Origin of the sequence: Streptomyces sp. DSM 41931 (genome assembly GCF_050271085.1) — a bacterium.
GTDB classification, from domain to species: Bacteria; Actinomycetota; Actinomycetes; order Streptomycetales; family Streptomycetaceae; genus Streptomyces; species Streptomyces albogriseolus.
Map to the genome: position 1 here is coordinate 717908 of NZ_CP189902.1, position 218609 is coordinate 936516.

Consider the following 218609-nt stretch of genomic DNA (forward strand, 5'->3'; position numbering starts at 1 on the left):
GCGGCGTTGCCGGCGGTCGGCTTCGTCGCGCCGGCGGCGCTGATGAGGACGTACCGGCCGCGGTCGCTGCGCTGGAGCGCCTCGTGGAAGGCGAGCGTGGTGTGCTGCACGGTGCGCACCAGCAGCAGCTCCAGGAAGTCCCAGTCGTCCAGGCTGGTCTTGGTGAACGTCTCGCTGCCGCGCCAGCCGCCGACGAGGTGGACCAGGCCGTCGACGCGGCCGAACTCCTTCTCGGTGCGGGCGGCCCAGTCGCGGGTCGACTCCAGGTCGAGCAGGTCGACCGTCTCACCGGTGACGGTGGCGCCTCCGTGCGCGTACCGCGCCGCGTCCACGGCCGCCGCCAGCCGCTCCGGATCGTTGTCCGAGCCGACGACGACGGCCCCCGCCTCGGCGAGCCTGAGCAGAGCCGCGCGTCCCGCGGGCCCGCCCGCGCCGGCCACCGCGATCACCGCGCCTTCGAGCGCCCCGTTCCCCATGGTTCTCGCCTCCTGAGCAGTGTTGTGGACGAGATCGCTCACGCGGCGACCCGCTCGGCGCCGTCCGCCGTGATGCCCTTGGTCGAGGCGATCACGTTCTTCAGCTTCTTGGACAGGGCCTCATAGAACATGCTCAGCGGAAACTCGTCCGGAAGCACGTCATCGACGAGTTTCCGCGGCGGCAGCGACAGGTCGAGGGCCTCGGGGCCCTTGGCCCACTTGGAGCCGGGGTGCGGGGAGAGGTACCGGGAGACCAGCTCGTAGCCGGCGAACCAGTGGACGAGCTTGGGGCGGTCGATGCCGTCGCGGTAGAGGGTCTCGATCTCCGCGCACAGCTCGTTGGTGACCTGCGGGGCGCGCTCCCAGTCGATGGAGAGCTTGTTGTCGGTCCAGCGGACGACATCGTGCTTGTGCAGGTAGGCGAAGAGCAGCTGGCCGCCGAGGCCGTCGTAGTTGCGCACCCGCTCGCCGGTGACCGGGAAGCGGAACATGCGGTCGAAGATGACCGCGATCTGCACGTCACGGGCCTGCGGCACGCCCTCGCCCGCGAGCTTCACGGCCTCCTTGAAGGCGGTGAGGTCGCAGCGCAGTTCCTCCAGGCCGTACATCCAGAACGGCTGGCGCTGCTTGATCATGAACGGGTCGAACGGCAGGTCGCCGTGGCTGTGCGTGCGGTCGTGGATCATGTCCCACAGGACGAACGCCTCTTCGCAGCGCTTCTGGTCGTGGACCATGGCGGCGACGTCCTCGGGCAGTTCGAGGCCCAGGATGTCGACGGCGGCCTCGGTGACCCGACGGAAGCGGGCGGCCTCGCGGTCGCAGAAGATGGCGCCCCAGGTGAAGCGCTCGGGGGCCTCGCGCACGGCGATGGTCTCGGGGAAGAGGACCGCGGAGTTGGTGTCGTAGCCCGCGGTGAAGTCCTCGAAGGTGATGCCGCAGAACAGCGGGTTGTCGTAGCGGGTGCGCTCCAGCTCGGCGAGCCAGCCGGGCCAGACCATGCGGAACACGACCGCCTCGAGGTTGCGGTCCGGGTTGCCGTTCTGCGTGTACATCGGGAAGACGACCAGGTGCTGGAGGCCGTCCTCGCGGTGCGCGGCGGGCTGGAAGGCCAGCAGCGAGTCGAGGAAGTCGGGCACCTCGAAGCCGCCCTCGGCCCAGCGGGCCAGGTCCTTGCCCAGGGCCTCGTGGTACGCACGGTCGTGCGGGAGCAGCGGGGACAGTTCGCCGACCGCGCCGATCACGGTGTGCACGGCGTGCTCCGCGTCGGCGCGCGACGGAGCGCCCTCGGCCTCGAAGTCGATCGAGCCGTCCTTGGACTGCCAGGGCCGGATCCGCTCCACGGCATCCTTGAGCACGGGCCATGCCGGGTGCTCCACCACCCTGGTCGTCGAAGGAACCCGCTCCCCCGAAGCCTGCTGCACAAGAATTTCCGTCATGTCCCATCCTCCACAGGAGAACCTTGCGTACGCCTGACCGTATACACAGGGCGTTTCTCCCAGCAAGGGGCACCTCAGGAAATTATCCTGCCCTACCCGGGTCGTCGCCGCATTTTTTCCTGTCCGTTACCCCGTCCGACGGCGCTCCATGCGTTCCGGGTTCAGCCTCTGGACGCGGGGGGCAGAGGCGATACGGTCCCAGAGGGCCGTAGGGACGCGGCCCCCCGCCGCCGTCGACGGAAGCGAGTCGGATCTTGAACTTCCTCACCATCGGTCACCGCGGAGTCATGGGCGTCGAGCCCGAGAACACCCTTCGGTCCTTCGTCGCCGCCCAGGAGGCCGGGCTCGACGTCATCGAACTGGATCTGCATCTGAGCAAGGACGGCGCGCTCGTGGTGATGCACGACGCGCGCGTGGACCGCACCACGGACGGCACGGGCGCCATCGCCGACAAGACCCTCGACGAACTGCGCGCCCTGGACGCCGGGCGCGGCGAGCGCGTCCCCCTGTTCGTGGAGGTGCTGGACGCGGTCCGGACACCGCTGCAGGCGGAGATCAAGGACGTCCGGGCGGCCCGGGCGCTGGCCGAGGTGATGAACGACCGGGGGCTGGCGGACCGCGTGGAGGTCGCGTCGTTCCACGACGAGGCGATCGCCGAGATCGCCCGGCTGGTGCCCGGGGTGCGCACGGCGCTCGTGGCGGGACGCTACGGCACGGACGTGGTGGACCGGGCGGTGGCCGTCGGCGCCTCGCGGCTGTGCCTCAACATCCGCCGGATCACCCTGGAGGTCGTGGAGCACGCCCGCAAGGCGGACCTGTCGGTGTTCGGCTGGGTGGTCAACACCCAGGACCACCTGCGGCTGGTGCGGGCGCTGGAGCTGGACGGGGCGACCACCGACTACCCGGAGATCAAACGCACCGGCCGCTTCACGGCGTGAGCGGCCGGACGCCGTACGACGGTCAGACCAGCTCCTTGACCAGCAGCTCGAACGCCAGGTCGTCGCGCTGCGGGATGCCGAAGCGCTCGTCGCCGTACGGGAACGGAGTGGTCCGTCCCGTACGGCGGTAGCCGCGCCGCTCGTACCAGGCGATCAGGTCCTCGCGCACGGTGATCACCGTCATGTGCATCTCGGTCACGCCCCAGCTCTCGCGGGCCTGCCGCTCCGCCTCCGCGATGACCGCCCGGCCGAGCCCCGCGCCCTGGAGGGCGGGGCTGACCGCGAACATCCCGAAGTAGGCGTGGTCACCGCGGTGCTCGAGCTGGCAGCAGGCCACGATCCGGCCCTCGCGCTCCACGGTGAGCAGCCGGCTGTCCGGCGCCTCGACGACCTCCAGCACGCCCTCGGGGTCGGTCCGCTGCCCCTGCAGGATGTCCGCCTCGGTGGTCCACCCCGCGCGGCTGGACTCCCCCCGGTAGGCCGACTCGATCAGCTCGACGAGGGCGTCCACGTCGGCGTCGGTGGCATCACGGAAGGTCAGTGCGGCGTCGGCGGCGGTTCCCATGGAGCGGTTCCTCGATTCGTGCGTGTGTCGTACGACGTGGCCGGGACGGGCCGAGGTTAACGCGCCGCTCCCGGCCCCCGAAGGGGCGGTCCACCCTCCGGACGGCGGGTCGGCGGCGGCGTCCGGCCACTCCCCCTAGGCTCGGCCGCATGGTGCATGTACTCAGCAGCCGTGTCCTGCTCCGCCCCTCCGACCCCGAGCGCTCCCGCGACTTCTACGGCCGCCGCCTCGGCCTCGCCGTCCACCGGGAGTTCGGCACCGGCCCGGAGCGCGGCACCGTGTACTTCCTCGGCGGCGGCTTCCTGGAGCTCTCGGGCCGCGCGGACGCGGCGCCGGCGGGCTCGCCCGACGTGCGGCTGTGGCTCCAGGTGGAGGACGCGGAGGCGGCGCGGGAGGAACTGACCGCACGGGGCGTGGAGATCGTCCGCCCTCCGGTGAAGGAGCCGTGGGGTCTGATCGAGATGTGGATCGAGGACCCGGACGGGACACCGATCGTCCTGGTCGAGATCCCGGCGGAGCACCCCCTGCGGTACCGGCCGGGGATCTGAATCCCCCTCCCCCACCCCGGAACGGTCACCGGCTACACCCGCACCGCGCTCAGCCGTCCCTCCAACTGCGCGAGCAGCCCACCGAGCAGACCGGCCAGGTCACCGAGTTCGGCCGGGCCGAGCCCGGACAGCACCGCGTTCTCGTAGGCGAGCTGCGACGGCAGGATGCCGTCCACCGCCTCACGCCCCGCGTCGGTGAGACGCACGTGCGCCACCCTCCGGTCCCGGGTGTCGCCCCGGCGCTCGACCAGCCCCCGCTCCGTGAGCTGCTTCAGCCGTTTGGTGACGGCGGCGCCCGAGGAGAACGTCTCGCGGGCCAGCTCGCTGGGCGTCAGCTCGTGCCCCGTGCGGCGCAGCGCGCCGAGCAGGTCGAACTCCGGGCGGGTGAGCCCGGCCCGCCGCAGCGGGGCGTCCTCGGCCTGCTGGAAGAGCGCCGCGCAGCGGTTGATGCGGCCGATGATCTCCATGGGGCCGGTGTCGAGGTCGGGGTGGACCGCCCGCCACTGCCGGACGACCTCGGCGACGGTGTCGCGCCCAGGGGCGGACGTGTCCGCGGTGCTCGAGGTGTCCGGCGTGCCGGTGACACCGTCGCCGGCCGATGGCCCTTGGGTCGCCGTCATGGCGATGTGTCCTCCGTGTGCGTCTGCGTGCTGGTGGTGCCGGGGTCCGGGAGGAGACCCTGGCGTCGTACCGTCGCCGCGAGCGTACGGTGTGCCGCCTGCTCGGCGAGCACCACCCGTTCCTGGGGCAGCGCGCGCTGCCACCATTCTCCGGCCGCGGCGTCGGCCGTCGCGCGCAGGTCGACGACGGCGGCGGCGAGTCCGCGGCGGGCGGCCTCCAGGGCGGCGGGCGTGGCCGCGGGGCCGGCCGCCAGGCGGGCGGCGCGCTCGCGGGCGCGGTCGACGGCGGTGAGCGCCCGCTCGAGGCGCCGCCCGGCCCGCCGGTCGGTGACGGCGAGGGCGGCGGCGAAGCCGACCAGGGCGCCGACCAGTGTGTCCACGACCCGGTCGGTGACCAGCTCGCCGGTGGGCTGGTAGCCGGGCAGCTCGGTGACGAGCAGCGCCAGCGGGGTCACGCAGACGCTGCCGAGCCAGTAGTTGCGGCCGATGAGCGCCTCGGCGCCGAAGTTGCAGGCGAGGATGCACAGCACGAGGGCGAGTGGGCCGAGCCGGGCGACCGGGGTGACGGCCGCGAAGAGCAGCACGCCGACGAGGTTGCCGACGACCCGCTGCACGGCCCTGCTCCAGGTGAGCGTGAGGTTGGCCTGGTAGAGGGAGGCGGCGGTGACCAGCGCCCAGTAGGGACGGTCGGCGCCCAGGGCGAGGGAGACGTATCCGGCGAGGGCGCAGCCGAGAGCGGTGCGAACGGCGAGGGGGGCGAGCGGCCCGAGCCGGCTCCACAACGGACGCGGCGCGACCGCCCGCTCGGCAGCCACCCCGACGAGCTCGTCCCGCTCACCGAGCGAACCCTCGTCCCGCCGCGGATCCCCCGTACGCGGTACGCGCCCCGAGCCGCGTACCGCGTCGGCCCAGGCGCGGAGGCGGGCGGGGTCGGTGTCGGCGGGTGTGGCGAGGGCGACCTCGGCGCGGACGACGAGGCGTTCGAGGGCGCGGCGGGTCGTGGAGGGGCGGTTCCGGGCCGCGAGGAGGGTCTGCCAGGCCGCGTGCACGGCGGCGTAGGCGGCGGACCGGGCGCCGGCGCTCTCCTCGCCGCCGCGCGCGGTCTCGGCGTACGCGGCGGCCGTGTGCAGAGCCTGGGCGGTGGCCCGCCGCTCCGGGCCGTGCGGGCGGAGTGGCGCGGGGGCCATGCCCACCAGCCACGCCCACGCCCCGGCCGCCGCGGCGAGCGCGAGGTGGCCGGGGACCTGGCCGAGGGTCTGGGGGACGAACAGCGTGGCGGAGCTGACGAAGGTGAGGATCACATGCGCGGGCGGCCCGACGCGGGTGGCGTCGCACACCGCCTTCTGCACGGCGGCGAGCAGAGCGCCGACGGTGACCAGGACCACGGCGTTCCGGGTGAGGGAGGCGGTGACCAGGGCCACGGCGAGGCCGCCGAGCATGCCGAGGACCACCCACGCGAGCACCTTGGCGCGGGCGGCGTACGGGCGGTGGTGCGCGTACAGGGCGCACAGCGAGCCCGCCATCGTGTACGCGGCGAGGTCGAGCCGGCCGAGCGCCACCAGGAGCAGGCTGGGCGGGGCGACGGCGGCGACCACGCTGAGGGCGGGCTTGAACCAGACGTCGGAGGGTCGCCCGAGGCGCAGCGCGCCGACGACGGGAAGGCGCCGGACGCGCGTGGGGGTGGGGGTGGCACTGCTCATGAAGAGCAAGGTTAACAGGTGTTTTACTTGTAAAAAACAGGGCCGGAGGCCGCCCGCGCCCCCGGGAGCCCCCCGCGTACCCCCTCGCGCTCGCGTACACGCCGTCGGGCACGGGCATCCCCTGATCGTCCGGTGGAGCGGTTCGAGGGGGGTTCGCGTGCACGGACCGGGATCGTCCGGCTGGCTGCTGGTGGCGCTCTGCGCGGCGACCGGCGCCTATTGCCTGCTGCGGATGCGCAGCAGCGTGGAGGAGCAGCGCCGGGCGGCGGGCGGCGAGGCGCTGATGGGGTTCGGGATGGCGGCGATGGCGGTGCCCGCGGCGGTGTTCACGCCGCCGGCGTGGGCCTGGCCGCTGTGGGCGGCGGTGTTCGGGGCGGCGGGGCTGCACGCGCTGTGGGCGGCCCGCGTCTCCGCGGGGCATCTGCACCATGTGGTGGGCGCGGGCGCGATGGTCTACATGGCGGTGGTCATGGCGGCCGCCCCGCGGGGAGCGCACCACGGCGGTGCGGGCATACCCGCGCTGACCGCGGCCCTGCTGCTGTACTTCACGGCGTACGTGCTGGTGACGGGCGCACGGCTGGTGCCGGTACCCGCCCTGGCGGGCGGGCCGGGCGTCGGGCCGCGTACCGGGTCAGGCACCGGGTGGGGCGACCGGCCGGAGCTGGCGCGGGCCTGCCGCCTGTCGATGGGGATCGCGATGGTGGCGATGCTGCTGACGATGTGAGGCCGCGCACGGGACGATCCGAGGGCACGCAAGGGACCGTCCGGCCGCCGGCGCGGGACCGTTGTCTGCGTCACTTCGGACCGCGGGCCCGTATCCAGGGGGCGTCCGCGCTTCTAGGCTGCTGCCATGATCCTCCCCGCGGTCCTGCTGCTGCTCGGCGTGCTGACCGCCGTCGTGGGTCCCCGGCTGCTCGCGCGGGCGGACTGGCCGGACCGTGAACCGGTGGTGGCCCTGTGGGCCTGGCAGTGCGTGATCGCCGCGGTGCTGCTGTGCTGTGCCCTGTCGATGACGTTCAGCGCGGCGGCGGCCTGGCGGGCGGTCGGCGGGCATGTGTTCACCGGCGCGCCGGTCGCGGTCGTGGAGGCGTACACGCTCGGCACGGCGGGCCTCTGGGCGCATGTCACCGCCGTGGTGCTGGCGTGCGGCGGGCTGTGGAGCGGGGCGATGCTGGTCCGGGAGATCGCGCGGGCCCGCGCCCGGCGCCGGGCGCGCCGCGCCGAACTGCGGCGCCGGGCTCCGCTGCTGCCCGGCGAGGAGCCGGGCTCCGACCGGCTCGTGGTGCTGGAGGGCGACCGCCCGGACGCCTGGTGCCTGCCCGGCACCCCGCCCCAACTGGTGGTCACGACAGCCGCGTTACAGCGTCTGAAGGGACGGCAGCTGGACGCCGTGCTGGCGCACGAGCGCGGTCACGCACGCGCCCGGCACGACTGGCTGCTGCACTGCTCGTCCGCGCTGGCGGACGGCTTCCCGCAGGTTCCGGTGTTCTCCGCGTTCCGGGACGAGATGCACCGGCTGGTCGAACTCGCCGCGGACGACACGGCGTCCCGCCGGTTCGGCCGGCTCACCACCGCCCTGGCCCTGGTCGAACTGAACGAGGACCGCGGGGTGTTCGGCCCCTGCCCGACCACGCAGGCGCACGTCCCGGCACGGGTGGACCGTCTGCTGGGCTCCGGCGACCGGCTTCCCCCGAGCCGCCGGCTGCGACTGACCGCCGTCGCCTCGCTGGTACCCGCGCTCCCCGTCCTCGTGGCGTTCCTGCCCGGACTGCGGGCACTGGGGTAAGCCTCCCCCACCACACGGACGCACCGTCTGCCGAGCCCCGGGCCACGGCCGACCGCGGGACGCCGGCTGCCACTGACCGCCGTCGCCTCGCCGATGATGCCCGCGCTCCCCGTCCTCGTGGCTTCCCCGCCCGGACTGCGGGCCCTGAGGGAAGCCTCCCCCACCACACAGACGCGCCGTCTGCTGAGCCCCGGGCCACGGCCGACCGCGGGACGCCGGCTGCCACTGACCGCCTTCGCCTCGCCGATGATGCCGGTGCTCCCCGATCTCCTGGCGTCCCCGCCCGGATTGCGGGCAGTGGGGTAGCGACGGCCCCGACGCGGCCGGACCGTCCCGGGACCGGGCCGGTCCGCGCCCCCTGAGGACCGGGCGGGCCGGGTTCTGGCCCGGACGCCCCCGGTCGGCGAGGATCACCCCATGCGAACCTCCCACGCCCCCGCACCGCCCGCGCCCCCCACACCCCGCGCGCCGGCCCGGTCGGCGGTGGCGGCGGCCGCCCTGCTCGGCGCCGCCTCCGCGCTGCTGCTGGCGCTGGTCGCCGCCGAGTGGCGGCCCCTGCTCGACCTGGACGGCGGCATCTCCCGCACCACGCACCGCTGGGCGGTCGCGGAGGACGGGCTGACGCAGGCGGCCCGCATCCTGACGGACTGGGTGTGGGACCCCTGGACGATGCGTCTGCTGTGCGCGGTGACCGTGGTCCTGCTGCTCCGGCGTCCGGCCGCCCGGTGGACCGCCGGGTGGCTGGTCGTGGCGGTGGCCCTGGCCACGGCCGTGCAGCAGGGGCTGAAGGCGGCGCTCGGCCGGGAGCGCCCGGAGTATCCCGACCCGGTGGACACGGCGCACTACGCCGCCTTCCCGTCGGGGCACGCCATGACCGCGACGGTCGTGCTGGGGCTGCTGCTGTGGCTGCTGCACCGTCACGGCGTGGGACGCGTGCTGTGGCGTACGGCGCTGGTGGTGGCGGTGATCTCGGTGGCCGGCGTCGGTCTCACCCGGGTCTGGCTCGGCGTGCACTGGCCGACGGACGTCCTCGGCGGCTGGCTGTTCGGCGCGCTGACGGTGGTCGCGGCGGTCGCGGTGCACCGGCGGCTGCGTCCCGCGGACGCGGGCACGGCACCGGGCCGGTCCGGCGGTACGCGCCCGCCGTCGTCCTCCCCCGCACCGTCCACCTCGGACGATCCCCCGCGTCGCCCGAGGTGAACGGCAGCCCGAAGAGGGCCCGCGAGGGCCCTTCCAGGTGCGCTGAGTATAGTTGGCTGGCAGCCAGTCAACGCAGGAGTCCAGCATGTCCCCGCGCAGCGCCCTGGTCAATGAAGAGTTGCGTCGGCGTTCCAAGGAGCGGCTGCTGCACGCGGCCGTCGAACTGGTCGACGAGCGCGGGTACGAGGCGACCACGCTGGGCGACATCGCCGACCGGGCGGGCTCCGCGCGAGGGCTCGTGTCGTACTACTTCCCGGGGAAGCGCCAGCTCGTGCAGTCCGCCGTGCACCGGCTGATGCACCGCACCCTGGAGGAGGCGCTGGAGCGGGAGCCGCGCACCGACGACGGCGGGGAGCGGATGGCGCGGGCCATCGACGCGATCCTGGGCCTGGCGCGGGACCGGCCGGTGCTGATGCGCCAGCACATGGCGGGGCTGCTGCAGGCCGAGGGGTTCCTGCCGTGTCCCGAGCAGCGGCGGCTGGCCGAGCTGCTGAGCGACACCGTCGCCCGGCACGGCTCGCGGGACGTCGAGTCCGACTACCCGATGCTGCGGGCGCTGCTGATGGGCGCCGTGTACGCGGCGGTGATGCCGGGCGCGCCCATGTCCGTGCCGATGCTGCGCGCCGAGCTGTTCAAGCGCTACCGGCTGGACTGGGAGATGGGTGTCCCGCCGGACCCCGGGGGGACCGGCGGGACGAAGGAGAAGGACCGGACGGACATGGCCCGGTTCTTCGCGACGGACCCGGAGACTCAGTCGAAGTAGTCCGGCTGCGTCTGCACGTTGAGCTCCTGCATACGGACCCAGCGGGCCGCGTCCGTGCGCTTGTCGTCGATCTTCAGGACGTCGAAGCCCTTGGCGATGTCGTTGGAGTAGATGTAGCCGTTGTAGTAGTACGCCGACCACGAACCGCCGGTGACGATCCGGTCCGTGGAGAGCGGACCGCGCTCGAAGTAGGCGATCTCCTTCGGCTTGGACGAGTTGGTGAAGTCCCACACCGAGATGCCGCCCTGGTACCAGGCCTGGACCATCAGGTCACGGCCGCGGACCGGGATCAGCGAGCCGTTGTGGGCCACGCAGTTCTCGGTGTCCGCCTGGTGGCGGGGGATCTTGTAGTAGCTGCGGAACACCAGCTTGCTGCGGTCGCCCTTGCCGACGATGTCGTAGATGCCGTCCGCGCCGCGGTTCGGACCGATCTCCGCGTTGCAGGTGGCCGCGCCGCCACCGCCCAGCTCGTCGGTGAAGACGACCTTGTCGGCCCTCTGGTTGAAGGTCGCCGAGTGCCAGAACGCGAAGTTCACATTGTCCTGGACGCGGTCGATCACGCGCGGACGCTCGGGGTTCTTGATGGAGAACAGGATGCCGTCGCCCATGCACGCACCGGCGGCCAGGTCCTTCGAGGGCAGCACGGTGATGTCGTGGCAGCCGGTGGTCTTGGAGACGCCCGGGTTGGTGGGCGCGCCCGGGTTGCCGCCGCCGTCCGGGCCCTCACCCGGGAACAGCACGGGGAACCCGACCACGGCGGCCTTGTGCGGGGCCTTGCGCGGCACCTTGATCACGGAGATGCCGTCGTGCGGCGGCTGGCAGTCCGGGTAGGCCGCGTTGGGCGAGTAGGAGGAGACGTAGACGTAGACGTTCTTGCGGTCGGGCACCAGCGTGTGCGTGTGCGAGCCGCAGGCGGTCTCGACGGCGGCGACGTAACGCGGGTTGCGCTTGTCGCTGATGTCGAAGACCTTCATGCCCTCCCAGGAGGACTTCTCGGTGGCGGGCTGCGTGGTGCTGTTGCAGCTGCTGTCGCTGCGCGAGGAGTCCGTGGACAGGAACAGCAGGTTGCCCGAGACGGAGATGTCGTTCTGCGATCCGGGACACAGCACCTGGGCCACCGTCTCGGGCTTCTCCGGGTTGCTGATGTCGAAGACGCGGAAGCCGTCGTAGTTGCCGGCGAAGGCGTACTTCCCCTGGAAGGCGAGGTCCGAGTTGGTGCCGGACAGCACGTCCTTGGGGATGTTGGCCACGTGCTCGATGTTGGCGGAGTGGACGATCTCGTCCTGGCCGGGTATCTCGCCGCTCTCGATGGCGGCGCGGGCCTCGGCCTGGTCGCTGCGGGACACTTCCTTCGCGGCGGCGGGCGAGTCCCCCGGGTCGGGAATCGCCGCGGCGGGCGCGGCGGTGAGCAGCGCGGCCAGCAGGCCGCCCGCGGCCGCGGCAACTCCCAGCCGTCTCCGCCGGGTTCGGGAAACGCTCAACAGGATCACTGTTTTCCTCCCTGGTTCCGTTCACCTCGGAACGGTGTGGCACCGGCAGTATCGTCTTCGGCATGCACATACCAACAGGGGCTCCACGTCATCGCAACAAAGTTTTTTGATCGAAGTTGCGCGGAAGCGTGCTAGGACGGTCATCGACACTCACGAGGTGTTCCGCACCACTGCCGAGCGGGAATACCGCCAGTCACAGGAGGTCCATGTGCACAACCGCCGCGTGCCACGCCTGTCCGCCGTCGCCGCCGGGCTGACCGCGCTGGCCGTCCTCGGGCTCGTGGGCTGCGACTCCGGCGAGGACGACCCCAAGTCGGCCCCCGCGAGCGGCCCTTCGGTGATCGCGCCCGGCGCTCCCGGGGAGGAGAACCGCACCCTGTCGGCCGAGGAGGCCGAGCAGGAGCGCAAGGAGGACGACTCCCCCAACGCCGCGGACGTGTCGTACGCGCGGATGATGATCCAGCACCACGCGCAGGCGCTGGAGATGACTGAACTGGTGCCGGGACGCGCCGAGTCGCCGAAGGTGGTCAAGCTGGCCGAGCGCATCGCCGCCGCGCAGAAGCCCGAGATAGGCGCGATGAAGGGCTGGCTGCGCACCCACGGCAAGACGGAGGCGGACGCGGGCCACGGGCACGACCACGCGACGATGCCCGGCATGGCGACCGAGGCCCAGCTGAGGCAGTTGCGGGCGGCCGAGGGCAAGGCCTTCGACCAGCTGTTCCTCACGCTGATGATCACGCACCACCAGGGCGCGATCACCATGGCCACCGAGGTGAAGGGCCAGGGGAACAACATCCTGGTCGAGGAAATGGCGGACGACGTGGTCGCGCAGCAGACCAGTGAGATCAACCGGATGCGCGACCTGCTGTGACGTTCCGCCGGGACGGCGGTCCGCTCAGCGGCGGGCGTGGCGCGGGGACAGCAGCCCCGCGTCGCGCGTCCGCCCGATGAGGCGGAGCGCCCCGCGCCGGCTGTAGCCGGTCTGGTCCATCACGGCGAGCACCGGGTCGGCGCCCCGCTCCTGCGCGGCCCGGTACGCCCGGGCCACGACCGGCCACCCGGCCCGCCCGCCCGGGGGCTCCTCCCGGTGCGTGCCGCCGGTGCCCTCCCCCGGCTCCGGCTCGGGCTCGGCGCCGCAGGCCCGCGCCAGCGGGCCCTCGATCCAGTCGGCGAACACGGCCAGGTCCTCCAGTGCGAGCGCGGGGCGGGCCTGGACGTCCTCCACACAGACCCAGCCCTCGCCCACGGACGCCAGCGCCTCGATCGTGGCCCCGTCACGGAAGGCCAGCCGCACATGGAGCCACCGGGTGGAGCGCTCGCCCTCCCGCACCTCCCACGCGGGCCACACGGACACCGCACCCTCCGCCGGAGAGCGATCGGAAAGTTGAAGAAAAGATGCCTCGAGCACACAGGCAACGTAACGGGGCGATCAGTTTCCCTCCGTAGGAACACGCACCCCGGACGGCGGACGGCACCCTGTCAGCGGAGCGCGGGCGGTGCCATGCTGGGAGGCGCCGGCGGTCTCCCGCCGGTCCCCCTCGGGGTGAGGAGTTCCCCGTGCTGCGTGTCGCCGTCGTCGGAAGCGGGCCCAGCGGGTGCTACACGGCCCAGCATCTCGTCCAGCTCGATCCGGGGGTCCGGGTCGACGTCCTCGACCGCCTGCCCTGCCCCTACGGCCTGGTCCGCTACGGCGTGGCCCCGGACCACGAGAAGATCAAGTCCCTGCAGGGCAGCCTGCGCGCGGTGCTGGAACACGAGCGGGTGCGGTTCCTCGGCGCGGTGCCGGTCGGGCCGGACGGGGTGCCGGCGGCCCGGCTGCGGGAGCTGTACCACGCGGTGGTCTACTGCGTGGGCGCCGCCGCGGACCGGCATCTGGGCGTCCCGGGCGAGGGCCTTCCGGGGAGCTGGTCGGCGACCGAGTTCGTGTCCTGGTACAGCGCGCACCCGGACGCCGCCGACGCCGGGTTCCTGCACGGGGCGCGGTCGGCCGTGGTGGTCGGCGTGGGGAACGTGGCCGTGGACGTCACGCGCATGCTGGCGCGCGGGGCGGGCGAACTGCGCCCGACCGACATGCCGCACGCGGCGCTGACCGCCCTCGCGGCGAGCGAGGTCGAGGAGATCCACATGGTCGGCCGGCGCGGCCCCTCGCAGGCCCGCTTCACCACCAGGGAGCTGCGCGAACTGGGCACCCTGCCGGACACCGCCGTCCAGGTCGACGCGGCCGAGGCGGCGCTCGACCCGTCGTTCGCCGACCCGTCCGGCCTGCCTCCGCCCCGGCGCCGCAACGTCGAGGTGCTGCGCGGCTGGACGGCGCCGCCGCAACCGGACGCCCGGCGTCTGATCCGTCTGCGGTTCTTCCTCCGCCCGGTCGAACTGCTCGCCCGCGAGGGCCGGGTGGGCGCCGTGCGCTTCGAGCGGACGGCGCCGGACGGTCGGGGCGGGGTCACCGGGACGGGCCGCTTCGAGGAGGTCGAGGGGCAGCTGGTGCTCCGCTCGGTCGGGTACCGGGGGGTGCCGCTGGAGGGGCTGCCGTTCGACGCGGCGACGGGCACGGTGCCGCATCTCGGCGGGCGGGTGCTGCGCGGGGGCGCCGTCGCGCCGGGCGAGTACGTCGCGGGCTGGATCAAGCGGGGCCCGACCGGCGTCATCGGCACCAACCGCTCGTGCGCGAAGGACACGGTGACGTCCCTGCTCCAGGACGCCCCGTCCCTCACCGCCCGCGCCCTCCCCGACGACCCGCTGCCGGCCCTGCGCGCCGAGGGCGTGGACCCGGTCCCCTGGCAGGGCTGGCAGGCCATCGAACGCGCCGAGTCCCGCCTGGGCGCCTCCCTCGGCCGGGGCGTCGTCAAGCTCCCCGACTGGGAGTCGCTGCTGACGGCGGCCCGGGGCGGGGACGCGTCTGTCCCCCGGTCGTAGCCCTGCCTAGCGCGTGACGGCCGCGGCCGCCGGCCGGGGGTCGACCGGTGTCAGCACGCCCAGGCGGTCCTCGATCTCCTGGGCGGCGGCCAGACACAGGTCCTCCCGGAACGCACGGCCCACCACCTGCACGCCGCACGGCAGCCCGTCGCGGATCCCGGTCGGCACGGCCACCGCGGGCACCCCGACGAAACTGGTCACCGTGCAGAGGCGCATGCCGACGGCGACCCGCTCGCGTCCCGCCGCGTCCCGCGACTCGAGTCCCGGCTCGACGGGCGGCTCGGTGAAGACCGGCCCGAGCAGCAGCGGGAAGGCGTCGAGGAACTCCGCCCAGGAGCGGCGGATACCGAGCCAGGAGCCCATCAGCCGCATGAGTTCCGCGGCGTCGGCGCGCGGCGTCCTCTCCAGGGCGAGCTGGATGTAGCGGTCCCCGCCGTCGCCGAGCAGCTGCCGCACGGCCGGCCAGGTCGGCGCGAACTCGGTCAGCGTGATCCTGCCGTACGCCTCGAGCGCCTCGTCGTGCCGGGGGACGTCGGCCGTCTCCCGCACGTCGTAGCCCGCGTCGCTCAGCGCGTCCGCCGCCGCGGTGAGCGCCGCACGGACGACAGGGTGCACGCCCCGGCCGCCGGGGTCGGCGACGAGCGCGACCCTGACCGGTCCCGGCAGCGGTGCGCCGTCGAGCGGCACCGGCACGGCCCGGGGGTCCCGCGGATCGGTCCCCGCCAGCGCCTCGTACGCCAGCCGCAGGTCGGCGACCGTGCGGGCCAGCGGCCCGTCGGTCACCAACGCCTGCGAGGCCGGTCCGGGGTCGTCAGGACCGAGGACACGGTGGTCGGCGGGGAACCGCCCGGGAGTCGGCTTCAGCCCCGCGACACCGCAGAAGGAAGCCGGGATCCGCACCGATCCGCCGGAGTCGTTGCCAAGACCGAGGGCCGCCATGCCCGTGGCGACGGCCACCCCGTCACCGCCGCTGGAACCGCCCGGGGTCCGGCTCGGGTCCCACGGATTGACGGTGTCGCCGAACAGCTCGCTGCGGGTGTGCATCCCGGCCAGAACCAGCGTGGGCATGTTGCTGTGGCCGATCGGCACGGCCCCCGCCGCGCGGAGCCGGGCCACCGGGGGCGCGTCGGCCGCCGCCACGAGGTCACGGAAGCGCGGCAGCCCGAAGGTGGTCGGCACGCCTTCGACCGGCGTGGTCTCCTTCACCGTGAACGGCACGCCGGCCAGCGGCCCGAGCTCCTCGCCCGCCGCCCGCCGCCGGTCCGTGCGCGCCGCGTCCTCACGGGCCCGGTCGGCCATCAGCTGCGTCACCGCGTTGACCCGTGGGTTGACCTCGGCGATGCGTTCCAGATGGCTGTCGACCAGGTCGGCCGCCGAGATCTCCCCGCTGCGGACCGCCGCCGCCTGGTCGGCCGCCGTCATGGCCCACATGGTGTTCTGCCCGCTCATCGCGTTCTGCTCCTCTGCCGCATGCTCCGTGCCCGACCCTACCCCGTAATCGATACACTCGTATCGGAAAAAGGAGGTCGCCGGACCATGCCCAAGCAGGTGGACTACGCGAGCAGACGCCGCCGGATCGCCGAGGCCGTCTGCCTCTTGGCGGACGAGCGGGGACCGGAGGGGGTGAGCATGCGAGACGTGGCCGCACGGGCGCAGGTCTCCCTGGGCGCCGTGCAGCGCTGCTTCCGCACGAAGGAGGAGATGCTCCTCTTCGCCGTCGGACACGTCGGCGAGCGCGTCACGGAACGGGTGCGGGCGCGCCTGGCCGCGAGCCCGGCACAGTCGGCCGCCACCACGCTGGGGCACGCGGCCGACGAGGTGGCGCTGGTGCGGGAGGAGCACCGCGCCGAGGCGCGGATCTGGCTCGCGTTCGTCGCCCGGGCCTCCGTCAGCGCGCCACTCGCCGCCTCGCTGAGGAGCAGCTACGCGCCCCTCCAGGAGCTGTTCGTCCGACTCGTCACCGAAGCGGCGGAGAGCAGGCCGGATGCCGGGGACACGGCCCCGCCCGACGCGGTGCGGGAGGCCCGCACGCTGCTCGCCCTCACCGACGGCCTCACCAGCCATGTCCTCATCGGCCATCTGACGCCGAAGGAGGCCGAGGACGTGCTGCACGCCCACCTGTCCGGACTGTGGGAGCGCCTCGGCGTCACCGCTCCGGGGCAGAGGGGCTGATCGCGCGCCCCAGGCACGATCACCTGCCGATGATGCCGCCATCGGCCGAATAAATCCCCAGGCCTGTACAGGTCCCGCTTTGCGATGCTTGTCGCCGGTCCGGAGGTTGGCCGCCGAATGATGTTCACGAAGACATCGATGAGGGAGAACGGTATGGAGCCGGCAGAACTCCACCGCGCGGTTGAGGCAGGACGGGCGACTGCTTCGGAGCTGGGCCTTCAGGTCGACGACGCGATCGTCGTCCACAACTCGGACCGCGTCGCGCTGCGCCTGGTCCCTTGCGATGTCCTGGCCCGGGTCGCACCGTTGGGGCATCTGGCCGATTCCGAGTTCGAGGTAGAGGTTGCCCGCCGTCTCGCCGACGTCGACGCGCCGGTGGCCGAGCTCGATCCTCGGGTCGAGCCCCGGGTCCATGTGCGTGACGCCTTCGCCGTCTCGCTATGGACCTACTACGAACCGGTGGGATCAGAGATCGCGCCGGCCGACTACGCAGACGTGTTCGTGCGGCACCACGCCGCCCTCCGGCAGATCGATCTGGACGCACCGCATTTCACCGCCCGAGTCGCCGTGGCACTGAGGGAGGTGAACGACCGGGAGCAGTCTCCCGAGCTGCCCAAGGGTGACCGGGCACTCCTCAGCGACACGCTCAGTGGACTGAGCGCCGCGATCGGCAGCGACAAAGCCGGCGACCAGCTGCTGCACGGGGAGCCTCACCCGGGCAACCTCCTGAACACGAGGAGAGGGCCGCTTTTCGTAGACCTCGGCACCTGCTGCCGCGGGCCGGTCGAGTTCGACCTCGCCCATGCGCCCGAGGACGTGGGGAAACACTATGCGGGGGCTGACCCCGACCTGATCCACCGGTGCCGCGCCCTGAACTGGGCGATGTTCTCCGCCTGGCGCTGGCGCCGGGACGACCAGATGCCCGACCGGGGTCACTGGCGAGTGGAGGGCCTCAACCAGGTGCGCGCCGCACTCGATCGCTGCGGACCGGCCTGAACGTGAGACAGAGGGGCCGCCGTCCCGGCCGGACACGTCCCAGGTGTCAGGCCCGCGCGCCCCGTGCCGTCTGGCGGCGTGCCGCGGTGAGGAGGGCGTCGAGGAGGCCCGGGAACAGGGCGTCCAGGTCCTCGCGGCGCAGGCCGTTCATCTTGGCGGTGCCCTCGTAGACCTGCTGGATCACGCCGCTCTCGCGCAGCACGCGGAAGTGGTGCGTGGTGGTGGACTTGGTGACCGGGAGGTCGAAGCGGGAGCAGGACAACGCGGCCTCGGCGTCGGCGAGTTCACTGACGATGCGCATCCGGACGGGGTCGGACAGCGCGTGCAGCACTGACTCCAGCCGGATCTCGTCCCGCGCGGGATGCGGCAGGACGCGGGGGCTGGGAGGGGCGGTCGTCACGGCGTCTCCATGGTGCTCCGGGAGCCTACATTGTACGAGAACCCTCGTAGTTTGACATCTTCCGTACTACGATGGCTATCGTACGAGTCGCCCACCCGTCGTCCCCTTCCCCACGGAGCCCCTCGTGAGCACGCTCTTCGAGCCGTACACCCTGCGCGCCCTGACGATCCCCAACCGCGTGTGGATGGCGCCGATGTGCCAGTACTCGGCCGCGCCGGACGGCCCGGAGGCCGGCGTGCCGCACGACTGGCACTTCGCGCACTACGCCGCCCGCGCCACCGGCGGCACGGGACTGATCGTCGTCGAGGCCACGGCGGTGTCACCGGAGGGCCGCATCTCGCCGTACGACCTCGGGATCTGGAACGACACCCAGGCCGAGGCGTTCCGCCGGATCACCCGCTTCCTCGCCGCGCAGGGCACCGTGCCGGCCATTCAGCTGGCGCACGCCGGGCGCAAGGCGGCGACCGACCGGCCCTGGAAGGGCGGGGCGCCGCTCGGGCCGCACGACCGCGCCTGGCAGCCGGTCGCGCCCAGCGCGGTCCCCTTCAGTGAGCGCCACCAGGTGCCGGACGAGCTGAGCACGGAGCAGATCCGGGAGATCGTCGGCGACTTCCGGGCGGCCGCCCGCCGTGCCCTCGCCGCCGGTTTCGAGGTCGCCGAGATCCACGGCGCCCACGGCTACCTGATCAACGAGTTTCTCTCGCCGCACTCCAACCACCGCACCGACGCCTACGGCGGCTCGTACGAGAACCGCACGCGGTTCGCGTTCGAGGTGGTGGACGCCGTACGTGAGGAGTGGCCGGACGACAAGCCGCTGTTCTTCCGCGTCTCCGCCACGGACTGGCTGGACGCGGACGGCTGGACCCCGGACGACACCGTGCGTCTCGCCGCCGGTCTGCACGCCCGGGGCATCGACCTGCTCGACGTCTCCACCGGCGGCAACTCCCCCGGCGTCCGCATCCCGACCGGCCCCGGCTACCAGGTGCCGTTCGCCGCGCGGGTGCGCCAGGAGACGCCGATGCCGGTCGCCGCCGTGGGTCTGATCACGGACGCCGGGCAGGCGGAGAAGATTCTCGCCAACGGCGAGGCGGACGCCGTGCTGCTGGGCCGTGAGCTGCTGCGCAACCCCTCCTGGGCCCGGCAGGCCGCCCGCGAGCTGGACGCGCGGGTCCGTGTGCCGGACCAGTACCACCTCTCCGTCTGACCTGCTCACCGCTTCCGTCTCACGCCGGCGGCCCGGAAACCCGCTCAGGGTTTCCGGGCCGCCGGCGTCGGTCGTTCCTGGCCGAATACGGACCACGCGAGGCGTTGACCAGAAAGCGCTTTCCCTCTACGTTCCGTTCATCGACGTGACCGGGACGTGACCGTTGAACGGATTCGGCCCGCACGTCGTACAGAGTGATGAACATTGTTCATCCACATGGCTCGACACCCCCACACCTCGACAGAAGGAACGACATGACATCCGCGACACGACCGCGCACCCCACGGCGCGCACTGACGGGCGCGCTCGCCACCCTCGGCCTCTCGGTTGGCATGGTCCTGACGACCGCGGCCCCGTCCGCGCAGGCTGCCACCTGGCCGTCCCCGAACGGCAGCCAGGGCGTCTCCTCCACCATCTCGGTGTCCGGCACCAAGGACTACGGGATGAAGCGCCTCTACGGCACCGGTGACCTGGGCTCCGGCGGCCAGGACGAGGACCAGGGCCCGCTCCTTAAGCTGGCCGACGGCGCGGTGCTCAAGAACGTGATCCTCGGCGCCCCCGCCGCCGACGGCGTCCACTGCGAGGGCTCCTGCACGCTGCAGAACGTCTGGTGGGAGGACGTCGGCGAGGACGCCGCCACCTTCAAGGGCAAGTCGTCCGGGGCGGTCTACACCGTGAGCGGCGGCGGCGCGAAGGAGGCCAGCGACAAGGTCTTCCAGTTCAACGGCGCGGGCACGCTGAACGTGTCCAACTTCGCCGTCCAGAACTTCGGCACCTTCGTCCGCTCCTGCGGCAACTGCTCCACGCAGTACAAGCGGACGATCAACCTCAACTCCATCGAGGTGACCTGGAAGGGCGGCCGCATCGCCGGCATCAACACCAACTACGGCGACAGCGCAACCCTGCGGAACATCACGATCGTCGGCGACAGCAGCAAGAAGATCGTGCCGTGCCAGAAGTACATCGGCAACAACACCGGCAAGGAGCCCAGCAGCAACGGCTCCGGCCCCGACGGCACGTACTGCAAGTACAGCTCGTCCGACATCACCTACCGGTAGTCCCCCCCCACGGGCAGCGGCCGTACGGGCGTCCCGCGCGGCGCCCGTACGGCCGCGGGCCTTCTCCCCGTCCGCACGCGTGCGGTCAGGTCCCGCCCACCAGCGAGCGCACCTCGCCCTCCAGCCCCCGCCGGTAGTCCGCGTACGCGGCCCGCAGCGCGTCGCCCGGCCAGCCGGCGGGGAGCAGGCAGGGCGGCAGCACGGGGTCGGCGAGCAGCTGGCGCACCACGGCCGCGAACAGGGTCAGCCGCTCGGCCGGACGCCCGGTGCGCCCCACGTGCCCGAGCAGCTCGCGGGCCTCGTCCGACCAGGCGTCCAGCGGCCAGAGCCGTGCGGCGAGTTGGGCGGCGGGCCGCGCGGGGCGGGCCGTACCGCGTTCGGCCACCTCGTCGAGAGCGGCGGGCAGCGGGCGTTCCAGATTGGCCGGGCGCAGCCACACCCCCTCGCGCAGCTCGGCGAGGCGCAGTCCGGCCAGCCGGGTGCGCAGCTCCGCCCGTTCGGCGGGGCCGCGCCCGGTCGCGGTGACGACCACCAGCTCCCAGTCCCCGTCCCACGCGCGGGTGCGCGGCCGTACGGACTCGTCCTGGCGGCGCTGGCGTTCCAGGAGCCGGTCGCTGAGGCGGTAGCCGGTGTCCGTGCGGCGCAGGTCCCCGGCGGCGACCATCCGGCTCAGCGCCGCCCGCAGCGTCGACCCGCCGAGGCCGAAGCCCTCCATCAGCCGTCCGAGCTCCCGCGCCGGAAGCTCTGGCGGATGGGCGCCCAGCAGCAGGCTGAGGACGACCGACCGCGCGGAGAGCGGGCGCAGCCGCGGCCCGTCCGGTGCCGGCTCCGCCGGGTCGTCGCTCCGCATGAGCCGTACTTTAGGCCCCCGTTCGGGCCCGGTTTCCTTCAGGTGTTCTCGCTCCGCCCCCGTACAGGGGGCTGACCGACCGGCACGGCTGAGGGGACGCGCGCCAATGTGTTGCACTATTGCTGCACCCGCAGGGATAGTGCAACACTCAGTCATGACCCTCACGCGTGCCGACGAATCGCAGCGGACCCCCCACGGACTCGGCGCCCTCGGCGGCGCCACCCACGACGTCACCAACCAGCCCCCTCACCCGGCGCCGTACGACGCCTCGGACGACGTCGCCCTGCTCGAAGGGGTGCGGCGGGAAGGCGCGGGCTGGGCGGAGGAGGACCTGCGGCGGCTGGGACGGCTGGCGGGGAGCGAAGAGGCGCAGGAGTGGGCCGAGCAGGCCAACCGTCACGAGCCCGAGCTGCGCACCCACGACCGGTACGGGCACCGCGTCGACGAGGTCGACTTCCACCCGAGCTGGCACCACCTGATGCGCACCGCCGTCGCGGAGGGGCTGGCCGGCGCGCCCTGGGCGGACGACCGTCCCGGCGCGCACGTGGCCCGGACCGCCGGCGGACTCGTCTGGGGCCACACCGACGCGGGACACGGCTGCCCCACGTCGATGACGTACGCGGCGATCCCGGCCCTGCGCAAGCAGCCCGAGCTGGCGAAGGTCTACGAGCCGCTGCTGACCAGCCGTGAATACGACCCCGGGCTGCGCGTGCCGGCCGAGAAGCGCGGGCTGCTGGCCGGCATGGGGATGACCGAGAAGCAGGGCGGTTCCGACGTCCGCACCAACACCACCGCCGCGACGCCGACCGCCGAGCCCGGCGTGTACACCCTGCGCGGCCACAAGTGGTTCACCTCGGCACCGATGTGCGACGTGTTCCTGGTGCTGGCCCAGGCGCCGGGCGGGCTGTCCTGCTTCCTCGTGCCGCGGGTGCTGCCCGACGGCACCCGCAACACCTTCCGCATCCAGCGCCTCAAGGAGAAGCTGGGCAACCGCTCCAACGCCTCCTCCGAGCCGGAGTTCGACGGGACGGTGGCCTGGCTGGTGGGGCCCGAGGGCCAGGGCGTGAAGACCATCATCGAGATGGTCAACTGCACGCGCCTCGACTGCGTCATGATGTCGGCGGCCCTGATGCGCAAGACGCTCGTCGAGGCGGGCCATCACGCGCGGCACCGCAGCGCCTTCGGGGCGCGCCTGGCCGACCAGCCGCTGATGCGCAACGTGCTGGCCGACCTCGCGCTGGAGTCCGAGGCCGCCACGACGCTCACCCTGCGGCTGGCGGGCGCGGCGGACCGCGCGGTGCGCGGGGACTCCGGCGAGGCCGCGTTCCGGCGGATCGCGACGGCGGTCGGCAAGTACTGGGTCACCAAGCGCGGCCCGGCCTTCACCGCCGAGGCGCTGGAGTGCCTGGGCGGCAACGGTTACGTCGAGGACTCGGGGATGCCCCGCCACTACCGGGAGGCCCCTCTGCTGTCGATCTGGGAGGGCTCGGGCAACGTCAACGCCCTCGACGTGCTGCGGGCGCTCGGCCGCGACCCGGCGACGGCACAGGCGCTGTTCGACGAACTGTCGCTGACGCGCGGCGCGGACGCCCGGCTGGACGCGGCCGTGGCCGGGCTCGAGGACCAGCTGGCCGAGGGGTCGCAGGTGACGGCCCGGCGGCTGGTGGAGCGGATGGCGCTGACGCTGCAGGCGTCCCTGCTGGTGCGGCACGCGCCGGCCGCGGTCGCCGACGCGTTCTGCGCGACGCGGCTCGGCGGCGACTGGGGGCACGCCTTCGGCACGCTGCCGGCGGGGGCCGGGCTGGACGCGATTCTGGAGCGGTCGCTGCCGGGGCGGGAGTGAGGCGGGGGTCCGGGCCCGGGTGAGGCGAGGCCCGGACCCGGGTGAGGCGGGCGGGGCCTTGCCGCGTGGGAGGGCGGTCGATCAGGCCGTCCGCCGCGGGGCCCGCCGCACCGCTCTGACCTGCGGTCATGCCGTGTCCGACGGTGACTGTCAGTGGCGGGGTGCACACTGGCCGGTGTCCTGATCGAGGACGTCGAAGGCGATGTCACGGAGGTGATCGGCATGACCGAGGTACTGCTCGCCGTGGGCACCCGCAAGGGCCTGTTCATCGGACGCCGGCGAGGCGGCTCCTGGGAGTTCGACGAGTCCCCCTACTTCAAGGCGCAGGCCGTGTACTCGGTCGCGCTCGACACCCGGGGGAAGAGCCCTCGGCTGCTGGCCGGCGGGGACAGCGCGCACTGGGGGCCGTCGGTGTTCCACTCCGACGACCTGGGCCGCACCTGGACCGAACCGGCCCAGCCGGCCGTCAAGTTCCCGCCCGACACCGGCGCTTCGCTGGAGCGGGTCTGGCAGCTGCACCCGGCGGCGGCCGAACCGGACGTGGTGTACGCCGGTACGGAACCGGCCGCGCTGTACCGCTCGGAGGACCGCGGGGAGTCCTTCGAGCTGGTCAGACCGCTGTGGGAGCATCCCACCCGCTCCAAGTGGGTGCCGGGCGGCGGCGGTGAGGGGCTGCACACCGTGCTGACCGACGCGCGCGACCCGCGGGCGGTCACGGTGGCCGTCTCCACCGCGGGCGTGTTCCGCACCCTGGACGGCGGCGCGAGCTGGGAGCCGTCCAACCGCGGGGTGTCCGCGGTCTTCCTGCCCGACCCCGACCCGGAGTTCGGGCAGTGCGTGCACAAGGTCGCCCGGGACGCGGCCGACCCGGACCGGCTGTACCTGCAGAACCACTGGGGGGTCTACCGCAGTGACGACGCGGGCGCGCACTGGACGGACATCGGCGAAGGGCTGCCCTCGACGTTCGGGTTCGCGATGGTGACGCACCCCCACCGCGGCGACACGGCGTACGTGTTCCCGATCAACGCCGACTCCGACCGGGTCCCGGCCGGCCGGCGATGTCGCGTCTACCGGACCGGGGACGCGGGACGCAGCTGGGAGCCGCTGTCGGCGGGACTGCCGCAGGAGGACCACTACGGCACGGTGCTGCGCGACGCGATGTGCAGCGACGACGCCGACCCCGCGGGCGTCTACTTCGGCAACCGCAACGGCGAGGTGTACGCGTCCGCGAACGACGGTGACACCTGGGAGCAGTTGGCCGCCCATCTGCCGGACGTGCTGTGCGTGCGCGCAGCGGTCGTCGGATGAGGTCCGTGCGGATCCCGCCGGGTTCGGGCCACGGGTTGATGGCCGCTGCCGGCACGGCAGTAGGGTGACGCCCGTGGCACCACGACCCTTGAACGAGATCGTCGAAGCGGGCTGGGCGCAGGCCCTCGAACCGGTGGCGGGGAGAATCGCCGCGATGGGGGACTTCCTCCGCGCGGAGATCGCCGCGGGACGCACCTACCTCCCGGCGGGGGCGAACGTCCTGCGGGCCTTCCAGCAGCCCTTCGACGAGGTACGCGTCCTGATCGTCGGGCAGGACCCGTACCCCACGCCGGGGCACGCGGTGGGCCTGAGCTTCTCCGTCGCGCCCGATGTGCGCCCCCTGCCCGGCAGCCTGATCAACATCTTCCGCGAGCTGAACAGCGACCTTGGCCTGCCTCAGCCGTCGAACGGCGACCTGACCCCGTGGACCGAGCAGGGCGTGCTGCTGCTCAACAGGGCGCTGACGACGGCCCCGCGCAAGCCGGGCGCCCACCGCGGCAAGGGCTGGGAGGAGGTCACCGAGCAGGCGATACGCGCACTGGCCGCACGGGGGAAGCCGCTGGTCTCCGTCCTGTGGGGGCGGGACGCCCGCAACTGCCGTCCGATGCTCGGTGATCTGCCCGCCGTGGAGTCGGCGCACCCGTCGCCGATGTCCGCGGACCGCGGGTTCTTCGGCTCGCGCCCGTTCAGCCGGGCCAACGACCTGCTGATCCGTCAGGGCGGGCAGCCGGTGGACTGGCGCCTGCCGTGACCGGAGCCGGCTACCTCGCCGTGGACTCCGGCGGCTCCGGACTGCGGGCCGTCGTCGGGGCGCCCGGGCGCGGTCCGCTGGCCCGGGCCGCCTCGGACGTGCCGGTGCGCACGGGCGGGCGAGGGCTCGACCCGGTGCACTTCATGGAGCAACTGGTGCCGATGACGCGGGCGTTGTGTGCCGAGGCGGGTCTGGAGCAGGTGGACACGGCCGCGATCGGCGCGGCGGGGATGGCCAGCCTGGGCGACGCCCTGCGCGCGGAGCTGCCGGACGGGTTGGCCCGGGAACTGGGCGTCACACGGGCGGCGTTGGCGGCCGACGCGGTCACGGCCTACGTGGGCGCCCTCGGGCCGCGCCCCGGCGCGGTGATCGCGGCGGGCACGGGCCTCATCGCGCTTGGCACCGATCTGTCCTGCTGGCGGCGGGCGGACGGCTGGGGTCATCTGCTCGGCGACTGCGGCGGCGGCGCGTGGATCGGGCGGGCCGGACTGGAGGCCGCGCTGCGCGCGCACGACGGGCGGGACGGCGGTTCCGTGCGGCTGCTGGCGGACGCGGAGGAGATGTTCGGTCCGGTGACCGGGCTGCCGGGGCAGGTGTACCCGCGCGCCGACCGGGCGGCGGTGCTCGCCTCGTTCGCCCCGCGCGTGGGCGCGTGCGCGGAGGACGGAGACCCCGTGGCGCTGGACATCGTGCGGACGGCGGCCCGGCACATGGCCGGCTCGGCCGCCGCGGTGTGCCCGGCGGAGGGCGCGCCGGCGGTCGGCTGCACCGGCGGGCTGTTCGGGCTCGGGGAGGTGCTGCTGGCGCCGCTGGACGAGCGGCTGGCGGAGTTGCTGCCGGGCGCGCGGCGGGTGCCCGCCGAGGGCGGTCCGCTGGACGGGGCGGTGCGGCTCGCCGAGGACCTTTCCGCTGGTCCGCTCGCTCTTCCGGGTGACGAGAGGATGCTGTGCGTGACGAGCACGGGGGGAACGGACATCACCCTCACGGCCGACACCCGTACGTAACTCATCCGACAAAACCGGACGGATACCGCTCACCTGCACCCTCCCCGAACAGGAGGCCCCCGGAAGCCACTAACATGCGGCAACATGAGCACCCCCACTGGGCCCGCGTCCGGCCTGCCCGTACGAATGCCGCGCCCCCGCCAGCCCGGACGGCACCGCCGTCCCGAACCCCTGGTGGCTCCCGAGGACGCGCCCGCGCTCGTCCTCGCCGTGCCGGGTAAGCCCAGTAGTGCCACCCGCTCGCTCGCCGACGAGGTCGTGAGCATCGCACGGTCCGAGCTGCCCGGTCTCGACGCCCGGATCGGCTACCTCGACGGGGGTGACGAGGAGTTCCCCTCGCTGACCTCCGTCCTCGCGCACGCGGCCGAGGAGCGCACCGCCCGCTACGAGCAGGCGCGTGCCGCCGGTTCCGACGTCAAGGAGCCCGACGGCCCCGTCGCCGTCGTCGTGCCGCTGCTCGCCGGCCCGGACAGCGCGCTGCTGCGCCAGGTCCGCCAGGCCGTCATGGACAGCCGCGTCGCCGCCGAGCTGACCGACGCCCTCGGCCCGCACCCGCTGCTCGCCGAGGCGCTGCACGTGCGGCTCTCCGAGGCCGGTCTGGCCCGCGCCGACCGCGCCCGTCTGTTCACCGTGGCGACCGCCGCGGACGGCATCATCCTGGCCTCCGTGGGCGGCGACGAGGCGGTGCAGGCGGCCGGCATCACCGGCATGCTGCTCGCCGCGCGCCTCGCCGTGCCGGTGATGGCGGCGGCCCTCGACCAGGAGGGCTCCATCGCCTCCGTGGCCGAGCAGCTGCGCAACGCCGGTTCGCAGCAGCTGGCGCTGGCGCCGTACCTGATCGGCCCGGAGATCGACGCCTCGCTCGTCGAGGAGGCCGCGAAGGAGGCGGACTGCCCGGCGTCCGAGCCGCTCGGTCCCTACCCGGCGATCGGCAAGCTGGCCCTGGCCAAGTACACGACCGCCCTGGGGATCGCGCCCCAGCAGCCCCAGAGCACCCCGGCCCGCTGACGCGGGCGACTCATCCGCAGGACGCCTGAAGGGCCCGCTCCGGTGACCGGAGCGGGCCCTTTGGCGTGGGGTGCGGATGTCCCGGCCGGTCAGCGGGCGGCCGCGCCGGCCCCCACGCGCCTGCCAGCGGAGCCCGACGGTGTCCGCAGCGGGGCCGACAGCTCCGCGAGGGTGCGTTCCAGGCTGTGGAGGTGGGCCAGGGCCGGTTCCGTCGTGGAGGGCGCCGTGCGCGGTTCGACGTCGCGGCCCGTCGTGAGGGCCTCGACCGCCGCCTCGACGCGCCAGCAGGCCGCGGCCAGGCGGGCGTCGTGCGAGGCCTCCGGGTCGGCGGCGACGGCGACCAGGCCGCGGATCTCGCGGGCGCAGTCGTCGAGCAGGGCGAGCACCTGGCGGGCCCGCCGCTTGCGGCCGAGCATCGGGTTCAGCGGGTGGACGAGGGGCGCCACGGACTGGCGTACCCGGGCGAGGAGCTGTTCCAGTTCCGCGGCCTTGGGCGCCGGGTCCGCGTCCGGGTCGCCGGCCAGCCGTGCGGCCGTCCGCGCCGTGCAGGCGTGCACGCAGCGCAGCGCCCGCTGGATCCAGGCGTCGGTGACGCTGTGCGTGGACACGGGCAGCACGAGGACCACCGCCAGCGCCGCGCCGAGCGCGCCGACGCCGGTCTCCGCCATGCGCAGGGCGAGCAGGGACGGGGTGAGCACGCCCAGCAGGCCGTACAGCATGGCGGCGAGGACCGTCACCCAGAGCATCATCCAGGTGTACGAGAGGGCCGCCGTGTAGAAGATGCCGAAGACGGAGACGGCGACGACCAGCACGGTGAGCGCCGCGTCGCCGTGTGCGGGGACGGCGACGAGCAGGGCGAGGCCGGCGCCGATGACCGTGCCCAGCACGCGGCGGAAGCCGCGCACCAGGGTCTCGCCGCGCGAGGTGGTGTTGACGAACGCCCACCATGTCGCGCCGACGGCCCAGTACCAGCGCTCCCCTGACACCAGCTGGCCCACGAGCAGGGCGAACCCGGCGCCGGCCGTCGCCTGGACGGCCTGCCGGGTGGTGATGCGGGCGAGCCCCGTGCCTCCGGGCGGCGCCGGCACGGCCACCGGGGGCAGCCGCCGCTCGTAGCACCACAGGCCGAAGCGCACCGCGCCCGCGGTCGCCACGGACAGCAGCACGGAGGCGGACAGCTCGGCGAGCTGGCCGGTCCGGGCGTGCAGGAACTGCGCCGCGAAGAAGGTCATGAAGGCGAAGATGCCGAGGGCGTGTCCGCGCGGCCCCCAGCGCCTGGCGTACACGCCGGTCCCGACCACGGCGAGGAAGGCCGCGTCCCGGGCCACCGGGTGGTCCTGGAGGACCGCGGCGGCGGCCAGTACGGGCAGGCCGGCGGCGGGCAGGAGGGCCGTGGTGACGGCCTGCCCGCGGACGGTGGCGTCGGTGACGGTGAACAGGGCGAGGAGCGCGGCGAGCCCGCCGGTGATCGCGCCGGTGAGGGAGTGCCCGGCGAGCCCGCAGGCGACGACGGCCAGCCCGATGCCGAGCACGGCCCGCGTCGCGAACCGCAGCCGGATCCGTCCCGGATCCGGAGCCATGAACACCTTCTTCAGCACCTACCGCCCCCTGGCATCTCGTACGACATGTGTCGTGGCATGAAAAAGGCGCCACGGTTTCGCAGCGCCATCGACACACCTATATCAGCATCTCTGCCGCCAGTGGCTCAACCGAGCGCTGCCGGAGTGGGCCGTTGGTACAGTCGTCACGGCATCCTCTGGGCCATCGCCGTGCCAATGGCCGACTTCGGAGCGACGACCTCGTGGCCGTGGACGAACTCGACACCCGCATCCTGCGGCTGCTGCTGGAGCAGCCGCGCACCAGCGTGCGTGAGTACGCGCGGATCCTCGGCGTGGCGCGCGGCACGCTCCAGGCGCGGCTCGACCGCATGGAGCGCGAGGGTGTGATCACCGGCACCGGCCCGGCCCTCTCCCCCGCCGCGCTGGGCCACCCGGTGCTGGCGTTCGTGCACATCGAGGTCACCCAGGGGCATCTCGACGAGGTGGGGGACGCGCTGGCCGCGGTGCCGGAGATCGTGGAGGCGTTCTCCATCACGGGCGGCGGCGATCTGCTGACCCGGGTGGTGGCCCGGGACAACGCCCATCTGGAGGATGTGATCCAGAAGCTGATCGGGATGCCGGGCGTGGTCCGCACCCGTACCGAGGTGGCACTGCGGGAGCGGGTGCCGCACCGGCTGCTGCCGCTGGTGGAGTCGATCGGCCGGTCGGCACGGAGCTAGCCCCTGCCATGCTGGACGCATGAACGCACTCGGCACCCTCTCGGTCGTCTTCGATCTCGACGGAACACTCGTGGACAGCGAGCCGAACTACTACGAGGCCGGGCGCCGCACGCTCGCCGAGTACGGCGTCCCGGACTTCACCTGGGCGGAGCACGAGCGGTACGTCGGGATCAGTACCCGCGAGACCATCGCCGACTGGCGCCTCCGGCACGGCCTGTCCGCGTCGGTGGACGAGCTGGTGGCGGTCAAGAACCGCCACTACCTGGAGCTGGCCCGGACGAAGACGACGGTGTTCCCCGAGATGCGCGCGTTCGTGGAACGGCTGGCGGACGAGGGCGTCCGGATGGCCGTGGCGTCGGGATCCTCGGCCGAGGCGATCGACGTGATCCTGTCCGGCACCGGCCTGGACACGTGTCTGCGCACCGTGGTGTCGGCCGACGAGGTCGCCCACGGCAAGCCGGCCCCCGACGTGTTCCTGGAGGCGGCGCGGCGGCTCGCCGCGGAACCGGCGGACTGCGTGGTGGTCGAGGACGCCGCGCCGGGCGCGGCCGCCGCGCACGCGGCCGGAATGCGCTGCATCGCCGTGCCCTACGTCGCCGCGCAGGCGGACGCGCCGGAGTTCGCCACGGCGGGTCTGCTGCTGCGCGGCGGCCAGACGGAGTTCACGGCGCGGGCGGCCTGGGACTGGCTGACCGGGACCGCCCGACGGAGCTGACCGGCTCGGGCTCGGGAGCCGCCGGACGCCGTGCACGAGGCCCGCTTCCCCGAGCGGCCGAAAATTCTTTCCTGAACAGTGATTGTTACGCGCTCCGCGTCCGTACTTCCTGGTGTTGGGCCGTTCATCATCCAGGAGGCACGATGCGCATCTCGCGCGGCACGGCAGGAACCGCGTTCGTGGGCGGAGCCATGATTCTGACCCTCACCGCGCTCGCCTATCCCACCATGCTGGGCGTACAGACCTCATCCACCTCGCAGGACCGGGTGGTGGCCAACACGAACTACGGCCCCCTGACCGAGCAGGACCGTGACTTCGTGGTGAAGGTGCGCGCGGCCGGACTGTGGGAGCACCCGCTGGGGCTGCTCGCGATGGAGCGCGGTACGACGCCGGAGATGAAGGAGGCGGGCGAGCATCTGGTGGTCGGGCACGGCCGGCTGGACGCCAGCTGCCGCAGGATCTCCCTGGAGCTCGGCATCACGCTGCCGAACCAGGCGTCGCCGCAGCAGCAGGGGTTCGTGGAGACGGTGAAGGCCACGAGCGGCAAGGAGTTCGACTCCACGGCGGTGAACATCATGCGCGTGACGCACGGGCAGATCTTCCCCGCGATCGCCAAGGTCCGCGCGAACACCCGCAACACGCTGATCCGGCAGCTGGCGGACCAGGCCAACGACACCGTGCTCGACCACATCACGGTCCTGGAGAAGACCGGTCTGGTCAATCACGAGCAGGTGAACTTCCAGCAGACCAGCCCGCCTAAGCTGCCGAACGAGCAGGTGACGCCGCCGGCGCCGCAGGCGGGCGCGCCGGTGCTGGCCCTGCCGATCCCGAAGGAGCTGGAGGACCTCAACACGGCCTCCCCGGCGCCGTCGCCCTCCGGCACGGTGCGCTGACGCGTCCGCGGTCCGCGGTCAGGACCTGCGGCGGGGCTTGCCCCGTCGCGGGTCCTTCGCCGTTCCGCCGCCGGTGCCCCGCCGGGCACGGCCCGCGGCCCCGGCGGACGGCTGCCGACGGCGTCCGCCGTCGCTCCGGTCCGACCGGTCCTTCTTCTGCTTCGCCTGCTTCTCCTGCGCGGGCTGCGGCCGGCGGCCGCGGGTGCTGTTGACGGTCCGGCCGCGCACGATGCCGATGAAGTCCTCGACCAGGTCCGTGGTCGCCGCCTCCGGCCAGGCCAGACCCACGCTCGAGGCGGGCGCGTCCTCCAGGGGGCGGTGGGTGAGGTCCTTGCGGTGGTGCAGCCGGGCCAGCGACAGGGGCGCCACGAGCACGCCGATCCCGGCGGCGACCAGCTCGATCGCGTCGGCGGTGGTGGCCGGGCGTTCCAGGGCGGGGCGGCCGGGCAGGGTCTCCCAGGCGAGCACGTCGTCGAGGGGGTGCAGCACGATGTCGTCCGCGAGGTCCTCGACGGTGACCGAGTCGGCGGCGGTGACCAGATGGTCCTTGGGGACCACGACGACGGTCTGCTCGGTGTAGAGGGGGATGGCGCTGAGCACCGTCCGGTCGACGGGGAGCCGGACGAGACCGGCGTCGGCCTCGCCGTCCAGCAGCATCCCGTGCGCCGGCGCCGGGGGCGCCTGGGTGAGGGTCAGCGGGACGTCGGGCTGCCGCTCGTTCCAGACGCGCACCCACTTGTCGGGCATCACGCCGGGGACGTACACGAGGCGGAGCGAGGGGGACACTTCCGGGCCGGTCACCTGGCCAGGTTACCGGCCGTGGTCGGCGGCCGTGCACACGCTCGATACCCTGGACGCCATGACGCAGCACCAGAGCACCCAGACGATGAAGCCCGCGACCGCGGCGAAGAAACTGGGTGTGTACCTCGATGCCACCCCCGCCGAGTTCCGGGAGGGCGTGGTCTCGCGTGCGGAACTGAACGCGCTCCAGACCGATCCTCCGCAGTGGCTGCGGGACCTGCGGCGCGACGGCCCGCACCCCCGCCCGGTGGTCGCGGCCAAGCTGGGCGTCTCGATCTCCGGTCTGGCCCGTGGCGGGGTGACCGAGCCGCTCACCACCGAGCAGATCGAGGCGCTGAAGGAGGAGCGCCCCGAGTGGCTGGAGCGGGAGCGCGCCACCCAGGCCGAGGTCCGCAAGGAGGCGGCCCGGCTGAAGAAGCGCGGGAGCGAGGGCACCGAGGGCGGCGCCTGAGGTCCGCCTCCGACGGCACAGACACCCCCGGCCGGGTCCCCGGTCCGGGGGTGTTCCGCTTCCGTTCCCCCCCCCCGCATGACGGGACATGACGGGAAGCGGACACCGTCCCACCCCTTCCGGAGAACAGATATATGCACCACCATGTGGCGCTATCGCACGCGCCCGTGGCGGCGCGGCCGACCGTGCCCGGGGTGGGACATGCACGACACCAGGTGGAAGCAGGCCGTCGAATGGCTGGCCGCGGCGGCCACGGACCCGCAGGAGTGCAAACGCCAGTGGGACCGCGGTCAGGGCACGGCCCTGCTCGCGGCCGGGCGGTACTGGGACGTGCTGAGCGTGCCCGACCGCCTCGGGCTGCTGGCCCTGGATCTGCTGTGGAGCGATCCGCTGGAGATGCCCGGGCCCACGCTGGTGGACGTCACGGCACGCCGTGTGGGCTTCTTCCTGCCGCCCGACCCGGGCAGCGAGTGGGTGGGCTTCGGGGTACGGCACGTGGGACGCGGGTCCTGGGTGGCCGTGCCGCCGCCGTACCGGCCCTCCGGACGGCTGGAGTGGCTGGTCCCGCCGGACGGCACCGGCACGCTGCACGCGGCGGAGCCGCTGGAACGGGCGCTGCGGCGGGCGACCGGGACGCTCGCGGTGCTCGCCCCGGTCAGCGCGGAGCCGGCCGGTCCGGACTGCTGGTGAGCTCCGGTTCCGGCGCCTCCTCGGCCGCGGCCGCCTCGGACGACTCACGGGAAGACATCCCCTCGGGCGTCTCGCCGGACGGCATGGCCCCGGACGTCTCCGTCTCCGGGGCCAGCAGGGGGACCGGGACGCGGAACGGCACGGTGGGCGCCGGGCCGTGGTCGTTCGCGGTCATGACGGCGAACGACGCCCACGGCCCGTCCCTGTGCCCCGGGACGGTGCATCCCTTCGCCCGCCACTCCGCGACGAGTTCCGCGTAGATCGGTGTGTTCGCCACATGGCCGCCGGTCAGTTGCGCGTACGGCCGGTTCACGGCGCCGTGCCCGAGAAGGCGCCGCGCCGTCTCAGTGCTGTCCATGCCGGAGCAACGCGCCGCCGTGCGCCGGTGGTACGCCGTGGGCTCCACCTCCGCCCCGCGGGGGTGACATCGTCACCCGGTCGGCCGTACGCGTCGGGGAGGCGGGGTTTGACCCTCGACCTGGTCGAGGCGTCAGGGTCCGAGGTGTGGAGAGCGAGATGCGCAGCATTGGTGAGATGGCCCGCGAGAGCGGGCTGGGCGTCAGCGCCCTGCGGTTCTACGACCGTGCCGGTGTCCTGGTCCCCGACCAGGTCGATCCGGTCACGGGCTACCGCTGGTACGCGCCGGAGCAGCTCGGCGAGGCCCGGGTGCTGGCCCGGCTGCGCCGTGCCGGTATGCCGCTGGCGGACGTCCGGCTGGTCCTGGCCGGCTGGACGGCCGCCGACACCGAACTCGTACGCCGGCTCCTCGAGGCGCATCTGCGCCGGCTGGAGAAGGGGCTGTCGGCCGCCCGTGCCGAGTTCTCCGCGCTTCGTGACCTTCTCGACGACAGGGAGGACCCCCTCATGACCTCACCCCTTTCCGCCGCCCGGCTGTCCGTGTCCGGCCCCGGTCTGGCCGCCGCGCTGGACGCGGTCCGCTTCGCGGCCGGGACCGACCCGGAGCTGCCGGTGCTGGCCGGCGTCCATCTCGACGCCGAGGGCGACGCCCTGCACCTCGTGGCGACCGACCGCTATCGGATGGCGGTGGCCCGCACCGCGGCGAGCGGGCAGGGGGGCGGCCGCGTGCAGGCGACCGTGCCGCTGCCGCTCGCCGACGCGATGCGGTCGCTGCTGGACGGCGAGGACGAGGTGCGCCTCACCGTGGACGACGGGCGCGTGACCCTGGAGGCCGGTGACCGGCAGACGGGCGGGCGCTGTCTGGGGCAGGACTTCCCGGACTACCGGCGCCTGGTGCGGCTGCCCGCCGGACGTCGTGCGGAGGTGAAGGTGCCCGCGTTCACGGAGGCGGTGCGCACGGGTCCGGTGCGGCTGCACGAGGACGGCGGGGCGACGTGCGAGCTGACGGTGCTGGAGGTGTCGGAGGACGGCCGGGTCGCGCCGGTCCCGGAGGGCGCCGACGGCCCGGACCTCGTCGCGGTGAACCGGGCGTTCCTGCTGGACGCGCTGGCCGCGGCGGCCGACGACCGGCTCGTCCTGGAGTTCGGCGCCCCGACGGCCCCGCTCGTGATCCGCGGGGCCGGCGACGAGCACACGTTCTCGCTGCTGATGCCGGTGCGACTGTCCGACTGAGCCGGACGTCTTGTCCCCGGAGCGCACGACGGCCCGGGCGGCTCCCTCGCGGGGGCCGTCCGGGCCGTACGCACGGGCGGCGGGGGTCAGCGGTCGCGGCCGCTGTCCTCCATCGGCTCCAGCGTCTCCGCGGCGGGCGTGCCGCGCTGGGCCAGCAGGCCGTCGGGCGGGGGCGTGCCGCGTCCGGCCAGGCGCATCGCGATCGGCTCGGTGTAGCGGGCGGTGAGCGGTCCGAGCACCACCAGGACCAGGACGTACGCGGTGGCCAGCGGGCCGAGCTGGGGCTCGATGCCGGCGGTGACGGCGAGTCCGGCGATGACGATGGAGAACTCGCCGCGCGCCACCAGCGTGCCGCCCGCGCGCCAGCGGCCCTTGACGGAGATGCCGGCCCGGCGGGCCGCCCACCAGCCGGTGGCGATCTTCGTGAGGACGGTGACGACGGCCAGGCCCAGCGCCGGGAGGATGACCGGCGGGATGGACTGCGGGTCGGTGTGCAGGCCGAAGAAGACGAAGAACACCGCGGCGAACAGGTCGCGCAGCGGGGCGAGCAGGTTGTGCGCGCCCTCCGCGACCTCGCCGGACAGGGCGATGCCGACGAGGAACGCGCCGACGGCGGCCGACACCTGGAGCTGCTGGGCGATGCCGGCGACCAGCAGGGTCAGGCCGAGCACGACGAGCAGCAGCTTCTCCGGGTCGTCGCTGGAGACGAAGCGGGAGATCACGCGTCCGTAGCGGACGGCGACGAAGAGCACGAGACCGGCGACGCCCAGCGCGATGGCGAGGGTGACGCTGCCCGCGGCGAGGCTGACGCCGGCCAGCAGGGCGGTGATGATCGGGAGGTAGACGGCCATCGCCAGGTCCTCGAGCACGAGGATGCTGAGGATGACCGGGGTCTCTCGGTTGCCGAGCCGGCCCAGGTCGCCGAGGACCTTGGCGATGACGCCGGAGGAGGAGATCCAGGTGACGCCCGCGAGCACCACGGCGGCGACCGGGCCCCAGCCCATGAGCAGGGCGAGGGCGGCGCCGGGCAGGGCGTTGAGCGTCATGTCGACGAGACCGGCGGGGTACTGCGTCTTGAGGTTGGAGACGAGGTCGCTGGCCGTGTACTCGAGGCCGAGCATGAGGAGCAGCAGGATGACGCCGATCTCGGCGCCGATCGCGACGAACTCCTCGCTGGCGCCGAGCGGCAGCAGGCCGCCCTCGCCGAACGCGAGGCCGGCCAGCAGGTAGAGGGGGATGGGCGAGAACTGGAGGCGTCCGGCGAGGCGGCCGAGCAGGCCGAGACCGAGGATGATCGCGCCGAACTCGATGAGGAAGATCGCGGAAGAGTGCACGCGCTCACTCCCGCCCGAGGATCTCGGCGGCGGCGTCGATGCCTTCGCGGGTGCCGATCACGATCAGGGTGTCGCCGCCGGCGAGCCGGAAGTCCGGCGCGGGCGACGGGATCGCCTCCGCGCGACGCAGGACGGCCACGATCGACACTCCCGTGTCGGTGCGCATCCGCGTCTCGCCCAGCAGGCGTCCGTTCCAGTGGGAGACCGAGGACAGCTCGATGCGCTCGGCGACCAGGCCCAGGTCGGTGGTGTGCAGCAGGTTGGGGCTGTGGTGGGCCGGCATCAGCGCGTCGATGAGCGCGGCCGACTCGGCGACGCTGAGCCGCAGCGAGCGGGCGCAGGCGTCCGGGTCGTCGGAGCGGTAGACGTTGACCGTACGGGCGCCGTCGCGGTGCGCGATGACGGACAGGTGCTCGTGCTCACGCGTGGTGAGGTCGTATTTGACACCGATGCCCGGCAACGGTGTCGCGCTCATCCGTGGAGCAGGCACAGCCCGTCCCCTTCCCGTCTTCTTCTCAAGCCGTCCGATGTGCGGGGGCTGAACGGACCGGCGCACGGCACCAGGTGGCCACCCTCACTGCCGTAATGGTGCCATCCCGCCATTCGGCCGGAACATGGGTGTTGCCACGGATGGACAGCCCGCGGGACCACGGCGAGGATCTCCGAGGACGTCGTGTCCCCGCAGGTCAGCGGGGTGTACCGGACAAAGCGCAGGAATCGGATGCGTAGCGGACCGCCCGCGTGGGTACTCGGTGGCATCTTCCGGGGACGGGAGTGTGTGGTGGACGACACGGTGATCGTCGGAGTGGACGGCTCCTCCTCCAGCCTCGCCGCCGCCGACGTGGCGGCCGAGGAGGCTCGGCTGCGTGGGGCCCGGCTGCGCATCGTGCACGCGTTCACCCGGCCCGCGGACCTGGATCCGATGATCCACGGGGTGCTGGCCGAGACGGAGCAGCGGATCCACGAGCGCGTCCCCGGACTGGAGATCACCCGCACCGTGGTGTCCGGCGACGCCCTGACGGTGCTGGGGACCGAGTCGCGGCACGCGGTGCTGACCGTGCTGGGGCGGCGCGGCCGGAGCCTCTTCGGCGACCTGCTGCTGGGCTCGACGGCCATGCAGCTGGCGGCGCACGGGCACGGCCCTCTCATGGTGATGCGCGGGCGGCCCGACCCCCGGGGTCCCGTACTGCTGGCCGCGGACGGCTCGCCCGCCGGGAACGCCGCCGCGTCCTTCGCGTTCACGGAGGCAGAACTGCGCGGGGCGCCGCTGACGGCCATGCACGTCTGGAACACCTGGAGCGAGCCCACGCCGTACGAGGCCCCGGGCGATCCGCTGAGCGTGGTGGTGGACCTGGATCAGCTCGAACTGCGTCACCGGCGGCTGCTGGAGGACGCGATGCGGCCCTGGATGGCCGCGCACCCTGAGGTCGTCGTCCAGCCGCGCCTCGAGCGGGGCCGGGTCCGGCAGGCGCTGCTGGAGGCGACGCGCGAGGCGCAGCTGGTGGTGGCCGGAGCACGCGGCCACGGCGGGGTCGCCGGCATGTTGCTCGGCTCGGTCAGCCAGGCCCTGCTGCACCACGCGGACTGCCCGGTCACGGTGGTGCGGTCACTGTGAGCTGAGGGGGCGTCAACCCCCTCAGCTCCGTTCCGTCAGCCGACGCGCTTGATGGGCGGGCAATGCCATCGCGCGTCGATGACCTCAGGGCGCGGGAGGTACATGCGCAGCGCGGCGTACCAGATGCCCTGCTGCGGCGTGGGCAGCCAGTTGGACTCCCGCTCGGGCCCCGGCGAGTCCGGCTGCAGATAGAGGGTCAGACTCCCGTCCTCGTCTGTGACCAGCCCTCGGGTGCGGTCTCCGACGGAGTACCGGTTGATCGGGTTCGGGATCAGGTTCCGGTCCTCGTCGTAGGCGGTCAGCGACCAGAACGCGTCGACCGGGGGCATCGACCCCGCCTCGAAGCGCAGCTCGTAGCGGCCGGTGGTCAGCGTCTCGTCGGCGTCGTCGGTGAAGGCCGTCAGGTAGACCGCTTCCTCGGGATCGTTGACGGCGATGCCCACCAGGGACTACTCCGCGGCCCGCCTGAGAAAGTCGTCCCCGTAGTGCCCGACCTCCCCCTGCGGGTAGCGCCAGCCGTTGACCAGCTCGGCCCACTGGCCGCTGAGCAGCTGCTGTTCGAGCATGGGCACGGCGGTGGCGGCGGCCCGGATCAGGCCCTCCTTCACCGGCTCCGGCTGCGCCTCGACGTCCAGCCCCGGGCCGATGCCGATCTCCGCGAACTGCCGGAGCAGGACGTCGTGGTGCGTCGGCAGAGGGTTCTCGGCCAGCGCCGCGTTGAGCGTCTTCCACGGACCGAGCGGATCCTCGGCGGGGTCGACCGGTACCGGTACGTCGCGGCGTTCCGGGAGCGTGGCGCCTTCCTCGCCGAGCAGGTGGAGCGGTGTCAGCCGGTACTGCCGCTGCAGCGCGTGGACGGCTGGGAGGTCCTCCTCGCCCTCGACGAGGGTGCGCCCGACGATCAGGACCCACGGGGTGGGGGCGGTCGCCGTGCGGCGCACGCCCTCCGGGAGGTCCCCGCTCCAGCCCGGGCCGATGAGGGCGAAGTCACCGGCCTGCGATCCGGTCGCCCGCATGCCCACGTAGTCGTAGTTGTCGGAGGTGAAGGCGACCAGTTCGAAGGTGAAGTAGCGGGCGCCCATGTCCGGATGCGAGAGAATGAGGGGCTCCTCCCGCAGGTCCGCCCACGCCCAGGAATACAGCGTGTCGATGTTGGGTGACACGCCCGCCCTGTCCGAGACGTCCCAGAGACCGCGCGCATGCCAGAAGTGGTTGACGGCCATGTAGGGCGTCGTTTCCGTCTCGGGCTTCTGGGTCACCCAACGGTGGCGAAGCTCTGCGTTGTAGAGGTAGGGGAAGCCGTAGACGAAGGCCTGCTGCCCCAACGTGTACGCGTACTCGCGGCGCCAGTCGTCCACCCGGCCGGTCAGCGTCGGCTTCACCGAGTGCCATGCCACGGGCAGGGCCCGCGTCACCTTCCGGGCGCGATCGATGGTGTCCCCCGGGTGACGTACGGCCGCCGCGGTGGCCTTTCCGGTGGCGGCCGCCGCCTGGCCGATGCCGGCTGCCGCCGCGGCGAGACCGTGGCGCAGCCCTCGCCCGGGATGGTTGCTGTTGGTTGAGGCCATCACCGCGTTCCTCTCTCCTGAGGCTGGACGGCACAACGTGCGGCCACCTTCGCGGGGTTGCCGGGCCGGTGCTCGAACAAGCACCTTCTCTTCGAGTAGATCACCACGTCCATACCCCGGCAAATGGGGCTCGTGAGCCGGTCCGCACCCTCGTCACGCGAGGAACGACAGCCGCACCCGACGCTCGGCGTTGTCCTTGTTGGTGTCGACCAGGCAGACCGACTGCCAGGTGCCCAGCTCCAGGCGGCCGTTGATCACCGGGAGGGTCGCGTGCGGCGGGACGAGAGCCGGGAGGACGTGGTCGCGGCCGTGGCCGGGGCTGCCGTGACGGTGCTGCCAGCGGTCGTCGGCGGGCAGCAGGGTGTGCAGCGCGGAGAGCAGGTCCTCGTCGCTGCCGGCGCCGGTCTCGATGACGGCGATGCCGGCCGTGGCGTGCGGCACGAACACGTTGAGCAGGCCGTCCCGGCCGGCCGCGGTGTCCCGCAGGAAGGTCTCGCAGTCGCCGGTGATGTCGACGACCCGCTCGGCGGAGCCGGTGGTGAGGGTCAGGACTCGGGTGGTGAAGGCGTCGGACATGCGCCCATCCTGACGCACGCGGCGCGCGTCCCGCGCCTCGGCGGAGCGCGTCCGGGAAGATCCACCGCACCTCGGGTGTTGGTGGAAGCGTGAACCATGTGCGCGAGGTCGAGGTGGTCGTCGTCGGCGCCGGGCAGGCCGGACTGTCGAGCGCCTATCACCTGCGGCGCACCGGCTTCGAGCCGGACCGCGACTTCGTGGTGCTGGACCACTCCCCCCGGCCCGGCGGCGCCTGGCAGTTCCGCTGGCCCTCGCTGACGTACGGCAAGGTGCACGGGATGCACGCGCTGCCCGGGATGGAGCTGACGGACGCCGATCCGCTGCGGCCCTCCGCCGAGGTGATCGGCGCGTACTTCGACCGCTACGAGCGGATGTTCGACCTGCGGGTGCGCCGCCCGGTGGACGTGCGCGCGGTGCGGGAGGGGTCCGGCGGGCGGCTGCTGGTGGAGACCTCGCACGGCACCTGGGCGACCCGCGCGCTGATCAACGCGACCGGCACCTGGGACCGGCCCTTCCGGCCCCGCTACCCGGGCCAGGAGACCTTCCTCGGACGGCAGTTGCACACCGCGCAGTACCCAGGTCCGCAGGCGTTCGCCGGGCTGCGGGTGGTCGTGGTGGGCGGCGGCGCGTCCGGCACCCAGCATCTGCTGGAGATCGCTCCGTACGCGGCGGCCACCACCTGGGTGACGCGGCGGCCGCCCGTCTGGCGGGAGGAGCCCTTCGACGAGAACGCGGGCCGTGAGGCCGTGGCCCTCGTAGAGGAACGCGTCCGGCAGGGGCTGCCCCCGCGCAGCGTGGTCTCCGTGACGGGGCTGCCGCTGAACGACGCGATCCGGCGGGGACTTTCGGACGGGGTGCTCGACCGCCTGCCGATGTTCGACCGGATCGAGCCCGAGGGTGTGGTGTGGGACGACGGGCGCCGGGTCGCGGCGGACGTGATCCTGTGGGCGACCGGGTTCCGGCCCGTGATCGGCCATCTCGCGCCGCTGCGGCTGCGGGAGCCCGGCGGCGGGATCCGCGTGGAGGGCACCCGGGTGGTCGGCGACCCGCGGATCCACCTGGTCGGCTACGGTCCCTCGGCCAGCACGATCGGCGCCAACCGGGCCGGACGGGCGGCCGTGCGGGACATCCGGCGGCTGCTGGCCGAGGAGCCCGCCGCGGCCTGAACGGCGGTCACGGCGAGGACGGCCGCGCGGACTTCTCCGCGGTCTTCTTCCGTTCGGCCTCCGCCTCCGCCACATTGCGCTGGTGCTCCGCGAGGTCCGCGGTGAAGCGGGTCTCCCCCGGCCGGACCGTGACGAAGTACAGCCAGTCGCCCGGGGTGGGGTTGATCGCGGCGCGCACGGCGTCCTCGCCGGGGTTGTCGATGGGGGTCGGCGGCAGCCCCATGCGCCGGTAGGAGTTGTACGGGCTGTCGACCTCGGTGTCGGCGGGGGTGGTGCGCGCCGTGGTGCGGCTGAGGGCGTAGTCGACGGTGGAGTCCATCTGCAGCGGCATGCCGCGCTCCAGCCGGTTGAAGATCACCCGGGCCACCTTGCCCATGTCCGCCCGGGTGGCGGCCTCGGCCTGGACGATGCTGGCGACGGTGACCGCCTGGTAGACGTTCATCGCGTTGCGCTGCGCTCCGGCGGCGACGGGGGCGCCGTTGAACTTCTTGTTGGCCGTGTCGACCATGCGGGCCAGCAGCTTCTGCGGAGTGGCGTTCTCCGGGAGCGGATACGTGTCCGGGAAGAGATAGCCCTCGGGGTTGCCCTCCGCCTCGTTCGGCAGTCTCAGATGCAGCTTGGCGAGGGACTTCTTCGTGGTGCCCGCGGGCAGGTCGAGGGTCTTGTCGATGGTGGCGTAGACCTGGCTCGCCCGCCATCCCGCGGGGACGACCAGGGTCTCGGGGCGGGGCTCCTCCTCGTCGGCCATGATCAGCAGCGGCACCGCCACGGCGGTGCCGGCCACGACGGCCCCGAGCGTCGCCAGGGCGAGACGGCCGCGGCGCGTCAGTCGGATCGAGTTCCGTGACGGAGTGTTCGTCTGCATGCGGGCACGGTAACCCGCATATGGTCATAAACCCGGCATATTTTCAGCTTGTCGGCTCCAGTCGAGCGTCCCGTCGCACGAGGGCCGCGTAGCGCCCTTCGCGCTCCAGCAGCTCCTCGTGGGTGCCGCGTTCCGCCACGCGGCCGGAATCCAGGACGACGATCTGATCGGCGCCTCGGACGGTGGACAGCCGGTGGGCGATGGTGAGGGTGGTGCGGTCGGCCGACAGCGCGTCGATGGCGGCCTGCACCGCCGCCTCGGTACGGGTGTCCAGCGCGCTGGTGGCCTCGTCGAGGACGAGCACCGGAGGGTCGCGCAGGATGGTCCGCGCGATCGCCAGGCGCTGCTTCTCGCCGCCGGAGAAGCGGTGGCCCCGTTCGCCGACGACGGTGTCGTACCCGTCCGGCAGGGCCGCGATGTGGTCGTGGATCTGGGCGGCCTTCGCCGCCGCGTGCAGCTCCTCGTCGGTGGCGTCGGGCTTGGCGAAGCGCAGGTTGTCCGCGACCGACGCGTGGAAGAGGTACGTCTCCTGGGAGACGACGCCCACCGCGCGGGCCAGGGTGTCGAAGTCGAGGTCGCGCACGTCCACCCCGTCGAGGGTGACCCGCCCGCCCGTGACGTCGTACAGCCGCGGCACCAGGTGGCCGAGCGTGGACTTGCCGGCGCCGGTCGGGCCGACCACGGCGAGGCTCCCGCCCGGCAGGACGGTGATGTCGATGCCGTCGAGAACCGGGCCGCCCTTGCCGTCGTAGCCGAACGAGACGTTCTCGAAGCGGACCTCGCCCTTGACCCGATCCAGCCGCACCGGGTCCTCGCGCTCGGTGATGTCGACCGGCAGGTCGAGGTACTCGAAGATGCGCTGGAAGAGGGCGAGCGAGGTCTGGATCTGCACGCCGGTGGACAGCAGGCTCACCGCCGGGCGGAACAGGCCCTGCTGGAGCGAGACGAACGCGACGATGGTGCCGATCGACACCCCCGGGCCGCCCGAGTGCAGGGCGAGGCCGGCCGTCCAGTAGATGACCGCCGGCATGGCGGCCATGACGATCGTGATGACCGCCATCCGCCAGCGGCCGGCCATGTTCGACCGCACCTCCAGATCGACGAGGCGCTCGGACTCGTCGGCGAAGCCGGCGGTCAGCGAGTCGGAGCGGCCCATCGTGCGGCCGAGCAGGATGCCGCTGACCGACAGCGACTCGGTGACCGTGGCCGCCATCGCGGCCATCTGCTTCTGACGCCGGGTGGTGATCTTCTTGCGTTCGTTGCCGACGCGGCGGCTGATCCAGACGAAGACCGGCAGCAGCGCCAGCGACACGACCGTCAGACGCCAGTCCAGCGCGAGCATCGCCACGATCGTCGCGACCACGCTCGTGAGGTTGGAGACCAGCGAGGTCGCCGTGGAGGTCACGGTGGCCTGCATGCCGCCGATGTCGTTGGCGATGCGGGACTGCACCTCGCCGGTGCGGGTGCGGGTGAAGAAGGCGAGCGACATGCGCTGCAGACGCCCGTAGACGGCGGTGCGCAGGTCGTGCATGACCCGCTGGCCCACGGTCGTGGAGATCAGGGTCTGCAGCACGCCGAAGACGCTGGTGAGCACGGCGCTGAGGATCATGCCCAGCGCCAGCAGGCTGAGCAGGCCGGTGCGGCCCTCGGGCAGCGCGACGTCGAGGATCGCCTTCAGCAGGAACGGCGAGGCGACCGACACGAGCGACGACGCCCCGACGAGCAGTCCGACGATCGCGAGGCGGCCCCGGTAGGGACGGAAGAGACGCAGGATGCGCCGCACCTGCCGGGGTTCCTGCTCGGCTCCGGCGGGCGGCGTCCATGCGGGTGCGTGGTCGGGGTGCATGGTCTCCTTCGGGGTGCGGCTCTCGGTGAACGGTATTCATTGTTACCCATACTCACAATGAGCGACATCCTGATAATGTTCCCGCATGACCGCCCCCGACCCCGACGGCCTGCTGGCCGAGCAACTGCTCCGGCTCACCCGCCGGGTGCATCGCATCCAGAAGCGCCATCTGGAGCGGCGCGAGCTCGGCATCACTCCTGCCCAGTCCCGGCTGCTGCGCACCCTCGCGCACTACAGCTCACCGCCCCGCATGGCCGACCTCGCGGAGCGGCTGGAGGTGGTGCCCCGCGCGGTGACCACGCTGGTCGACGGGCTGGAGGCGCACGGCACGGTACGCAGGGTCCCGGATCCGGCCAACCGGCGCGTGATCCGCATCGAGCTGACCGACGCGGGCCGCGAGACGCTCCGGGAACTGCGCGCGGCACGGCGGGCGGCCGCGTCGGAGATCCTCGCCCCGCTGGGGGAACGGGAGCGGGAGCAGCTCGGTGAGCTGCTGAACACGCTGGTCGACGGTCCCACGGGCCCGCCCTGCGAGGAGGGGCCTGCCGGGCGGCCGGATCCGGTGGAGGGCTGACGTCCCGGAGGGCGTGGCCGAGGCCCCGCTCGTGGCCGGTAAAAACCGGTTGCCCGTGGATGCGTGACGGAGTCAACCTGTCACGGTTTGCTGCCGCCGTCCGAGGACGGCCGCGGCCCCTGCTCCGAGCCACTGGGACGCCATGCAGATTCACGACCTTCCGTATCCCGATCCGGGTGTGCCCGACGCCCGTTCGGGTCCTCGATTCCTGTGGTGGCTCTTCCGCAACCAGCTGGGCGGACAGCTGAAGTCGCTGGCCTGGGGCCTGCTGCACTTCGCGTCCGTGGCCTCGCTGCCGTTCTGCGTCGGCGTCGCCGTCCAGGCCGCGGTCGACCGTTCCGGCGGCCGGCTCGCACTGGCGGGCGGTCTGATGGCGCTGGCCTGCGTGGGCAACGCCGTCGGCGACACCTTCCTGCACCGCTCCGCCGTCACCAACTGGATCACCGCCGCCGCACGCGTGCAGCAACTGCTGGGCCGCAAGGCCGCCGTGCTGGGCTCGGTGCTGACCCGGCGCGTGGCGGCGGGCGAGGTCGTCGCCGTCTCCACCGGTGACGTGGAGAAGATCGGCTGGTTCGTGGAGGCCCTGTCGCGGTTCACCGCCGCCGCGGTCACCGTCGTCGCGGTCACCGTCGGGCTCCTCGTCCACCAGCCCGCCCTCGGCGTCGTCGTCGCCGCCGGGCTGCCCGTGCTGGCGCTCGCGGTGCTGCCGCTGCTGCCCAAGGCCACCCGGCGGGCCGACGTCCAGCGCGAGAAGGCGGGACGGGCCACCGAGCTGGCCTCCGACACCGTCGCCGGACTGCGGGTGCTGCGCGGCATCGGCGGCGAGGACCTGTTCCTCGACCGCTACCGGCGCGCCTCGCAGGAGGTCCGCCACGCGGCCGTGCGCAGCGCGCGGATGTGGTCGCTGATCGCCGCCGTCCAGGTGCTGCTGCCGGGCCTGCTGCTGATCACGGTGGTCTGGTACGGCGTCCAGCTGGCCCGCGACGGCCGGATCGCCGTCGGTGAACTGGTCACCGTCTACAGCTCGGTGATGCTCCTCACCTACCCTTTGCGGCATTTCGAGGAGATCGCGATGGCGTACTCCTTCTCGCGCCCCTCGGCCCGGCGGGCCGCGCGGGTGCTGTCGCTGGAGCGGGCCACGGACACCGCCGGCACACGCGCCGCCGAGACGCCGGCGGGCGACCTGTACGACCCGGAGACGGGACTGTGCGCCCCGTCCGGCCTGCTCACCGCCGTGGTGTGCGGCGACCCGGACGCGGCGGGACGGCTGTCCGAACGGCTCGGCGGGCACGCCGCGCAGGAGGGCACCTCGGTGCTGCTCGGCGGGGTGCCCCTCGACGAACTGCCGCTCGACAGCGCCCGTACGGCCGTGCTGGTGCAGGACAAGGACCCGGTGCTGCTCTCCGGCACGCTGGGGCAGCTGCTCGACGTGCCCGCGTCCGGCGCGGTGGACCCGCGGGCGGCGCTGGAGGCCGCGCAGTGCCAGGACGTGCTGGCCGCGCTGGTGCAGGGGTCGCTGGGCGCGGAGGACCCGATGGACGCCCGCATCACCGAGCGCGGCCGGTCGCTGTCCGGTGGGCAGCGCCAGCGGCTCGCGCTCGCCCGGTCGCTGGTCACGGACCCGGAGGTGCTGGTCCTCGACGAACCCACCTCGGCCGTCGACTCGCACACCGAGGCGCGCATCGCCCAGGGCCTGCGCGGCCTGCGGTCCGGGCGCACCACCGTGGTGTTCACCTCGTCCCCGCTGCTGCTGGACCGCGCCGACCGGGTGGTGTTCCTGCACGAGGGGACCGTCGTCGCGGTCGGCGGCCACCGGGAGCTGGTGCGTGCCGAGCCCCGGTACCGGGCCGTGGTGACCCGCGAGACGGAGGAGGAGACGGCGTCGGCCGCCGGGCTCCGCGCCGACGGGCCGGGCGCGGACATGGTCCCGCACGGCCTCGAGGAACTGGAAGAGCTCGAAGAGATCGAGGAGACGGCATGATCGGCGTCGCGCCCCCGCCGTACGACCCGGCGGCCCCGACGGCGGCCAGCACGCTGCCGGTGGGCGCGCCCGCGACCGTACGCGCGTACGTGGCCGAGCTGCTGCGCCGGCACCGGCGGGCCTTCCTGCTGCTGGTCGCCGTCAACACGGTGGCGGTGATCGCCTCGATGGTGGGCCCGTACCTGCTGGGCGGGCTCGTGGAACGGGTGTCGTCCGGGGAACGGGAGCTCCACCTCGGGCTCACGGCGACGCTGTTCGTGGCCGCCCTGGTGGTCCACGCGGGGTTCGTCCGGCAGGTGCGGCTGCGCGGGGCGATGCTCGGCGAACGGATGCTCGCCGACCTGCGCGAGGACTTCCTGGTGCGGTCCGTCGGACTGCCGCCGGGCGTGCTGGAACGGGCCGGCACCGGCGACCTGCTCTCGCGGATCACGACCGACATCGACCGGCTCGGCAACGCCATGCGCGAGGCCGTGCCCCAGCTGGCGATCGGCGTGGTGTGGGCGGCCCTGCTGCTCGGCGGCCTGGTCGTCACCGCGCCGGAACTGGCGCCGGCGGTGCTGGTCGCCGTGCCGCTGCTGGTGGCCGGATGCCGCTGGTACTTCCGCCGGGCGCCGGGCGCGTACCGCTCGGAGGCGGCCGGGTACGCGGCGGTGGCCGCCGCGCTCGCCGAGACCGTGGACGCCGGGCGGACGGTGGAGGCGCACCGCCTCGGCCCGCGCCGCGTGGCCCTGACGGACCGGCGGGTGCGGGAGTGGACGGCCTGGGAGCGCTACACGCTGTGGCTGCGCTCGGTCCTGTTCCCCGTCGTCAACATCACCCATGTCACGGTCCTCGGATCGGTCCTGATGATCGGCGGGGTGTTCGTGCTGCGGGGGTGGATCGGCGTCGGCCAGCTCACGACGGCCGCGCTGATCGCGCAGATGCTGGTGGACCCGGTCGGGCTGATCCTGCGCTGGTACGACGAGCTGCAGGTCGCGCAGGTGTCGCTGGCCCGGCTGGTCGGCGTGCGGGACATCGAGCCCGGCGCCGGGGACCCGGCCGTGACGCCCGAGGGGCGGCGGATGCGGGCGGACACCGTGCACTTCGGCTACGTGGAGGGCGTGGACGTCCTGCGGAAGGTGTCCCTCGAGGTGCCGCCGGGGACCCGGATGGCCCTGGTGGGTCCCTCGGGCGCGGGCAAGTCCACACTGGGCCGGCTGCTCGCGGGGATCTACGCGCCCCGGGAGGGACACGTCACCCTCGGCGACGCGGAACTGTCCCGCATGACCGCGGAACGGGTCCGCTCCCACGTCGCCCTGGTCAACCAGGAGCACCACGTCTTCGTCGGCTCCCTCCGCGACAACCTGCGCCTCGCCCGCACCGACGCGGAGGACGCCGAGCTGTGGGCGGCGCTCGGCGCGGTCGACGCGGACGGATGGGCGCGGGCGCTGGAGGACGGCCTGGACACGGAGGTCGGCTCGGGCGGGTTCGCGCTCACCCCGGCTCAGGCGCAGCAGATCGCGCTGGCCCGGCTGGTGCTGACCGACCCGCACACGCTGGTCCTCGACGAGGCGACCTCGCTGCTCGACCCGCGTGCGGCCCGTCATCTGGAACGCTCCCTGGCCCGCGTCCTCGACGGCCGCACCGTCGTCGCCATCGCCCACCGCCTGCACACGGCCCACGACGCGGACGTCATCGCCGTCGTCGAGAACGGCCGCATCAGCGAACTGGGCAGCCACGAGGAACTGGTCGCGGCGGACGGGGCGTACGCCGCCCTGTGGCGCAGCTGGCACGGCTGAGCCGGCGCTCGGCGCGGGGCTGTGCGGGGCAGGGCGAGGGTGCGGCACGCGTCCCGCACAGGACGGCCGCCCCCGCCGCCCCGGCGACTCCGCGCCTGGGAGGCGCCGCGCACCGCGCGGGACTGCGTGCCTGGCGCGTCCCGCCTCGCAGGCGCCGCCTCCCGGCCGGGGGCAGCGGGCCGGCGTCCGCCGGTCACCGCCTGTGGCGTTGCGGGGTCGGGAGATCCGGTGGAAGGCTGGAAGAAGGCATCGGCTACGGGAGCGTCCGGGGCCCGGTCGATCGGGGCCTGGCGGGTCCGGTGCCCGTGGAGCCGGCCCGGTGCGGGCCACGGCGGGCGACGCGGCCCGCCCCACCCCCTGGAGGTGTCCGTGAACAGCGGTGACGGTTGGGGAGACGACGTCTACCAGCCCGACGCGTCCGAGATCCAGGACGACGCCGGACTCCTGGACGCCGAGGACACGCTGGAGACCGACGGTGTCGCCGACCCTCTCGACCGGGGCTGGTCGCCTCCCGAGCGGCCCTGGGCCGTGGAGCACCACGGTGTGACCGCCGCCGAGCAGCACAGGGGCGAGACCCTGGACCAGCGGCTGGCCGAGGAGCTGCCGGACCTGCCCGTGCCGGACGGCGACGACCTCGGTGATTCCACCGGCACCGACGGGGAACTCCTGGACAACGAGGTCGGTGCGGCACGCTCCGGCCGGCTCGTCGCCCCCGACGAAGGGGCGCACGAGGACGAGGAGGAGGCGCTGGTCGCCAGCGACATCGGCATCGACGGCGCCGCCGCCTCCGCCGAGGAGGCCGCCGTGCACATCGTCGACGAGGACAGCCTGCCCGGCTGACCCCGCCGTGCCCGGCCGCGGACGCGGAACCCAGCCGCCCGAGGAGCTACCCATGCAGAAGGACAAGCACCCCGAGTACCGTCCGGTCGTCTTCCGCGACCGGGCCGCCGGATACGCCTTCCTCACCCGGTCCACCGCGTCCAGCGAGCAGACCATCGAGTGGGACGACGGCGAGACCTACCCGGTGGTGGACGTGGAGATCTCCTCGGAGAGCCACCCGTTCTACACGGGCAAGGCCAGGACCGTGGACACCGAGGGCCGCATCGCCCGCTTCGAGCGCCGCTACGGCGGCGAAGGCGGCGGCTGACCGACGCCCTCCCGTCCGCCGTACCTCGCCTATATGACGTTCAGCGCCGCCGCGCAGCCCACCCCGCCCAGCAGCATGAACGCCGGCATCAGCACCCTCAGCTCCACCCAGCTGCCGGCGCGGAACCGCAGCGCCTTCGGCGGGCCGACCGGGTACCAGCGCTTACGGCCCACGGGTATGGGCCACAGGACCGGGCAGCCGGAGACGGTCAGCGCGTCCCCGATGTCGTGCACCAGGGCGCCGAGGACGATCGGCAGGCCGAGCCACAGGTACTCCTGGCCCGGCTCGGTGAACAGCCAGCTCGCGCCGTTGCCGGGCTCGTCGAGGATGCCCGCGATGATCCAGGCGCTGGCCGCCGCCAGGAGCCACACCAGCACGTCGCTGCTGGAGCCGCGCGTCGCCCGCCACAGCAGGCCCTCGATGGCCAGCACCATGTGCACGAAGAGGATGAACAGGACCGCCCAGCGGCCGCCGGTGATCGCCAGGGCCGAGGCGCCGCCGCCGATGAGGACCGCCCACAGCCAGGTGTGGGTCAGGGTGCGGTGACCGCCGGAGCGACGGGGGTCGGCCGGCTTCTTCGTCGCTTTGTAGATCGCGTAGGACAGCTTGTCGACGATCTCGCACAGCCAGCGGGAGACGGGACCGAACGACCGCGAGATGGTGGCGGCCTTGTGGTCCAGGTCGGGGGCGAGCGCGGCCCCGGCGCAGATCAGCGCACCGGCCAGCAGCACGGGCCAGGGCATCGGACGTCCGGCCGCGGCCGTCGCCGCCCCGACCCCGAGCCAGGCCGCCGCGCCCGACAGTGAGTGTGCTGGTCCCATCATGGCCTGTGCCCGCCCATTCCTCTTTCGCCGCCGCCCTGTTGACGGGGACGTTGACGCCGCGCCGGCGACACAGCGTAGCGGTAGTGATCTTCGAGCCGACAGCCGATTCCCGCATCAGGTGGGCGGGCAGGCAAGATGGGGTGGTGACCCTCATCGATCAGCTGCCGCCGACCGCCGACCCCGACGCCCTGTACGAAGCCTTCGAGTCGTGGGCGCGGGAGCGCGGTCTCACTCTCTATCCCCACCAGGAGGAGGCGCTGATCGAGGTGGTGTCGGGGGCGAACGTGATCGTCTCGACGCCCACCGGCTCCGGCAAGAGCATGATCGCCGCGGGCGCCCACTTCGCGGCGCTGGCGCGGGACGAGGTCACCTTCTACACGGCTCCCATCAAGGCGCTGGTCTCGGAGAAGTTCTTCGAGCTGTGCAAGATCTTCGGTACCGAGAACGTCGGCATGCTCACCGGCGACGCGTCCGTGAACGCCGACGCCCCGGTGATCTGCTGCACCGCCGAGGTGCTCGCCTCGATCGCGTTGCGCGACGGCAAGGACGCCGACGTCGGCCAGGTCGTGATGGACGAGTTCCACTTCTACGCGGAGCCGGACCGCGGCTGGGCCTGGCAGATTCCGCTGCTGGAGCTGCCTCAGGCGCAGTTCGTGCTGATGTCGGCGACGCTCGGCGACGTCTCCTTCTTCGAGAAGGACCTCACCCGGCGCACCGACCGGCCCACCGCCGTGGTCCGCTCGGCCACCCGGCCCGTGCCGCTGTCGTACGAGTACCGGTACACGCCGCTCACCGAGACGCTGACGGATCTGCTCGAGGCCCGGCAGGCGCCGGTGTACATCGTGCACTTCACGCAGGCGCAGGCGGTGGAGCGGGCGCAGGCGCTGATGAGCATCAACATGTGCACGCGGGAGGAGAAGGACAAGATCGCCGACCTGATCGGCAACTTCCGCTTCACCACCAAGTTCGGCCGCAACCTGTCCCGTTACGTGCGGCACGGCATCGGGGTGCACCACGCCGGCATGCTGCCCAAGTACCGGCGGCTGGTGGAGAAGCTGGCGCAGGCGGGTCTGCTGAAGGTCATCTGCGGCACCGACACCCTCGGTGTGGGGGTCAACGTGCCCATCCGCACGGTGCTGTTCACGGCGCTCACCAAGTACGACGGCAGCCGGGTGCGCACGCTGAGGGCGCGGGAGTTCCACCAGATCGCGGGGCGCGCCGGGCGGGCCGGCTTCGACACCGAGGGCTTCGTGGTGGCCCAGGCGCCGGAGCACGTCATCGAGAACGAGAAGGCGCTGGCGAAGGCGGGCGACGATCCGAAGAAGCGCCGCAAGGTGATGCGCAAGAAGGCTCCCGAGGGGTTTGTCGCATGGAGCGAGCAGACCTTCGAGAAGCTCATCGGGTCCGAGCCGGAGCCGCTGACCTCCCGCTTCCGCGTCACCCACACCATGCTGCTGTCGGTCATCGCCCGGCCGGGCAACGCCTTCGAGGCGATGCGCCGTCTGCTGGAGGACAACCACGAGCCGCGCAAGCAGCAGCTCCGCCACATCCGGCGGGCGATCGCCATCTACCGGTCGCTGCTGGACGGCGGCATCGTCGAGAAGCTGGACGAGCCGGACGCGGAGGGGCGCATCGTGCGTCTCACCGTCGATCTGCAGCAGGACTTCGCGCTCAACCAGCCGCTGTCCACGTTCGCGCTGGCCGCTTTCGAGCTGCTGGACCCCGAGTCGCCGTCGTACGCGCTGGACATGGTGTCCGTGGTGGAGTCCACGCTGGACGACCCGCGGCAGATCCTCGCCGCCCAGCAGAACAAGGCGCGTGGCGAGGCGGTCGCCGCGATGAAGGCCGACGGGGTGGAGTACGAGGAGCGCATGGAACGCCTCCAGGACATCACCTACCCGAAGCCGCTGGAGGAGCTGCTCTTCCACGCGTACAACACGTACCGCACGTCCCACCCCTGGGTCGGCGACCATCCGCTGTCGCCGAAGTCCGTGGTCCGGGACATGTACGAGCGGGCGCTGTCCTTCACGGAGCTGGTGTCCCACTACGAGCTGGCCCGCACCGAGGGCATCGTGCTGCGCTACCTCGCGAGCGCCTACAAGGCGCTGGAGCACACCATCCCCGACGACCTGAAGTCGGAGGACCTGGAGGACCTGATCGCCTGGCTGGGCGAGACGGTGCGCCAGGTCGACTCCAGCCTGCTGGACGAGTGGGAGCAGCTGGCGAACCCGGAGGAGATGACCGCCGAGGAGGCCCAGGAGAAGGCCGATCAGGTCAAGCCGGTCACGGCCAACGCCCGCGCCTTCCGGGTGCTCGTCCGCAACGCCATGTTCCGGCGGGTGGAACTCGCCGCCCTCGACCGGGTGGACGAGCTGGGCGAGATGGACGGCGAGTACGGCTGGGACGCCGACGCGTGGGGCGAGGCGATGGACACGTACTGGGACGAGTACGAGGAACTCGGCACCGGTCCCGACGCCCGCGGCCCGAAGCTGCTCATCATCGACGAGCAGCCCGAGAACGGGCTGTGGCGGGTCCGCCAGATCTTCGACGACCCGAACGACGACCACGACTGGGGCATCAGCGCCGAGGTCGATCTGACCGCCTCCGACGCGGAGGGCCGTGCGGTCGTGCGGGTCACCGCTGTCGGCCAGCTGTGAGCACAGGAGACACCCACCCATGACGAACCCGGCCGAGAGCCTTGTCGATCTGCTCGACCTGGAGCAGATCGAGGTCGACATCTTCCGCGGCCGCAGCCCGCAGGAGTCCCTGCAGCGGGTCTTCGGCGGGCAGGTCGCGGGCCAGGCGCTGGTCGCCGCGGGCCGCACCACGGAGGGCGACCGCCCGGTCCACTCGCTGCACGCGTACTTCCTGCGCCCGGGCCGGCCCGGGGTGCCGATCGTGTACCAGGTGGAACGGGTGCGGGACGGCAGGTCGTTCACGACCCGCCGGGTCACCGCCGTGCAGCAGGGCCGCACGATCTTCAATCTGACCGCCTCCTTCCACAAGCCTGAACAGGGGAGTTTCGAGCACCAGTTGCCGCCGGCCCGCAAGGTGCCGGACCCCGAGTCGCTGCCGACGGTCGCGGACGAGATCCGGGAGCATCTGGGCGCGCTGCCGGAGCAGTTGGAGCGGATGGCGCGCCGCCAGCCCTTCGACATCCGCTACGTCGACCGGCTGCGCTGGAAGCCGGACGAGATCGAGGGCGCGGAGCCGCGCAGCGCGGTGTGGATGCGCGCGGTCGGGCCGCTCGGGGACGACCCGCTGGTGCACACCTGCGCGCTGACCTACGCCAGCGACATGACACTGCTGGACGCGGTGCGGATCCCGGTGGAGCCGCTGTGGGGTCCGCGCGGGTTCGACATGGCGTCGCTGGACCACGCCATGTGGTTCCACCGGCCGTTCCGTGCGGACGAGTGGTTCCTGTACGACCAGGAGTCGCCCATCGCCACGGGCGGCCGCGGACTCGCGCGCGGCCGGATCTACGACCGGGAGGGGCGCATGCTGGTCTCGGTCGTGCAGGAAGGGCTCTTCCGGGCGCTCTAGGTCCGCGGACGCACAGGGGCCTCCCGCTTCACCGGGCGCCGCCGGCTGAGGGGCGCGGCGCGGCCCGGCGGGTTCTGTGGCGCAATCGTGCGAGCAGGCCTCGGCGTCCGGCGCGGTCGGTGGCGGTCGGGGTGTCCGGACGGGCCGGCGCGGCAGGCCGGGCCGGCGGGGGTGAGAGCACCGGCCTGCGGGACGCGGGCGGCCGGGGCGCCGGGCGGTGGGCCCGGGCCTCGTCCACCAGGCGGGTCAGGTCGGCCCGCAGCCAGGCGATCTCGTCCGGGTCGCGGGCCGTCATGAGGTCCGCCGCGATCTGCGCCCCCGGCGAGTCAGGGTGTGCGCCGCCGGGCGGACGGCGGCGGAACCCGTCGAGGTGGGACCGGTCGTAGGGGTCCCGTACCACCTGCGTCACGTGCGGCGGGTCGAGGAACGACGCGACCGCGCCCGCGCGGGCCCAGGGGTCCTCGGCCTCCCGGAGCAGGAAACCCAGGTGTCTGCTGCGCCAGTTGCGGGGCCGCAGGTCGATCCCGGAGTCCAGCAGACCGCGCAGCCCTTCAGGCATGCGTCCGGTCAGCAGCGGAGCGTTCTTCCCGTCGTCGTCGAACAGCCGCAGCTCGTCGGCGAGATAGAGCCAGACCACGGCACGGTAGCGGTTCAGGTGGAACGCCACCGGGACCAGCAGGCCGAGCCTCGCCAGCCGGGCGAACCGTGACTTCGCCACCCCCAGCAGCGCGGCGCCCTCCGCGGTCCCTACGGCGTGCACGCTGCGGCGCAACGTCTCGGGGAACCCCGGTCCTGCGCGCAGCCGTTCGATCTCCGCCCGCGCGACCCGCCGCTCCCCCGCCATCCCGCCGGGCTCCGTGCGGATGCGGCCGAGGCGCACGGCCAGGTCGAACTCGGCGCGCCGCAGGCCCAGTTCCCGGGCCGCCCGACCGGTCGTGACCCAGGAGTCGTCCTTCGCCACGACCGGTCCGGCCTCCAGGTCGAAAGCCGTGACCGTCCGCTGTGTGGTGGTCGTCCGCTGTCGGGACATGCTCGTCTCCCCCGTGCGTCTGGCGGGCCGGCGCCGGTTGCGCCCGCTCCGGGAAAGACGGTAGCCGTTCCGTCACGCTACGTGGCGGCCCTGTGGACAACCTTCGGCGGGACGGTGAATCCGCAGGTCAGTCCCCCGCACCCGGCTCCGGTCGACGGGTGTCGACGTCCAGATGCTCGCCGACCCGGTTGACGAGCAGCGTCATCTCGTAGGCGATGTGCCCGATGTCGGCCTCGGCGCCGCTGAGGACGCACAGGCAGCTTCCCGAACCGGCGGCGGTGACGAAGAGCACCGCTTCGTCGAACTCGATCATCGTCTGGCGCACCCCGCCCGCGCCGAAGTGCCGCCCCGAGCCCTTGGCGAGGCTGTGCAGCCCGGACGAGACGGCGGCCAGATGCTCGGCGTCCTCGCGGCGCAGGCCCGTGCTGGCCCCCGTCACCAGGCCGTCGTTCGAGAGGATTAGCGCGTGCCGTACGTGTTCGACGCGCTGGGTCAGGTCGTCCAGCAGCCAGTCGAGTCCCTGGTTCTGCCCCATGTCGTGTGTCTCCCCCTGTGTCCCCGTGTGCCCCGTGTGTCGTCCCCTCCGGTCGGGAGGGTCCCTGCGCCAGCCTTCCCCACGACCGGGCGGCGGGCAAGGAAGATGAGAGCCATGGGACAGAAGATGACCGAGGAAGAGTGGCGGGCGTTCGTCTCGCACGGCACCCGCACCGGGAAGCTGGCCACCGTCCGGGCCGACGGGCGTCCGCATCTGGCGCCGGTCTGGTTCGTGCTCGACGGGGACGAGGTGGTGTTCAACACCGGCGCGGCGACCGTGAAGGGACGCAACCTGGCCCGTGACGGGCGGATCGCCCTCTGCGTGGACGACGAGCGGCCGCCCTTCGCGTACGTGATCCTGGAGGGCCGGGCGCGTCTCTCGGAGGACCCCGGGGAGCTGCGGCACTGGGCTGCCCGGATCGGCGCGCGGTACATGGGCGAGGACCGCGCGGAGGAGTTCGGCGCCCGCAACGGCGTGCCGGGCGAGCTGCTGGTCCGGGTGCGGATCGACAAGGTGCTGGCCGAAAAGGGCGTGGCGGACTGACACCGGGCGGGGGCGCCGGCCGGGCACGCCGTGCGGGCCGGCCCCCGTCGCGGTCATCCCACCGAGTCGAGCAGCCGGGCGGTGTGCATGCGTCCGGCGTACTCGACGAGCTGGATGAGCACCTCCTTGCCCGAGTCGCGCTCGCGGGCGTCGCACAGCGCCACGGGCGTCCCCGGGTCGAGGTCGAGGGCCCGGCAGACGTCGCGCGCGTCGTGCCGCCGGGCGCCTGCGAAGCAGTTGACGGCGACGACGAAGGGAATCTTCCGGTGCTCGAAGTAGTCGACCGCCGGGAAGCGGTCCTCCAGCCGCCGGGTGTCCGCCAGGACGACCGCGCCGAGCGCGCCCTGCGCGAGTTCGTCCCACAGGAACCAGAAGCGGTCCGGGCGCAGGCGCATGAAGGGGGCGCGTTTCGGAAGCGGCGCGAAGTTGACGCACCGGTGGCGTGGTGCGACCGCATTGCGCTCGAACGTGCGCGGTGTCGCCGGTTCCGGTGAGGGATCATGCGGTGCATGAGCGACGACCACACACATGTGCAGGAGTTCTTCAGCGCCCGCGCCGCCGACTGGGACCGCCGGTTCCCCGACGACGGCCCGGCTTACGCCGCCGCGGTCGCCGAGCTGGGGCTGCGCGAGGGCGGCCGGGTGCTGGACGCCGGCTGCGGCACCGGGCGGGCGCTGCCCGCGCTGCGCGCGGCGGTGGGCCCGTCCGGTGTGGTGCTGGGCGCGGATCTGACGCCGGCGATGCTGCGGGAGGCCGCGCGGGCCGGCCGTGACCGGGACGGGACGCTGCTGCTGACGGACGTGGCGGCGTTGCCGTTGCGCTCGTCCTCGCTGGACGCCGTGTTCGCGGCCGGGCTGATCGCGCATCTGCCGCAGCCGGGCGGGAACCTGCGGGAGATCCGGCGCGTGGTCCGGCGGGGCGGGGTGCTCGCCCTGTTCCACCCGATCGGACGGGCCGCCCTCGCCGCACGCCAGGGGCGCGTACTCACCCCCGACGACCTGCGCGCCGAGCCGAACCTGCGGGCGCTGCTCACGGGCGCGGGCTGGCGCATGACGTCGTACGCCGACGAGGACACGCGGTTCCTGGCGCTGGCGGTACGGGACGCCTGAGGCGTCTTCCGCGTCCGCGGGGCCGTCGTGCAGGGCGGCGAACAGGCCCGCGCACCGGGTCGATTCGCCCCGTCCGGCCGGAAACCTGCAGCTCCGGGCGCGGGTGAGGGGTCGTGACAACGGGCGCGGGGTCGGCATATGGTGCGCGCCGACGGACGAACCGATGGGGAGGCTGGGATGGCCGGGACGGACCAGGAAGCCGTCGCCGCCGACGACGACGCGCTCTATGTGCTGACGGCGGCGCTGCTGACGCCCGCGAAGTTCCCCAGCGTGCTGGGCGACGACTACCCCGAGGCCTGCGCGGCGCTCGGCCTTCCGCCCGTGGCCGACGGCTATGGGCTGGTGCTCGGCCAGGACGGGGAAGGCGCCCGGTGGACCGTGGTCGTCGACGACGTCTCGCTGGTCGCGGTCGCGATCGCGTCCTGGGACTGCGGCATGGAGCACGATCTGTCGCCGGAGGAGCGCACGGTCGTCGCCGCGCTGCCCGGCTGGCCCCTCGCGGTGGCCGTGGCGGCGCCGCATGTGCCCGCGCCGCACGATCCCTCCCCCGACGTGGCGGACATGCCGCCGCTGTCACCGCCGGACGCGGAGGTGTGGGGGCCGGCCCAGCGGCGTCTGGGGGCCGACGAGATCGCGCTGCAGTGGGCGACGTGGCGGGAGCAGGTGGACGACTCGGCGTTCCCGACGCCGGACTCGGCGCCGTCGGGCGCCGACGGGACAACGGAGAGCGGCGACGGCGGGGCTGCCTCTGCGGGCGGGCACGGCGGGATCCGCCGGGTGCTGGCCGAGGCGCGCGCCTACATCGACTCGCCGCCGCCGCTGGGGCGGGTGCGGTCGTCCTTCGCACCGGGCGGTGCGCGGACGCTGCGCGCGGACGGACCCGGGTGGTCGCTGGTCGCGCGGACGGACGACATCGCCTTCGTCCTGCTCGACGACGAACCCGGCGAGGTGCTTCCCGTGGGCCGGGGGCCGGAACTGCCGGGGCTGCTCAAGGCGCTGGACGAGATGGCCGTACGGCCGTTGTGAGCCGAGGGGGCGGGGCAGGACTCCCGGAGCCGGAGCCTGGGCGTGCGGCAAGGGCCGGGGTTCCGTCCGGCGCCGGCCGGCCCTACCACCGCCCTGGGCCGACACGCGCGGCGCCGAGCCGGGGACGCGCACGCGCTGCGGCCCGCCGGGCAGGCGTGCCCGCAGCGCGCGGCGGGACGCGCATCCCGGCCCGCGCCTCGGGCACCTGCCCCTTCCCCGACGCGTCAGTACGTACCCCGTCTCAGCGGCCCAGCTCCTTGCGGGTGGCCCGCCGCAGGCGTTGCCGCTGGGACGGGTCCAGGGTCAGGTAGGCGGCTGCCGGGACTCCCAGGATGATCAGGAGCGCCGCCCACCAGGGCAGCCAGATGAGCAGGATGAGCCCGACCGCCACACCCCCCGCGGCGATCTTCGCGTTCTTCGACATGTGCGTCGCCTCCTTCGCGGCCACTGCCGCTCTCTGTCGTGAAAACGGGTCCGCGTCGGCGGCGGTTCCTGGCCGCCACCCTGAGACGTCCCTGAGATGCGCCCCCTAAGGTCTCGGGCGGCCCACGGTCTCCTTCCTCACCATGGTGACCCACCTCACAGCACAGGGGTACCCGCGGGACGCGCCGGACGTCAGGGAGCCTCCACGCCGTCCAGCCCCGGCAGCAGCGACTCCAGTCCGCTGGGCAGGGCGGTGGGCAGGCCGCTCGGCCAGTCGCTGGGCAGCGCGGTCGGGAAGCCGGAGGGCAGTTCCGTGGGGAAGTCCGAGGGCAGCAGCCCGGTCGGGAACTCCGACGGCAGGTCCAGCGACGGGCCTCCGGTGGCGGTCTCGGCGGGCTCCGTGTCCGGGCCGTCCTCGTCCGACGTGACGAGCACGGCGAGGGAGACGACCAGGGCCGCCACGATCACGGCGAGCATCAGGATCAGCAGGCGGCGCCGTCGGGGGCCGCGTCCTGGTCCGCCTCCGTCTCCGCCGTCGTCGGGCGGACCGGAGGAGGACCCGTCCTCGTAGGGAGGCGGGCCGAAGCTTCCGCCGTGCGGCGGGGGCGCGTCGTCCGGCGGGCCGGGCGGCTGCTGGGGCGGTACGGGTGGCGTGGCCATGGACACATCGTCGCCGCGGGTCCCCGCCCGCGCGAGAAGACGGCGGTGAAACCGCCCGCCAGTCGTGGCACCCGCACCCGGAACACCCCGCTCCCCGCGCAGAGCGCACACCCGGCGCGCGGGTGCTCATGGCACCCCGGACCCGCCCAGGCCGGGTGCGGGTCGTCGTGGGTTGCTCGCGCAGTTCCCCGCGCCCCTGAGGGTGCTGCGTGGACGCGCCCCGAAGGGGCGCGGGGAACTGCGCGCCAAGCCCCCACCGCGCCGCGGCCGGTACGGTCACCGGACGCGAACGCCCCGCCGGGGCCCGCCCTCAAGAGCGGGCCCCGCCCAGGGGGCCTCAACCCCGCGCGCCCAGCAGGTGGTCCATCGCCAGCTGGTCGAGCCGCTCGAAGGCCATGCCCCGCGCCGCGGCCGCGTCCGGGTCGAAGTCCTCGAACGCCGAGCGGTCGGCGAGCAGGGCCTGGAGGCCGTCACCCGCCGTCGGCTGGGCGAGCTCGTCCAGCCGGGCCGCGCGCAGCGCCTCCTGCACCTCCGGGTCCGCGCGGAAGGCGGCCGCGCGCTCCTTGAGGATCAGGTAGTTGCGCATGCAGCCGGCCGCGGAGGCCCACACGCCGTCGAAGTCCTCGGTCCGCGGCGGCTTGAAGTCGAAGTGGCGCGGGCCCTCGTAGCCGGCCGACTCCAGCAGGTCCACCAGCCAGAACGCGGCGCGCAGGTCGCCCGCGCCGAAGCGCAGGTCCTGGTCGTACTTGATGCCGGACTGGCCGTTGAGGTCGATGTGGAACAGCTTGCCCGCCCACAGGGCCTGGGCGATGCCGTGCGGGAAGTTGAGCCCGGCCATCTGCTCGTGGCCGACCTCCGGGTTGACGCCGTACAGCTCCGGGCGCTCGAGGCGCTCGATGAAGGCGAGGGCGTGGCCGATGGTCGGAAGGAGGATGTCGCCGCGGGGCTCGTTCGGCTTGGGCTCGATGGCGAAGCGGATGTCGTAGCCCTGGGAGGTGACGTACTCGCCGAGCAGGTCGAAGGCCTCCTTCATCCGGTCCAGCGCGACCCGGACGTCCTTGGCGGCGCCGGACTCGGCGCCCTCGCGGCCGCCCCAGGCGACGTAGGTCTGCGCGCCGAGCTCGACCGCGAGGTCGATGTTGCGGATGGTCTTGCGCAGCGCGTAACGGCGCACGTCACGGTCGTTGGCGGTGAAGCCGCCGTCCTTGAACACCGGGTGGGTGAACAGGTTGGTGGTCGCCATCGGGACCTTCATGCCGGTCTCGTCCAGCGCCTGGCGGAACCGCTTGATGTGCTCGGCGCGCTCGCTGTCGCTCGCGCCGAAGGGGATGAGGTCGTCGTCGTGGAAGGTCACGCCGTGCGCGCCGAGCTCGGCGAGGCGGCGGACGGACTCGGCCGGGTCGAGGGCGCCGCGGGTGGCGTCGCCGAAGGGGTCCCGTCCCTGCCAGCCGACGGTCCACAGGCCGAACGTGAACTTGTCCTCGGGGGTGGGCTGGTAGCTCATGCCGCGGCTCCTTGCTCGCTGAGACTATTTCGTCATGGCGGTTTACAAATTAGTATGCAGGAACATTTCTGGGAAGAGACACACCCCGCCGGGGCGCGGAAGAGGGAGAGACCGATGTCAGCAGCCGAGGGTCCGCTCGTCGTCGGCGTGGACACATCCACCCAGTCCACCAAGGCCCTGGTCGTCGACGTGGCGACCGGCAGGGTCGTCGCGAGCGGCCAGGCGCCGCACACGGTGACCTCGGGCGCAGGACGGGAGAACGACCCGCGACAGTGGTGGGACGCCCTGACCGAAGCGCTGCGGCAGTGCGGCGTGGCCGCGCACGAGGCCGCGGCGGTGTCGATCGGCGGGCAGCAGCACGGTCTGGTCACGCTGGACGAGCACGGCGAGCCGGTCCGCCCGGCGCTGCTGTGGAACGACGTGCGGTCCGCCCCGCAGGCGAGCCGGCTGGTGGAGGAGCTGGGCGGCGCGAAGGCGTGGGCCGAGCGGACCGGAAGTCTGCCCACCGCGTCCTTCACGGTCACCAAGTGGGCCTGGCTGGCGGAGCACGAGCCGGACGCGGTGCGCGCCACCAAGGCGGTGCGGCTCCCCCACGACTACCTGACCGAGCGGCTCACCGGACAGGGCGCCACCGACCGCGGCGACGCCTCGGGCACCGGCTGGTGGGCGTCCGCGACGGAGGCGTACGACGAGGAGATCCTGGCGCACGTGGGGCTCGACCCGGCGCTGCTGCCGCGTGTGGTGCGGCCGGGCGAGGTGGCCGGCACCGTGCGCGACGGGCACGACCTGCCGTTCTCCAAGGGGACGCTGGTGGCGTGCGGTACGGGTGACAACGCAGCCGCCGCGCTGGGTCTCGGGGTGCGCCCCGGCACGCCGGTGATGAGCCTCGGCACCTCGGGCACCGTGTACGCGGTGTCGCAGCACCGGCCCGCCGACCCGACCGGCACCGTGGCCGGCTTCGCCGACGCGCGCGGCGACTGGCTGCCGCTGGCCTGCACCCTCAACTGCACGCTCGCCGTGGACCGGGTCGCCGCCCTGCTCGGCCTGGACCGTGAGGCCGTGGAGCCGGGCCGGGGCGTCACGCTGCTGCCCTTCCTGGACGGCGAGCGCACCCCCAACCTCCCGCACTCCTCCGGCCTGTTGCACGGTCTGCGGCACGACACCACCGGCGGCCAGCTGCTCCAGGCCGCCTACGACGGCGCCGTCTACTCCCTGCTGGCCGCGCTCGACCTGGTGCTCGACGAGGACGCCGACCCGTCGACGCCGCTGCTGCTGATCGGCGGCGGCGCCCGCGGCACGGCCTGGCAGCAGACCGTACGGCGGCTGTCCGGGCGGCCCGTGCAGGTGCCCGAGGCGAAGGAACTGGTCGCGCTGGGCGCGGCGGCCCAGGCGGCCGGGCTGCTCACCGGGGAGGACCCGGCCGCGGTGGCCCGCCGTTGGGGCACCGCGGAGGGGCCGGTGCTGGAGGCGGTGGAGCGGGACGAGGAGACCCTGTCCCGGCTGGCCGGGGTACTCTCCGACGCGGCCCCGCTGCTGGAGCGCGCCCCGGGCAACGGCTGACGACGCCCCGGCGGGCGTCGCCCCACGGCGGCCCGCTGCCGGCCGCCGTGGACGTCCGCCGGGTGCGGACGGCACCGAACCGAGGATTGACGGAGGAATGAGCGCACCGCTGCACAAGGCCCGCCCGGCAGGTCAGGGCCGTGCCCTGCCCGACACCCAGCAGGGCATGCGCCGCCGCAACCTGTCGCGGGTGATGCACACCGTCCAGGACGAGGGGCCGCTGTCCCGGGCCGCCGTCGCCTCCCGCATCGGGCTGACCCGCGCGGCGGTGTCCACGCTGGTCGACGAACTCATCCGCGCGGGGCTGCTGGAGGAGTTGGGCCCGGAGCGGCCCGGACGCGTCGGCCGGCCCGGTTCCGCCCTCGCGGTCAGCGGGCGGGGACCGGCCGGCATCGGCGCCGAGGTGGGCGTCGACCACCTCGCGGTGTGCGCGGTCGACCTGCGCGGGGAGGTCCGGGCGCGGGCGGTGCGGCATGTGCCGAACCGGGGCCGCTCCCCCGAGCCTGTGCTCGGGGAACTCACCGGGCTGATCGACCGGGTGGTGGCCGAGGCGGAGGGCGAAGGGCTGTGGCCGGCCGGGCTCGCGGTCGCCGTGCCCGGCCTGGTGGCCCGCGACGCCCGCACCGTCGTCCGCGCGCCGAACCTCGGCTGGCTCGACACGGACCTCGGCCCGCTGCTCCCCGGGAAGCTGCCGCTCACGGTCGCCAACGAGGCCAACTTCGGCGCGCTCGCCGAACTGTGGCTCGGCGCGGACACCCCGCGTGACTTCCTGCACGTCTCGGCCGAGATCGGCATCGGCGCGGCGGTCGTCGTGGACGGGCGGGTGCTGCACGGCAACCGGGGGTTCGCGGGCGAGCTGGGCCACGTCCCGGTGTGGCCCGACGGCCCGTCGTGCGCCTGCGGCGGCCGGGGCTGTCTGGAGCAGTACGCGGGCGAGGACGCGGTGCTGCGCGCGGCCGGCCTCGAACCCGGCGAGGACCGCGTCGGCCTGCTCGCGGGCCGCGCCGAACAGGGCGACGCCGCGGTCCGGCGCGCCCTGCACGACGCGGGCACGGCGCTGGGCATCGCCCTGACCGGGGCGGTCAACCTCCTGGACCCCGAGAACGTGGTGCTGGGCGGCGCGCTGTCCGGGCTGTCGCCCTGGCTGCTGCCCTCGCTCCGCTCGGAGCTGGCCCGGCGTACGGCGGGCCGGCCCTGCCCGGTCTCCGTGTCCGCCCTGGGCCCGGAGGGGCCGTTGCTGGGCGCCGCCCACTCGGTGGTGCGAGGCGTCCTGGACGACCCGGCGGCGGTGGCGGAACGGGGCTGAGTCCCTACGGGGTCGCCCGTGGGCGACATCCCTGCCGCGCGGGCCGCCTCAGCGGTGCGCTGCCGTGCGACCTCCCGGGCCGCGCGCTCACGGCCGCAGACCGCTGACGATGTCCGCCGTGGCCGTCAGGCCGCTGTGGATCGTGGGGGCGATGCTCGTGCTGGCCAGATAGAAGCCCAGCAGCAGGCAGACCAGGGCATGCGAGATCTTCAGCCCGCCGTTGCGCAGGAAGATCACCGCCAGGACCGAGAGCAGCAGCACCACAGAGATGGAAATGGCCATCGTCAACCTCCTCCGCCACGCCTGTTTCGCGGCGTTCGGCCGCAAGTGTGGCGTAGCGAAGGGTTCGTCCGGGCGGCTGACCTGTCCGCCGAACGTGTGGTTCACCCCGTCCGGTGGGCGTCGAGGAACGTCTCCAGTCCCGCGAGGTCGTCGGTGTTGAGGTGGTCGACGTCCGCCGCGACCAGTTCGCCCCACAGCGCGTCCCGCGCGGGACCGGGCACGTCCGGGGTGGCCCAGAACCGCACCCGCTGTCCACGGGCGTGGGCCGCGCCCACCAGCGTGCGCAGTTTCCGGCGTTCCGCCGAGGGGAACGCGCCGACGCCCCGCCAGGTGAAGTGGAGCGTCCAGTTGTCGCTGATGAGCGGCGCGAAGGAGGCCGGGGCGGGGCCGCCGAGGTCGGTGAGTCGGCCGTCGTAGAAGGCGTGGCGGACCCGCTGGGCCTCCATGGGCGCGCGGGCGGCGCGGTCGCCGGAGACGACGGCGGTGACCGGCCCGGGGAACACCCTGCCGTGGGCGTACGTCGTGAACAGGCCCTTGTAGCGGCGCAGTCGGCGGTCGAGCTCCGCGTACGTGGACGCGCCCTCCGTCTTGAGGTCGATCAGCAGCTGGAGCGAGCCGCGGTCGCCGCGGTACACCGTGCCGCGGTTGGCGCGGACCCGGGCCGCGAGCGGGTCCAGGTACAGCGACTCCAGGGTGCGGGCGGGGTCGAGGTCCTCGGGGTCGTGGGCGACCAGCAGCTGTCCGCCGACGAGGTGGACGTCCGCCTCGACGCTGCCGAAGCGGTGGTCGAGGGCGTCGAACAGCGGGCGGGGATGCTCGTAGTCGTTGTGGGCGTGGGCGCGCCACAACGGGCGGGGGCGGTGCGGACGGTGGCCCGCGAAAGCCTGCGCCGCGGGAAGGGCGACCGGGCTCGCGAGGGCGGCGCCGAGGGCGGTGAGGGCTCTGCGACGGGTGGTGAGGGCCATGCTCTGCCTCCCTGAGGTGCCGTACGGGGTCCCCGCGAGTATGGGGTCCCGTGGCACGCGAAAAGCAGAGGCGTGCGAGGAGTTGGCCGGTTCGCCGTCGCCCGTTCACCGGAGCCGCACGCGAACGGCGGCGGCCCGCCCCCTCGGAGGGAGGGACGGGCCGCCGGCTTCTCCTCCGTCAGGGCGCCCGCAGATCCACCAGCTCCGCCAGTGCCTCCCGGTGGGCGCCCGCCGTGCCGTAGGCGATCGAGTCGGCCTTGGCGCGCTTGAGGCGCAGATGCACCGGGTGTTCCCAGGTCATGCCGATGCCGCCGTGCAGTTGCAGGGCCTCCTCGGCGGCGCGGACGGCGACGGGCGCCGCGTAGGCCTGGGCCACGGTGACCGACACGTCCGTGTCCTCGCCGGTCGCGAGGGCGTCGGCGGCGGCCCGTGCGGCGGCGCGGAGGCTGACGACCTCCAGCCACAGCTGGGCGAGCCGGTGTTTGAGCGCCTGGAACCCGCCGACGGGCCGGTTGAACTGCTTGCGGTCCTTCAGGTACCGCACGGTTTCGGTCAACGCCCACTCGGCGACGCCGAGTTGCTCCGAGGCGAGCAGCCCCGCCCCGGCGCGCAGGGCGCGTCGTACGGCGGGCTCCGCGTCGCCGACGCGGCGGCCCGGTGCGGCGTCGAGGGTGACGCGGGCGAGGGGCCGGGTGAGGTCGAGGGACGTCTGCGGAGTGACGGTGACCGCGTCGGCCGTCACCGCGTACAGCCCGCCGTCGTCCGCCGGTACGAGCAGGACGTCGGCGACGACGGCGTCCGCGATGCCCGTCAGCTCGCCGTGCAGGGCGCCGCCGTCCGCGCGGACTGCGGCGAACGCGGCGCCGGGGGCGGTGTGCAGGCCGACGGCGAGCGCGCCGATCACGCGTCCGGACGCCAGGCCGCCGAGCAGGTCGTCGCCGTCCGCGCAGGCCAGCAGCGCCTCGGTGGCCACCACGGCGCTCGTCAGGTACGGCACGGGAGCGACCGCGCGCCCCAACTCCTCCAGGACGACGGCGGCTTCGCGGTGGGTCGCGCCCTGGCCGCCCCGGTCCTCGGGGACCAGCAGCCCGGCGAGGCCCATGCCGTCGGCGAGGGTCTTCCACAGGGCCGGGTCGTGCGGGGCGTCCGACTCGGCGCGGGCGAGCACGGACGTCGTGTCGCAGTGGTCGGTGAGCAGGTCCCGGACGGCGGCGCGCAGCGCCTCTTCCTCCTCCGAGTACAGAAGATCGCTCATCGGGCGAGGTCCTTCCAGGCGACGTCCTTGTCGGTGCGCGGCTCGGCGGGCAGGCCCAGGACGCGCTCGGCGACGATGTTCAGCAGGACCTCGCTGGTCCCGCCCTCGATGCTGTTGCCCTTGGAGCGCAGATAGCGGTAGCCGGCGTCGCGTCCGGTGAAGTCGACCAGTTCGGGGCGGCGCATGGTCCAGTCGTCGTACAACAGCCCTTCTTCGCCGCGCAGTTCCACCTCCAGGCCGCTGATCTCCTGGTTGAGGCGGGCGAAGGCGAGCTTCATGCCGGCGCCCTCGGGGCCGGGCTGTCCTGCGACGAGCTGCTGGCGCAGGCGTTCACCGGTGAGCCGGGCGACCTCCGCCTCGACCCACAGCTTCAGCAGCCGCTGGTGCAGGTCGTGGGTGCGCAGTCCGGGGCGTTCGCGCCAGGTCCTGGCGACCGGGCCGATCATGCCGCCCTCGCGGGGCAGCCGCATGCCGCCGATGGCGACGCGCTCGTTGTTCAGGGTGGTCTGGGCGACCCGCCAGCCGTCGCCGGTCTGGCCGAGGCGGCGGTCGTCGGGGATGCGGACGCCGGTGAGGAACACCTCGTTGAACTCGGCCTCGCCGGTGATCTGGCGCAGCGGCCGCACCTCGACGCCGGGGTCGGTCATGTCGCACACGAAGTAGGTGATGCCCCGGTGCTTGGGCACGTCCGGGTCGGTGCGGGCGATGAGGATGGCCCAGCGGGCGAGGTGGGCGCTGGAGGTCCACACCTTCTGCCCGTTGACCACCCAGCCGTCGCCCTCACGCACCGCGCGCGTGCCTAGCGCGGCCAGGTCGGAGCCGGCGCCGGGCTCGCTGAACAGCTGGCACCAGACCTCCTCCCCGGTCCACAGCGGCCGCAGGAAGCGCGCCTTCTGCTCGTCGGTGCCGTACTGGAGGATGGTGGGGGCGGCCATGCCCAGACCGATGCCGATGCGGCGCGGGTCGTTGTCGGGGGCGCCGGCGGCCTCCAGTTCGGCGTCGACGACGGCCTGGAGGGAGCGCGGCAGGCCGAGCCCGCCGAGTCCCTCGGGGAAGTGGACCCAGGCGAGTCCGGCGTCGAAGCGGGCACGCAGGAAGTCCAGGCGCCCGGTCTCGGCGGGCGGGTGGGCGGCCAGCAACTCCTGGGTGCGGCGGCGCAGTGCGTCTGCGTCGGTCATGCGGCGGCTCCGTTCTCCCGCGACGGCAGCACGGTGACGCGGCCGGTGGTGACGCCGTCGGCGACCCGCTGCACCGCGTCGGCGGCACCGGCCAGCGGTACGCGTTCGCTCACCAGCGGCTTGATCGCGCCCCGGGCGGCGAGTCCGGTGAGCTGTTCGTGGCAGTGCTGGACCAGCTTGGGGTTCTTGGTGTTGTACAGGCCCCAGTGCAGGCCGAGGACCGCGTAGTTCTTGATCAGGGCGTGGTTGAGGGCGGGGCTCGGGATGGCGCCGCTCGCGAAGCCGACGATCACGATGCGGCCCTCGAAGGCGACGGTCTTGGCGGACTGGGTGTACGCCTCGCCGCCGACCGGGTCGAAGATCACGTCCGCGCCGCGTCCGCCGGTGGCCTCCTTGACCGCGGCGACGACGTCCTGTTCCCGCCGGTCGATCACCACGTCGCAGCCCAGGTCGCGGGCCACGGCGGCCTTGCCTGCGCCGCCCGCCACGCCGATGACGGTGGCGCCGGCCGCCTTGCCGAGCTGCACGGCGGCGCTGCCCACCCCGCCCGCGGCGGCGTGCACGAGCAGGGTCTCTCCGGCCTCCAGGCGGGCCCGCCGGTGCAGGGCGAACCAGGCCGTCTGGTAGCCGATGTGCAGGGCGGCGGCCTCGGCGTCGTCCAGCGCGTCCGGCGCGGGCAGCAGTGCGGCGGCGTCCGCGACGGCGTACTCGGCGAAACCGCCGTGCGGCAGCGCCGGGTTGGCGATCACCCGGCGGCCGTCCTCGGTCTCGCCGCAGATCTCGACGCCCGGTGTGAACGGCAGCGGCGGCCGCACCTGGTACTGGCCCCGGCACATCAGGGCGTCCGGGAAGTTGATGTTGGCGGCGCGCACCCGGAGCAGCACCTGCCCCGCGCCGGGGGTCGGCCGTTCGACGTCCGCGAGGCGCATCACCTCGCCCGGCTCGCCGAGTTCGTGCACTTGCCATGCCTGCATGCGGGGCCTCCACGGGACGGTGAACGTCGTCTTCGCTGACCGGGTCCCCGCATACTAAGCGGTCGCTTGCCTCAAGGGAACCGTCCCGCTCCCTCGGGCCGCACCTCATCCCTTCCTCGGCCGCGCCCGCACGTGCATCCGCTCCCCCTGCGGCCCGAAGAGGCTGAGGAACTCCACCGGCCCCTCCCCCGTCGACCCGAACCAGTGCGGCACGCGCGTGTCGAACTCGGCCGCCTCGCCCGCCGCCAGCACCACGTCGTGGTCGCCCAGCACCAGACGCAGTTTTCCGGAGAGCACGTACAGCCATTCGTAGCCCTCGTGCGTGCGCGGGTCGGGCTCCAGCTTCCGCTTCGGTTCGAGCACCTTGTACGCCTGGAGCCCGCCGGGCTGCCGGGTGAGCGGCCAGTGGGTGCGTCCGCCGCGCTCGATCGGCCGGGCGCGCACCCGAGGATCGCCCACCGGGGGCGCGCCGACCAGCTCGTCCAGCGACACCTGGTGGGCCTGGGCGATGGGCAGCAGCAGGTCCAGGCCGGGTTTGCGCTGTCCGGACTCCAGCCGGGACAGGGTGCTCACGGAGATGCCGGTCGCCTCCGCCAGCGCCGCGAGTGTCACCTCCCGCTCCTTCCGGATCCGGCGCAGCCGGGGGCCCACTTCCGCGAGAACGTCGTCCGTCACCATGCGGACATTGCAGGTTCGGCAAACTTGTTTGTCAATCCGCGGCTGCCGGAGCGACCGTCGGCAGTGGAGGTGGTCACGATGACCGAGCAGGACCTGAACGACAGCCGCTACGACGTGGTCGTGGTGGGCGGAGGAGCGGCGGGGCTGTCCGCCGCGCTGGTGCTGGGGCGGGCCCGGCACCGCACGCTGGTGGTCGACGCGGGCGAGCCGCGCAACGCGCCGTCGGCGCACATGCAGGGCTATCTGAGCCGGGACGGGATGCCGCCGGCGGAGTTCCTGGCGCTCGGCCGGGAGGAGATCGCGCGCTACGGCGTGGAGCTGGTCCGGGACCGGGTGACGGACGTCGCCCGGGGCGAGGACTTCACGGTGGCGCTGGAGCGGGGCGGGAGGGTGCGCGCCCGGCGGCTGGTCGTGGCGACGGGGCTGAAGGACGAGATGCCGGACGTCCCCGGGGTCGCCGAGCGGTTCGGGCGGGACGTGCTGCACTGCCCGTTCTGCCACGGCTGGGAGGTGCGCGACGAGCCCTTCGGGGTGCTGGCGTCGAGCGCGGCGGGCGTGCACCAGGCGCTGATGGTGTCCCGGTGGTCGAAGGACGTCACGTTCTTCCTGCACCGGGTCGCCGAGGAGGAGCTGTCCGACCTCGACCTGCGCCGGCTCGCTGCGGCGGGCGTGGACGTGGTGCCGGGCGAGGTCGCCGCTCTGGTGGTCGAGGACGACCGGCTCACCGGCCTGCGGATGACCGACGGCGCCGTGCACTCCCGGTCGGTGGTGTTCGTCGCGCCGCGTCCGGTGCCGCAGACGGGGCTTCTGGAGCGGCTGGGCGCGGAGATGGACGAGACGCCGTTCGGGACGTACCCGGTGGTCGACCCGAACGGGCTGACCAGCGTGCCGGGTGTGTGGGCGGCGGGCAACGCGATCGGGTTCAGCGAGCAGGTGGTGCACGCGGCGAGCGGCGGCTACCGCGCGGCGGCGGCGATCGTCGGGGACCTGCGGATGGCGGACCTGGACGCGGCGCTCGGCGCGTGACCTCCGGATCCGGAGGTGTGGAAGGCACCCCTTCGTAGCACGATGACTGCATGTTGCTGTCCCGGCTGGCCCAGGTGTCCCAGGAGGTGGCCGCCGCCTCGGCGCGGTCGCGGAAGACCGCGCTGCTCGCCGAGCTGTTCCGGGAGGCGTCGCCGGACGACGTCCCGGTCGTCATCCCGTATCTGGCGGGCCGGCTGCCGCAGGGGCGGATCGGGGTCGGCTGGAAGGTGCTGAGCCGTCCGGTGCCGCCCGCCGCCGAGCCGTCGCTGACGGTGCGCGAGGTGGACGCGCTGCTCACCCGGCTCGCGAAGGTGTCGGGGCCGGGCTCGCAGGCCGGGCGGGCCCGGCTCGTCGGCGAGCTGCTGGGCGCGTCCACCGAGGCGGAGCAGCGGTTCCTGAGGGGGTTGCTGACCGGCGAGGTGCGCCAGGGCGCCCTGGACGCGGTGGCGGTGGAAGGGCTGGCCCGGGCGACCGGCGCGGCGTCGGCGGACGTACGGCGGGCGGTGATGCTCGCAGGGTCGCTCCAGCCGGTCGCCGGGGCGCTGCTGGCGGACGGTCCGGGGGCGCTGGAGCGGTTCCGGCTGACCGTCGGACGTCCGGTGCAGCCGATGCTGGCGCACAGCGCCTCCTCGGTCGCCGAGGCGGTCGGGAAGCTGGGCGCCTGCGCGGTCGAGGAGAAGCTCGACGGCATCCGGGTCCAGGTGCACCGCGACGGCGACACCGTGCGGGTGCACACCCGCACCCTCGACGACATCACGGACCGGTTGCCCGAGGTGACGGCGGCGGCGCGGGAGCTGGACGCGGAGCGGTTCATCGTGGACGGGGAGGTCATCTCCTTCGACGGCACCGGACGCCCGCGGTCGTTCCAGGAGACGGCCGGGCGGGTCGGGTCCCGGGTGGACGTGGCGACGGCCGCCCGGGAGACGCCGGTCTCCCCCGTGTTCTTCGACGCGCTGTCGGTGGACGGCCGGGACCTGCTGGACCTGCCGTTCGCCGAGCGGCACGCCGAGCTGGCCCGGCTGGTGCCGGAGCCCATGCGGGTGCGGCGCGCGGTGGTGAGCGGCCCCGACGAGCTGGAGGCGGCTGAGCGGTTCCTCGCCGAGACGCTGGAGCGCGGCCATGAGGGCGTCGTGGTGAAGGGCCTGGAGGCCCCGTACAGCGCGGGGCGGCGCGGCGCGTCCTGGCTGAAGGTCAAGCCGGTGCACACGCTGGACCTGGTGGTGCTGGCCGCCGAGTGGGGCCACGGCCGGCGCACCGGCAAGCTCTCCAACCTGCACCTGGGCGCCCGCACACCCGACGGCGGCTTCGCGATGCTCGGCAAGACCTTCAAGGGCATGACCGACGCGATGCTGGAGTGGCAGACGAAGCGGCTGCGGGAGATCGCCGTCGACGAGAGCGGCTACACGGTGACCGTGCGCCCCGAACTCGTCGTGGAGATCGCCTACGACGGCCTGCAGCGCTCCAGCCGCTACCCGGCCGGCGTCACCCTGCGCTTCGCCCGGGTGATCCGCTACCGCGAGGACAAGCGCCCCGAGGAGGCGGACACGGTCGGGACCGTGCTGGCCGCCCACCCGGAGGTACGGCCGTGACGGCGGCCCGGAGCGCGGGCCTGCTGCTGTTCCGGCGCACCGGGGAGGGCGTCGAGGTGCTGCTCGGCCACATGGGCGGCCCGTTCTTCGCGCGCCGGGACGCCGGGGCGTGGACCGTGCCGAAGGGCGAGTACGACCCCGCCGAGCCCACCTGGGACGCGGCGCGGCGCGAGTTCCGGGAGGAGCTGGGACTGCCCCCGCCGGACGGGGAGGCGGTGCCGCTCGGGGAGGTCCGCCAGTCGGGCGGCAAGGTGGTCACCGCCTGGGCGGTGGAGGCCGACCTGGACCCGGCGTCGGTCGTGCCCGGCACGTTCACCATGGAGTGGCCGCCCAGGTCGGGGCGGACGCGGGAGTTCCCGGAACTGGACCGGGTCGCCTGGTTCCCGCTCGGCCGGGCGCGTGAGCTGATCGTGTCGGCACAGACCGCGTTTCTGGACCGCCTGGCGGAGCACTCGCCCTGAGAGACCCTCCCGCGTTGCGGCGCCCATCGGCGCGCGGGAAGGTCGTCGGAGCACAGCCCGTCCCATGGAGGCCAGTGATGCACATCGCCACGGTGAATCCGGCGAACGGCGAGACCGTCAAGACGTACCACCCCATGGACGAGGACGAGCTGGAACGCCGGCTCCAGCTCGCGGAGGCCACCTTCCGCACGTACCGGACGACGACCTTCGAGGAGCGGTCCCGGCTGCTGCACCACGCCGCCGAGATCCTCGACGCGGACCAGGACGCCGTCGGCAAGGTGATCGCCACGGAGATGGGCAAGCCGGTCAAGCAGGCCCGCGCGGAGGCGGCGAAGTGCGCCAAGGCGATGCACTGGTACGCCGACCACGCGGCCGGACTGCTCGCCGACGAGGAGCCCGACGCGTCCGACGTGAAGGACTCCGGCGCCTCCCGGGTCCTGGTGCGCTACCGGCCGCTGGGACCGGTGCTCGCGGTGATGCCGTGGAACTTCCCGCTGTGGCAGGTGGTGCGGTTCGCCGCCCCCGCCCTGATGGCGGGCAACGTCGGGCTGCTCAAGCACGCGTCGAACGTGCCGCAGACCGCCCTGTACCTGGAGGACCTGTTCCACCGCGCGGGCTTCACCGAGGGCTGTTTCCAGACCCTGCTGATCGGCTCGGCGGCCGTCGACGACCTGCTGCGCGACGAGCGGATCAAGGCGGCGACCCTCACCGGGAGCGAGCCGGCCGGGCGGGCGGTCGCCTCGACGTGCGGCGAGATGATCAAGAAGACGGTGCTGGAGCTGGGCGGCAGCGACCCGTTCGTGGTCATGCCCTCCGCCGACCTGGACCGGGCCGCCGAGGTCGCGGTGACCGCCCGGGTGCAGAACGCCGGCCAGTCCTGCATCGCCGCCAAGCGGTTCATCGTGCACACGGACGTCTACGACGCCTTCGCCGAGCGGTTCGTCGCCGGCATGAGGGCGCTGAAGGTCGGCGACCCGATGGACGAGGACACCGACGTCGGCCCGCTCTCCAGCGAACAGGGCCGCCGGGACCTGGAGGAGCTGGTCGACGACGCGGTACGGGCCGGCGCCACGGTGCTGTGCGGTGGCGAACGCCCGGACGGACCGGGCTGGTTCTACCCGCCGACCGTGCTGGCCGGGATCGACCGGGAGATGCGCATCCACCGGGAGGAGGCCTTCGGCCCGGTCGCCACGCTGTACCGGGCGGCCGACCTGGACGAGGCGGTGCTCATCGCCAACGACACCCTGTTCGGGCTGAGTTCGAACGTGTGGACACGTGACGAGGCGGAGATCGACCGGTTCGTCCGGGACCTCGAGGCGGGCGGCGTGTACGTCAACGGCATGACGGCGTCCCACCCCGCGTTCCCCTTCGGCGGGGTCAAGCGGTCGGGGTACGGGCGTGAGCTGTCCGGGCACGGAATCCGCGAGTTCTGCAACATCACCACGGTTTGGCACGGCGCGTGACGCCCGCACGGTTACGATCCCGACTGTGAACCGCGAAGTGACACTGCCTCTGATCGTCGACGACCGCGGCACCCTTCAGGTGGCGGCCGCCGACGTCAGCAAGCTGCTGCGCACGGTGGGCGGCCGGTGGGTCCGGCTCGTCGAGGCCGGCGAGGGCGGGCTCGACGAGGACACGGTCGCCGCGCTGACGATCGAACTCGCGAAGCTCGCCGACCGCATCGACGTGGCGTGCATCGCCCACAGCAGCGGCACCACCCCGTAGGGCGTCAGGCCGGCCGTTCCAGGGTCCGCCAGAACAGCGCTTCGTAGCTCTGCAGCAGGTGTCCGTAGGCGCGGGCGCGGCTCTCGTCCAGGCGGCCGGTGTCCAGGGCCGCCTGCACGGCGCGCTCGGCGGTGCGGGCCGGCGCCGGGGCCGGTTCGGCGAAGAAGTCGAAGAAGGCGCAGGCCTCGTCGCCGAAGCCGTAGTGGGTGCGCAGGGCCCTGGCGATCGTGGCGCAGTAGCCGCCCCAGGCCGAGAAGTTGGCGGTGACGGCGAGGACGGCGTCGGCCGGGGCGGCGTTGAGGGCCAGCCAGGCGACGTAGGCGGGGTAGGCCTGGCAGCCCGGCAGCGGGGTGTAGGCGGCGGCGCGGGCCTCGTCGACGCCGCAGGCCGCGGCGAAGGCGGGCAGCCGCTGCTGGGCGATCGCCTCGCCCTCGGCCAGGGCGGTGAAGAAGGCGTCGGCCTCCGGTTCGGCCGAGGACCGCACGGCCAGCTGGAGGAAGGCGCGGCGGTCCGCGGGGATCACCCGCAGCTGTTCCAGGGCCAGGACGGCCAGGACCTCCCGGTCCGCCTCGCCGGCGGCGATCAGCGGCACCAGGGGGTTGGAGCGCGGGTCGGGGGCGAGCTCCGCGGTGATCGTGTTCAGCAGGTCCCGGGCGTTGCGTGTCATCACGTCCTCCGAGGCGTCGGTCACCCCGAGGTTGGCCCGGCTGTCGTGCGGGGGCAACCCGGCGCACCGGACCGCCCCCGCACGGTGGGTCAGCGGATGGACATGCCCGAGAGGGTGCGGGCGATCACCAGGCGCTGGATCTCGCTGGTGCCCTCGAAGATCGTGTAGATCGCGGCGTCGCGGTGCATCCGCTCGACCGGGTACTCGCGGGTGTAGCCGTTGCCGCCGAGGATCTGGATGGCCTGGCCGGTGACCTTCTTGGCCGTCTCGCTGGCGAACAGCTTCGACATCGAGCCCTCGGCCGCGGTGAACGGCTTGCCGTTGACCGCCATCCAGGAGGCGCGCCACACCAGCAGGCGGGCCGCGTCGATCTGGGTGCGCATGTCGGCGAGCTGGAAGGCGACGCCCTGGTTGTCGATGATCGGGCGGCCGAACTGCTCACGCGTCCTGGCGTAGTCGAGCGCGACCTCGTAGGCGGCGCGGGCGGTGCCCACGGCCATGGCGCCGACGGCCGGGCGGGAGGCCTCGAAGGTGGCCATGGCGGCGTTCTTCACGCGCTCACCGCCCGTCCTGGCCTTCTCGCGGGCACGGGCCAGGCGCTCGTCCAGCTTCTCCTTGCCGCCGAGCAGGCAGGAGCCGGGAACGCGCACGTCGTCCAGGACGACCTCGGCGGTGTGCGAGGCGCGGATGCCGTGCTTCTGGAACTTCTGGCCCTGCGACAGACCGGGGGTGTTCGGCGGGATGATGAAGGACGCGTGGCCCTTGGAGCCGAGCTCCGGGTCGACGACCGCGACCACCACATGGACGTTGGCGATGCCGCCGTTGGTCGCCCAGGTCTTGGTGCCGTTGATCACCCACTCGTCCTTGGCCTCGTCGTACACCGCGCGGGTGCGCATCGACGCCACGTCGGAGCCGGCGTCGGGCTCGGAGGAGCAGAAGGCCGCGACCTTGACGTCGTTCACGTCGCCGTACATCTGGGGGATCCAGGTGCCGATCTGCTCCTCGGTGCCGTTGGCGAGGACGCCGACGGCGGCGAGGCCGGTGCCGACGATCGACAGCGCGATGCCGGCGTCGCCCCAGAACAGCTCCTCCATGGCCATGGGGATGCCGAGACCCGTTGCGTCGAAGTACTGCTGGGCGTAGAAGTCCAGGGAGTAGATGCCGACCTTGGCCGCCTCCTGGATCACCGGCCAGGGAGTCTCCTCACGCTCGTCCCATTCGGCGGCGGCGGGGCGGATGACGTCGGCGGCGAAGCCGTGCAGCCAGTCCCGCACCTCCTTCTGTTCGTCGTTGAGCTCCATGGTGAACTCGGCCATGACTCCTCCAGCGGCGGCGCACGTGCATGTTACTTGCGGTAACCCCAGTCTGTTACCGACAAGTAGGAGAAGTCAACTCCCCAGGCAGGTCGGCATCCCGTTCGATGTCGGGCCCGTGGTCAGTGTTAGTTTGCGCAGGCGTCACCGATTCAGCACGGGTGGGGAGAGCTCATGGACACCACACAGCGGACCGAGCAGCAGCGGTCCGCCGACCGACGCCGGCGCGAGCTGCTGGAGGCCGCCGACCGAGTGGTGCTGCGCGACGGGCCCGGGGCCTCGATGAACGCCATCGCCGCGGAGGCCGGCATCACCAAGCCCATCCTCTACCGGCACTTCGGCGACAAGGGAGGACTCTACGCCGCCCTCGCCAAGCGCCACACCGACGCCCTGCTGGACTCGCTGCGGGCCGCACTGGACGCCCCCGCGGAGCGGCGGGAGCGGGTCGAGGCCACGCTGGACACCTACCTGACGGCGATCGAGGCGCGGCCCCAGGTCTACCGCTTCCTGATGCACCCGGCGGAGGGCTCGCCGGGCGACCAGGGCTTCGACGTGGGCAAGCACTCGGCGCCGCTGCTGCGCCGGATGGGCGAGGAGCTGGCCCAGGTGATCGAGGACCGCCTCGACCTCGGACCCGGCAGCCATCAGCTGGCCCGGGTGTGGGGCCACGGCATCGTCGGCATGATGCATGCCGCCGGCGACTGGTGGCTGGGCGAACGCCCCTGTTCCCGTGCCGAGTTGGTGCGCAGCCTGGCCGACCTGCTGTGGGGCCGGCTGGCCGCGGCCGGCGACAGGGTGGGCGGCCCGGGCTTCTGACCCGGGCCGGACTCCGGCTCAGCCGGGCCGGTGCCAGGAGGCGCGCGCGACCTGGCGCATCAGCTTGCGGTGACGGCGGCCGGCGAGGCGGTCGGCGTAGACCGTGCCGTCCAGGTGGTCGCTCTCGTGCTGGAGACAGCGGGCGAAGAAGCCCGTGCCGTGCACGGTGACCGGCTCACCGGTCACCGTGACGCCCTCGACCACCGCGTGGTCGTAGCGCTCCGTCCCCGCCTCCAGGCCGGGCAGCGACAGACAGCCCTCGGGGCCGCGCACCACCACCCCGTCCGTCACCACCAGCCGCGGGTTCACCACGTGCCCCAGGTGCCGGACCTCCTCGTCGTCGGGGCAGTCGAAGACGAACACCCGCAGCGGCACGCCGATCTGGTTCGCGGCCAGACCCACGCCCTGCGCCGCGTACATCGTCGCGAACAAGTCCTCCACCAGATCCGCCAGTTCCGGACCGAAGTCGGTGACGTCCCCGCACGGCGTGTGCAGGACGGGGTCGCCGAGCAGGGTGAGGGGCCGTACGCGTCCGTGGACGCCGGGCAGGGAGCCGTGTCGCATGGCCGCAAGGGTACGGTCCTTGCATCACCGCCCCGTCTCCCGACGGAGCCGCGGTACTGGAGGGCGAATGGATCTCGATAGGCTGAGCCCACACCACGTGGCCGTCAGGCACAGACGCGGCGCGTACGCAAGGAGGATCGAGAACTGATGGCAGGCAACTCGGACCCGCTCACGCCGCGGGCCAAGCTGGCCGTGACCGCGGGCAAGGCGGTCGCGGCGGCATCCCGCGCCGCAGGGCGCGGCAGCGGTTCGGTGATCGGCGGCCGGGTGGCCCTGAAACTCGACCCCGAGCTTCTCCACCGGCTCGCCACGCACCTGGACGTGACCCTCGTCTCGGCGACCAACGGCAAGACCACCACCACCCGGCTCATCGCCGAGGCGCTCAAGGCGGCCGGCCCGGTCGTCTCCAACGCGCTCGGCGCCAACATGCCGGCCGGCATCACCTCGGCCCTGGCGGCCGGCGCCGACGCCCGTTACGGCGTCATCGAGGTCGACGAGAAGTACCTGGTCGGCGTCGCGCAGGCGACCGAGCCGAAGTGCATCGCGCTGCTCAACCTCTCCCGCGACCAGCTCGACCGCGCCGCGGAGACCCGCATGCTCGCGGAGGCCTGGCGCGAGGGCCTGGCCGGCTCCAAGGCCGTGATCGTGGCCAACGCCGACGACCCGCTGGTGGTGTGGGCCGCGTCGTCCTCCCCCAACGTGATCTGGGTGGCCGCCGGCCAGATGTGGAAGGACGACGCCTGGTCCTGCCCGTCCTGCGGCGGTGTGATGCAGCGCCCTGGCGACGACTGGTTCTGCGGCGAGTGCGGCTTCCGCCGCCCCACCCCGAGCTGGGCGCTCTCCGGCGACCACGTGCTCGACCCGCACGGCTCCGCCTGGCCGATCCACCTCCAGCTCCCGGGCCGCGCCAACAAGGCCAACGCCGCGTCCTCCGCGGCCGTCGCCGCCGTCTTCGGGGTGCCGCCGCAGGTGGCCCTGGAGCGCATGTACCAGGTGCAGGCCGTGGCCGGCCGCTACGACGTCGTCCAGTTCCAGGGCCGTGACCTGCGGCTGCTGCTCGCGAAGAACCCCGCGGGCTGGCTGGAGACGTTCTCGCTGATCGACCCGCCGCCGACCCCGGTGATCCTGTCGGTGAACGCGCGCTCCGCCGACGGCACCGACACCTCCTGGCTGTGGGACGTCGACTACACCCGGCTCACCGGCCACCCGATCTGCGTCATCGGCGACCGCAAGCTGGACCTGGCGGTGCGCCTCGAGGTCGCCAACCAGCAGTTCCAGGTGTGCGAGAACCTCGACCAGGCGGTCCAGATGTCGCCGCCGGGCCGGATCGAGGTCATCGCCAACTACACCGCGTTCCAGGACCTGCGCCGCCGCGTCGGCAACTGACCACGACACCTCAGGGGACTTGAAGTGAGCGACAACCAGCTGCGGGTCGTCTGGATCTACCCGGACCTGCTGAGCACCTACGGCGACCAGGGCAACGTCCTCGTCGTCGAGCGCCGGGCGCGGCAGCGCGGCCTGGACGTGGCGCGGCTCGACGTGCGCAGCGACCAGCCGATCCCGACCTCCGGCGACATCTACCTGATCGGCGGCGGCGAGGACCGCCCGCAGCGGCTGGCCGCCGAGCGGCTGCGCCGCGACGGCGGGCTGCACCGGGCCGTGGGGAACGGCGCGATCGTCTTCTCGGTCTGCGCCGGCTACCAGATCCTCGGCCACGAGTTCATCAACGACCTCGGCCAGCGCGAGCCCGGCCTCGGCCTGCTCGACGTGGTGTCGGTGCGCGGCGAGGGCGCCCGCTGCGTGGGCGACGTCCTCGCGGACATCAACCCGCAGCTGGGCCTGCCCCCGCTCACCGGGTTCGAGAACCACCAGGGCATCACCCACCTGGGCCCCACGGCACGCCCGTTCGCCCAGGTGCGCTTCGGCAACGGCAACGGCACCGGGGACGGCACCGAGGGCGCCTACAACGACACCGTCTTCGGCACCTACATGCACGGTCCGGTGCTGGCCCGCAACCCGCAGATCGCGGACCTGCTGCTGAAGCTGGCGCTGGACGTCAACGCCCTGCCGCCGACCGACGACCGCTGGTACGAGGCCCTGCGCGACGAACGCATCGCGGCCGCCCAGCAGCCCGCGTGAGGCGCTGGGACAGCACCGGGAAGGAGGCGTCGGAAGCGGCCTGAACAGGCCCGTCTGACGCCTCCTCCGCACAGGTGAGCGGCATCGTCCAGCAGGCGGACGCGGGATGCGGCACAGCCCCCGGGAACGGCTAGGGTGGCCGTGATCGAGCCGGACAGCGCGGTCCGGTCCCGGCCACTTCGAGAAGGTTGTTTCGGGCTATGCGCATTGGTGTCCTCACGTCCGGCGGCGACTGCCCCGGCCTGAACGCCGTCATCCGGTCCGTCGTGCACCGCGCCGTCGTCGACCACGGCGACGAGGTCATCGGCTTCCGCGACGGGTGGAAGGGCCTCCTGGAGTGCGACTACCTCAAGCTCGACCTCGACGCGGTGAGCGGCATCCTCGCCCGCGGCGGCACCATCCTCGGCTCCTCACGGGTGCGTCCCGAGCATCTGCGGGACGGTGTGGAGCGGGCCCGGGGCCATGTCGCGGAACTCGGTCTCGACGCGATCATCCCCATCGGCGGTGAGGGCACCCTCAAGGCGGCCCGGCTGCTGTCCGACAACGGGCTGCCGATAGTCGGCGTGCCGAAGACCATCGACAACGACATCGCCGTCACCGACGTCACCTTCGGGTTCGACACGGCCGTCGGCGTGGCCACCGAGGCGCTGGACCGGCTGAAGACCACCGCCGAGTCGCACCAGCGCGTGCTGATCGTGGAGGTCATGGGCCGCCACACCGGCTGGATCGCGCTGCACTCCGGCATGGCGGCCGGCGCGCACGCCATCGTGGTGCCCGAGCGGCCCTTCGACATCGACGAGCTGACCGCGAAGGTCGGCGAGCGGTTCTCGGCCGGGAAGCGGTTCGCCATCGTCGTCGCGGCGGAGGGCGCCAAGCCGAAGGCCGGGACCATGGACTTCGACGAGGGCGGCAAGGACGTCTACGGACACGAGCGGTTCGCCGGGATCGCCCGGCAGCTCTCCCTGGAGCTGGAGGAGCGGCTCGGCAAGGAGGCCCGGCCGGTGATCCTCGGCCATGTGCAGCGCGGCGGCACGCCCACCGCGTACGACCGGGTGCTGGCCACCCGGTTCGGCTGGCACGCGGTGGAGGCCGTGCACCGCGGGGACTTCGGGCAGATGACGGCGCTGCGCGGCACCGACATCGTGATGGTGCCGCTGGCGGAGGCCGTCGAGACGCTGAAGACGGTGCCCGAGGAGCGGTACGCCGAGGCGGAGTGCGTGCTCTGACCGCCCCGTCGCGGCCCGGCGCGTGGCACGGGCGCGCGTGAGACCGGCTTCACAGACCGCCCCCGGTGACGGACGTCGCCGGGGGCGGTTCTAGTCTGGTGCGGACCGATTGCGTACAACCTGGACGAAAATGGAGCCGGCGGATGGATCACAGCGGGCACGGCATGACCATGGATCTGCCGCCGTTCACGCTGGGCCGGGGGCTCGCCTGGTCGGCGGACCCCTTCTTCCTCGTCGCCTGCCTGCTGGCACTCGCGCTCTACGGCTGGGGCGTGGTCCGGCTGGTCCGGCGCGGTGACAGGTGGCCGGTGGGGCGGACCATCGCGTTCGTCACCGGTGTGCTGAGCATCGGGCTCGTGATGTGCACCGCGCTGAACGACTACGGCATGGTGATGTTCAGCGTGCACATGGTGCAGCACATGGTCATCAGCATGGTGTCGCCGATCCTGCTCCTGCTCGGCGCCCCGGTCACCCTGGCGCTGCGGGCGCTGCCCCCGGCGGCCGTGCGCGGCACCAAGGGGCCGCGCGAGCTGCTGCTGATGCTGCTGCACAGCCGGTACATGCGGGTCGTGACGCACCCGCTGTTCACCATCCCGATGTTCATCGCGAGCCTGTACGCGCTGTACTTCACCCCGCTGTTCGACTTCCTGATGGGGTCGGCGGTCGGGCACGCGGCGATGATGGTGCACTTCCTCGCCGTCGGCCTGGTGTTCTTCTGGCCGATCATGGGCGTGGATCCGGGTCCGCACCGGCCGGGGCATCTGATGCGGATGCTGGAGCTGTTCGCGGGCATGCCGTTCCACGCGTTCTTCGGCATCGCGCTGATGATGGCCTCCACCCCCATGGTCACCACCTTCCAGGACCCGCCCGCGTCGCTGGGCATCGACGCGCTGTCCGACCAGAACGCGGCCGGCGGCATCGCCTGGGCGTTCAGCGAGGTCCCGTCGGTGCTGGTGCTGATCGCGCTGCTGTTCCAGTGGTACGCCTCGGACCAGCGGCAGGCCCGCCGCAAGGACCGCGCCGCCGACCGGGACGGCGACAAGGAGCTGGAGGCGTACAACGCCTACCTGGCCTCCCTGAACGCGCGCGGCAGCTAGGGCGCGGCCCCGGGTTCCGTCCCGCACCGCCCTGCTTTGCGGAAACCGGGGCACCATGGAGGCAACGGACCTGGAGGAGGGTGTCGCGATGCCCGGTACCACGAACGGTTCCACCTCGACGAAGACCATGGGCGTGCTCACCGTCGGCGGCCTGGTCGCCGTGACCGCGTACACGGTGGCGCTCGGCAGCAACGGCTGGCTGTGGTTCATCTGGGTCGTCCTGGGCCTGCTCACCCTGGGGATGGTCGCCACCCGCAGCAGCTGACCGGCGGTACGGGGCGGCTCACCGCGGGGTGAGCCGCCCCGTGAGATGGACGCCCGGCTGGTACTTCGGCAGCCGGACGGTGATCTTCATGCCGGCGCCCGCAGCCGTCTCGATGACCAGCCCGTGGTCGTCGCCGTAGACCTGGCGGAGCCGGTCGTCGACGTTGGACAGGCCGATGCCGCCGGTGGGGCTGACCTCGCGGGCGAGGATGCGGCGCAGCAGACCGGGGTCCATGCCCGCCCCGTCGTCCTCGATGACCACGAGGGCCTCCGCGCCCGCGTCCTGCGCGGTGATCTGGATGTGGCACTTGTCGGCCTTGCCCTCCAGACCGTGCTTGACGGCGTTCTCCACCAGCGGCTGGAGGCACAGGAAGGGCAGCGCGACCGGCAGCACCTCGGGGGCGATCTGCAGGGTGACGGAGAGCCGGTCGCCGAAGCGCGCCCGCACCAGCGCCAGGTAGTGGTCGATGGCGTGCAGCTCGTCGGCGAGGGTGGTGAAGTCGCCGTGTCGGCGGAACGAGTAGCGGGTGAAGTCGGCGAACTCCAGCAGCAGCTCGCGGGCGCGCTCGGGGTCGGTGCGCACGAAGGACGCGATCACCGCGAGCGAGTTGAAGATGAAGTGCGGGGAGATCTGGGCGCGCAGGGCGCGGAGCTCCGCCTCGATCAGCCGGGTGCGGGACTGGTCCAGGTCGGCCAGCTCCAGCTGGACGGAGACCCAGCGGGCGACCTCCCCGGCGGCCCTGACCAGCACCGCCGACTCGCGGGGCGCGCAGGCGACGAGTGCACCGTGCACCCGGTCGTCGACGGTGAGCGGGGCGACCACCGCCCAGCGGACGGCGCAGTCGGGGGTGTCGCAGGTCAGCGGGAACGCCTCGCCGCGGCCGGTGTCCAGGGGGCCGGTGAGGCGCTCCATGATCTCGGTGCGGTGGTGGGCGCCGACGCCGTCCCAGACCAGGACCTGCTCGCGGTCGGTGAGGCACAGCGCGTCCGTGCCGAGCAGGGAGCGCAGTTTGCGCGCCGACTTGCGGGCGGTCTCCTCGGTGAGGCCGGCCCGCAGCGGGGGCGTGGCCAGGGACGCGGTGTGCAGGGTCTCGAAGGTGGCGTGCTCGACGGGGGTGCCGAGTCCGGCGAGGCTGGCGGGCCGTGCCGTGCGCCGCCCCAGCCAGAAGCCGGCGGCCAGCAGGGGCAGCACCGCGACGAGCAGACCGGCGAGGAAACCGCTCATGCGGACACCTCCGTACGCAGCTCTTCCGGCAGGTGGAAGCGGGCCAGGACCGCGGCTGTGCCGGGCGGCACCCGGCCGGGCGTGGCGAGCGAGACCAGCACCATGGTGAGGAAGCCGAGCGGCACCGACCAGAGGGCGGGCCAGGCGAGCAGTGCGTGCCAGGGTCCGGCGCCCGGGTAGCCGGCCATGGTGGCGGCCACGGCGAGGAACGCCGAGCCGCCGCCGACGAGCATCCCGGCGGCCGCGCCCGGCGGGGTGAGCCGCCGCCACCAGATGCCGAGGACCAGCAGCGGGCAGAACGACGAGGCGGACACCGCGAAGGCGAGCCCCACGGCGTCGGCCACGGGCAGCCCGCCGACCAGGAGGCTCGCGGCCATCGGGACGGCCATGGCGAGCACGGTGCCGAGCCGGAAGTGGCGCACGCCGCGGGAGGGCAGCACGTCCTGGGTGAGCACCCCGGCGACGGCCATGGTGAGTCCGGAGGCGGTCGACAGGAACGCGGCGAACGCTCCCCCGGCGACCAGCGCGCCCAGCAGGTCGCCGCCGGTGCCGCCGATCATCCGTCCGGGCAGCAGCAGGACGGCGGCGTCCGCGTCCCCGGTGAGGGTGAGGTCGGGGGCGTAGAGCCGGCCGAGGGCGCCGTAGACGGGGGGCAGCAGGTAGAAGGCGCCGACCAGGCCGAGGACGGCGACGGTGGTGCGGCGGGCGGCGACGCCGTGCGGGCTGGTGTAGAAGCGCACCACGACGTGCGGCAGGCCCATGGTGCCGAAGAAGGTGGCGAGGATCAGCCCGTACGTGGCGTACAGCGGGCGTTCGGCGCGGCTCTCGGCGCGGGAGGGCGACAGGGCGTCGTCGGCGCCGTGCCCGGTGGCGGGCACCTCGGAGCCCTCGGCGAAGGTGAGGCGGGTGCCGCCGTCGACGCGGTGCGTGCCCGCGGGCAGGCTGACCTCGGTCCCGGCGTGCTCCCGGCCGTCGACGGCGCCGTCCACGGTGACGGTGAGCGGGGCGGTGAGGCGCAGGTCGACGGTGTCGTCGACGCGCACCACGCGCTGTTCACGGAACTCGGCGGGCTCGTCGAAGGCGTGGCTGGGCGCGCCGTCGCTCTGCCAGGCGAGCACCAGGAAGAGCGCGGGCACCAGCAGGGCGGTCAGCTTCAGCCAGTACTGGAACGCCTGGACGAAGGTGATGCTGCGCATGCCGCCGGCGGCCACGATCACCGTGACGACGACGGCGACGATCACCGCGCCGAGCCAGTCGGGCGCGCCGGTGAGCACGGTGAGGGTGAGTCCGGCGCCCTGGAGCTGGGGCAGCAGGTAGAGCCAGCCGACGCCGACGACGAGGGTGCCGGCGAGCCGCCGGACCGTGTGCGAGGCGAGCCGGGCCTCGGCGAAGTCGGGCAGCGTGTAGGCGCCGGAGCGGCGCAGCGGCGCGGCGACGAACAGCAGCAGGACCAGGTAGCCGGCGGTGTAGCCGACCGGGTACCAGAGCATGTCCGGGCCCTGGATCAGGACGAGTCCGGCGATGCCGAGGAAGGAGGCGGCGGAGAGGTACTCGCCGCTGATGGCGGCCGCGTTGAGGCGGGGGCCGACCGTGCGGGAGGCGACGTAGAAGTCGGAGGTGGTGCGGGACACGCGCAGGCCGAAGGCGCCGACGAGGACGGTCGCGACGGCGACGAGCGCGACGGCGGTGACGGCGTAGGCGGTGTTCACGGCGGTGCGGTTCCCGGGGTCTCAGCGGTCCTCGACGAGCCGCACGAAGTCGCGTTCGTTGCGTTCGGCGCGGCGGACGTACCAGCGGGCGAGCAGGACCAGCGGGGGGTAGAGCCCGAAGCCCAGGACCGCCCACTCCAGGCGGCGGGCGTCCGGGGCGGCGGCGAAGACCAGCGGCAGGGGGCCGATGAGCAGGGCGAGGACGGCGAACACGGTGAGTCCGGTGCGCAGCTGGATGCGCATCAGGGAGCGCACGTAGGTGTGACCGAGGGTGGTCTGCTCGTCGATCTCGGTGCGCGGGCGGTAGTAGCCGGAGGAGCGGCGGGCGCGGCGGGGCGGGCCGGTGACGACCACCCGGCGCTCGGCGGGTTCCTGGGGCATGAGCGGCTCTCCTCCTGCCTAACCGGTGGTCCGGCGCATCAGCAGGTCCCGCAGCTCGCGGGCGTGGCGCCTGCTGACCTGGAGTTCCTCGGAGCCGATCAGGACGCTGACGGTGCCCGCGTCGAGCCGCAGTTCGCCGATGTGGCGCAGGGCGACCAGATGACGGCGGTGGATGCGGACGAAGCCGCGGGAGCGCCAGCGCTCCTCCAGGGTGGACAGCGGGATGCGCACGAGGTGGCTGCCGCGGTCGGTGTGCAGGCGGGCGTAGTCGCCCTGGGCCTCGACGTGGGTGATGTCGTCGACGGCGACGAAGCGGGTGACGCCGCCCAGCTCGACGGCTATGTGGTCGGGGTCGGGTTCGTGCACGGGGATGCGCGGGGCGGGTTCGGGCGGGGTGGCGCCGCGCTGGGCCGCCGCCCGGCGCACGGCTTCGGCCAGCCGTTCCCTGCGGACGGGTTTGAGCACGTAGTCGACGGCCTTGAGGTCGAAGGCCTGGACGGCGAAGTCCTCGTGGGCGGTGACGAACACGACGAGCGGCGGCCGGGCGAATCCGCTGAGCAGCCGGGCGAGGTCCAGTCCGTCGAGGCCGGGCATCTGGATGTCGAGGAAGACGACGTCGATGGCGTCGGGCCCGTCGGGTCCCGACTCCAGGGCGCGGTTGATGCGGCGCAGGGCCTCGGTGGCGTCGCCGGCGCCTTCCGCGCTCCCGATGCGGGGGTCGGCGTTCAGCAGGTAGAGCAGCTCCTCGAGCGAGGGGCGTTCGTCGTCGACGGCGAGGGCGCGCAGCATGAACGTGGAGTGTAGGGGGGATCTCCGGGTCGGGACTACGTGCCGGACAAGGGCGTTTCGCCCGGTTCCGCGCCCGGACCCTCCGGGGACGGACTCGGGGTGGCCTCGGGGCCGGCGTGGATACAGTGCCCGCATGAACAGCAGGCCCGCGCCGTTCGACGACCTCGACCGGAAGATCGTCACCGCTCTGATGGCGAACGCCAGGACGTCCTTCGCGGAGATCGGCGCCTCCGTCGGGCTGTCGGCGACGGCGGTCAAGCGCCGGGTGGACCGGCTGCGGGAGACCGGGGTGATCACCGGGTTCACCGCGACCGTGCGGCCGTCCGCGCTGGGCTGGCGCACGGAGGCGTACGTCGAGGTGTACTGCGAGGGCGCGGCGCCGCCGCGGCGGCTGGCGGAGGTGGTGCGCAACCATCCGGAGATCGCGGCGGCGATGACGGTGACCGGGGGCGCGGACGCGCTGCTGCACGTGCGGGCGCGGGACGTGGAGCACTTCGAGGAGGTGCTGGAGCGCATCCGCCAGGAGCCGTTCATCCGCAAGACGATCAGCGTGATGGTGCTGTCGCACCTGCTGCCCGACAGTCCTGAGGCGGGAGTGACGCAGCCCGCCCCGGACGACGCACCGGACGTGCGCTGAGGGCGTGGAAGACGCAGCGATCGTGCGTGGACACGCAGGATCCGTCGCTTGTCGGCCGTGCGGCCGGGTTCCTACCGTGGAGTCACCCCCTGTTGACACCGTGTGAAGCGGAGGAACCCCTTCGTGCCCGAATCACGTGTGGCGCGCCCACGGCGTTATCTCGTCTGCGAACCCAGATTCTTCGCCGTGCGGTACGCGATCAATCCCTGGATGCGTCCGGACCGTCCCGTCGACGTCTCACTCGCCCGGCGGCAGTGGCTGTCGCTGGTCGACGCCTACCACCGCCACGGCCATACCGTGGAGACCGTGGAGCCGCTGCCCGGTCTGCCCGACATGGTGTTCGCCGCGAACGCGGCGGTCGTCGTGGACGGGCGTGTGTTCGGATCCCGGTTCCACGCGCCGGAGCGGCGTCCGGAGTCGGTGCCGTACGCGGCCTGGTTCAAGGCGCACGGATTCGACGTCCAGCACCCGGAGTCGGTGTGCGAGGGCGAGGGCGACCTGGTGCCCGCCGGGCGCTGGATCCTCGCCGGGACCGGCTTCCGCACCACGCCCGAGGCGCACCGGGAGGCGCAGGAGTTCTTCGGGGTGCCGGTGATCGGCCTGACCCTGGTGGACCCGTACTTCTACCACCTGGACACGGCGCTCTTCGTGCTGGACGAGGAGAACGTCGCGTACTACCCGGAGGCGTTCTCGCCGGGCAGCCGTGAGGTGCTGGAGCGGCTGTACCCGGACGCGGTGACCGCCACCCGGGAGGACGCCATGGCGTTCGGCCTGAACTCCGTCTCGGACGGCCGTCACGTGTTCATCTCGCCGGGAGCTACGGCTCTCGCCGGCCGGCTCGCCGACCGCGGTTACGTCCCCGTCCCCGTCGACCTGTCCGAGTTCCACAAGGCGGGCGGGGGCATCAAGTGCTGCACTCAGGAGATCCGCTCATGACCTCTGCCTCCCGTCCGCGTTCGTCCGCCGAGCTGATCGCGGCGGAGGAGCCGGTCCTCGCGCACAACTACCACCCGCTGCCCGTGGTCGTCGCCCGCGCGGAAGGCGCCTGGGTGGAGGACGTCGAGGGCCGGCGCTACCTGGACATGCTGGCCGGCTACTCGGCGCTGAACTTCGGCCACCGGCACCCGGCGCTGATCGAGGCGGCGCACCGCCAGCTGGACCGGCTCACGCTGACCTCGCGCGCCTTCCACAACGACCGGCTCGCCCGGTTCGCGGAGCGGCTGGCCGCGCTGACCGGCCTGGACATGGTGCTGCCGATGAACACCGGCGCCGAGGCGGTGGAGAGCGGCATCAAGGTGGCCCGCAAGTGGGCCTACGACGTGAAGGGCGTCCCCGCCGACCGGGCGACGATCGTGGTGGCGGCGGACAACTTCCACGGCCGGACGACGACGATCGTCAGCTTCTCGACGGACGAGACGGCCCGTGCCGGGTTCGGCCCCTTCACCCCGGGGTTCCGGGTGGTGCCGTACAACGACCTCGCGGCGCTGGAGGAGGCCGTCGACGAGACGACGGCGGCGGTGCTGATCGAGCCGATCCAGGGCGAGGCGGGCGTGCTGATCCCGGACGACGGCTATCTGGCCGGGGTGCGGGAGCTGACCCGGCGCGCCGGGTGTCTGTTCGTCGCGGACGAGATCCAGTCGGGGCTCGGCCGCACCGGGCGCACGCTGGCCGTGGAGCACGAGTCGGTCGTGCCGGACATGGTGCTGCTGGGCAAGGCGCTGGGCGGCGGCATCGTGCCGGTGTCGGCGGTGGTGGCCCGGCGCGAGGTGCTCCAGGTGCTCCACCCGGGTGAACACGGGTCGACCTTCGGCGGGAACCCGCTGGCGGCCGCCGTGGGCACGGCCGTGGTGGAGCTGCTGGAGACGGGCGAGTTCCAGCGGCGCGCGGCCGAGCTGGGCGTGGTGCTGCGGGAGGGCCTGGAGGCGCTGGTCGGCAAGGGCGTCACCGGGTTCCGCAGCCGCGGCCTGTGGGCGGGTGTGGACGTCGACCCGGCCCTCGGCACCGGCCGGGAGGTCAGCGAGCGTCTGATGCGCGAGGGCATCCTGGTCAAGGACACGCACGGCTCGACGGTCCGGCTGGCCCCGCCGCTGACCGTCACCGCGGACGAGCTGCTGGAGGCGCTGCGCACACTGGAGAAGGTGCTCAGCCGCCAGGCCTGACCGCCTGCCCGCCGCCCCCGCCGGACCTCTGCGGCGGGGGCGGCGGCGTGTCCGGGGGCATGCCGGGCGACGGGTGCGGCGCACCGGTGGCTCACCTCCGGGAAGCCCCCGGCGGGTCCTCGGGGTGAAGATGGGGATGAGCGGGGACACAAGGTGACAGAACGCTCTCAGCGACAGAGAGGCCGTCCGTGGGCGGACACAAGGAGCAGGGAGGAGCCCGGCAGGGGTTCGACGTGGCCGACGCCGCGCCGCTGCTGCTGGACCCGCACGGTCTGGTGGCGGGCTGGACGGTGCACGCGGAGCGGCTGCTGGGCCACGGCGCGGCGGAGGCGGTGGGCCGGAAGTTCGCCGATCTGCTGGAGACCGACGACGCCGAGCGGATGGAGGACCTGCTCGACCGGTGCCGCACCGGAAACGACTGGACGGGGCTGATGACCGCCCGCCACCGGGACGGGCGCCCGGTGCCGGTGGCGGTGCGGGTCGCCCCGACCACGGCCCCGCAGGGCCGCCCGGCGGTGCTGGTGCTGCTGTCGGAGCTGGGGGACGGGGCCCGGGGGTGGGACATGAGCCGCGGCGTGCTGGAGCAGATCGTCGCCGGCAACCCCATCGGCATCGCCATCGTGGACACGGATCTGCGCTACGTGTGGTCCAACGCCGCCCTGGAGCAGTTCGGCGGCGGACCGGGCCGGAGCCGTGTGGGTCTGCGGGTCGCCGACGTCCAGCCGGGCATGGACAGCGAGGCCGTCGAGGAGCGGATGCGGCACGTGCTGGAGACCGGCGAGCAGGAGGTCGGCTACGAGTACGTCGGCCGCGCGCGGTCGGCGCCGCTGCGGGAGACCGCGCACATGCTGTCGTTCACCCGCCTCGAGGACGACCGGGGCGACCCGACGGGCGTGTACTACACCGTCGTGGACGTCACCGACCGGCACCGCGCCCGGCAGCGCCTCGCCCTGCTCGACCGGGCCGGCGAGTACATCGGCCGCACCCTCGACGTGATGACCACCGCACAGGAACTGGCGGACGTCGCCGTGCCCGGCCTCGCCGACTTCGTCACCGTGGACCTGCTGGAGACGGTCCTGCGCGGCGCCGAGCCGGTCCCGGAGGCGCTCGCCGGGTCCGAGCGGGTGCCGCTGCGCCGTGCGGGCCACCGGTCCCTGTACGAGGACCTGCCGCGCACCGCCGTGGACAGCGGCGCGGTCGTCGCCTACCTGACGGACTCCCCGCCCGTGCGGTGCCTCACGACGGGGCAGTCCTGGCGGCAGGAGCAGCTCGACCCGCTGGCCCTCGAGTGGGCCGTGGGCGCGCCGGGCGGCCGGGAGTCCACGTTCCTGGAGCTGGGCCTGCAGAGCGTGATGATCGTCCCGGTCCGGGCCCGCGGCGTCACCCTGGGCCTCACCACGTTCTTCCGCCGCCGACGGAGCCCCTTCGACCCGGACGACCTGCACCTGGCCGAGGACCTGGTCTCGCGCGCCGCCGTCTGCGTGGACAACGCCCGCCGCTACACCCGTGAGCGGGACGCCGCACTCGTGCTCCAGCGCAGCCTCCTGCCGCGCCGGCTCCCCGACCAGGACGCCGTCGAGGTGGCCGCCTGCTACCGGCCCGCCGACGAGCTGACCGGCCTGGGCGGCGACTGGTTCGACCTCATCCCGCTGTCCGGCGCCCGGGTCGCGCTGGTGGTCGGCGAGGTGCCGGGGCACGGCATCGACGCCGCCGCCGCCATGGGGCGGCTGCGCACGGCGGTCCGCACGCTGGCCGCGATCGACCTGCCGCCCGAGGAAGTGCTGGCGCACCTGGACGACCTGGCCTTCCGCTCGGCTCGGGACGACGGCGACGGCGAGGACGACGGCTCAGCAGGCGGGGGCGCCCAAGGCAATTCGGTCGGCTCCGGCTGCTTGTACGTGGTGTACGACCCGGCGGACGGGCGGTGCACGATGGCCGCCGCGGGTCATCCCGCGCCGGCGGTGGTGGCGCCGGACGGCACGGTCGGTTTCGTGGACCTGCCGCAGGGGCCGCCGCTCGGGGTGGGCGGTCCGCCGTTCGAGGCGGTGGAGCTGGACCTGGCCGAGGGCAGCACGCTGGTGCTGCACACGGACGGGCTGCTGGGGCACGGCGACGACGGCGCGGAGGAGGCCGGCCGGGAGCGGCTGCGGCGGGCCCTGGAGGGCACGGCGCGGGAGCCGCGGCCCAGCTGCCGGGAGGTGATCGACGCGCTGGTCCCGGCCCGTCCGGAGGACGACGTGGCGCTGCTGATGGCGCGGACCAGGCGGCTCGCGCCGGAGCAGATCGCGGCCTGGGAGCTGCCGCCAGACCCGGCGGTGGTGGCGGACGCCCGCAGGACCGCCCAGGACCAGCTCTCCCGCTGGGGCCTCGACGAGGAGCTGATGTTCACCACGGAGCTGCTGGTGAGCGAGCTGGTCACGAACGCGATCCGGCACGCCTCCGGGCGGGTGCGGCTGCGGCTGATCCGGGAGCGGACGCTGGTGTGCGAGGTGCTCGACGGCGGCGCGAGCGCCCCGCATCTGCGGCATCCGCGCGCGATGGACGAGGGCGGACGCGGGCTGCTGCTGGTGTCGCAGCTCGCCGAGCGCTGGGGCACGAGGTTCGTGCCCGACGGGAAGATCATCTGGGCGGAGCAGCCGCTGACCACACCCGCGGGGTGAGGCGGGGTCATGGCACGCACGTCGATCGACTACGAGGGGGTGTACCAGGCGCTGCCGGGCATGGTGGCGCTGCTGACCCCCGACCTGGTGTTCGCCGACGTCAACGAGGCGTACGTGCGCGGGACCGGGCGTCCGCGCGAGTCCCTGCTGGGCCGCCACGTGTTCGACGTGTTCCCGGAGTCGGTGAACTCCCCCGCCGCGCACCACTCGCACCAGCTGCGGGCCTCGCTGCTGCGGGTGCTGGCCACCGGCGAACGCGACACGATGCCCCTGCAGCGCTACGACATCGAGTCCCCCGAGCACTCGGGAGACTGGCACGAGCACTACTGGTCGCCGGTGAACAGCCCGGTCCTCGGACCGGACGGGCGGGTGCGGCTGATCGTGCACCGGGTCGAGGAGGTGACCGAGTTCGTGCGGGCCTGGGGGCTCGGCGGCGACACGGCCGGACGGGTGCTGGAGGCCGAGCTGTACACGCGCGCCCGGGAGCTGCAGGAGCTCAACAACCGGCTGCGCGAGGCGCACGCCCGGGAGCGTGAGGTGGCCCTGGTGCTGCAGAAGGCGATGCTGCCGGCGAACCGGCCGGTGGGCCACCGCCGGGCCGCGGTGCGCTACCGGCCGGCGGTGGGCGCGCTGAACGTGTGCGGGGACTGGTACGACCTGGTCGACCTGGTGGGCGGCCACCGCATCGGCGTGTCGGTGGGCGACGTGGTGGGGCACGGTCTGGAGGCGGCCGGGGTCATGGGCCAGCTGCGCAGCGCGCTGAGCGCCACGTCCCGGGTGGCGGACGGGCCGGCGCAGGCGCTGAACGTGCTGGGCCGGTACGCGCACGTGGTGGACGGCGCCGAGTCGGCGACGGTGGTGACCACGTTCGTCGACTTCGACCGGCACGTCATCACCTACAGCAGCGCCGGCCATCCGCCGCCGGTGCTGCTGCATCACGACGGGCGGGTGGAGTTCCTGGACCGGGCGACGGACCCGCCCCTGGACGCCCGTCCGGATCCGCAGCCGCGGCCGGAGGCGTCGACCGTCTTCTCGCCGGGGGCGACCCTCGTCCTCTACACCGACGGGCTGATCGAGCGGCGGCGGGAGGACATCGACGTCGGGCTGCTGCGGCTGGCGGAGTCCCTGCGCCACCACGGCGCGCTGGACCCGGAGCCCCTGGCGGACACCGTGCTGCGGGAACTGCTGCCGCCGGGCGGCGCCACGGACGACACGGCGCTGGTCGTCGTACGGCTGTGAGGGGACTCCTCGTCAGGCGCCGGTGCGTACGCGGTCGAGGCGGGTGGTGCGGTCCACGTTGGCCCGGTCCTCGGGGTCGTCGCTGGGCCGGCCGGCGAACCAGGCGTCGAGGATCTCGTGCAGCAGCGGGACCGAGGTGAGGCGCAGGCTGAGCGCCAGCACGTTGGCGTCGTTCCAGCGGCGGGCGCCGTCGGCGGTGTACGCGTCCGTGCACAGGGCGGCCCGTACGCCGGGCACCTTGTTGGCGGCGATCGAGGCGCCGGTCCCGGTCCAGCAGCACACCACCGCCTGGTCGGCCCTGCCGTCGGCGACGTCGCGGGCGGCGGCCTCGGAGCAGACGGCCCACTGCGGGTCGTCCCCGGGGCTCAGCGCGCCGTGGACGCGCACCTCGTGGCCGCGCTCGCGCAGGACGTCGGCCAGGGCGCGGGCAACGGGTTCGTCCATGTCGGAGGAGACGGAGATCCGCATACCGCCGAGCGTACCGGGCGGTGCGCGGACGGCGGTTGCGCGGCGGGCGGGCGGCTGTCCGGTGCCGTGGGTTCCGGTTCCCGTCGAACCTGGTGCCGGGGCCCGTCGCCCAGTCCTAGACTGGCAGTTCACGACGTGCCGGATGACCTGATGGAACGCGGCGATCCCGTCGTTTCCCAGAGTCGAGGAGCGTGCTTTTGTTCTACTACCTGCTCAAATACGTGCTGTTGGGCCCGCTGCTCAGACTGGTCTTCCGGCCCCGGATCGAGGGCCTGGAGCATGTCCCGTCCTCCGGCGCCGCGATCGTGGCGGGGAACCATCTGTCGTTCTCGGACCACTTCCTGATGCCGGCCGTGCTGAAGCGCCGCATCACCTTCCTCGCCAAGGCCGAGTACTTCACCGGCCCGGGTCTCAAGGGGCGGCTGACGGCGTTCTTCTTCCACAGCGCCGGCCAGATCCCCGTCGACCGCTCCGGCAAGGAGGCCGGGCAGGCGGCGATCCGCGAAGGGCTGGGGGTGCTGAGCAAGGGGGAACTGCTCGGCATCTACCCGGAGGGCACACGCTCGCACGACGGCCGCCTCTACAAGGGCAAGGTCGGCGTGGCGGTGATGGCCCTCAAGGCGGGCGTGCCGGTGGTCCCCTGCGCGATGATCGGCACGTTCGAGGCGCAGCCTCCCGGCCGGAAGATTCCCCGCATCCGTCCGGTGGTGATCCGCTTCGGCGAGCCGCTGGAGTTCTCCCGCTACGCGGGCATGGAGAACGAGAAGGCGGTCCTGCGCGCCGTCACGGACGAGATCATGTACGCCATCCTCTCCCTGTCCGAGCAGGAGTACGTCGATCAGTACGCGGCCGACGTGAAGGCCGCGGAGGCCGAGCGGCGCACGGCGGAGGAGAGGCGGCGGGGGCCGCGCATGCCGCTGCGGTAAGCACCGCGGGCAGCGGTGAGGGGCGGCCGGGGTATTCCGGCCGCCCCTCACTGTCGTGCGGTTACGGCTTCGGCGTGGCGTGCGGGGCGCAGGTCACGTCGGAGCGGTCGAGCTTCCCGGTGAGCAGGTAGGTGTCGACCCGGTCGTTGACGCAGGGGTTGACCAGACCGGTGACGCCGTGGGAGCCGGCGTCCCGCTCGGTGATCAGACGGGAGCCCTTGAGCCGCTTGTGCAGCTCGACGGCGCCGCCGTACGGGGTGGCCGCGTCCCGCTCGGACTGGACGATCAGCACGGGCGGCAGACCCTTGCCGGTCCTCACGTCGACCGGGGTGCGCTGGGGCACCGGCCAGGTGGCGCAGGGCAGGTTCATCCAGGTGTTGGCCCAGGTCAGGAACGGGTGGTCGCGGTGCAGCCGGGTGGTGTCACGGTCCCAGGTGCGCCAGTCGGTGGGCCACTTGGCGTCGGTGCACTCGACCGCGTTGTAGACGGCGTTGCCGTTCTCCGCGGCCGCGTTGCCCGCCGTGTCGGACAGGTCCGGGGCGGCGGCGTCGACCAGCGCCTGGGTGTTCCCGGCGGCGGCCTGGCTGAACACCTCGGCGACCGGGGCCCACGCGGAGTCGTAGTACGGGGCGCTCTGGAAGAAGCCGATCAGCTCGGCGGGGCCGACGACTCCGCCGAACGGCTGCTTCGCCGCGGCTGCGCGCAGCTTCAGCCACTGCTGCTGGACGGCGGCGCGGGTGGTGCCGAGGTGGTAGGCGGCGTCGTTCCTCGCGACCCAGTCCTGCCAGTCCTGCCAGCGGGTCTCGAAGGCGACGTTCTGGTCCAGGTTGGCCTCGTACCAGATCTTCTGGCGGGACGGGTTGACCACGCTGTCCACGACCATGCGGCGCACGTGGTCCGGGAACAGGGTGGCGTAGACGGCGCCGAGGTAGGTGCCGTAGGAGACGCCCAGGTAGTTGAGCTTCTTCTCGCCCAGCGCGGCGCGGATGACGTCGAGGTCCCGGGCGGTGTTCGGGGTGGTCATGTGGGGCAGCATGGTGCCGCTGCGCTCGAAGCAGCCCTCGGCGTACTCGCGGGCGAGCTTGCGCTGTGCCCGCTTGTCGGCCTCGGTGCGCGGCACCGGGTCGGCCTTGGGGGCCTTCACGAACTCCTGCGGGTCGCCGCAGGAGATGGGCGCGGACTTCCCGACGCCGCGCGGGTCGAAGCCGACGAAGTCGTACGCCTTGGCGGTGTTGGCCCAGACGGGGTTCTTCGAGGTGACCCGGGCCGGGAAGCGCAGGCCGGAGCCGCCGGGGCCGCCCGGGTTGTACAGCAGCGCGCCCTGCCGTTCGGCCTGCGTGCCGGTGTTCGCGATGCGGTCGACGGCGAGCTTGATCTGCTTGCCGTTCGGCTTGGCGTAGTCCAGCGGCACGGAGACCCAGCCGCACTGGATGGGCCGGGGCAGGTTCCAGTCGGCGGGGCAGTCCTGCCAGTCGATGCCGGTCCTGGCGGCCCGGGCCGCGGCGACGGCCACGCCCTGCGCCTCACGATCCTTGCCGTGGCGGGTGTCCGCCGTCGCGCTCGCGGTGGGCGCCGCGACGGCGCCGGCTATGAGTGCGGCCGTGACGAGCACGCCGGCCGAACCCAGCGCCGCCACCCGCCTCTTCGGTCTGCTGTCCCTCAAGGGGGCCTCCCCGTACATGATTTCGATGCGTACGAGGGAGGATCCTCGTCTCCCGGAGGTCACGGGCGACAGAGGAGATGCCCCTTCTTTGCCAATCCGATAAGCGGACATGGGGGTGGCGTCATGCGGACGCCGGGGAGGCCGGGGCGAAGGAGGCGGGCGCGCGGTCCAGCAGCCGGCGCAGCCGCAGGGCGTCCGGCGCCACGGCGCTGACCAGGACGGCGGGTCCGGTCAGCGGGAGGACGGCCAGGCCCTCCGCGGGCACGCCGGGCGCGACCGGCTTCTCCGTGAACTCCGGCTCACAGAGGACGAGTTGTCCGACGGCGCGGTGTCCGCCCAGCACGGCGGGGCCGTCCCATCCGCCTCGGGCGCCCGGGCCGCAGTCGAGTTCCTGGTCGAGGACGGGGCGCCCGTCGACGCGCACGGTCAGCCGGGAGGTGAGCCGTCCGGGATCCTCCCCGGTCCGCCCCAGCACCAGTTCCTCGCGGAGGACCAGCCGGGCGCCGGTTTCGAGGTCGACACGGGTGTGCACGGCCAGCTCGCTGCCCGCGACGGAGACCAACGGCTCGGGCAGCCAGTGCAGTTCGCCCCCGGCGGCGACCGTGATCCGCACGTCCTGGCGCGCCTGTCCCCCGTGCTGGCCCGGCAGGGCGAGTGTGGCGGCGGCCGAGCCGACCCGCAGCCGGGCACCCGCGCCCACGTCGGCGCGGAGCGTGAAGTGGTCCCCGCCGTGCGGACCGCTCATCGCGCCGACGAGCGTGACGTGCGCCGTCGCTCCGCTGCCCCGCGTCCGCCGCAGGGCTATCGGGCCCCGGCTCTCCAGCACGGGCAGGGCGGTGCCGCCCCGGCCGTCCACGCGGGCGCGCACCTCCGCCTCCGCCCGGACGCCCGCGGTGTTCACGCCGCCCACGCGGCGAGCCGCTGCCGCACCCAGGACGCCACCGCCGAGACTCCCCCGTCCTCGCGCAGCGACTGGAACACCACGGGCAGGCCGGCGCGTTGGGCCTTGGCGTCGACCGCCATCCGGCCGAGGTCCGAGCCGACGTACGGCGCGAGGTCGGTCTTGTTCACGACCAGCAGATCCGCGGTGGTCACGCCGGGGCCGCCCTTGCGCGGGATGTCGTCCCCGCCGGCCACGTCGATTACGAAGATCTGCGCGTCGACGAGCCCTCTGGAGAAGGTCGCGGTGAGGTTGTCCCCGCCGGACTCGACGAGCACCAGGTCCAGCGGGCCGACGGAGTCCTCCAGGTCCTCCACCGCTTCGAGGTTGGCGGAGATGTCGTCGCGGATCGCGGTGTGCGGGCAGGCGCCGGTCTCCACGGCGGTGATCCGCTCGGGGGGCAGCACGGCTTCCCGGAGCAGGTACTCGGCGTCCTCGCGGGTGTAGATGTCGTTGGTCACGACGGCCAGGGACACCTCGTCCCGCAGCGTCCGGCAGAGCGCGGCGACGGTCGCGGTCTTCCCGGACCCGACGGGGCCGCCGAGCCCTATGCGCAGGGCCCGCCGGGACCCATCGGGCCGCCGGGCGTCGGCGCCCAGGACGGCGGGACCGGGGTGGGGATCGATGTGATCACGATGCATGGGGGGCGCCTCCGGGAGTCGCGGCACGAGCGGGTTTGTCGGGTGAGGGACGGGACCCCTCGGGCAAGCGGGCCCCGGCGGGCGGGCGGTCACCGGGGCGGGCCTCGGTGGGCGGAACGGGCCTCCTCGCCGACGGCCTTCCGGTGCCGGGGCTGGGCGCCCCGAGCGGGGTCCCCTCTGGAGACACGCCCCCGCCAACCCCCTCAGGGGCGCGGGGAACGGCGCGAGCAGCCCCCGCGCACCCGCACCCGGCGACGAACCGCACGCGCAGGCCCGGTGGGCCGACGGGCGCCGGTGATGCCGGCGGGGCGGGCGTCCCGTGCGCCGGACCGGGCGTCCGCGAATCGGGCGGGACGGGCGTCTCCGCCAGCGGGCTTCCGATGCGGGCGTGAGTTCTGCCAGTGGGAGTCGGGCCGTCGCCCGCATGGCGGTCATGACGCGAACAGACGCCCCGCACGGACCGCGTGCGCCTCGGCGAAGAGTTCCAGCAGGGGCGCCGACGCCGCGGGCAGGGCGTCGACGCCTTCGGCCGCGACCCGGTGGGCCGCCCGTACGGCCGTCTCCGCCACGCGGTCCGCCTCCGGCGCCAGCCGGGCGAGGACCGCCGTCGCGTCGAACGGGTCGAGGCCGAGCAGCCGTACCGTCGCGGTCGCGGGCCCGCCGACGCTTTCGTACAGCGCGCAGTGCGCCGCGTCCTCCGGGCCGAGGCCGGCCGCCCGCGCGGCCGCCCCCAGCACCACCGGCTGGTGGGCGCCCTTGGGGAACCGCCGTGCCAGCGCTTCGAGTTCGGGGCAGGGCCAGGTGGCGCGGGCGGCGCGCAGCAGCTGGCGGCCCAGCTTGCGTGCCGCCGCGCGCAGGGCGGGCGAGGGCGTGCGGGCGTCGGCGGCCGCGTCCAGGGCCGCCGGGTCCACGCCGAGCGCGGCGGAGGCGGCCAGCGCGGCCGACACTCGCCCCGTGGTGTGCAGCCGCCCCCGGCAGAAGTCCTCCAGGCTCGCCGCGCCGCTGATCGCTCCGGCGTGGACCGCGGCCTCCGCCCCGCCGGAGTGGGCGTGCCCGCCGGCGGGGAACCGTCCGTCGGCCAGGACGAGCAGCGCTGCCCTGGACATCAGAAGAGGAAGTAACGCTGGGCGAGCGGAAGTTCCTCGGCCGGGGCCGCCTCGACGAGTTCCCCGTCGATGCGCACGGCGAAGCTGTCGGGGTCGATCCGCACGTCCGGCAGGGCGTCGTTCTCCCGCATGTCCGCCTTGGTCACCGCGCGCGTGGAGTCGATGACCGCCCACCGTTTGCCCAGCCCGAGCCGGTCCGGCAGTCCCGCGTCGAGGGCGGCCTGCGCGACGAAGGTGACCGAGTTGGCCGCGGGCGCCCGCCCGGTCGCGCCGAACATGGGCCGGGGCAGCACCGGCTGCGGGGTCGGGATGGACGCGTTGGCGTCTCCCATCTGCGCGTAGGCGATCTGCCCGCCCTTGAGGACGAGATGGGGCTTCACCCCGAAGAACTTCGGCTCCCACAGCACCAGATCGGCCAGCTTGCCGCTCTCCACCGAGCCGATCTCGCCCGCCATGCCCTGCGCCACCGCCGGGTTGATGGTGTATTTGGCGACATAGCGACGGACCCGGTGGTTGTCGGCCCGCCCGTCGCCGGGCAGCGCGCCGCGCCTCCGCTTCATCACATGGGCCGTCTGCCAGGTCCGCATGATCACCTCGCCGACGCGGCCCATCGCCTGGGAGTCGGAGGAGATGACGGAGATGGCTCCGAGGTCGTGCAGCACGTCCTCCGCGCCGATGGTGGACGGCCGGATCCGCGATTCCGCGAAGGCGAGGTCCTCCGGCACGGCGGGGTTGAGGTGGTGGCACACCATCAGCATGTCGAGGTGCTCCTCGACGGTGTTGACGGTGAACGGCCGGGTCGGGTTGGTCGAGCTGGGCAGCACGTGCGGCTGGGAGACCACGGTCATGATGTCCGGCGCGTGCCCGCCGCCCGCCCCCTCGGTGTGGTAGGCGTGGATACCGCGCCCGGCGATCGCGGCGAGCGTGTCGCCCACGAAACCGGCCTCGTTGAGGGTGTCGGTGTGGATGGCGACCTGGACGCCGGTCCGGTCGGCCGCGGTCAGCGCGGCGTCGATGACGGCCGGGGTGGACCCCCAGTCCTCGTGCAGCTTCAGCCCCACCGCGCCGCCCCGGATCTGTGACAGCAGGGCTTCCTGCGACACGGTGTTGCCCTTGCCGAGCAGCCCGATGTTCAGCGGGTACGCCTCCATCGCCTCCAGCATCCGCGCCAGATGCCAGGGGCCGGGCGTGACGGTGGTCGCCTTGGAGCCCTCGGCGGGTCCGGTGCCGCCGCCGACCAGGGTGGTGATGCCGGAGGACAGCGCCTCGTCGGCGATCTGCGGGCAGATGAAGTGCACATGGGCGTCGACGGCGCCGGCCGTGAGGATGCGCCCGTTGCCCGCGACGATCTCGGTCTCGGGGCCGATCACCAGGTCGGGGTGGACCCCGTCCATGGTGTCGGGGTTGCCGGCCTTCCCGATGCCGGTGATCCGGCCGTCGCGGATGCCGACGTCGGCCTTGACGACGCCCCAGTGGTCGACGACGACCGCGCCGGTGATCACCGTGTCGGGGGCGCCGTCGGCGCGGGTGACGGTGGACTGGCCCATCGACTCGCGGATGACCTTGCCGCCGCCGAACACGGCCTCGTCCCCGGCGCGTCCGGGGCCGCCGCAGCGGTCCTCCTCGATCTCGATCAGCAGATCGGTGTCGGCCAGCCGGATCCGGTCGCCGGTGGTCGGCCCGAACAGGTCGGCGTACGCCTCGCGGGAGATCTCAGGCATCGAGCGCGCCCCCCGTCTCCCCGCGCAGCCCGGGCACGGTCCGCGCCCCGGCCAGCGGCACCAGCTCCACGTCCACGGGGATGCCGGGCTCGAACCGTACGGCGGTGCCGGCGGGGACGTCGAGCCGCTTGCCGCGGGCCGCCGCCCGGTCGAACTCCAGGCCGGGGTTGGCCTCGGCGAAGTGGTAGTGCGAGCCGACCTGCACCGGCCGGTCGGCCGCGTTGAGGACGGTCAGCCGGGTGGTCGCGCGGCCCTCGTTGTAGACGATCGGGCCCTCGGCGAACAGGATCTCTCCGGGTGTCACGTCGCTCCTCCCGTCAGACGATGGGGTCGTGGACGGTGACGAGCTTGGTGCCGTCCGGGAAGGTGGCCTCCACCTGCACGTCGGGGATCATCTCGGGGACCCCCTCCATGACGTCGTCCCTGGTCAGCACCTTCCGCCCGGACGCCATCAGTTCGGCGACGGTCCGGCCGTCGCGGGCGCCCTCGAGGATGTGCGAGGTGAGGAGCGCGACGGCCTCGGGGTGGTTGAGCCTGAGCCCCCGGGCGCGGCGTCTGGCGGCCACGTCGGCCGCCACATGGATGAGCAGCCTCTCCTGCTCGTGCGGGGTCAGTTGCACGGCATCCACCTCACCGTCCTCGCTCCGGGCCGTGCGGGGCCCGGCGGCCGCGGCCACGGGAGGGATCCCCGGTGGCGTGGACCCGGAGGCTAGCCGGGCGGCGTTTCGAGGACGTTAACCGCGCGGCGGCCCGGCTCAGGCGCCTTCCGTGGCGCGGCCGGTGCTCATCAGGGCCCGCGTGCCGTCGGCGAGCACCTGCGGCGGGATGTCGCCGAACAGGGCCATCTGGGCGGCGAATCCCTGCACGAGCGCGATCATCGCGCGGGCCATCGCGTCCGCGTCGGCGTCCTCGGGCAGCAGTCCGGCGTCCTGGTAGCTCCGCGCCATGCCGCCCCACGCCGTGCGGATCTTGGCGTAGCCGTCGGCCAGCACGCCCGTCAGCGCCGGGGTGCGGGTGCTCTCGGTCCACACCTGGATCATCAGCCGCGGGAACAGCCACTCCCCCGTCTCCAGGGTCGCCGGCCGCAGCTTCCGCATCTGCGCCAGGGCGCGCGGGACCAGCACGTCGGGGGTGGGCGGAGGGCTCTCCCGCGCGGCCTGCTCCAGGGTGCCGCGCACCGTCTCGAGCACCTCGGAGGCGATGGCCGCGATCAGCTCCTCCTTGCCGCTGAAGTAGCGGTAGACGGCGCCGGCGGAGAGGTCCACCTCTTTGAGCACGTCCTGCATCGACGTGGCGTGGAAGCCGTTCTGGGCGAAGCAGACCGCGGCGCCGTCGAGGATCTGCCGACGGCGGGCGTCGAGGTGTTCCTGGGATACGCGAGCCATGCCGCCAACCTAAAACGAACATTCCTTCTTGACAAGGGAGCGAGAGGGCGGGACCGTGTGGGCGAGGTAAAACGAACGATCCTTCTTTTTACAGGAGCCCCTCATGTCTCCCACCTCCCTGCCGACACGCCTCCGGATCGCGGCCGTGCTGGTGCTGATCCCGACCCTGGTGGCGCTGGCCCTGTGGGCCTTCGCCTGGCCCGCGGCGCGCACGGCGCCGCGCGACCTGCCGCTCGGCGTGGCCGGCCCGCCCGCCGCCACGGCGCCGGTCGCGCAGCGGCTGGAGCAGCGGAAGGGCGCGTTCGACCTCCATCGGTACGCCGACGAGGCCGAGGCGCGGGACGCGGTCGAGGGCCGCGAGGTGTACGGGGCGGTCGTGGTCACCCCGCGGGGTCCGAAGCTGCTGACCGCCTCCGCGGCGAGCCCGGCGGTGGCGCAGGTGCTCCAGCAGGCGGTCGCACAGCAGGCGGCCGCCTCCGGTCAGGAGATCGCCACCGAGGACGTGGTGCCCGCCGCGGCGAGCGATCCGCGCGGAGCGGTGCTGAACACGAGCGTGCTGCCGCTGGCTCTGGCCGGGATCGGCGCGGGGGTCGCGGTGAGGCTGCTCGGGCTGCGGGGGCTTGTCGCGGTGGGCGCGCTGGCCGGGTCCGCGGCGCTGGTCGGCGTGGTCGCCGCCGCCCTCTCGCACAGCTGGCTGGAGGCCCTGCCGGGCAACTGGTGGGCCGTGGCGGGGGCGTTCACCCTGGCCACGCTGGCGGTGAGCGGCGCGGTCGCCGGTCTCGCGGCCCTGCTGGGGCGACCCGGCCTGGGGCTCGGCGCGCTGCTGGTGATGCTGGTGGGCAACCCGTTCTCGGGCGCCGCCTCCGCCCCGGAGATGCTGCCCGAGCCGGCCGGCGCGCTCGGCCAGTGGCTGCCGCCGGGGGCGGGAGTGTCGCTGCTGCGGTCGGTCTCCTTCTTCGACGGGGCGGGGGCGGTGGGGTCCGCGCTCACCCTGACGTGGTGGGCGGTGCTGGGCCTGGGCGCGGTACTGGTGGGCCACGCGGTGCGTGGGCGTACGGCGTCCGCGCGACAGACGCCTGAGCGTGAGCCGGCCATGGCCGGCTGACCTGGCCCTCCGGGAACGACCGCGCACCCCCGCCGTAGCGGACGGGGGTGCGCGGTTCCGCATGGTCGCGGCCAGGCGGCGGGAGCGCCCGCCACCGTTGCCGCCGGCGTCATGAAGGGGCCGTGCCCCGGTGCTCTGCGGCGATGCCGAAGCGGCCGTGTTCGCGAGGGGCGGACGCGACCTCGCGTACGCCCGCCACCGTGCTGATCACCGGCTCCTCGGCCGCCTCCGGCACATCCGTCGGTTCATCCAGTCGTCGCAGGTCATCGGCGGAGACGAGGGCGACGAGCGGCTTCCCGTGCCGGGTCACGACGACCCGCTCACCGCCGTACACCACGCGGTTGATCAGGTCGGCGAGCTCGGCCCTGGCCTGGGTCACCGGAATCTCGTAAGCCATGTGGCCATCATAACGTCACGTACGTCCTGTACATTTTTTACAGACCACGAGACAGGAGGGCACCATGACGCGACCGCCCGCCCGCCACGTCCTGCCCGAGTTCACCGAGCGCACGGCCTCGGGGCACCGGACGTCCGATCCGTACGCGCGGCTGCTGGAGGAGCGGATCGTCGTCCTGGGCACGCGGATCGACGAGACCGCGGCCAACGACGTGACGGCCCAGCTCATGCATCTGGAGCACCTCGCCCCGGACCGCGACATCTCGCTGTACGTGAACTCCCCCGGCGGCCCCTTCCACGCCATGTCCGCCGTGCACGACGCCCTGACGTACATCACCTGCGACGTCGAGACGGTCTGCCTGGGCCGCGCGGAGGGGACGGCCGCGCTGCTGCTGGCCGCCGGCACCCCGGGCAAGCGGTACGTCCTGCCCGGCTCCCGGCTGGTGCTCCGTCAGCCCTCCCTCCCCGAGCCGGTGGAGGGCAGCGCGGACGACCTGGCGATCCAGGCCGACGAGCTGGCCCGGATCAGGGCCCGCACGGAGGAGATGCTGGCCCGGCACACCGGCCGGCCCGTGGACCAGGTGCGGGCGGACCTGGAGCGGGACCTGGTCCTGGACGCGCAGGCCGCCGTGGACCACGGCCTCGCCGACCGGATCGTGCCGCACCACCGGAGCGCCCGCACCGCGAACGGCGCGAGGTGAGCCGCGGATGCTGCCGGAACTGCCGCCGCTGCCCGCCCTGACCCGGGCGGAGGCCGAGCTGATCGACCGTTACCTGGAGGTCGTCGACCTGCTCGGCCGGGTCAACCCGGCCCAGCCCGGCGACACCTACCGGAGCCTGCGCGCCGCCCAGGCGCTGGTCGGCAAGGCGGTCGCGCTGCGCGACGCGCTGACCCTGATGCACCGGCGGGGCGAGACCGAGCTGCACGCCGAGACCCTGGCGCGCGCCCTGCGGGTGCTGGACGGCGAGCGGCGTACGGCGAGGGTCACGCTGCCGCCGCGGACGGGGCGTTGACGGGAGCGGACCCGGAGCGACGGGTCCGCTCGACGACACGCCCCACGACGAGTTGAAACGGACCGAACGGCTTACCCCCGTCCGGCGTAGACGAACCTCCTTTTTCGGTGCCGTCGAACTTGCGCACCTCGCCCCGCCGATGGGCGGAATTGACCATTCCACCCCTGGTCCTGGCCTCCCACGCCCTCTTGACGGTGACTCGAACGGACGGCTGTCCACCCGAACGGGTGAGTGGTGAGTAACAACACAAACCCCCCGTTCCGTTGGGAAATCGATCGCGCGATGAGTCAAGATCCCTGACTGACGACAAGACCCCGCCGCCGCGGCGGGGCGATCCGGGCGGACGCCGAGTCCTGCCGCCGCCCGGATGACCGGTCGACAGGAGTGGATCGGCAGGAGTGGAGGACCCAAGCACGACGGGTCGCCGGTACGCGCGCAGTGCGCGTTCCGAGCAGCCCTTGGGGTGAAGCCGCGCGAGCGGCCGGGCTACTTCGCCAGCCCGAATCCGACAGGTCATCCTTCACAGGCGGCTGACGAAGGGTTGCGCATGAGTGCGCTCAATCGTGTCCCGTCTCTCATGGCCCGGGCCGGCACGGCCTCGGCCCTCACCCTCGCCGCCGTGGGCGGCTCCATCGTGGTTCCGGGAGCGGCCGGGGAGGCCGCCGCGGCGACCGTGGGCACCAAGGCCCTGAAGGTCGCGGCGTCCAAGAAGGGGGCGCCGTACCAGTGGGGGGCGACCGGACCGAACCGGTTCGACTGCTCGGGTCTGACGCTGTACTCGTTCAAGAAGGCGGGGAAGAAGCTCCCCCGCACGGCCGCCCAGCAGTACAACAAGACGCGCCACATCTCCAAGAGCAGCCGCAGGGTCGGAGACCTGGTGTTCTTCCACTCGGGCAGCTACGTGTACCACGTCGGGATCTACGCGGGTCAGAACAAGATCTGGCACGCCCCGAAGACCGGGGACGTGGTGCGGCTGCAGAAGATCTGGACCAAGAGCGTCTGGTACGGCCGCGTGAAGTGACGGGCGGAGGCGGCGGCGCCCGCGGGAGCGCCGCCGCCGGGCCGCGACCGGCCACGCGGGCTCCGTGCCCGCGTGGCGTCCCGCAGGGCCCGGCGGCGTCGGTCCTCAGGGCGACGACCGCGCCGGGCCCCTCACGCCGTCCACCGTGGCCTCATCCACCCGCGTGAGCCGTGACGCGACGTCACGGCTTCTGGCGCGCCGCCGCGATGACCGTCTCCGTGGGCTGGACGGTGGCGGCGCCGGGCCACGGGAGTTCGACGGCGACGGTCTTGCCGCCCTCGCGGGTGGGGCGGATTCTCAGCCGGCCGCCGCACTCCGCGGTGAGCCAGCGGATGATGACCAGGCCGCGCCCGTTGTCCTGCTGGACCGCCGCGGGCAGCCGCTTGGGGAAACGGGGATGGCTGTCCGTCACCCCGATGTGCACCCGCTCGTGGCGGACGAGGACGACGTCCACCGTGAACGTGGGCGACTGGCCGAAGGTGTGCTGCACCGCGTTGGTCGCCAGCTCGGAGACGATGAGCCGCACGGTGTCGCAGAGTTCGGCGTCCGGTGGCAGCCCCCATTCCGCCAGCGCACCGGCCACATGGGCCCGCGCGGCGGAGACCGAGGCGGGATCGCTCGGCAGAGTGACGGATGCTTCCAGATGGTCTGCCATGGCGACGTCGTCCCTTTCCCACGGGACCGCAGTCCGACACGGAGCGGTTGGTTCGAGTACGGTCCCGCACTGGTGCTTCGTCGCCAGAGTACCATCACCGCAGGGTGCCGCGCGGCGATCCACCAAGATATGCATATATCTGTCGCTCAAAGCGGTGAACTCTGCGACGGGAGACCGTATCCGGGCGGCCCGGAAGGAGTAAGGAGAAGCCCATGCAGCACGGTCCCGCGGTGCGCCGCAGGAAGCTGGGCGCCGAACTGCGCGCGCTGCGCACCGCGGCCGGACTCACGAGCGGCGACGCGGCCCGGCTGGCGGGCTGGCACCAGTCGAAGGTGAGCCGGATCGAGACGGGCACGAGCGGGGCGAAACCGGCCGACGTACGGTTGCTCCTCGACGTCTACGGCGTGGACGACCCGCAGTTGCGGGAGTTGCTGCTGGTGCTGTCGGGCACCGGTGACGGCGACGGACGGCACCACTGGTGGCACGCGTACCGGGGTGTGCTGCCCCCGACGTACCGGGACTTCATCAGTCTGGAGTCGCAGGCGAGCGCGATGCGCACCCTGGAGACCACGGTGGTCCCGGGGCTGCTGCAGACGCCCGAGTACGCGCGGGCGGTGACGGCGGCGGCCCTGGAGGGCGCCTCGGAGGAGCGGCTCGACGCCCTCGTGGAGGTGCGGCTGGCGCGGCAGGACGTGCTGCGCGCCGAGCCGCCGCTGGAGCTGTGGGCGGTGCTGGACGAGGCCGTGCTGCGCCGGGAGGTGGGCGGTCCCGAGGTGATGTCGCGTCAGCTGGGCCGGCTGGTCGAGGCCTCGCGGCTGCCCCAGGTGCGGCTGCAGGTGCTGCCGTTCAGCGCGGGCGCGCACATCGGCGTTACGGGTCCTTTCGTCATCTTTTCATTTCCGCGCACTTCTGACCTGGATGTGGTGGTGCACGACCACTTGACGACTAGTCACTACCTGGAGCGGAAAGAAGACCTCCGGGTGTACTCGGAGGCCTTCGAGGCCCTGGCGAGCCACGCCCTCTCTCCCGAGGAATCGTCGGAATTCATCGCCGGCGCAGCGGCCGGCGCGTAAGGAGGCACGATGCCCGCACCGCCTCGGACCATCCCTTCCAGCATCGTCCTGCGCGATGTGCGGTGGCTGCGCAGCAGCTACAGCACGGGGGCGAACAACTGCGTGGAGACGGCCCGGCCGGCCGCCGGCCCCTCGGCCGGACTGCTGGCCGTGCGCGACAGCAAGGCCCCGGACGGGCCCGCGCTCCTCTTCTCGCCCGACGCCTGGACGCGCTTCGTGACGGCGGTCCACTGACCCGGACCTGCCCCTGATCCGCACCGTCCGGCCGATGCGGCCGACCATCCGTTCCTCGCGCGACGCACGGCCGTGTCCCGCCGACTCATGGCCGCGTTTCGCCGATCACCCGTACAGCGCGTTCGATCTCCGCCCCGGACAGGTCCGCCCGGGCGGTCAGTCTGAGCCGTGAGATGCCGTCGGGCACGGAAGGAGGACGGAAGCAGCCCACGGACAGACCGGCCGTCCGGCAGTCGGCCGCCCAACGCACGGCCTGCTCCGGGGAAGGAGCGCGCACGGAGACGACCGCGGCGTCCGGACGCACCGCTTCCAGACCCGCGGCCGTCAGCCGCGCGTGCAGCTCGCGCGCGACCTCGGCCGCCCGTGCCGCCCGCCCGGGTTCGCGCCGCAGCAGCCGCAACGCCGCCAGGGCCGCGCCCGCCGCCGCGGGGGCCAGACCGGTGTCGAAGATGAACGTCCGCGCCGCGTTGACCAGATGACCGATCACCCGCGCCGGACCCAGCACCGCGCCCCCCTGGCTGCCGAGCGACTTGGACAGCGTCACCGTCACGACGACGTCGTCGGCGCCCGCGATGCCCGCCGCGTGCGGGGCGCCCCGGCCGCCGTCGCCCAGGACGCCGAGTCCGTGCGCGTCGTCGAGCACCAGACCCGCGCCGTGCTCCCGGCACGCCTCGGCCAGCGCGGCCAGCGGGGCTACGTCGCCGTCCACCGAGAACACCGTGTCCGACACCGCCACCGCCGGACCCTCGTGGCCGTCCAGCGCCTTGCGCACGGCGTCCGGGTCACGGTGCGCCACCACCTGTGTCGTGCCCCGGGCCAGCCGGCAGCCGTCGATCAGCGACGCGTGGTTGCCGGCGTCGGAGACGACCAGCGCGCCGTGCGGGGCCAGGGCGGTGACGGCGGCGAGGTTGGCCGCGTAGCCGGAGGAGAAGACCAGGGCCGCCTCGAAGCCGCAGAACTCGGCCAGTTCCTGTTCGAGTTCGGCGTGCAGCTCGGTGGTGCCGGTGACGAGACGGGACCCGGTCGCGCCGCCGCCCCAGGTGCGGGCCGCCCGCGCGGCCCCCTCGGTGACCTCGGGATGGCGGGCGAGGCCCAAGTAGTCGTTGCTCGCCAGGTCGAGGAGCGGCGTGGCGGCCGGCCGGGGGCGCAGGGTACGGACGAGCCCGGCCCTGCGGCGCAGTTCCGCCTGCTCGTCGATCCAGCCGAACGCCATGGGTCCTCCGCGGATTTTGTAGGCAGTGCACAGACATTAGCGGCAGGCCGCCCGGGCCACGGTGTGGTGATACCCACACCGCCGGACGGCTCTGTTGTACGAACTCTCCTTGGCCCGGACGGGCCCGGTACGACAGGATCGGCTCTCATGGACCTGCTGAACACGCTGGTGGACAAGGGGCTTCGGCGCGAGACGCCGACACGGGCCGAGGCACTGGCCGTCCTCGCGACGACCGACGACGAGCTGCTCGACGTGGTGGCGGCGGCCGGGAAGGTGCGCAGGCACTGGTTCGGCCGCCGGGTGAAACTCAACTATCTGGTCAACCTCAAGTCCGGGCTGTGCCCGGAGGACTGCTCCTACTGTTCCCAGCGGCTCGGCTCGAAGGCCGACATCCTCAAGTACACGTGGCTGAAGCCGGACGAGGCGTCCCGGGCGGCCGCCGCGGGGCTGGCCGGCGGGGCGAAGCGGGTGTGTCTGGTGGCGAGCGGCCGCGGCCCGACGGACCGGGACGTGGACCGGGTGTCCGACACCATCAAGGCGATCAAGGAGCAGAACGAGGACGTCGAGGTGTGCGCCTGTCTGGGCCTGCTCTCCGACGGCCAGGCGGAGCGGCTGCGCGAGGCGGGCGCGGACGCCTACAACCACAACCTCAACACGTCCGAGTCGACGTACGGCGAGATCACGACCACGCACACCTACGCCGACCGGGTCGACACGGTGCGCAAGGCGCACGCGGCCGGTCTGTCCGCCTGTTCCGGGCTGATCGCGGGCATGGGCGAGACCGACGAGGACCTGGTCGACGTGGTGTTCTCGCTGCGTGAGCTGGACCCGGACTCGGTGCCGGTCAACTTCCTGATCCCGTTCGAGGGCACCCCGCTCGCCAAGGAGTGGAACCTGACGCCGCAGCGGTGCCTGCGCATCCTGGCGATGGTGCGGTTCGTCTGCCCGGACGTCGAGGTGCGGATCGCCGGCGGCCGTGAGGTGCATCTGCGCACGATGCAGCCGCTCGCGCTGCACCTGGCCAACTCGATCTTCCTGGGCGACTACCTCACCAGCGAGGGCCAGGCCGGCAAGGCGGACCTGGAGATGATCGCAGACGCCGGCTTCGAGGTGGAGGGCGCCGGGGAGGTCACCCTGCCCGAGCACCGGACGGGCGGCGGCTGCGGCTCGCATGAAGGCAGCGGCTGCGGCTCGCACGAAGGCAGTCGCTGCGGCTCGCACGAGGGCGGCGGTGTCTGCGGGACGGTCCCCGCCTCCGCGTCCGCGTCCGCCCCCGCCGCCTCCGCCTCCGCCGACGAGCCGCGCCCCGACCTGGTGGCCGTGCGCCGCCGGGGCGCCGGAACGGACCTCGCGCCCAATGCCTGACGCGTCCGTCGCCACGCTGCTGGAGCTCGACCGGCGTCATGTGTGGCATCCGTACGGGCCCATGCCGGGGCGTCAGGAACCGCTCGTCGTCGCGTCGGCGAGCGGGGTCCGGCTGACCCTCGCCGACGGGTCGGGCGAGCTGGTCGACGGCATGTCGTCCTGGTGGTCGGCGATCCACGGCTACAACCACCCGGTGCTGAACGAGGCCGCCCGCGACCAGCTGGGCAGGATGAGCCATGTGATGTTCGGCGGGCTCACGCACGAGCCCGCCGTACGGCTGGCGAAGCTCCTCGTCGACATGTCGCCGGACGGTCTGGAGCATGTGTTCCTGGCCGACTCGGGGTCGGTGTCGGTCGAGGTGGCGGTCAAGATGTGCCTCCAGTACTGGCGTTCGCTGGGCCGCCCGGAGAAGCGGAGGCTGCTGACCTGGCGGGGCGGGTATCACGGCGACACCTGGCACCCGATGTCGGTGTGCGACCCGGAGGGCGGGATGCACGACCTGTGGTCCGGGGTCCTGCCGCGTCAGGTGTTCGCGGACGCCCCGCCCGGTCCGTACGAGGAGGCGTACGCCGAGCAGCTGCGGGAGCTGATCGGGCGGCACGCCCCTGAGCTGGCCGCGGTGATCGTGGAGCCGGTGGTGCAGGGCGCGGGCGGGATGCGGTTCCACTCCCCCGCGTATCTGCGGGTGCTGCGGGAGGCGTGCGACGCGCACGACGTGCTGCTGGTCTTCGACGAGATCGCGACCGGGTTCGGGCGCACGGGCGCGCTGTTCGCGGCGGAGCACGCGGCCGTGTCGCCGGACGTGATGTGCGTGGGCAAGGCCCTGACCGGCGGTTACCTCACGATGGCGGCGACGCTGTGCACCTCGCGGGTCGCCGAGGGCATCTCCCGGGGCGAGGTGCCGGTGCTGGCGCACGGCCCGACCTTCATGGGCAACCCCCTGGCGGCGGCAGTGGCCTGCGCCTCCGTGGAACTGCTGCTGGGGCAGGACTGGCGCGCGGAGGTCGAGCGGATCGAGTCCGGGCTGCGCGAGGGGCTGGCCGAGGCCGCCTCCCTGCCCGGGGTGCGGGACGTACGCGTGCTGGGCGCGATCGGGGTCGTCCAGCTCGACCACGACGTCGACATGGCCGCGGCCACCCGGGCGGCGGTACGGGAGGGCGTCTGGCTGCGCCCGTTCCGCGATCTGGTGTACACGATGCCGCCGTACGTCACGGGCGACGCGGACGTCGCGCGGATCGCCCGCGCGGTGTGCGCGGCGGCGAAGGAGGGATGACATGCCGGTGCTGGTGGTGACGGGCACGAACACGGAGGTCGGCAAGACGGTGGTGACGGCCGCGGTCGCCGCGACGGCGCTGGCGGGCGGCCGTTCGGTGGCGGTGCTCAAGGCCGCGCAGACGGGTGTCCGCCCGGACGAGCCCGGGGACGCGGCGGAGGTCGCGCGGCTCGCCGGGGCGGTCACGTCCGCCGAACTGGCCCGCTACCCCGAGCCGCTGGCTCCGGCCACCGCGGCCCGCCGGGCCGGGCGGGCGCCCGTGCATCCGCACGAGATCGCCGAACGGGCCGCCAAGCTGGCCACCGAGCACGACCTGGTGCTGGTGGAGGGCGCGGGAGGCCTGCTGGTGCGGTTCGACGCGGCCGGCGGGACGCTGGCGGACGCGGCGGAGCTGCTGCGCGCGCCGGTCCTGGTGGTGGCGGCCGCGGGGCTCGGCACCCTCAACGCCACGGAGCTGACGGTCCGGGAGCTGCGCGGGCGCGGTCTGGACCCGGCGGGGGTGGTGATCGGCAGCTGGCCGGAGCGTCCGGAGCTCGCGGAGCGCTGCAACCTGCTGGACCTGCCGGACGTCACCGGGGTGCCGCTGCTGGGCGCCGTCCCGGAGGGCGCGGGACGCCTGGACCCGCCCGCCTTCCGGGCCGCCGCCCCGCAGTGGCTGGCGCCCCGGCTGGAGGGCGTCTGGGACGCGGAGGCCTTCCACACGCGCGAGGCGCCTTCCCGCGCACGGTGATTCGCCGGGCGGGCCGACGGGGAGAATCGCCGTAGGCCCGACCCGGGGAGGTCCCATGCAGTTGCGGTCCCCCCGCTCCGCGCAGGCGGTGCGGGATCCCGTGCACCACCCGGTCTTCGCCCGCTGGTACGCCCGTTTCAGCGTCGCCGCCGAGAGCCGCGCGGGGATGGCGGACGTACGGCGCAGGCTGCTCGGCGGTCTGTCCGGGCGGGTGATCGAGATCGGCGCGGGCAACGGGCTGAACTTCGCCCACTACCCGGGCGCGGTCTCGGAGGTCGTCGCCATGGAGCCGGAGCGTTCGCTGCGCGCGCTGGCCGTGGAGGCGGCGCTGCGGGCGGACCTGCCGGTGGACGTGGCGCCGGGGGTGGCGGAGGCGCTGCCCGTGAAGAGCGAGGCGTTCGACGCGGCGGTGCTGTCGCTGGTGCTGTGCAGCGTGCGAGACGTGCCGCGGGCGCTCGCGGAGGTCCGGCGGGTGCTGCGGCCCGGCGGCGAGGTGCGGTTCTTCGAGCACGGCGCGGGCGGCGGCCGGGTCATGCACGCCACCCAGCGGGCGCTGGACCGGACGCTGTGGCCGCCGCTGGCGGGCGGCTGCCATCTGTCCCGGGACCCGGTCGGGGCGCTGCGGGAGGCGGGCTTCGAACTGGGCCCCTACCGGCGCATGACGATCCCCGAGAACGGGCCCGCGCTGCCGCAGTCGTTCTGCTTCATCGGCACCGCGTGGCGGCCGGCCGGGGACGCGGGAGCCGGCGACGGATGATCAGGCGCACCAGCGGCGCAGTTCGGCCGCGATGGCGTCGACGTCCGCGTCGCCCGTCTTGACCAGGCGGGCCAGGTCGCGCACCTGCTCGGGCGAGGTGACGACCTTGAAGCCGCCGGCGACCAGGTAGGCGTACGCGACGGCGGAGGCGAAGAGCGCGTTGGAGCGCTCCAGCGCGGGGACGTGGATCAGCAGCTGGAGCAGCGCGGCGGCGCGGCTGTGCGGGGTGTCGTAGACGGGGACGTCGAATATCTCGGCGTCGTGGCGGGCGACGGCGGCGATCAGGGCGCCCCAGTCGGTGACCTGGGGATCGCCGGGGGTCTGCCGCTCGGCGAGCATGAGCAGCCAGGCGAGGTCGATGCGTACGTGGTCCAAGGGTCAGCGGCGGCCTTCTCGCGAGCCCTCACGGTCCCGGCCGAACTCCTCGGCGAAGACGCTCTCGTACTGCTTCATGAAGTCGGCGGCGGCCTCGACGAAGGCGCGCCCGGCCTCGCCGGTGTCCTGCCGGACGAGTTCCTCGATGTAGCGGTTGACGCTGATGCCTCGCGCCAGGGCACGCTCCCGGGCCGCGCGGGCGGTGCCCTCGTCCACGCGCACGTTGAGCTGAGTCTTCGCCATACCTCGAAGCTAGCGCCGGGACGCTAGCGGCGGCAAGGAAACGGGCGCGCGACCTTATGTGTCCCTTACATTGGTGTCCGGAACCGGCACTCACGGGGGATGTCCCGTGCGGGGCGGGCCGCCTTACCCTCGGCGCGACATGCTCGACCCGGCTGTTCACCGGAGGAGGCGGCCTTGTCCCGACCCGCTGCGGAGCACGCCCCCGGCCTCGCGCCGGCCGACGGAACCGCCGCCCGCGCCCGCGGACTGACCAAGGCGTACGGCTCGGGCGAGACGGCGGTGATCGCGCTGGACTCGGTGGACGTGGACATCGCGCGCGGCCGCTTCACGGCGGTGATGGGACCCTCGGGGTCCGGGAAGTCCACGCTGATGCACTGTCTGGCCGGGCTCGACACCGTCTCCGCCGGTCAGGTGTGGCTCGGCGACACGGAGATCACCGGTCTGAAGGACCGTGAGCTGACCCGGCTGCGGCGGGACCGCATCGGGTTCATGTTCCAGTCGTTCAACCTGATCCCCACGCTGAACGCGCGCGAGAACATCACCCTGCCCATGGACATCGCCGGGCAGAAACCGGACGAGGCGTGGCTGGACCAGGTCATCGACACGCTGGGCCTGCGGGACCGGCTGAAGCACCGGCCCGCGCAGCTGTCGGGCGGCCAGCAGCAGCGGGTGGCCTGCGCGCGGGCCCTGGCCTCCCGGCCCGAGCTGATCTTCGCCGACGAGCCGACCGGCAATCTCGACTCGCGCGCCGGCCTCGAGGTGCTGGGCTTCCTGCGGGAGGCGGTGGACCGGCTGGGCCAGACGGTGGTCATGGTCACCCACGATCCCGGCGCCGCCGCCCACTCCGACCTGGTCCTGTTCCTGGCGGACGGCCGCATCGTGGACGAGATGCACCGCCCCACGGCGGAATCGGTCCTGGAACGGATGAAGCGGTTCGACGTCGTGCGGGGCACGACGCCCTCCGACGGCGGGAGGCGGAACGCCGTGGCCCCCGACGAGGGCGTACCGGGGGCCGAGACCCCTGGCGCCCGGGATGCGGGCACACTGCCCAACGCCCGGCCGGACGACGGCCGACCGGACGCCTCGCCGCCGCACGGCGGGCGGCAGGGCAGCGGGCCCTCGGACGGCGGAACGCCGGGCGGGGCGACGGGGGGCGCGCACCCCGGTGACGGAGCGCCCCGCGCCGGGGGGCCGGGCGGCGCGCAGGGCTCCGGGGAGGGCTGACGTCGTGCTGAAAGCCACCCTGCGGAGTTTTCTCGCGCACAAGGGGCGGCTGTTGCTGTCCGCCCTCGCCGTCGTGCTGTCCGTGGCGTTCGTCGCGGGCAGTCTGATCTTCTCCGACACCGTCAGCCGTACCTTCGACCGGCTGTTCGCCTCCAGTTCCGCCGATGTGACGGTGCAGCCGCGGGAGGACCTGGAGGCCTCGGTGCCGACCGGGGCCGTGGCGACGGTGCCCGCGGGGCTGGCCCGGCGGCTCAGCGGTGTCGAGGGCGTGGCGTCGGCGCACCCGGACGTCGAGGTGGAGAACGTCACCGTCGTCGACGACCGCAACGAGTCGGTGGGTCCGACCACCGGCGCCCCGACCCTCGCCGTGGACTGGCACGTCACCGAGCGCAGCGTGGTGGAGCTGACCTCCGGCCGCACCCCGCGCGGGGACGGCGAGGCCGTGCTGGACGCGGACACCGCGGACGCCAGGGACGTGGAGATCGGGGACACGCTGACCGTGCAGGCGCAGCCCGGTTCGTTCCGCGTCGAGGTGGTCGGGATCGCCACCTTCACCACCACCAATCCGGGCGCGGCCCTGGTGTTCCTGGACCCCGGGGTGGCGGCCACCCGTCTGCTGGGCGCGGCGGACCGGGCCACCGGCGTCTCCGTGGAAGCGGCTCCGGACGTGCCCGACGCGGAGCTGAAGCGGCGGATCACCGCCGAACTCGGCGCCGGCGCCTACGAGGTGAGGACGGCGGACGAGCAGGCCGAGACGGCCTCCGAGGAGCTGGGCGCGTTCCTCGACGTCATCAAGTACGCGATGCTGGGATTCGCCGGGATCGCCGTGCTCGTCGGCGTGTTCCTGATCGTCAACACCTTCTCGATGCTGATCGCCCAGCGCACCCGCGAGCTGGGCCTGCTGCGGGCGCTCGGCGCGGACCGGCGGCAGGTGCGGCGGTCGGTGCTGACGGAGGCGGTGCTGCTCGGGCTGGCCGGCTCGACGGTGGGCCTGGCGGCCGGGGTGGGGCTGGCCTTCGGGCTGATCCGGCTGATGAGCGCCTTCGGGATGAACCTCAGGACGACCGAGATGGCGGTCGGGTGGGCCACGCCCGTCTCCGCGTACGCCGTGGGCGTGGGCGTCACCTTCGTCGCCGCGTACCTCCCGGCCCGTCGCGCGGCGGCCGTGTCCCCGATGGCCGCGCTGGCCGACGCGGAGGTCGGCGGGGCGGGCCGGCCGCTGCGGGCCCGCGCGGTGGCCGGAGGCGTCGTCGGTGTGCTCGGCGCGGCGGCGCTGCTGGGCTGCGTCGTGTCCGGCGAGACGGCGACGGCGGCGTCCCTGCTGGGGCTCGGGGTGGTGCTCACCCTGGTCGCCACCGTGGTCGCGGGCCCGCTGCTGGTGCGGCCGGTGATCCGGGTGCTGGGCGCGGCGTTCCCCGCGGTGTTCGGCGCGGTGGGCCGGATGAGCCAGCGCAACGCCCTGCGCAACCCCCGCCGTACCGGCGCCACGGCCGCCGCGCTGATGGTCGGGCTGGCCCTGGTGGGCGGTCTGTCGGTGGCCAGCGCCTCCATGTCCCGGTCCTTCGACCAGCAGATCGACAAGACCCTCGGCGCGGACTTCGTGGTCCAGAACGCCAACTTCACGCCGTTCCCGGAGGAGATCACCGACCGGGTGCGGGACACCGAGGGCGTGGGCCTGGTCGTACGGCAGCGGTTCGCGCCGGTGGCGGTGCGGCTGCCGGACGGCGAACGGATCGAGACCACCGCCTCCGGGTACGACGACGGCGTCGACGACGTCGCCCGGGTGACGTACGCCGAGGGCGGTACGGCGGCCGCGCTGGCCGCCGGCGGGATCGCCATGGACGCGGGGTTCGCGGCCGAGCACGGCGTGCGCCGCGGCGACCGGGTGCCGGTGGAGTTCCCGGGCGGGCGCACCGCCGCGTTCACCGTGGCCGCCCTGACCGACATGGAGGGCGGCGAGGGCTTCGGGATGCGCGGCGGGCTGTTCTTCGGCATCGCGGCCGTGGAGCGGTACGTGCCGGGCGGCCAGGACTCCGCGCTGTACGTGAACGCGGCGGCCGGGACCTCCCCTGACGAGCTGCGCGACCGGCTGGAGGCGGCCCTCGACCCGTACCCGCAGGTGCAGGCGCGCGACCAGGCCGACTACAAGGAGCTGGTGCACGACCAGATCGCCGTGCTGCTGTACCTGGTGTACGCCCTGCTGGGGCTGGCGATCGTGATCGCGGTGCTGGGCGTGGTCAACACCCTCGCGCTGTCGGTGGTGGAGCGCACCCGGGAGATCGGGCTGCTGCGGGCGATCGGTCTTGGCCGGCGGCAACTGCGGCGCATGATCCGGCTGGAGTCCGTGGTGATCGCGGTGTTCGGTGCGGTGCTCGGACTCGCGCTGGGGCTGGTGTGGGGCGTGTGCGTCCAGCAGGTGCTGGCGCTGGAGGGCATGACCGCGTTCGCCGTCCCCTGGGGCACCGTCGTGGCGGTGGTCGTCGGGTCGGCGGCGGTGGGCGTGGCGGCGGCGCTGCTGCCGGCCCTGCGGGCTTCGCGGATGAATGTGCTGGAGGCCATCGCCCACGAGTGAGCCGGCCTCCGCGCCCCCGCCCCGTGGCGCCGGTCCGCATCGTGGAATTCCGTGATCACGCTCATGCGGCCGTGCTGGGATCGGCCGCATGAGTGAACTGACGAGCGCACTGCGGATCCGGACCGCCGGCCCCGACGACCTCGACGCCGTGCTGGCCTTCTGGAAGACGTCCGCCGAGGGCACGAGCATCAGCGACGACCGGGACGGCGTGGCGCGGCTGGTCGCCCGCGACCCCGGGGCGCTGATCCTCGCCGGGCGGGACGGGGAGCTGGTCGGCACGGTGATCGCGGGCTTCGACGGCTGGCGGTGCCATCTGTACCGCCTGGCGGTGCACCCGGACCACCGCCGCCAGGGCGTCGCCACGGCGCTGCTGGCCGCCGCGGAGCACCGGTTCGCGGCGCTCGGCGGGCGCCGCGCGGACGCGATGGTGCTGCAGCGCAACGAGACCGCCCATCATGCGTGGGGCGCGGCGGGGTATGCGCCGGAGGAACGCTGGCGGCGCTGGGTGAAGCCCCTGACCGGGTGATCCGCGGCCCGCCGGCCGGACTCTGCCCGTCCTCCACCCGGTGAGGGCCGCCCGGCCCTCCGTGAAAGGTCGTGTCACCGCCCGTGGGCCCGCCTCCGGTTGCCGACACCGCGCGTCCGACCCCGTCCTGTCCGACGATGGGACGGAGGTGACCCGATGACCGAAGTGCTCCTCCTCCTGGCGGCGATCCTGCTGTCGCTCCTGTGCGGGGCGTTCGTGGCGGCCGAGTTCTCCCTCACCACGGTCGAGCGGGCCGAGCTGGAGCGTGCGGTGGAGCGCGGCGAGCGGGGCGCCGCCGGTGCGCTCAAGGCCGTCCGCAGCCTCACGTTCCAGCTCTCGGGGGCCCAGCTCGGCATCACCGTCACCAACCTGGTCGTCGGCATGCTCGCCGAGCCGTCGGTCGCCGCGCTGATCAGAGGCCCGCTGAGGGACCTCGGCGCCTCGGAGTCGCTGGCCCGCTCGCTGGCGCTGGTGATCGGCACCGGCCTGTCGACGGTGTTCCTGATGGTGGTCGGCGAGCTGGTGCCGAAGAACTGGGCGATCTCCTCGCCGCTCGCGGTCGCCAAACGGGTGGGCAACGCCCAGCGCTGGTTCAGCACCGCGTTCCGCCCGTTCATCACCCACCTGAACAACTCGGCCAACCGGATGGTGCGCCGGATCGGGCTGGAGCCGGCCGAGGAGCTGGAGTCCGCGCGCAGCCCCCAGGAGCTGGCCGCGCTGGCCCGGCACTCCGCCAAGGAGGGCGCCCTGGAGCCGGACACCGCCGAGCTGTTCGTCCGCACGCTGAACCTCGCCGGCCTGACGGCGGAGAACGTGATGACGCCCCGTGTGCAGGTCATCGCCCTGGAGGAGCGCGCGACCTGCGAGGACGTGGCCAATGTGACCCGCGCGACCGGGCTGTCCCGGTTCCCCGTGTACCGCGAGACGCTGGACCGGGTCGTCGGCACGGCGCATGTGAAGGACGTGCTCGCGCTGCCCGCCGAGCGCCGTCCCGAGGTGCCCGTGTCGGAGCTGATGCGCGAACCGCTGCTGGTGCCCGGGTCGCTCACCGTCGACCGGCTGCTGGACCGGCTGTCGGGCCGCCGCACCATGGCCGTGGTCATCGACGAGTACGGCGGCACCGCGGGCGTGGCCACCCTGGAGGACATCGTGGAGGAGGTCGTCGGCGAGGTCCGCGACGAGCACGACCCGCACGAGACGCCCGACCTGGCGCGGGCCGGCACCGACGAAGCGGGCCACGAGCTGTTCTCCGCCGACGGCTCCGCACGCCTGGACCAGCTGGCCCGGGTGGGGCTGCGCGCCCCGGAGGGGCCGTACGAGACGCTGGCCGGGCTGGTGGCCGCCGAGCTGGGCCGGATCCCGGAGACCGGGGACTCCGTCGAGGTGACCGGCTGGCGGCTGGAGGTGGCGGACGCCTCGGGCCGCCGCGCGGCGCGTGTGCTGCTGCGCGCGCCCTTCGACGACGGGCCGCCCCCGCGGCCGGACGGCGACACCTCCGCGTCCGCCGGAACCGACGACGACCCGGGGGCCCGCCGATGACCGCCGTGCAACTGCTGATCGGCCTGGCCACCCTGGTCGCCAACGCCTTCTTCGTCGGCGCGGAGTTCGCCCTGATCTCGGTGCGCCGCAGCCAGATCGAGCCGTACGCGGACGAGGGCGACCGGCGCGCCAAGCGGGTGCTGTGGGGTCTCGAGCACGTGTCCGCGCTGCTCGCCGCGGCGCAGCTGGGCATCACGCTGTGCACCCTGGTCCTCGGCATCGTCGCCGAGCCGGCCATCGCCCATCTGCTGGAGCCGGTGTTCCACGCGGTGGGCGTCCCCGAAGGCGCCGGGCACGCCGTGTCGTTCGTGATCGCGCTGGCCCTGGCCACGTATCTGCACATGCTGCTCGGCGAGATGGTGCCGAAGAACATCGCGCTCGCCGAGCCGGTGCGCAGCGCGCTGCTGCTGGGCCCGCCGCTGGTGGCGCTGTCCCGTGCGCTGCGCCCGGTGATCTTCACGGTGAACGCCTTCGCGAACACGCTGCTGCGGCTGTTGCGGGTGGAGACGCGGAACGAGGTGACCGCGTCCTTCTCGGACGCCGAGCTGGCGCAGATCGTGAAGGACTCCGGCGAGGCGGGCCTGATCGACGACCGGGCCCGGGAGCGGCTCCACGACGCGCTGGAGCTGGGCCGGCGCCCGGTGCGGGACGTGGTGATGCCGCTGGAGCGGGTGGTCTACGCACGGGTGGGCGTCACGCCGGAGGAGCTGGAACGGCTGTCGGCCCGGTCCGGCTTCTCGCGGTTCCCGGTGGTGGACGAGCAGCGGCGGATCGTCGGGTATCTGCACGTCAAGGACGCCCTGGACGCCTCGCCGCGGGACATGCCGTTCCGGCTGCGGGACATGCGGTCGATCGCGCGGGTCCGGGAGAGCACGCCGATGGACGACGTGCTCACCGCGATGCGGCGCAGCCGTACGCATCTGGCGGCCGTGCTCGGCACGGACGGGCGCATGGCGGGTCTTGTGACGATGGAGGACGTGCTGCGGGAGCTGTTCGGGCTGCGGACCTGAGCGGCTTCCGGCCACGGGGAAGGTGACCGACCGGCGAGTATGTGCCAGGGGCTACCATTTCTGTCGCCATGCAGACGAACCCCACCCCCAGCACCCCCGCCCACACCAGCCTCGTCGCTCTGGGCGACTCCTTCACCGAAGGCATGTCGGACCTGCTGCCCGACGGCACCTACCGCGGCTGGGCCGACATGCTCGCCGCCCGGATGGCGGCCGTCACGCCCGGCTTCCGGTACGCCAATCTCGCGGTCCGCGGCAAGCTGATCCAGCAGATCGTCGACGAGCAGGTGGACCGGGCGGCGGCCATGGGGGCCGACGTGATCACCCTGGTCGGCGGCCTGAACGACACCCTGCGCCCCAAGTGCGACATGGGACGGGTGCGGGACCTGCTCACCGAGGCCGTGGAGCGGCTGGCCCCGCACTGCGAACAGCTCGTGCTGATGCGCAGTCCGGGCCGCCAGGGACCGGTGCTGGAGCGCTTCCGTCCGCGCATGGAGGCGCTGTTCGCCACCATCGACGAGCTCGCCGCCCGGCACGACGCGCTGGTGGTCGACCTGTACGGGGCGCCCGCGCTCGGCGACCCCCGGCTGTGGGACGTGGACCGGCTGCACCTCACCGGCGAGGGTCACCGCAGGGTCGCGGAGGCGGTGTGGCAGGCGCTCGGCCACCCGGCGGAGGACCCCGAGTGGCATCTGCCCCCGGAGGCCACGCTGCCGCCGCACTGGGTGGCGCGCCGGGTCGAGGACGCCCGGTTCGCGCGACGGCACCTGCTGCCGTGGATCGGCCGCCGGCTCACCGGCCGCTCCTCGGGCGACGGCCTGCCGCCCAAGCGCCCCGAGCTGCTGCCGTACGAGACGGCGTGACCGTCCGTTCGTACGTTCCTCCAGGTCACCCCGTGGCGCGGGCCTGCACGAATCGCCAGTAGACTCCTGTACGCTTCTACGTCTGTGAGTAAAGCCCCAGCTCAGAGGTGCTTCTCACGGACTAGCCGGGGGTCATTTCTCACAACCTCTCACATCGCTCGCTACGTTCGTCATCCGTGAAAGCCGTCCCAGGCGGCTGCGGCGGACCGCAGATCCTCCACCCCGGGACGGACGTACTTGGCCTTGGTGAAGGAAGCATTCGTGTGGCCCGCCCACGCGGCGAGGACAACGTCCGGGACGCCAGACACCGCGAGGTACGTCAGGCAGGAGTGGCGGGCGTCGTACAGGCGGACCCGCCGCATCTCCAGCTCCCGCATGAGCCGGTAGGCGTGCTCCCGCAAGTTGCGGGTGTTCATGGGACGGCCGAGCAGGTCGACTGCGACGTACGGCGTGTCGGTGTACGCCTCGCCCGCACTGAGCTTCTCGGTTGCCTGGCGGGCCTTGAACTTCTTCAAAGCGTCCTGCGCCTTGCCCGGGAGGGGCAGCAGCCTCTGGCCTGCCGACGTCTTGGTGTCCTTCTCCAGCACCAGCTTGTTGCCGATCATGGTGCGGGTGTTGGCCGTCTCCAGGGTTCCCGCCTTCAGGTCGACGTCCGTCCAGCGCAGGCCGCACACCTCCGCCGGACGCAGGCCCATCAGCGACAGCAGCATCGGCGCGTACAGGCGGTCCCGTTCGACGCCCTTGATGAACGCCTGCACCTCCTGAACGGTCCACGGCTTGGGTCGGACCCGTTCCCGCTTGCCGGCCTTCTTGTCGGCCAGGGCGACGCGGACGTACTGGGCAGGACTGGCGGGGATGAGCTTGCGGACCACGGCCCGGCCGAGGGCGTCGCGCAGGCGCGTGAGGATGCCCTCGACGGTGGAGACGGCCAGCCGCGATCCGGCGGGCCCGCCTGCGCGTCGGCCGCCTGCGACGAGGTTGTCGACGAAGTCCTGGATGTGGTCCTCGGTCAGCTCCTGGAGGCGGATGTGCCCGAGCGTGTCGTAGACGTGCACCAGGGCGATCCGGTACACGCGGATGGTTGTCGGTTCGACGTCGCGGCGCTTGTGCTCCAACCACTCGTCGAGCCACTCCCCCACCGTGATCTTGCTGGGGGCAATGAGGGTGCCGGCCGACCGTTGGCTGATGATCCGGGCCCGTTCCTCAAGGACTTCACGCTTGGTGTCCCTGGTGACGGTGAGCTGGATGCGCTTGCCGCTGGCGTCGCGACCAGCGTCGACCACCGTGCGGTAGCGGACCTTGCCGCTGCTCAAGGTGATCTTCTTGACGGGTTCGGCCATCACATTCCCCCTTTCGCGCTTCTGCTCAGTCGCCCGGCAAGGGCACGAAGCCGTGCGATCCCTGAATGCCTGCCTCTCCGGGCTGACCAAACTGGCGCAGACCAACCGGCAAGGACCGCACCTGGTGCTCAACGAGCGCCGTGCCGTCGTCCCCCTCGGGAATCTCCAGAGGGCGCCGGAACGTGGCCCACATCCAGGCGTCGAACGCCGAGACGGTCTTGCTGCCCGTCAGCTCGACCTCCCCGTGGAGCGTCGGCGGCATAAGCAGCCGCGCAGGAGAAGCGCCCAAGGCCACGGACAGTGCCATCAGGTCATCGACATCGACTCGACGTTGCCCCTTCTCGATCTTCGTGATGGTGTTCGCCCGCATCGGGCGACCGAGGCGGGTCACCTCTGCGGCGAGCTGCTCCGTCGTGAACTGAGCGCGCTCCCGCAGTGACTTCAGGTTCTCCATCAGGCGGTTTCCTGTCGGCCCCAGCTCGTTCGGACGCCGTGGTCGCGAGGTTCCGCCCACCTCGTTTTCTCCCATGACGGTAGTGTGTCCTACCGTTCTTGACAACGCAAGCCGCCGCGAGGATCATTCTTTCAACGGAGAATCTACTCCTTTCTCGTCCTCCTCTACTCCCAAGATGGAAGGATTGCATGTTGGACTCCGAGTCGCTCGACAGCGCTCAGGACTGGTTCACCACGGACGAGGTCGCGCACCGCTACCGGACTTCAGCGAGCACTGTGCGGTACTGGCGGCGCATCGACTACGGCCCCCGCGCCGTGAAGGTCGGCCGCCGCATGCTCTACAGCGCCGACGAACTCCGGCGGTTCGACACCGCTCTGCTGGAGGCCGCTTCGTGAGCGCCCCCACCCTCGCCGACATCCGCACCTGGCCCGCCGTCGTACCCGTCGACCAGGCCGCCGCAGCCCTCGGCTGCTCCCGCAGCTGGCTCTACGCCCGCATCAAGACCGGCGACGCCCCCGTCCGCAGCCTCCGCTACGGCACCCGCGTCGTCGTCACCGCCAGCCTCATCAACGCCCTGGAGGCATCGTGAACACCCAGCCCGAGGCCGGACGCCTCGCCTACATCTACGCCCTCATCGACGACCAAGGTCGCGCCCGCTACATAGGCCACACCGGCAAGCCCCTCAACGGAACCCAGAGCCGGGCCTACGTCCACTGGGCCCACCGCAAGCTTGACGACGACCGTCGCAACCCCCGCCTCAACGCCTGGCTGCGCACCCTCGACGCACCCCCGCAGGCCCTCGCCCTGGCAGCCGTCCCCTACGCGCAGCGCTTCACCGCCGAGACCGCCTGGACCCACTTCTTCCGCTGGGCGACCGGGGAGCAGCTCCTCAACATCAACGCGGGCAACCAGAAGGTACCCGAAGTCATCGCCCGCGTCAGCGCCACCCAGAAGCGCCACCACGCCAGCCGCAAGCAGCTTCAGCTCACCGCAGCCGCATAGGAGAAGACATGGACCCCGTAACCCCCGAAGAGCGCGCCGAGTACGCGCGGCTCCGCAACCAGATCGAGCAGGGCTTCAGCCGCCTCAACGCCCGGATGGACCACATCCTCGGCGACCACGGCTTCGCACCGGACGGCGACTGCCCGTCGTGCGAGGCACGGCAGCACCCCCAGACGTGATCAAGCCCCTCCTCGCTGGCGCTGATATCGCCGACGCGGAGGGGCTCACGCCCCGCTCGTACACATCCCGGCGTCTGGACACGCCAGGATGACACAAAAGAAAGGCGCGTTGTGGACATTGTCGCACGCGGCTATGGCTCGTCAACCTCGTCGGGCGACGGGCCGGCCGGGTTGACGGACGTCGAACCCGACCCCGACCAGACCATCGCGTTCCTCAAAGCGCTGTACCCGCGACTCCCCGAAGGCGTCGTCTCGTACACCACGTTCACGGTGACCCAGCGGTCCATCAACGTCCCGCAGCGGCTCGGCACCTGGACCGCCGAAGAGAACAACGGACGTCCGGCCACCCACGACTACGAGTGGCTCGCCGCGCGCATCCACCGGAGCACACAGGGAGCACCGCCCACCCCCGAGGAGTCGGCGCAGCACTTCCCGCACGTGCCCATCACCGGCGCATTCCTCCGCCTGCCCACCACCATGGCCGAGTGGCCCACCGGCAATCGACGCGGCGGACAGTCCAACGTCTGCGAGCTAGTCGGCTTCGTCCTCAATGGCGACTACGACGTCCCCGGCCACCACAAGCGCAACGAGAACAAGCTGCCGCTCCCTCCGGACGCCGACACCGTCCTCGACATCTGGACACAGGCCGTCGGCAAGGCACCGACGCTCGTCTGGACGACCGGCGGCGGCATCAACGGAGCATGGCTCCTGGACACGCCAGTCCGCCTCCCCGACGGCGAAGAAGGCGCGGCCCTGCTCAAGCAGTGGCGTGCAGCCTCCGGCCGGTTTCACGACCGCGTCGTCCGGGCCGCGAACGCCCGCGACATGCACCACGACTCCGTGCCGAACAACGACCGCCTCATGCGCATCCCCGGCACCGTCAACGCCAAGCTCGGCGTCGAGCCCAAGCTGGCACGCCTCGTCACCACCGACGGCCCCCGCTACAGCCTGACCGACCTTCTGACCCTGGCCCCCGAGCCCGTGCAGACGGACGACGGATCGCTCGTCGACCCGATCACCGGAGAAGTACTCCGCGGCCCCCGCCCCGTCATCCAGGGGCGCGCCGCTGGATCGGCACGCAGCACCTCCGACGACGGCGAAACCCCCTGGGGCCACTACGACCGCGAGATCTGGAAGCGCGGCACGTTCAGGGACCTCCTCACCCGCGACGGCTGGGCCGAGGAGGGCTTTCACAACGGCGTCCTGCGCTTCTGGCGCCCCGGCAAGGGTCCCGGTGAGCAGATCTCCGCCACGCTCGGGGCCAACGAGGGCGTCGGCGCGCTGTCGTATGGCGCGAAGTTCTTCGTCTTCTCGGACAACGCCCCTGGGCTCCTCGGCACCACCTACAAGGACCAGTTCCTGTCGCCGTCCCTCTATCGCGCGGTTGTTCAGCACGGCGGCGACATGAAGGCCAGCGCCGCCGAGCTTCGTCGCAGTGGGTACGGCGCACCGCGCGTACCCGCTCAGAAGCCTGCTCCCACCGCAGACGCATGGGCAGACTTTCAGATGCCCACCTTCCGGCCGTCCGACTACAAGACCGTCCAGGACGCGGAAGGCAACGTCCGGCGTGTCCTCACCGACGCGGCCAAGGCCCGCATTACCGCGCAGATGAACGGTGAAACGGCTCCGGACGCCGACGGCGAGACCGCTCCGGAAGGGCCCATCATCCCGGGGCGTATTCCCCCGTCGTTCTGGGACCGACGCCCGGTCCTGCAACACATTCGCCAGGCCGCGCACTCCCAGTGCTGCTCCTCCGACGTCTTCCTGTACGCCTACTTGGCACGCATGTCCGCCCTGATCGACCACCGCATCCGTATCAACACCGGGGCCAAGCAGCCCGTGTGCCCCAACATCTACGTCGGCATCTGCGCCCGCTCCGGCACGAACAAGTCGTCGTCGGTGGCCGGCGCGCGCGACCTCACCTACACCCCCGAGCACCGGGACGTCCTCGACGGCGTCCCGATCGGCACCGGTGAGGGAATGGCCGAGGGCCTCATGGGGACCGTCATGGAGGACGACCCCGACGGCAAGACCGGCAAGGACGGGGTCGTGAAGCAGACGTCCGTCCGTAAGCAGGTACGCCACAACATCTTCTTCGACGTGGACGAGGGCGAGACCCTGATCCGCCTCGGAAGCCGCGACGGTTCGTCCCTGTGGCCGTCGATCCGGGTTGCGTGGACGGGAGGACCGCTCGGCCAGCTCAACGCCACGGCAGAGCGCAACCGCGTCATCCCGGCCCGCTCGTACACCATCAGCATGGTCGTGGGCTTTCAGTACTCCAACGTCCTGAAGGTCATCCAGGACGACGAGACGGGAACCGCCCAGCGGTTCATCTGGTGCAACGCCGTCGACCCAGACATCCCGATGGACCCGGTCGACTGGCCGGGCGAGTGCCGTACTGCCCTCAGGAGATGACCCTCAGCCTCGCCCAACTGGCCGAGGGGCCGAAGGCTCAGCGCCTCATCGAGATGCCGACGGACCTGAAGCGCCTGATACGCCGGGACATCGTTCTGCGGGGCCGGGGCGACGAGAGCGTCGACCAGGGCAAGCTCAACGCACACGCCAACCTGTCCAAGGCGAAGCTGTCCGCGCTCCTGGCGCTCATGGAGGGCCGCGACGAGATCAACATGGAGGACTGGGAGCTGGCCGAGATCCTCTGGGAGGCATTTTGCGAGCTGCGGGCATTCCTCATCGACGAGGCTCGCCGTGAGGCCGAGGAGAAGCAGCGGGAGAGGACCGAGGCCGACCTCCAGAAGGCCGTTACGATCCACACCCAGAAGGCCGCCGCCGACCGGTCCATCGAGATCCGCGCTCGGTGGGTATGGGAGAAGGTCTCTGCCGGGGCGAGGACGCTCGGCGAGTTGAACAAGAAGCTCGGTTCTGGAGTACGCCACACGCTGCGTCCGGGGGTAGAACTCGCCGTCGTCCGTGACTGGGTTCGACTCAGCGATGAGGGCGAGCTTTCGCTCGGACCCTCCCAGCCCGGCAAGGGCACCTGAATCCCAGGTACCACCCCGAGGCCCTCAGCCCCCGCTGAGGGCCTCCTTTTATGTCTAGATAGCCCACTTCATCAAGATTGCCGCCAGGTACCACCAGGTACCACCACCCCTTCAAGATGTCCGTTATGCCGGAAGGGGGTACGTGGTAGCACCACCCCGGGGTCGGCTCGTGCACTACCCCTGCGCGAAAGTGGATCTTCTAAAGAGAGAGTAAAAGGCACAGGTCAGAGGGAGTTCACTGTCGGGCACGATGATCACGGAGCGTGAGTGCCACCCGCCTCCCTCACACACGTGCGGGAGGTGCCACCAGGTACCACCTACCACCTTCGGACATTCCGGACAGTGTTTCCCTGGATGCCGCCGAACCACCGTTCATGTCGGACGCCCTCGGTACGGTCCACCCCATGACCGCCCTCACCATCACCCTGGTCTCCGTGGCCGCTGCCCTGGAGATCATCGGCATCTGGATCACCATCAAGGACATCAAGAAAGCCCGACGACGCCTCGCCCAGTACCTCCACCGCCCCGTCATCACCCACCTCGGAGCCGCCCTCTCCGTCGAAGCAGGCATGACCGCCCGGGCCGAGATCGGCGAGCAGACCCTGGAGCAGCGCATCGAAGCCCTCGAAGCGTCCCACCGCGCCCTCGCCCACGAAGTCGACCGACGCGACAAAGAACTCTCCGACCGCCTCACCCAGCGCTTCGAACGCCAGCTGAACAGCACCGCGGACGGCCTCAAGGACCAGCTGGACGGCCTACGACAGCTCGTCGCAGGCGAAGGCCCAGGACACTGGTGGACGGGCTACAGGGGGCCGCTCATCCTCGCCGTGGGCGTCATCGTGGGACTCGCGGGCAACGTCGTAGGCACTCTGCCAGACTGACGGACCAACACCTCACCGCCGTACAACACGAACAGAGGCGCGGTATGAACATGAAGACCGCCAAGTGGCGCTTCTCGTCTCGCAAGACCGGCTACGAACGCGTCGTGCCGCTGGAGCTACACCCCGAGATCAACCTCTCCCCCATGGTCGACGAGTACTACGATGAGAGCGGCGAGGAGCAGTTCAGGCAGTGGGTCAAGGTCGTCCGCCGTGAGTGCCCGAAGCAGTGGGAAGAGGACGCCGTCTCGATCTACTGGGGCGTGTCGTCGCCTGGGAACGGGGTCTTCGAGACCGCCCCATTCCAACGGCAGTTCATGGACCGCGTCCCTCCGGTCCAAGACTTCCTGGCGTACTTCACATGGCCCGTCCACGAGACGACCGGCGAGAAGCTCGACTGGTTCAAGCTCCCCGTCGTCAACGAGCGGTTCAAAGCATGGGCCGAGGCCCTGGACTGGACGCCGTCCCCGCTCCAGGCCACCTGCCCCCTGCGGTCCATCGTGGAGAGCCGGGGCGGCATCCACTGACAGCCGGCACGCCGAACTGCCCCTTCCACAGCACCTGGAGGGGCAGAATGCCGCCGTGGACGAACTGTGGATCGCACTGATAGCGGCGGGCTCGGCGGTATTGGGCAGTCTTGTCACCGGTTGGCTAACGCGGAGCGCCGGACTACGACAGGCGGAGGCCGCGAAGCACGCCGGGGACCGGCAGGCGGACGCGGCGCTGCACATCATGCAGAAGACCCTGGACGATCAACGGCGTGCCAGGATCGAGGAGCGGCGGCGTCAGGTGTACGGCGCCTTCCTGGAGGCTGCCACGGACTTCTCCTCTGATCGAGACAACTCCGAGTTCAGTAAGCAGCTTCAGAAGGCGTTGACTCAGGTTGTCCTTGAAGGTCCAGACACGGTGGTTCTCAAGGCAATTCGCTACACACGGTCGCTTAGAGAGCTAGACCTAGGGAACACCGATCCCGCGGCTTCAGCTCACACGGATTACATCGACGCCGCCCGTGACGCCCTGGGGATCCGATCCACCCTGGACGGCTGAACCACACCCCCAGCCGTGCTCGGAGAGGCAGAATGCCGCCATGAGCAGCGAGTTGTGGGTGGCCGTGATCGCGGCGGGGTCGGCAGTGGCGGGTGCCGTCGCTGGTGGATGGTTCGCGAGGAGCGCGGGGCTGCATCAGGCAGCGGCGACGAGGGACACGGTGCAGGCAACCCTGGACGAGCAGAGACAGGCCCGTACAGAGGAACGACGCCGGAGGGTGTACAGCAACTTCCTGGCCCTCGCTCATGACATGTCGTCGAACTGGGGGGACGCGTCCGCATACGCGAGCCTTCAGAAGGCCGCCGCAGAGGTGACGATCGAAGGGCCGAACCCTGTCGTGAGATCGTGCTACGAGTACCTGCGATGCGTACGAGAGTGGGCCGAAGATCCGGCCCGGACGGATGCTCTGTCTATCGCGCATGCCGAATTCATCGTGGTCGTACGCCAAGAACTGGGGACCGATGGAGGAACCGTACCGGACCTGCCGTGAGTGGTCGACAAATTTAGGGTCGGAATTGGGTTGACGGAAATAGGTTGACGAATTCTCACGACTATGAAGTCGCGCCCGAATTCGATAAACTAAAGCCATGGCGGAACGCATAAACCCGTCCGACGTGACCTACCGGAAACGCGGCGCCCTCACTAAGACCGTGTCCTACGTGGTGAGGCGGACGAGCCGCTTGTAGCAGCACAGGGTGGCGGCGAGGCCGAGAAAGGCCAGGCAGTTGCGGGGATCTCGCTCGTAGCGAGGACTCAGGCGGCGGTAGCCGGACAGCCAGGAGTCCGCTCGATGACCCAGCGGCGACGCCCTAATCGTTCGCTGGACTCGATGCCCTTGCGGGCGATGCGCACGCCGATCCGCTTGCCGCGGAGCCATCTGCGCAGGTCGGCCCGGTCGCAGGCTTTGTCGGCGTGCAGGCGCTGGGGCTTGAAGTAGCGGTCGCGGTAGGGGTCGTGTCTCGTTTGGTGACCCTCCACCATCGGCTTCAGACCTTCACTGTCGTGGGTGTTGCCGGCCGAGACGCCGACGAGGAGGGGCAGTCCGTTCGTGTCCGACAGGATGTGCATCTTGGAACCCGGCTTGCCCCGGTCCACGGGGCTCGGACCTGTGTGTTCGCCCCCTTTTTCGCCCTCACGTGGGCGGTGTCGAGTACGACGCGGGTGACGTCGAGGAGGCCGGCGTCGTCGAGCCGATGCAGCACGGCCTCGTGCAACCGGCCCCAGACACCGGCTCTCGACCAGATGAGGAACCGCCGATGGGCGGTCGACTTCGAGACGCCGAAGCAGGGCGGCAACGCACGCCCGGCGCAGCCGGACACCAGGACGTAGATGATCGCGGCGAACAGCGTCTCATTAGGCGTGTCCTGTGTTCCGCCGCCCTGCGGCCGCACCTTCGACGGCGGGATCAGCGGCTTCGCGATCTCCCACAACCCGTCCGGAACAATCCAACTCCACGTACCCCGCCCCATGAACGAAACAACGACGCCTCACCACGTAGGACACGGTCTAAGAAGACCCGAGACCCAGAGAAGGACCGCGAATACCAGCGCCGGTACCGGGACCGTCACCCGGATCGCAATGCAGAGTCGCAGGCGCGCTATCGGGAGCGACACAAAGAGAAGATCCGCACCGAGTCCCGTGAGCGGCACCGAAGAAAAGCAGCTGCCCGCACCGAGGAAGATCGCGCCGAGCTGGCTCGCCAAAAGCGCGAGTACCGTCAGAACAACCTGGAGTGCGTGAACGAGCAGAAGCGCGCCTGGTACGCGAACAACAAGGACAAGCACCGCAACGCGGTCCTGTTGAAGGTGTATGGGGTAACGCTGGACCAGTACAACGCCCTCCTCGAAGCGCAGGGCGGGGTATGCGCCATCTGCCAGAGCGAGTGCCCCACCGGGCGGAACCTAGCCGTGGACCACTGTCACACGACCAACAAGGTTCGCGGACTCTTGTGCGGCCACTGCAATCAGGGAATCGGTAAGTTTCGAGACGACCCGAACCGACTGCTGGCCGCCATCGAGTACCTCACCAAGCACACCGGGGAGACCGACGAATGCCCGAACCCGTGACCCACGGCCCCGAGTGGTGGAGACCGCCTGCCGATGTGCTATCTGCGCCAGTTGGGCCGCTTGTGCAAGGCTACGCGGCGCCTGAACCGCAGATTGAACGCCTTCCACCCGAACTCGGAGACGAACTTCTGTTGAATGCGCAGCCATGAACGCACACGCTGCACGTGCCGCTTCCGGCGACGGTGCAGTGTCCCGGCGTCCAGGTCGTAGATCCAGGTGGTGCGTTCGACGTCTCGGAACTCCACCGCCACTGGCCGGGGCGGCGGCAGGGGGCCGGCGCTTTGGTACTCGTACGGTACGAGGAAGGTCGCCTCTGCCCCTGCGGGCACGACGTGGTCAAGGTCGAACCTGATGTACGTGGCGCTGCTGTCGGGGCCGATCACCGCGAACAAGTCGAACACAGGCCGGTCGGCAGTGTTGTGCACTCGCAGGAACCGGTGCTGGTTCAAGTCCACAGAGTCGTCGCTGACCTCGTATGCGACGGGCGCTTCGAGCCAGCAGGCGACCCGGGCCGCGTCAGTGCGCTGGTCCTTACGGCGGTCGCGCATGATGATGCCAGCCGTGGCGAGCAGTGAGCCAGTCGTGCCAATGGCGGAGAACCAGGTGGGCACGCTGCCCCAGTCGATAGCCGTCATGCCCCGCACTGTGCCAGGGCATTGCCCGGCTCGCGGACCACTTGAGGACAGTCTGAGCTGCCACGTCAGGAAGCCGTACAGGCCGCCACAGACGCCATCCGGCGGCTCGGGTACGACGGCGAGCTGACTGCCGGCTGACGACGCACGACAAGGCCCCCTTCTCCATGCGGAGGAGGGGGCTTTGTCATGCTGCACGGCGACGAACTGTAATGACCAAAAACCAGAATCGAGCATTACGTAGAGCGATACCCTCCGAGCGTCTGACCTCCGCCCCTTATGGACGGGGCGGAGCCTCTGTACGGCCCTCAGGCGCTCTTCTTCTCCAGGTGGCGGTAGATGGTCGGACGGCTCACGCCAAGCTCGTCAGCGATCTGCTGGACGGTGTAGCGGCGCTTCCCATCCGCGCCGGTCTCCTCATACATCTCCTGGGCCAGCTTGATCTGGCGGGGCTTCAGCTTCGGCTTCTGGCCGCCCGTGCGACCACGTGCCCGTGCCGCGTCCAAGCCCTGCTTGGTGCGCTCGACTATCAGGCTGTGCTCGAACTCGGCGATGGCTCCGATGACGTTGAAGAAGAGGCGACCGGCGGGCGTGCTGGTGTCGATCCCCTGGTCGAGGACAACGACGGCTCCTCCCGTCGTGCCGAAGGCGATGGCCTTCGGGGCGTTGATTGCGGCGCTGAGAAGGTCCATGCGTCGCTTGTGGCGGGCTGCGCGGTACGCCTGCGCCCGCTCCTCCCACTCCTTGACCTCGTCCATCAAACCGGCCGCCTCAGCAGCCCGGGTCATGCGCTCGTACCTGGCAGCCGTGCGTCCGTCCCAGGTACGCCGGGCGAGTACGCGTACTCCTCCGAGCGCGTAGGTGGGCGTGCCGGACCAGAAACCGCCCTGCGGTACGGACCTCTTCGTGATCGAGGATCCGGCGCAGCGATTCGAACCGAACTCGGCGGCGCGGGGTGGTGGATGCGGGAGATCCCGTGCCCCCTGCTTTGAGGGGTACGACGTTCTGCGTCATGCTTGTCCCTCCGATTCTCTGTGAGTGATCGGGACACGGGGCGGCCGAGGTACCTGTGCCGGGTACGGCCGCCCCGTGTCGTACCTACTTCGTGCGGTCCGCTTCGCGGGCCTCGGCCTTGAGCCGGATCTTCTCCGCGCGGTTCTCCAGGGCCGTCGTGCTCTTGCCCCTGGCCTAGCGTCGCTGGACGCGCGCTCCGATGACGACGGTCTGGGCGATCTCCCGCCAGTTGTGCGGGTCGTGGTTCGTGGCGGGCATGGTCACTTCCCCTTCTGGAAATCGGCCCACAGCCCACGCAGGACCAGCAGGCACGCGGTGGCGCAGAGCCCGCCGATCGCCATGGCCACGGCGAACAGCGCGGCAACGAGCCCGACAGCTACGACTACGCCGCCGATCACTAGCCACTTGCTGACGTTGAACTCCGCGCGGGGTGCGGGTACGGGTACGTGCTGCGGCTGGCTGGCGAGGTACTGCTGGGCGGCGAGCACGGCGGCGATCTGACGTACCAGCTCCGCGTTGTCCGCGGCCTCGACAGCGTCGCGGGATGCCTTCTCCAGGTCGCTCATGCCTTGCCCTCCCCGAGTACGGCGCGGATACGACGGGCACGCTGCTGACCGATCGAGTACGCGTCCTTCAGCTCCCGGAAGGTGGGTACGCGGTCCGGGAAGTCGGCGCGTGCCCGCTCGACGAGTACGTCGTCCTCATCAGGTACGGGCACCGGTGCGGATACGCGGCGAGTACGCGGTGTCTTCTTCTCTGCGAGTACGCGCTTGGCATGCACGGCGCGTGCGGGTACGTCGCACACCTCGGGTACGAGTACGGCCGGAGCCTCGGGCGCGAGTTCGGGTACGGCGGGCGTATCCGCCAGCGCCGGGTACATCGCGGGTACGCGCCCGACTTCCGGCTGCTCGTACTCGGCGACGTGCTCAGGCACTTCCTCGGACTCGAACCGAGCGAGTGCGTGGGTACGCCACAGAGCCACGGGTACGAGCAGCGAGACCACGACGACGAGCGGGATGTTCACCGACACCACGCGGGCGTCGAGGAGGTGGGCACCTACCTGGGCCGCACCCATGGGGGCGAGGGACAGCATGATGTCGAACGCCCTGAACCAGCGCAGAGCGGCGATCACGTACGCGTCTACCGCGACGGGCAGCATGGCGGCGATGACCGGGTCGGCGCCCAGGGTCCGGGCGAGGTCGTACTCGGCGGATGCGGTGAACGCGATGCAGACGGCGAGAGACAGCCGGGTCAGCCACACGCGGGTGCGGTCAGGGGCGGTGCCGTTCACTGGCCACCGTCCTCGATGGCCGTGATCAGGCTGGCGAGGGCAAACTCGAAGCGGCCGATGAGGCGGCACAGGTCCCGCTCGCTGCACTCGTCGTAGTCGACGCCGTCCGTCTCGGCGAGCAGCTGGCGGGCGATGGCGACGGACACGTTCGTGGGTACGTTCTTCATGGGTCGGGATCCTTGATCGCGAAGGTGCCTGATCAAGGCCCCGGGTCGGTGTCGGACCACCGGTTCGGGGCCGCCGCCGTCTCACAGATGTCTCACAGACCTCACGCGAGAGGGCGGACTGGGAACCTCTGACCTGGACGTTCTCACCCTGTGTAGATGGTGACGGGCCGCCGTGGACGACGGGTAAACTCCCTGTACGTGACTGCTGCGCCCGCCAAGCCCCGTATCCCGAACGTCCTCGCCGGACGCTACGCCTCCGCCGAGCTCGCCACGCTCTGGTCGCCCGAGCAGAAGGTGAGGCTCGAGCGGCAGCTCTGGCTCGCCGTGCTGAAGGCCCAGAAGGACCTCGGGATCGAGGTGCCCGACACGGCGATCGCCGACTACGAGCGGGTCCTCGACACCGTCGACCTGGCCTCGATCGCCGAGCGCGAGAAGGTCACCCGCCACGACGTGAAGGCGCGGATCGAGGAGTTCAACGACCTCGCCGGGCACGAGCACGTGCACAAGGGCATGACCTCCCGCGACCTCACCGAGAACGTCGAGCAGCTGCAGATCCGGCTCTCGCTGGAGCTGATGCGCGACCGTACGGTGGCCGTGCTGGCCCGCCTCGGCAAGCTGGCCGGGGAGTACGGCGAGCTGGTCATGGCCGGCCGTTCGCACAACGTGGCCGCGCAGGCCACCACCCTCGGCAAGCGGTTCGCGACCGCCGCCGACGAGCTGCTGGTGGCGTACGGACGGCTGGAGGAGCTGCTGGGCCGCTATCCGCTGCGCGGCATCAAGGGCCCGGTCGGCACCGCGCAGGACATGCTGGACCTGCTCGGCGGGGACGCCGCGAAGCTGGCCGAGCTGGAGCACCGGATCGCCGGTCACCTGGGCTTCTCCCAGGCGTTCACGTCCGTCGGCCAGGTGTACCCGCGCTCCCTGGACTACGAGGTCGTCACCGCGCTGGTGCAGCTGGCCGCCGCCCCGTCCTCGCTGGCGAAGACGATCCGGCTGATGGCCGGGCACGAGCTGGTCACCGAGGGCTTCAAGCCGGGCCAGGTCGGCTCCTCCGCGATGCCGCACAAGATGAACACCCGCTCCTGCGAGCGCGTCAACGGCCTGATGGTGATCCTGCGCGGCTACGCCTCGATGACGGGCGAACTGGCGGGCGACCAGTGGAACGAGGGCGACGTGTCCTGCTCGGTGGTGCGCCGGGTCGCGCTGCCGGACGCGTTCTTCGCTCTCGACGGGCTGCTGGAGACGTTCCTGACCGTGCTCGACGAGTTCGGCGCCTTCCCGGCCGTCGTGGCCCGGGAGCTGGACCGCTACCTGCCGTTCCTCGCCACCACCAAGGTGCTGATGGGCGCGGTCCGCGCCGGTGTGGGCCGTGAGGTCGCCCACGAGGCGATCAAGGAGAACGCCGTCGCCACCGCGCTCGCCATGCGGGAGCAGGGCGCCGAGCGCAACGACCTGCTGGACAAGCTCGCCGCCGACGAGCGGCTGCCGCTGGGCCGCGCCGAGCTGGAGGCGCTGATGGCGGACAAGCTGTCCTTCACCGGCGCCGCGAGCGACCAGGTCGCCACCGTGGTCGCCCGCATCGACGCGATCGTGAAGCAGCACCCGGAGGCCGCCGGCTACACCCCCGGGGCGATCCTCTGAGGCGCTTCACCCAGGAGGAACTTCAGGCCGCCCGCGACCGCCTCGTGCCGGACGTGGTCGCGGACGGTCTGCGGGTGCTGTTCTGCGGCATCAACCCGGGCCTGATGACGGCCGCCACGGGCCACCACTTCGCGCGCCCCGGCAACCGCTTCTGGCCCGCGCTGCACCGCTCCGGCTTCACCCCGCGGCAGCTGCCGCCGGCGGAGCAGCACGAGCTGCTGTCGTACGGGCTGGGCATCACGAACGTGGTGGCGCGGGCGACCGCGCGGGCCGACGAGCTGAGCGCCGAGGAGTACCGGGAGGGCGGGCGGGAGCTCGCCGTGAAGGTGGGCCGGCTGCGTCCCCGCTGGCTGGCCGTGCTCGGGGTGACCGCGTACCGCGCGGCGTTCGACGACCGCACCGCCAAGGTCGGGCCGCAGGCGCGGACGATCGGCGAGTCCCGGGTGTGGGTGCTGCCCAATCCCAGCGGGCTGAACGCGCACTGGACGCCGACGACGCTCGCGGAGGAGTTCGCGCGGCTGCGGGAGGCGGCGGAGCAGGAGTGACGGGACCCTGAGGGTCCCTAGGGCGGCGCCGTTTCCGTGACCACGGCCAGGAGCCGCACGCAGTCGCTCGGGTCCCGGTCGGCGAGCGCGACCGCGACCCAGCGGCCGGTCCCCCGCACCTCCCACAGCCAGGCCACGCCCGCGTGACGGCTGAGCCAGGCCCACGGCTCGGGTATCTCCTCCCGCTCCGTGCGCAGCTCCACCGTCTGCAGGTTGTACGGGTCGGTGTCGCCCCAGCGGGAGGCGAGCAGTTCGTACACCGCGTCGCGGCCCTTCTCGAACTGCTCCACCGTCACCGCCCGGCCCGCCGGACCGAGGTCCGGGCGGTCGCCGGACTCCAGCACGGCGACATGGTGGCCCGGTCCCGAGAAGCCGACGTCCGACGGGCCGTGCTCCGCCGGGAAGGGCCGGAAGCACAGCTCGTCGATGAGGGCGATGTGCCGGGCGAGGTTCATGGCTCCAGTAAACCCGCCGCCACTGACAGTTGGCGGTGGGTCAGCCGGCCATCCCTCAGGCGTCCTGACGGCGCAGCCGCCACGCACCGGCCAGCAGGGCCGCGGCCGTCCAGCACGCGGTGACGGCAAGCCCCGTCCAAGGGCCGAGCGTTCCGTCGGGCTCGCCGCGCAGCACCGTCTGGCCGGCGCGGTCCGGCATGAAGTCGACGACGGTGCCGAGCGCGTCGCCGACCACGAACGACACGATCAGGATGAACAGGATGAGCACCGACAGGGTGGCCACCCCGCTGCGCAGCAGCGTCGCCAGTCCGGCCGCGAACAGGGCCATGAGCGTGAGGTACACGGCACCGCCGAGCACACCGCGGACCTGGTCGGCGGAGGTCAGGCCGTCGGCCGCGTCGCCGAGTCCGGCCGAACCCGCGAGGAGCGCCGCCAGGGACGTCACCAGGGAAACGGCCAGCACGACCGCGGCGATGGCAGCCGCCTTGGCGGCGAACCACAGCCCGCGCCGCGGGACCGCCGTCAGCGACAGCCGCACGGCGGCGCCCTCGCGGTACTCGGCGGACACGGCCAGGGAGCCGAAGGCGAGGGCGGCGATCTGCCCGAGGGTGATGCCGGACAGGGCCGTGAACAGCGGGTCGGCGCCCTGGTCCTCGGGGTCCACGGCCGCGAGCGCGGAGAACGCGGTGGTCACCGCGAACAGCGCGAACAGGGTCGCGAGCAGCGAGCGGACGGTGCGGATCTTCAGCCACTCGGAGCGGAACACGGGGGCGAACTGCATGGTCAGGCCTCCTGGGGCTGGGTGGCGAACTCGGTCTCGGCGGCGGTCAGATCGAGGTAGGCCTGCTCCAGGGTGCCCTCGTCGGCGGTGAGTTCGAGGAGCGGCACCCGCTCGGCGGAGGCGAGGCGCCCGATGTCGTCCACGCGCGCGTCGGGCACGGTCCAGTGGCCGTCGGGGTGGCGGACCGCCTGGCGGCCGTGGCGGGCCAGGGCGCGCTCCAGGGCGTCGGGGTCGGAGGTGCGGACCCGTACGGCGGGCCGTACGCGCGCGTCGATGAACTCCCGCATGGGGGTGTCGGCCAGCAGCCGGCCCCGGCCGAGGACGACGAGGTGGTCGGCGAACGCGGCGGTCTCGTGCATCAGATGGCTGGACACCAGCACGGTCCGCCCCTCGTCCGCGAGCCGGCGCAGCAGTCCGCGGATCCACACGATGCCCTCCGGGTCGAGGCCGTTGGACGGCTCGTCGAGCATCACCACCTCCGGGTCGCCGAGCAGCGCGGCGGCGATGCCGAGCCGCTGCCGCATGCCGAGCGAGTACGTCCGCACCCGTCGGCGGGCCGCCGGAGCCAGCCCGGTCTCCTCCAGCACCTCGTCCACCCGGCGGTCCGGGATGCGGTGGGTCGCCGCCAGGACGCGCAGATGGTCGCGGCCGGTGCGGGAGCCGAGCGCGGCGCCGGCGTCGAGCAACGCGCCCACCCGTCGCAGGGGTTCGCGCAGGGACCCTACGGCCGGCCGCCGAGGGTGGCGGAGCCGGAGGTGGGGTGGTCCAGGCCGAGCACCAGGCGCATGGTGGTGGACTTGCCGGCGCCGTTGGGGCCGAGGAAGCCGGTGACGCGGCCGGGCGGCACGGTGAACGTGAGGTCGTCGACGGCTCGTCCGGGGCCGTACTCCTTGGTGAGGTCGCGGACGTCGATGCTGGTCATGGCATCAGCGTGGCGGACCGTGCCCCCGCGGGGCCTCCCCCGCGGGTGGGCCGTCCCTCCCCCGTGCGGGGGAGCCCGTCGTCGGCGCCGGGTGACACGATGACGGGATGGTCCGGCTGCTGCGCCCGCTGCTCCGCGGGAGGACGTACACCCGGCTGCTGCACATGTGGGTGCCGGTGGCCGCGGTCAGCGTGTGGTGGTGGGTGCAGCCGGAGCTGCCCTGGGTGCCGCTGGTCGTGCTGGTGCCGGTGGGGCTGCTGCCGGGGGCGCGGGTGGCCGAGGTGATGCAGGCCCGGCTGCTGCTCACCCCGGACGAGGCGGAGCCGGACTTCGCCACGCGGCCCGCGACGGCCTGGCGGGACCGCTGGCGGACCGTGCTGTGGCTGGAGATCCGGACCCTGGTCGGCGCGGTGGTCGCGTTCGCCACGGTCTGGCTACCGATCATGGCGTACGCCCTGGCCGCCCGCGCCGTGGGGCACAGGACCGGGGATCTGCCACCGATTCCGGGTCCGCCGGACTGGGTGTTCGGCCTGCTGGCGCCGCTGCCGCTCGTCGCGCTGTACGCGGTCGTGGCCGGCCTCGGCGCAGGGCTCACCGGCGTCGCGCGGCGGCTGCTGGGCCCGTCGGTCGCCGAGCGTCTCGCGGCCGTCGAGGAGCGCACCGAGCAGCTGCTGGAGCGCACCCGTATCGCGCGCGAGCTGCACGACTCCATCGGGCACGCGCTGACCGTGGCGGTCGTGCAGGCGGGGGCCGCCCGCGCGGCGAACAGCCCGGAGTTCACCGAACGCGCCCTCGCCGCCGTCGAGGAGACCGGCAGGGCCGCCCTGGAGGACCTGGAGCGGGTGCTCGGCGTGCTCCGGGAGTCGGAGCGGCCCGCGAGCGCCCGGCCGACGCTCACCGACGCCGACCGGCTGCTGGAGTCCGCGCGGGCCTCAGGGGCGACGGTCGACGCCGAGGTCACCGGGCCGCTGGAGACCCTGCCGGGCCCCGTCTCCCGCGAGGGCTACCGCATCCTCCAGGAGGCGCTGACCAACGTGCTGCGGCACGCGGGCGCGGTGCCCGCCCGGGTGCGGGTGGCCGCCGCGGACGGCCTGCTGACGCTGGAGGTGCGCAATCCGCTGCCGGACGGCCGGCCCGCCCCCGGCCGTGGCAGCGGCCTGCGCGGCATACGCGAGCGGGCGGCGCTGCTCGGCGGGCGGGCGCACACCGGCCCGGACGGCGCCGGGGACTGGCAGGTGCGGGTCGAACTACCCCTGGGCTGATCTACGCTGGGCGGATGCCGGTCAGAGTGCTCCTCGTCGACGACGAACCCCTGGTCCGCGCGGGGCTCCGGGCCGTGCTGGAGGCGCAGCCGGACATCGAGGTCGCCGGGGAGGCGGCCGACGGGGCCGCGGTGATCCCGCTGGTGCGGCAGCTGCGGCCTGACGTGGTCGCCATGGACGTGCGGATGCCGCTGCTGGACGGCATCGAGGCCACGCGCGCGCTGCTGCGGACGGTGGCAGAGCCGCCGAAGATCCTCGTGGTGACGACCTTCGAGAACGACGAGTACGTGTACGAGGCGCTGCGTGCCGGGGCGGACGGGTTCCTGCTGAAGCGGGCCCGGCCCGCGGAGATCGTGCACGCGGTGCGGCTGATCGCCGAGGGCGAGTCGCTGCTGTTCCCCGCCTCGGTACGGCGGCTGGCGGCGGAGTACGGCGAGAGCGGCGGGAACCGCGCGGCCCGCGCCGAGCTGGAGCGCGCCCGGCTGACCGAACGGGAGGGCGAGGTGCTCCGGCTGATGGCGCGTGGGCTGTCGAACGCGGAGATCGCCGCCCGGCTGGTGGTCGGCACGGAGACGGTGAAGTCGCATGTGAGCGCCGTGCTGGCGAAGCTGGGCGCGCGGGACCGTACGCAGGCGGTGATCACGGCGTACGAGTCGGGGTTCGTGGCGCCGGGCTGAGCGGGCCCGCGGGCGGGGTGCCCGCCCGGTGGTCGCCGGGGTGCGCGGCGCCGAGTACGATCCGCCCCACACGCGCACGAGCTGGGAGGACGGACGGTGGGTCGGCTGACCGGCGGGGATCCCTCGCTGCTGCGGAGGATCAACTCCGCGGTGGTGCTGCACGCGTTGCGGGCCACGGACTGCGCGACGCTGACCGAGGTGACCCGGGTGACGGGGCTGTCCCGGCCGACGGTCGAGGGCGTCGTGGAGGGTCTGATCGAGGCGGGTCTGGTCGTGGAGGCGGCGGCCGGCGAGGGCGCCGCACGGCGTCAGGGCCGACCGGCGCGGCGGTTCCGCTTCCGGGCGGAGGCGGGGCATCTGCTGGGCCTGGAGATCGGGGTGCACCGGGTGGCCGCGCTGCTGGCCGACCTGGACGGCCGGGTCATCGGCGCGCAGGTGCGGGACGTGGACGAGACGGTCGACGCCGACGAGCGTCTGGACCGGCTGCGGACGGCCGTCGCGGAGCTGCTGCGGCGGGCCGGGGTGCCGCGCGGATCGCTGCGGGCGGTCGGCGTGGGCACCCCCGGGATCGTCGACGCGGACGGCACGGTGCGGCTGGGCACGGCGCTGCCCGGCTGGACGGGGCTGAGCCTGGGCAAGCGGCTGAGCCGCTCCTTCACGTGCCCGGTGCTGGTGGAGAACGACGCCAACGCGGCGGTGGTCGCGGAGCACTGGAAGGGCTCGGCGAAGGGCCGCGACGACGTGGTGTTCGTCCTGGCGGGGCTGAGCCCGGGGGCCGGTTCGCTGATCGGCGGGCGGCTGCACCGCGGCTACGGCGGGGCGGCCGGCGAGATCGGGGCGCTGCATCTGCTGGGCCGTGAGGCGACGCCGGAGACGCTGCTGTCGACCACGGACGAGCCGCTGCACCCGCTGGACGAGCAGGCCGTGGCCCAGGTGTTCGCGCAGGCGCGTGAGGGCGACCAGCGGGCGCTGGCGGCGATGGACCGGTTCATCCGGCGGCTGGTCCACGACGTGGCGGCGCTGGTGCTGGCGCTCGACCCGGAACTGGTCGTGATCGGGGGCTGGGCGGCCGGTCTTGACGGGGTGCTGGAGCCGCTGCGCCGCGAGCTGGCGCGCTACTGCCTGCGCCCCCCGGAGGTCACCCTGTCCCTGCTGGGCGAGGCGGCGGTGGCGACGGGCGCGGTACGGCTGGCGCTCGACCATGTCGAGGAGCAGCTCTTCGCCGTGGAGGGCACGGTGACGGCACGCCGCTGACGGACGCGCGCCGTGGGGCGGACCCCACGGCGCGTCGACGGTGCGTCGGAAGGCCCCGCGGTCAGGACGCCTGGCGCTCCGGGCCGTGGTGTATCTCGACACCGCCGAAGTCGCCGAAGGTCAGGCGGCAGGTGTCCGCGCGGTACGTGGCCACCGAGAGCGCGGCGGTGCGGCTGCGGGCGATGTAGCGGGTGGTGACGACGAGGACGGGGGCGCCGGGCAGGCGGTCCAGTTCCTTCGACTCGTCCGCGCCGGCCGAGCCGAGCTCCACCGCGTTCTCCTGGCGCTCCAGCTCCAGGCGCTGCAGTTCGCGCAGCACCGCACGGGCGCGCGCCGCGCCGGACGGGGCGTCGATGCCGGAGAGGTCGGGCACCGAGGCGGCCGGGACGTACAGCAGCTCGGACGCGACGGGCTGGCCGCGGGAGACGCGGGAGCGGCGCACGATGTGCACGGCCTCGTCGCTGCCGGTCACCAGGGGCTCGGCGAGGGCGGGGGGCGGCACCTCGAGCCGGCAGTCCACGGCGTGCCACGCGTCGTCCGGGCCGCCGGGCCAGGCGTGCTGCTCGCTGCCGACGGAGACGCCCATGCGCGGCGGGGCGACGGTGGTGCCCACCCCGCGGCGGCGCTGCAGCCGGCCTTCCAGCTCGAGCTGTTCCAGGGCCTGCCGGAGCGTGGCGCGCGCGACACCGAAGCGGGCGGCCAGGTCGCGCTCGTTGGGCAGGATCTCGCCCACGGAGAACTCCGAGTCCAGCGCCTCGCTGAGCACGGTCTTCAGATGCCAGTACTTCGGTTCCGGCACCGATTCCAGCTGCGTGGTCCCCACCCTGTCCTCCACGATCGCCGTGTCCGGCGGCGTTTTAGCGCCCTTGTTTATTAAAGGTTGTTTCACTTCTCTGCGACCATAGGGCGGCCACGGGACTTGGTCAATACCAATCGGCGGTGCGGCGGGGGCCCTTACGGGATGGGCGGAACGCGCCTACGGGAGCGCGGCGAGGGCGGCCAGCTTGTCGGGGTTGCGGACCACGTAGACCGTGCGGATCCGGTCCCCGTCGGCGTCGATCTGCACGACCGTGTCGGGCTTCCCGCCGGACAGCACGAGCAGGGCGGGCCCGCCGTTGAGCTCGATCATGCGGACGGACGCGTCCGGCAGCCCCTTGACGGCCACACCGACGAAGAAGCGGCCCACGTGGTCGGCGCCGTCCAGGACCCGCAGCGGGGCGCGCGCCTTGCCGCCGCTGTCGCCGACGAGCCGGACGTCCGGGGCGAGCAGCTCCATCAGGCCCGCCAGGTCTCCCCCGGCGGCGGCGTCCAGGAAGCGTTCGGTGAGGTCGCGGCGGCGGGCGGGGTCGACGTCGTAACGGGGGCGCCGTTCGTCGACGTGGCGGCGGGCGCGGGCGGCGAGCTGGCGCACGGCCGCCTCGCCGCGGTCGAGCATGGCCGCGATGTCGGCGTACGGGTAGCCGAACGCCTCCCGCAGCACGAACACCGCGCGCTCCAGCGGGGAGAGCGTCTCCAGGACGACGAGCACCGCGAGGGACACGGAGTCGGCGAGCACCGCCCGCTCGGCGGTGTCCGTCACGGTGTCGCCGAAGTCGGTGGCGCAGGGCTCGGGCAGCCAGGGGCCGACGTAGGTCTCGCCGCGTGCCTTGATCTGCCGGAGCCGGTCGACGGCGAGGCGGGTGGTGATCCGCACCAGGAAGCCGCGCGGCTCGCGCACGGCGGTCCGGTCGCCGCCGGACCAGCGCAGCCACGCGTCCTGGACGACGTCCTCGGCGTCGGCCACCCGCCCCAGCATGCGGTAGGCGACGCCCATGAGCACGGGCCGGTGTTCCTCGAAGAGCTCGGTCGCGGTGTCGGCGGTCACGAGGTCATCCCAGCGGACGGGTGCGGGTGTGTCCAGGCGGCGCCGGGGCCTCGAGGGCGGTGGGCGGCGTGATGGGCTACCCGTCGGTAGTAATTGCTGACAAGCTGTCTACGACGTCGGGCGACGTCCCTTTCCGTGAGTCCGTTCCGCGCGTCCGAACGAGGAGCACCTCATGTCCGCGACCGTCACCTACCGGGTCACCTCTCCGCGAGGCCCGCAGTCCGTGACCCTGTCCTACGCACGCGTGGGGCGCGGGGAACCGCTGCTCCTGCTGCACGGCATCGGTCACCACCGGCAGGCATGGGACCCGGTCGTGGACATCCTGGCCACCGAGCGCGAGGTGATCGCCGTGGACCTGCCCGGCTTCGGCGCCTCGCCCGCCCTGCCCGACGGCCTCGACCACGACCTGGCCACCATGACCGCCGCGCTCGGCGGCCTGTGCGAGGCGCTGGAGCTGGACCGGCCGCACGTCGCCGGCAACTCCCTGGGCGGGCTGCTCGCCCTGGAGATGGGGCGGGCGCGGCTGGTGCGGTCGGTGACGGCGCTGTCCCCCGCCGGGTTCTGGACGCCGGCCGAACGGCGGTACGCGTTCGCCGTGCTGTCCGCCATGCGGGGGATCGCGGAGCGGATGCCGGCGCGGGTGGTCGAGGGGCTGGCCCGGTCCGCGGTCGGGCGGTCCGTGCTGACCAGTACGATCTACGCCCGGCCCGGGCGGCGTGCGCCGGAGGCGGTGGTCGCCGAGACGCGCGCGCTGGCCGAGGCGACCGGGTTCGCCCGGACGCTGCGGGCGGGCGGGTCCGTGCGGTTCACGGAGGACGTGCGGGGTGTTCCGGTGACGGTGGCGTGGGGGGCTCGGGACCGTCTGCTGATTCCGCGGCAGGGGGTGCGGGCGAAGCAGATCATTCCGCGGGCGCGGTTGGTTCGGTTGCCGGGGTGCGGGCATGTGCCGATGAATGACGATCCGGCGTTGGTGGCGCGGGTTCTGCTGGACGGGAGTCGCTAGGCCGGTTCTTCACCGCGGCCCGGTGAGGGGCTTGTCGCGCAGTTCCCCGCGCCCCTCCGGGCGTGTTGTTCATCCGGCGTTTCCATGGTCGGCGTAGGTGTGGGGTGCACACCTACCGACCTACGGAGGCGTACTCATGGCACACCGTCTGCTGCCCGGCCGTCGCTCCCTGCTGAAGGGGTCGCTCGCCGTCTCGGCGGGGCTGGCCCTGCCCGCGTTCACCCGGTCGGGGCGCCCCGCGGCCGAGTGGGGCGTTCAGACCGGCGACGTCACCCGTGACTCCGCGCTGGTGTGGGTGCGGTCGGACCGGCCTGCGCGGATGATCGTCGAGACCTCGGCCACGGAGTCGTTCCGCGACGTACGCCGGATGCGGGGCCCCTTGATCGGCCCCGGCACCGACTTCACCGGCACCACCCGGCTGCGCGGGCTGCCGCCGGGCGAGCAGATCCACTACCGGGTGCTGCTCGCCGATCCCGACGACCCGCGCCGTACGAGCGCGCCGGTCGCCGGCGCCTTCCGTACCGTGCCGGACCGGCGGCGGGACGGGGTGCGGTTCGTGTGGTCGGGCGACCTGGCCGGGCAGGGCTGGGGCATCAACCTGGAATTCGGCGGCTACCGCATCTTCGACGCGATGGCCCGGCTCGACCCGGACTTCTGCCTGTTCAGCGGGGACACCGTCTACGCCGACGGGCCCATCGCGGCGTCCGCGGAACTGCCGGACGGCAGCCTCTGGCGGAACATCACCACCGAGGAGAAGTCCAAGGTCGCGGAGAGCCTCGCGGAGTTCCGCGGCGCCTTCCGCTACAACCTGCTGGACGAGCACCTGCGCCGGTTCAACGCCCGCGTCCCGTCGATCGTGCAGTGGGACGACCACGAGGTGCGCAACAACTGGTACCCGGGACAGCGGATCGCGGACACCGACACCCGGTACACCGAGAAGAGCGTCGACGTGCTGGCGGCCCGCGCCCGGCGGGCGTTCGGGGAGTACTTCCCCGTGTCGACGCCGCGGCCCGGCGCCCGGGAGGGGCGCGTCCACCGGGTGGTGCGGCAAGGCCCGCTGCTCGACGTCTTCGTGCTGGACATGCGGACGTACCGGAACGCCAACTCGCCCGGCGACCAGACCGTCGACCCGCAGGGCATCCTGGGCCGGGAGCAACTGGACTGGCTGAAGCGGGAGCTGGCGCGGTCGCGGGCGGTGTGGAAGGTGATCGCCGCCGACATGCCGATCGGCCTGGTCGTGCCCGACACCACCGAGGGCCGCCCGCACGTCGAGGCGGTGGCGCAGGGCGATCCGGGGGCGCCGCTGGGGCGCGAGCTGCAGATCGCGGAGCTGCTGCGGTTCATCAAGCACCGGAGGATCACCGGGACGGTGTGGCTGACGGCCGACGTGCACCACACCTCGGCGCAGCACTACCAGCCCGCGCGGGCCGCGTTCGGCGATTTCGAGCCGTTCTGGGAGTTCGTCTCGGGGCCGCTCAACGCGGGCGCGTTCCCGGCCACGGAGCTGGACGCGACGTTCGGTCCGGAGCGGGTGTGGGTGAAGGCGCCCACCACCGCCAACGTCTCCCCCGCCGGCGGGTACCAGTTCTTCGGCGAGGTGGAGATCGACGGCGGCAGCGGCGAACTGACCGTGCGGCTGCGGGAGATGGACGGCACGGTGCTGTTCAGAAAGACACTGCAGCCGGGCCTCGTCGGCCAGTAACGCAGCATTTCGGACAGAAGCGGGCTTAACCCGTCAGTCACAGTACGTTCGTGATCACGAAACACGATTCCTTCACAGTGACGGTATGAGTCGAGACATGTTTGACGTGACGAACGACCGTGACGGAGGGCGCACGCCCCGCTGGAACCCGCTCGCCCGTGCCGCGCGCTGCGGGGAGGCGCTGCACGCATGGCGGACACGCCGCCACGGCCACGCGCCGCCGGCACACGATACCGGCGGCGCTCCGCCGTCGCCCGAGCCGGCAGCGGTCGAGAGCGCGCTGTGGCGGATGCGGACGACGGTGCGGGACGAGCCGGGCGCGCTGGCGGCCCTGTGCACGGCGCTGGCCGAGCGGCGGGTCGACATCCTGAGCCTCCAGACGCACCCGCTGGGCGCGCACACCGTCGACGAGTTCCTGCTGCGTGTGCCGGCCGGCACGGACCTCGCCGCGGCGGTGACCGCGGGCGGGGGCACGGACACCTGGGCCGAGCGGGCCGACGCCCACGACCTGGTGGACGGCCCGACGCGGATGCTGGGGCTGGCCGCCCGCACCGCGACGGACGCCGCCGAACTGCCTCTGGTGCTGCGCCAGTTGCTGGGGCGTTGCACGATCCGCTCCCAGCCCGCCGCGGCGGCCGGCGCCGGAGCGGCGGCCGTGCCGCCGGAGGGCGTCCTGGAGGACACCGTCATCCGGCTGCGCGACCCTGAGGGCGGCGTCCTCACGGTGGAGCGGCCGTATCTGCCGTTCACCCCCACGGAGTTCGCCCGTGCCCGGGCGCTGGTGGAGCTGGACGCCCGGCTCGGTCCGCGGATGCCGCGCGGCCGTGACCTGCTGACGCTGTCCGAGGGCGGTCACGTCTCCGTGCGCCGCGCGGACACCGCCGACCTGGACGCGGCGCGGGCAATGCACGAGCGGTGCTCCGCCGAGACGCTGCGGCGCCGCTACCACGGCCCGGTCGGTGACGCGAGCCGCTACCTCAACCACCTGCTCAGCCCGCGCTTCGGCCGCACGCTCGCCGCGCAGACCGCGTCCGGCGACATCGTCGCCCTCGGCCACCTGCTGTGGGACGGCGACGAGACCGAGGTGGCGCTGATCGTCGAGGACGCGTGGCAGCGGCGGGGCATCGGCGCGGAACTGCTGTCCCGGCTGGTGGGCATGGCGGTCGAGGCGGACTGCGCCCATGTGTACGCCGTGACGCAGGCGTCCAACACGGGCATGGTCGCCGCGATGCGGGGCCTGGGCCTCCCCCTCGACTACCAGGTCGAGGAGGGCACCCTCGTCATCACCGCCCGCCTGACCCCCACCCCGGCCGCCCGCACCCCGGAGACCGGCGGGAGGGTCGCCCGCCACTGACCCGACGACGGAGAACAGCCCGGCACGCAGCGCGTGCCGGGCCGTCCCCGTCCATGGGCGGTCCGTCAGCCCTGGGCCATGGCCTCTGTCCGGGCCGGGTGCGCGGACGGCGTGCCCAGGGCCTGGTCGAGGTCCGCCCAGAGGTCCTCGACGTCCTCCAGACCGACCGAGAGGCGAAGCAAGCGGTCGGAGACGCCCGCGTCCCTGCGGTCGTCGGCGTCGACGATGCGGTGGCTGATGGACGCCGGGTGCTGGATCAGGGAGTCCACGCTGCCGAGGCTCACCGCCGGGGTGATCAGGCGGACGCCGGCGATCACCGCGTGCGGGTCGCCGTGCACCTCGAAGGCGACCATCGCGCCGCCGATGCTCGGGTAGTGCACCCGGGCCACGCGCGGGTCCGCGGTGAGGCGGGCCGCGAGTGCGGCGGCGTTCGCGGACGCCGCCCGTACCCGGACCGGCAGCGTCGACAGGCCGCGCAGCAGCAGGTAGCCGGCCAGCGGATGCAGCACCCCGCCGGTGGCGAACCGCACCTGCCGCAGCCGCCCGGCGAACTCCTCGTCGCAGGCGACCACACCGGCCAGCACGTCGCCGTGCCCGCCGAGGTACTTGGTGGCGCTGTGCAGCACCAGCCGCGCCCCCTGCTCGACGGGACGCTGCAGCACCGGCGTGGCGAAGGTGTTGTCGACGAGCAGCGGCACGGAGCCGCAGGCGTGGGCGACGGCCCGCAGGTCGATCTCGGCGAGCGTGGGGTTGGCGGGCGACTCCACCAGCACCAGTCCGGTGTCCGGGCGGAGCGCGTCGGCGACCCCGGCCGGGTCGGTCCAGGTGACCTCGGAGCCGAGCAACCCGGCGGTCAGCAGATGGTCGCTGCACCCGTACAGCGGGCGTACGGCGACGACGTGCCGCAGCCCCATGGAGCCGCGGACCAGCAGGACGGCGCTGAGCGCGGCCATGCCGCTGGCGAAGGCGACCGCCGACTCGGTGCCCTCCAGACGGGCGAGCGCGGTCTCGAAGCGTGCGACGGTCGGGTTGCCGAGCCGCCCGTAGACCGGCGGGCCGTCCGGTTCGGCGCCGGTGGTGGCGAAGGCGTCGATGCGCGCGGCCTCGGCCCGGCTGTCGTAGGAGGGATAGGTGGTGGACAGGTCGATCGGCGGGGCGTGCAGTCCGAGTCCGGCGAGATCGTCCCGGCCGGCGTGCACGGCCTCGGTGGCGAGTGCTCTGGTGGTGCGTCGCGTGTCCATGCCGTTGTCCATGGCGCACAGGGTGAACACCGGCCGGTTCTGTACGGCCGGATCCCGTGCTACGTTCGGCCGATGGCCGAATCTGTCGCACTCGATCCGGTGGACCTCCATCTGCTGCGGCTGTTGCAGAACGACGCCCGGACCACGTACCGGGACCTCGCCGCGCAGGTCGGGGTCGCACCGTCGACCTGCCTGGACCGGGTGACCCGCCTGCGCCGCTCGGGCGTGATCCTCGGGCACCGCCTGCGGCTGGACCCGGCGAAGCTCGGCCGGGGTCTGCAGGCGCTGCTGTCGGTACAGGTGAGACCGCACCGGCGGGAGCTGGTGGGGCCGTTCGTGGAGCGGATCCGGGCGCTGCCGGAGTCGCTGACGGTGTTCCATCTGACCGGCCCGGACGACTATCTGGTGCATGTCGCGGTCGCGGACATGGCGGATCTGCAGCGGCTGGTGCTGGACGAGTTCACCGCCCGGCGGGAGGTGGCGCGGGTGGAGACGCGGCTGATCTTCCAGCAGTGGGACTGCGGTCCGGTCATGCCGCCTTCGCCCTCGGCTCAATCCGCGTGACGTGCGGGGGACGCCGTACCAGGATGGTCCGCATGTCACCAACCAACAGCGCGCTTCCCCGTCAGGTCGCCGACGCCTATGTCGACGAGCTCATCGCCCTCGATCCGATCACCGGGACGTACCTCGGCGTCGAAGGGAGTTCCTCCCGGCTGCCCGATCTCTCGCCCGCCGGTCAGGAGGCGGTCGCCGACCTGCTCCGGGCGACCCTCGCGCGGCTCGACGAGGCCGAGCGCCTGCCCGGCGCGGACAGCGACGCCGAACGCCGCTGCGCCCGGCTGCTGCGGGAGCGGCTGACCGCCGAACTGGCGGTGCACGAGGCCGACGAGCATCTGCGCGCGGTGGGCAACCTGGGCACGGTCGCGCACGCGGTGCGCGAGGTGTTCACGGTGACCCCGGCGGAGACGGAGGAGGACTGGCGGGCGATCGCGGAGCGGCTGCGCGCGGTCCCGGCCGCGCTGGCCGGGTACCGGGAGTCGCTGGCGCTGGGCCTGGAACGCAAGCTGTACGCCGGGCCGCGCCCCACGCGGACGTTCGTCGGGCAGCTCGGCGAGTGGGCGGACACCGGCGAGGGCCGCGGCTGGTTCGAGGACTTCGCCGCCGCGGGCCCCGACGCGCTGCGCGCGGAGCTGGACGAGGCCGCCCGCGCGGCGACCGCCGCCGTGGCGGAACTGCGGGACTGGCTGCGGGACGTGTACGCCCCGGCGGTCGAGGGCGCGCCGGACACGGTGGGGCGGGAGCGCTACGCCCGCTGGTCGCGCTACTACAACGGCACCGACCTGGACCTGGACGAGGCGTACGCGTACGGCTGGTCCGAGTACTTCCGGCTGCTGGGCGAGATGAGGAAGGAGGCCGAGAAGATCCTGCCGGGGGCCGGGACCCCGTGGGTGGCGCTGGCCCACCTCGACGAGCACGGCCGGCACATCGAGGGCGTGGACGAGGTCCGCGACTGGCTGCAGGGCCTGATGGACCAGGCGATCGACGCCCTGGACGGCACGCACTTCGACCTGGCCGAGCGGGTGCGGAAGGTGGAGTCGCGGATCGCCCCGGCGGGCAGCGCGGCGGCGCCGTACTACACGCCGCCGTCGGAGGACTTCTCCCGGCCGGGCTGCACCTGGCTGCCCACGATGGGCATGACCCGCTTTCCGGTCTACGACCTGGTGTCCACCTGGTACCACGAGGGCGTCCCCGGCCATCACCTCCAGCTGGCGCAGTGGGTGCACGTGGCGGAGACCCTCTCCCGCTACCAGGCCACCGTCGGCATGGTCAGCGCCAACTGCGAGGGCTGGGCGCTGTACGCGGAGCGGCTGATGGACGAGCTGGGCTTCCTCACGGACGCGGAGCAGCGGCTCGGGTACCTGGACGCGCAGATGATGCGGGCGACCCGGGTCATCGTCGACATCGGCATGCACCTGGAGCTGGAGATCCCCGCGGACTCGCCGTTCCACCCGGGTGAGCGGTGGACGCCGGAGCTGGCGCAGGAGTTCTTCGGCGCGCACAGCAGCCGCCCGGCGGACTTCGTGGAGAGCGAGCTGACCCGCTATCTCACGATTCCCGGCCAGGCCATCGGCTACAAGCTCGGCGAGCGGGCCTGGCTGCTGGGCCGGGAGAAGGCCCGCGAGCGGCACGGCGACGCCTTCGACCTGAAGGCCTGGCACATGGCCGCGCTGTCCCAGGGGTCGCTGGGCCTGGACGACCTGGTGGACGAACTGGCGGCGCTGTAGGGCGGGTTCAGCGCCTGAAGCCACCCTCGGAGTCGATGACCTGACCGGTGATCCAGCCCGCCTCGTCGGTGGCCAGCCACGCGAGGAGGCGGGCCGGGTCGTCGGGCATGCCCCAGCGCCCGGCGGGGAAGCGGGCGGCGATCGCGTCGTAGACCTCGCCGGTCAGGTAGTCGGTGTCCACGGGGCCGGGGTTGACGGTGTTCACGGTGACCGCGTGGTCGGCCAGCGCGGTCGCCAGGGAGCGGGTGACCGAGGCCAGGGCGCCCTTCTGGAGGGCGTAGGCGATCTCGCCGGGCATGCCGCCGGCGATGTCCTGCCCGGACGTCATCATCAGCACGCGTCCGCCGGGGGTGCCGGGCGGGAGCGCGGCGCGGTGCCGGGCGTGGGCCTGGACCAGCAGCAGCACGGAGCGGGCGTCGACGGCCCAGTGCGCGTCGAGCATGGCGGCGTCGACGGTGTCGAGGTCGCCGTCGGAGCCGCTGAGGGCGTGGTTGGCGACGAGGACGTCGAGGCGTCCGCCGAGCGCCTCGACGGCGCGGGCGTGCAGAGCGGCCGGTTCCGCCGGGTCGCTCAGGTCGCCGGGTCCGGCGAGCACGCGCGCGCCGGGGTCGCCGAGCGCCTCGCGTACGGAGGCGGTGACGTCGTCGATCCGGTCGGCGCCCCAGGGCATCGCGGCGTCGTGCGCCACATGGTGGTGCAGGTAGACGCTCGCGCCGTACGCGGCCAGCCTGCGGGCCACGGCGTGTCCGATGCCGCCGCGCCGGCTCGCTCCGGTCACCAGGGCGGTGCGGCCCCGCAGCGGCAGGGGGTCACGGCGGAGTTCCTCGGGCGGGGGCGGGGGAAGCTTCGGCATGATCCCCATGATGGGCCGCGTGACCGGCCCGGGCACGCGAATAAGGGCGCCCGGCTCAGGGCAGCGGCCGGAGCTGCACCAGGACCAGCCAGGTCTCCGGGCCGGGGGTGACCTGCGCGGCGCGCACGGCGTAGCGGCCGGCGCCGAGGGCGAGGCGGGTGTGGTCGGTGCCGGTGGCCTGGGCGCCGGGCCAGGCCGCGTCGAACAGGACGACCGGGCCGGGCACCTTCCACTGTGTCTCCTGCTGCCACCGCGCGCCGGCGAGCGCGGCGGGGACGCTCGCCAGCAGGTCGTCCTCCGTGTGTCCGGCGACCCAGCGGACGAGGAGGGAGTGCTCGGGGAGGTAGGCCGTCGCGGCGGGTTCGTCGCCCAGGACGAGGGCGGCGGCGTCGCCGACCGGGAGGAGCCCGACGAGTCCGTCGACCTCGCAGGCCCGGTCGTAGTCCGAGGCGAACTCCTCGCCGTCGGCTCCCGTCCAGAACGGCAGCACCGTCTCCGGCACCGCGACGAGCGGCCCGCCGCCCGTCTCCACCCACTCGACCGTCCCCGGCTCCGCGTATCGCTCCATGGCGGAGAAACCTATCGGCTCGATCCCCTTACCGGACGGGCGGGTTCAGCATCCGCACGCGCCACCGTCCACGACGGTGGTCAGCGGGTCGGCGGCCCGGCGCTCACGGCCCCCCGGCGTCGCGTACGCGTAGCCCTCGCGCACCCAGTACTCGAACCCGCCGAGCATCTCCTTGACGCGGTACCCGAGTTCGGCGAGGGCGAGCGCGGCGCGGGCGGCCCCGTCGCAGCCGGGTCCCCAGCAGTACGTCACGACCGGCACGGCCGGATCGAGGAGGTCCGCGGCCCGCTCGGCGATCCGCGCGGTGGGCAGGTGCAGGGCGCCGGGCACATGGCCCTGGTCCCAGGCCTCGGACGCCCGGGAGTCCACCAGGACGAATCCGGGGTCGCCGCCGGACGCGAGCGCGGCGGCCACGTCGGAGACGTCGGTGTACAGGGCGAGGCTCGCGCGGAAGTGCGCGGCGGCCACGGCCGGGGACGCGGGGGCGACCCGCAGGACGGTGTTCACGGTGGTCGTCGTCATGACAGAGAAACTACGGGCGCGGGCGGCGGTCCTGAAGGGACGAAACCCGGTGCGGGGCTTGCCCCGCCGGGGATTTCCCTGCTACTTCTCGGCGATGACCGTGTATTCCCCGGACGCCACCGACTGGCGCATCCTCGATGTCCTCCAGAGGGACGGACGCGCCAGCTACGCCGAACTCGCCCGCGCCGTGTCGATGTCCGCGAGCGCGGTCACCGAGCGGGTGCGACGGCTGGAGGAGGCCGGGATCATCCAGGGCTACGCGGCGGTGGTGGACCCGGAGCGGATCGGGCTGCCGGTCCTGGCGTTCGTCCGGCTGCGCTACCCGACCGGCAACTACAAGCCGTTCCACGACCTCGTCGCCGCCACGCCGGAGATCCTGGAGGCGCACCATGTGACGGGCGACGACTGCTTCGTCCTGAAGGTGGCCGCGCGGTCGATGCGGCATCTGGAGGAGGTGTCGGGACGGATCGGCGCGCTCGGTTCGGTGACCACCAGCGTGGTCTACTCCTCGCCGCTGCCGCGCCGTCCCGTGGGGCGGTGACCCGGCCGCCCCGTCAGGTCCCGCGCTGCCGCAGCCGGGAGCCGGAGCGGTCCTTCTCGACCTCCAGCTGGGCGTGTATGCGGCGGCGCAGGTCGGGGACGTGGCTGACGATGCCGACGCTGCGGTCGCGTTCGCGCAGCGAGTCCAGGACGTCGAGCACCTCGTCGAGGGTCTGGTCGTCGAGGCTGCCGAAGCCCTCGTCGATGAAGAGCGTGTCCAGCCGCACTCCGCCCGCCTCGTCGGTCACCACGTCGGCGAGGCCGAGCGCGAGGGCGAGGGAGGCGAAGAAGGTCTCGCCGCCGGAGAGGGTGGCTGTGTCGCGCTCCCGGCCGGTCCAGGCGTCCACGACGTGCAGCCCGAGGCCGCTGCGGCCGCGGCCGGTGCGGTCGTCGGAGTGGACGAGGGTGTAGCGGCCGGACGACATGCGGCGCAGCCGGACGGTCGCGGCGGCGGCGACCTGCTCCAGGCGCGCGGCGAGCACGTACGACTCCAGGCGCATCCGGCGTTCGTTCTCCGCCGAGGTGCCGGCGGTGAGGGCGGCCATGCGGGCCACCCGGTCGTACTCCTCGCGCAGCGGTCCGAGCCGGCGCACGGAGGCGGCGGCGCGGGCGGAGAGCCGGTCGAGTTCGGCGCAGCGGCGGGCGGCGGCGTCGCGCGCGGAGGCGGCTTCGCGGACGGCGCGGTCGGCGTCCTCGGCGGCCCGCTGGGCGGCGGCGAGGTCCGCGGCGGGCTCGCGGGCGGCGGCCGCGGTCTCCGGTTCGGCGAGGACGGCGCGTACGGCGGCCTCCTCGTCGTGCCAGGCGTCGAGCCGTCGTTGCAGCTGCCGGTGGGCGTCGTCGTCGAGGAGGGCGTCGGCGGCGGCCCGCGGGGTGTCGAAGCCCGCGCGGAAGGCGGCGTCGGCGAGGCGGGCGTCGGCGTCCTTGAGTCGCCGGGCGGCCTCCTCGGCGGTGCGGGCTGCCCCGGCGGCGTCGGTGAGCAGCGCCGCCTGGCGTTCGAGCTGCCCGGCGCGTGCGGCGACACTGGGTGCGTTTCCGCGCGCCTGCGCCAACTCCTCTTCCAGTGCGGCGCGTTCGAGGTCGAGGCGCTCCCGGTGGCCGACGCGGGCGGCGGCGCGGACGGCCGCGTCGCGCTGGGCGGCGGTGCGCAGTTCGTGTTCGCGTTCGGCGGCGCGCAGCTCCTCCTGGGCGGCGTGCAGCGTGGAGGCGGCCTCCCGTGCCCGGGCGTACTCCCGCTCCGCCTCGTCGACTTCACGGGCGAGCTGCTCGGCCGGGGTGTCCCCGGCCCCGGCGCCGGCGGCGGCCAGCTCCTCCCGTACGGCGGCGAGGCGCCGGTCCGCCTCGGCGCGCCGGTCCTCGGCGTCCTGGTAGCCGGTGAGGGCGCGTTCCTCGGTCTCGCGGTCGACGTGTCCGGCGACCCTGCGGGCCGGGGCCGGGTGTTCGGTGGCGCCGCAGACCGCGCAGGGGGTGCCGTCGGTGAGGCCGGCGGCGAGTTCGGCGGCGATGCCGCCCAGCCGCTGTTCCTTGAGGTCGAGCCAGTGCTGCCGGGCGGCGAGGGCCTGTTCGCGGGCGGCGCCGGCCTGCTCGGCGGCGGTCTCGGCGTCCCGGATGAGCCGGTCGCGGGTGCGGGCGGCCTCCAGCCGGTGGCGGGCGGTGTCGCGCCGTGCCGCGAGCTCCCCGGCGCGGGTCGCGGCCTGCTGGGCGGTCGCGATGCGGTCCTGGAGGGCGGTGCGGGTGGCCTCCCAGTCGGCGAGCCAGGCCTCGGCGTCCTCGCGGACCTCCTCGTCGGCGCGTTCCTGGCGCTCCAGTCCGGCCCGCTCGTCGAGGAGTTCGGCGAGGCGGCGCTCCGCGCGGCGGGCCGACTCCAGTCCGCCCAGTTCCTCGGCGGCGCGGCGGGCCGCCGCGGCGAGCCCGTCCGGCCCGGCGTCCGATAGGGAGGCGGGGAGCAGGGCGCGGGCGCGCTCCTCGGCGGCGGCCGCGCGGCGGTGCTCGGCGTCGGCGGAGTCCCGCAGCTCCAGGGCGGGGGCGACGGTCTCGGCCTTGCGCGCCCGCTCCATGCGGGCCTGGTCCTCGTCGTGGGCGCCGGACCGCTCGCGCAGCCTCTCCGCCCGCTCCCGCGCCTCGGCGAACCGGCGTTGCAGCCGGTGCCGTTCGCGCGCCTCGTCCAGGGCGCGGCCCGCCCCGGCGCGGACGGACTCGGCGGTGGCGAGCCGGCAGTGGGCGGCGGTGAGCTGTTCGCGGGCGGTGCTGCGGGCGACGGCGGCCGCGGTGAGCACGGCGTCGGCGAGGCCGGGTTGGCCCGGTGACAGTTCGGGCAGTTCCATGGCGCCGCCCGCGGCCTGCTGCATGCGGTGGGCGTCGGCGAGCAGGTCGGCGTCGCCGTCGCGCACGCGGGCCTCGGCGGCGCGGCGGCGGTCGGCGAGGCGCTTCTCCACCTCGGCGAAGCGGTGGGTGTCGAACAGGCGGCCGAGCAGCTTGCCGCGGGCCTCGGCGTCGGCGCGCAGGAAGCGCGCGAAGTCGCCCTGCGGCAACAGCACCACCTGGCAGAACTGCTCCCGGCTCATGCCGAGCAGCTGGGTGACCTCCTCGCCGATCTCCTGGTGCGAGCGGCTCAGGTCCTTCCAGGCGCCGGTGGCGGCGTCGCGCTCCCGCAGCCAGGTCTGCGCCTTGTCGACGGTGGTGCCGGCGCCGCGCTTCTTCGGGCGCTCCCACGGCGGCTGCCGGGTGATCTCCAGGCGGCGTCCGGCGACGGTGAGTTCGAGGGTGACGGAGGTGCGGGTGGCGGGCGCGGCGTGGTCGCTGCGCAGGGTGGTGCCCTGGCCGCCCTGGCGGGCGCCGGGGACGGAGCCGTAGAGGGCGTAGCAGACGGCGTCCAGGACGGAGGTCTTGCCGGCGCCGGTGGGGCCGTGCAGCAGGAACAGCCCTGCGGCGGACAGGGCGTCGAAGTCGACGCTCTGGGTGGTGCCGAACGGCCCGAAGGCGGTGATGTCCAGGCGGTGCAGCCTCATCGGGCCACCTCCCGCGCGGCGTCGTCGGCGCGGACGGCGTCGAAGGCGTCCCGCAGCACGGTGCGCTCGTGCGGGTCTGGTCCGGCGCCGCGCACATGGGCGACGAAGTCCTCGGCGATCTGCTGGTCGTCGCGGCCGGCGAGGCGGCGGGCGTAGGACACGTCGGGGTCGTCCGGCGGCCGGTCGGGGTCGAAGACGAGGGCGAGGGTGTGCGGGAAGCGCTCGGCGAGCCGGGCCATGGGGTCGGCGGGGCGGACCGGGTCCGTGAGGGTCGCCTCGACCCACGCCTCCTCGTGCGGGGCGAGCGCCGGGTCGGCGAGCAGTTCCTCGAGGGTGCCGCGGAGGCGGGCGAGCGGGCGCGGCACGGGGCAGTCCACGCGCTCGGCGGTGACGCTCCCGTCGGCGGCCAGGTCGACCAGCCACATGGACTTGCGGTGCCCGGCCTCCGAGAAGGAGTACGGCAGCGGGGAACCGGAGTAGCGGACGCGGTCGGTGAGCGTCTGGCAGCCGTGCAGATGGCCGAGCGCCACGTAGTCGACGCCGTCGAACACGGCGGCGGGCACGGACGCGACGCCGCCGACGGCGATGTCCCGTTCGCTGTCGCTCGGTTCGCCGCCGGTGACGAAGGCGTGGGCGAGGACGACGGAGCGGGTGCCGGCCGGGCGGGCGGCGAGGTCGGCGCGCACCCGGTCCATGGCGGCGGCGAGGACCGTCTCGTGCCCGGCCCGCTCCACGCCGAACTCGTCCCGCACCAGGGCGGGCTCCAGGTAGGGCAGGCCGTAGAAGGCGACGTCCCCGTGCGCGTCGGGCAGCAGGACGGGGGTGCCGCACGCGGCGGGTTCGGTGCGCAGATGGATGCCGGCGCGGCCCATGAGTCCCGCGCCGACGCCGAGGCGGCGGGCCGAGTCGTGGTTCCCGGAGATCATCACCGTCGGCACGCCGAGGCCGGCCAGCCGGTGCAGCGCGTCGTCGAACAGCTCGACCGCGGCGAGCGGCGGCACCGCCCGGTCGTACACGTCCCCCGACACCACCACCGCGTCCACCTCGCGCTCGCGCACGGTGGAGACGAGGTGGCCGATGAACTCGGCCTGGGCGCCGAGCATGCCGACCCGGTGGAAGGACCGGCCGAGGTGCCAGTCGGACGTGTGCAGGAATCTCATGGTCCCGGCAGCGTATCGGGCGCCTCCGACAGCGCGGGCGGTTCCTCCCGTATCACCCGTCACGTCCCGGTCAGGCGTCCCCGTAGGCCTCCCCGCCCAGTTCGAGGCGGGCGGCGCCGGAGGTGGCGTCGGCGAGCCAGGCGCGGAAGGCGTCCACGTCGGCGTCGGGCAGGCCGATCTCGATCGTGACCTCCTCGCCGTAACGCACGTCACGCACCTCGCGGCCGGTCGAGCGCAGGTCGTTCTGCACCTTGCCGGCCCGTTGGTGGTCGACGGTCACGGTGGCCAGCCGGAAGCGGCGCCGGGTGCGGGTGCCGAGCGCGTCCAGGGCCTCGCCGACCGAGCCGCCGTAGGCGCGGATGAGGCCGCCCGCGCCGAGCTTCACGCCGCCGAAGTAGCGGGTGACGACGGCGACGACGTAGCGCATGTCGCGGCGCAGCAGCATCTGCAGCATGGGGGCGCCGGCGGTGCCGCCGGGCTCCCCGTCGTCACTGGCCTTCTGGACGGAGGCGTCCGCGCCGATGACGTACGCCCAGCAGTTGTGGGTGGCGTCGGCGTGCTCCTTGCGGACGGCGGCGATGAAGTCCTGCGCCTCCCGCTCGGTGGCCGCCGGGGCGAGGGCGCACAGGAAGCGGGAGCGGTTGATCTCGGTCTCGTGCACACCCGCGCGGGCCACGGTGCGGTACTCGTCCTGCATCCGGCCAGCCTATGCCGCCCCGGTCAGCGCCTGCCGCGCGGGACGGCGACCGACGTGAGCAGGGCGCCGCCGGGGACCAGGTCGCGCCAGGCCGCGCCGCGCCAGTCGAGCACCGCGACGGCGGAGGTCGGGAACTTGGCGCGGACCCGGTCCAGGGTGTCGTCGAGGCCGTCGTCGGCGAGGGTCAGCACCAGGTCCTCGAGACCCGGGTTGTGGCCGACGAGCAGCAGCGTCTCGACCTCCGCGGGCGTCTCGCGGATCACGTCGAGCAGGCCGGGGACGTCCGCGTGGTACAGACGGGGGTCGAACCGGACCGGCGGGGGCGTGCCCCACTGCGCGGCGGCCAGCTCCCAGGTGCGGCGGGCGCGGACGGCCGTGGAGCACAGGGCGAGGCCGGGCAGGCAGTCCATGTCGGCGAGGGCCCGTCCGGCGGCGGGGGCGTCCCGGCGGCCGCGCGCGGCGAGCGGACGCTCGTGGTCGGCGACGCCCTCGGGCCGGGCGGACTTGGCGTGCCGCAGCACCACCAGCCGGCGCAGGGGGCCGGCCGCCGCGCGCTCGATCATGCGGGGTTCCCGAGGTCGCGGGCGAGGTGGAGGCCGAGCAGCCGGTCGGCATAGGCGTACGTCTCGAAGCGGGCGCCGTCCGCCACCCCGGGGTCGCTCTCCACCGCGCGGAGCGCGCCGAGCACCCCGGCGGTGTCCAGGTCGTCCTCCCACGCGGCGCGCAGCTCGGCGCGCACCTCGTCGGGCACGGGGCGGGACGGCCGCCGCGCCCAGCCGGCGACCGCCGTCCGCCAGCGACCGAGGGTGTCACCGGCCTGCTTGAGCGCGTCCGCGTCGATCACCACGGGCGCGGTCCTCGGGTGGGCGAGCAGTGCGAGGCGCAGGGCGGCCCGGTCGGCCGCGTCGGGCGCACCGGGGGCCGACCAGGTCACGGGCGCGACCGCGACCCGTACACCGTCGGGTTCGGCGCCGCCCTCGTCCACGACGTGCAGCACCTGGGCCTCACCCAGTCCGGCGGCGCCCTCGCCGTCCTCGAAGGGGCGGATCCCGAGCGCGTCGGCCGCCGCGCGCAGCTCCTCCTGCTGCCGCTCGGCGGCGAGCAGCGCCCACACCGGGGTGCCGCCGAGCTCCAGGGCGCGCACGAGCAGGTCGGCGGCCAGCAGCACGCGCAGGGCGGTGAGGTCGAGCCCCCGTGGGTGGGCCTCGACACGGGTCAGGCCCCGGCGGGAGGGGGCGGCGTCCACGAGTTCGCCGGTTCGGGCGTCGGTGATGCGCAGCACGAGGCGAGCGTAGGCGCGCGAGCGGGCGCACGCAGGTATCTCGCACGCTTTTCGCGCCGTCGCTTGCGCGGCGCCGCCCGTCGTGGCAGGCGCACGGCGCCGGGAATCACCGTGGCGCGCGCCTGGTTGTCGCAGGCGCCGGCTCATGTTCGGAGCCGGTCCGTTCCAGACCCACAGGAGGCCGACGGTGTACGGCGACGACGCAACGGTCCGCAAGATTCTCACCCGGTCCGGTGACACCTGGGCCGTGGTCGGCCTGTCCTCCAACCGGCAGCGCGCCGCGTACGGGGTCGCGCAGGTGCTCCAGCGGTTCGGCAAGCGCGTGGTGCCGGTGCACCCCAAGGCGGAGACGGTGCACGGGGAGCAGGGGTACGCCTCGCTCGCGGACGTCCCCTTCGACGTGGACGTGGTGGACGTGTTCGTCAACAGCGACCTGGCGGGCGCGGTCGCGGACGAGGCGGTGGCCAAGGGCGCCAAGGCCGTGTGGTTCCAGCTCGGGGTGGTCGACGAGGAGGCGTACGGGCGCACGCGTGCGGCGGGTGTGGACATGGTGATGGACCGCTGTCCCGCGATCGAGATCCCGCGGCTGGGTCTCGGCTAGACCGTCGGCTTGAAACGCCCCTTCGCGACCGGTGCCGGACGGACGGGTGACGCCATAATGGCGCGATGACCGAGACACCCGCCTTCCCCAACTCCCCTGCGTCGCAACGGTTTCCGGTCGTCGTGGTGGGCGCGGGGCCCGCGGGGCTCACCGTGGGGTGCGTGCTGCGGGCGGCCGGGGTGGACTGCCTGGTGCTGGAGACCGCGACGCGGGAGTTCGTCGAGGGACGGCCGCGGGCCGGGGTGATCGAGGAACCGGTGGTGCGCGGCCTGGAGCGGCGGGGCCTCGCCGGGAACCTGCTGGAGCGGGCGCGGCGGCACACCGCGTGCGAGTTCCGCTTCGAGGGCGGGCGTCACCCCTTCGCGTACCACGAGCTGACGGGTCGCCATCACTGGGTGTATCCGCAGCAGTTCCTGGTCACGGATCTGGTGCGGGAGTACGCGGACGTGCGCGGCGGGGCCGTGCGGTTCGGGGTGCGCGACGTACGGCTGCACGACCTGGACGGGGACCGTCCGTCGGTGTCGTACGTCTGCCCGGAGAGCGGGCGGCGGGAGGTCGTCGCCTGCGCGTTCGTCGCGGGCTGCGACGGCGCGCGCGGGGTGACCAGGGCGGCCGTCGCCGGGCGGGCCCGGGTGGCGCGGCACGACTACGGCATCGGCTGGCTGGCCCTGCTCGCTCAGGCGCCGCCGTCCGCCGACCGGGTGCTGTTCGGCTGCCACCCGGACGGTTCGCCGGGCAGATGCCCCGCAGTCCCGAGGTGACCCGCTACTACCTTCAGTGCCCGCCGGGCGACGACCCGGAGAACTGGCCGCACGAGCGGGTGTGGGCGGAGCTGCGCCGCCGGCTGGACGCGGCGGGCGCGGAGCCGCCGGCCGAGGGGCGGCTGATCGAGAAGCGCGTGCTGGACATGCACGACTACGTCACCGAGCCGATGTCCTTCGGCCGTCTCCATCTGGCGGGGGACGCGGCTCACCTGGTCGCGCCGATCGCCGCCAAGGGCCTGAACCTGGCGTTGCACGACGCGTTCGCCCTGGGCGACGCGCTCGTCGCGCGGCTGGTGAAGGGCGACGGGACCGGTCTGGCCGGCTACTCGGAGGGCTGTCTGCGGCGGGTGTGGGACTACCAGGAGTTCTCGCAGTGGCTCTCCGAGCTGTACCACGGGGGCGCGGCGGGCGATCCGTTCCGTGCGGGCACCGCCCTGGCGCGGCTGCGCCGTCTGTTCAGCTCGCCGGCCGCCGCCACGGCCTTCGCGGAGCAATACCTGGGCACGGCCGTACGGTACTGATGCCGGGCGGTCCGCCCCGGCCGGATCAGGCGGCGGGCTTGCCCAGCCCCTCCAGCACGACGGCGCCCGGCAGTTCCGCGAACGCCTTGCCCGGCACCAGCAGCTTCCCGCGCCGCCGCCCGCTGCCGACCAGCACGTACGGCAGGTCCACCACGGCCGCGTCCACCAGCACGGGCCAGCCCTCGGGCAGCCCGACGGGGGTGATGCCGCCGTACTCCATGCCGGTCTCCCCCGTCGCCGTGTCCATGGGCGCGAACGACGCCTTGCGGACGCCGAGGTGGCGGCGCACCACCCCGTTCACGTCGGCCCGGGTGGTGGACAGCACGACGCACGCGGCGAGCGTGGACTCGCCGCCGCGCTTGCCCGCCACCACCACACAGTTCGCCGACCGCTCCAGCAGGTCGCTGCCGTAGTGCTCGACGAAGACGGCGGTGTCGGCCCAGCGCGGGTCCGTCTCGACGTAGAGGATCTGGTCGGCGGGGACGCCGCCGCTCCAGCCGCGGACCGCTTCCGCGACGGGGGCGGTCAGCTCGTCGAGGCAGTCGGGGGCGGGGGTGGCCCGGTCGAAGTCTCCGATGGGTGCGCGCATGGCGGCACGGTAACAGCGGGCGGTGCGGGCGCCGAAGGGTGTCTCACTGCACGGGCGGCACCGACACCGTCATGAACATCCGCACCGGCTCGTCCCCGGCGTTGCCGTACGTGTGGGGCGTGTTGGCCTCGAAGGAGGCGCTGGCGCCGGCCGGCACCCGGTGCTCCGTCCCGTCGACGGTGAGCGTCAGCTCCCCGGCGGTGACATGGACGAGTTCCACCGTGCCGGCGGGGTGCGGGTCGGAGTCGCTGCTGTCCCCCGGCATCAGCCGCCACTCCCACATCTCCAGCGGTCCCGGCGCCTCGGTGCCGGCGAGCAGCCGGCTGTAGCTGCCGCGCCCGGTCTCCCACAGACGGACCGTCTGGTCGGCGGGGACGACCCGCACCTGCGGGCCCCGCTCGTAGTCGAGCAGCGTGGGCACGCTGACGCCGAGCGCGTCGCCGATCTTGACGATCGTGCCGATGCTCGGGTTGGTGCGGGCCTGCTCGATCTGGATGAGCATGCCGCGGCTGACGCCCGCCCGGGCCGCGAGCATGTCCAGGGTGAAGCCGCGCTCGGTGCGCCAGCGCTTGACGTTGCGCGCCAGGGACCGGGTCAGCAGGTCGAGGTCCGCCACGTTCCGTCCGTTTCGACTGTCCGGATGACTGTCCGGATGCCCGGGGCCGGCCCGTGCGGCTGCGGTGCGGTGCACCCGGTGGTTCACCGCACTGTACTGCGAGGCCGGGCGGGTACGGCGCGGGCGTCAGGCGCCGGGTTCCACCTCGGCCAGCCGCGCGGCGGCGCTCGCGTCCTTCGGCTCGGCCTCGTCCAGCAGCCCGGCCTCGTCCAGCTCGGCGAGGCGGGCCGCGCTCTCCTCGTCGAGCCGCGACAGCGCCCGCAGCTGGTCGGGCGTGATGTCGTCGGGGAGCGGCACGGGCGGCGGGGTGCGCAGCGGCGGCTGCCAGCCCTCGTCGGGCGTCCAGCGGCGTACGACCCGGGCGGGCGCGCCCGCGACCACGCAGTGGTCCGGCACCTCGCCCCGGACGACCGCGCCCGCGGCCACCACCACGTTCCGCCCGACACGGGCGCCCGGCAGGATCACCGCGCCGGTGCCGATCCAGCAGCCGGGGCCGATCTCCACCGGCTCCATCCGCGGCCACTGCCTGCCGATGGGCTCGTGCGGGTCGTCGTAGGAGTGGTTGGTGGAGGTGACGTAGACGTACGGGCCGAAGTAGCAGTCGCTGCCGATGGTCACGGTGGTGTCGGCGATGACGTGGCTGCCGCGGCCGAGGACGACGCCGTCGCCGATGCGCAGGATGGGCTCGGGGCCGAGGTCGAGGCCGGGCATGAGTCCGGCGGTGAGGGTGACCTGCTCGCCGACGATGCAGTGCGCGCCGATCCGGATCCAGGGCTCGCCGAAGATCGTGCCGAGCGGGAAGGCGAGTCTGGTACCTGTTCCCATCGCGCCGAAGCGGAAGCGGCCGGGCTGTTCGGCGGTCACCGAGCCCGTGCGCTGCACCCAGGCCCAGCCCGCGTGGACCGCGCGCTGGGCGAGGCGGCGCGGCCAGGACGAGAACGTGTTCTTGCGCTTCGGCACCCGCTCACCGTAGTCCGCGGGCGCGACGGGCACGGCCCGGCGCCCCTGTGATCTTCACCCCACCGGGTGGCGTACCGTTCCCCCGACGTTCGACTAGGAGGCGACGATGACGCACCAGGCTCTGATCACCGGTATCGGCGGCAGGGAGCCGCGGATCGACGAGGGGGCGTTCGTGGCGCCCACGGCGAGCGTGATCGGCGACGTGACGCTGCACGCCGGGGCCAGCGTCTGGTACGGCGCGGTGCTGCGCGGCGACGTGGAGTCGATCGCGGTGGGCGCGAGCAGCAACGTCCAGGACAACTGCACGCTGCACGCCGACCCCGGGTTCCCGGTCACCGTGGGCGAGCGGGTGTCCGTCGGGCACAACGCGGTGGTGCACGGGGCGACCGTCGAGGACGACTGCCTGATCGGCATGAGCGCGACGGTCCTGAACGGCGCGGTGATCGGCGCGGGCTCGCTCGTCGCCGCGCAGGCGCTGGTGCCGCAGGGGATGCGGGTGCCGCCGGGCTCCCTGGTCGCGGGCGTCCCGGCGAAGGTACGGCGGGAGCTGACGCGGGAGGAGCGGGAGGGGCTGACCCTCAACGGGACGATGTACGCGGAGCTGGCGGCGGCGCATCGGGATCAGCACGGGGGCTGACATCCGTCCGCAGTTCGGCTGCGGGCCCGATGGGGCCGTTCGCGCAGTTCCCCGCGCCCCTTCGGGGCGCCGGTCGGGCAGCCCGCCTGGAGGGGCGCGGGGAACTGCGCGACCGGCCCCCACCGGCCCGCACGGGCGGCTGCGGGATCGCCGGGTCCGTCCTGGCGCCCCGAAGGGGCGCGGGGAACTGCGCGACCAGCCCCCTGCCGGGGTCAGTCGCCCACGGAGGCCGGGGCCGGGGCCGGTGCCGGTTCCGCCGTGGCCGTCGCCGTCTTCTTCGCCTTGCGCTTCAGGACCAGCATCGAGGTCAGGCCGATCAGCACCGCCAGCACCAGGCCGAGCCACGAGAACCGCTTCAGCCAGGACTCGGCGACGATGCCCACGTAGTAGATGACCGCCGTCGTGCCGCCCGCCCAGAGGATGCCGCCGAGGACGTTGGCGGTGAGGAACTTCCAGTACGGCATGTGCAGCACGCCCGCGAGCGGGCCCGCGAAGATCCGCAGCAGGGCGACGAAGCGGCCGAAGAAGACCGCCCACATGCCCCACTTCTGGAAGGACCGCTCGGCGGTGGCGATGTGCGCCTCGCTGAAGTGGCGGGGGAACTTCCCGCCCAGCCAGGCCAGCAGCGGGCGTCCGCCCTTGCGGCCGATGGCGTAGCCGATCGAGTCGCCGATGATCGCGCCGGCGGTGGCGCAGGCGCCGAGGATCACCGGGTCGATGTCGCCGTGCTGGGAGGCGAGCAGCGCCGAGGAGACCAGGATGATCTCGCCGGGCAGCGGGATGCCCAGGCTCTCCAGCCCGATGACGATTCCCACCAGCGCGTACACGGCGACCGCGGGTACGGTCTCGAGCCATTCCTGGACGTGCAACGCCTCTTCCTCCGGTCCGCCGATGCCGTGTGCGTGCGTGTGCGCCCGGTCGGGGGGCACGGTCGGGAAGCCTACCGGGTCGGGGTGAGCCGTCCGGTCGGGGCCGTATGCCGTGCCGCGGGGGCCGGTCGGCCCATGCGGGCGGAGGCGGACGGGGGGACTCTGGAGACAGCCACTGGAGACACCGACGACGGCCCACACTTCGCTCCCGGGAGGCCCGCCATGTTCGCTCCTACGTCGCCCAGCCTGCCGCGTGCCCTGCCCGCAGAGCACCGGGAGCGGCTCATGGCCGCCGCGCGCGAGGTGTCCTTCCCGCAGGGGACCCGGTTGTTCGAGGAGGGCGGCCGGGCCGACCGGTTCTGGGTGATCCGGACCGGCACCGTGGAGCTGGACATGCGGGTGCCGGGCCGCCGGCCCGTCACCATCGAGCGGCTCGGGCACAACGAGCTGATCGGCTGGTCCTGGCTGTTCCGCCCGCACGTCTGGCACCTGGGCGCCGAGGCGGCCACCCCGGTGCGGGCGTACGAGTTCGACGCCGCGTCCGTCCTCGCCCTGTGCGAGAGGGACGCGGAGCTGGGCCGGGAGGTGACCCGCTGGGTGGGCGAGGTGGTGGCCCACCGGCTGCACTCCGCCCGGGTCCGGCTGCTCGACCTGTTCGGTCCGTACGGCGCCGGCGCCGGCGTGTGAGGGAGGCCGCCCGCGCTTGCTACGTCCCCGTCAAAGGGCAGTGACCGAATCGTGTCAGGGCGCGGCTAGGGTGACTGCCCATGTGGCCAGGACAGCAGCCGCCCGGGGGCGAGCAGAACCCGCAGTCGAACAATCCGTACCAGCAGCCGGGGTACCAGCAGCCGAATCCTTACCAGCAACCCGGCTATCAGCAGCCGAACCCGTACCAGCAGCAGCCGCAGTGGGGCGAACCGTCCACCGTGGGCATGCCGCAGCCGGGGGACGGCGGCGGCGGCGGGAACCGTACGAAGCTGGTGGCGATCATCGCGGCGACGGCGGTGGTCGTGGCCGCGGGCGTGACCGGTTTCCTGGTGCTCGGCGGCGACAAGGACGACGAGGCCGACGGCAAGAAGCCCGCCAAGCCGAGCGCGACCGCGTCCAAGGACGCCTCCGCCGATCCGGCCCCCTCGGCCTCGGGGGGCAACCCGCGCGGCGGCGAGGGCGAGAAGGCGACGATCCCGGGCTGGCAGGTCGTCGTGAACACCCGCTTCGGCACCAAGTTCGACGTCCCGGCCGACTGGGAGATCGAGACGCCGGACACCTCCGTGGGCTTCGAATGGGAGGAGAAGAACGGTGAGATGGGCCGCACCACCGTCACCGCCCCCGCCTATCTGAAGTCCAAATGGTGCACCGCCGACGAGAACAAGGACGGCCGCACCGAGGACACCGCGCTCGCCACCGCCGGCACCCGCGGCGAGAACGGCGCGAAGGACACCAAGGAGGCGGCCGAGACCCGCGTGCCGTGGTGGATCTTCGGCGGTTACACGCAGCCCGACAAGAAGAGCGTGAAGTACGACGCGCCGAAGCCGTACACCACGAAGTCCGGGGTCACCGGGCATGTGGCCACGGCGCATTCGGAGGGCACGCCGCAGAAGGGCAAGTGCGACAGCGAGGGCAAGGCGATCACGTTCGCGTTCAAGAACGGCGCGGGCGACTTCATCACCTGGAACCTGTACGGCGCGGCGGGCGTGAAGGACGAGATCCCCGAGGCGACCGTGCAGAAGATCCTCAGCACGGTCCGGCTGACCGAGGAAGCGCCGACGGAGTCGTGACGGTCCGGGCCCGCGCATGAGCGGGCCCGGAACCCATTTGGCAAGTCGGCCCCCTCCCGGCGATAGTCACCGGGTGCCGACCTCCGCCGACCGCCGCCGCCCCGCCTGGGCCGGCCGCAACTACACGCTGCTGACCGCCTCCGCCGTGGTGACCAACCTGGGCAGCCACGGCGCGCTGATCGCCGCCGCGTTCGCCGTGCTGGCCGCGGGCGGCGACGGCGGGGACGTGGGCCTGGTGGCCGCCGCCCGCACCCTGCCGCTCGTGCTGTTCCTGCTGATCGGCGGCGCCGTGGCGGACCGGCTGCCGCGGCACCGGGTGATGGTCGCGGCCAACGTCCTGAACTGCGTCTCGCAGGCCGCGTTCGCCGCGCTGGTCCTCGCGGGCGAGCCGCGACTGTGGCAGATGATGCTGCTCAGCGCGCTCGGCGGCACCGGGCAGGCGTTCTTCAACCCCGCCGCCGAGGGCATGCTGCTCTCCTCCGTCGACGGCGAGCAGGCCGGCCGCGCGTTCGCGGTGTTCCGGATGGCGATGCACGGGGCGACCCTGGGCGGCGCCGCGCTCGGCGGGGCGATGGTCGCCGCGATCGGGCCGGGCTGGGTGCTGGCGGCGGACGCGGCGGCCTTCGCGGTCGCGGCGGTGCTGCGGACGTTCCTCGACGTGAAGCACATACCGCCGCGCGAGCCGGGGGGCGGGATGCTCGCCGATCTGCGGGACGGCTGGCGGGAGTTCACCGGCCGGCCGTGGCTGTGGGGCATCGTCGTGCAGTTCTCCGTCGCCAACGCGGTCGTCGGCGCGGCCGACGCGGTCTACGGTCCGCTCGTCGCCCGGGACCACCTGGGCGGGGCGGCCCCCTGGGGTGTCGCGCTGGCCTTCTTCGGCGGCGGCACGGTGGCGGGCGCGCTGCTGATGACCCGCTGGCAGCCGCGCCGTCTGCTGCTGGTGGGCACCCTGTGCGTGTTCCCGCTGGCGCTGCCGTCCGCCGCGCTCGCGGTGCCCGTGCCGGTGGCGGTGCTGTGCGCGGTGATGTTCCTGACGGGGCTGTCCGTGGAGGTGTTCGGCGTCTCCTGGATGACCGCGCTGCATCAGGAGATACCCGAGGAGAAGCTGTCCCGGGTGTCCGCCTACGACTGGTTCGGCTCGGTCGCCCTGGTCCCGGCGGCGATGGCCCTCGCGGGGCCGGCGGAGTCGGCGTTCGGCCGCCCGGAGGCGCTGTGGGGCTGCGCGGCGCTGGTCGTCGTGGTGACGGCGGCGGTCCTCGCGGTCCCGGACGTCCGCAATCTGCGCCGCCGCACGAAGCAGGTCACGGCGGTGCCCGCACCGACGCTCGGCGCGGATGCCCCGCTCTCGGCGAGGGAACAGGGCTGAGCCCTTGTGACCGACCCGCCGCCCGGCGGGGGCCGAGCGCGCAGTTCCCCGCGCCCCTGAAGGGGCGGGCACCACCGTCGCCTTCCAGGGGACCCGGGGACCCCTGAGGGGGCGGCGCCACCGTCGCCCTCCAAGGGGCGCGGGGAACTGCGCGAGCGACCACGACGGCGTCGCGGCCGCCCCCTAACCGATCGCGAACGCCCCCGAAGGCGGCAGTGGCGACGGCACCGCCGTCCCTTCGTGGACCGGGGGCGCGTCGCCCACCAGCCGGCGCAGGGACGACCCGTGCTCCACCCGCGCCGGGAACGGGTCGCCGGCGACCGCGCGGGTCAGGGCCGGGATGTCCAGCGGGCGGTCCGAGGCAGCCAGGACCACGTTGCCGAACCGCCGCCCCCGCAACACCGCCGGCTCGGCGATCAACGCGCACTCCGCGAACCGCGTCCCCACCGTCGCCAGCTGCGAGCGCACGAAGGCGAACGGCGCCGCGTCCGCGAGGTTGGCGAGGTACACCCCGCCGGGCCGCAGCACCCGCGCGACCTCGTCGACGTAGCCGACGGTGGTCAGGTGCGCGGGCACCTGCGAGCCGCCGAAGACGTCGGCGACCAGGACGTCCGCGCTGTCGTCGGGCGCCGCCTCCAGCCAGGCGCGCGCGTCCGCGGTGTGCACGGTGACACCGGCGCCGGCCGGCAGCGGCAGGTGCTCGGCGACGAGGTCCGCGAGCCCCGCGTCGGCCTCCACCACGTGCTGACGTGACCCGGGCCGGGTGGCGGCCAGATACCGCGGCAGCGTCATCGCCCCGCCGCCGAGGTGCACGGCGTCCAGCGGGCCGCCGGGTTCGCCGGCCACGTCGAGGACGTGCCCGAGCCGCCGGGCGTACTCGAACTCCAGGTGCTCCGGCTCGTCCAGGTCGACGTAGGACTGCGGCGCGCCGTCGACGGTCAGCAGCCAGGCCCGGTCCCGGTCGACGTCGGGCATCAGCTTGGCGGTGCCGTGGTCGACGGCGCGGGACACGGGGACGGGCTCGCTCACCGTCCCATTGTGCCGCCGCCCCGGGCGGCACGGCCGCCCGCCCCCGGTCACGGGAGCGGGCAGCCCGGCGCGTCGGAGGCTCAGCCGACCTCCGTCACCGTCCCGGCCCCGACCGTGCGCCCGCCCTCGCGGACGGCGAAGCCGAGACCCGGCTCGAGCGGCACGTCGCGCCCCAGCTCCACGGTGACGGTCACCGTGTCACCGGGCCGCGCCACCGCCGCCTCGCCGATGTCGACGTTCCCGACGACGTCCGCGGTGCGGATGTAGAACTGCGGCCGGTAGCCGGTCGACAGCGGTGTCGTCCGGCCGCCCTCGCGGGCCGACAGCACGTACAGACGCGCGGTGAACCGCCGGCTGGGCGTCACGCTTCCCGGCGCGGCCACCACGTGTCCGCGCCGGACCGCGTCACGCGGCACCCCGCGCAGCAGCAGCGCCACGTTGTCCCCGGCCTGCGCCTCCTCCATGGGCCTGCCGAAGGTCTCCAGGCCGGTCACCACGGTCTCGGTGTCCGCGCCGAGCACCCGCACCCGGTCGCCGACCCGTACCGTGCCGCGCTCCACCGCGCCGGTGACGACGGTGCCGCGGCCGGTGATGGTGAGCACGTTCTCCACCGGCAGCAGGAACGGCGCGTCCAGATACCGCTCCGGCACGGGCACATAGGTGTCGACCGCGTCGAGCAGCGCCTCGATCGACGCGGTCCAGCGCGGGTCGCCCTCCAGCGCCCTGAGTCCGGAGACCCGGACGACGGGCGCCGTGTCACCGCCGTAGCCGTGCGCGGTGAGCAGCTCGCGGACCTCCAGCTCGACCAGGTCGGTGAGCTCCTCGTCGCCCGCGTCGGCCTTGTTGAGGGCGACGACGATGTGGTCGACGCCCACCTGACGGGCGAGCAGCACGTGCTCGGCGGTCTGCGGCATGATCCCGTCCAGCGCGGAGACGACGAGGATCGCCCCGTCGAGCTGGGCGGCGCCGGTGACCATGTTCTTCACGTAGTCGGCGTGGCCGGGCATGTCGACGTGCGCGTAGTGCCGGGTGCCGGTCTCGTACTCGACGTGCGCGATGTTGATGGTGATGCCGCGGGCGGCCTCCTCCGGGGCCCGGTCGATGCGGTCGAACGGGACGAAGGTGCCGGCGCCCCGCTCGGCGAGGACCTTGGTGATGGCGGCGGTCAGGGTGGTCTTGCCGTGGTCGACATGGCCCATCGTGCCGATGTTGAGGTGCGGTTTGGTGCGGACGTACGCCGTCTTGGACATGGCGGTACCTGGAAGCCTCTCAGGTGATGACGCGTCAGGCCCCGGGCGCGGCGGATCGGCGCGCGGCCGGGACGGGGACCCCTGGAACCTGGCCGACCCTCCCCCTGCGGGGTCCGCCGGACGATCCGGGGAGGGTCAGCTTCGGGCGCCGTCGACTGCGGCGACGAGAACGGTGACGGCAGCCTTCGGGGCATCCGCGACGGCGGATGCTGCGAGAAGGAAGGCGTACCGGAACATGGGGACGATCCTTGCCGATGCCGCGCCGGGCGTCGAACGATTTTCCGCGCAGCGGAAGACCGCCCTGCGGTTCACCGGCCGACGGGCCGGCTCACGCCGATGTTCTTCGACGCCTCCCGCACCGACAGCGGCGCGAACCGGTCGCCCTCCCGCGCGATGAAGTCCCGCACCGCGTCCGGGTCGGTCTTGGCGTACTCGCGCAGGGCCCAGCCGATGGCCTTGCGGACGAAGAAGTCGGGGTGTCCTGACTGGCGCAGGCAGTAGCCGAAGAGCCGCTCGGTGTCGGTGCGTTCCTTGTGGCGGAGCTGGTGCAGCAGCGCGGTGCGCACCAGCCACATGTCGGCGTCGGCGCTCCACCGGTCCATCTCGGCGGCGAGCGCGGGGTCGGCGGCGACCAGCGCCCCGACGACGTGCGCGGCGAGCGGGTCGACGGTGTCCCACCAGGGCACGGTGGTGACGAGGTACCGGGTCACGGGCAGGAAGCCGGAGGAGCACCGTCGTACGTGCCGGCGCAGGTAGTCGACGGCGAAGTAGTGGTACTCCCGCTCGGGCAGCTCCCAGCAGCGCAGGGCGACGGCCGTGCAGTCGGCCTCGGACGGGCGGGGAAGTCCGGCCTCGACGGTGCGGGACAGGGCGCGGCGCACCGGTGTCTTCAGCCCCAGGAAGGGCGCGACGTCCTTCATGTACGCCCGCATGGCGGCGGCCGCGACGGGGTCGGAGGCGGACGCGTACGCGGCGGTGAGCCGCTCCAGCACCGTGTCGGCCGTGGTGCTGTCCGGCACCCGCGGCGGCGCCGGACCGTCCTCTGTGACGCGCATGAGACGAACACTACGGCGATCTCGCACATATGTCGGTTAGTGTCACCGGATGCTCGATGCCACCAACCGCTCTGGGGGCACCGCCGCGGCCCCTCCCCGGGCCGGCTCGTCCGACCTCGCGGTCGCCGTCCCCACGGCCGCTCCCGTTCTCGCGCCCGCTCCCGGTTTCGCCAGCCGCTGCGCGAGAGCCCTGCTGTCGCCGTGGTCCCGGCTGTCCCTGCTGGTCGTGCTGCTCGCGTCGGCGGCGGCGGTCATGGTGGTGCTGGAGCCGCAGCGGCTGCTGACCGACGGCCTGCCGGCCCGGCTCGGCGGCGTCGTCGGCGTCGTCGCCTACGCGGTGGCGTACGGGGCGTGCACGGTGGCGTTCGTGCCGCGTCCGCTGCTCAACCTGGCCGCGGGGGCGCTGTTCGGCTCCCAGTTCGGCCTGGTCGCGGCGCTGGGCGGCACGGTGCTGGGGGCCGGTCTCGCGTTCTGTCTGGGCCGGGTGCTCGGCCAGGAGGCGCTGCGTCCGCTGCTGCGCGGGCGCTGGCTGAAGGCCGCGGACAACCAGCTCAGTCGGCACGGTTTCCGGTCGATGCTGGCGGCGCGGCTGTTCCCCGGGATCCCGTTCGCCGCGGCCAACTACTGCGCCTCGGTCTCCCGGATGGGCCTGCTGCCGTTCCTGCTGGCGACGGCGCTCGGCTCGATCCCGAACACCGCCGCCTACGCGGTGGCGGGCGCCCGCGCCTCCACCCCGACGTCCCCGGCCTTCCTGATCGCGCTGGCCTGCATCGCCGTACCGGGTCTGGCGGGCGCGGTGGTGGCGTGGCGCAAGCGGCACCGGCTGCGCGCACGCTAGGGCCGCGAGCGGACCTCAGATCCGCTCGAGGATCATCGCGTTGGCGAGCCCGCCGGCCTCGCACATGGTCTGCAGGGCGTAGCGCGCGCCGCGCTCCCGCATGGCGTGGACCAGGGTGGTCGTCAGCCGGGTGCCGCTCGCGCCGAGCGGGTGACCGAGGGCGATGGCCCCGCCGTGGACGTTGACCTTGTCCAGGTCGGCGCCGGTCTCCTGCTGCCAGGCGAGGACCACGCTGGAGAAGGCCTCGTTGACCTCGAACAGGTCGATGTCGTCGAGGGAGAGCCCGGCCCGGCGCAGCACCTTCTCGGTGGCCGGGACGACGCCGGTGAGCATCAGCAGCGGGTCGGAGCCGGTGACGGCGAAGCTGTGCAGCCGGGCGAGGGGACGCAGGCCGAGCCTGGCGGCCGTCTCCCCGGCCATGACGAGGACGGCGGACGCGCCGTCGTTGACGGGGCTGGCGTTGCCGGCGGTGACGTTCCACTCGATCTGCGGGAAGCGCTCGGCGAAGCCCGGGTCGTGGTAGGCGGGACGGAGCCCGGCCAGGACCTCGGTGCTGGTGCCGGGGCGTACGCACTCGTCGCGCGTGACGCCCTCCAGCGGCGCGACCTCGGCGTCGAACAGCCCGGCGTCCCACGCCGCGGCGGCCCGGCGGTGCGAGGACACGGCGAAGGCGTCCATCTGCTCACGGGTGACCGACCACTTGGCGGCGATGAGTTCGGCGCTGATGCCCTGCGGGACGAGCCCCTCCGGGTAGCGCGCGGCGATCCCGGGGCCGAACGGGTCCTTGCCCTCGGGCACGTTGGACCACATCGGCACCCGGCTCATGGACTCCACGCCACAGGCGACGGCGATGTCGTACGCGCCGGAGATGACGCCCTGGGCCGCGAAGTGCACGGCCTGCTGGGAGGAGCCGCACTGACGGTCGACGGTGGTGGCGGGCACGGACTCGGGCAGTCCGGCGGAGAGGGCGGCGTAGCGGGTGGTGTTCATGGCCTGCTCGCCGACCTGGTCGACGGTGCCGCCGATGACGTCGTCGATCAGCTCCGGGTCCACGCCGGAGCGTTCCACGAGGGTGCGCAGGGTGTGGGCGAGCAGTTCGACCGGGTGGACATGGGCGAGGGCGCCGTTGGGCTTGCCCTTGCCGATGGGCGTGCGTACGGCTTCGACGACGACTGCGTCACGCATGGTGCGGGCCTCCTTGGCCGGGCCGGTTCGGACGGTCACCAGGGTCGGGCTACCGGTGAGTAGGAAATCCGGACTCACCATAACGCGGCGCGTTGGAAAATCAAACCCACTTGTGGGCATGCCCGTAAACTGGCCCCATGGCCGCCTCCAAAGACCCGCGCCCCTGCTCGATCGCCGACGCCCTCGCCCTCGTCGGCGAGAAGTACTCCCTGCTCGTGCTGCGCGAGGTGTGCCTCGGCAACGGCCGCTTCGACCAGCTCGTGCGCAACATCGGCGCACCGCGCGACATCCTGGCCACGCGGCTGCGCCGGCTGGTCGACGCCGGGATCCTCACCAAGCGCCCGTACAGCGAGCGCCCGCAGCGCTTCGAGTACCGGCCCACCCAGGCGGGTCTCGAACTGGAGCCGGTGCTGTGGACCCTGAAGGAGTGGGGCGACCGGCATCTGCGGGCGGACAGCGGCACGCCGATGGCGCTGGAGCACCACTGCGGCAACGAGTTCGTGCCGGTCGTCACCTGCCGGGCCTGCGGCGAGGAGGCGCGGCACCAGGAGCTGACCGCGCACCCCCAGGTCCCCGGCTGGACGGTGGGCGGTCCCGCGGCCGCCTGAGCGTCACCCGGAAGGACGCGGGGGGCCATCGCTCCTTTGCCGGGGCTTCATCTCCGGGCGCTACAGTTCGCCCTCGGCGCGCCTGATGATCGACAGCACCGCACCCGGCGGTGGGGGTGTGCCCTTCGACCTTTCCGCGATCGGCACTTGGATACCCCGCTGCCCTATGTCTTGGTTCGAATCCCTGATCCTCGGCCTCGTCCAGGGTCTGACCGAGTTCCTGCCCGTCTCCTCCAGCGCGCATCTGCGGCTGACCGCGGCCTTCTCCGGCTGGGAGGACCCCGGCGCGGCCTTCACCGCGATCACCCAGATCGGCACGGAGACGGCGGTGCTGATCTACTTCCGCAAGGACATCGGGCGCATCCTGTCCGCGTGGTCCCGCTCGCTGACCGACAAGGAGATGCGCCGGGACCAGGACGCCCGCATGGGCTGGCTGGTCATCGTCGGCTCCATCCCGATCGGCGTGCTCGGAGTGACCCTCAAGGACCAGATCGAGGGCCCGTTCCGCGATCTGCGGCTGACGGCGGCGATGCTCATCGGCATGGGCGTCGTCCTGGGCGTCGCCGACCGGCTCGCGGCGCGCGCGGAGAGCGGCGGCCGGCACCGGGTGGCCGCGCCCCGCAAGGAGCTGGGCGACCTGACGGTCCGGGACGGTCTGATCTACGGCGTGTGCCAGGCGATGGCCCTGATCCCGGGCGTCTCCCGCTCCGGCGCCACCATCAGCGGCGGCCTGTTCATGGGCTACCGGCGCGAGGCCGCGGCCCGTTACTCGTTCCTCCTCGCCATCCCGGCCGTGCTGGCGTCCGGCCTGTTCGAGCTGAAGGACGCGGCGGACGGCGGGCACGTCTCCTGGGGGCCGACGCTCTTCGCCACGGTGATCGCGTTCGTCACCGGGTACGCGGTGATCGCCTGGTTCATGAAGTTCATCTCGACCAAGAGCTTCATGCCGTTCGTCTGGTACCGGATCGCGCTCGGCGTCGTGATCATCGTCCTGGTCGCGACCGGCGCGCTCAGCCCGCACGCGGCGGAGTCGGCGGGCTGAGCGCCCACGCGAGTCCGCGGCTCGGACCGCACGGCACCGCACGGCAGGGATTGGGCATGCGGAAACGGTTCTGCCGCGGAACGTCCACCCGGGACGTGTCCGCGGCACGTGACCGAACCCATACGGGTCCCGTAGCCGTCCGGTAGCGCACCGTCAGTCCATGGCCCTAGGCTTGTCCGCATGTCCCCCGATTTAACGCCCCCTGGTTCCGTCCGGTCCGCCGCCGAGGTGAACGAGCAGATCCGCGCCCTCTGGCTGCGGGCCGGCGGCTCCCTGTCCGCCCAGGAGCGCGAGGAGTACGAGATGCTGGTCGTCGAGTGGGCGGCCGCGATCCGCGGACGGGTCGTCGAGGCGGCCTGACGCCCGTCCGTCCCGCGTTCCCCTGTCAGCGTCCGCCCGCGACCCTCAGCACCGTCCCCGTGGTGTACGAGGCCTCCGGCGACATCAGCCAGGCGACCGCCGCCGCGATCTCCTCCGCCCGTCCCGCCCGCCGGAGCGGAATGGTCCCGGCCATCTCCCGGACCCGGTCCGGCGCCCCCATCGCGGCGTGCATCTCCGTGTCGATCAGGCCCGGCGCGACCGCGTTGACCCGCACCCCGGCCGGCCCGAGCTCCTTCGACAGCCCCAGGGTCAGCGCGTCCACGGCCGCCTTGGTCGCCGCGTAGTGCACGTACTCGCCGGGGCTGCCCAACGTCGCGGCGCCCGACGAGATGTTCACGATCACGCCCTCGCCGCGCGGCGTCATCAACTGGGCGGCCCGCCGCGCGCACAGCAGCGTGCCGACGACGTTGACGTCGACGACCCGTCGCAGGGTGTCCGTGCCCACCTCGGTGAAGGGTCCCAGCGGCCCGGTCACCGCCGCGTTGTTCACCAGCCCCGTCAGCGGCCCGAGTTCGCTCTCCGTCACCTCGAACAGCCGCTCCACGTCGGCCTCGACGGACGTGTCCGCCCGCACGGTCACCGCCCGCGCCCCCGCGGCCCGCACGTCCTCGGCCACCTTCTCGGCGGCGTCGGCGTCCCGGACGTAGTTCACCGCCACGTCGTGCCCCTCCGCCGCCAGCCGGCGGCAGGTCGCGGCGCCGATGCCCCGGCTTCCCCCGGTGACCACCGTGACCAGACGCTTCATGGGTACCTCCTGGCGCAGAACGCGGGACGAAGATCCCCAGACTCGCAGACGCGCCCGCGGGCGTCGCCCCCGGGCCCGGAGGCGGGGGGAATGTCCGCGCACGCCCCTTGGCTGCGCTCCCCGCATGGTCAACACTGAGCCGATGACGCAGCGTGTGGAGCTCGCGACCGTACGGGACCAGTTGGCCCTGGACGGACTCGTCACCGACTACGCGGTGGCCGTCGACGACGGCGACTGGGCGGCGTACCGGCGGCTGTTCACCCCGGACGGCCGGGCGGACTACCGCGCCGCGGGCGGCATCGAAGGGGACGCCGGGACGGTGGCCGGATGGCTGGCCGAGCGGTGCGCGGAGTTCCCCGTGCGGCAGCACCTGTTCGTCAACCGCCGGGTGCGGCTGGGCACGTGGGAACAGGACACCGGGGACACGGCCGAGGTGCGGACCGACTACGTCAGCCCCGCCTCCCGCGGCGGGGACGGGGCCGCGGCCGCCGGGCTCGACCTGCTGAGCGGCGGCCGGTGCGTGTTCACGGTGGTGCGCACGCCCGACGGCTGGCGGCTGAGCCGGGTCGTCGTGCGAGAGAAATGGCGGAGCCCGACCGGCGGACGGGCGGACGGTGTGATCCACTGAACCCGCATCCGGCCGGGCCGGGACGCACACTGGAGGCATCACGGGGTAGGGAGGCGCCCATGAAGAACGTCGGCCACCACCTCGCCTCCCCGTGGCGCCGCTCGACCGCCGCCGCGGTCGCGGGCGCGCTGCCCGTCCTGGCCTTCCCCGCCCCGAGCCTGTGGTGGATCGCCTATGTCGCCCTGGTCCCCTGGCTGCTGCTGATCCGCGCCGCGCCGACCGGGCGCCGGGCCGCGTTCGACGGCTGGTGGGGCGGGTTCGGGTTCATGCTGGCCATGCACCACTGGCTGCTGCCCAGCCTGCACGTGTTCACGTTCGTCATCGCCGCGCTGCTGGGCGCGCTGTGGGCGCCGTGGGGGTGGCTGGTGCGCCGGACCCTGGGCGGCTCGCCGTCCGGGGGCCGGGTGGCGGCCGCCCTGCTGGTGGTGCCGTCGGGCTGGCTGACGATCGAGCTGATCCGCTCCTGGCAGGGGCTCGGCGGGCCCTGGGGCGTACTGGGCGCGAGCCAGTGGCAGGTGGAGGCGGCGCTGCGGCTGGCGTCGGTGGGCGGGGTGTGGCTGCCCAGCTTCCTGGTGGTGGCGCTGAACGTCGCGGTGGCCGTGCTGGTCGCGGTGCGCCGGGCGCGGGTGCCGGCCGTGGCGGGGCTGGTCGCCGTGGCCGCCGCCGGGTCCGCCGCGTGGGCGGGGGCGCCCCGCCCGGACCAGACCGGGGAGCGGACGCGGATCGCACTCGTCCAGCCGGGGGTCGTCGCGGGACCGGACAGCCCCGACCGCCGCTTCGACCGCGAGGAGCAGCTCACGCGTGAGCTGGCCGGACAGGACGTCGACCTGGTGGTCTGGGGGGAGAGCAGCGTCGGCTTCGACCTGGGCGACCGCCCCGACCTGGCCCGGCGGCTGGCCGCGCTGTCCCGCGAGACGGACGCGGAGATCCTGGTCAACGTGGACGCGCGCCGCTCGGACAAGCCCGGCATCTACAAGAGCTCGGTGCTGATCGGCCCCGACGGACCGACCGGCGACCGGTACGACAAGATGCGGCTGGTGCCCTTCGGGGAGTACGTCCCGGCCCGCTCGCTGCTGGGCTGGGCGACCTCCGTCGGCAAGGCGGCCGGCGAGGACCGCAGGCGCGGTTCCGAGCAGGTCGTCATGGACGTGGGCGACGGTCTGCGGATCGGGCCGATGGTGTGCTTCGAGACGGCGTTCCCCGACATGAGCCGCCATCTCGTCCAGGACGGCGCGGGCGTGCTGCTCGCGCAGTCGTCCACGTCGACGTTCCAGCAGAGCTGGGCGCCCGAGCAGCACGCCTCGCTGGCCGCGCTGCGCGCCGCCGAGACCGGACGCCCGATGGTGCACGCGACCCTGACCGGGGTGTCCGCCGTGTACGGCGCGGACGGCGGGCGCATCGGCCCGTGGCTCGGCACGGACGCCTCGGCCGCACAGGTCTACGACGTGCCGTCGGCGCGGGGCACCACGCTGTACGTCCGGTTCGGCGACTGGCCCCCGCAGGCGGCGCTCGTCGTTCTCGCGGTCTACGGCGCGGTGGGCCTGGTGCGGTTCAGGCGGGGCGCCCGTCGACCGCTCGTACCACCCGTTCGCACAGCTCATGGGTCGCCAGTGCGTCACGGGCGCTGAGCGTCTTCCCCGCGCGCACCGCGTCCAGGAAGGCGAGCACCGCCTGCTCGATGCCGCGCTGCCGGGACACCGGCACCCAGTCGCCGCGCCGCCGCACGGTCGGCTGGCCCTTGTGGTCGATCACCTCGGCGAGGTTGACCACCTGGCGCTTGGTGTCCTGCCCGGACACCTCGAGTATCTCCTCGGTGGAGCCGCTGAGCCGGTTCATCACGCCGAGGGCGGTGAAGCCGTCGCCGGCGAGCTGGAGCACCACGTGGTGCAGCAGCCCGTCCTCGGTGCGGGCGCGGACGGTCACGTCGTCGACCTGGCCGGGCACCAGGAAGCGCAGGGTGTCCACGACGTGGATGAAGTCGTCGAGGATCATCCGGCGCGGCTCCTCGGGCAGCCCGACCCGGTTCTTCTGCATGAGGATCAGCTCGCGCGGGTGGTCGGCGCACTGCGCGTAGCCGGGGGCGTGGCGCCGGTTGAAGCCGACGGCGAGGCTGACGCCGCGCTCCTCGGCGAGCGTCACCAGCCGCTCGGAGTCGGCGAGTTCGTAGGCGAGCGGCTTGTCGACGTACGTCGGCACGCCCGCCTCCAGCAGCCGGGTCACGATCCGCGGGTGGACGTCGGTCGGGGCGTGCACGAAGGCCGCGTCGAGGCCGGCGCCGATGAGCGCGTCGAGGTCGGCGTGCCGCTGCGCGGCCGGCAGATGGAGGGCGTCGCCGACCCGGGCCAGGGTGGCCGGGGTGCGGGTCTGCAGATGGAGTTCCACGCCGGGCTGGACGGCGAGCACCGGAAGATAGGCCTTCTGCGCGATGTCGCCGAGCCCGATGCAGCCGACCTTCACGGTGTGTTCTCCTCTGGTCCTCGCCTGCCGTGGTCCGCTGCGAGCATACGGGGTGCCCCGGAGCCGTCCCCGTCCGCACCGGACGGCCCTCCCGGCGGCCGCCAGTCGGCGACCCCGTCGAACCCGCGCAGGAACAGCGACGGCGCCGCCTTCGACAGCGCGGCCAGCGCGGTGTCCCGTACGGCCGGGCCGACGCGGCCCGTCATCAGGTTGAGGCGGGCCACCCGTACCGCGCGGCGGGAGACGGCCATGGTGCGCGGGAGGCGGACGGCGGTGTAGCCGGGGAGGCCGTCGGCGACCGGTTCGACCGCGGACGGGGGCATGCCCGGGCGGGGGAAGGCCAGGGTGATCGCGTCCTCGACGGCCTGGTTGCCGCCCTGGCCGAGGGTGGGCGGCATGGCGTGCGCGGCGTCGCCGACGAGGGCCACGCGGCCCCGGTGAAAGGCGGGCAGCGGCTCGGCGATGTGGTGGACGTCGTGCCGCAGAACGTCCTCGGGACGGACGGCGGCCAGCACCTCGGGGACGGGACTGTGCCAGTCGCCGTAGCGGCGCAGCAGTTCCGCCCGTTCGTCGTCCGGGGCCCGCTCCCCCGCGGGCGCGACGGCGGCGGCGTAGGCGTACACCCGGCCGTCCTTGAGCGGGTGGGTGCCCCAGATGCGGCCACGGCCCCAGGTCTCGTGCGAGCAGAACGCGACGCCGGGCAACGGGATCACCACGCGCCAGGTGGTGAAGCCGCTGTGGACCGTGCCGGGGTGGCCGGGGAAGAGGGCGCCGCGCACGGCGGAGCGGATGCCGTCGGCGGCCACCACCAGGTCGGCCTCCAGTTCCCCGTCCGGCGTCTCCACACGGGCCGGCCTGCGGTGGTCGCCCGGGACGCCGGGGTCGGTCAGGCGGGCGGGGGTGCCGGTGCGGACGGCGCCGGACGGGAGCAGCCCTGCCAGGCGGTCGACGAGGGTGGCGCGGTGCAGCAGGACGAGCGGGCCGCCGAAGCGTTCGGCCGCGGCGGCCGCCTCGGCGCGGGCCAGCCACCGGCCGCTCGGCGTCCGCAGCCCGCCGTCGCCCTGCCAGGCGGACAGGGCGCGGATGTCGTCGCCCAGGCCGATGACGTCCAGGGCGCGGAGCGCGTTGGGGGACAGCGAGATCGCCGCGCCCACCGGCTCCAGGGAGGGGGCGCGCTCCAGCACGGTCACCCGCGCCCCGCGCAGACGCAGGGCGGCCGCCGCCGTCAGTCCGCCGATGCCCCCGCCGATCACGATCGCCCGCTCGGCCGCTGCCATGGCTCCTCCTGGAGGCTTTCCGACTACATCTGTAGTGACCCCTCGCCTCCACCGTACTACAGCCGTAGTGAACCGGGTAGGTTGACCCCTATGCCCGAACGCCCCACGACCACCGCCGCCCGCGCCGCCCGCGCCGACCTCGTCGCCGACGCCGCCCTCGCCCTGCTCGCCGAGCGGGGCATGCGGGGCCTGACCCACCGGGCGGTGGACGAGGCGGCCGGACTCCCCCAGGGCTCCACGTCCAACGTGGCGCGCACCCGGCAGGCGCTGCTGGAACTGGCGGTACGCCGGCTCGCCGACCGGGAGGAGCGGGTCCTGGCCCTCCAGGAACTCCCCGACCCCCACGAGGGCGCCGACGCCCTCCTGGACGCCCTGGCCCTCACCGCCCACCGCGCCCTGACCCACAACCGCGAACTGACCCTGGCCCGCTACGAACTCGCCCTGGAGGCCACCCGCCGCCCGGAACTCCGCGCCCACTTCGACGCGGCGGGCGCCCGCTTCCGCGCCCAGCTGACCGCCCTGGTCACCGCACTGGGCTCCTCGTCCCCCGACCGCCACGCCCTCACCCTGATCGCGTGGGCCGACGGCCTCCTGTTCTCCTGCGTCGCGGGCTCCTACCATGCCGAGATCCCGCCGGTCCCGGACATCCGGGCGGACCTACGGGAGATCATCGCGGGGATGCTGGGGACGCGGTCGGCGGAGTGACGGCCGTTCTCAGGGCGGCGGCACCGGGCACCAGCCCCGTATGAAGCCCTCACCGCGATTCACGTTGGCCGCCTGCACGCTCGATGCGCCGAACGCCCGACACCTGGCGGACTTCTACGAGAGCCTGCTCGGGTGGCCGAGGCGGAGTGACGCACCGGAGTGGGTCGAGCTCGCCCCGTCCGACGGCGGTACGGGACTGTCGTTCCAGACGGAGCCGCTCTTCTCGCCTCCGCGATGGCCGTCCGGAGCGTCCGAACAGCAGATGATGACGCACCTGGACATCGAGGTCGACGATCTGACGTCGGCGGTCGAGCGCGCCGTCGCGCTGGGGGCGAGGGAGGCGGACTACCAGCCCCAGGACGACGTACGGGTCCTGTTCGACCCGGTGGGGCACCCGTTCTGCCTCTTCGTGCGCACCGACGGCGGCACCTGACCGCGGCGCCGGCGTCGCACCGCCCTCCGCCCCGCCGGCACCCTGAAAACCCCTGGTGTGACCCCCCGTCAGCGGGAAAGGATGCCGGGATGACGACCCAGCGCACCGAACCCGCCCAGAACGCCGATGAACGGACCATGCTCGAAGGGTGGCTCGACTATCACCGGGCGACGCTCGCCCGGAAGTGCGAAGGGCTGACCGACGAGCAGCTGCGGGTCGCTTCCGTGGCGCCGTCGGAGCTGTCGCTGATGGGGCTGGTGCGGCACATGGCGGAGGTGGAGCGCTCGTGGTTCCGCCGGGTGTTCGCCGGTGAGGACGCGGGGCCGCTCTACTACGGGGAGGCCGACCCGGACGGGGAGTTCCACCCCGGCGAGGCGGACACCTGGAAGGACGCCTACGAGACCTGGCAGGGCGAGATCGAGGCCGCCCGGCGCGCCGCCGCCGGTCACGCCCTCGACGAGCGCTCCCAGAGCCGTCACCATTCACACTCCGGGCCGTGCTCCCTGCGCTGGATCTACACGCACATGATCGAGGAGTACGCCCGGCACAACGGCCACGCGGACCTGATCCGGCAGGCGATCGACGGCGCCACCGGCGAGTGACGTCACCCGCCGCGCCGACGGGGCCCTCGAAGGTGGGCGGACATCACCCGTGCGGAGGACGGCCGCGCCTGTCCGTCCACCGCCCGGCGGGCCGAGCCAGCAAAGTGGCGGGGGTGCAGCGAACGACGACCACAGCAACGCTTCTGGTGACCGTGGCGGTCGCCGCCCTCTCGGGCTGTGTGACGGTCCAGCGTCCCCTCGCACCGGGCCCGGCGACCGCGCCGCCGCCGGGGGCCGGGCACGACGCGGCGGGGCGCGACGCCTCACCGGTGGTGCAGGCGCCGGCGCGCGAGGCCCTGCGGCGGGTGCCGGCCGACTCCCCCGAGGCGTCGCCGCCGGACCGGGCCACCCCGAGGACCACGCCCCCGGAGCGGGACGTGCCCTCCGACGCACGCGACGGGCAGGCGCCGCGCGCGGAGCGGCCCCTGAGCCCCGAGCGGGCGCAGCCGACCCGGCGCGTCCCGGCCCCGCGCCCGCCGGCGCAGCTCCCTGGCGGCGGGTCGCCGGCCGGGGGCTCCTCCGGCGGCTCGGACATCTGCGCGCTGGGCAGGGAGTACGGCGGCTGGCCGGCGGACAGCGCGCAGGCGCGCATCTGCCGGGACACCTACGGCCGCTGAGTCGCACCCCGCCTCATCTCTGCCGGGGCGGTCCCGGTGCGCCGGGCGGCCTGCCGTCCTCACCCAGCCGTGCTTCCAGCCGGCGGACCGCGGCCCGGAGGCCCTCGCCGTACCGGTCGTCGGCGAGGGTGCGGGCGGCGCCGCGGGCGCGGTCCAGATGGGCGCGGGCCGCGTCGGGGCGGCCGAGGCGGAGGTAGTCGGCGGCCAGGTTCAGATGCAGCGACGGGTACAGGGCGCGCACCGCCGGGGCGCCGGCGTGGGCGGGGGTCCCGCCCGCCTCCTCGGCCGCCGTCAGCGCGCGCAGGTCCCAGGCCAGTTCGTCCTCGGGGTCGTCCTGGGTGTCGGCGAGGTAGTGGGCGAGGGTGCAGCGGTGCAGCGGGTCGCCGTGCTCGCCGATCTCCGCCCACAGGCCGAGGAGGCGGTGCCGGGCCTCCTCCCGGTCCCCCGCGTGGTGCAGCATCACGACCTGGCCGATCCGGGTGAGCAGGGCGTCCGGCGCCGCCTGCTCCTGTCGCTCCGTCACCGCGTCCTCCGCACCGTCGCCCGCTGTCGCCCGCTGTCGCCCGCTGTCGCCCCCGACGCTAACCGCAGACGGGGACGATTCCGGACAGGCCGCCTCGCGACGTGCCGGGGGCGGAGGCGAGGGCGATCAGCCCAGGTTCGGGATGGTCCAGTCGATCGGCTGGTGCCCCTGCGCGGCCACCGCCTCGTCGATCTGCGAGAACGGCCGGGAGCCGAAGAACTTCTTCGCGGACAGCGGCGAGGGGTGCGCCCCCTTCACCACCACGTGCCGGCTCTCGTCGATCAGCGGCAGCTTCTTCTGCGCGTAGTTCCCCCACAGCACGAAGACCGCCGGGTCGGGCCGGCCGGCCACCGCGCGGATCACCGCGTCGGTGAACAGCTCCCAGCCCCGCCCCTTGTGCGAGTTGGCCTCGCCCGCGCGGACCGTGAGCACCGCGTTGAGCAGCAGCACGCCCTGCCGGGCCCACGGCATCAGATAGCCGTTGTCCGGGACGGGCGTGCCCAGGTCGGCGTGCAGCTCCTTGTAGATGTTCCGCAGGGACGGCGGGATCTTCACCCCGGGCCGGACCGAGAAGCACAGCCCGTGCCCCTGGCCCTCCCCGTGGTACGGGTCCTGGCCGAGCACCAGGACCTTCACCTCGTCGTACGGCGTGGCCTCCAGCGCCGCGAAGACCTCCTCGCGGGGCGGATAGACGGGACCGCGCGCCCGCTCCTCCTCGACGAACTCGGTCAGCTCCTTGAAGTAGGGCTGCTGCAGCTCGTCACCCAGCACCCCGCGCCAGGACTCGGGCAGCATGGCGATGTCGGTCACGTCGATTCCCTTGCTCACGTGGTCGTTTCCAGCTCTCAGAACCTACCGGCGACCACTGACAGCCGGCCTCGCGGCCGGCTGTCAGGGCGCTCTACCAGCTGGTCTTCCGGGAGAGCTGCCAGAGCATCATGATCGTGGAGGGGTCCAGGGCACGCTCGGCGCCCGAGATGTCCCGGCTCACCGCCACGTACTGCCGGCCCTGCCACAGCGGGAGCAGCCGCGCGTCGTTCACCAGGATCTGCTGGGCCTCCTCGAACTGCTTCACCACGTTGCCCCGGTCGCTCTCACGGCGGGAGCTGGGCAGCAGGTCGTTGACGATCTTCTTCGCCTCGTACGGCGTGCCGAGCGCGTTCTGCTTGCCGACGAACGGGGCGATGAAGTTGTCCGCGTCGGGGAAGTCGGGGAACCAGCCACGGCCGAACACCGGGTACTCGCCCTTCTGGTAGCCCTCGACGTAGGTCTTCCAGGGGCGGCTCTTCAGCGTGACGTCGAACAGCTCCGACGCCTCCAGCTGCCGCTCCAGCTCCTTGAACTCCAGGGCGGTCTCGGAGCCGTAGCGGTCCGAGGTGTACCAGAGGGTGAGCGGCACCCGCTCGGTGATGCCGGCGTCGCGGAGGATCTCGCGGGCCTTGCCGGCGTCGGGCTCGCCGAAGTCGTCGAAGAAGCCGGTGGTGTGTCCGGTCAGGCCCTTGGGGACCATCGAGTACAGGGGGTCGACGGTGTCCTTGTACACCTTGTGCGCGATCGCGGCGCGGTCGACGAGCTGCGCGATGGCCTGGCGCACCGCCTTCTTCCCGGCCCACGGGTCCTTCGGGTTGAAGACCAGGTAGTTGATGTCGGTCCCGGTGCCCTCGATGAGCTGGATCTCCTCCTCCTTGGAGGTCCTGCCCTGCAGCTCGACGATGTCGCCCGCGGCCAGACCCCGGTAGGTGAGGTCGATGCGCTTGTCGCGCAGCGCCTTCACCATCGTGCCGGAGTCCTGGTAGTAGCGGATGGTGACCGCGTTGTTGTTTCGCTCGGCGTAGCCCTTGTACTTGTCGTTGCGGACCAGCCGGGCCTCCTTGCCCTCCTCGTACGACTGGAGGGTGTACGGGCCCGATCCGACGACGCTCTTGTCCTCGCGGAGCGACCCCGCCGGGTAGGAGTCGGGGTCGACGATCGACATCGCGGGGGTCGCGAGCACGAACGGGAACGTGGCGTCGGGCTTGTTGAGGTAGAAGACCACCTCGCGTTCGCTCGGCGCCTGGACCCGCTCGAGGCTGCCCAGCAGACCGGCCGGACCGCCGTTCACGTTGATCTGGCGGATGCGGTCGATCGAGTGCTTGACCGCCTTCGCGTCCAGTTTGCCGCCGTCGGAGAAGGTGAGTCCTTCGCGCAGCTCGCAGCGGAACACCTGGTTGGAGGTGTCGGAGAACTCGCAGTTCTCCGCCGCGTCCGGCTGCGGGGTCGTCGCGCCGACCGGGTAACTCAGCAGCGTTTGGTAGATGTTGCGGAACAGCTCCCAGGAGCTGTCCCAGGACGCGGCAGGATCCAGCGTGCTCGGCGAGCTGGTGGTTCCCACGACGATGGGGCCCTCGTCCTCCGGGCTGTCGGACGACAGGACGCCGCATCCGGTCACCAGGGACGATATGGACGCGATGGCCGCCACCCGCCGCAGGCATCGATTCCGGTTGAACACGCGCACGCTCCTCGATCTGCCATACCAAGGGTCGGCGAACGATACCGCAGTGACACGCCCCCTGACCCACCCCGGAACGGGCCGTGAGATCAACTGGCGGATGACTACGTTGTCACGGGCGTTTCGTGCCTAAAACGCCGACACGGACGCCGTTTTCGTCAACGGCGTCCGTGTCGGACGGGGCGGTGGTGACCGGTGCGCACGCGTGATGCGCGATCGGTGCGTACGGATCAGCCGACGCCGGCGTTGAGGAAGATGCCGCCGTCGACGACCAGGGTCTGGCCGGTGACCCAGTCCGACTGGTCCGAGGTGAGGAACGCGGCCGCCCCGCCGATGTCGGACGGCACACCGAGCCGGCCGAGCGGGTAGGACGCGGCGGCCTCCTCCTCGCGGCCCTCGTACAGCGCCTGGGCGAACTTGGTCTTCACCACCGCCGGGGCGATGGCGTTGACCCGGACCCTGGGCGCGAACTCGTGCGCCAGCTGCTGGGTGAGGTTGATCAGCGCGGCCTTGCTGACGCCGTAGGCGGCGATGAAGGGCGAGGGCGCGATGCCCGCGACGGAGGCGATGTTGACGATCGCCCCGCCGTTGTCCTTCTGCCAGGCGTGCCAGGTCTTCTGCGCGAAGCCGAGCGCGGAGATCACGTTGGTCTCGAAGACCTTGCGCGCCACGTTCAGGTCGAGGTCGGCGATCGGCCCGAACACGGGGTTGGTGCCCGCGTTGTTGACCAGGTAGTCGACCCGGCCGAAGGCCTCCATCACGCGCTCGACGGCGAGTGCCTGGTGGGCCTCGTCGTGCGCCTTGCCGGCCACGTATACGGCCCGGTCGGCGCCGAGCTGCTCCACGGCCTCCTTGAGGGCGTCCTCGTTGCGTCCGGTGATGCAGACCCGGTCGCCGCGCGCGACCAGCGCCTCGGCGACGCCGTAGCCGATGCCGCGGCTGGCGCCCGTGATCAGGGCGACCTTGCCGGTGGGTTCCACTGTCGTCATGTCCGGGTCCTTTAGTCGAGCGGTCCGCCGGCCACGTACAGCACCTGGCCGGAGACGAAGCCTGCCGCGTCCGCGGTGAAGAAGGCGATGGCGTTGGCGATGTCCTCGGGCTCGCCGACGCGGGCGACCGGGATCTGGGTGGCCGCGGCGGCCTTGAAGTCCTCGAAGCCCATGCCGACGCGGTCGGCGGTGGCCTTGGTCATCTCGGTCGCGATGAAGCCGGGGGCGACGGCGTTGGCGGTGACGCCGAACTTGCCGAGCTCCTTGGCCAGGGTCTTGGTGAAGCCCTGCAGACCGGCCTTGGCCGCGGAGTAGTTGACCTGGCCGCGGTTGCCGAGCGCGGAGGAGGACGACAGGTTGACGATGCGGCCGAAGCCGGCGTCCACCATGTGCTTCTGGCAGGCCTTGGACATCAGGAAGGCGCCGCGCAGGTGCACGTTCATGACGGTGTCCCAGTCGGAGACGCTCATCTTGAACAGCAGGTTGTCGCGCAGCACGCCCGCGTTGTTGACCAGGATCGTCGGGGCGCCGAGCTCCTCGGTGACGCGGGCGACGGCAGCCTCGACCTGCGCCTCGTCGGAGACGTCGCAGCCGACCGCGAGCGCCTTGCCGCCGGCGGCGGTGATCTTCTCGACGGTGTCCTTGCAGGCGGCCTCGTCGAGGTCCAGCACGGCGACCGCGCGACCCTCGGCGGCCAGTCGTACGGCGGTGGCGGCGCCGATGCCGCGCGCGGCGCCGGTGACGACCGCGACCCGCTGCTCAGTGGTGGACATTGCTGCTTCTCCTCGCCCTTGGGATGCGGCTCCTGCGGCCGCCCCCGATGCGATGAGCGACCGCTTAGTACCTTCAGCAGACGTGACGCTAGAAGCCCTGGCACCCGGTGTCAACGGCGCACCGCGCGTGTGTGATCCATTCCCCGCGGCCGGGCGGACCTCTCCGGCCTCCGGTTCACTTCCCCGGCACCCGATCGGCCCAGCGCTGCGCGCCGTGGCGGCCGGCGGAACCTAGCGTCGAAGCGCGAGCTCCCCGCGGCCGGAAAGGAGGCGCCCGATGCGCCGTCGCACCGGTGCCATAGGCACGCTGATCGCGCTCGCCGCGATCGTGCCGATGGCCGACATCGCCCACGCCCAGGACCTGGACTGCAGCGACTTCACCTACCAGGAGGACGCGCAGACCTTCTTCGAGATGGACCGCAGCGACCCGCACCGGCTCGACGAGGACGCCGGCCCGGACGACGGCATCGCCTGCGAGGCGCTGCCCCGCCGCGGCCTGACCTCCTCCACGTTCCGCCCGGCGACCCCGACCATGTCCCCGACGACGGCGGCCCCGACGTCCGCCCGGCCGACGTCCGCCCCGCCGACCCGGACCCAGACGCCGGCCGCCACGCGGACACCGACGGCCACGGCGTCCCCGACCCGCTCCCCGAGCCCGACGCCCACTCCCACGCGAACCTCCGCCGCCCCCACCCCGACCCGCGGCGTCCAGGGCGGCCTGGGCGGCGCCTCGGGCAACGGCCCGACGAGCTGGGACATCGGCATCGGCGCCACGTTCGTGAGCGGCGCGCTGCTGGCCACGGGCTACGTCCTCCGCCGCCGCCGCACCTGACACACACCGCCTGAGGGCGGCCGCGGGCGCCGCACCTGTTCGCCCGCGCCCCCGCACGGCGCCCCCGCGTCCTACCGGACCAGCAGGTCCAGCAGGCGTTCCGTCTCCGCCCCCGGGTCCGCCGTCAGGCCCGTGTGGACCGGGCCCGGCTGGACGATCGTCGAGCGGGGGGCGATCAGCCAGCGGAAGCGGCGGCCGGGGTCGTCGGCGGCCGCCTGGCCCGCCGCGTCGCCGCCCGCGCAGACACCCTCGACGGCGCGCAGCGCGGCCCGTACGCCGGGTACGTCGGCGGCGGGGTCGAGGGCCAGCAGCCGTGTCTCGTCGAGGTGGGTGCGGGCCCCGACGTAGGAGAGGGGCCGGCAGTACACCAGCACCCCCGCGTTGATGCGTTCGCCGCGTTCGACGCGCGGCACGACGTGCAGGAGTGCGTACTCGTAGACGTGCAGGTCGCTCACCGGTCCCCCTCGAGGCCCTCGATGCGGTGGTGGATCCCGGCGGCGCGGGCGAGCAGCGGGCGGGCGTAGGCGCGCCGGAGGTCGTCGGGGCCGTCGAAGCCGGGTTCTCCGGCCAGCCACACGTCGGGGACCTGGGCGGTGACCTCGGCAAGCAGGTCCTCGGTGATGCGCGGGGCGAGGTCCGCGGCGGCCGCGGCGACGTCCGGCGCGGCGCCCCGGAGGGCGTGGTCGGAGGCGTCGTAAGAGCGGGCGGCGGAGGCCTCGGCGCCGGGCCAGTTGTGGTGCCAGATCATGGTCGCGCCGTGGTCGATGAGCCACAGCTCGCCGCGCCAGCGCAGCATGTTGGGGTTGCGCCAGGAGCGGTCGACGTTGTTGACCAGCGCGTCGAACCAGACGATCCGCCCGGCCTCCTCGGGGCCCACCTCGAAGGCGAGCGGGTCGAAGCCGAGCGCGCCGGAGAGGAAGTCCGTCCCGAGGTTGGTGCCGCCGCTGGACTTCAGCAACTGCTGCACCTCCGGGTCGGGTTCGCCGAGCCCGAGCACCGGGTCGAGTTCCACGGTGACCAGGCGCGGCACCCGCAGCCCCAGCCGGCGGGCCAGTTCCCCGCAGACGACCTCGGCGACGAGCGTCTTGCGGCCCTGTCCGGCGCCGGTGAACTTCAGCGCGTAGGTGCCGAGGTCGTCCGCCTCGATCAGTCCGGGGAGCGAGCCGCCCTCGCGCAGCGGCGCGATGAATCGGGTCGCGATGACTTCCTTGAGCATCGCCCCAGGCTACTGGCGTGTCGCCGCACGTCGGAGGCGGCCCGGTGGCGCGTCGCCGGGGCCGACAGGCAACCGACAGCTGTGGCTTACGCCCCTCCGACCGCACGCAGGCGAAGCTCTCGGCACTGCCTGAACGGCCCGGGCCCGCCGACCGTACCTGTTTCCAGATCACGCTTCATCCCCGGAAGGGACACACCGGCTTGACTTCCTCCCCCGCCTAAGGGCAGGGGATTCCAGCGGTCGCCCGCTGGGGTTCCTGCTTCGCCGACGACCGCCCCGTCCGGGAGGACTCCCGTTGAGGTCTTACACCGTCTCCACAGGCAGACGCCGCCAGCCCGGCGGCCAGGATGTTGCGTGCCGCGTTCACGTCGCGGTCATGCACGGTGCCGCAGTCGCACGTCCACTCGCGGACGTTCAGCGGCATCTTCGCCGCGACCGTTCCGCAGGCCCCGCACAGCTTCGAGCTGGGGAACCAGCGGTCGATCACGACGAGTTCGCGCCCGTACCAGGCGCACTTGTACTCCAGCATCGAGCTGAGTTCCGTCCAGGCCGCGTCGGAGATGGCGCGCGCGAGCTTGCTGTTCTTCAGCAGGTTGCGGACGGTCAGGTCCTCGATCACGACCGTTTGGTTCTCACGGACGAGTCGAGTCGACAGCTTGTGCAGGAAGTCACGGCGCCGGTCGGCGATCCGCGCATGCACGCGGGCGACCCTCCTACGGGCCTTCTCCTGGTTCGCCGAGCCCTTCGCCTTCCGCGACAGCTCACGCTGCCTGCGGGCCAGCCGGGCGCGGTCCCGGCGCTCGTGCCGGGGGTTGGCGATCTTCTCCCCGGTGGACAAGGTCACGAGGGAGGTTATGCCGGCGTCCAGACCGACGGCGTTCGTGGTGGCAGGGGCCGGGGTGATGGTGTCCTCGCAGAGCAGGGACACGAACCAGCGCCCCGCAGCGTCGCGGGACACGGTTGCCGTGGTCGGCTCCGTCCTCTCGGGCAGCGGACGCGACCAGCGGATGTCCAGCGGCTCCGTCATCTTCGCCAGAGTCAGCCGCCCGTCGCGCCACTTGAAGGCGCTGCGGGTGTACTCGGCCGACGCCCGGGACTTCTTGCGGCTCTTGAACCGGGGGTACTTCGCGCGCTTGGCGAAGAAGTTCCCGAACGCCGTCTGAAGATGGCGCAGTGCCTGCTGGAGCGGGACGGAGGACACCTCCGTCAGGAAGGCGAGTTCCTCGGTCTTCTTCCACTCCGTCAGCGCGGCGGACGACTGCACGTAGGAGACACGGCGCTGCTCGCCGTACCAGGCCCGGGTGCGCTCCTCCAGCGCCTTGTTGTAGACGAGGCGGACGCAGCCGAACGTACGGGACAGCTCTGCCGCCTGCTCGTCCGTGGGGTAGAAGCGGTACTTGAATGCCCGTTTGACCCGCTGCGCCACACCTCACACCGTATCAGTTTCCGTGTGAGCGGCAGGTGTCGGCCGGTGGATGGCAGGCACCGGTCCACCCTGGCGGACCGGTTTCCCCTGCCCTGCTCCGCAGGAGCTTCGTTTCCGCCCCGGCCTGAAGGTCGGGGTACCCACGAAGGAGATTCTCGATGACCGTATCGTTCCAGCCCGCATCGGGACCCGCCCGCCGCACGGTGGTGGCGGCCGCGGGGGCGGCCGGCCTCGCCGTGGCGCTGACCGCCTGCGGAGGTTCCGACGACGACGCGTCCGCCGCCCCGGCCCAGTCCGGCGGCGCGGCGGACGACACCGCGAACGGCGGCGGCACGGGCGGGAGTTCCGGCGGCGACGCCGCCGGCGGCACGCCGCTCGCCTCGACCGCCGACATCCCCGAGGGCGGCGGCAAGGTCTTCGCCGACCAGAAGGTGGTGGTCGTGCAGCCGTCGGCGGGCGAGTTCAAGGCGTACTCGGCGACCTGCACCCACCAGGGCTGCGCGGTGAAGAGCGTCTCCGACGGGCTCATCAACTGCCCCTGTCACAACAGCAACTTCTCCGTCGCCGACGGCAGTGTGAGCAGCGGCCCCGCGACCAAGCCGCTGCCCGAGGTGGGGATCACCGTCGACGGCGACTCCATCACCCTCGCCTGAACCGCCGGACCCGTGCACGATGGGGAACCACGTGCACGGCACACGCACAGCACGACAGCAGAAGGGGCCGTCCGTATGACCGCCACACAGCGCCGGGGCCGCAAGATCATGATGACGCCCGGGGAGCTGGACGACTTCCTCACCGAACAGCGCACCTGCCGGGTCGCCACGGTGTCCGCCGACGGCATGCCGCACGTGAGCACCCTGTGGTTCGTGTGGGACGGCGTCTCGATGTGGCTGTACTCGGTGGTGCGCAGCAGGCGGTTCGCGGATCTGCGGCGCGACCCTCGGGTGGCGGTCGTGGTCGACACGGGCGAGGAGTACGACGAGCTGCGCGGCGCGGAGCTGTCCGGGCGGGTGGAGTTCGTGGGCGAGATCCCGCGCACCGGCGAGCTGCGGGCGGAACTGGACGTGCCGGAGACGCTGTTCGCCCGGAAGAATTTCGGCCTGGACGAGATGCCGCACGACGGACGGCACGCGTGGCTGCGGCTGACCCCGGAGAAGATCGTCTCCTGGGACTTCAGGAAGCTGTCGCAGCTGTCCTGACGGGAGCGCCGGGCTCCGTCGCGCCGGCCTGCGGGACGCCGGCCTCCGAGGAGCCATCCACGGGGGCGCCGTCCACGAGTGCGGCGCCCCCGACCCTCTCCCCCGCCGCCCGCAGCGCCCGCACCGCCGCCCGGATCGACGGGCGGCGGTCGGCGTCGGCGCGCCAGACGACGAACACGTGCCGCCGGACCCGCTGCCGCAGCGGCACGGTCACCACCCCGCCGGGCAGCGGATCGCGGCCCAGCAGCGGCGCCACGCACACCCCGAGCCCCGCGGCGACCAGGTTGAGCTGGGTGTGACTCTCGGCCGCGCGGTGCGCGACGATCGGCTCGACGCCCTTGGAGCGCAGGGTGAACATCAGCCACTCATGGCAGAACTCCCCCTCGCCCCACGTGATCCACTCGTCCTCGGCCAGCTCGGCGAGGTCGATCTCGTCCCGTCCGGCGAGCGGGTGGGCGGCCGGCAGGGCCACGTCGGCCGGGTCGTCCAGCAGCAGCGCCTTGACCAGCCCGTCGGGCAGCGGCATCGGCTTGTTGTACCAGTCGAGCACCACCGCGAGGTCGAGGTCGCCGCGGACCACGCCTCGGATGCCGTTCTCGGGCTCCAGCTCCCGCGACCGCACCCGTAGCGCCGGATGGCGTTCCTTCAGCTCGGCCAGCGCGGCCGGGAACAGCCCGCGCGCGGCGGTCGGGAAGGCGGAGATCCGCAGCTCGCCCGCGACCTGCCCGCGCTGCGCCTCCAGGTCGGCCTGGGCCAGCTCCACCTGGGACAGGATGCGCGCGGCGTGCTCGGCGAGCAGCCGGCCCGCGTCCGTGAGCCGCACCCCGCGCCCGTGCTTGGCGAGGAGCCGCTGACCCACCTCGCGCTCCAGCTTGGCCATCTGCTGCGAGACCGCCGAGGTGGTGATGTGCAGCCCCTCCGCCGCCCCGCTGACCGAGCCGTGCCGGGCGAGGGCGTCGAGGGTGCGCAGGCGCTCCAAGTTCAACATGTAAGCGATGCTACGAGATACTGCGTGCGATTTCTCGATTGTGCTACGAGGTAGGTCTGCCCCATCGTTACCGGCATGAGCAGTGTCACCGCGACCACCACCACCGCGCCGGATCCGGCCGACTCCGCGCCCGCCCCCGCCCGTCCGCGCCTCGACTGGCGGCTGCGTTTCGCCGCCCTGTCGCTGATCTGGGGCTTCAGCTTCCTCCTCATCAAGGTCGGCACACAGGGCTACGCCCCCTTCCAGGTCACCCTGGGCCGCCTGGCCTTCGGCACGGCCGTGCTGGCGGTCGCCATGGCGGTACGGCGGGAGGGGCTGCCGCGCGGCGCCCGCACCTGGATGCATCTCGCGGTCGCCGGTTTCCTGCTGAACGCCCTGCCGTTCTCGCTGTTCGCCTTCGCGGAGCTGACCATCCCGTCCACCCTGGCCGGCATCTGCAACGCGACCTCCCCACTGTGGGGCATGGCGCTGTCCCTGGTGGCGCTGCGCGAGGACCGGCCGACACGGGTGCGGGTGGCGGGACTGGGCCTCGGTTTCCTCGGGGTGCTGACCGTGCTGGGGGCGTGGCAGGGCTTCCAGGGCCTGGACGCGCGCGGCACGACGCTGGCCCTGCTCGCCTCCCTGAGCTACCCCGTCGGCTGGATCTACGTCCGCCGCACCCTCGCCGGCAGCAGCCACTCCCACCTGTCACTGACCGGGGGCCAGTTGCTGCTCGCGACGGTCCAGCTGGCCGTCGTCACCCCGCTGTTCACCTCCGTGCCGTCGAGCCTGGCGGTCGGCCCGCTGCTCGCGATCGCCGCGCTGGGCACGCTGGGCACGGGCCTGGCGGTCCTCGTCCAGTACGGCATCGTCGCCGAGGTCGGCCCGACCACCGGTCAGATGGTCACCTACTTCGTCCCGGTGATCGCCGCCGCGGCGGGCATCCTGCTGCTCGGCGAGACGCTGACCTGGTCGACACCGGTCGGCGCGGCGGTGGTCCTGGCGGGGGCGGCGCTCACACAGGTGAGGCCGCGGCGGGCGGAGTAGGGAGGTGGGGTGCCCCACGCGCGCCGCGCCCCCTCACGCGTACGTCCGCCGGTCCCCCTCTCCGGGCCGCACCGCCGCCGCGAGCGCCTCGGCCAGCGGCTCGATCTCCGTGTGCGTGAGGGTGGAGACGGTGACGCGGACACCCGGCGGCGTGTTCATCCGGAAGCGCGCTCCGGGGGCCACCGCCCAGCCGGCGTGCAGCAGCCGGGCGACCGCCCCGGTCTCGTCGGGGACCGGCACCCACAGGTTCATGCCGCTGCGCCCGTGCGCCGCGACCCCGCGCCGGTTCAGCGCCGCGGCCAGGGCGTCCCGGCGCTCCCCGTAGCGCGCCGCGACGGCCGCCGGGTCCACGGCGCCGTCGGCCCACAGCCGCGCCACCGCGCGCTGGAGGGTCAGGCTGACCCAGCCGGGCCCGAGCCGCTGCCTGCCGCGCACCCGGTCGAGGGTGAGCGCGTCGCCGGTGAGGACCGCGAGGCGCAGGTCGGGCCCGTACGCCTTGGCGGCCGAGCGGGAGAAGGCCCAGCGGTGCGTGACGCCCGCGAGGGGGTGCAGGGGCAGGTCGACGATGTGGTGCCCGTGGTCGTCCTCGATCAGCAGCGTCTCCGGATGGCCGGCGAGCACCGCGCGCAGCGCCTCCGCCCGCTCGGCGCTCAGCGCGGCGCCGGTCGGGTTCTGGGCGCGGTCGGTGACGATCAGCGCCCGCGCCCCGCCCTCCAGCGCCCTGCGCACGCCGTCGAGGAGGGGCCCCTCGTCGTCGAGGGCCACCGGCACGGTGCGCAGGCCGAGCGCCGGGACAAGGTCCAGCAGACTCCCCCACCCGGGGTCCTCCACCACGACCGCGTCCCCCGGCCGCAGATGGGCGGCGAGCACCCGCTCCACCGCGTCCAGCGCACCTGAGGTGACGGCGACCGGCCCGTGCGGCACGCCGTCGGCGTCCAGCCCGGCCCGCGCCAACCGCTCCAGTTCGGGGTCCACGGGTGCGTGCCCGTACAGCACCGGCTCCTTGTCGCCCTGGGCCGCGGCCGCGGCGAACGCCCCGGCCAGCGCCGGCAGCAGCGCGGGGTCCGGGTTGCCGTCGGACAGGTCGCGCACGCCCGGTGGGACCTCCACCCGGATCATCTCGCGTGCCGTGGTGGCCGGCTTGGGCCGCACCCGGCTGCCCCGCCGGCCCGCCGTCTCGATGACCCCGCGCTCGCGCAGGGTCCGGTACGCGGCCGCCACGGTGTTCGGGTTCACCTCGAGCCGCATGGCCAACTCCCGCATGGGAGGCAGCAGTTCACCTGGCTGCAGGGCGCCCTCCCCCACCGCCCGCTCGATGCTCGCGGAAATCTCCGCCGCGCGCCGCCCACTGATCCGATACTCTCCTAGCACAAACCACATTATGCACTAGTACAAGGGAGTCGGCCATGCAGGGGCCCCAGCCATCGCAGCAGCGACCCGAGACCTCCTACGCGCCCACCGAGCGCACCGTCCCCACCCGCTCCCCGCAGCGCGCGTCGTACGACAAGGACCTGGTGCACGCGATACTCGACGAGGGCTACGTCTGCCACCTCGGCTTCGTCCGGGACGGCGCCCCGGTCGTCCTGCCCACGCTCTACGGCCGCGTCGGCGAGGTCCTCTACGTCCACGGCTCCACCGGCTCCCGCCCGCTGCGGGCGGCCGGGCAGACCGGCCAAGGGCTTCCGGTGTGCCTCACGGTCACCCATGTCGACGGCCTGGTGCTCGCCCGCTCCGCCTTCCACCACTCGGTCAACTACCGCTCCGTGGTGGTGCACGGCACGGCGTACGACGTGAGCGACCCGGAGGAGAAGCGGCGGGCGCTCGACGCCCTCGTCGACCATGTCGTGCCGGGCCGCGCCGCCGACTCCCGCCCGGCCGACAAGAAGGAACTGGCCGCCACGGCGGTGCTCCGCCTCCCCCTCGCCGAGGTCTCCGCCAAGCTCCGCACCGGCGGCGTCAACGACGAGCCCGAGGACCTGTCCCTGCCCCACTGGGCGGGCGTCCTCCCGGTCCGCACGGCCTACGGCACCCCCGAGCCCGCCCCGGACCTGGCCCCCGGCACGGAGGTCCCCGGCTATCTGACCGCCCTGTGACCTGATCGATCCCTCCGGGCGACGTTCGCCTACGCCGGTCACGCCCGGGACGCGGTGGCCCGGGGCGACGTCCCGCGGGTGCCCCCGGCCGACCGGAGGCACCCTCGTTCACCTCACGCCGGAACGGCGTCCCCCCGTGCCCGTCGCGCCGCCCGCGCGTCCCGGGCCTCGCCTGCCGCCAGGCCCGCCACCGAGCCCAGCATCAGCAGGGTGCCGACCAGCGTGGCCGCCGTGAGCCGCTCGCCGAGCACAGCGACGGCGAGCACCGCCGCGCTGACCGGTTCGAGCAGCATGATCACGGACACCGTCGCCGACCGTACGACCGCGGCGCCCGCGAAGTAGAGGCCGTAGGCCAGCGCGGTCGGCACGGTCGCGACGTAGGCGAGCAGGAGCGACAACGCGCCCGGGGCATCGGTGTGCGGCACCAGTCCCTCCACCGCGGCGAACGGCAGGAGCACCAGGCTGGTGACGGCGAACGCCCCGACGGTCGCGCCGGACGCGTCGGTGCCGCCGTCGCGCCCCCACCACCGGGTGAGCAGGGTCATCGCGGAGTAGCCGGCGGCGGACAGCAGGGCGAGCAGGACGCCCGCCGGGTCCACCGTCGCGTCCCCGCCGCCGAGGACGAGCACCACGAGCCCGGTGAGCGCGCCCGCGACGGACGCGAGCCCGCCGCGCCCCAGCCGCTCGCCCATGGTGAGGCGGGCCCCGACGGCGATCAGCACGGGACCGGCGCCCAGGGTGACGACGGTGGCCACGGCCAGCCCTGTCGCCGACACGGCGGCGAAGTAGGCCGTCTGGAACACCGCGAGACCGATGCCGGTGGCCGTCGCCCGCGCCGCCCGGCGGCCCAGCGGTGCCGGAGCGGCGGCGCGGGAGCGTCCGAAGAGCAGCCGCGCCGCGTACAGCACGGCAAGGCCGACGGCGCAGCGCCAGAAGGACAGGGCGACCGGGCCCATGTCGCTGGTGCGGTACACCAGCGAGGCCGCGGCGCCCGCGGTGCCCCAGGCGGCACCGGCGACGACGAGGTAGATCAGGCCGCGCCCGACGGGCAGGCCGGAGACGTTGTTCGACACGTGTTCTCTCTCCGCAGAGGCGCGCATCACGCGTGTGCGTGGGCGCGGAAGTTCGGAAGGGAGCCCGGCTCAGGCCCCGCCGGGGCCGAGGGACCGGGATCCGCGGACTTCGTCTGCGGGCAGCACCGCGGCGCCCGGCACGCTGCCGGGCGCATCCGCCGGAGGGCCCGCCTCAGGCGGCCGGAGGCGGAAGAACACGTGCGCGCGTATGCATGACGAGCACCTTAGGCGGTGGTTCCGGGCGTGGACAACTCCCGTTCCGGACCGCCGCTCGCGACGGGCTTCTCCGGGGTCTTCGCCGGGGCGGAGGACTGGGCGATGAGGGCGCCGGCCAGGACGACCGCGCCGCCGACGATCTGCGGCGCCGACAGATGCTCACCGAGCAGCACCCAGGCGAGAACGGTGGCGATGACCGCCTCCAGACAGGCGACCACGCCCGCCACCTGCGGTGAGAGGCGGCGCACCGACAGCACGCCGGTGACGTACGCGGCGACCGTGGCGATCAGGACGATCCACCCCAGCAGCAGGAAGGCGGCGACGGGCGTGCCGTCCATCGCGGCGGTGCCGGTGAGCACGGACCAGTCCATGGACCAGGGCCGCGCGACCACGGTGAGCACGGCGGCGCCGATCAGCAGCCCGTACGCGATGACACCGAGCGGGTCGGGGGACTCCTCGCTGTCGCTGCCCTGGTCGGACAGGACGAAGTAACCGACCTGACAGCAGGCGGCGCCGAGCGCGAGCGCGAGTCCGAGGGCGTCGAAGCCGAGTCCTGCCCACACCTCGACAACGCAGGCGAGACCCCCCACGGCGAGCACCACGCCGACGGCGGCGGCACGGGTCACCGGCCGCCGCTGCACGAACCGCACCCAGCCGAGGACGAGGGCGGGCGCCAGGTACTCGACGAGCAGCGCGACGCCGACGGGGATGCGGGAGATCGCGGCGAAGTAGCAGGCCTGGACGCCGGCCACGGCGAAGAGACCGAACCCGGCGAGCAGCGCGGGCCGCCGCAGCAGCAGCCCGCGGTGGCGTACGGCGAGCGGCAGCATGACGAGCGCAGCGCCCGCCACCCGCAGCCATACGACGTGCAGCGGATCCAGCCCGGCCTCGATCAACGGCTTGGCCGCCACACCGGACCCGCCGAAGGCCACGGCGGACACCAGCGCGAGGGTGAGCCCCATGCCCTTGGGGTGAGTCATGAACACCGCCACATGATGCCAGCCCGCGACAGGACCGTCACCCCCAAGGCACCTGACCGATGAGGGCGCGAACTCACCCCGCGGCCCTGTGATCCACCCCCTTGATCACCTCGTGCGGCTCCACTCCCGCCCGCCGCACCACCTCAACGGCCCGAGCCTGCGGCTCCACGACGAGCTCGGCCAGCAGATCGGTCCCCCGCACAGCCCCCTCACCCCGCCGAGCGGCCCGCTCCCGTGCCCGCGCCACGCACACCGCCGCCAGCGGCGAGAACCCGGCCGCCCCCTCCACGACCGGCAGCCCGTCCGAGTCCTCGACGCTCCCCTGCCACCTCAGCCCGTACCCGATGCTGCGCTGCACCAGATACCCGAGCAGCCGCGCCACCGCGGCCCCCTCGCCGAACGCGGCCCGCACCTCGGGATCGGACTCGAGCAGGGAGTGCAGCAGATGGGCGGTGTCGATGTGCCGGTCGCCGCCCCGGACCACCCTGCGCCGGGCGCCGGCCACGACCTCCGCCAGCTCCGCGCCGAGCCCGGCGTCGTCGTCCGCGCCGCGGGCGGCCTGCGCCTGGGGCCACTGGGCCTGCTGCCGGGGAAGAGGGGATCGCACATCCCCCACCCCATCAGTCCGGGCCGCCCGGCACATCGGCGGCGGGACGCATCTCGGCGTCCCACAGGAAGGGGACGTCGCGTGGCGAAATCTCCTCCTTGGGAACGAGATCAGGGCGCACACACCCGAGGGGCGCACGCCACGCGGCGTACGCCCCTCAGACTCTCCCGGCCGGCGGCCACCGGCTCAGTGCTCGTCCGCGAGGATCAGATAGAGCTTCTTGCGAGCCTCGTTGATGACCCCGAGGGCCTTCTCCCGCTGTTCCTTGCTCCCCGTCTTCCAGACCTGCCCGAAGGCCTCCATCAGGCCGAACCCGGCCTGGCGGATCTCGCTCAGCGCCTCCCAGTCGACCCCGCGCGAGGCCTCCTCCCAGGGAGCCTCGGGGCCGTCCTCTGCGGCCGTGCGGCCGGCCTCGGTGAGGGAGAACAGCTTCTTGCCGCCCTCGGACTCGCTGACGATCAGGCCCTCGTCCTCCAGCAGCTGGAGGGTGGGGTAGACCGAGCCGGGGCTGGGCTTCCACGCCCCACCGCTGCGCTCGGCGATCTCCTGGATCATCTCGTAGCCGTGCATCGGGCGGTCCTTCAGCAGGGCCAGGATCGACGCGCGGACGTCACCGCGCCGCGCCCTCCCCCTGGGTCCGCCGCGCCCTCGGCCGCCCCAGGGGCCGCCGTGGCCGAAGCCGGGACCCCAGGGGCCGCCGGGTCCTCCCGGCCCTCCGGGCCCGAAGGGACCGAAGGCGGCACGCAGCCGCTCGAAGTCGCCGCGTCCGCCGCCCCGCGGTCCGCCGTGCCCATGACCGTGTCCGTGCTCATGACCGTAGCCACGCATCGCCATCACTCCATTCCATCGTCGATCTATTGCGATGCTTCAACGATATATCGGAAGAGCTCGCCCGACAAGACCCTTGTGCCGGGCGGCCGCCCGCCCTCTACCGTCGGGGCATGCGGATCCGAATCGTCGATGCCTTCACCGACCGTCCCTTCACCGGCAACCCGGCCGGAGTGCTGCTGCTCGACGCCTTCCCGGAGGACTCCTGGCTGCAGAACGTCGCCCTGGAGGTCAACCACGCCGAGACGGCCTTCGCCCACCCGCTGCCCGAGGGCGGCGAGGCCGACTGGGCGCTGCGCTGGTTCACACCGGTGACCGAGGTGGCCATGTGCGGCCACGCCACGCTTGCCACCGCACACGTCCTGCACGCCACCGGCGCCCACAAGGGCCCGGTGCGGTTCGCCACCCGCAGCGGCGTGCTGGTCGCCGGGACCGCGGAGGACGGCACCGTCGTCCTGGACTTCCCCACGGCCCCGCTCACCGCCGTCGACGTGCCCGAGGGCGTCGCGGAGGCGCTCGGCGCGCCCGTCCTGGCGGCGTTCGACACCGGCCCGCACGTCGGCGACCTGCTGGTCGAGCTGGCCGACGAGCGCACCGTGCGCGCCCTGCGCCCCGACCACAAGGCCTTGATGACGTACTCGGAGCGCGGGATCATCGCCACCGCCCGCGCCGAGGACCCGGCGTCGGAGCACGACTTCGTCTCGCGCTGCTTCTTCCCCAACGTCGGCATCGACGAGGACCCGGTCACCGGCAGCGCGCACACCGCGCTGGCCCCGTACTGGGCGCAGCGGCTCGGCCGCGCCGCCCTCACCGGGCTCCAGGCCTCACCGCGCTCCGGTCTCGTCCGCACCGAGGTGCGCGGCGCCCGCACCCTGCTGGGCGGGCGCGCGGTGACGGTCGTCGACGGCGAACTGCTGGCCTGAGTCCCGCCTCAGCTCACGCCGTCGGCAGCCAGCCGACCTTTCCCGCCAGCAGCGCGTACCCGACGAACGCGCCGATGTCGAGCAGGGTGTGCGCGGCCACCAGCGGCCCGACGCGCCCCCAGCGGCGGTACAGGTGGACGAACACCACGCCCATGACCATGTTGCCGACGAAGCCGCCGATGCCCTGGTACAGGTGGTACGACCCGCGCAGCACCGCGCTGCCCGCCATGGAGGCGGTGGGCGACCAGCCGAGCTGGTCGAGCCGGCGCAGCAGATAGCCGACGACGACGACCTCTTCGAGGATCGAGTTCTGCGCGGCCGACAGGATCAGCACGGGGTACTTCCACCACACCTCGGGCAGCGCCTCCGGCACCACGGTGAGGTTGATGCCGAGCGCGCGCACGGCCAGATAGAAGGCGATGCCGCTGCTGCCGATGACCGCGGCGATCGCGGCGCCCCGGCCGAGGTCGGACCAGGGCCGGGTGCGGTCGAAGCCGATGGTGCGCAGTCCGGCGCCCTCCCGCAGCAGCAGGTGCGCCACCAGGGCCACCGGAACCAGCGCGGTGGTGATGCCGAACAGCTGCCAGGCCAGGTCCAGCCAGGGGCGGCCCGGCGCGGCCGAGGCGTTGAGGGTGGCCGCCTGGTCCTTCAGTCCGCCCGGCCTGGTGACCGAGCCGATGAAGCTGATCAGCGCCGACACTCCGCTCGCGCCGAGCGACAGCGCGAGGACGAGCAGTGTCTCGTCCCGCAGCGTCCTCCGCGAGAGGGTCCGCTCCGGATACGCATCGGCCCCCGGGCCCGCCGCCTCCGCCTGCACACCTGCCTCCACATCACCGGTCGGTCCGATCAGTATGAAGGCAGGACCTGTGCGGCAGGCCGCGGGGCCGGGGCGCCGATCAGTCCCTCAGGGACACCGGTCAGGCCGTCGTCGGCACCGGTTCGGGCAGCCCCACCGGCCATGTGTGCACGGGCTCGCCCTGCTTGGTCAGCTCGCGGTAGCGGCGGGTGGTGGCCGCCAGCGCCTCGTCCCGGCCGAGTCCCGCGTCCAGCGCCCGGTGGAAGGTCGCGGCCTGCCAGGACGCGCCGTTCACCCGGCGCCGGCAGCGCTCCTCGATCACCCCGAGGTACCGGTCCCGGTCGGCGGGCTCGATCCCCCACGCGTCAAGACCGGCCTCGGCGAGCGGCAGCAGTTCCTCCCGTACGAGGGTGACCGCGTCCACCTCGCCCAGGCCGCCGAGGCGTCCGCGCCGGGGCCAGGTGAAGCGGGCGTCGATGCCGTCCTTGCAGGCGGCGTCGAAGTTCGCGGCGGCGGCCTCGAAGGGCAGCCGGCTCCACACCGGGCGGGCGTCCTCGGCGAGGGCGCGGACCACGCCGTAGTAGAAGGCCGCGTTCGCGAGCACGTCGGTCACGGTGGGGCCCGCCGGCAGCACGCGGTTCTCCACGCGCAGGTGGGGCACGCCGTCGGCGATGCCGTAGACGGGGCGGTTCCAGCGGTAGACGGTGCCGTTGTGCAGGACGAGTTCGGCGAGCGAGGGGACGCCGCCGCGGTCCAGCACCTCGAGCGGGTCCTCCTCGTCGCAGATGGGCAGCAGGGCGGGGAAGTAGCGCAGGTTCTCCTCGAAGAGGTCGAACGCCGAGGTCACCCAGCGCTCCCCGAACCAGGTGCGCGGCCGCACGCCCTGCGCCTGGAGCTCGGGCGGGCGGGTGTCGGTGGACTGCTGGAACAGCGGGGGCCGGGACTCGCGCCACAGCTCGCGCCCGAACAGGAAGGGCGAGTTGGCGCCGACGGCGATCTGCGCGGCGGCGACCACCTGCGCCGCGTTCCACACGTCGGGAAAGCGTTCCGGCGTGACCTGGAGGTGCAGCTGCACCGAGGTGCAGGCGGCCTCCGGCGCGATCGACTTCGAGGTGCACCTGAGGTGCTCCACGCCGTCGATGTCGAGGGTGAAGTCCTCACCGCGCGCGGCCACGATCTGATCGTTGAGCAGGGCGTAGCGGTCGACGTCGGAGAGGTTGGAGGAGACGAGGTCGTCGCGGTCGAGCGTCGGCAGGATGCCGATCATCACGATGCCCGCGTCCACCTCCTGGGCCTTGCGGTCGGCGTAGGAGAGCGAGGTCCGCAGTTCCTCGTCGAGCCGGTCGAAAACACGCCCGCCCAGCCGGTGGGGGGCGATGTTCACTTCCAGATTGAACATGGCGAGTTCCGTTTGGAAGTCACGGCTCGCGATGCGTTCGAGGACTTGCGCATTCAACATTTTCGGCATGCCGTCGGCGCCCGCGAGATTGAGTTCGATCTCCAGCCCCATCAGGTTCTTGGGGCGGTCGAACCGCTTCTCCTCCAGGAGTCGCTCCAGGCCCGTCAGGCACCTGCTGAGCTTCTCGCGGTAGCGCTGGCGATCGGACAGGTCGAACTGACCTGCCACGACCTTTTCCCCCATCGAAGCGTCCCTCCTCGGATGGCGTACCGAAGATCGGCCGCCGGGGTCCCGGTCCACAAGCAAGGATGCCCCGCGGATGCGATCGATAACGCCCCGGATCCATGTGGCGCGCGCTACTCTGGTCGAGGTGTCCAGTGGCACATTCACGGGGCAATACGCGGGAACGCGTATCACGGCACGGTTGCGAACTCGTGAAAAGCGCCGACCGGAATGGGCCGACCGCTCGGCGGTCATTGCCCGAGGTCAGTGCGGTGAACCCTTTGGGAAATCGGCATCTTTTTCGCATATCGCCGACCTGAAATATCCTTGCCGGAGCTGCCGGAGAGAGCTAGACGAAACATAGTCTCAACCCGTGTCGTATAAACTTCGTGCACAAGGCAGAACCAGGTTGGCGCCCACGGTCGAGTGATCCAGCCGTGAGACGGTGTGCGGCTCTCCTCACCCCCGTCTCCCGCCCAGACCCTCCGGGCCCCCGCCTCTCTGACCTTCGCGAGCTGACAGCGCCGTCCGCACCGCCACGCCCCGCCCTCGCGCCACTGTGCCTTCGAATGAGAGGCGACCCACCATGCCGCTGCACGTACCCCCGGCTCCCGCGCCCGCACTGCGTTCCGTCCTGACCGCGCTCTCGTCGCCGACCGCCGTGCGCGACGCCCGAACTCCCTCCCTGCTCCGCGCCCAGGGGCCCGCCTCACCCGACCTCCCGCTGCCCGTGCACGTCCTCGACCGGGTCACCGCCGACGGCGAGACCTCGACGACGCTCGCCGGATGGCGCTTCCTGATCCGCACCGGCGACCGCGCGGTGGCCGCCGCCGACACCGTGCTCACCGCCGACGGATGGACCTTCTCCCGCTTCTTCGAGGGCCCGTACATCACTGCCACCGAACTGGCCCTGCGCCAGGCGGAGACCATGGCGCAGCCGTACCAGCCCCGCCTGCTGTCGGTGCCCGGCCTGTACATGCTGGCGCTCTGGCTGCACGGCGACACCGAGGCGGACGGCGCCGCCGGCGTCCCGGCCGCCACCGATCTGCTGGTGCCGCTCGCACCGGCCCCGCCCGGCATCGCGGCCCACCGGCCGCACCGGGTCACCGATCTGCTCCCGGTGCTCACCCACCGCGTGACGCCCACCCGGCTGCTCGGCTCACCCGCCTGACCCGCCCGCTCCCGCACCCCGTCGCCCCCACCCGGGCGGCGGGGTGCGCGCGTCGGGTGACACTGCGTACGCATGTGCGGACCAGTCCCGTCCGGCCATTGCGAACCACCCGAAAGGACAGTGCAGTTGGGATGAACCGTCCGCGCGGGTGACGCGTCATGAACCTGTGAGGGGCGGTGCCGCGAAATGCCTGCGGATCCTCGTCCGTGGGGCAACACTGGATTCCGACCGACTCATCACCACGGGGGCGGCCATGAACGACGATTCACGCCGCGCAACTGACACGACAGCCCACACACAGGTCATCACAGAGCGAGAGAACCCACCCATGTGCCAGCACCAGCCACCGTGCCCCTCAGCCGACTCCGCCGACCGGGAATCCGCCCGTCTCGTGGCGCACCACCCGGAGCAGGGCTGGAGCCTGCTGTGCAACGGTGTGGTCCTCTTCGAGGACACCGGTGAACTCCTGCCCGACGGCAGGGTCATCGCCCCGCAGCGGTCCCGGGACGTCACGCTGACGTCCGCCTGAGCACGGCCGGGCGGGACGGGGACCGCCCGGGGATCACAGGGGCCGGACCGCGGGACGACGCCTCCGCGACCCGGCCCCGAAGCGTGTGCACGGCTCCTCACCCACCGTGTCCCGGCGGAAGGGCACGGTGACGGCCGCCGCGCAGGACCCGCGGTGTGACCGGTGCCGCCTTTCCCCACGCGCCCGCCTTCCGGAAGACTTCTGGAAGTTTCGCGGGTTCCGTCTCGGAGGAGGGGCAAGTGGCAGCACAGGAGACCGACGCCGGGAGCAGGATCACGATCACCGAGATCGCCCGGCAGGCCGGGGTCTCCGTGCCGACCGTCTCCCGCGTGGTCAACGGCCGCTCCGACGTCTCCCCGCAGACCCGCGCCCGGGTCGAGGACCTGCTGCGCCGTCACGGCTACCGCCGGCGCCCCGCCTCCTCCCCCTCCCGCGCAGCGCTGCTCGACCTGGTCTTCAACGACCTCGACAGCCCCTGGGCCGTGGAGATCATCCGCGGGGTCGAGGAGGAGGCGCACACCGCCGGCGTGGGCACCGTGGTGTCGGCGGTCCACGGGCGTTCCGGCGACGCGCGCGAGTGGATCCGCACCCTGCGGGCGCGCGCCTCGGACGGCGTCATCCTCGTCACCTCCGCCCTGGAGTCCTCCCTCCACGAGGAACTGCGCATCCTGGGCGTCCCGCTGGTGGTCGTGGACCCGGGCGGCTCCCCCGGCCTGGACGTCCCCACCATCGGCGCCGCCAACTGGTCCGGCGGCCTCGCGGCCACCCAGCATCTGCTGTCCCTCGGGCACCGCAGGATCGGCCTGATCGCCGGCCCGCCGCGGCTGCTCTGCTCCCGCGCCCGTCTCGACGGCTACCGGGCCGCGCTGGAGGGAGCGGGCGTCACTCCCGACGACACGCTCGTGGTGCCCGGCGACTTCCGCCCCGAGTCCGGCCACGCGGGCTGCCACGCCCTTCTGGATCTGCCGGAGCCGCCCACCGCGGTCTTCGCCGCCGGCGACCAGATGGCGCTCGGGGCGGTCGAGGCGCTGCGCGGCCGGGGGCTGCGGGTGCCGCAGGACATGAGCGTCGTCGGCTTCGACGACCTCCCGGAGGTGCGCTGGTCGGCCCCGCCGCTCACCACGGTCCGCCAGCCGCTCGCCGACATGGGCGCCCTCGCCGTCCGTACGGTGCTCCGCCTCACCCGCGGCGAGCAGCCGGACTCGCCCCGCGTGGAGCTCGGCACCGACCTGGTGGTGCGGGCGAGCACGGCACCGCCCGCGTCGTAGCCGGTACGCCCGCGGCGACCGCGGCACCCTATCGTGACCGGCATGCAGTCCTACACGATCGGCCAGGCAGCGCGGCTGCTCGGCGTCAGCCCGGACACCGCACGCCGCTGGGCGGACGCGGGACGCCTCACCACCCGCCGCGACGACGCCGGGCGCAGGGTGGTCGACGGCCGTGACCTGGCGGCGTTCTCCGTAGAGCTGGCCAAGTCGGCCACGACCGAGGAGGACACCCCGTACACCTCCGCCCGCAACGCGTTCCCCGGCATCGTCACGGCGATCAAGCTCGGTGACGTCGCCGCCCAGGTGGAGATCCAGGCGGGCCCCCACCGCCTGGTCTCCCTGCTCACGCGGGAGGCGGTCGAGGAACTGGGCCTGGAGGTCGGTGTGGAGGCCACGGCACGGGTGAAGTCGACGAACGTCCATATCGACCGCACCTGAGCATCCCGCTCAGGCACGCATCTGCGAATCCCACACGCCGAACGACCTCGCTCATACGGACGCATAGGTGCCATGGACCTCGCAGATGCGTCATGATGAGGAGGCGCGGGGCCGGCGCCCCGCCGACGTCCGCCGCCGTCAGGGAGTGCCTGCGCATGATCCGTTCCGCCCGCCGCGCCGCCGGCCCGGCCGCCCTCGCACTCCTGACCGCCCTCGGGCTCACCGCCTGTTCCCCGTCCTCCTCGTCGGCGAGCGGCGACGGCGGTCCGAGCGGCACCGTGACCGTCTTCGCCGCCGCCTCGCTGGAGGAGAGCTTCACGGCGCTGGGCGAACGCTTCGAGAAGGAACACCCCGGCACCGAGGTGACCTTCAACTTCAACGGCAGCGACTCCCTGGCCGCCGGCATCGTGGGCGGCGCCCCCGCGGACGTCTTCGCCGCCGCCAGCCCCGCCACCATGAAGCGCGTGACGGACGAGAAGCTCACGGCGGGCGACCCGGTCACCTTCGCGCGCAACCGCCTGGCCATCGCCACCGCCCCCGGCAACCCGCATGGCGTCGGCTCCCTGAGGGACCTGGCCGCGCCCGGCCTGAAAGTCGTGCTCTGCGACGAGACGGTGCCGTGCGGAGCCGCTGCCCGAAAGGCCTTCACGGCGGCCGGGGTCGAGGTGACGCCCGCCTCCTACGAGCAGGACGTGAAGAGCGCCCTGACCAAGGTGCGGCTCAGCGAGGCGGACGCCGCCGTCGTGTACCGCACGGATGTGAGGGCGGCCGGTGACAAGGTGGACGGCGTGGACTTCCCGGAGGCCGCCCAGGCCGTCAACGACTACCCGATCGCCCTGCTCGAGCACGCCCCCAACGCCTCGGCCGCGCGGGCCTTCGTCGCGCTCGTGACATCACCGGAGGGGCAGAAGGTGCTCGGGAAGGCCGGGTTCCTCGCGCCGTGACCACCACCGCCCCGGACACCCCCCGCACGGCCCGCCGCCCCCGCGCCCCCGGCCGCGGTGTCCCGCTCGCCCTCCTCGCGCCCGCCCTCGTCGGCCTGGCGTTCCTCCTGGTGCCCCTCCTGGCCCTCGTCGTCCGGGCGCCCTGGCGCGACCTGCCCGAGCAGCTGACCAGCCCGGCCGTCTGGGACGCGCTGCGTCTGTCCCTGGTCTGCGCGACCACCGCGACCGCGCTGAGCCTGGTCGTCGGGGTGCCGCTGGCCTGGCTGCTGGCCCGCACCGACTTCCCCGGGCGGAGCCTGGTGCGCGCCCTGGTGACGCTTCCGCTGGTGCTGCCGCCGGTGGTCGGCGGTGTCGCCCTGCTGCTGGCGCTGGGCCGCAACGGCATCGTGGGCCGCCTGCTGGACGAGTGGTTCGGCGTCACCCTGCCGTTCACCACCGCCGGTGTGGTGCTCGCGGAGACCTTCGTCGCGCTGCCGTTCCTGGTGATCAGCGTCGAGGGCACGCTGCGGGCGGCCGACCCGCGGTTCGAGGAGGCGGCGGCCACCCTGGGCGCGTCCCGCTTCACCGCCTTCCGCCGGGTCACCTTGCCGCTGATCGCCCCGGGTGTCGCGGCCGGCGCCGTGCTCGCCTGGGCCCGCGCCCTCGGCGAGTTCGGCGCCACGATCACCTTCGCCGGGAACTTCCCGGGCCGCACCCAGACCATGCCGCTCGCGGTCTACCTCGCCCTGCAGAACGACCCGGCCGCCGCGATCGCCCTCAGCCTCGTGCTGCTCGCGGTGTCGGTGGCCGTGCTTGCGGGGCTGCGGGACCGCTGGACGAGGGCCGTCTGACCCATGCCGAAGCACCCCGCAGCCCCGCCCCAGGGCCTCGACGCACACCTCGTCGTCGAGCGCGGTTCCTTCCGCCTCGACATCGCGCTGACGGCCGCCCCCGGTGACGTGGTCGCCCTGCTCGGCCCGAACGGGGCGGGCAAGACCACCGCACTGCGGGCCCTCGCCGGACTCGCGCCCCTCACCGGCGGCCGTCTGCGCCTGGACGGCACGGACCTCGCCCGCACCCCGCCCGAATCCCGTCCGGTGGGCGTCGTCTTCCAGGACTACCTGCTGTTCCCGCACCTGACCGCCCTCGACAACGTGGCGTTCGGCCCGCGCTGCCGTGGCGCCGGCAAGGGCGAGGCCCGTGCGCGGGCCGCCGCGTGGCTGGAGCGGATGGGGCTGGCCGGGCACGCGGGCGCCAAGCCGCGGCGGCTCTCCGGCGGCCAGGCCCAGCGCGTGGCGCTCGCCCGGGCCCTGGCCACAGAGCCGCGCCTGCTGCTCCTGGACGAGCCCCTCGCCGCCCTCGACGCCCGCACCCGGCTGGAGGTACGGGCGCGACTGCGCCGCCACCTGGCCGACTTCGAGGCGGTCGCGATCCTGGTGACGCACGACCCGCTGGACGCGATGGTGCTGGCCGACCGGCTGGTCGTCGTGGAGCACGGCCGGGTGGTGCAGGAGGGCGCGCCCGCCGACATCGCCCGCCACCCGCGCACCGAGTACATCGCCCAGCTCGTCGGGCTGAACCTCTACCGCGGCCTGGCGGACGGCCACACCGTACGGCTCGACGCGGGACCGGAGGTGAGCACCACGGAGGACCTGTCCGGGCCCGCGTTCGTCGCGTTCCCGCCCGGCGCGGTCACCCTGTACCGGGACCGGCCCACCGGCTCCAGCGCGCGCAACCTGTGGCGCTGCGAGGTGGCGGGGCTGGAGAGCCACGGCGACCAGATCCGCGTGGAGCTGACCGGCGAACTGCCCCTGGCCGCCGACCTCACCGCCGTCGCCGTGGCCGAACTGGGCCTGCACCCGGGCGCACCGGTCTGGGCGGCGGTCAAGGCCACGCAGACGCACGCCTATCCCGCCTGACGCGCCCCCGGACACGCGGAGGGGCCCCGCCCGGACCGCCCGGGCGGGGCCCCTCACGTCCGCGTGGGTCAGTCCTCGTACGCGTCCAACGGCGGGCAGGAGCAGACCAGGTTGCGGTCGCCGTAGGCCTGGTCGATGCGGCGCACCGGCGGCCAGTACTTGTCGGCGGCGCTCACCTCGCCCGGGAACACGGCCTCCTCGCGGGTGTAGGCGTGCTCCCACTCCCCACCGAGCACGGACGCCGTGTGCGGGGCGTTGCGCAGCGGGTTGTCGTCCGCGGGCCACTCGCCGGAGCCGACCTTCTCGATCTCGGCGCGGATGGCGATCATCGCCTCGCAGAACCGGTCGAGCTCGGTGAGGTCCTCGGACTCGGTGGGCTCGATCATCAGCGTGCCGGCCACCGGGAAGGACATCGTCGGCGCGTGGAAGCCGTAGTCGATGAGGCGCTTGGCCACGTCGTCGACCGTCACGCCGGTCGCCTTGGTGAGCGGGCGCAGGTCGATGATGCACTCGTGCGCGACCAGCCCGCCGGGGCCGGTGTAGAGCACCGGGTAGTGCGGCTCGAGGCGCTTGGCGATGTAGTTGGCGCTGAGCACGGCCACCTGTGTGGCCCGCTTCAGGCCCTCGCCGCCCATCAGCCGGACGTACGCCCAGGAGATGGGCAGGATGCCCGCCGAGCCCCACGGGGCCGCCGAGATGGGTCCGACGCCCGTCTCCGGTCCGGCCTCCGGCTGCAGCGGGTGGTTCGGCAGGTACGGGGCGAGGTGGGCGCGGACGCCGACCGGGCCGACGCCGGGACCGCCGCCGCCGTGCGGGATGCAGAACGTCTTATGCAGGTTCAGGTGGGAGACGTCGCCGCCGAAGTGGCCCGGCTTGGCCAGGCCGACCAGGGCGTTGAGGTTGGCGCCGTCGACGTACACCTGGCCGCCGGCCTCGTGCACCTGGGCGCAGATGTCGGCGACGTGCTCCTCGAACACGCCGTGCGTCGACGGGTACGTGATCATCAGCACGGCCAGCTCGTCGCGGTGCTGCTCGATCTTGGCGCGCAGGTCCTCGACGTCGACCTCGCCGTTCTCGGCGGTCCTGACGACGACGACCTTCATGCCGGCCATCACGGCGGACGCGGCGTTGGTGCCGTGCGCGGAGGACGGGATCAGGCAGACGGTGCGCTGCTCGTCGCCGTTGGCGCGGTGGTAGCCGCGGACGGCGAGCAGACCGGCCAGCTCGCCCTGGGAGCCGGCGTTGGGCTGGAGGGACACCTTGTCGTAGCCGGTGACCTCGGCGAGACGGTCCTCCAGCTCGCGGATGAGCGTGAGATAGCCCTCGGCCTGCTCGGCCGGGACGAACGGGTGCAGCTGGCCGAACTCGGGCCAGGTGACCGGCTCCATCTCGGTGGTCGCGTTGAGCTTCATGGTGCAGGAGCCCAGCGGGATCATGCCGCGGTCCAGCGCGTAGTCGCGGTCGGCGAGGCGGCGCAGGTAGCGCAGCATGGCCGTCTCGGAGCGGTGCTGGTGGAACACCGGGTGGGTGAGGTAGTCGTCGGTGCGCAGCAGCGCCTCCGGCAGGGCGTCGGACGCGGAGGCGTCCAGCGCCTCGACATCGGCCTGCACGCCGAAGGCGCGCCACACGGCGGAGACCTGGTCGCGGGTGGTGGTCTCGTCGCAGGCGACGGAGACGGTGTCGGCGTCGACGAGGCGCAGGTTGACGCCGTGGTCACGGGCGGCGGCGACGACCTCGGGGGCCCGCCCGGCGACCCGCACGGTGAGGGTGTCGAAGTAGGAGCCGTGGACCACCTCGGCGCCGCCGGAGCGCAGGCCCTCGGCGAGGATCGCGGCGTAGCGGTGGGTGCGGCGGGCGATGGTCCGCAGGCCCTCGGGGCCGTGGTAAACGGCGTACATGCCGGCCATGACGGCGAGCAGCACCTGCGCGGTGCAGATGTTGCTGGTGGCCTTCTCGCGGCGGATGTGCTGCTCACGCGTCTGCAGGGCCAGGCGGTAGGCCTTGTTGCCGTCGGCGTCGACGGAGACGCCGACGAGGCGGCCGGGCAGGCTGCGGGCCATCTTGTCCTGGACGGCCATGTAGCCGGCGTGCGGTCCGCCGAAGCCCATGGGGACGCCGAAGCGCTGCGTGGTGCCCACCGCGATGTCCGCGCCCAGCTCGCCGGGGGACTTCAGCAGGGTGAGGGCGAGCAGGTCGGCGGCGACGGTGACGAGCGCGCCGCGCTCGTGTGCCTGGTCGATCACCGGCTTGATGTGCCGGACGGCGCCGGACGCGCCCGGGTACTGGATCAGGACGCCGTTGATCTCACGGCCGTCGAGCTCGGCGGGGATGCCGTCGCTCAGGTCGGCGACGACGACCTCGACGCCGGTCGGCTCGGCGCGGGTCTCGATCACGGCGACGGTCTGCGGCAGGGCGTCCGCGTCGACCAGGAAGAGGCCCTTCTTGTTCTTGCCCATGCGCCGGGACAGCGCCATCGCCTCGGCGGCCGCGGTGCCCTCGTCGAGCAGGGAGGCGCCGGACGTGGGCAGGCCGGTGAGATCGGCGACCATCGTCTGGAAGTTCAGCAGCGCCTCGAGCCGGCCCTGCGAGATCTCCGGCTGGTACGGCGTGTACGCCGTGTACCAGGCGGGGTTCTCCATGACGTTGCGCAGGATGACGGGCGGGGTGAACGTGCCGTAGTAGCCCAGGCCGATCATGGAGCCGAGGACCTGGTTGCGGCCGGCGAGGGCGCGCAGCTCGGCGAGCACCTCGGCCTCGCTGCGGGCGCCCGGCAGGTCCAGCGCGTCGGCGTTCTTGATCACGTCGGGCACGGCGGCGGCGGTCAGCTCGTCGAGCGAGCCGTAGCCCACCTGGGCCAGCATCTTCGCCCGGGCCTCGTGGTCGGGGCCGATGTGGCGCTGCTCGAAGGGGATTCCCTGTTCGAGCTCGGAGAGCGGGGTGCGGGGGGCAGTCATTGAGGAGGCCTCCTGGTCCGACGACCTTCGAGGGGCACCACGGCGCAGGTGCCCGGACGGCCTCCCCCTCTGTCATCTCAACCTGAGAGTTTCACCGGAACGCCGAGGGCGGTCCGGTTTTCACCGTCGGTGAGAGCGGAAGCCGTCGACACCCGCCCTGCTTTCCAGAGTGACCTCGTCCGTGCGGTACGTGTGCCTGAGAGATTCCGGGGAGGATTTGCTCCTTCGGCGCCTCCGGTGGTGCCTGGAGGACTCTCCCGCACGGGATCAGCGGCCGTTGCCAGCCTACCAGCGAGGTCCGGACCCCGGCCTTCGAGTGGCCGTTCCGCCGATTGTGCCGTTTTGTGGTGCTAACGGATGACTCGCGAGGAGTGGAGGGCCTGTGCAGACCGACATCGACCCGCGTCACCTCATCGGCCGCAAGGCGTACGACCGCAACGGCACCCGCATCGGCACGATCGACGAGGTCTACCTCGACGACGCCACCGGTGTGCCGGAGTGGGCGGCGATACGCACCGGCCTGTTCAGCCGGGACGCCTTCGTGCCCCTGGAGCCCAGCGAGCTGGTCGACGGGGCCCTGCACGTGCCGTTCGAACGGTCCCTCATCAAGGACGCCCCCGACTTCGGCGTCGGCCGCCATCTGTCCCCGGAGCAGGAGCTCCAGCTGTACCACCACTACGGCCTGGACGTGGCCTTCCCTCCCCCGCTCCCGGACCGCGACTTCGGCAAGCTGGCGGGCCAGGAGGGACACGCCTGACGCCACCGGGGGCGGCGGTCTCTCGGAACCTGTGCCTGGGCCGGCCCGCGGCGATCTGCACCACCCTCGCCCACGGCGGGTGGCCGGCTCCACCGGCAGCGGGTCAGGCTTCCAGCGGCCGAGGCCGCGACGGCGCGTCCGGTGTCCCCCGGGTCGTCGTCTCGAGCAGGTCCGGTGGATCGTCCACCAACGGCAGCGGGTCCGCGGGCTCGAGCGCCGGGTCGTCGACGCGAAACGTCTTCACACGGCCCGGCGCCGAGCCGGGGGTCTCGAAGCGGACCGTCACGCGGCCCAGTCCGCTGCCCTGCACCCACCCGTGCCCGTGCTCGGCGTGCCGGACGTCGTGGCCCGCGGGCCAGCGCCGCTCGGCGGGGGTCTCCGGGCGCGGCTCGGGCGCCGTCTCGGGTTCCTCGCCCTCCGGCGTCTCCTCCCCCGCACCGCCCGCCGCCTGGGCGAACAGGTCCTCCTGCGTGTAGTCCGCCAGCCCGCTGACGCCGACGCCCAGCAGCCGTACGCCGCCCGTGGTGTCCACCGAGTCCAGCAGCCGCGCAGCCGCCTCCCGGACGACGGCCGGGTCGTCGGTGGGGCCCCGCAGCGTCTCGGACCGGGTCAGCGTGGAGAAGTCGTACCGCCGCACCTTCAGCACGATGGTGCGTCCGGACAGCCCCGCGCCGCGCAGCCTGCGCACGCAGCGGTCGGCGAGCCGCTGCACCTCCAGGCCGACTCGCACCCGGTCGTGGATGTCCACGTCGTACGTGTCCTCGACGGACACCGACTTCGTCTCGCGCTCGGCGACGACGGGCCGGTCGTCGCGGGCCAGCGCCATCGCGTACAGCGCGTGCCCGTGCGCCTTGCCCAGCAGCCGCACCAGTTCGTCCTCGCCCGCCTCGGCGATCTCGCCGACCGTGTGGATGCCGGCCCGCCGCAGATGGTCGCCGGTGGCGGGTCCGACACCCGGGAGGGTCCGCACCGGCATCGGCTCCAGCATCGCGCGCTCGGTGCCGGGCTCGATCACGACCAGCCCGTCCGGCTTCGCCTCCTCCGAGGCGATCTTCGCCAGCATCTTGGAGGCGGCCAGCCCCACGGAGCCGGTCAGTCCCGTGACCGCGCGGATGTCGGCGCGCAGCTTCGTGCCGGCCAGCCGCGCCGACCGCTCGTCCCACGCCGTGCCCCCGGCCTCCAGATCGACGAACGCCTCGTCGAGGCTGAGCGGCTCCACCAGGGGCGACAGGGCGCGCAGCAGCGCCATCACCTGGTCGCTGATCGAGCGGTACAGCGCGAACCGGGGCACCAGATACGCGGCGTTCGGCGCGAGCCGCCGGGCCTGGGACATGGGCATCGCGGAGTGCACGCCCAGCACGCGCGCCTCGTATGAGGCGGTGGCGACCACGCCACGAGGCCCGAGACCGCCCACGATCACGGCCTTGCCGCGCAGACTCGGCTTGGACGCCTGCTCCACCGAGGCGTAGAAGGCATCCATGTCGAGATGCAGGATCGTGGGAGCGGATCTCACATCTCCGATGCTGCCCTACGCCACTGACAACGTCCTCGTCGGGCCGGGCCCCGCGCGGCGCGGGCTCAGACCGCGCGGTTCCTGCGCCGGGCCAGCTCGTCCATCGGGTTGTGGCCGATCAGGGTCTCCCCCGTGTCGACACGCTCGCCGTGCAGCTGCGACAGCGCGCTCTCGACGTCCCGCCACACCACGCCCACGGCGATGCCGAAGACGCCCTGGCCGCCCTGCAGCAGGGCGTGGACCTCGTCGGGCGACGTGCACTCGTAGACCGTCGCGCCGTCGCTCATCAGCGTCATGCGCTCCAGGTCGCTGAAGCCGCGCTCGCGCAGGTGCTGGACGGCGGTGCGGATGTTCTGCAGGGACACGCCGGTGTCCAGGAACCGCTTCACGATCTTCAGCACGACGACGTCGCGGAAGCTGTACAGCCGCTGTGTGCCGGACCCGTGGGCGGGGCGCACGCTCGGCTCGACCAGCCCCGTGCGCGCCCAGTAGTCGAGCTGGCGGTAGGTGATGCCGGCCGCGGCGCAGGCCGTGGGCCCCCGGTAGCCGATCTCCTCGGTCGCCATGGCCGCCGCCCCTCCACCGCTCGGAACGGCCGTCGGTCGCTGCGGAGCGGGCTCGATCGCACCGCCGCGCGCGGGATGGCCCCCGCCCGAGCGGAGCGGAGAGCTCTGGGGAGGATACGGCCCGCCCGCCCCGAAAACGCGTCCGGGGGCACCCCCCGCCGTACCGTCGCCGCTGCTTCTCACGCCGACCTCCGTCCTTGACCTGCCTCCTCGACGGTAGGCAGTCACCAAGGGTGCGTCAACGATCGCCACACTCGGCACGCCGAGTGATAATCACCCTAAGAGTGGTTTCCCGTACCCCGTCGCGGGGAAAGGCTAGCCGAATGTTCTCGGCGCGGGCCGCGACCGACGCCAGGTCCGCGGGAAACGGCTCACTGGTTGCTGCTCCCGAAGTCCTCGGGCGAGATCTGGTCGAGGAACTCGCGGAACTTCTCCACCTCGTCCTCCTGCTCGTCCGGAATGGCGATGCCGGCGTCGTCCAGCACCGTGTCGCTTCCGTAGATCGGGGTCCCCGTACGCAGGGCGAGAGCTATGGCGTCGGAGGGGCGGGCGCTCACCTCGACACCGCTGGCGAAGACCAGCTCGGCGTAGAACACGCCTTCGCGCAGGTCGGTGATGCGCACTTCCGTGAGCTCCTGTCCCACGGCCTCCAGCACGTCCTTGAACAGGTCGTGGGTCAGCGGCCGTGCGGGCGCCATGCCCTGCTGGGCGAAGGCGATGGCCGTCGCCTCCCCGGGGCCGATCCAGATGGGGAGGTAGCGGTCGCCGCCCACTTCACGCAACAGCACGATCGGTTGGTTGGAGGGCATTTCCACCCGGACACCTACGACATCGAGCTCGTTCACACAGCAACCCTAGGCCGTGCCCGGGACGTTTGGGTAGTCGGGCCGGGATCGGGTGGCCGATCCGGCGGCCCTGTGCTGCTTCTCGAGGGTCCTCAGGGCAGCCGCACCCCGAGCGCCGACCGCACCAGCGCCGCGTGCAGCTTCATGGTGAGACCGGCCAGTTCCTTGGTGCGGTCTTCGGCATGCGCCCTGGTCTGCGGGTTGCGGTGGCGCCGCAGCGGCGCGACGACCTGCTCCACCAGCCCGGCCTCCCGCTCGGCGGCCGCCTTCATGGCCCGCAGATGGCGGGGCTCGATCCCGTACCGCCCCAGTTCCATGAGCAGCCCGGCGACGGTGACCGCCTCCGCGTCGTACACCCCGTCCCCCACCGGGACGAGCAGGCCGTACGACTCCCACTCGGCGAGCCGCTGCTCGTCCACCCCGGCGGCGGCGAGCAGCTGGCAGCGCCCGATCCGGGCCGCCGTGGGCTTCTCCAGGACGCACTCGGCGGGGTCCTCGCCGTCACCCGGACGGCTCAGCGCCGGCAGCGGCGGGGCCTCACCGCGCTCCATGGCCGCCAGGTGCTCCCGGATCACCTTGAGCGGCAGATAGTGGTCGCGCTGCATGCGCAGCACATGGCCGAGGCGCTCGACGTCCTCCGCGCTGAACTTGCGGTACCCCGACGGGGTGCGGCGTGGCTCGACGAGCCCTTCCGACTCCAGGAAGCGGATCTTGGAGATGGTGACCTCGGGGAACTCCTCGCGCAGCACGCTCAGCACCGCACCGATGCTCAGCAGTCCGGTGTCCGTGGCGGCGGCGCCGTCGCCGGCACCGCCGCTCGGTGTCTGCAGCATGGACCCTTCCTGGAGTCCCCCGGGACCGCGTCCGGGGAGGTCAGTAGCTCCGCTGGCTCGCGTAGAAGACCAGCCGGTACTTGCCGATCTGCACCTCGTCGCCGTTGGACAGGGCGACCTGGTCGATCCGCTCGCGGTTGACGTAGGTGCCGTTCAGGCTGCCGACGTCGGCGACCGTGAACGAGCCGTCCGGGCTGCGACGGAACTCCACATGGCGGCGGGAGACCGTCACGTCGTCGAGGAAGATGTCGCTCTGCGGGTGACGCCCGGCCGTGGTCAGGTCGCCGTCCAGCAGGAAGCGGCTGCCCGAGTTCGGCCCGCGGCGCACGACCAGCAGGGCGGAGCCCACCGGCAGCGCGTCGACGGCCGCCTGCGCCTCCGGGGAGAGCGCGGGCACCTGATGCTGACCCGTGGCCTCGGAGTCGTAGGCCTCGAGGCCGGAGATGGAGATCGTGGACGTCGTCTCGGAGGGGCGCTCCGGGGTGACGCCCGGCTTCAGCGGCGCACCGCAGTTCGAACAGAAGCGGCTGTTCTCCGCGTTGCGGTTGCCGCACCTCGAACACACCAGGGCCGACATGGACGGATCCTCCTGCCGCGGCTGCCCGCCGGGGGCATGGGACGCGTACGGACCGGAGTAACCTCCGCCCGCACCTGGGCTCGACGGCTGGCCAGAACCTATGCCGCCCGACTGCGCAGGGTCAACGGAGGCCCCGCCCGTCTCGTCGCGGAACAGCGGACGCTGGCCTTCCGCACCGGGCTGCGCGCGGTGACGAGCGGTCGCGCTGTCGCCGTCCTCTCGCCGCGCGCTCTTGCCGAACAACTTCCCAAACAACTTCACGGGCGATTCCCCTTGACCGAAACAGACCCGCCCGTGGGGCAGGACGAACCCTGACTGAACACATTGGCCGACCCGGACATCTTCACAACGTCCGCCTCCGCCAGACAGTTTCCACCACGCACCACCCATTCGGTGCGCCGACCCCCCGCAACCTCATGCCCTGGCCGGACAACCCCCATGCACCCTCGGTTCACCGGGAGGACGACCGAGCGTAGTCAGGCCGCTTCGGCGCTCGCAAGGCATCCACAACGATCTTGTCAGTCCGCTCCACGGTAACGGTGGCCTGTTCCTTCTCGAGCGTCTGCACCACGCCTCCGGGGATGTTGAGCGCCGGCTCCAGGTCCTGCGGCTTGCCGATGACCTTGAAACGATAGGGAGACTTGATCTTGTTCCCGTCCACGGAGACTCCACCGTCCGCGTCCGACAGATAGGTGCCGGCCACCACCCGCACCCCGTTCACCTGGATCGCCTCCGCGCCCGCGGCGCGCAGCTCCTGGATGGCGTCGAGCAGCATGTCCGACTCGACCGTCCCCTTCGTGTCCTCGATGGTCATCTCGATGCCGGGCCCCTGCGCGGCCACGGTGCCCGCGAGGACGCCGAGTTGCCGTTCCTTCTCGATCGTCTGCCTGCGCGCCTCCTCCGCCTGGTCGGAGCTGTTCTCCAGCTCCTCCCGCTGCTTCTCGAGACCCTGCTTCTCGTCTTCAAGACGCTCGGTCCGGTCGTCGAGTTCATCGAGGATGCGCACAAGATCTTCCTGGCGTGCGCCGCGCAGCGCGCTGTCGGTGTCGCTGGTGGAGGCGACCTGGACGGCGAGACCGAAGCCGAGCCCGAACAGCAGCAGGGCGACGATCAGTTGGGCCCGGGTCACGCGCGGCGGCCACAGCCCGTTCACGAGCCGTCGCCGCCCGGTCAGCCCGGGCTCGCCGGGCCCGTCGGCGGCGGGCGCCTCGGATGCCTGGGGCTTCTGAGAGACCTGCGGCGGGTGGGTCGTGCGGGGTGCCTCGCTCGCGCCGGTCCTCCCGTACGCGGTCCGCGGGGCGGTCGGAGGCACCTCCGCGGGCAGTTCCCGGCGCAGCCCGGCCGGGGGCGCCCCGGGGGCGGACGCGGGCGTGTCGGGGACGGACCGCGGCGGGGTCACCGCCGGGCGCGTCGTCTCGGGCTGTTCGCGCTCGCTCATCGGCCTCACGCCCGGAACACGTGGCGGCGG

At 73.2% G+C, this 218609-nt stretch carries 229 protein-coding genes, 4 pseudogenes and 1 riboswitch (2 of these 234 running past the window's edge); of the genes and pseudogenes, 122 read left to right on the forward strand and 111 right to left on the reverse strand.

All coding sequences use genetic code 11. The features are described from left to right. Together ACP7TJ_RS03390 and ACP7TJ_RS03395 are read right to left on the reverse strand one after the other, a co-directional pair. On the reverse strand, nucleotides 1–476 hold the 5' portion of the coding sequence (locus ACP7TJ_RS03390; protein ID WP_093765568.1) for an SDR family NAD(P)-dependent oxidoreductase. Its footprint begins 271 nt before the window's first position; only the first 476 of its 747 coding nucleotides appear in the window; the start codon lies at nucleotides 474–476; its stop codon lies beyond the left edge, outside the window. A 38-nt stretch (nucleotides 477–514) separates the two neighbouring features. Then, nucleotides 515–1912 (reverse strand): DUF6421 family protein, encoded by a 1398-nt coding sequence (locus ACP7TJ_RS03395; protein WP_167742409.1) that lies wholly within the window; start codon nucleotides 1910–1912, stop codon nucleotides 515–517. Nucleotides 1913–2166: 254 nt separating this feature from the next. Between ACP7TJ_RS03395 and ACP7TJ_RS03400 the strand changes: the two genes are divergently transcribed. After that, nucleotides 2167–2850, forward strand: coding sequence for a glycerophosphodiester phosphodiesterase (locus ACP7TJ_RS03400; protein ID WP_189910385.1), 684 nt, complete (start codon nucleotides 2167–2169; stop codon nucleotides 2848–2850). A gap of 22 nt (nucleotides 2851–2872) precedes the next feature. Here ACP7TJ_RS03400 and ACP7TJ_RS03405 read toward each other — a convergent pair whose 3' ends face one another. Next, a complete protein-coding gene (locus ACP7TJ_RS03405) occupies nucleotides 2873–3415 on the reverse strand; it encodes a GNAT family N-acetyltransferase (RefSeq protein ID WP_093765571.1) in 543 nt (180 codons plus the stop codon). A gap of 149 nt (nucleotides 3416–3564) precedes the next feature. Between ACP7TJ_RS03405 and ACP7TJ_RS03410 the strand changes: the two genes are divergently transcribed. After that, nucleotides 3565–3963 carry a VOC family protein gene (locus ACP7TJ_RS03410; RefSeq protein ID WP_193459439.1) on the forward strand — a complete coding sequence of 133 codons (399 nt, stop codon included), beginning with the start codon at nucleotides 3565–3567 and terminating at the stop codon, nucleotides 3961–3963. 32 nt (nucleotides 3964–3995) lie between these two features. Here the strand turns inward: ACP7TJ_RS03410 and ACP7TJ_RS03415 are convergent, their stop codons facing one another. Both ACP7TJ_RS03415 and ACP7TJ_RS03420 read right to left on the reverse strand, forming a co-directional pair. Next, nucleotides 3996–4583: a MarR family winged helix-turn-helix transcriptional regulator gene (locus tag ACP7TJ_RS03415; protein WP_093765573.1), complete on the reverse strand. Its 588-nt coding sequence runs from the start codon at nucleotides 4581–4583 to the stop codon at nucleotides 3996–3998. Then, nucleotides 4580–6283 carry an FUSC family protein gene (locus ACP7TJ_RS03420; protein ID WP_427762036.1) on the reverse strand — a complete coding sequence of 568 codons (1704 nt, stop codon included), beginning with the start codon at nucleotides 6281–6283 and terminating at the stop codon, nucleotides 4580–4582. Before ACP7TJ_RS03420 ends, ACP7TJ_RS03415 begins: the two co-directional genes overlap by 4 nt. A 157-nt stretch (nucleotides 6284–6440) precedes the next feature. Here ACP7TJ_RS03420 and ACP7TJ_RS03425 point away from each other — a divergent pair, with 157 nt between their 5' ends. From ACP7TJ_RS03425 to ACP7TJ_RS03440, 4 genes are all read left to right on the forward strand, one after another. After that, nucleotides 6441–7007, forward strand: coding sequence for a DUF5134 domain-containing protein (locus tag ACP7TJ_RS03425; protein ID WP_167742412.1), 567 nt, complete (start codon nucleotides 6441–6443; stop codon nucleotides 7005–7007). A 126-nt stretch (nucleotides 7008–7133) separates the two neighbouring features. After that, entirely contained in the window at nucleotides 7134–8069 is a 936-nt protein-coding gene (locus tag ACP7TJ_RS03430; RefSeq protein WP_427762037.1) for a M56 family metallopeptidase, read from the forward strand. Between the two features lie 417 nt (nucleotides 8070–8486). Then, nucleotides 8487–9269 (forward strand): phosphatase PAP2 family protein, encoded by a 783-nt coding sequence (locus tag ACP7TJ_RS03435; RefSeq protein ID WP_167742414.1) that lies wholly within the window; start codon nucleotides 8487–8489, stop codon nucleotides 9267–9269. Nucleotides 9270–9354: 85 nt separating this feature from the next. After that, nucleotides 9355–10032, forward strand: coding sequence for a TetR/AcrR family transcriptional regulator (locus ACP7TJ_RS03440; protein ID WP_167742415.1), 678 nt, complete (start codon nucleotides 9355–9357; stop codon nucleotides 10030–10032). Here ACP7TJ_RS03440 and ACP7TJ_RS03445 read toward each other — a convergent pair. After that, nucleotides 10020–11522, reverse strand: a complete 1503-nt coding sequence (locus ACP7TJ_RS03445; RefSeq protein WP_093765054.1) for an LVIVD repeat-containing protein — start codon at nucleotides 11520–11522, stop codon at nucleotides 10020–10022. The genes ACP7TJ_RS03440 and ACP7TJ_RS03445 overlap by 13 nt on opposite strands. Nucleotides 11523–11730: 208 nt before the next feature. Here ACP7TJ_RS03445 and ACP7TJ_RS03450 point away from each other — a divergent pair, with 208 nt between their 5' ends. Beyond that, nucleotides 11731–12393 carry a DUF305 domain-containing protein gene (locus tag ACP7TJ_RS03450; RefSeq protein ID WP_167742549.1) on the forward strand — a complete coding sequence of 221 codons (663 nt, stop codon included), beginning with the start codon at nucleotides 11731–11733 and terminating at the stop codon, nucleotides 12391–12393. Nucleotides 12394–12417: 24 nt separating this feature from the next. Here ACP7TJ_RS03450 and ACP7TJ_RS03455 read toward each other — a convergent pair whose 3' ends face one another. After that, nucleotides 12418–12876, reverse strand: a complete 459-nt coding sequence (locus tag ACP7TJ_RS03455; RefSeq protein WP_367548618.1) for a DUF6214 family protein — start codon at nucleotides 12874–12876, stop codon at nucleotides 12418–12420. A gap of 203 nt (nucleotides 12877–13079) precedes the next feature. Here ACP7TJ_RS03455 and ACP7TJ_RS03460 point away from each other — a divergent pair, with 203 nt between their 5' ends. Continuing rightward, on the forward strand, nucleotides 13080–14438 hold the full coding sequence (locus tag ACP7TJ_RS03460; protein ID WP_427762041.1) for an FAD-dependent oxidoreductase: 1359 nt from the start codon (nucleotides 13080–13082) through the stop codon (nucleotides 14436–14438). Between the two features lie 6 nt (nucleotides 14439–14444). Here ACP7TJ_RS03460 and ACP7TJ_RS03465 read toward each other — a convergent pair whose 3' ends face one another. Further along, nucleotides 14445–15887 (reverse strand): amidase, encoded by a 1443-nt coding sequence (locus tag ACP7TJ_RS03465; protein ID WP_189910705.1) that lies wholly within the window; start codon nucleotides 15885–15887, stop codon nucleotides 14445–14447. Between the two features lie 87 nt (nucleotides 15888–15974). Between ACP7TJ_RS03465 and ACP7TJ_RS03470 the strand changes: the two genes are divergently transcribed. After that, nucleotides 15975–16610 carry a TetR/AcrR family transcriptional regulator gene (locus ACP7TJ_RS03470; RefSeq protein WP_367495527.1) on the forward strand — a complete coding sequence of 212 codons (636 nt, stop codon included), beginning with the start codon at nucleotides 15975–15977 and terminating at the stop codon, nucleotides 16608–16610. Between the two features lie 153 nt (nucleotides 16611–16763). Further along, entirely contained in the window at nucleotides 16764–17606 is an 843-nt protein-coding gene (locus ACP7TJ_RS03475; RefSeq protein ID WP_427767268.1) for a phosphotransferase, read from the forward strand. A gap of 46 nt (nucleotides 17607–17652) precedes the next feature. Here the strand turns inward: ACP7TJ_RS03475 and ACP7TJ_RS03480 are convergent, their stop codons facing one another. Next, entirely contained in the window at nucleotides 17653–18006 is a 354-nt protein-coding gene (locus ACP7TJ_RS03480) for an ArsR/SmtB family transcription factor (RefSeq protein ID WP_093765061.1), read from the reverse strand. A gap of 124 nt (nucleotides 18007–18130) precedes the next feature. Here ACP7TJ_RS03480 and ACP7TJ_RS03485 point away from each other — a divergent pair, with 124 nt between their 5' ends. After that, complete coding sequence (locus tag ACP7TJ_RS03485) at nucleotides 18131–19210, forward strand: NADH:flavin oxidoreductase/NADH oxidase (RefSeq protein WP_167742420.1); 1080 nt, start codon at nucleotides 18131–18133, stop codon at nucleotides 19208–19210. Nucleotides 19211–19464: 254 nt separating this feature from the next. Continuing rightward, nucleotides 19465–20268 (forward strand): pectate lyase, encoded by an 804-nt coding sequence (locus tag ACP7TJ_RS03490; protein ID WP_167742421.1) that lies wholly within the window; start codon nucleotides 19465–19467, stop codon nucleotides 20266–20268. An 85-nt stretch (nucleotides 20269–20353) separates the two neighbouring features. Here ACP7TJ_RS03490 and ACP7TJ_RS03495 read toward each other — a convergent pair whose 3' ends face one another. After that, complete coding sequence (locus tag ACP7TJ_RS03495) at nucleotides 20354–21118, reverse strand: PaaX family transcriptional regulator C-terminal domain-containing protein (protein ID WP_385996359.1); 765 nt, start codon at nucleotides 21116–21118, stop codon at nucleotides 20354–20356. A 154-nt stretch (nucleotides 21119–21272) separates the two neighbouring features. On the opposite strand from ACP7TJ_RS03495, the gene ACP7TJ_RS03500 reads away from it, so the two are divergent. The 5 genes from ACP7TJ_RS03500 (at nucleotide 21273) to ACP7TJ_RS03520 (ending at nucleotide 27032) form a co-directional block, all read left to right on the forward strand. Beyond that, a complete protein-coding gene (locus ACP7TJ_RS03500) occupies nucleotides 21273–22961 on the forward strand; it encodes an acyl-CoA dehydrogenase family protein (protein ID WP_367460204.1) in 1689 nt (562 codons plus the stop codon). Nucleotides 22962–23114: 153 nt separating this feature from the next. After that, nucleotides 23115–24269 carry a WD40/YVTN/BNR-like repeat-containing protein gene (locus ACP7TJ_RS03505; RefSeq protein WP_376725033.1) on the forward strand — a complete coding sequence of 385 codons (1155 nt, stop codon included), beginning with the start codon at nucleotides 23115–23117 and terminating at the stop codon, nucleotides 24267–24269. A 73-nt stretch (nucleotides 24270–24342) separates the two neighbouring features. Next, nucleotides 24343–25020 (forward strand): uracil-DNA glycosylase, encoded by a 678-nt coding sequence (locus tag ACP7TJ_RS03510; RefSeq protein ID WP_048456410.1) that lies wholly within the window; start codon nucleotides 24343–24345, stop codon nucleotides 25018–25020. Beyond that, the gene (locus tag ACP7TJ_RS03515; RefSeq protein ID WP_427762046.1) at nucleotides 25017–26024 is read left to right on the forward strand and encodes an N-acetylglucosamine kinase; all 1008 of its coding nucleotides are present in this window, start codon (nucleotides 25017–25019) and stop codon (nucleotides 26022–26024) included. The genes ACP7TJ_RS03510 and ACP7TJ_RS03515 overlap by 4 nt, the downstream gene beginning before the upstream one ends. An 84-nt stretch (nucleotides 26025–26108) precedes the next feature. Next, nucleotides 26109–27032, forward strand: a complete 924-nt coding sequence (locus ACP7TJ_RS03520; RefSeq protein WP_093765068.1) for a sirohydrochlorin chelatase — start codon at nucleotides 26109–26111, stop codon at nucleotides 27030–27032. An 89-nt stretch (nucleotides 27033–27121) separates the two neighbouring features. Here the strand turns inward: ACP7TJ_RS03520 and ACP7TJ_RS03525 are convergent, their stop codons facing one another. Continuing rightward, nucleotides 27122–28630, reverse strand: coding sequence for an FUSC family protein (locus ACP7TJ_RS03525; protein ID WP_427762050.1), 1509 nt, complete (start codon nucleotides 28628–28630; stop codon nucleotides 27122–27124). Between the two features lie 203 nt (nucleotides 28631–28833). Here ACP7TJ_RS03525 and ACP7TJ_RS03530 point away from each other — a divergent pair, with 203 nt between their 5' ends. The 3 genes from ACP7TJ_RS03530 to ACP7TJ_RS03540 all read left to right on the forward strand — a co-directional run bounded on the left by ACP7TJ_RS03530 (nucleotide 28834) and on the right by ACP7TJ_RS03540 (nucleotide 30918). After that, on the forward strand, nucleotides 28834–29310 hold the full coding sequence (locus tag ACP7TJ_RS03530; protein WP_093765070.1) for an Lrp/AsnC family transcriptional regulator: 477 nt from the start codon (nucleotides 28834–28836) through the stop codon (nucleotides 29308–29310). A gap of 19 nt (nucleotides 29311–29329) precedes the next feature. Continuing rightward, on the forward strand, nucleotides 29330–30025 hold the full coding sequence (locus ACP7TJ_RS03535) for an HAD family hydrolase (RefSeq protein ID WP_427762053.1): 696 nt from the start codon (nucleotides 29330–29332) through the stop codon (nucleotides 30023–30025). Between the two features lie 143 nt (nucleotides 30026–30168). Beyond that, nucleotides 30169–30918, forward strand: coding sequence for a DUF4142 domain-containing protein (locus tag ACP7TJ_RS03540; RefSeq protein ID WP_093765072.1), 750 nt, complete (start codon nucleotides 30169–30171; stop codon nucleotides 30916–30918). Between the two features lie 18 nt (nucleotides 30919–30936). Here the strand turns inward: ACP7TJ_RS03540 and ACP7TJ_RS03545 are convergent, their stop codons facing one another. Beyond that, nucleotides 30937–31719: a LysR family transcriptional regulator substrate-binding protein gene (locus tag ACP7TJ_RS03545; RefSeq protein WP_427762056.1), complete on the reverse strand. Its 783-nt coding sequence runs from the start codon at nucleotides 31717–31719 to the stop codon at nucleotides 30937–30939. Between the two features lie 58 nt (nucleotides 31720–31777). Between ACP7TJ_RS03545 and ACP7TJ_RS03550 the strand changes: the two genes are divergently transcribed. Then, nucleotides 31778–32170, forward strand: coding sequence for a DUF5997 family protein (locus tag ACP7TJ_RS03550; protein ID WP_367474196.1), 393 nt, complete (start codon nucleotides 31778–31780; stop codon nucleotides 32168–32170). Nucleotides 32171–32371: 201 nt separating this feature from the next. After that, entirely contained in the window at nucleotides 32372–32860 is a 489-nt protein-coding gene (locus ACP7TJ_RS03555) for a hypothetical protein (RefSeq protein ID WP_093765075.1), read from the forward strand. Here the strand turns inward: ACP7TJ_RS03555 and ACP7TJ_RS03560 are convergent. Next, nucleotides 32826–33218, reverse strand: a complete 393-nt coding sequence (locus tag ACP7TJ_RS03560) for a hypothetical protein (protein ID WP_193459713.1) — start codon at nucleotides 33216–33218, stop codon at nucleotides 32826–32828. The genes ACP7TJ_RS03555 and ACP7TJ_RS03560 overlap by 35 nt on opposite strands. Before the next feature lie 158 nt (nucleotides 33219–33376). Between ACP7TJ_RS03560 and ACP7TJ_RS03565 the strand changes: the two genes are divergently transcribed. Then, nucleotides 33377–34450: a MerR family transcriptional regulator gene (locus tag ACP7TJ_RS03565; RefSeq protein ID WP_167742429.1), complete on the forward strand. Its 1074-nt coding sequence runs from the start codon at nucleotides 33377–33379 to the stop codon at nucleotides 34448–34450. 86 nt (nucleotides 34451–34536) lie between these two features. On the opposite strand, the gene ACP7TJ_RS03570 is transcribed toward ACP7TJ_RS03565, so the two are convergent. Together ACP7TJ_RS03570 and ACP7TJ_RS03575 are read right to left on the reverse strand one after the other, a co-directional pair. Then, on the reverse strand, nucleotides 34537–35784 hold the full coding sequence (locus tag ACP7TJ_RS03570; RefSeq protein WP_093765077.1) for a cation:proton antiporter: 1248 nt from the start codon (nucleotides 35782–35784) through the stop codon (nucleotides 34537–34539). Between the two features lie 4 nt (nucleotides 35785–35788). Then, complete coding sequence (locus ACP7TJ_RS03575) at nucleotides 35789–36259, reverse strand: cation:proton antiporter regulatory subunit (RefSeq protein ID WP_167742430.1); 471 nt, start codon at nucleotides 36257–36259, stop codon at nucleotides 35789–35791. Nucleotides 36260–36565: 306 nt separating this feature from the next. On the opposite strand from ACP7TJ_RS03575, the gene ACP7TJ_RS03580 reads away from it, so the two are divergent. After that, nucleotides 36566–37399 carry a universal stress protein gene (locus tag ACP7TJ_RS03580; RefSeq protein WP_093765079.1) on the forward strand — a complete coding sequence of 278 codons (834 nt, stop codon included), beginning with the start codon at nucleotides 36566–36568 and terminating at the stop codon, nucleotides 37397–37399. 35 nt (nucleotides 37400–37434) lie between these two features. Here ACP7TJ_RS03580 and ACP7TJ_RS03585 read toward each other — a convergent pair whose 3' ends face one another. The 3 genes from ACP7TJ_RS03585 to ACP7TJ_RS03595 all read right to left on the reverse strand — a co-directional run bounded on the left by ACP7TJ_RS03585 (nucleotide 37435) and on the right by ACP7TJ_RS03595 (nucleotide 39543). Continuing rightward, complete coding sequence (locus ACP7TJ_RS03585; RefSeq protein WP_427762063.1) at nucleotides 37435–37842, reverse strand: DUF1214 domain-containing protein; 408 nt, start codon at nucleotides 37840–37842, stop codon at nucleotides 37435–37437. A 6-nt stretch (nucleotides 37843–37848) separates the two neighbouring features. Beyond that, nucleotides 37849–38967: a DUF1254 domain-containing protein gene (locus ACP7TJ_RS03590; protein ID WP_427762066.1), complete on the reverse strand. Its 1119-nt coding sequence runs from the start codon at nucleotides 38965–38967 to the stop codon at nucleotides 37849–37851. A gap of 153 nt (nucleotides 38968–39120) precedes the next feature. Beyond that, nucleotides 39121–39543, reverse strand: a complete 423-nt coding sequence (locus ACP7TJ_RS03595; RefSeq protein WP_093765081.1) for a secondary thiamine-phosphate synthase enzyme YjbQ — start codon at nucleotides 39541–39543, stop codon at nucleotides 39121–39123. Nucleotides 39544–39632: 89 nt separating this feature from the next. Here ACP7TJ_RS03595 and ACP7TJ_RS03600 point away from each other — a divergent pair, with 89 nt between their 5' ends. Further along, entirely contained in the window at nucleotides 39633–40709 is a 1077-nt protein-coding gene (locus tag ACP7TJ_RS03600; protein ID WP_189910719.1) for an NAD(P)-binding domain-containing protein, read from the forward strand. A gap of 7 nt (nucleotides 40710–40716) precedes the next feature. Here the strand turns inward: ACP7TJ_RS03600 and mltG are convergent, their stop codons facing one another. Both mltG and ACP7TJ_RS03610 read right to left on the reverse strand, forming a co-directional pair. Beyond that, complete coding sequence (gene mltG, locus ACP7TJ_RS03605) at nucleotides 40717–41574, reverse strand: endolytic transglycosylase MltG (protein WP_189910720.1); 858 nt, start codon at nucleotides 41572–41574, stop codon at nucleotides 40717–40719. 43 nt (nucleotides 41575–41617) lie between these two features. Next, the gene (locus tag ACP7TJ_RS03610) at nucleotides 41618–43420 is read right to left on the reverse strand and encodes an ABC transporter ATP-binding protein (RefSeq protein WP_427762069.1); all 1803 of its coding nucleotides are present in this window, start codon (nucleotides 43418–43420) and stop codon (nucleotides 41618–41620) included. Between the two features lie 85 nt (nucleotides 43421–43505). Between ACP7TJ_RS03610 and ACP7TJ_RS03615 the strand changes: the two genes are divergently transcribed. From ACP7TJ_RS03615 to ACP7TJ_RS03635, 5 genes are all read left to right on the forward strand, one after another. Beyond that, nucleotides 43506–43994: a MarR family winged helix-turn-helix transcriptional regulator gene (locus ACP7TJ_RS03615; protein WP_093765085.1), complete on the forward strand. Its 489-nt coding sequence runs from the start codon at nucleotides 43506–43508 to the stop codon at nucleotides 43992–43994. Between the two features lie 142 nt (nucleotides 43995–44136). Beyond that, complete coding sequence (locus tag ACP7TJ_RS03620) at nucleotides 44137–45975, forward strand: ABC transporter transmembrane domain-containing protein (RefSeq protein ID WP_427762071.1); 1839 nt, start codon at nucleotides 44137–44139, stop codon at nucleotides 45973–45975. Beyond that, nucleotides 45972–47753: an ABC transporter ATP-binding protein gene (locus ACP7TJ_RS03625; RefSeq protein WP_427762073.1), complete on the forward strand. Its 1782-nt coding sequence runs from the start codon at nucleotides 45972–45974 to the stop codon at nucleotides 47751–47753. The genes ACP7TJ_RS03620 and ACP7TJ_RS03625 overlap by 4 nt, the downstream gene beginning before the upstream one ends. Before the next feature lie 369 nt (nucleotides 47754–48122). After that, nucleotides 48123–48593, forward strand: a complete 471-nt coding sequence (locus ACP7TJ_RS03630; protein WP_167742442.1) for a DUF5709 domain-containing protein — start codon at nucleotides 48123–48125, stop codon at nucleotides 48591–48593. 52 nt (nucleotides 48594–48645) lie between these two features. After that, a complete protein-coding gene (locus ACP7TJ_RS03635) occupies nucleotides 48646–48900 on the forward strand; it encodes a type B 50S ribosomal protein L31 (protein WP_093765088.1) in 255 nt (84 codons plus the stop codon). A gap of 29 nt (nucleotides 48901–48929) precedes the next feature. Here the strand turns inward: ACP7TJ_RS03635 and ACP7TJ_RS03640 are convergent, their stop codons facing one another. Further along, complete coding sequence (locus ACP7TJ_RS03640; protein WP_427762077.1) at nucleotides 48930–49724, reverse strand: metal-dependent hydrolase; 795 nt, start codon at nucleotides 49722–49724, stop codon at nucleotides 48930–48932. Between the two features lie 143 nt (nucleotides 49725–49867). Between ACP7TJ_RS03640 and ACP7TJ_RS03645 the strand changes: the two genes are divergently transcribed. Further along, nucleotides 49868–52381 (forward strand): DEAD/DEAH box helicase, encoded by a 2514-nt coding sequence (locus ACP7TJ_RS03645; protein WP_427762079.1) that lies wholly within the window; start codon nucleotides 49868–49870, stop codon nucleotides 52379–52381. 19 nt (nucleotides 52382–52400) lie between these two features. Further along, the gene (locus ACP7TJ_RS03650) at nucleotides 52401–53267 is read left to right on the forward strand and encodes an acyl-CoA thioesterase (RefSeq protein ID WP_189910724.1); all 867 of its coding nucleotides are present in this window, start codon (nucleotides 52401–52403) and stop codon (nucleotides 53265–53267) included. Between the two features lie 28 nt (nucleotides 53268–53295). On the opposite strand, the gene ACP7TJ_RS03655 is transcribed toward ACP7TJ_RS03650, so the two are convergent. Then, on the reverse strand, nucleotides 53296–54297 hold the full coding sequence (locus ACP7TJ_RS03655) for a DUF6397 family protein (protein ID WP_427762082.1): 1002 nt from the start codon (nucleotides 54295–54297) through the stop codon (nucleotides 53296–53298). A 127-nt stretch (nucleotides 54298–54424) separates the two neighbouring features. After that, nucleotides 54425–54832, reverse strand: coding sequence for a roadblock/LC7 domain-containing protein (locus ACP7TJ_RS03660; RefSeq protein WP_167742446.1), 408 nt, complete (start codon nucleotides 54830–54832; stop codon nucleotides 54425–54427). A gap of 114 nt (nucleotides 54833–54946) precedes the next feature. On the opposite strand from ACP7TJ_RS03660, the gene ACP7TJ_RS03665 reads away from it, so the two are divergent. Further along, nucleotides 54947–55375, forward strand: coding sequence for a PPOX class F420-dependent oxidoreductase (locus tag ACP7TJ_RS03665; RefSeq protein ID WP_427762085.1), 429 nt, complete (start codon nucleotides 54947–54949; stop codon nucleotides 55373–55375). A 53-nt stretch (nucleotides 55376–55428) separates the two neighbouring features. On the opposite strand, the pseudogene ACP7TJ_RS03670 reads toward ACP7TJ_RS03665, so the two are convergent. Next, a pseudogene (locus tag ACP7TJ_RS03670) lies at nucleotides 55429–55755 on the reverse strand (GTP-binding protein); the annotation flags it as partial. Between the two features lie 129 nt (nucleotides 55756–55884). Here ACP7TJ_RS03670 and ACP7TJ_RS03675 point away from each other — a divergent pair. Continuing rightward, nucleotides 55885–56484, forward strand: coding sequence for a class I SAM-dependent methyltransferase (locus tag ACP7TJ_RS03675; RefSeq protein ID WP_427762087.1), 600 nt, complete (start codon nucleotides 55885–55887; stop codon nucleotides 56482–56484). Nucleotides 56485–56661: 177 nt separating this feature from the next. After that, nucleotides 56662–57510 (forward strand): hypothetical protein, encoded by an 849-nt coding sequence (locus tag ACP7TJ_RS03680; RefSeq protein ID WP_093765094.1) that lies wholly within the window; start codon nucleotides 56662–56664, stop codon nucleotides 57508–57510. Nucleotides 57511–57751: 241 nt separating this feature from the next. On the opposite strand, the gene ACP7TJ_RS03685 is transcribed toward ACP7TJ_RS03680, so the two are convergent. From ACP7TJ_RS03685 to xylA, 3 genes are all read right to left on the reverse strand, one after another. Beyond that, complete coding sequence (locus ACP7TJ_RS03685; protein ID WP_093765095.1) at nucleotides 57752–57934, reverse strand: hypothetical protein; 183 nt, start codon at nucleotides 57932–57934, stop codon at nucleotides 57752–57754. 191 nt (nucleotides 57935–58125) lie between these two features. Beyond that, nucleotides 58126–58593 carry a hypothetical protein gene (locus ACP7TJ_RS03690; RefSeq protein ID WP_427762090.1) on the reverse strand — a complete coding sequence of 156 codons (468 nt, stop codon included), beginning with the start codon at nucleotides 58591–58593 and terminating at the stop codon, nucleotides 58126–58128. A gap of 337 nt (nucleotides 58594–58930) precedes the next feature. Continuing rightward, nucleotides 58931–60097: a xylose isomerase gene (xylA, locus tag ACP7TJ_RS03695; protein WP_048456374.1), complete on the reverse strand. Its 1167-nt coding sequence runs from the start codon at nucleotides 60095–60097 to the stop codon at nucleotides 58931–58933. A 114-nt stretch (nucleotides 60098–60211) separates the two neighbouring features. Here xylA and xylB point away from each other — a divergent pair, with 114 nt between their 5' ends. Both xylB and ACP7TJ_RS03705 read left to right on the forward strand, forming a co-directional pair. Then, on the forward strand, nucleotides 60212–61657 hold the full coding sequence (gene xylB, locus ACP7TJ_RS03700) for a xylulokinase (protein WP_427762094.1): 1446 nt from the start codon (nucleotides 60212–60214) through the stop codon (nucleotides 61655–61657). 97 nt (nucleotides 61658–61754) lie between these two features. Further along, nucleotides 61755–62963: an ROK family transcriptional regulator gene (locus ACP7TJ_RS03705; protein WP_266544606.1), complete on the forward strand. Its 1209-nt coding sequence runs from the start codon at nucleotides 61755–61757 to the stop codon at nucleotides 62961–62963. 87 nt (nucleotides 62964–63050) lie between these two features. Here the strand turns inward: ACP7TJ_RS03705 and ACP7TJ_RS03710 are convergent, their stop codons facing one another. The 6 genes from ACP7TJ_RS03710 to ACP7TJ_RS03735 form a co-directional block, all read right to left on the reverse strand. Continuing rightward, nucleotides 63051–63245: a hypothetical protein gene (locus ACP7TJ_RS03710; RefSeq protein WP_093765098.1), complete on the reverse strand. Its 195-nt coding sequence runs from the start codon at nucleotides 63243–63245 to the stop codon at nucleotides 63051–63053. 101 nt (nucleotides 63246–63346) lie between these two features. Then, a complete protein-coding gene (locus ACP7TJ_RS03715) occupies nucleotides 63347–64210 on the reverse strand; it encodes a phosphatidylinositol-specific phospholipase C/glycerophosphodiester phosphodiesterase family protein (protein WP_266544608.1) in 864 nt (287 codons plus the stop codon). Nucleotides 64211–64388: 178 nt separating this feature from the next. Next, a complete protein-coding gene (locus ACP7TJ_RS03720) occupies nucleotides 64389–65465 on the reverse strand; it encodes an acyl-CoA dehydrogenase family protein (RefSeq protein ID WP_093765100.1) in 1077 nt (358 codons plus the stop codon). Further along, on the reverse strand, nucleotides 65462–66643 hold the full coding sequence (locus tag ACP7TJ_RS03725) for an acyl-CoA dehydrogenase family protein (RefSeq protein WP_189910731.1): 1182 nt from the start codon (nucleotides 66641–66643) through the stop codon (nucleotides 65462–65464). The genes ACP7TJ_RS03720 and ACP7TJ_RS03725 overlap by 4 nt, the downstream gene beginning before the upstream one ends. Then, complete coding sequence (locus tag ACP7TJ_RS03730) at nucleotides 66640–67617, reverse strand: NADPH:quinone oxidoreductase family protein (protein WP_093765102.1); 978 nt, start codon at nucleotides 67615–67617, stop codon at nucleotides 66640–66642. Before ACP7TJ_RS03730 ends, ACP7TJ_RS03725 begins: the two co-directional genes overlap by 4 nt. Before the next feature lie 105 nt (nucleotides 67618–67722). Further along, nucleotides 67723–68295: a helix-turn-helix domain-containing protein gene (locus ACP7TJ_RS03735; RefSeq protein ID WP_266544616.1), complete on the reverse strand. Its 573-nt coding sequence runs from the start codon at nucleotides 68293–68295 to the stop codon at nucleotides 67723–67725. 78 nt (nucleotides 68296–68373) lie between these two features. Between ACP7TJ_RS03735 and ACP7TJ_RS03740 the strand changes: the two genes are divergently transcribed. From ACP7TJ_RS03740 to ACP7TJ_RS03760, 5 genes are all read left to right on the forward strand, one after another. Further along, nucleotides 68374–69321, forward strand: a complete 948-nt coding sequence (locus ACP7TJ_RS03740) for an NAD(P)/FAD-dependent oxidoreductase (RefSeq protein WP_401543972.1) — start codon at nucleotides 68374–68376, stop codon at nucleotides 69319–69321. Between the two features lie 50 nt (nucleotides 69322–69371). After that, the gene (locus ACP7TJ_RS03745; protein WP_189910733.1) at nucleotides 69372–70910 is read left to right on the forward strand and encodes an ATP-dependent DNA ligase; all 1539 of its coding nucleotides are present in this window, start codon (nucleotides 69372–69374) and stop codon (nucleotides 70908–70910) included. Then, on the forward strand, nucleotides 70907–71371 hold the full coding sequence (locus tag ACP7TJ_RS03750) for an NUDIX domain-containing protein (RefSeq protein ID WP_427762100.1): 465 nt from the start codon (nucleotides 70907–70909) through the stop codon (nucleotides 71369–71371). Before ACP7TJ_RS03745 ends, ACP7TJ_RS03750 begins: the two co-directional genes overlap by 4 nt. Before the next feature lie 77 nt (nucleotides 71372–71448). Continuing rightward, nucleotides 71449–72834 (forward strand): NADP-dependent succinic semialdehyde dehydrogenase, encoded by a 1386-nt coding sequence (locus ACP7TJ_RS03755; protein ID WP_427762103.1) that lies wholly within the window; start codon nucleotides 71449–71451, stop codon nucleotides 72832–72834. A gap of 25 nt (nucleotides 72835–72859) precedes the next feature. Further along, the gene (locus ACP7TJ_RS03760; protein WP_006135192.1) at nucleotides 72860–73096 is read left to right on the forward strand and encodes a DUF6213 family protein; all 237 of its coding nucleotides are present in this window, start codon (nucleotides 72860–72862) and stop codon (nucleotides 73094–73096) included. A 4-nt stretch (nucleotides 73097–73100) separates the two neighbouring features. Here the strand turns inward: ACP7TJ_RS03760 and ACP7TJ_RS03765 are convergent, their stop codons facing one another. Beyond that, on the reverse strand, nucleotides 73101–73763 hold the full coding sequence (locus ACP7TJ_RS03765; protein WP_093765166.1) for a transcriptional regulator: 663 nt from the start codon (nucleotides 73761–73763) through the stop codon (nucleotides 73101–73103). A gap of 89 nt (nucleotides 73764–73852) precedes the next feature. Next, entirely contained in the window at nucleotides 73853–75079 is a 1227-nt protein-coding gene (locus ACP7TJ_RS03770) for an acyl-CoA dehydrogenase family protein (protein ID WP_189910735.1), read from the reverse strand. A 171-nt stretch (nucleotides 75080–75250) separates the two neighbouring features. Between ACP7TJ_RS03770 and ACP7TJ_RS03775 the strand changes: the two genes are divergently transcribed. Further along, the gene (locus ACP7TJ_RS03775) at nucleotides 75251–75892 is read left to right on the forward strand and encodes a TetR family transcriptional regulator (RefSeq protein ID WP_093765108.1); all 642 of its coding nucleotides are present in this window, start codon (nucleotides 75251–75253) and stop codon (nucleotides 75890–75892) included. A gap of 18 nt (nucleotides 75893–75910) precedes the next feature. On the opposite strand, the gene def is transcribed toward ACP7TJ_RS03775, so the two are convergent. Next, a complete protein-coding gene (gene def / locus ACP7TJ_RS03780) occupies nucleotides 75911–76456 on the reverse strand; it encodes a peptide deformylase (protein WP_367451386.1) in 546 nt (181 codons plus the stop codon). A gap of 147 nt (nucleotides 76457–76603) precedes the next feature. On the opposite strand from def, the gene ACP7TJ_RS03785 reads away from it, so the two are divergent. The 5 genes from ACP7TJ_RS03785 (at nucleotide 76604) to ACP7TJ_RS03805 (ending at nucleotide 81183) form a co-directional block, all read left to right on the forward strand. Then, nucleotides 76604–77842 (forward strand): Mur ligase family protein, encoded by a 1239-nt coding sequence (locus ACP7TJ_RS03785; protein WP_093765110.1) that lies wholly within the window; start codon nucleotides 76604–76606, stop codon nucleotides 77840–77842. Between the two features lie 24 nt (nucleotides 77843–77866). Next, complete coding sequence (locus tag ACP7TJ_RS03790) at nucleotides 77867–78595, forward strand: type 1 glutamine amidotransferase (RefSeq protein ID WP_048456358.1); 729 nt, start codon at nucleotides 77867–77869, stop codon at nucleotides 78593–78595. A 200-nt stretch (nucleotides 78596–78795) separates the two neighbouring features. Then, nucleotides 78796–79821 (forward strand): 6-phosphofructokinase, encoded by a 1026-nt coding sequence (locus ACP7TJ_RS03795; RefSeq protein WP_093765111.1) that lies wholly within the window; start codon nucleotides 78796–78798, stop codon nucleotides 79819–79821. A 143-nt stretch (nucleotides 79822–79964) separates the two neighbouring features. Then, complete coding sequence (locus ACP7TJ_RS03800; RefSeq protein ID WP_167742459.1) at nucleotides 79965–80918, forward strand: cytochrome c oxidase assembly protein; 954 nt, start codon at nucleotides 79965–79967, stop codon at nucleotides 80916–80918. An 88-nt stretch (nucleotides 80919–81006) separates the two neighbouring features. Continuing rightward, entirely contained in the window at nucleotides 81007–81183 is a 177-nt protein-coding gene (locus tag ACP7TJ_RS03805) for a hypothetical protein (RefSeq protein ID WP_107308653.1), read from the forward strand. 18 nt (nucleotides 81184–81201) lie between these two features. On the opposite strand, the gene ACP7TJ_RS03810 is transcribed toward ACP7TJ_RS03805, so the two are convergent. The 4 genes from ACP7TJ_RS03810 to ACP7TJ_RS03825 are packed head-to-tail and all read right to left on the reverse strand — an operon-like array spanning nucleotide 81202 to nucleotide 85286. After that, nucleotides 81202–82407, reverse strand: a complete 1206-nt coding sequence (locus ACP7TJ_RS03810; RefSeq protein ID WP_093765114.1) for a sensor histidine kinase — start codon at nucleotides 82405–82407, stop codon at nucleotides 81202–81204. Then, nucleotides 82404–84116, reverse strand: a complete 1713-nt coding sequence (locus ACP7TJ_RS03815) for a cation acetate symporter (protein WP_167742460.1) — start codon at nucleotides 84114–84116, stop codon at nucleotides 82404–82406. Before ACP7TJ_RS03815 ends, ACP7TJ_RS03810 begins: the two co-directional genes overlap by 4 nt. Nucleotides 84117–84137: 21 nt before the next feature. Next, complete coding sequence (locus ACP7TJ_RS03820; RefSeq protein WP_167742461.1) at nucleotides 84138–84497, reverse strand: hypothetical protein; 360 nt, start codon at nucleotides 84495–84497, stop codon at nucleotides 84138–84140. Nucleotides 84498–84515: 18 nt separating this feature from the next. Further along, complete coding sequence (locus tag ACP7TJ_RS03825) at nucleotides 84516–85286, reverse strand: LytR/AlgR family response regulator transcription factor (RefSeq protein WP_093765116.1); 771 nt, start codon at nucleotides 85284–85286, stop codon at nucleotides 84516–84518. Nucleotides 85287–85419: 133 nt separating this feature from the next. Here ACP7TJ_RS03825 and ACP7TJ_RS03830 point away from each other — a divergent pair, with 133 nt between their 5' ends. From ACP7TJ_RS03830 to ACP7TJ_RS03850, 5 genes are all read left to right on the forward strand, one after another. After that, nucleotides 85420–85923, forward strand: coding sequence for an Lrp/AsnC family transcriptional regulator (locus ACP7TJ_RS03830; RefSeq protein ID WP_093765117.1), 504 nt, complete (start codon nucleotides 85420–85422; stop codon nucleotides 85921–85923). 123 nt (nucleotides 85924–86046) lie between these two features. Beyond that, nucleotides 86047–86859: a dimethylargininase gene (ddaH, locus tag ACP7TJ_RS03835; RefSeq protein WP_320584110.1), complete on the forward strand. Its 813-nt coding sequence runs from the start codon at nucleotides 86047–86049 to the stop codon at nucleotides 86857–86859. Beyond that, nucleotides 86856–88082 (forward strand): ornithine--oxo-acid transaminase, encoded by a 1227-nt coding sequence (gene rocD / locus ACP7TJ_RS03840; protein WP_320584111.1) that lies wholly within the window; start codon nucleotides 86856–86858, stop codon nucleotides 88080–88082. The genes ddaH and rocD overlap by 4 nt, the downstream gene beginning before the upstream one ends. Before the next feature lie 188 nt (nucleotides 88083–88270). Then, nucleotides 88271–90742 (forward strand): SpoIIE family protein phosphatase, encoded by a 2472-nt coding sequence (locus ACP7TJ_RS03845; RefSeq protein WP_370162864.1) that lies wholly within the window; start codon nucleotides 88271–88273, stop codon nucleotides 90740–90742. 9 nt (nucleotides 90743–90751) lie between these two features. Then, nucleotides 90752–91981, forward strand: a complete 1230-nt coding sequence (locus ACP7TJ_RS03850) for a PP2C family protein-serine/threonine phosphatase (RefSeq protein ID WP_427762115.1) — start codon at nucleotides 90752–90754, stop codon at nucleotides 91979–91981. Between the two features lie 12 nt (nucleotides 91982–91993). Here the strand turns inward: ACP7TJ_RS03850 and ACP7TJ_RS03855 are convergent, their stop codons facing one another. Further along, complete coding sequence (locus ACP7TJ_RS03855) at nucleotides 91994–92449, reverse strand: RpiB/LacA/LacB family sugar-phosphate isomerase (protein WP_167742464.1); 456 nt, start codon at nucleotides 92447–92449, stop codon at nucleotides 91994–91996. A gap of 197 nt (nucleotides 92450–92646) precedes the next feature. Between ACP7TJ_RS03855 and ACP7TJ_RS03860 the strand changes: the two genes are divergently transcribed. Continuing rightward, the gene (locus ACP7TJ_RS03860) at nucleotides 92647–93375 is read left to right on the forward strand and encodes a lysophospholipid acyltransferase family protein (RefSeq protein ID WP_093765123.1); all 729 of its coding nucleotides are present in this window, start codon (nucleotides 92647–92649) and stop codon (nucleotides 93373–93375) included. A gap of 61 nt (nucleotides 93376–93436) precedes the next feature. Here ACP7TJ_RS03860 and ACP7TJ_RS03865 read toward each other — a convergent pair whose 3' ends face one another. The 8 genes from ACP7TJ_RS03865 to ACP7TJ_RS03900 form a co-directional block, all read right to left on the reverse strand. After that, nucleotides 93437–95056: an alpha/beta hydrolase gene (locus tag ACP7TJ_RS03865; RefSeq protein WP_380874698.1), complete on the reverse strand. Its 1620-nt coding sequence runs from the start codon at nucleotides 95054–95056 to the stop codon at nucleotides 93437–93439. Nucleotides 95057–95159: 103 nt separating this feature from the next. Then, the gene (locus ACP7TJ_RS03870) at nucleotides 95160–95948 is read right to left on the reverse strand and encodes an urease accessory protein UreD (RefSeq protein ID WP_266395387.1); all 789 of its coding nucleotides are present in this window, start codon (nucleotides 95946–95948) and stop codon (nucleotides 95160–95162) included. After that, on the reverse strand, nucleotides 95936–96619 hold the full coding sequence (ureG, locus tag ACP7TJ_RS03875; RefSeq protein WP_189910743.1) for an urease accessory protein UreG: 684 nt from the start codon (nucleotides 96617–96619) through the stop codon (nucleotides 95936–95938). Before ureG ends, ACP7TJ_RS03870 begins: the two co-directional genes overlap by 13 nt. 431 nt (nucleotides 96620–97050) lie before the next feature. Next, the gene (locus tag ACP7TJ_RS03880) at nucleotides 97051–97725 is read right to left on the reverse strand and encodes an urease accessory protein UreF (protein ID WP_093765126.1); all 675 of its coding nucleotides are present in this window, start codon (nucleotides 97723–97725) and stop codon (nucleotides 97051–97053) included. Continuing rightward, nucleotides 97725–99446 (reverse strand): urease subunit alpha, encoded by a 1722-nt coding sequence (locus ACP7TJ_RS03885; RefSeq protein WP_093765127.1) that lies wholly within the window; start codon nucleotides 99444–99446, stop codon nucleotides 97725–97727. Before ACP7TJ_RS03885 ends, ACP7TJ_RS03880 begins: the two co-directional genes overlap by 1 nt. Further along, nucleotides 99439–99750: an urease subunit beta gene (locus ACP7TJ_RS03890; RefSeq protein WP_093765128.1), complete on the reverse strand. Its 312-nt coding sequence runs from the start codon at nucleotides 99748–99750 to the stop codon at nucleotides 99439–99441. Before ACP7TJ_RS03890 ends, ACP7TJ_RS03885 begins: the two co-directional genes overlap by 8 nt. A gap of 13 nt (nucleotides 99751–99763) precedes the next feature. Next, nucleotides 99764–100066, reverse strand: a complete 303-nt coding sequence (locus ACP7TJ_RS03895) for an urease subunit gamma (protein ID WP_176710691.1) — start codon at nucleotides 100064–100066, stop codon at nucleotides 99764–99766. 135 nt (nucleotides 100067–100201) lie between these two features. Then, nucleotides 100202–100831, reverse strand: coding sequence for a TetR/AcrR family transcriptional regulator (locus tag ACP7TJ_RS03900; RefSeq protein ID WP_167742471.1), 630 nt, complete (start codon nucleotides 100829–100831; stop codon nucleotides 100202–100204). Nucleotides 100832–100934: 103 nt separating this feature from the next. On the opposite strand from ACP7TJ_RS03900, the gene ACP7TJ_RS03905 reads away from it, so the two are divergent. Further along, on the forward strand, nucleotides 100935–101936 hold the full coding sequence (locus ACP7TJ_RS03905; protein WP_427762123.1) for an ABC transporter permease: 1002 nt from the start codon (nucleotides 100935–100937) through the stop codon (nucleotides 101934–101936). Between the two features lie 109 nt (nucleotides 101937–102045). On the opposite strand, the gene ACP7TJ_RS03910 is transcribed toward ACP7TJ_RS03905, so the two are convergent. Next, complete coding sequence (locus tag ACP7TJ_RS03910; RefSeq protein WP_093765131.1) at nucleotides 102046–102333, reverse strand: type II toxin-antitoxin system Phd/YefM family antitoxin; 288 nt, start codon at nucleotides 102331–102333, stop codon at nucleotides 102046–102048. 64 nt (nucleotides 102334–102397) lie between these two features. Here ACP7TJ_RS03910 and ACP7TJ_RS03915 point away from each other — a divergent pair, with 64 nt between their 5' ends. From ACP7TJ_RS03915 to ACP7TJ_RS03925, 3 genes are all read left to right on the forward strand, one after another. Beyond that, complete coding sequence (locus ACP7TJ_RS03915; protein ID WP_093765132.1) at nucleotides 102398–103033, forward strand: ATP-dependent Clp protease proteolytic subunit; 636 nt, start codon at nucleotides 102398–102400, stop codon at nucleotides 103031–103033. 7 nt (nucleotides 103034–103040) lie between these two features. Then, entirely contained in the window at nucleotides 103041–103346 is a 306-nt protein-coding gene (locus tag ACP7TJ_RS03920) for a hypothetical protein (protein WP_093765133.1), read from the forward strand. Between the two features lie 547 nt (nucleotides 103347–103893). After that, nucleotides 103894–104367 (forward strand): C40 family peptidase, encoded by a 474-nt coding sequence (locus ACP7TJ_RS03925; RefSeq protein WP_093765134.1) that lies wholly within the window; start codon nucleotides 103894–103896, stop codon nucleotides 104365–104367. Between the two features lie 181 nt (nucleotides 104368–104548). On the opposite strand, the gene ACP7TJ_RS03930 is transcribed toward ACP7TJ_RS03925, so the two are convergent. Continuing rightward, on the reverse strand, nucleotides 104549–105022 hold the full coding sequence (locus ACP7TJ_RS03930) for an ATP-binding protein (RefSeq protein WP_167742476.1): 474 nt from the start codon (nucleotides 105020–105022) through the stop codon (nucleotides 104549–104551). Between the two features lie 212 nt (nucleotides 105023–105234). Between ACP7TJ_RS03930 and ACP7TJ_RS03935 the strand changes: the two genes are divergently transcribed. Then, a complete protein-coding gene (locus tag ACP7TJ_RS03935) occupies nucleotides 105235–106095 on the forward strand; it encodes a helix-turn-helix domain-containing protein (RefSeq protein ID WP_093765136.1) in 861 nt (286 codons plus the stop codon). 9 nt (nucleotides 106096–106104) lie between these two features. Then, on the forward strand, nucleotides 106105–106329 hold the full coding sequence (locus ACP7TJ_RS03940; RefSeq protein ID WP_167742478.1) for a DUF397 domain-containing protein: 225 nt from the start codon (nucleotides 106105–106107) through the stop codon (nucleotides 106327–106329). Between the two features lie 85 nt (nucleotides 106330–106414). On the opposite strand, the gene ACP7TJ_RS03945 is transcribed toward ACP7TJ_RS03940, so the two are convergent. Then, nucleotides 106415–107542, reverse strand: coding sequence for an 8-amino-7-oxononanoate synthase (locus tag ACP7TJ_RS03945; RefSeq protein ID WP_167742479.1), 1128 nt, complete (start codon nucleotides 107540–107542; stop codon nucleotides 106415–106417). Between the two features lie 147 nt (nucleotides 107543–107689). Between ACP7TJ_RS03945 and bioB the strand changes: the two genes are divergently transcribed. Genes bioB through ACP7TJ_RS03965 form a run of 4 tightly spaced genes read left to right on the forward strand, consistent with a single transcriptional unit; the run spans nucleotide 107690 to nucleotide 111667 of the window. Continuing rightward, nucleotides 107690–108907, forward strand: a complete 1218-nt coding sequence (bioB, locus tag ACP7TJ_RS03950) for a biotin synthase BioB (RefSeq protein ID WP_427762129.1) — start codon at nucleotides 107690–107692, stop codon at nucleotides 108905–108907. Continuing rightward, nucleotides 108900–110180, forward strand: coding sequence for an adenosylmethionine--8-amino-7-oxononanoate transaminase (locus ACP7TJ_RS03955; protein WP_189910753.1), 1281 nt, complete (start codon nucleotides 108900–108902; stop codon nucleotides 110178–110180). Before bioB ends, ACP7TJ_RS03955 begins: the two co-directional genes overlap by 8 nt. Nucleotide 110181: 1 nt before the next feature. Then, nucleotides 110182–110910 carry a dethiobiotin synthase gene (bioD, locus tag ACP7TJ_RS03960; protein ID WP_167742482.1) on the forward strand — a complete coding sequence of 243 codons (729 nt, stop codon included), beginning with the start codon at nucleotides 110182–110184 and terminating at the stop codon, nucleotides 110908–110910. Nucleotides 110911–110965: 55 nt separating this feature from the next. Next, nucleotides 110966–111667: a class I SAM-dependent methyltransferase gene (locus ACP7TJ_RS03965; protein ID WP_093765142.1), complete on the forward strand. Its 702-nt coding sequence runs from the start codon at nucleotides 110966–110968 to the stop codon at nucleotides 111665–111667. On the opposite strand, the gene ACP7TJ_RS03970 is transcribed toward ACP7TJ_RS03965, so the two are convergent. Both ACP7TJ_RS03970 and ACP7TJ_RS03975 read right to left on the reverse strand, forming a co-directional pair. Beyond that, nucleotides 111668–112042, reverse strand: coding sequence for a fic family toxin-antitoxin system, toxin component (locus tag ACP7TJ_RS03970; protein WP_167742484.1), 375 nt, complete (start codon nucleotides 112040–112042; stop codon nucleotides 111668–111670). A gap of 3 nt (nucleotides 112043–112045) precedes the next feature. Further along, complete coding sequence (locus ACP7TJ_RS03975; RefSeq protein WP_093765144.1) at nucleotides 112046–112285, reverse strand: toxin-antitoxin system HicB family antitoxin; 240 nt, start codon at nucleotides 112283–112285, stop codon at nucleotides 112046–112048. Nucleotides 112286–112459: 174 nt separating this feature from the next. On the opposite strand from ACP7TJ_RS03975, the gene ACP7TJ_RS03980 reads away from it, so the two are divergent. The 6 genes from ACP7TJ_RS03980 (at nucleotide 112460) to ACP7TJ_RS04005 (ending at nucleotide 120016) form a co-directional block, all read left to right on the forward strand. Next, nucleotides 112460–113509 (forward strand): ABC transporter ATP-binding protein, encoded by a 1050-nt coding sequence (locus ACP7TJ_RS03980; RefSeq protein ID WP_427762136.1) that lies wholly within the window; start codon nucleotides 112460–112462, stop codon nucleotides 113507–113509. 4 nt (nucleotides 113510–113513) lie between these two features. After that, nucleotides 113514–116081, forward strand: a complete 2568-nt coding sequence (locus tag ACP7TJ_RS03985; protein ID WP_427762138.1) for an ABC transporter permease — start codon at nucleotides 113514–113516, stop codon at nucleotides 116079–116081. An 88-nt stretch (nucleotides 116082–116169) separates the two neighbouring features. After that, complete coding sequence (locus tag ACP7TJ_RS03990; RefSeq protein WP_167742487.1) at nucleotides 116170–116607, forward strand: GNAT family N-acetyltransferase; 438 nt, start codon at nucleotides 116170–116172, stop codon at nucleotides 116605–116607. Nucleotides 116608–116763: 156 nt separating this feature from the next. Further along, entirely contained in the window at nucleotides 116764–118146 is a 1383-nt protein-coding gene (locus ACP7TJ_RS03995; RefSeq protein WP_367548645.1) for a hemolysin family protein, read from the forward strand. Then, nucleotides 118143–119156: a hemolysin family protein gene (locus tag ACP7TJ_RS04000; RefSeq protein WP_427762141.1), complete on the forward strand. Its 1014-nt coding sequence runs from the start codon at nucleotides 118143–118145 to the stop codon at nucleotides 119154–119156. The genes ACP7TJ_RS03995 and ACP7TJ_RS04000 overlap by 4 nt, the downstream gene beginning before the upstream one ends. A gap of 68 nt (nucleotides 119157–119224) precedes the next feature. Further along, nucleotides 119225–120016 carry an SGNH/GDSL hydrolase family protein gene (locus tag ACP7TJ_RS04005; protein WP_193459741.1) on the forward strand — a complete coding sequence of 264 codons (792 nt, stop codon included), beginning with the start codon at nucleotides 119225–119227 and terminating at the stop codon, nucleotides 120014–120016. A gap of 170 nt (nucleotides 120017–120186) precedes the next feature. Here the strand turns inward: ACP7TJ_RS04005 and ACP7TJ_RS04010 are convergent, their stop codons facing one another. Further along, nucleotides 120187–121356 carry a site-specific integrase gene (locus ACP7TJ_RS04010; RefSeq protein ID WP_427762143.1) on the reverse strand — a complete coding sequence of 390 codons (1170 nt, stop codon included), beginning with the start codon at nucleotides 121354–121356 and terminating at the stop codon, nucleotides 120187–120189. Between the two features lie 25 nt (nucleotides 121357–121381). Then, complete coding sequence (locus tag ACP7TJ_RS04015) at nucleotides 121382–121810, reverse strand: helix-turn-helix domain-containing protein (protein WP_189910761.1); 429 nt, start codon at nucleotides 121808–121810, stop codon at nucleotides 121382–121384. Nucleotides 121811–121998: 188 nt separating this feature from the next. Here ACP7TJ_RS04015 and ACP7TJ_RS04020 point away from each other — a divergent pair, with 188 nt between their 5' ends. From ACP7TJ_RS04020 to ACP7TJ_RS04065, 10 genes are all read left to right on the forward strand, one after another. Next, the gene (locus ACP7TJ_RS04020) at nucleotides 121999–122205 is read left to right on the forward strand and encodes a helix-turn-helix domain-containing protein (RefSeq protein WP_189910762.1); all 207 of its coding nucleotides are present in this window, start codon (nucleotides 121999–122001) and stop codon (nucleotides 122203–122205) included. After that, the gene (locus ACP7TJ_RS04025; RefSeq protein ID WP_189910763.1) at nucleotides 122202–122399 is read left to right on the forward strand and encodes a helix-turn-helix transcriptional regulator; all 198 of its coding nucleotides are present in this window, start codon (nucleotides 122202–122204) and stop codon (nucleotides 122397–122399) included. Before ACP7TJ_RS04020 ends, ACP7TJ_RS04025 begins: the two co-directional genes overlap by 4 nt. Further along, nucleotides 122396–122812, forward strand: a complete 417-nt coding sequence (locus tag ACP7TJ_RS04030) for a hypothetical protein (RefSeq protein WP_189910764.1) — start codon at nucleotides 122396–122398, stop codon at nucleotides 122810–122812. Before ACP7TJ_RS04025 ends, ACP7TJ_RS04030 begins: the two co-directional genes overlap by 4 nt. A gap of 8 nt (nucleotides 122813–122820) precedes the next feature. Further along, nucleotides 122821–122991: a hypothetical protein gene (locus ACP7TJ_RS04035; RefSeq protein WP_189910765.1), complete on the forward strand. Its 171-nt coding sequence runs from the start codon at nucleotides 122821–122823 to the stop codon at nucleotides 122989–122991. A gap of 111 nt (nucleotides 122992–123102) precedes the next feature. Then, a complete protein-coding gene (locus ACP7TJ_RS04040) occupies nucleotides 123103–125406 on the forward strand; it encodes a hypothetical protein (protein ID WP_427762147.1) in 2304 nt (767 codons plus the stop codon). Beyond that, nucleotides 125403–125990: a hypothetical protein gene (locus ACP7TJ_RS04045; RefSeq protein ID WP_189910768.1), complete on the forward strand. Its 588-nt coding sequence runs from the start codon at nucleotides 125403–125405 to the stop codon at nucleotides 125988–125990. The genes ACP7TJ_RS04040 and ACP7TJ_RS04045 overlap by 4 nt, the downstream gene beginning before the upstream one ends. A gap of 404 nt (nucleotides 125991–126394) precedes the next feature. Then, nucleotides 126395–126871, forward strand: coding sequence for a hypothetical protein (locus ACP7TJ_RS04050; protein ID WP_189910769.1), 477 nt, complete (start codon nucleotides 126395–126397; stop codon nucleotides 126869–126871). A gap of 50 nt (nucleotides 126872–126921) precedes the next feature. Then, on the forward strand, nucleotides 126922–127395 hold the full coding sequence (locus ACP7TJ_RS04055) for a hypothetical protein (protein ID WP_189910770.1): 474 nt from the start codon (nucleotides 126922–126924) through the stop codon (nucleotides 127393–127395). Between the two features lie 55 nt (nucleotides 127396–127450). Continuing rightward, entirely contained in the window at nucleotides 127451–127915 is a 465-nt protein-coding gene (locus ACP7TJ_RS04060) for a hypothetical protein (RefSeq protein ID WP_189910771.1), read from the forward strand. Nucleotides 127916–127955: 40 nt separating this feature from the next. After that, nucleotides 127956–128405 (forward strand): hypothetical protein, encoded by a 450-nt coding sequence (locus ACP7TJ_RS04065; protein ID WP_189910772.1) that lies wholly within the window; start codon nucleotides 127956–127958, stop codon nucleotides 128403–128405. Nucleotides 128406–128570: 165 nt separating this feature from the next. Here ACP7TJ_RS04065 and ACP7TJ_RS04070 read toward each other — a convergent pair. After that, nucleotides 128571–129384, reverse strand: a pseudogene (locus tag ACP7TJ_RS04070) (IS5 family transposase). A gap of 336 nt (nucleotides 129385–129720) precedes the next feature. Between ACP7TJ_RS04070 and ACP7TJ_RS04075 the strand changes: the two are divergent. After that, the gene (locus ACP7TJ_RS04075; RefSeq protein WP_246532083.1) at nucleotides 129721–129981 is read left to right on the forward strand and encodes an endonuclease VII domain-containing protein; all 261 of its coding nucleotides are present in this window, start codon (nucleotides 129721–129723) and stop codon (nucleotides 129979–129981) included. Nucleotides 129982–130019: 38 nt separating this feature from the next. On the opposite strand, the gene ACP7TJ_RS04080 is transcribed toward ACP7TJ_RS04075, so the two are convergent. The 5 genes from ACP7TJ_RS04080 to ACP7TJ_RS04100 form a co-directional block, all read right to left on the reverse strand. Then, the gene (locus ACP7TJ_RS04080; protein WP_189910773.1) at nucleotides 130020–130616 is read right to left on the reverse strand and encodes a hypothetical protein; all 597 of its coding nucleotides are present in this window, start codon (nucleotides 130614–130616) and stop codon (nucleotides 130020–130022) included. 305 nt (nucleotides 130617–130921) lie between these two features. Next, nucleotides 130922–131371 carry a recombinase family protein gene (locus ACP7TJ_RS04085; protein ID WP_220451516.1) on the reverse strand — a complete coding sequence of 150 codons (450 nt, stop codon included), beginning with the start codon at nucleotides 131369–131371 and terminating at the stop codon, nucleotides 130922–130924. Between the two features lie 516 nt (nucleotides 131372–131887). Continuing rightward, nucleotides 131888–132193, reverse strand: coding sequence for a hypothetical protein (locus ACP7TJ_RS04090; RefSeq protein ID WP_189910775.1), 306 nt, complete (start codon nucleotides 132191–132193; stop codon nucleotides 131888–131890). After that, nucleotides 132190–132918 carry a hypothetical protein gene (locus ACP7TJ_RS04095; protein ID WP_189910776.1) on the reverse strand — a complete coding sequence of 243 codons (729 nt, stop codon included), beginning with the start codon at nucleotides 132916–132918 and terminating at the stop codon, nucleotides 132190–132192. Before ACP7TJ_RS04095 ends, ACP7TJ_RS04090 begins: the two co-directional genes overlap by 4 nt. After that, nucleotides 132915–133085 carry a hypothetical protein gene (locus ACP7TJ_RS04100; protein WP_189910777.1) on the reverse strand — a complete coding sequence of 57 codons (171 nt, stop codon included), beginning with the start codon at nucleotides 133083–133085 and terminating at the stop codon, nucleotides 132915–132917. Before ACP7TJ_RS04100 ends, ACP7TJ_RS04095 begins: the two co-directional genes overlap by 4 nt. Before the next feature lie 198 nt (nucleotides 133086–133283). Here ACP7TJ_RS04100 and purB point away from each other — a divergent pair, with 198 nt between their 5' ends. After that, nucleotides 133284–134726, forward strand: coding sequence for an adenylosuccinate lyase (purB, locus tag ACP7TJ_RS04105; protein ID WP_370162900.1), 1443 nt, complete (start codon nucleotides 133284–133286; stop codon nucleotides 134724–134726). Nucleotides 134727–134770: 44 nt separating this feature from the next. Next, a complete protein-coding gene (gene mug / locus ACP7TJ_RS04110) occupies nucleotides 134771–135271 on the forward strand; it encodes a G/U mismatch-specific DNA glycosylase (protein ID WP_093765151.1) in 501 nt (166 codons plus the stop codon). Between the two features lie 17 nt (nucleotides 135272–135288). Here mug and ACP7TJ_RS04115 read toward each other — a convergent pair whose 3' ends face one another. The 3 genes and pseudogenes from ACP7TJ_RS04115 to ACP7TJ_RS04125 all read right to left on the reverse strand — a co-directional run bounded on the left by ACP7TJ_RS04115 (nucleotide 135289) and on the right by ACP7TJ_RS04125 (nucleotide 137429). Further along, the gene (locus ACP7TJ_RS04115) at nucleotides 135289–135726 is read right to left on the reverse strand and encodes a hypothetical protein (protein ID WP_167742492.1); all 438 of its coding nucleotides are present in this window, start codon (nucleotides 135724–135726) and stop codon (nucleotides 135289–135291) included. Nucleotides 135727–135781: 55 nt separating this feature from the next. After that, nucleotides 135782–136507 carry an ABC transporter permease gene (locus ACP7TJ_RS04120; RefSeq protein WP_427762154.1) on the reverse strand — a complete coding sequence of 242 codons (726 nt, stop codon included), beginning with the start codon at nucleotides 136505–136507 and terminating at the stop codon, nucleotides 135782–135784. A 2-nt stretch (nucleotides 136508–136509) separates the two neighbouring features. Continuing rightward, nucleotides 136510–137429 (reverse strand): annotated as a pseudogene (locus ACP7TJ_RS04125) (ABC transporter ATP-binding protein). 107 nt (nucleotides 137430–137536) lie between these two features. Here ACP7TJ_RS04125 and ACP7TJ_RS04130 point away from each other — a divergent pair. The 3 genes from ACP7TJ_RS04130 to ACP7TJ_RS04140 all read left to right on the forward strand — a co-directional run bounded on the left by ACP7TJ_RS04130 (nucleotide 137537) and on the right by ACP7TJ_RS04140 (nucleotide 140622). Continuing rightward, entirely contained in the window at nucleotides 137537–138691 is a 1155-nt protein-coding gene (locus tag ACP7TJ_RS04130) for a sensor histidine kinase (protein WP_380871073.1), read from the forward strand. Nucleotides 138692–138705: 14 nt separating this feature from the next. Further along, nucleotides 138706–139368, forward strand: coding sequence for a response regulator transcription factor (locus ACP7TJ_RS04135; protein ID WP_093765156.1), 663 nt, complete (start codon nucleotides 138706–138708; stop codon nucleotides 139366–139368). A gap of 96 nt (nucleotides 139369–139464) precedes the next feature. After that, nucleotides 139465–140622 carry an ROK family protein gene (locus ACP7TJ_RS04140; RefSeq protein WP_167742496.1) on the forward strand — a complete coding sequence of 386 codons (1158 nt, stop codon included), beginning with the start codon at nucleotides 139465–139467 and terminating at the stop codon, nucleotides 140620–140622. 61 nt (nucleotides 140623–140683) lie between these two features. On the opposite strand, the gene ACP7TJ_RS04145 is transcribed toward ACP7TJ_RS04140, so the two are convergent. Beyond that, the gene (locus tag ACP7TJ_RS04145) at nucleotides 140684–141445 is read right to left on the reverse strand and encodes a GntR family transcriptional regulator (protein WP_427762159.1); all 762 of its coding nucleotides are present in this window, start codon (nucleotides 141443–141445) and stop codon (nucleotides 140684–140686) included. A 153-nt stretch (nucleotides 141446–141598) separates the two neighbouring features. Next, nucleotides 141599–142486, reverse strand: a complete 888-nt coding sequence (locus ACP7TJ_RS04150) for an RNA polymerase sigma-70 factor (RefSeq protein ID WP_093765159.1) — start codon at nucleotides 142484–142486, stop codon at nucleotides 141599–141601. Nucleotides 142487–142658: 172 nt separating this feature from the next. Between ACP7TJ_RS04150 and ACP7TJ_RS04155 the strand changes: the two genes are divergently transcribed. The 3 genes from ACP7TJ_RS04155 (at nucleotide 142659) to ACP7TJ_RS04165 (ending at nucleotide 146545) form a co-directional block, all read left to right on the forward strand. Next, a complete protein-coding gene (locus tag ACP7TJ_RS04155) occupies nucleotides 142659–143489 on the forward strand; it encodes an alpha/beta fold hydrolase (protein WP_367460149.1) in 831 nt (276 codons plus the stop codon). Between the two features lie 136 nt (nucleotides 143490–143625). After that, the gene (locus ACP7TJ_RS04160; RefSeq protein WP_427762163.1) at nucleotides 143626–145191 is read left to right on the forward strand and encodes an alkaline phosphatase D family protein; all 1566 of its coding nucleotides are present in this window, start codon (nucleotides 143626–143628) and stop codon (nucleotides 145189–145191) included. Nucleotides 145192–145288: 97 nt separating this feature from the next. Beyond that, nucleotides 145289–146545 (forward strand): N-acetyltransferase family protein, encoded by a 1257-nt coding sequence (locus ACP7TJ_RS04165; protein ID WP_427762165.1) that lies wholly within the window; start codon nucleotides 145289–145291, stop codon nucleotides 146543–146545. A 65-nt stretch (nucleotides 146546–146610) separates the two neighbouring features. Here the strand turns inward: ACP7TJ_RS04165 and ACP7TJ_RS04170 are convergent, their stop codons facing one another. Next, complete coding sequence (locus ACP7TJ_RS04170) at nucleotides 146611–147798, reverse strand: trans-sulfuration enzyme family protein (RefSeq protein ID WP_376725003.1); 1188 nt, start codon at nucleotides 147796–147798, stop codon at nucleotides 146611–146613. Nucleotides 147799–147858: 60 nt separating this feature from the next. Between ACP7TJ_RS04170 and ACP7TJ_RS04175 the strand changes: the two genes are divergently transcribed. Further along, nucleotides 147859–148350, forward strand: a complete 492-nt coding sequence (locus ACP7TJ_RS04175; protein ID WP_093764957.1) for an Lrp/AsnC family transcriptional regulator — start codon at nucleotides 147859–147861, stop codon at nucleotides 148348–148350. Between the two features lie 32 nt (nucleotides 148351–148382). Continuing rightward, entirely contained in the window at nucleotides 148383–150071 is a 1689-nt protein-coding gene (locus tag ACP7TJ_RS04180; RefSeq protein WP_427762169.1) for a DUF885 domain-containing protein, read from the forward strand. A 7-nt stretch (nucleotides 150072–150078) separates the two neighbouring features. On the opposite strand, the gene ACP7TJ_RS04185 is transcribed toward ACP7TJ_RS04180, so the two are convergent. Genes ACP7TJ_RS04185 through ACP7TJ_RS04195 form a run of 3 tightly spaced genes read right to left on the reverse strand, consistent with a single transcriptional unit; the run spans nucleotide 150079 to nucleotide 152014 of the window. After that, nucleotides 150079–150924: an SDR family oxidoreductase gene (locus ACP7TJ_RS04185; protein ID WP_093764966.1), complete on the reverse strand. Its 846-nt coding sequence runs from the start codon at nucleotides 150922–150924 to the stop codon at nucleotides 150079–150081. Nucleotides 150925–150979: 55 nt separating this feature from the next. Further along, nucleotides 150980–151492 carry an immunity 21 family protein gene (locus ACP7TJ_RS04190; RefSeq protein WP_093764955.1) on the reverse strand — a complete coding sequence of 171 codons (513 nt, stop codon included), beginning with the start codon at nucleotides 151490–151492 and terminating at the stop codon, nucleotides 150980–150982. Between the two features lie 45 nt (nucleotides 151493–151537). After that, complete coding sequence (locus ACP7TJ_RS04195) at nucleotides 151538–152014, reverse strand: rhodanese-like domain-containing protein (protein WP_167742504.1); 477 nt, start codon at nucleotides 152012–152014, stop codon at nucleotides 151538–151540. Between the two features lie 94 nt (nucleotides 152015–152108). Here ACP7TJ_RS04195 and ACP7TJ_RS04200 point away from each other — a divergent pair, with 94 nt between their 5' ends. Next, nucleotides 152109–152555, forward strand: coding sequence for an Lrp/AsnC family transcriptional regulator (locus tag ACP7TJ_RS04200; protein WP_167742505.1), 447 nt, complete (start codon nucleotides 152109–152111; stop codon nucleotides 152553–152555). Between the two features lie 13 nt (nucleotides 152556–152568). Here ACP7TJ_RS04200 and ACP7TJ_RS04205 read toward each other — a convergent pair whose 3' ends face one another. The 5 genes from ACP7TJ_RS04205 to ACP7TJ_RS04225 form a co-directional block, all read right to left on the reverse strand. Further along, nucleotides 152569–155559, reverse strand: coding sequence for an AAA family ATPase (locus ACP7TJ_RS04205; RefSeq protein ID WP_427762174.1), 2991 nt, complete (start codon nucleotides 155557–155559; stop codon nucleotides 152569–152571). Continuing rightward, nucleotides 155556–156719 carry an exonuclease SbcCD subunit D gene (locus ACP7TJ_RS04210; protein ID WP_167742507.1) on the reverse strand — a complete coding sequence of 388 codons (1164 nt, stop codon included), beginning with the start codon at nucleotides 156717–156719 and terminating at the stop codon, nucleotides 155556–155558. Before ACP7TJ_RS04210 ends, ACP7TJ_RS04205 begins: the two co-directional genes overlap by 4 nt. A gap of 70 nt (nucleotides 156720–156789) precedes the next feature. Then, the gene (locus ACP7TJ_RS04215; RefSeq protein WP_193459753.1) at nucleotides 156790–157416 is read right to left on the reverse strand and encodes a YigZ family protein; all 627 of its coding nucleotides are present in this window, start codon (nucleotides 157414–157416) and stop codon (nucleotides 156790–156792) included. Nucleotides 157417–157439: 23 nt separating this feature from the next. Beyond that, nucleotides 157440–157979, reverse strand: coding sequence for a SixA phosphatase family protein (locus ACP7TJ_RS04220; RefSeq protein WP_093764949.1), 540 nt, complete (start codon nucleotides 157977–157979; stop codon nucleotides 157440–157442). Then, entirely contained in the window at nucleotides 157976–158698 is a 723-nt protein-coding gene (locus ACP7TJ_RS04225) for a hypothetical protein (protein ID WP_176710687.1), read from the reverse strand. Before ACP7TJ_RS04225 ends, ACP7TJ_RS04220 begins: the two co-directional genes overlap by 4 nt. A 187-nt stretch (nucleotides 158699–158885) precedes the next feature. Here ACP7TJ_RS04225 and ACP7TJ_RS04230 point away from each other — a divergent pair, with 187 nt between their 5' ends. Further along, nucleotides 158886–159299, forward strand: a complete 414-nt coding sequence (locus ACP7TJ_RS04230; RefSeq protein ID WP_093764948.1) for a CoA-binding protein — start codon at nucleotides 158886–158888, stop codon at nucleotides 159297–159299. Between the two features lie 65 nt (nucleotides 159300–159364). Continuing rightward, nucleotides 159365–160584, forward strand: a pseudogene (locus tag ACP7TJ_RS04235) (4-hydroxybenzoate 3-monooxygenase). 25 nt (nucleotides 160585–160609) lie between these two features. Here the strand turns inward: ACP7TJ_RS04235 and ACP7TJ_RS04240 are convergent. From ACP7TJ_RS04240 to ACP7TJ_RS04250, 3 genes are all read right to left on the reverse strand, one after another. Beyond that, nucleotides 160610–161173: a YbaK/EbsC family protein gene (locus tag ACP7TJ_RS04240; RefSeq protein ID WP_093764946.1), complete on the reverse strand. Its 564-nt coding sequence runs from the start codon at nucleotides 161171–161173 to the stop codon at nucleotides 160610–160612. Between the two features lie 43 nt (nucleotides 161174–161216). Then, on the reverse strand, nucleotides 161217–161789 hold the full coding sequence (locus ACP7TJ_RS04245; protein WP_390923920.1) for a helix-turn-helix domain-containing protein: 573 nt from the start codon (nucleotides 161787–161789) through the stop codon (nucleotides 161217–161219). Between the two features lie 126 nt (nucleotides 161790–161915). After that, the gene (locus tag ACP7TJ_RS04250; RefSeq protein WP_401628814.1) at nucleotides 161916–162749 is read right to left on the reverse strand and encodes an acyltransferase; all 834 of its coding nucleotides are present in this window, start codon (nucleotides 162747–162749) and stop codon (nucleotides 161916–161918) included. A gap of 106 nt (nucleotides 162750–162855) precedes the next feature. Here ACP7TJ_RS04250 and ACP7TJ_RS04255 point away from each other — a divergent pair, with 106 nt between their 5' ends. Then, nucleotides 162856–163386: a gamma carbonic anhydrase family protein gene (locus ACP7TJ_RS04255; protein WP_367488282.1), complete on the forward strand. Its 531-nt coding sequence runs from the start codon at nucleotides 162856–162858 to the stop codon at nucleotides 163384–163386. A gap of 212 nt (nucleotides 163387–163598) precedes the next feature. Here the strand turns inward: ACP7TJ_RS04255 and ACP7TJ_RS04260 are convergent, their stop codons facing one another. After that, on the reverse strand, nucleotides 163599–164255 hold the full coding sequence (locus tag ACP7TJ_RS04260; protein ID WP_427767272.1) for a DedA family protein: 657 nt from the start codon (nucleotides 164253–164255) through the stop codon (nucleotides 163599–163601). Between the two features lie 222 nt (nucleotides 164256–164477). Here ACP7TJ_RS04260 and ACP7TJ_RS04265 point away from each other — a divergent pair, with 222 nt between their 5' ends. The 3 genes from ACP7TJ_RS04265 (at nucleotide 164478) to ACP7TJ_RS04275 (ending at nucleotide 167399) form a co-directional block, all read left to right on the forward strand. Further along, complete coding sequence (locus tag ACP7TJ_RS04265; protein WP_093764942.1) at nucleotides 164478–164942, forward strand: cyclic nucleotide-binding domain-containing protein; 465 nt, start codon at nucleotides 164478–164480, stop codon at nucleotides 164940–164942. Between the two features lie 80 nt (nucleotides 164943–165022). Continuing rightward, nucleotides 165023–166033 carry a hypothetical protein gene (locus ACP7TJ_RS04270; RefSeq protein WP_167742509.1) on the forward strand — a complete coding sequence of 337 codons (1011 nt, stop codon included), beginning with the start codon at nucleotides 165023–165025 and terminating at the stop codon, nucleotides 166031–166033. A 16-nt stretch (nucleotides 166034–166049) separates the two neighbouring features. Beyond that, a complete protein-coding gene (locus tag ACP7TJ_RS04275; RefSeq protein WP_380798355.1) occupies nucleotides 166050–167399 on the forward strand; it encodes an MFS transporter in 1350 nt (449 codons plus the stop codon). Nucleotides 167400–167582: 183 nt separating this feature from the next. On the opposite strand, the gene ACP7TJ_RS04280 is transcribed toward ACP7TJ_RS04275, so the two are convergent. From ACP7TJ_RS04280 to ACP7TJ_RS04290, 3 genes are all read right to left on the reverse strand, one after another. Continuing rightward, nucleotides 167583–168428, reverse strand: a complete 846-nt coding sequence (locus ACP7TJ_RS04280) for a spermidine synthase (protein ID WP_401543909.1) — start codon at nucleotides 168426–168428, stop codon at nucleotides 167583–167585. A gap of 80 nt (nucleotides 168429–168508) precedes the next feature. Next, complete coding sequence (gene tuf, locus ACP7TJ_RS04285; RefSeq protein ID WP_427762183.1) at nucleotides 168509–169678, reverse strand: elongation factor Tu; 1170 nt, start codon at nucleotides 169676–169678, stop codon at nucleotides 168509–168511. Nucleotides 169679–169986: 308 nt separating this feature from the next. Beyond that, entirely contained in the window at nucleotides 169987–170733 is a 747-nt protein-coding gene (locus ACP7TJ_RS04290) for a DNA alkylation repair protein (RefSeq protein ID WP_193459759.1), read from the reverse strand. A 49-nt stretch (nucleotides 170734–170782) separates the two neighbouring features. Between ACP7TJ_RS04290 and ACP7TJ_RS04295 the strand changes: the two genes are divergently transcribed. Next, the gene (locus ACP7TJ_RS04295) at nucleotides 170783–171571 is read left to right on the forward strand and encodes a TVP38/TMEM64 family protein (RefSeq protein ID WP_266395507.1); all 789 of its coding nucleotides are present in this window, start codon (nucleotides 170783–170785) and stop codon (nucleotides 171569–171571) included. Between the two features lie 15 nt (nucleotides 171572–171586). Here ACP7TJ_RS04295 and ACP7TJ_RS04300 read toward each other — a convergent pair whose 3' ends face one another. Next, entirely contained in the window at nucleotides 171587–172756 is a 1170-nt protein-coding gene (locus tag ACP7TJ_RS04300) for a thiolase family protein (RefSeq protein ID WP_093764935.1), read from the reverse strand. A 137-nt stretch (nucleotides 172757–172893) separates the two neighbouring features. Between ACP7TJ_RS04300 and ACP7TJ_RS04305 the strand changes: the two genes are divergently transcribed. From ACP7TJ_RS04305 to ACP7TJ_RS04315, 3 genes are all read left to right on the forward strand, one after another. Next, entirely contained in the window at nucleotides 172894–173364 is a 471-nt protein-coding gene (locus ACP7TJ_RS04305) for a winged helix-turn-helix transcriptional regulator (RefSeq protein WP_367474839.1), read from the forward strand. 166 nt (nucleotides 173365–173530) lie between these two features. After that, a complete protein-coding gene (locus tag ACP7TJ_RS04310) occupies nucleotides 173531–174406 on the forward strand; it encodes an undecaprenyl-diphosphate phosphatase (RefSeq protein WP_266395515.1) in 876 nt (291 codons plus the stop codon). 180 nt (nucleotides 174407–174586) lie between these two features. Further along, on the forward strand, nucleotides 174587–174766 hold the full coding sequence (locus tag ACP7TJ_RS04315) for a hypothetical protein (protein WP_063823437.1): 180 nt from the start codon (nucleotides 174587–174589) through the stop codon (nucleotides 174764–174766). Nucleotides 174767–174791: 25 nt separating this feature from the next. On the opposite strand, the gene ACP7TJ_RS04320 is transcribed toward ACP7TJ_RS04315, so the two are convergent. Further along, entirely contained in the window at nucleotides 174792–175532 is a 741-nt protein-coding gene (locus tag ACP7TJ_RS04320; RefSeq protein WP_093764932.1) for an SDR family NAD(P)-dependent oxidoreductase, read from the reverse strand. 142 nt (nucleotides 175533–175674) lie between these two features. On the opposite strand from ACP7TJ_RS04320, the gene ACP7TJ_RS04325 reads away from it, so the two are divergent. Further along, a complete protein-coding gene (locus tag ACP7TJ_RS04325; protein ID WP_244353732.1) occupies nucleotides 175675–176160 on the forward strand; it encodes a nuclear transport factor 2 family protein in 486 nt (161 codons plus the stop codon). A 59-nt stretch (nucleotides 176161–176219) separates the two neighbouring features. Further along, nucleotides 176220–177788, forward strand: coding sequence for an apolipoprotein N-acyltransferase (gene lnt, locus ACP7TJ_RS04330; RefSeq protein WP_093764931.1), 1569 nt, complete (start codon nucleotides 176220–176222; stop codon nucleotides 177786–177788). On the opposite strand, the gene ACP7TJ_RS04335 is transcribed toward lnt, so the two are convergent. Together ACP7TJ_RS04335 and ACP7TJ_RS04340 are read right to left on the reverse strand one after the other, a co-directional pair. Continuing rightward, complete coding sequence (locus ACP7TJ_RS04335; RefSeq protein WP_093764930.1) at nucleotides 177712–178617, reverse strand: Gfo/Idh/MocA family protein; 906 nt, start codon at nucleotides 178615–178617, stop codon at nucleotides 177712–177714. The two genes, lnt and ACP7TJ_RS04335, sit on opposite strands and share 77 nt — an antisense overlap. Beyond that, entirely contained in the window at nucleotides 178614–179894 is a 1281-nt protein-coding gene (locus tag ACP7TJ_RS04340; RefSeq protein WP_093764929.1) for an FAD-dependent monooxygenase, read from the reverse strand. The genes ACP7TJ_RS04335 and ACP7TJ_RS04340 overlap by 4 nt, the downstream gene beginning before the upstream one ends. Before the next feature lie 90 nt (nucleotides 179895–179984). On the opposite strand from ACP7TJ_RS04340, the gene ACP7TJ_RS04345 reads away from it, so the two are divergent. The 4 genes from ACP7TJ_RS04345 (at nucleotide 179985) to ACP7TJ_RS04360 (ending at nucleotide 182251) form a co-directional block, all read left to right on the forward strand. Next, nucleotides 179985–180599, forward strand: coding sequence for a TetR/AcrR family transcriptional regulator (locus ACP7TJ_RS04345; RefSeq protein ID WP_093764928.1), 615 nt, complete (start codon nucleotides 179985–179987; stop codon nucleotides 180597–180599). A 40-nt stretch (nucleotides 180600–180639) separates the two neighbouring features. Then, on the forward strand, nucleotides 180640–181032 hold the full coding sequence (locus ACP7TJ_RS04350) for a VOC family protein (RefSeq protein WP_427762189.1): 393 nt from the start codon (nucleotides 180640–180642) through the stop codon (nucleotides 181030–181032). 89 nt (nucleotides 181033–181121) lie between these two features. Beyond that, on the forward strand, nucleotides 181122–181634 hold the full coding sequence (locus tag ACP7TJ_RS04355) for a DinB family protein (RefSeq protein WP_266395531.1): 513 nt from the start codon (nucleotides 181122–181124) through the stop codon (nucleotides 181632–181634). Nucleotides 181635–181780: 146 nt separating this feature from the next. After that, nucleotides 181781–182251 carry a hypothetical protein gene (locus ACP7TJ_RS04360; protein WP_093764925.1) on the forward strand — a complete coding sequence of 157 codons (471 nt, stop codon included), beginning with the start codon at nucleotides 181781–181783 and terminating at the stop codon, nucleotides 182249–182251. 13 nt (nucleotides 182252–182264) lie between these two features. Here the strand turns inward: ACP7TJ_RS04360 and ACP7TJ_RS04365 are convergent, their stop codons facing one another. The 5 genes from ACP7TJ_RS04365 to fabG all read right to left on the reverse strand — a co-directional run bounded on the left by ACP7TJ_RS04365 (nucleotide 182265) and on the right by fabG (nucleotide 187024). Continuing rightward, nucleotides 182265–182774, reverse strand: a complete 510-nt coding sequence (locus ACP7TJ_RS04365) for a hypothetical protein (protein WP_193459766.1) — start codon at nucleotides 182772–182774, stop codon at nucleotides 182265–182267. Nucleotides 182775–182900: 126 nt separating this feature from the next. Beyond that, a complete protein-coding gene (gene ung / locus ACP7TJ_RS04370; protein ID WP_093764962.1) occupies nucleotides 182901–183584 on the reverse strand; it encodes a uracil-DNA glycosylase in 684 nt (227 codons plus the stop codon). Between the two features lie 91 nt (nucleotides 183585–183675). After that, complete coding sequence (locus ACP7TJ_RS04375; protein WP_427762192.1) at nucleotides 183676–185262, reverse strand: ABC transporter substrate-binding protein; 1587 nt, start codon at nucleotides 185260–185262, stop codon at nucleotides 183676–183678. A 230-nt stretch (nucleotides 185263–185492) separates the two neighbouring features. Beyond that, complete coding sequence (locus ACP7TJ_RS04380) at nucleotides 185493–186251, reverse strand: SDR family oxidoreductase (RefSeq protein ID WP_093764922.1); 759 nt, start codon at nucleotides 186249–186251, stop codon at nucleotides 185493–185495. An 11-nt stretch (nucleotides 186252–186262) separates the two neighbouring features. After that, the gene (fabG, locus tag ACP7TJ_RS04385) at nucleotides 186263–187024 is read right to left on the reverse strand and encodes a 3-oxoacyl-ACP reductase FabG (protein WP_093764921.1); all 762 of its coding nucleotides are present in this window, start codon (nucleotides 187022–187024) and stop codon (nucleotides 186263–186265) included. Nucleotides 187025–187301: 277 nt separating this feature from the next. Between fabG and ACP7TJ_RS04390 the strand changes: the two genes are divergently transcribed. Beyond that, the gene (locus ACP7TJ_RS04390; protein WP_189912317.1) at nucleotides 187302–187856 is read left to right on the forward strand and encodes an excalibur calcium-binding domain-containing protein; all 555 of its coding nucleotides are present in this window, start codon (nucleotides 187302–187304) and stop codon (nucleotides 187854–187856) included. 71 nt (nucleotides 187857–187927) lie between these two features. Here ACP7TJ_RS04390 and ACP7TJ_RS04395 read toward each other — a convergent pair whose 3' ends face one another. From ACP7TJ_RS04395 to ACP7TJ_RS04405, 3 genes are all read right to left on the reverse strand, one after another. Then, nucleotides 187928–188311, reverse strand: a complete 384-nt coding sequence (locus ACP7TJ_RS04395; protein ID WP_167742519.1) for a DUF3037 domain-containing protein — start codon at nucleotides 188309–188311, stop codon at nucleotides 187928–187930. Continuing rightward, the gene (locus tag ACP7TJ_RS04400) at nucleotides 188308–189072 is read right to left on the reverse strand and encodes a HipA family kinase (protein ID WP_427762195.1); all 765 of its coding nucleotides are present in this window, start codon (nucleotides 189070–189072) and stop codon (nucleotides 188308–188310) included. Before ACP7TJ_RS04400 ends, ACP7TJ_RS04395 begins: the two co-directional genes overlap by 4 nt. Nucleotides 189073–189289: 217 nt before the next feature. Continuing rightward, the gene (locus ACP7TJ_RS04405; RefSeq protein ID WP_189912319.1) at nucleotides 189290–190498 is read right to left on the reverse strand and encodes an RNA-guided endonuclease InsQ/TnpB family protein; all 1209 of its coding nucleotides are present in this window, start codon (nucleotides 190496–190498) and stop codon (nucleotides 189290–189292) included. 158 nt (nucleotides 190499–190656) lie between these two features. On the opposite strand from ACP7TJ_RS04405, the gene ACP7TJ_RS04410 reads away from it, so the two are divergent. Both ACP7TJ_RS04410 and ACP7TJ_RS04415 read left to right on the forward strand, forming a co-directional pair. After that, nucleotides 190657–191151 (forward strand): Rieske (2Fe-2S) protein, encoded by a 495-nt coding sequence (locus tag ACP7TJ_RS04410; RefSeq protein WP_167742522.1) that lies wholly within the window; start codon nucleotides 190657–190659, stop codon nucleotides 191149–191151. A gap of 75 nt (nucleotides 191152–191226) precedes the next feature. Further along, entirely contained in the window at nucleotides 191227–191697 is a 471-nt protein-coding gene (locus tag ACP7TJ_RS04415; RefSeq protein WP_093764916.1) for a pyridoxamine 5'-phosphate oxidase family protein, read from the forward strand. Here ACP7TJ_RS04415 and ACP7TJ_RS04420 read toward each other — a convergent pair. Continuing rightward, a complete protein-coding gene (locus ACP7TJ_RS04420; protein ID WP_244353733.1) occupies nucleotides 191672–192685 on the reverse strand; it encodes a LysR family transcriptional regulator in 1014 nt (337 codons plus the stop codon). The two genes, ACP7TJ_RS04415 and ACP7TJ_RS04420, sit on opposite strands and share 26 nt — an antisense overlap. 75 nt (nucleotides 192686–192760) lie before the next feature. On the opposite strand from ACP7TJ_RS04420, the gene ACP7TJ_RS04425 reads away from it, so the two are divergent. Continuing rightward, nucleotides 192761–193711 (forward strand): DMT family transporter, encoded by a 951-nt coding sequence (locus ACP7TJ_RS04425; protein ID WP_425936747.1) that lies wholly within the window; start codon nucleotides 192761–192763, stop codon nucleotides 193709–193711. A 33-nt stretch (nucleotides 193712–193744) separates the two neighbouring features. On the opposite strand, the gene ACP7TJ_RS04430 is transcribed toward ACP7TJ_RS04425, so the two are convergent. Further along, on the reverse strand, nucleotides 193745–195082 hold the full coding sequence (locus tag ACP7TJ_RS04430) for an aminotransferase class I/II-fold pyridoxal phosphate-dependent enzyme (RefSeq protein WP_427762199.1): 1338 nt from the start codon (nucleotides 195080–195082) through the stop codon (nucleotides 193745–193747). 35 nt (nucleotides 195083–195117) lie between these two features. Here ACP7TJ_RS04430 and ACP7TJ_RS04435 point away from each other — a divergent pair, with 35 nt between their 5' ends. Further along, entirely contained in the window at nucleotides 195118–195804 is a 687-nt protein-coding gene (locus ACP7TJ_RS04435; protein ID WP_266395552.1) for a pyridoxamine 5'-phosphate oxidase family protein, read from the forward strand. Between the two features lie 113 nt (nucleotides 195805–195917). Here ACP7TJ_RS04435 and ACP7TJ_RS04440 read toward each other — a convergent pair whose 3' ends face one another. The 4 genes from ACP7TJ_RS04440 to ACP7TJ_RS04455 all read right to left on the reverse strand — a co-directional run bounded on the left by ACP7TJ_RS04440 (nucleotide 195918) and on the right by ACP7TJ_RS04455 (nucleotide 199508). Beyond that, entirely contained in the window at nucleotides 195918–196877 is a 960-nt protein-coding gene (locus tag ACP7TJ_RS04440; protein WP_167742526.1) for a DMT family transporter, read from the reverse strand. 224 nt (nucleotides 196878–197101) lie between these two features. Beyond that, entirely contained in the window at nucleotides 197102–198073 is a 972-nt protein-coding gene (locus ACP7TJ_RS04445) for an EamA family transporter (RefSeq protein ID WP_427767275.1), read from the reverse strand. A 73-nt stretch (nucleotides 198074–198146) separates the two neighbouring features. Beyond that, nucleotides 198147–198680 (reverse strand): peptidase, encoded by a 534-nt coding sequence (locus ACP7TJ_RS04450; protein WP_093764960.1) that lies wholly within the window; start codon nucleotides 198678–198680, stop codon nucleotides 198147–198149. 186 nt (nucleotides 198681–198866) lie between these two features. Next, nucleotides 198867–199508 carry a PadR family transcriptional regulator gene (locus tag ACP7TJ_RS04455; protein ID WP_093764959.1) on the reverse strand — a complete coding sequence of 214 codons (642 nt, stop codon included), beginning with the start codon at nucleotides 199506–199508 and terminating at the stop codon, nucleotides 198867–198869. Between the two features lie 113 nt (nucleotides 199509–199621). On the opposite strand from ACP7TJ_RS04455, the gene ACP7TJ_RS04460 reads away from it, so the two are divergent. Further along, nucleotides 199622–200431: a PhzF family phenazine biosynthesis protein gene (locus ACP7TJ_RS04460; RefSeq protein ID WP_193459771.1), complete on the forward strand. Its 810-nt coding sequence runs from the start codon at nucleotides 199622–199624 to the stop codon at nucleotides 200429–200431. A 13-nt stretch (nucleotides 200432–200444) separates the two neighbouring features. Here ACP7TJ_RS04460 and ACP7TJ_RS04465 read toward each other — a convergent pair whose 3' ends face one another. Next, nucleotides 200445–201248 carry a CPBP family intramembrane glutamic endopeptidase gene (locus ACP7TJ_RS04465; protein WP_427762203.1) on the reverse strand — a complete coding sequence of 268 codons (804 nt, stop codon included), beginning with the start codon at nucleotides 201246–201248 and terminating at the stop codon, nucleotides 200445–200447. A 100-nt stretch (nucleotides 201249–201348) separates the two neighbouring features. Beyond that, entirely contained in the window at nucleotides 201349–202869 is a 1521-nt protein-coding gene (locus tag ACP7TJ_RS04470) for a glutamate-cysteine ligase family protein (protein ID WP_167742530.1), read from the reverse strand. A gap of 565 nt (nucleotides 202870–203434) precedes the next feature. On the opposite strand from ACP7TJ_RS04470, the gene ACP7TJ_RS04475 reads away from it, so the two are divergent. From ACP7TJ_RS04475 to ACP7TJ_RS04505, 7 genes are all read left to right on the forward strand, one after another. Beyond that, nucleotides 203435–204019 (forward strand): hypothetical protein, encoded by a 585-nt coding sequence (locus ACP7TJ_RS04475; RefSeq protein ID WP_189912324.1) that lies wholly within the window; start codon nucleotides 203435–203437, stop codon nucleotides 204017–204019. 328 nt (nucleotides 204020–204347) lie between these two features. Further along, nucleotides 204348–204548 carry a DUF5999 family protein gene (locus ACP7TJ_RS04480; RefSeq protein WP_093764907.1) on the forward strand — a complete coding sequence of 67 codons (201 nt, stop codon included), beginning with the start codon at nucleotides 204348–204350 and terminating at the stop codon, nucleotides 204546–204548. A gap of 239 nt (nucleotides 204549–204787) precedes the next feature. Beyond that, a complete protein-coding gene (locus tag ACP7TJ_RS04485) occupies nucleotides 204788–205816 on the forward strand; it encodes a LacI family DNA-binding transcriptional regulator (RefSeq protein ID WP_367448077.1) in 1029 nt (342 codons plus the stop codon). Nucleotides 205817–205858: 42 nt separating this feature from the next. Beyond that, nucleotides 205859–206254: a TOBE domain-containing protein gene (locus tag ACP7TJ_RS04490; protein WP_093764958.1), complete on the forward strand. Its 396-nt coding sequence runs from the start codon at nucleotides 205859–205861 to the stop codon at nucleotides 206252–206254. 155 nt (nucleotides 206255–206409) lie between these two features. Next, nucleotides 206410–207198 carry a molybdate ABC transporter substrate-binding protein gene (modA, locus tag ACP7TJ_RS04495; RefSeq protein ID WP_427762207.1) on the forward strand — a complete coding sequence of 263 codons (789 nt, stop codon included), beginning with the start codon at nucleotides 206410–206412 and terminating at the stop codon, nucleotides 207196–207198. Then, on the forward strand, nucleotides 207195–208028 hold the full coding sequence (gene modB / locus ACP7TJ_RS04500; RefSeq protein WP_167742535.1) for a molybdate ABC transporter permease subunit: 834 nt from the start codon (nucleotides 207195–207197) through the stop codon (nucleotides 208026–208028). The genes modA and modB overlap by 4 nt, the downstream gene beginning before the upstream one ends. 3 nt (nucleotides 208029–208031) lie before the next feature. Then, nucleotides 208032–209096: an ABC transporter ATP-binding protein gene (locus ACP7TJ_RS04505; protein WP_427762210.1), complete on the forward strand. Its 1065-nt coding sequence runs from the start codon at nucleotides 208032–208034 to the stop codon at nucleotides 209094–209096. A gap of 68 nt (nucleotides 209097–209164) precedes the next feature. Here ACP7TJ_RS04505 and gcvP read toward each other — a convergent pair whose 3' ends face one another. Beyond that, nucleotides 209165–212050, reverse strand: a complete 2886-nt coding sequence (gene gcvP / locus ACP7TJ_RS04510; RefSeq protein ID WP_401408428.1) for an aminomethyl-transferring glycine dehydrogenase — start codon at nucleotides 212048–212050, stop codon at nucleotides 209165–209167. Between the two features lie 174 nt (nucleotides 212051–212224). Further along, nucleotides 212225–212320, reverse strand: a riboswitch (glycine riboswitch). A gap of 112 nt (nucleotides 212321–212432) precedes the next feature. Between gcvP and ACP7TJ_RS04515 the strand changes: the two genes are divergently transcribed. Beyond that, nucleotides 212433–212807 (forward strand): PRC-barrel domain-containing protein, encoded by a 375-nt coding sequence (locus ACP7TJ_RS04515; protein ID WP_401408430.1) that lies wholly within the window; start codon nucleotides 212433–212435, stop codon nucleotides 212805–212807. A 103-nt stretch (nucleotides 212808–212910) separates the two neighbouring features. On the opposite strand, the gene ACP7TJ_RS04520 is transcribed toward ACP7TJ_RS04515, so the two are convergent. From ACP7TJ_RS04520 to ACP7TJ_RS04550, 7 genes are all read right to left on the reverse strand, one after another. Beyond that, nucleotides 212911–214320 (reverse strand): DNA polymerase IV, encoded by a 1410-nt coding sequence (locus ACP7TJ_RS04520; RefSeq protein WP_189912330.1) that lies wholly within the window; start codon nucleotides 214318–214320, stop codon nucleotides 212911–212913. Nucleotides 214321–214385: 65 nt separating this feature from the next. Beyond that, nucleotides 214386–215069, reverse strand: a complete 684-nt coding sequence (locus ACP7TJ_RS04525; RefSeq protein ID WP_193459781.1) for a MerR family transcriptional regulator — start codon at nucleotides 215067–215069, stop codon at nucleotides 214386–214388. Nucleotides 215070–215257: 188 nt separating this feature from the next. After that, nucleotides 215258–215731, reverse strand: coding sequence for a bifunctional nuclease family protein (locus ACP7TJ_RS04530; RefSeq protein ID WP_030833746.1), 474 nt, complete (start codon nucleotides 215729–215731; stop codon nucleotides 215258–215260). A 92-nt stretch (nucleotides 215732–215823) separates the two neighbouring features. Further along, nucleotides 215824–216564 (reverse strand): MerR family transcriptional regulator, encoded by a 741-nt coding sequence (locus tag ACP7TJ_RS04535; protein WP_427762213.1) that lies wholly within the window; start codon nucleotides 216562–216564, stop codon nucleotides 215824–215826. A 40-nt stretch (nucleotides 216565–216604) separates the two neighbouring features. Next, nucleotides 216605–217531, reverse strand: coding sequence for an FHA domain-containing protein (locus tag ACP7TJ_RS04540; RefSeq protein WP_167742539.1), 927 nt, complete (start codon nucleotides 217529–217531; stop codon nucleotides 216605–216607). 61 nt (nucleotides 217532–217592) lie between these two features. Further along, entirely contained in the window at nucleotides 217593–218579 is a 987-nt protein-coding gene (locus tag ACP7TJ_RS04545) for a DUF881 domain-containing protein (RefSeq protein ID WP_167742540.1), read from the reverse strand. 5 nt (nucleotides 218580–218584) lie between these two features. Beyond that, on the reverse strand, nucleotides 218585–218609 hold the 3' end of the coding sequence (locus ACP7TJ_RS04550) for a small basic family protein (protein ID WP_006134295.1). It continues 308 nt past the right edge of the window; the window shows 25 of its 333 coding nt (coding positions 309–333); its start codon lies beyond the right edge, outside the window; the stop codon is at nucleotides 218585–218587.

Bases quoted from the DNA above. Each gene is read 5' to 3' on its own strand.
- ACP7TJ_RS03975 (WP_093765144.1), bottom strand. From the start codon at position 112,285: ATGGCGAAGACTCAGCTCAACGTGCGCGTGGACGAGGGCACCGCCCGC.
- ACP7TJ_RS03800 (WP_167742459.1), top strand. From the start codon at position 79,965: ATGGATCACAGCGGGCACGGCATGACCATGGATCTGCCGCCGTTCACG.
- ACP7TJ_RS04435 (WP_266395552.1), top strand. From the start codon at position 195,118: ATGCAGGGGCCCCAGCCATCGCAGCAGCGACCCGAGACCTCCTACGCG.
- ACP7TJ_RS04310 (WP_266395515.1), top strand. From the start codon at position 173,531: ATGTCTTGGTTCGAATCCCTGATCCTCGGCCTCGTCCAGGGTCTGACC.
- ACP7TJ_RS03440 (WP_167742415.1), top strand. From the start codon at position 9,355: ATGTCCCCGCGCAGCGCCCTGGTCAATGAAGAGTTGCGTCGGCGTTCC.
- ACP7TJ_RS03655 (WP_427762082.1), bottom strand. From the start codon at position 54,297: ATGTCCCGACAGCGGACGACCACCACACAGCGGACGGTCACGGCTTTC.
- ACP7TJ_RS04445 (WP_427767275.1), bottom strand. From the start codon at position 198,073: ATGACTCACCCCAAGGGCATGGGGCTCACCCTCGCGCTGGTGTCCGCC.
- ACP7TJ_RS03420 (WP_427762036.1), bottom strand. From the start codon at position 6,283: ATGAGCAGTGCCACCCCCACCCCCACGCGCGTCCGGCGCCTTCCCGTC.
- ACP7TJ_RS03550 (WP_367474196.1), top strand. From the start codon at position 31,778: ATGACGCAGCACCAGAGCACCCAGACGATGAAGCCCGCGACCGCGGCG.
- ACP7TJ_RS04305 (WP_367474839.1), top strand. From the start codon at position 172,894: ATGGCCGCCTCCAAAGACCCGCGCCCCTGCTCGATCGCCGACGCCCTC.
- ACP7TJ_RS03475 (WP_427767268.1), top strand. From the start codon at position 16,764: ATGGAGCCGGCAGAACTCCACCGCGCGGTTGAGGCAGGACGGGCGACT.
- ACP7TJ_RS04455 (WP_093764959.1), bottom strand. From the start codon at position 199,508: ATGCGTGGCTACGGTCATGAGCACGGACACGGTCATGGGCACGGCGGA.
- ACP7TJ_RS03995 (WP_367548645.1), top strand. From the start codon at position 116,764: ATGACCGAAGTGCTCCTCCTCCTGGCGGCGATCCTGCTGTCGCTCCTG.
- ACP7TJ_RS03575 (WP_167742430.1), bottom strand. From the start codon at position 36,259: ATGAGCGCGACACCGTTGCCGGGCATCGGTGTCAAATACGACCTCACC.
- ACP7TJ_RS04200 (WP_167742505.1), top strand. From the start codon at position 152,109: ATGACCGTGTATTCCCCGGACGCCACCGACTGGCGCATCCTCGATGTC.
- ACP7TJ_RS04170 (WP_376725003.1), bottom strand. From the start codon at position 147,798: ATGGACAACGGCATGGACACGCGACGCACCACCAGAGCACTCGCCACC.
- ACP7TJ_RS03940 (WP_167742478.1), top strand. From the start codon at position 106,105: ATGCCCGCACCGCCTCGGACCATCCCTTCCAGCATCGTCCTGCGCGAT.
- rocD (WP_320584111.1), top strand. From the start codon at position 86,856: ATGACCTCTGCCTCCCGTCCGCGTTCGTCCGCCGAGCTGATCGCGGCG.
- ACP7TJ_RS04050 (WP_189910769.1), top strand. From the start codon at position 126,395: ATGACCGCCCTCACCATCACCCTGGTCTCCGTGGCCGCTGCCCTGGAG.
- ACP7TJ_RS03730 (WP_093765102.1), bottom strand. From the start codon at position 67,617: ATGCAGGCATGGCAAGTGCACGAACTCGGCGAGCCGGGCGAGGTGATG.
- ACP7TJ_RS03635 (WP_093765088.1), top strand. From the start codon at position 48,646: ATGCAGAAGGACAAGCACCCCGAGTACCGTCCGGTCGTCTTCCGCGAC.
- ACP7TJ_RS03705 (WP_266544606.1), top strand. From the start codon at position 61,755: ATGAGCGCACCGCTGCACAAGGCCCGCCCGGCAGGTCAGGGCCGTGCC.
- mltG (WP_189910720.1), bottom strand. From the start codon at position 41,574: ATGCAGACGAACACTCCGTCACGGAACTCGATCCGACTGACGCGCCGC.
- ACP7TJ_RS03865 (WP_380874698.1), bottom strand. From the start codon at position 95,056: ATGTACGGGGAGGCCCCCTTGAGGGACAGCAGACCGAAGAGGCGGGTG.
- ACP7TJ_RS03910 (WP_093765131.1), bottom strand. From the start codon at position 102,333: ATGGCTTACGAGATTCCGGTGACCCAGGCCAGGGCCGAGCTCGCCGAC.
- ACP7TJ_RS04410 (WP_167742522.1), top strand. From the start codon at position 190,657: ATGACCGTATCGTTCCAGCCCGCATCGGGACCCGCCCGCCGCACGGTG.
- ACP7TJ_RS04175 (WP_093764957.1), top strand. From the start codon at position 147,859: ATGGCCGAATCTGTCGCACTCGATCCGGTGGACCTCCATCTGCTGCGG.
- ACP7TJ_RS03925 (WP_093765134.1), top strand. From the start codon at position 103,894: ATGAGTGCGCTCAATCGTGTCCCGTCTCTCATGGCCCGGGCCGGCACG.
- xylB (WP_427762094.1), top strand. From the start codon at position 60,212: ATGTCAGCAGCCGAGGGTCCGCTCGTCGTCGGCGTGGACACATCCACC.
- ACP7TJ_RS03805 (WP_107308653.1), top strand. From the start codon at position 81,007: ATGCCCGGTACCACGAACGGTTCCACCTCGACGAAGACCATGGGCGTG.
- tuf (WP_427762183.1), bottom strand. From the start codon at position 169,678: ATGTCCAAGACGGCGTACGTCCGCACCAAACCGCACCTCAACATCGGC.
- ACP7TJ_RS03710 (WP_093765098.1), bottom strand. From the start codon at position 63,245: ATGGCCATTTCCATCTCTGTGGTGCTGCTGCTCTCGGTCCTGGCGGTG.
- ACP7TJ_RS04545 (WP_167742540.1), bottom strand. From the start codon at position 218,579: ATGAGCGAGCGCGAACAGCCCGAGACGACGCGCCCGGCGGTGACCCCG.
- bioD (WP_167742482.1), top strand. From the start codon at position 110,182: ATGCCGGTGCTGGTGGTGACGGGCACGAACACGGAGGTCGGCAAGACG.
- ACP7TJ_RS04325 (WP_244353732.1), top strand. From the start codon at position 175,675: ATGACGCAGCGTGTGGAGCTCGCGACCGTACGGGACCAGTTGGCCCTG.
- ACP7TJ_RS04115 (WP_167742492.1), bottom strand. From the start codon at position 135,726: ATGAACCTCGCCCGGCACATCGCCCTCATCGACGAGCTGTGCTTCCGG.
- ACP7TJ_RS04380 (WP_093764922.1), bottom strand. From the start codon at position 186,251: ATGACGACAGTGGAACCCACCGGCAAGGTCGCCCTGATCACGGGCGCC.
- ACP7TJ_RS04080 (WP_189910773.1), bottom strand. From the start codon at position 130,616: ATGACGGCTATCGACTGGGGCAGCGTGCCCACCTGGTTCTCCGCCATT.
- ACP7TJ_RS04390 (WP_189912317.1), top strand. From the start codon at position 187,302: ATGCGCCGTCGCACCGGTGCCATAGGCACGCTGATCGCGCTCGCCGCG.
- ACP7TJ_RS03500 (WP_367460204.1), top strand. From the start codon at position 21,273: ATGACCCTCACGCGTGCCGACGAATCGCAGCGGACCCCCCACGGACTC.
- ACP7TJ_RS04160 (WP_427762163.1), top strand. From the start codon at position 143,626: ATGGCACACCGTCTGCTGCCCGGCCGTCGCTCCCTGCTGAAGGGGTCG.
- ACP7TJ_RS03555 (WP_093765075.1), top strand. From the start codon at position 32,372: ATGCACGACACCAGGTGGAAGCAGGCCGTCGAATGGCTGGCCGCGGCG.
- ACP7TJ_RS04135 (WP_093765156.1), top strand. From the start codon at position 138,706: ATGCCGGTCAGAGTGCTCCTCGTCGACGACGAACCCCTGGTCCGCGCG.
- ACP7TJ_RS04400 (WP_427762195.1), bottom strand. From the start codon at position 189,072: ATGCTCAAGGAAGTCATCGCGACCCGATTCATCGCGCCGCTGCGCGAG.
- ACP7TJ_RS04340 (WP_093764929.1), bottom strand. From the start codon at position 179,894: ATGGCAGCGGCCGAGCGGGCGATCGTGATCGGCGGGGGCATCGGCGGA.
- ACP7TJ_RS04020 (WP_189910762.1), top strand. From the start codon at position 121,999: ATGTTGGACTCCGAGTCGCTCGACAGCGCTCAGGACTGGTTCACCACG.
- ACP7TJ_RS03945 (WP_167742479.1), bottom strand. From the start codon at position 107,542: ATGGCGTTCGGCTGGATCGACGAGCAGGCGGAACTGCGCCGCAGGGCC.
- ACP7TJ_RS04205 (WP_427762174.1), bottom strand. From the start codon at position 155,559: ATGAGGCTGCACCGCCTGGACATCACCGCCTTCGGGCCGTTCGGCACC.
- ACP7TJ_RS03880 (WP_093765126.1), bottom strand. From the start codon at position 97,725: ATGTCCAGGGCAGCGCTGCTCGTCCTGGCCGACGGACGGTTCCCCGCC.
- bioB (WP_427762129.1), top strand. From the start codon at position 107,690: ATGGACCTGCTGAACACGCTGGTGGACAAGGGGCTTCGGCGCGAGACG.
- ACP7TJ_RS03900 (WP_167742471.1), bottom strand. From the start codon at position 100,831: ATGGCTCGCGTATCCCAGGAACACCTCGACGCCCGCCGTCGGCAGATC.
- ACP7TJ_RS03675 (WP_427762087.1), top strand. From the start codon at position 55,885: ATGAGCGACGACCACACACATGTGCAGGAGTTCTTCAGCGCCCGCGCC.
- ACP7TJ_RS03850 (WP_427762115.1), top strand. From the start codon at position 90,752: ATGGCACGCACGTCGATCGACTACGAGGGGGTGTACCAGGCGCTGCCG.
- modA (WP_427762207.1), top strand. From the start codon at position 206,410: ATGATCCGTTCCGCCCGCCGCGCCGCCGGCCCGGCCGCCCTCGCACTC.
- ACP7TJ_RS03755 (WP_427762103.1), top strand. From the start codon at position 71,449: ATGCACATCGCCACGGTGAATCCGGCGAACGGCGAGACCGTCAAGACG.
- ureG (WP_189910743.1), bottom strand. From the start codon at position 96,619: ATGCATCGTGATCACATCGATCCCCACCCCGGTCCCGCCGTCCTGGGC.
- ACP7TJ_RS04005 (WP_193459741.1), top strand. From the start codon at position 119,225: ATGCAGACGAACCCCACCCCCAGCACCCCCGCCCACACCAGCCTCGTC.
- ACP7TJ_RS04010 (WP_427762143.1), bottom strand. From the start codon at position 121,356: ATGGCCGAACCCGTCAAGAAGATCACCTTGAGCAGCGGCAAGGTCCGC.
- ACP7TJ_RS03615 (WP_093765085.1), top strand. From the start codon at position 43,506: ATGACCGCCCCCGACCCCGACGGCCTGCTGGCCGAGCAACTGCTCCGG.
- ACP7TJ_RS03415 (WP_093765573.1), bottom strand. From the start codon at position 4,583: ATGACGGCGACCCAAGGGCCATCGGCCGGCGACGGTGTCACCGGCACG.
- ACP7TJ_RS03725 (WP_189910731.1), bottom strand. From the start codon at position 66,643: ATGACCGACGCAGACGCACTGCGCCGCCGCACCCAGGAGTTGCTGGCC.
- ACP7TJ_RS04320 (WP_093764932.1), bottom strand. From the start codon at position 175,532: ATGAAGCGTCTGGTCACGGTGGTCACCGGGGGAAGCCGGGGCATCGGC.
- ACP7TJ_RS04215 (WP_193459753.1), bottom strand. From the start codon at position 157,416: ATGCAGGACGAGTACCGCACCGTGGCCCGCGCGGGTGTGCACGAGACC.
- ACP7TJ_RS03665 (WP_427762085.1), top strand. From the start codon at position 54,947: ATGGGACAGAAGATGACCGAGGAAGAGTGGCGGGCGTTCGTCTCGCAC.
- ACP7TJ_RS04065 (WP_189910772.1), top strand. From the start codon at position 127,956: ATGAGCAGCGAGTTGTGGGTGGCCGTGATCGCGGCGGGGTCGGCAGTG.
- ACP7TJ_RS03490 (WP_167742421.1), top strand. From the start codon at position 19,465: ATGACATCCGCGACACGACCGCGCACCCCACGGCGCGCACTGACGGGC.
- ACP7TJ_RS04195 (WP_167742504.1), bottom strand. From the start codon at position 152,014: ATGACGACGACCACCGTGAACACCGTCCTGCGGGTCGCCCCCGCGTCC.
- xylA (WP_048456374.1), bottom strand. From the start codon at position 60,097: ATGAGCTACCAGCCCACCCCCGAGGACAAGTTCACGTTCGGCCTGTGG.
- ACP7TJ_RS04085 (WP_220451516.1), bottom strand. From the start codon at position 131,371: ATGGACGAGGTCAAGGAGTGGGAGGAGCGGGCGCAGGCGTACCGCGCA.
- ACP7TJ_RS03640 (WP_427762077.1), bottom strand. From the start codon at position 49,724: ATGATGGGACCAGCACACTCACTGTCGGGCGCGGCGGCCTGGCTCGGG.
- ACP7TJ_RS03465 (WP_189910705.1), bottom strand. From the start codon at position 15,887: ATGAGCGGGCAGAACACCATGTGGGCCATGACGGCGGCCGACCAGGCG.
- ACP7TJ_RS03650 (WP_189910724.1), top strand. From the start codon at position 52,401: ATGACGAACCCGGCCGAGAGCCTTGTCGATCTGCTCGACCTGGAGCAG.
- ACP7TJ_RS03785 (WP_093765110.1), top strand. From the start codon at position 76,604: ATGGCAGGCAACTCGGACCCGCTCACGCCGCGGGCCAAGCTGGCCGTG.
- ACP7TJ_RS03905 (WP_427762123.1), top strand. From the start codon at position 100,935: ATGTCTCCCACCTCCCTGCCGACACGCCTCCGGATCGCGGCCGTGCTG.
- ACP7TJ_RS03660 (WP_167742446.1), bottom strand. From the start codon at position 54,832: ATGGGGCAGAACCAGGGACTCGACTGGCTGCTGGACGACCTGACCCAG.
- ACP7TJ_RS04240 (WP_093764946.1), bottom strand. From the start codon at position 161,173: ATGCGCGCACCCATCGGAGACTTCGACCGGGCCACCCCCGCCCCCGAC.
- ACP7TJ_RS03795 (WP_093765111.1), top strand. From the start codon at position 78,796: ATGCGCATTGGTGTCCTCACGTCCGGCGGCGACTGCCCCGGCCTGAAC.
- ACP7TJ_RS04505 (WP_427762210.1), top strand. From the start codon at position 208,032: ATGCCGAAGCACCCCGCAGCCCCGCCCCAGGGCCTCGACGCACACCTC.
- ACP7TJ_RS04220 (WP_093764949.1), bottom strand. From the start codon at position 157,979: ATGATCGAGCGCGCGGCGGCCGGCCCCCTGCGCCGGCTGGTGGTGCTG.
- ACP7TJ_RS03720 (WP_093765100.1), bottom strand. From the start codon at position 65,465: ATGAGCGATCTTCTGTACTCGGAGGAGGAAGAGGCGCTGCGCGCCGCC.
- ACP7TJ_RS04415 (WP_093764916.1), top strand. From the start codon at position 191,227: ATGACCGCCACACAGCGCCGGGGCCGCAAGATCATGATGACGCCCGGG.
- ACP7TJ_RS04035 (WP_189910765.1), top strand. From the start codon at position 122,821: ATGGACCCCGTAACCCCCGAAGAGCGCGCCGAGTACGCGCGGCTCCGC.
- ACP7TJ_RS03680 (WP_093765094.1), top strand. From the start codon at position 56,662: ATGGCCGGGACGGACCAGGAAGCCGTCGCCGCCGACGACGACGCGCTC.
- ACP7TJ_RS03595 (WP_093765081.1), bottom strand. From the start codon at position 39,543: ATGTCCGACGCCTTCACCACCCGAGTCCTGACCCTCACCACCGGCTCC.
- ACP7TJ_RS04355 (WP_266395531.1), top strand. From the start codon at position 181,122: ATGACGACCCAGCGCACCGAACCCGCCCAGAACGCCGATGAACGGACC.
- ACP7TJ_RS04350 (WP_427762189.1), top strand. From the start codon at position 180,640: ATGAAGCCCTCACCGCGATTCACGTTGGCCGCCTGCACGCTCGATGCG.
- ACP7TJ_RS03965 (WP_093765142.1), top strand. From the start codon at position 110,966: ATGCAGTTGCGGTCCCCCCGCTCCGCGCAGGCGGTGCGGGATCCCGTG.
- ACP7TJ_RS04190 (WP_093764955.1), bottom strand. From the start codon at position 151,492: ATGGAGCGATACGCGGAGCCGGGGACGGTCGAGTGGGTGGAGACGGGC.
- lnt (WP_093764931.1), top strand. From the start codon at position 176,220: ATGAAGAACGTCGGCCACCACCTCGCCTCCCCGTGGCGCCGCTCGACC.
- ACP7TJ_RS03470 (WP_367495527.1), top strand. From the start codon at position 15,975: ATGCCCAAGCAGGTGGACTACGCGAGCAGACGCCGCCGGATCGCCGAG.
- gcvP (WP_401408428.1), bottom strand. From the start codon at position 212,050: ATGACTGCCCCCCGCACCCCGCTCTCCGAGCTCGAACAGGGAATCCCC.
- ACP7TJ_RS03775 (WP_093765108.1), top strand. From the start codon at position 75,251: ATGGACACCACACAGCGGACCGAGCAGCAGCGGTCCGCCGACCGACGC.
- ACP7TJ_RS03590 (WP_427762066.1), bottom strand. From the start codon at position 38,967: ATGGCCTCAACCAACAGCAACCATCCCGGGCGAGGGCTGCGCCACGGT.
- ACP7TJ_RS04470 (WP_167742530.1), bottom strand. From the start codon at position 202,869: ATGGGGGAAAAGGTCGTGGCAGGTCAGTTCGACCTGTCCGATCGCCAG.
- ACP7TJ_RS03855 (WP_167742464.1), bottom strand. From the start codon at position 92,449: ATGCGGATCTCCGTCTCCTCCGACATGGACGAACCCGTTGCCCGCGCC.
- ACP7TJ_RS03820 (WP_167742461.1), bottom strand. From the start codon at position 84,497: ATGCCCCAGGAACCCGCCGAGCGCCGGGTGGTCGTCACCGGCCCGCCC.
- ACP7TJ_RS03430 (WP_427762037.1), top strand. From the start codon at position 7,134: ATGATCCTCCCCGCGGTCCTGCTGCTGCTCGGCGTGCTGACCGCCGTC.
- ACP7TJ_RS03745 (WP_189910733.1), top strand. From the start codon at position 69,372: ATGTTGCTGTCCCGGCTGGCCCAGGTGTCCCAGGAGGTGGCCGCCGCC.
- ACP7TJ_RS03565 (WP_167742429.1), top strand. From the start codon at position 33,377: ATGCGCAGCATTGGTGAGATGGCCCGCGAGAGCGGGCTGGGCGTCAGC.
- ACP7TJ_RS04535 (WP_427762213.1), bottom strand. From the start codon at position 216,564: ATGCTGCAGACACCGAGCGGCGGTGCCGGCGACGGCGCCGCCGCCACG.
- ACP7TJ_RS03495 (WP_385996359.1), bottom strand. From the start codon at position 21,118: ATGCGGAGCGACGACCCGGCGGAGCCGGCACCGGACGGGCCGCGGCTG.
- ACP7TJ_RS03435 (WP_167742414.1), top strand. From the start codon at position 8,487: ATGCGAACCTCCCACGCCCCCGCACCGCCCGCGCCCCCCACACCCCGC.
- ACP7TJ_RS03540 (WP_093765072.1), top strand. From the start codon at position 30,169: ATGCGCATCTCGCGCGGCACGGCAGGAACCGCGTTCGTGGGCGGAGCC.
- ACP7TJ_RS04155 (WP_367460149.1), top strand. From the start codon at position 142,659: ATGTCCGCGACCGTCACCTACCGGGTCACCTCTCCGCGAGGCCCGCAG.
- ACP7TJ_RS04300 (WP_093764935.1), bottom strand. From the start codon at position 172,756: ATGCGTGACGCAGTCGTCGTCGAAGCCGTACGCACGCCCATCGGCAAG.
- ACP7TJ_RS03715 (WP_266544608.1), bottom strand. From the start codon at position 64,210: ATGGCCCTCACCACCCGTCGCAGAGCCCTCACCGCCCTCGGCGCCGCC.
- ACP7TJ_RS04015 (WP_189910761.1), bottom strand. From the start codon at position 121,810: ATGGAGAACCTGAAGTCACTGCGGGAGCGCGCTCAGTTCACGACGGAG.
- ACP7TJ_RS04120 (WP_427762154.1), bottom strand. From the start codon at position 136,507: ATGCAGTTCGCCCCCGTGTTCCGCTCCGAGTGGCTGAAGATCCGCACC.
- ACP7TJ_RS04270 (WP_167742509.1), top strand. From the start codon at position 165,023: ATGTGGCCAGGACAGCAGCCGCCCGGGGGCGAGCAGAACCCGCAGTCG.
- ACP7TJ_RS03735 (WP_266544616.1), bottom strand. From the start codon at position 68,295: ATGGTGACGGACGACGTTCTCGCGGAAGTGGGCCCCCGGCTGCGCCGG.
- ACP7TJ_RS03810 (WP_093765114.1), bottom strand. From the start codon at position 82,407: ATGAGCGGTTTCCTCGCCGGTCTGCTCGTCGCGGTGCTGCCCCTGCTG.
- ACP7TJ_RS03830 (WP_093765117.1), top strand. From the start codon at position 85,420: ATGAACAGCAGGCCCGCGCCGTTCGACGACCTCGACCGGAAGATCGTC.
- ACP7TJ_RS03825 (WP_093765116.1), bottom strand. From the start codon at position 85,286: ATGCTGCGCGCCCTCGCCGTCGACGACGAACGCCCCTCGCTCGAGGAG.
- ACP7TJ_RS03625 (WP_427762073.1), top strand. From the start codon at position 45,972: ATGATCGGCGTCGCGCCCCCGCCGTACGACCCGGCGGCCCCGACGGCG.
- ACP7TJ_RS04185 (WP_093764966.1), bottom strand. From the start codon at position 150,924: ATGCCGAAGCTTCCCCCGCCCCCGCCCGAGGAACTCCGCCGTGACCCC.
- ACP7TJ_RS04130 (WP_380871073.1), top strand. From the start codon at position 137,537: ATGGTCCGGCTGCTGCGCCCGCTGCTCCGCGGGAGGACGTACACCCGG.
- ACP7TJ_RS03915 (WP_093765132.1), top strand. From the start codon at position 102,398: ATGACGCGACCGCCCGCCCGCCACGTCCTGCCCGAGTTCACCGAGCGC.
- ACP7TJ_RS04295 (WP_266395507.1), top strand. From the start codon at position 170,783: ATGCTCGATGCCACCAACCGCTCTGGGGGCACCGCCGCGGCCCCTCCC.
- ACP7TJ_RS04275 (WP_380798355.1), top strand. From the start codon at position 166,050: ATGAGCGGGCCCGGAACCCATTTGGCAAGTCGGCCCCCTCCCGGCGAT.
- ACP7TJ_RS04045 (WP_189910768.1), top strand. From the start codon at position 125,403: ATGACCCTCAGCCTCGCCCAACTGGCCGAGGGGCCGAAGGCTCAGCGC.
- ACP7TJ_RS04490 (WP_093764958.1), top strand. From the start codon at position 205,859: ATGCAGTCCTACACGATCGGCCAGGCAGCGCGGCTGCTCGGCGTCAGC.
- ACP7TJ_RS03610 (WP_427762069.1), bottom strand. From the start codon at position 43,420: ATGCACCCCGACCACGCACCCGCATGGACGCCGCCCGCCGGAGCCGAG.
- ACP7TJ_RS04265 (WP_093764942.1), top strand. From the start codon at position 164,478: ATGTTCGCTCCTACGTCGCCCAGCCTGCCGCGTGCCCTGCCCGCAGAG.
- ACP7TJ_RS03620 (WP_427762071.1), top strand. From the start codon at position 44,137: ATGCAGATTCACGACCTTCCGTATCCCGATCCGGGTGTGCCCGACGCC.
- ACP7TJ_RS04090 (WP_189910775.1), bottom strand. From the start codon at position 132,193: ATGAGCGACCTGGAGAAGGCATCCCGCGACGCTGTCGAGGCCGCGGAC.
- ACP7TJ_RS03535 (WP_427762053.1), top strand. From the start codon at position 29,330: ATGAACGCACTCGGCACCCTCTCGGTCGTCTTCGATCTCGACGGAACA.
- ACP7TJ_RS03765 (WP_093765166.1), bottom strand. From the start codon at position 73,763: ATGACACGCAACGCCCGGGACCTGCTGAACACGATCACCGCGGAGCTC.
- ACP7TJ_RS03560 (WP_193459713.1), bottom strand. From the start codon at position 33,218: ATGGACAGCACTGAGACGGCGCGGCGCCTTCTCGGGCACGGCGCCGTG.
- ACP7TJ_RS04420 (WP_244353733.1), bottom strand. From the start codon at position 192,685: ATGTTGAACTTGGAGCGCCTGCGCACCCTCGACGCCCTCGCCCGGCAC.
- ACP7TJ_RS04055 (WP_189910770.1), top strand. From the start codon at position 126,922: ATGAAGACCGCCAAGTGGCGCTTCTCGTCTCGCAAGACCGGCTACGAA.
- def (WP_367451386.1), bottom strand. From the start codon at position 76,456: ATGCGACACGGCTCCCTGCCCGGCGTCCACGGACGCGTACGGCCCCTC.
- ACP7TJ_RS03935 (WP_093765136.1), top strand. From the start codon at position 105,235: ATGCAGCACGGTCCCGCGGTGCGCCGCAGGAAGCTGGGCGCCGAACTG.
- ACP7TJ_RS03930 (WP_167742476.1), bottom strand. From the start codon at position 105,022: ATGGCAGACCATCTGGAAGCATCCGTCACTCTGCCGAGCGATCCCGCC.
- fabG (WP_093764921.1), bottom strand. From the start codon at position 187,024: ATGTCCACCACTGAGCAGCGGGTCGCGGTCGTCACCGGCGCCGCGCGC.
- ACP7TJ_RS04210 (WP_167742507.1), bottom strand. From the start codon at position 156,719: ATGAGATTCCTGCACACGTCCGACTGGCACCTCGGCCGGTCCTTCCAC.
- ACP7TJ_RS04480 (WP_093764907.1), top strand. From the start codon at position 204,348: ATGTGCCAGCACCAGCCACCGTGCCCCTCAGCCGACTCCGCCGACCGG.
- ACP7TJ_RS04100 (WP_189910777.1), bottom strand. From the start codon at position 133,085: ATGAAGAACGTACCCACGAACGTGTCCGTCGCCATCGCCCGCCAGCTG.
- ACP7TJ_RS04475 (WP_189912324.1), top strand. From the start codon at position 203,435: ATGCCGCTGCACGTACCCCCGGCTCCCGCGCCCGCACTGCGTTCCGTC.
- ACP7TJ_RS04345 (WP_093764928.1), top strand. From the start codon at position 179,985: ATGCCCGAACGCCCCACGACCACCGCCGCCCGCGCCGCCCGCGCCGAC.
- ACP7TJ_RS04315 (WP_063823437.1), top strand. From the start codon at position 174,587: ATGTCCCCCGATTTAACGCCCCCTGGTTCCGTCCGGTCCGCCGCCGAG.
- ACP7TJ_RS04425 (WP_425936747.1), top strand. From the start codon at position 192,761: ATGAGCAGTGTCACCGCGACCACCACCACCGCGCCGGATCCGGCCGAC.
- ACP7TJ_RS03740 (WP_401543972.1), top strand. From the start codon at position 68,374: ATGACCGAGCAGGACCTGAACGACAGCCGCTACGACGTGGTCGTGGTG.
- ACP7TJ_RS03690 (WP_427762090.1), bottom strand. From the start codon at position 58,593: ATGGCCACGCCACCCGTACCGCCCCAGCAGCCGCCCGGCCCGCCGGAC.
- ACP7TJ_RS03770 (WP_189910735.1), bottom strand. From the start codon at position 75,079: ATGGCCGAGTTCACCATGGAGCTCAACGACGAACAGAAGGAGGTGCGG.
- ACP7TJ_RS03520 (WP_093765068.1), top strand. From the start codon at position 26,109: ATGAGCACCCCCACTGGGCCCGCGTCCGGCCTGCCCGTACGAATGCCG.
- ACP7TJ_RS04460 (WP_193459771.1), top strand. From the start codon at position 199,622: ATGCGGATCCGAATCGTCGATGCCTTCACCGACCGTCCCTTCACCGGC.
- ACP7TJ_RS03395 (WP_167742409.1), bottom strand. From the start codon at position 1,912: ATGACGGAAATTCTTGTGCAGCAGGCTTCGGGGGAGCGGGTTCCTTCG.
- ACP7TJ_RS03685 (WP_093765095.1), bottom strand. From the start codon at position 57,934: ATGTCGAAGAACGCGAAGATCGCCGCGGGGGGTGTGGCGGTCGGGCTC.
- ACP7TJ_RS04290 (WP_193459759.1), bottom strand. From the start codon at position 170,733: ATGCGCGTCACAGAGGACGGTCCGGCGCCGCCGCGGGTGCCGGACAGC.
- ACP7TJ_RS03990 (WP_167742487.1), top strand. From the start codon at position 116,170: ATGAGTGAACTGACGAGCGCACTGCGGATCCGGACCGCCGGCCCCGAC.
- ACP7TJ_RS04165 (WP_427762165.1), top strand. From the start codon at position 145,289: ATGTTTGACGTGACGAACGACCGTGACGGAGGGCGCACGCCCCGCTGG.
- ACP7TJ_RS03410 (WP_193459439.1), top strand. From the start codon at position 3,565: ATGGTGCATGTACTCAGCAGCCGTGTCCTGCTCCGCCCCTCCGACCCC.
- ACP7TJ_RS03955 (WP_189910753.1), top strand. From the start codon at position 108,900: ATGCCTGACGCGTCCGTCGCCACGCTGCTGGAGCTCGACCGGCGTCAT.
- ACP7TJ_RS03885 (WP_093765127.1), bottom strand. From the start codon at position 99,446: ATGCCTGAGATCTCCCGCGAGGCGTACGCCGACCTGTTCGGGCCGACC.
- ACP7TJ_RS04540 (WP_167742539.1), bottom strand. From the start codon at position 217,531: ATGGGTGGTGCGTGGTGGAAACTGTCTGGCGGAGGCGGACGTTGTGAA.
- ACP7TJ_RS04000 (WP_427762141.1), top strand. From the start codon at position 118,143: ATGACCGCCGTGCAACTGCTGATCGGCCTGGCCACCCTGGTCGCCAAC.
- ACP7TJ_RS04255 (WP_367488282.1), top strand. From the start codon at position 162,856: ATGACGCACCAGGCTCTGATCACCGGTATCGGCGGCAGGGAGCCGCGG.
- ACP7TJ_RS03920 (WP_093765133.1), top strand. From the start codon at position 103,041: ATGCTGCCGGAACTGCCGCCGCTGCCCGCCCTGACCCGGGCGGAGGCC.
- ACP7TJ_RS03405 (WP_093765571.1), bottom strand. From the start codon at position 3,415: ATGGGAACCGCCGCCGACGCCGCACTGACCTTCCGTGATGCCACCGAC.
- ACP7TJ_RS04180 (WP_427762169.1), top strand. From the start codon at position 148,383: ATGTCACCAACCAACAGCGCGCTTCCCCGTCAGGTCGCCGACGCCTAT.